Origin of the sequence: Plantibacter elymi (nom. nud.), from assembly GCF_900177795.1 — a bacterium.
Classification (GTDB): Bacteria; Actinomycetota; Actinomycetes; order Actinomycetales; family Microbacteriaceae; genus Plantibacter; species Plantibacter elymi.
Genome location: NZ_FXWJ01000002.1, coordinates 460,580 through 687,675, shown reverse-complemented (window position 1 = coordinate 687,675; position 227,096 = coordinate 460,580). Strand labels below are relative to the sequence as shown.

At 69.4% G+C, this 227,096-nt stretch carries 210 protein-coding genes, 8 tRNA genes and 1 riboswitch (1 of these 219 cut by a window edge); of the genes, 148 read left to right on the top strand and 70 right to left on the bottom strand.

Annotation, left to right across the window (positions count from 1 at the left end; all coding sequences use genetic code 11):
• The 4 genes in view from murA to CCK91_RS08090 are tightly spaced (at most 37 nt apart) and all read left to right on the top strand, a layout consistent with a single transcriptional unit that may run on beyond the window.
• Window positions 1-262 carry the end of a UDP-N-acetylglucosamine 1-carboxyvinyltransferase gene (gene murA / locus CCK91_RS08105; protein ID WP_064296294.1) on the top strand. Its footprint begins 1,109 nt before the window's first position, so only the last 262 of its 1,371 coding nucleotides appear in the window; its start codon lies off the left edge, out of view; the stop codon is at window positions 260-262.
• A 6-nt stretch (window positions 263-268) separates the two neighbouring features.
• Window positions 269-1,009, top strand: coding sequence for a lysophospholipid acyltransferase family protein (locus CCK91_RS08100; RefSeq protein WP_086473580.1), 741 nt, complete (start codon window positions 269-271; stop codon window positions 1,007-1,009).
• Window positions 1,010-1,046: 37 nt separating this feature from the next.
• Window positions 1,047-2,138 (top strand): NAD(P)H-dependent glycerol-3-phosphate dehydrogenase, encoded by a 1,092-nt coding sequence (locus CCK91_RS08095; protein WP_240773584.1) that lies wholly within the window; start codon window positions 1,047-1,049, stop codon window positions 2,136-2,138.
• On the top strand, window positions 2,041-3,132 hold the full coding sequence (locus CCK91_RS08090) for a D-alanine--D-alanine ligase family protein (RefSeq protein ID WP_086473579.1): 1,092 nt from the start codon (window positions 2,041-2,043) through the stop codon (window positions 3,130-3,132). Before CCK91_RS08095 ends, CCK91_RS08090 begins: the two co-directional genes overlap by 98 nt.
• A gap of 21 nt (window positions 3,133-3,153) precedes the next feature.
• Here the strand turns inward: CCK91_RS08090 and CCK91_RS08085 are convergent, their stop codons facing one another.
• Window positions 3,154-3,645, bottom strand: coding sequence for a DUF3515 family protein (locus CCK91_RS08085; RefSeq protein WP_086473578.1), 492 nt, complete (start codon window positions 3,643-3,645; stop codon window positions 3,154-3,156).
• Between the two features lie 25 nt (window positions 3,646-3,670).
• Between CCK91_RS08085 and thiL the strand changes: the two genes are divergently transcribed.
• Complete coding sequence (gene thiL, locus CCK91_RS08080; protein ID WP_086473577.1) at window positions 3,671-4,687, top strand: thiamine-phosphate kinase; 1,017 nt, start codon at window positions 3,671-3,673, stop codon at window positions 4,685-4,687.
• 64 nt (window positions 4,688-4,751) lie between these two features.
• On the opposite strand, the gene CCK91_RS08075 is transcribed toward thiL, so the two are convergent.
• Window positions 4,752-5,324, bottom strand: a complete 573-nt coding sequence (locus CCK91_RS08075; protein WP_086473576.1) for an RsmD family RNA methyltransferase — start codon at window positions 5,322-5,324, stop codon at window positions 4,752-4,754.
• 71 nt (window positions 5,325-5,395) lie between these two features.
• Between CCK91_RS08075 and CCK91_RS08070 the strand changes: the two genes are divergently transcribed.
• From CCK91_RS08070 to mutM, 6 genes are all read left to right on the top strand, one after another.
• Window positions 5,396-7,564, top strand: coding sequence for an ATP-dependent DNA helicase RecG (locus tag CCK91_RS08070; protein ID WP_086473575.1), 2,169 nt, complete (start codon window positions 5,396-5,398; stop codon window positions 7,562-7,564).
• Between the two features lie 19 nt (window positions 7,565-7,583).
• A complete protein-coding gene (gene coaD / locus CCK91_RS08065) occupies window positions 7,584-8,066 on the top strand; it encodes a pantetheine-phosphate adenylyltransferase (protein ID WP_064296302.1) in 483 nt (160 codons plus the stop codon).
• A gap of 111 nt (window positions 8,067-8,177) precedes the next feature.
• Window positions 8,178-8,690, top strand: a complete 513-nt coding sequence (locus CCK91_RS08060; protein WP_086473825.1) for a YceD family protein — start codon at window positions 8,178-8,180, stop codon at window positions 8,688-8,690.
• 3 nt (window positions 8,691-8,693) lie between these two features.
• Window positions 8,694-8,903, top strand: a complete 210-nt coding sequence (gene rpmF / locus CCK91_RS08055; protein ID WP_056006932.1) for a 50S ribosomal protein L32 — start codon at window positions 8,694-8,696, stop codon at window positions 8,901-8,903.
• A gap of 91 nt (window positions 8,904-8,994) precedes the next feature.
• A complete protein-coding gene (rnc, locus tag CCK91_RS08050) occupies window positions 8,995-9,672 on the top strand; it encodes a ribonuclease III (protein WP_086473824.1) in 678 nt (225 codons plus the stop codon).
• Window positions 9,656-10,546: a bifunctional DNA-formamidopyrimidine glycosylase/DNA-(apurinic or apyrimidinic site) lyase gene (gene mutM / locus CCK91_RS08045; protein ID WP_079705643.1), complete on the top strand. Its 891-nt coding sequence runs from the start codon at window positions 9,656-9,658 to the stop codon at window positions 10,544-10,546. Before rnc ends, mutM begins: the two co-directional genes overlap by 17 nt.
• Before the next feature lie 3 nt (window positions 10,547-10,549).
• On the opposite strand, the gene CCK91_RS08040 is transcribed toward mutM, so the two are convergent.
• Window positions 10,550-11,632 carry a GNAT family N-acetyltransferase gene (locus CCK91_RS08040; RefSeq protein ID WP_086473574.1) on the bottom strand — a complete coding sequence of 361 codons (1,083 nt, stop codon included), beginning with the start codon at window positions 11,630-11,632 and terminating at the stop codon, window positions 10,550-10,552.
• A 149-nt stretch (window positions 11,633-11,781) separates the two neighbouring features.
• Between CCK91_RS08040 and CCK91_RS08035 the strand changes: the two genes are divergently transcribed.
• The 3 genes from CCK91_RS08035 to CCK91_RS08025 are packed head-to-tail and all read left to right on the top strand — an operon-like array spanning window position 11,782 to window position 16,886.
• Window positions 11,782-15,453 (top strand): chromosome segregation SMC family protein, encoded by a 3,672-nt coding sequence (locus CCK91_RS08035; RefSeq protein WP_086473823.1) that lies wholly within the window; start codon window positions 11,782-11,784, stop codon window positions 15,451-15,453.
• Window positions 15,454-15,507: 54 nt separating this feature from the next.
• Window positions 15,508-16,386 (top strand): signal recognition particle-docking protein FtsY, encoded by an 879-nt coding sequence (ftsY, locus tag CCK91_RS08030; protein WP_064296361.1) that lies wholly within the window; start codon window positions 15,508-15,510, stop codon window positions 16,384-16,386.
• Entirely contained in the window at window positions 16,386-16,886 is a 501-nt protein-coding gene (locus tag CCK91_RS08025) for a DUF2004 domain-containing protein (RefSeq protein WP_079705645.1), read from the top strand. The genes ftsY and CCK91_RS08025 overlap by 1 nt, the downstream gene beginning before the upstream one ends.
• 24 nt (window positions 16,887-16,910) lie before the next feature.
• Here CCK91_RS08025 and lipA read toward each other — a convergent pair whose 3' ends face one another.
• Both lipA and lipB read right to left on the bottom strand, forming a co-directional pair.
• Window positions 16,911-17,927 carry a lipoyl synthase gene (gene lipA / locus CCK91_RS08020; protein ID WP_086473573.1) on the bottom strand — a complete coding sequence of 339 codons (1,017 nt, stop codon included), beginning with the start codon at window positions 17,925-17,927 and terminating at the stop codon, window positions 16,911-16,913.
• Complete coding sequence (lipB, locus tag CCK91_RS08015; protein ID WP_086473572.1) at window positions 17,924-18,598, bottom strand: lipoyl(octanoyl) transferase LipB; 675 nt, start codon at window positions 18,596-18,598, stop codon at window positions 17,924-17,926. Before lipB ends, lipA begins: the two co-directional genes overlap by 4 nt.
• Before the next feature lie 103 nt (window positions 18,599-18,701).
• Between lipB and ffh the strand changes: the two genes are divergently transcribed.
• Window positions 18,702-20,255, top strand: a complete 1,554-nt coding sequence (gene ffh, locus CCK91_RS08010) for a signal recognition particle protein (RefSeq protein WP_086473571.1) — start codon at window positions 18,702-18,704, stop codon at window positions 20,253-20,255.
• A 16-nt stretch (window positions 20,256-20,271) separates the two neighbouring features.
• A complete protein-coding gene (locus CCK91_RS08005; RefSeq protein ID WP_086473570.1) occupies window positions 20,272-20,652 on the top strand; it encodes an META domain-containing protein in 381 nt (126 codons plus the stop codon).
• 10 nt (window positions 20,653-20,662) lie between these two features.
• On the opposite strand, the gene CCK91_RS08000 is transcribed toward CCK91_RS08005, so the two are convergent.
• Window positions 20,663-21,805, bottom strand: coding sequence for a glutamate--cysteine ligase (locus CCK91_RS08000; RefSeq protein WP_086473569.1), 1,143 nt, complete (start codon window positions 21,803-21,805; stop codon window positions 20,663-20,665).
• A 251-nt stretch (window positions 21,806-22,056) separates the two neighbouring features.
• Between CCK91_RS08000 and rpsP the strand changes: the two genes are divergently transcribed.
• The 3 genes from rpsP to rimM are packed head-to-tail and all read left to right on the top strand — an operon-like array spanning window position 22,057 to window position 23,384.
• Window positions 22,057-22,482 carry a 30S ribosomal protein S16 gene (gene rpsP / locus CCK91_RS07995; RefSeq protein WP_064296311.1) on the top strand — a complete coding sequence of 142 codons (426 nt, stop codon included), beginning with the start codon at window positions 22,057-22,059 and terminating at the stop codon, window positions 22,480-22,482.
• 2 nt (window positions 22,483-22,484) lie between these two features.
• A complete protein-coding gene (locus CCK91_RS07990; protein WP_064296312.1) occupies window positions 22,485-22,736 on the top strand; it encodes an RNA-binding protein in 252 nt (83 codons plus the stop codon).
• Window positions 22,737-23,384 carry a ribosome maturation factor RimM gene (rimM, locus tag CCK91_RS07985; RefSeq protein ID WP_242664456.1) on the top strand — a complete coding sequence of 216 codons (648 nt, stop codon included), beginning with the start codon at window positions 22,737-22,739 and terminating at the stop codon, window positions 23,382-23,384.
• 93 nt (window positions 23,385-23,477) lie between these two features.
• Here rimM and CCK91_RS07980 read toward each other — a convergent pair whose 3' ends face one another.
• From CCK91_RS07980 to nirB, 6 genes are all read right to left on the bottom strand, one after another.
• Entirely contained in the window at window positions 23,478-25,139 is a 1,662-nt protein-coding gene (locus CCK91_RS07980) for an FAD-dependent oxidoreductase (protein ID WP_086473568.1), read from the bottom strand.
• Entirely contained in the window at window positions 25,136-27,289 is a 2,154-nt protein-coding gene (locus tag CCK91_RS07975; RefSeq protein ID WP_086473567.1) for a molybdopterin oxidoreductase family protein, read from the bottom strand. Before CCK91_RS07975 ends, CCK91_RS07980 begins: the two co-directional genes overlap by 4 nt.
• A 37-nt stretch (window positions 27,290-27,326) precedes the next feature.
• The gene (locus tag CCK91_RS07970; RefSeq protein ID WP_086473566.1) at window positions 27,327-28,745 is read right to left on the bottom strand and encodes an MFS transporter; all 1,419 of its coding nucleotides are present in this window, start codon (window positions 28,743-28,745) and stop codon (window positions 27,327-27,329) included.
• A gap of 177 nt (window positions 28,746-28,922) precedes the next feature.
• Window positions 28,923-30,086 carry a uroporphyrinogen-III synthase gene (locus CCK91_RS07965; protein WP_086473565.1) on the bottom strand — a complete coding sequence of 388 codons (1,164 nt, stop codon included), beginning with the start codon at window positions 30,084-30,086 and terminating at the stop codon, window positions 28,923-28,925.
• Window positions 30,083-30,862 carry a uroporphyrinogen-III C-methyltransferase gene (gene cobA, locus CCK91_RS07960; protein ID WP_086473564.1) on the bottom strand — a complete coding sequence of 260 codons (780 nt, stop codon included), beginning with the start codon at window positions 30,860-30,862 and terminating at the stop codon, window positions 30,083-30,085. The genes CCK91_RS07965 and cobA overlap by 4 nt, the downstream gene beginning before the upstream one ends.
• Window positions 30,863-33,466 (bottom strand): nitrite reductase large subunit NirB, encoded by a 2,604-nt coding sequence (nirB, locus tag CCK91_RS07955; protein ID WP_369821877.1) that lies wholly within the window; start codon window positions 33,464-33,466, stop codon window positions 30,863-30,865.
• Window positions 33,467-33,671: 205 nt separating this feature from the next.
• On the opposite strand from nirB, the gene nirD reads away from it, so the two are divergent.
• The 3 genes from nirD to trmD are packed head-to-tail and all read left to right on the top strand — an operon-like array spanning window position 33,672 to window position 35,555.
• Complete coding sequence (gene nirD, locus CCK91_RS07950) at window positions 33,672-34,046, top strand: nitrite reductase small subunit NirD (protein WP_086473563.1); 375 nt, start codon at window positions 33,672-33,674, stop codon at window positions 34,044-34,046.
• Window positions 34,043-34,801: a sirohydrochlorin chelatase gene (locus CCK91_RS07945; protein WP_086473562.1), complete on the top strand. Its 759-nt coding sequence runs from the start codon at window positions 34,043-34,045 to the stop codon at window positions 34,799-34,801. Before nirD ends, CCK91_RS07945 begins: the two co-directional genes overlap by 4 nt.
• Before the next feature lie 46 nt (window positions 34,802-34,847).
• Window positions 34,848-35,555, top strand: a complete 708-nt coding sequence (trmD, locus tag CCK91_RS07940; RefSeq protein WP_086473561.1) for a tRNA (guanosine(37)-N1)-methyltransferase TrmD — start codon at window positions 34,848-34,850, stop codon at window positions 35,553-35,555.
• A gap of 29 nt (window positions 35,556-35,584) precedes the next feature.
• Here the strand turns inward: trmD and CCK91_RS07935 are convergent, their stop codons facing one another.
• The gene (locus CCK91_RS07935) at window positions 35,585-35,968 is read right to left on the bottom strand and encodes a hypothetical protein (RefSeq protein ID WP_086473560.1); all 384 of its coding nucleotides are present in this window, start codon (window positions 35,966-35,968) and stop codon (window positions 35,585-35,587) included.
• Entirely contained in the window at window positions 35,965-37,470 is a 1,506-nt protein-coding gene (locus tag CCK91_RS07930) for a PspC domain-containing protein (protein ID WP_165767006.1), read from the bottom strand. Before CCK91_RS07930 ends, CCK91_RS07935 begins: the two co-directional genes overlap by 4 nt.
• Window positions 37,471-37,582: 112 nt before the next feature.
• On the opposite strand from CCK91_RS07930, the gene CCK91_RS07925 reads away from it, so the two are divergent.
• The 11 genes from CCK91_RS07925 (at window position 37,583) to CCK91_RS07875 (ending at window position 46,773) form a co-directional block, all read left to right on the top strand.
• Window positions 37,583-38,836, top strand: coding sequence for an ATP-binding protein (locus CCK91_RS07925; RefSeq protein ID WP_086473820.1), 1,254 nt, complete (start codon window positions 37,583-37,585; stop codon window positions 38,834-38,836).
• Window positions 38,833-39,492, top strand: coding sequence for a LuxR C-terminal-related transcriptional regulator (locus CCK91_RS07920; RefSeq protein ID WP_064296318.1), 660 nt, complete (start codon window positions 38,833-38,835; stop codon window positions 39,490-39,492). Before CCK91_RS07925 ends, CCK91_RS07920 begins: the two co-directional genes overlap by 4 nt.
• A gap of 78 nt (window positions 39,493-39,570) precedes the next feature.
• Window positions 39,571-40,101 (top strand): hypothetical protein, encoded by a 531-nt coding sequence (locus tag CCK91_RS07915; RefSeq protein WP_086473558.1) that lies wholly within the window; start codon window positions 39,571-39,573, stop codon window positions 40,099-40,101.
• A 186-nt stretch (window positions 40,102-40,287) separates the two neighbouring features.
• Window positions 40,288-40,635: a 50S ribosomal protein L19 gene (gene rplS / locus CCK91_RS07910; protein ID WP_056006851.1), complete on the top strand. Its 348-nt coding sequence runs from the start codon at window positions 40,288-40,290 to the stop codon at window positions 40,633-40,635.
• 76 nt (window positions 40,636-40,711) lie between these two features.
• Entirely contained in the window at window positions 40,712-41,461 is a 750-nt protein-coding gene (gene lepB, locus CCK91_RS07905) for a signal peptidase I (protein ID WP_086473557.1), read from the top strand.
• Window positions 41,461-42,105, top strand: coding sequence for a ribonuclease HII (locus tag CCK91_RS07900; RefSeq protein ID WP_086473556.1), 645 nt, complete (start codon window positions 41,461-41,463; stop codon window positions 42,103-42,105). Before lepB ends, CCK91_RS07900 begins: the two co-directional genes overlap by 1 nt.
• Before the next feature lie 12 nt (window positions 42,106-42,117).
• Entirely contained in the window at window positions 42,118-42,441 is a 324-nt protein-coding gene (locus CCK91_RS07895) for a DUF2469 domain-containing protein (RefSeq protein ID WP_071260887.1), read from the top strand.
• Between the two features lie 122 nt (window positions 42,442-42,563).
• A complete protein-coding gene (locus tag CCK91_RS07890) occupies window positions 42,564-42,920 on the top strand; it encodes a YraN family protein (RefSeq protein ID WP_086473555.1) in 357 nt (118 codons plus the stop codon).
• Window positions 42,920-44,449: a YifB family Mg chelatase-like AAA ATPase gene (locus tag CCK91_RS07885; protein ID WP_086473554.1), complete on the top strand. Its 1,530-nt coding sequence runs from the start codon at window positions 42,920-42,922 to the stop codon at window positions 44,447-44,449. Before CCK91_RS07890 ends, CCK91_RS07885 begins: the two co-directional genes overlap by 1 nt.
• A complete protein-coding gene (dprA, locus tag CCK91_RS07880; protein ID WP_086473553.1) occupies window positions 44,446-45,786 on the top strand; it encodes a DNA-processing protein DprA in 1,341 nt (446 codons plus the stop codon). Before CCK91_RS07885 ends, dprA begins: the two co-directional genes overlap by 4 nt.
• Window positions 45,787-45,843: 57 nt before the next feature.
• Window positions 45,844-46,773, top strand: coding sequence for a tyrosine recombinase XerC (locus CCK91_RS07875; RefSeq protein ID WP_086473552.1), 930 nt, complete (start codon window positions 45,844-45,846; stop codon window positions 46,771-46,773).
• Here CCK91_RS07875 and CCK91_RS07870 read toward each other — a convergent pair.
• On the bottom strand, window positions 46,746-47,270 hold the full coding sequence (locus CCK91_RS07870) for a M23 family metallopeptidase (RefSeq protein ID WP_086473551.1): 525 nt from the start codon (window positions 47,268-47,270) through the stop codon (window positions 46,746-46,748). The two genes, CCK91_RS07875 and CCK91_RS07870, sit on opposite strands and share 28 nt — an antisense overlap.
• A 313-nt stretch (window positions 47,271-47,583) precedes the next feature.
• Between CCK91_RS07870 and rpsB the strand changes: the two genes are divergently transcribed.
• The 11 genes from rpsB (at window position 47,584) to CCK91_RS07815 (ending at window position 57,436) form a co-directional block, all read left to right on the top strand.
• Window positions 47,584-48,507, top strand: a complete 924-nt coding sequence (rpsB, locus tag CCK91_RS07865) for a 30S ribosomal protein S2 (protein WP_064295105.1) — start codon at window positions 47,584-47,586, stop codon at window positions 48,505-48,507.
• A gap of 18 nt (window positions 48,508-48,525) precedes the next feature.
• Window positions 48,526-49,353, top strand: a complete 828-nt coding sequence (tsf, locus tag CCK91_RS07860; RefSeq protein ID WP_064295106.1) for a translation elongation factor Ts — start codon at window positions 48,526-48,528, stop codon at window positions 49,351-49,353.
• Window positions 49,354-49,522: 169 nt separating this feature from the next.
• Window positions 49,523-50,236, top strand: coding sequence for a UMP kinase (gene pyrH / locus CCK91_RS07855; protein WP_056006822.1), 714 nt, complete (start codon window positions 49,523-49,525; stop codon window positions 50,234-50,236).
• 72 nt (window positions 50,237-50,308) lie between these two features.
• Entirely contained in the window at window positions 50,309-50,863 is a 555-nt protein-coding gene (gene frr, locus CCK91_RS07850; protein WP_086473550.1) for a ribosome recycling factor, read from the top strand.
• Window positions 50,864-50,934: 71 nt separating this feature from the next.
• Window positions 50,935-51,981, top strand: a complete 1,047-nt coding sequence (locus CCK91_RS07845; RefSeq protein WP_229938583.1) for a phosphatidate cytidylyltransferase — start codon at window positions 50,935-50,937, stop codon at window positions 51,979-51,981.
• 55 nt (window positions 51,982-52,036) lie between these two features.
• The gene (locus tag CCK91_RS07840) at window positions 52,037-52,594 is read left to right on the top strand and encodes a DivIVA domain-containing protein (RefSeq protein ID WP_231884326.1); all 558 of its coding nucleotides are present in this window, start codon (window positions 52,037-52,039) and stop codon (window positions 52,592-52,594) included.
• 75 nt (window positions 52,595-52,669) lie between these two features.
• A complete protein-coding gene (locus CCK91_RS07835; protein ID WP_079705666.1) occupies window positions 52,670-53,338 on the top strand; it encodes a hypothetical protein in 669 nt (222 codons plus the stop codon).
• 50 nt (window positions 53,339-53,388) lie between these two features.
• A complete protein-coding gene (locus CCK91_RS19920; protein ID WP_071260877.1) occupies window positions 53,389-53,679 on the top strand; it encodes a hypothetical protein in 291 nt (96 codons plus the stop codon).
• 52 nt (window positions 53,680-53,731) lie between these two features.
• Window positions 53,732-54,475 carry an alpha/beta hydrolase gene (locus CCK91_RS07825; RefSeq protein WP_086473549.1) on the top strand — a complete coding sequence of 248 codons (744 nt, stop codon included), beginning with the start codon at window positions 53,732-53,734 and terminating at the stop codon, window positions 54,473-54,475.
• Between the two features lie 118 nt (window positions 54,476-54,593).
• On the top strand, window positions 54,594-56,459 hold the full coding sequence (locus tag CCK91_RS07820; RefSeq protein WP_086473548.1) for a hypothetical protein: 1,866 nt from the start codon (window positions 54,594-54,596) through the stop codon (window positions 56,457-56,459).
• The gene (locus tag CCK91_RS07815) at window positions 56,456-57,436 is read left to right on the top strand and encodes a tetratricopeptide repeat protein (protein WP_086473547.1); all 981 of its coding nucleotides are present in this window, start codon (window positions 56,456-56,458) and stop codon (window positions 57,434-57,436) included. The genes CCK91_RS07820 and CCK91_RS07815 overlap by 4 nt, the downstream gene beginning before the upstream one ends.
• A 74-nt stretch (window positions 57,437-57,510) precedes the next feature.
• Here the strand turns inward: CCK91_RS07815 and glgB are convergent, their stop codons facing one another.
• Window positions 57,511-59,733 carry a 1,4-alpha-glucan branching protein GlgB gene (gene glgB, locus CCK91_RS07810; RefSeq protein ID WP_086473817.1) on the bottom strand — a complete coding sequence of 741 codons (2,223 nt, stop codon included), beginning with the start codon at window positions 59,731-59,733 and terminating at the stop codon, window positions 57,511-57,513.
• A 65-nt stretch (window positions 59,734-59,798) separates the two neighbouring features.
• A complete protein-coding gene (locus CCK91_RS07805; RefSeq protein WP_086473546.1) occupies window positions 59,799-61,853 on the bottom strand; it encodes an alpha-1,4-glucan--maltose-1-phosphate maltosyltransferase in 2,055 nt (684 codons plus the stop codon).
• A gap of 172 nt (window positions 61,854-62,025) precedes the next feature.
• Between CCK91_RS07805 and glgP the strand changes: the two genes are divergently transcribed.
• On the top strand, window positions 62,026-64,599 hold the full coding sequence (gene glgP, locus CCK91_RS07800; RefSeq protein WP_086473545.1) for an alpha-glucan family phosphorylase: 2,574 nt from the start codon (window positions 62,026-62,028) through the stop codon (window positions 64,597-64,599).
• A 57-nt stretch (window positions 64,600-64,656) separates the two neighbouring features.
• Here the strand turns inward: glgP and ybaK are convergent, their stop codons facing one another.
• Together ybaK and glgX are read right to left on the bottom strand one after the other, a co-directional pair.
• Window positions 64,657-65,148, bottom strand: coding sequence for a Cys-tRNA(Pro) deacylase (gene ybaK, locus CCK91_RS07795; protein WP_086473544.1), 492 nt, complete (start codon window positions 65,146-65,148; stop codon window positions 64,657-64,659).
• A gap of 2 nt (window positions 65,149-65,150) precedes the next feature.
• Window positions 65,151-67,193 carry a glycogen debranching protein GlgX gene (gene glgX / locus CCK91_RS07790; protein ID WP_086473543.1) on the bottom strand — a complete coding sequence of 681 codons (2,043 nt, stop codon included), beginning with the start codon at window positions 67,191-67,193 and terminating at the stop codon, window positions 65,151-65,153.
• Window positions 67,194-67,261: 68 nt separating this feature from the next.
• Between glgX and CCK91_RS07785 the strand changes: the two genes are divergently transcribed.
• Complete coding sequence (locus CCK91_RS07785; protein ID WP_086473542.1) at window positions 67,262-68,485, top strand: cysteine desulfurase family protein; 1,224 nt, start codon at window positions 67,262-67,264, stop codon at window positions 68,483-68,485.
• Window positions 68,486-68,545: 60 nt separating this feature from the next.
• Window positions 68,546-69,664, top strand: a complete 1,119-nt coding sequence (gene mnmA / locus CCK91_RS07780) for a tRNA 2-thiouridine(34) synthase MnmA (protein ID WP_229938575.1) — start codon at window positions 68,546-68,548, stop codon at window positions 69,662-69,664.
• Window positions 69,665-69,724: 60 nt separating this feature from the next.
• Here mnmA and CCK91_RS07775 read toward each other — a convergent pair whose 3' ends face one another.
• Window positions 69,725-71,203: a sugar porter family MFS transporter gene (locus CCK91_RS07775; RefSeq protein ID WP_079705678.1), complete on the bottom strand. Its 1,479-nt coding sequence runs from the start codon at window positions 71,201-71,203 to the stop codon at window positions 69,725-69,727.
• Window positions 71,204-71,354: 151 nt separating this feature from the next.
• Between CCK91_RS07775 and ligA the strand changes: the two genes are divergently transcribed.
• Entirely contained in the window at window positions 71,355-73,688 is a 2,334-nt protein-coding gene (gene ligA, locus CCK91_RS07770; RefSeq protein WP_086473816.1) for an NAD-dependent DNA ligase LigA, read from the top strand.
• 2 nt (window positions 73,689-73,690) lie between these two features.
• Here the strand turns inward: ligA and CCK91_RS07765 are convergent, their stop codons facing one another.
• Window positions 73,691-75,412, bottom strand: a complete 1,722-nt coding sequence (locus CCK91_RS07765; protein ID WP_242664452.1) for a long-chain-fatty-acid--CoA ligase — start codon at window positions 75,410-75,412, stop codon at window positions 73,691-73,693.
• A 90-nt stretch (window positions 75,413-75,502) separates the two neighbouring features.
• On the opposite strand from CCK91_RS07765, the gene gatC reads away from it, so the two are divergent.
• From gatC to CCK91_RS07745, 4 genes are all read left to right on the top strand, one after another.
• Window positions 75,503-75,802: an Asp-tRNA(Asn)/Glu-tRNA(Gln) amidotransferase subunit GatC gene (gatC, locus tag CCK91_RS07760; RefSeq protein ID WP_064295120.1), complete on the top strand. Its 300-nt coding sequence runs from the start codon at window positions 75,503-75,505 to the stop codon at window positions 75,800-75,802.
• Window positions 75,799-77,310 (top strand): Asp-tRNA(Asn)/Glu-tRNA(Gln) amidotransferase subunit GatA, encoded by a 1,512-nt coding sequence (gatA, locus tag CCK91_RS07755; protein ID WP_064295121.1) that lies wholly within the window; start codon window positions 75,799-75,801, stop codon window positions 77,308-77,310. Before gatC ends, gatA begins: the two co-directional genes overlap by 4 nt.
• 3 nt (window positions 77,311-77,313) lie before the next feature.
• Window positions 77,314-78,813 carry an Asp-tRNA(Asn)/Glu-tRNA(Gln) amidotransferase subunit GatB gene (gene gatB, locus CCK91_RS07750; protein ID WP_086473540.1) on the top strand — a complete coding sequence of 500 codons (1,500 nt, stop codon included), beginning with the start codon at window positions 77,314-77,316 and terminating at the stop codon, window positions 78,811-78,813.
• A 115-nt stretch (window positions 78,814-78,928) separates the two neighbouring features.
• Window positions 78,929-79,525 (top strand): hypothetical protein, encoded by a 597-nt coding sequence (locus tag CCK91_RS07745; RefSeq protein ID WP_086473539.1) that lies wholly within the window; start codon window positions 78,929-78,931, stop codon window positions 79,523-79,525.
• Here the strand turns inward: CCK91_RS07745 and CCK91_RS07740 are convergent.
• Window positions 79,496-80,821, bottom strand: a complete 1,326-nt coding sequence (locus CCK91_RS07740; RefSeq protein ID WP_086473538.1) for an acyltransferase family protein — start codon at window positions 80,819-80,821, stop codon at window positions 79,496-79,498. The genes CCK91_RS07745 and CCK91_RS07740 overlap by 30 nt on opposite strands.
• Before the next feature lie 82 nt (window positions 80,822-80,903).
• Here CCK91_RS07740 and dinB point away from each other — a divergent pair, with 82 nt between their 5' ends.
• From dinB to CCK91_RS07710, 6 genes are all read left to right on the top strand, one after another.
• Window positions 80,904-82,202, top strand: a complete 1,299-nt coding sequence (gene dinB, locus CCK91_RS07735) for a DNA polymerase IV (protein WP_085510654.1) — start codon at window positions 80,904-80,906, stop codon at window positions 82,200-82,202.
• Between the two features lie 9 nt (window positions 82,203-82,211).
• Window positions 82,212-82,541, top strand: a complete 330-nt coding sequence (locus CCK91_RS07730; protein WP_086473537.1) for a hypothetical protein — start codon at window positions 82,212-82,214, stop codon at window positions 82,539-82,541.
• 50 nt (window positions 82,542-82,591) lie between these two features.
• A riboswitch (TPP riboswitch) is annotated at window positions 82,592-82,700 on the top strand.
• Window positions 82,701-82,736: 36 nt separating this feature from the next.
• Window positions 82,737-83,366 (top strand): ECF transporter S component, encoded by a 630-nt coding sequence (locus CCK91_RS07725; protein WP_086473536.1) that lies wholly within the window; start codon window positions 82,737-82,739, stop codon window positions 83,364-83,366.
• Window positions 83,367-83,368: 2 nt separating this feature from the next.
• Window positions 83,369-84,850, top strand: a complete 1,482-nt coding sequence (locus CCK91_RS07720) for an ABC transporter ATP-binding protein (RefSeq protein WP_242664448.1) — start codon at window positions 83,369-83,371, stop codon at window positions 84,848-84,850.
• On the top strand, window positions 84,847-85,647 hold the full coding sequence (locus tag CCK91_RS07715) for an energy-coupling factor transporter transmembrane component T family protein (protein ID WP_086473535.1): 801 nt from the start codon (window positions 84,847-84,849) through the stop codon (window positions 85,645-85,647). The genes CCK91_RS07720 and CCK91_RS07715 overlap by 4 nt, the downstream gene beginning before the upstream one ends.
• Complete coding sequence (locus CCK91_RS07710; protein WP_086473534.1) at window positions 85,644-86,216, top strand: hypothetical protein; 573 nt, start codon at window positions 85,644-85,646, stop codon at window positions 86,214-86,216. The genes CCK91_RS07715 and CCK91_RS07710 overlap by 4 nt, the downstream gene beginning before the upstream one ends.
• A gap of 109 nt (window positions 86,217-86,325) precedes the next feature.
• Here the strand turns inward: CCK91_RS07710 and CCK91_RS07705 are convergent.
• Together CCK91_RS07705 and CCK91_RS07700 are read right to left on the bottom strand one after the other, a co-directional pair.
• Window positions 86,326-86,398, bottom strand: a tRNA-Arg gene (locus CCK91_RS07705).
• A gap of 30 nt (window positions 86,399-86,428) precedes the next feature.
• Window positions 86,429-86,653 carry an SCO4848 family membrane protein gene (locus CCK91_RS07700; protein WP_064295131.1) on the bottom strand — a complete coding sequence of 75 codons (225 nt, stop codon included), beginning with the start codon at window positions 86,651-86,653 and terminating at the stop codon, window positions 86,429-86,431.
• A gap of 52 nt (window positions 86,654-86,705) precedes the next feature.
• On the opposite strand from CCK91_RS07700, the gene orn reads away from it, so the two are divergent.
• From orn to nadE, 4 genes are all read left to right on the top strand, one after another.
• Window positions 86,706-87,326 carry an oligoribonuclease gene (gene orn / locus CCK91_RS07695; protein WP_086473533.1) on the top strand — a complete coding sequence of 207 codons (621 nt, stop codon included), beginning with the start codon at window positions 86,706-86,708 and terminating at the stop codon, window positions 87,324-87,326.
• A 50-nt stretch (window positions 87,327-87,376) separates the two neighbouring features.
• Window positions 87,377-87,452 (top strand) — tRNA-His (locus CCK91_RS07690).
• 55 nt (window positions 87,453-87,507) lie between these two features.
• Complete coding sequence (locus CCK91_RS07685) at window positions 87,508-87,858, top strand: metallopeptidase family protein (RefSeq protein ID WP_064295133.1); 351 nt, start codon at window positions 87,508-87,510, stop codon at window positions 87,856-87,858.
• A 91-nt stretch (window positions 87,859-87,949) separates the two neighbouring features.
• The gene (nadE, locus tag CCK91_RS07680) at window positions 87,950-88,771 is read left to right on the top strand and encodes an ammonia-dependent NAD(+) synthetase (protein WP_085510661.1); all 822 of its coding nucleotides are present in this window, start codon (window positions 87,950-87,952) and stop codon (window positions 88,769-88,771) included.
• A 69-nt stretch (window positions 88,772-88,840) separates the two neighbouring features.
• Here nadE and CCK91_RS07675 read toward each other — a convergent pair whose 3' ends face one another.
• Window positions 88,841-89,527 (bottom strand): hypothetical protein, encoded by a 687-nt coding sequence (locus CCK91_RS07675; RefSeq protein ID WP_133059957.1) that lies wholly within the window; start codon window positions 89,525-89,527, stop codon window positions 88,841-88,843.
• Window positions 89,528-89,636: 109 nt separating this feature from the next.
• Complete coding sequence (locus tag CCK91_RS07670) at window positions 89,637-89,837, bottom strand: hypothetical protein (RefSeq protein WP_064295136.1); 201 nt, start codon at window positions 89,835-89,837, stop codon at window positions 89,637-89,639.
• 282 nt (window positions 89,838-90,119) lie between these two features.
• Between CCK91_RS07670 and CCK91_RS07665 the strand changes: the two genes are divergently transcribed.
• The 5 genes from CCK91_RS07665 (at window position 90,120) to CCK91_RS07645 (ending at window position 94,927) form a co-directional block, all read left to right on the top strand.
• Window positions 90,120-90,572 carry a single-stranded DNA-binding protein gene (locus tag CCK91_RS07665; RefSeq protein ID WP_086473813.1) on the top strand — a complete coding sequence of 151 codons (453 nt, stop codon included), beginning with the start codon at window positions 90,120-90,122 and terminating at the stop codon, window positions 90,570-90,572.
• A 22-nt stretch (window positions 90,573-90,594) separates the two neighbouring features.
• Complete coding sequence (locus CCK91_RS07660; RefSeq protein WP_242664443.1) at window positions 90,595-91,119, top strand: DUF6993 domain-containing protein; 525 nt, start codon at window positions 90,595-90,597, stop codon at window positions 91,117-91,119.
• Between the two features lie 105 nt (window positions 91,120-91,224).
• A complete protein-coding gene (locus tag CCK91_RS07655; RefSeq protein WP_086473531.1) occupies window positions 91,225-92,670 on the top strand; it encodes an amino acid permease in 1,446 nt (481 codons plus the stop codon).
• A 13-nt stretch (window positions 92,671-92,683) separates the two neighbouring features.
• The gene (ettA, locus tag CCK91_RS07650; RefSeq protein WP_079705695.1) at window positions 92,684-94,366 is read left to right on the top strand and encodes an energy-dependent translational throttle protein EttA; all 1,683 of its coding nucleotides are present in this window, start codon (window positions 92,684-92,686) and stop codon (window positions 94,364-94,366) included.
• Window positions 94,367-94,453: 87 nt separating this feature from the next.
• Window positions 94,454-94,927, top strand: coding sequence for an acyl-CoA thioesterase (locus CCK91_RS07645; protein WP_086473530.1), 474 nt, complete (start codon window positions 94,454-94,456; stop codon window positions 94,925-94,927).
• Between the two features lie 10 nt (window positions 94,928-94,937).
• Here CCK91_RS07645 and CCK91_RS07640 read toward each other — a convergent pair whose 3' ends face one another.
• Window positions 94,938-95,810: an acyl-CoA thioesterase gene (locus tag CCK91_RS07640; protein WP_234993952.1), complete on the bottom strand. Its 873-nt coding sequence runs from the start codon at window positions 95,808-95,810 to the stop codon at window positions 94,938-94,940.
• A gap of 126 nt (window positions 95,811-95,936) precedes the next feature.
• Between CCK91_RS07640 and CCK91_RS07635 the strand changes: the two genes are divergently transcribed.
• Window positions 95,937-96,617, top strand: a complete 681-nt coding sequence (locus CCK91_RS07635; RefSeq protein ID WP_086473529.1) for a hypothetical protein — start codon at window positions 95,937-95,939, stop codon at window positions 96,615-96,617.
• Between the two features lie 3 nt (window positions 96,618-96,620).
• Here CCK91_RS07635 and CCK91_RS07630 read toward each other — a convergent pair whose 3' ends face one another.
• The 6 genes from CCK91_RS07630 to pepN form a co-directional block, all read right to left on the bottom strand.
• Window positions 96,621-98,303, bottom strand: a complete 1,683-nt coding sequence (locus CCK91_RS07630) for an FAD-binding dehydrogenase (RefSeq protein ID WP_086473528.1) — start codon at window positions 98,301-98,303, stop codon at window positions 96,621-96,623.
• A gap of 55 nt (window positions 98,304-98,358) precedes the next feature.
• Window positions 98,359-98,763: a globin gene (locus CCK91_RS07625; RefSeq protein WP_086473810.1), complete on the bottom strand. Its 405-nt coding sequence runs from the start codon at window positions 98,761-98,763 to the stop codon at window positions 98,359-98,361.
• A gap of 20 nt (window positions 98,764-98,783) precedes the next feature.
• A complete protein-coding gene (locus CCK91_RS07620; RefSeq protein ID WP_079705699.1) occupies window positions 98,784-99,791 on the bottom strand; it encodes a mechanosensitive ion channel family protein in 1,008 nt (335 codons plus the stop codon).
• 81 nt (window positions 99,792-99,872) lie between these two features.
• Window positions 99,873-100,547, bottom strand: a complete 675-nt coding sequence (locus CCK91_RS07615) for a response regulator (RefSeq protein ID WP_079002301.1) — start codon at window positions 100,545-100,547, stop codon at window positions 99,873-99,875.
• Window positions 100,544-101,776 carry a sensor histidine kinase gene (locus CCK91_RS07610; RefSeq protein WP_086473527.1) on the bottom strand — a complete coding sequence of 411 codons (1,233 nt, stop codon included), beginning with the start codon at window positions 101,774-101,776 and terminating at the stop codon, window positions 100,544-100,546. Before CCK91_RS07610 ends, CCK91_RS07615 begins: the two co-directional genes overlap by 4 nt.
• A 201-nt stretch (window positions 101,777-101,977) precedes the next feature.
• On the bottom strand, window positions 101,978-104,521 hold the full coding sequence (pepN, locus tag CCK91_RS07605) for an aminopeptidase N (protein ID WP_086473526.1): 2,544 nt from the start codon (window positions 104,519-104,521) through the stop codon (window positions 101,978-101,980).
• A gap of 142 nt (window positions 104,522-104,663) precedes the next feature.
• Between pepN and CCK91_RS07600 the strand changes: the two genes are divergently transcribed.
• From CCK91_RS07600 to CCK91_RS07575, 6 genes are all read left to right on the top strand, one after another.
• On the top strand, window positions 104,664-105,287 hold the full coding sequence (locus tag CCK91_RS07600; protein WP_086473525.1) for a mycothiol-dependent nitroreductase Rv2466c family protein: 624 nt from the start codon (window positions 104,664-104,666) through the stop codon (window positions 105,285-105,287).
• A 35-nt stretch (window positions 105,288-105,322) separates the two neighbouring features.
• Window positions 105,323-105,811: a ribose-5-phosphate isomerase gene (locus CCK91_RS07595; RefSeq protein ID WP_086473524.1), complete on the top strand. Its 489-nt coding sequence runs from the start codon at window positions 105,323-105,325 to the stop codon at window positions 105,809-105,811.
• 62 nt (window positions 105,812-105,873) lie between these two features.
• The gene (locus CCK91_RS07590; protein WP_086473523.1) at window positions 105,874-106,875 is read left to right on the top strand and encodes an Fpg/Nei family DNA glycosylase; all 1,002 of its coding nucleotides are present in this window, start codon (window positions 105,874-105,876) and stop codon (window positions 106,873-106,875) included.
• Window positions 106,876-106,912: 37 nt separating this feature from the next.
• Window positions 106,913-108,466, top strand: a complete 1,554-nt coding sequence (locus CCK91_RS07585; RefSeq protein WP_086473522.1) for an amidohydrolase — start codon at window positions 106,913-106,915, stop codon at window positions 108,464-108,466.
• A gap of 110 nt (window positions 108,467-108,576) precedes the next feature.
• Entirely contained in the window at window positions 108,577-109,950 is a 1,374-nt protein-coding gene (locus CCK91_RS07580) for a sensor histidine kinase (protein WP_086473521.1), read from the top strand.
• Window position 109,951: 1 nt separating this feature from the next.
• Window positions 109,952-110,632 (top strand): response regulator transcription factor, encoded by a 681-nt coding sequence (locus CCK91_RS07575; protein ID WP_369821884.1) that lies wholly within the window; start codon window positions 109,952-109,954, stop codon window positions 110,630-110,632.
• 81 nt (window positions 110,633-110,713) lie between these two features.
• On the opposite strand, the gene CCK91_RS07570 is transcribed toward CCK91_RS07575, so the two are convergent.
• Entirely contained in the window at window positions 110,714-111,202 is a 489-nt protein-coding gene (locus CCK91_RS07570) for a Dps family protein (protein ID WP_064295149.1), read from the bottom strand.
• Between the two features lie 215 nt (window positions 111,203-111,417).
• On the opposite strand from CCK91_RS07570, the gene CCK91_RS07565 reads away from it, so the two are divergent.
• Complete coding sequence (locus CCK91_RS07565; RefSeq protein ID WP_086473519.1) at window positions 111,418-111,954, top strand: gamma carbonic anhydrase family protein; 537 nt, start codon at window positions 111,418-111,420, stop codon at window positions 111,952-111,954.
• Here the strand turns inward: CCK91_RS07565 and CCK91_RS07560 are convergent.
• Window positions 111,951-112,142, bottom strand: coding sequence for a hypothetical protein (locus CCK91_RS07560; RefSeq protein ID WP_086473518.1), 192 nt, complete (start codon window positions 112,140-112,142; stop codon window positions 111,951-111,953). The genes CCK91_RS07565 and CCK91_RS07560 overlap by 4 nt on opposite strands.
• 622 nt (window positions 112,143-112,764) lie before the next feature.
• Window positions 112,765-112,835, bottom strand: a tRNA-Gly gene (locus CCK91_RS07555).
• 193 nt (window positions 112,836-113,028) lie between these two features.
• On the opposite strand from CCK91_RS07555, the gene CCK91_RS07550 reads away from it, so the two are divergent.
• The 7 genes from CCK91_RS07550 to CCK91_RS07520 all read left to right on the top strand — a co-directional run bounded on the left by CCK91_RS07550 (window position 113,029) and on the right by CCK91_RS07520 (window position 118,938).
• Window positions 113,029-113,102: transfer RNA gene (locus CCK91_RS07550), tRNA-Pro, on the top strand.
• A 55-nt stretch (window positions 113,103-113,157) separates the two neighbouring features.
• Window positions 113,158-114,624, top strand: a complete 1,467-nt coding sequence (tig, locus tag CCK91_RS07545; RefSeq protein WP_165767004.1) for a trigger factor — start codon at window positions 113,158-113,160, stop codon at window positions 114,622-114,624.
• 84 nt (window positions 114,625-114,708) lie between these two features.
• Window positions 114,709-115,215: a tetratricopeptide repeat protein gene (locus CCK91_RS07540; RefSeq protein WP_086473809.1), complete on the top strand. Its 507-nt coding sequence runs from the start codon at window positions 114,709-114,711 to the stop codon at window positions 115,213-115,215.
• A gap of 144 nt (window positions 115,216-115,359) precedes the next feature.
• Entirely contained in the window at window positions 115,360-115,953 is a 594-nt protein-coding gene (locus CCK91_RS07535; RefSeq protein WP_056006680.1) for an ATP-dependent Clp protease proteolytic subunit, read from the top strand.
• A 30-nt stretch (window positions 115,954-115,983) separates the two neighbouring features.
• Window positions 115,984-116,652, top strand: a complete 669-nt coding sequence (locus CCK91_RS07530) for an ATP-dependent Clp protease proteolytic subunit (RefSeq protein ID WP_056006676.1) — start codon at window positions 115,984-115,986, stop codon at window positions 116,650-116,652.
• Between the two features lie 111 nt (window positions 116,653-116,763).
• On the top strand, window positions 116,764-118,041 hold the full coding sequence (gene clpX, locus CCK91_RS07525) for an ATP-dependent Clp protease ATP-binding subunit ClpX (protein WP_064295154.1): 1,278 nt from the start codon (window positions 116,764-116,766) through the stop codon (window positions 118,039-118,041).
• A gap of 36 nt (window positions 118,042-118,077) precedes the next feature.
• Window positions 118,078-118,938, top strand: a complete 861-nt coding sequence (locus CCK91_RS07520; RefSeq protein ID WP_133059956.1) for a hypothetical protein — start codon at window positions 118,078-118,080, stop codon at window positions 118,936-118,938.
• Here the strand turns inward: CCK91_RS07520 and CCK91_RS07515 are convergent.
• From CCK91_RS07515 to valS, 4 genes are read right to left on the bottom strand one after another with little or no spacing between them, the layout of a single operon-like run.
• Window positions 118,898-120,931, bottom strand: coding sequence for a M3 family metallopeptidase (locus CCK91_RS07515; protein WP_086473515.1), 2,034 nt, complete (start codon window positions 120,929-120,931; stop codon window positions 118,898-118,900). The genes CCK91_RS07520 and CCK91_RS07515 overlap by 41 nt on opposite strands.
• Window positions 120,932-120,964: 33 nt before the next feature.
• A complete protein-coding gene (locus tag CCK91_RS07510) occupies window positions 120,965-121,222 on the bottom strand; it encodes a hypothetical protein (protein ID WP_086473514.1) in 258 nt (85 codons plus the stop codon).
• Window positions 121,222-121,668 (bottom strand): GNAT family N-acetyltransferase, encoded by a 447-nt coding sequence (locus tag CCK91_RS07505; RefSeq protein WP_064295157.1) that lies wholly within the window; start codon window positions 121,666-121,668, stop codon window positions 121,222-121,224. The genes CCK91_RS07510 and CCK91_RS07505 overlap by 1 nt, the downstream gene beginning before the upstream one ends.
• Window positions 121,665-124,262 (bottom strand): valine--tRNA ligase, encoded by a 2,598-nt coding sequence (gene valS / locus CCK91_RS07500; RefSeq protein ID WP_086473513.1) that lies wholly within the window; start codon window positions 124,260-124,262, stop codon window positions 121,665-121,667. The genes CCK91_RS07505 and valS overlap by 4 nt, the downstream gene beginning before the upstream one ends.
• Before the next feature lie 132 nt (window positions 124,263-124,394).
• Here valS and CCK91_RS07495 point away from each other — a divergent pair, with 132 nt between their 5' ends.
• Window positions 124,395-126,599 (top strand): acyltransferase family protein, encoded by a 2,205-nt coding sequence (locus CCK91_RS07495; RefSeq protein ID WP_086473512.1) that lies wholly within the window; start codon window positions 124,395-124,397, stop codon window positions 126,597-126,599.
• Here CCK91_RS07495 and CCK91_RS07490 read toward each other — a convergent pair.
• The 4 genes from CCK91_RS07490 to CCK91_RS07475 are packed head-to-tail and all read right to left on the bottom strand — an operon-like array spanning window position 126,579 to window position 131,717.
• Entirely contained in the window at window positions 126,579-128,252 is a 1,674-nt protein-coding gene (locus tag CCK91_RS07490) for a dipeptide ABC transporter ATP-binding protein (protein WP_086473511.1), read from the bottom strand. The two genes, CCK91_RS07495 and CCK91_RS07490, sit on opposite strands and share 21 nt — an antisense overlap.
• Window positions 128,249-129,127, bottom strand: a complete 879-nt coding sequence (locus tag CCK91_RS07485) for an ABC transporter permease (RefSeq protein WP_086473510.1) — start codon at window positions 129,125-129,127, stop codon at window positions 128,249-128,251. The genes CCK91_RS07490 and CCK91_RS07485 overlap by 4 nt, the downstream gene beginning before the upstream one ends.
• On the bottom strand, window positions 129,124-130,101 hold the full coding sequence (locus CCK91_RS07480; protein WP_086473509.1) for an ABC transporter permease: 978 nt from the start codon (window positions 130,099-130,101) through the stop codon (window positions 129,124-129,126). Before CCK91_RS07480 ends, CCK91_RS07485 begins: the two co-directional genes overlap by 4 nt.
• Window positions 130,098-131,717 carry an ABC transporter substrate-binding protein gene (locus CCK91_RS07475; protein ID WP_242664442.1) on the bottom strand — a complete coding sequence of 540 codons (1,620 nt, stop codon included), beginning with the start codon at window positions 131,715-131,717 and terminating at the stop codon, window positions 130,098-130,100. The genes CCK91_RS07480 and CCK91_RS07475 overlap by 4 nt, the downstream gene beginning before the upstream one ends.
• Window positions 131,718-131,925: 208 nt before the next feature.
• On the opposite strand from CCK91_RS07475, the gene CCK91_RS07470 reads away from it, so the two are divergent.
• From CCK91_RS07470 to ndk, 5 genes are all read left to right on the top strand, one after another.
• Window positions 131,926-132,576, top strand: coding sequence for a TetR/AcrR family transcriptional regulator (locus CCK91_RS07470; protein ID WP_086473507.1), 651 nt, complete (start codon window positions 131,926-131,928; stop codon window positions 132,574-132,576).
• Between the two features lie 238 nt (window positions 132,577-132,814).
• Window positions 132,815-136,183 (top strand): isoleucine--tRNA ligase, encoded by a 3,369-nt coding sequence (ileS, locus tag CCK91_RS07465; RefSeq protein ID WP_086473506.1) that lies wholly within the window; start codon window positions 132,815-132,817, stop codon window positions 136,181-136,183.
• Entirely contained in the window at window positions 136,173-137,552 is a 1,380-nt protein-coding gene (locus CCK91_RS07460) for a bifunctional folylpolyglutamate synthase/dihydrofolate synthase (RefSeq protein ID WP_086473505.1), read from the top strand. The genes ileS and CCK91_RS07460 overlap by 11 nt, the downstream gene beginning before the upstream one ends.
• Window positions 137,549-137,923 (top strand): DUF4233 domain-containing protein, encoded by a 375-nt coding sequence (locus CCK91_RS07455; protein WP_064295611.1) that lies wholly within the window; start codon window positions 137,549-137,551, stop codon window positions 137,921-137,923. The genes CCK91_RS07460 and CCK91_RS07455 overlap by 4 nt, the downstream gene beginning before the upstream one ends.
• A 2-nt stretch (window positions 137,924-137,925) precedes the next feature.
• Window positions 137,926-138,342, top strand: coding sequence for a nucleoside-diphosphate kinase (gene ndk / locus CCK91_RS07450; RefSeq protein WP_064295600.1), 417 nt, complete (start codon window positions 137,926-137,928; stop codon window positions 138,340-138,342).
• Between the two features lie 88 nt (window positions 138,343-138,430).
• Here ndk and CCK91_RS07445 read toward each other — a convergent pair whose 3' ends face one another.
• Entirely contained in the window at window positions 138,431-139,030 is a 600-nt protein-coding gene (locus tag CCK91_RS07445) for a vitamin K epoxide reductase family protein (RefSeq protein WP_064295599.1), read from the bottom strand.
• A gap of 312 nt (window positions 139,031-139,342) precedes the next feature.
• On the opposite strand from CCK91_RS07445, the gene CCK91_RS07440 reads away from it, so the two are divergent.
• Window positions 139,343-141,769 carry an Rne/Rng family ribonuclease gene (locus CCK91_RS07440; protein ID WP_242664441.1) on the top strand — a complete coding sequence of 809 codons (2,427 nt, stop codon included), beginning with the start codon at window positions 139,343-139,345 and terminating at the stop codon, window positions 141,767-141,769.
• Window positions 141,770-141,779: 10 nt separating this feature from the next.
• Here CCK91_RS07440 and CCK91_RS07435 read toward each other — a convergent pair whose 3' ends face one another.
• Window positions 141,780-142,070, bottom strand: a complete 291-nt coding sequence (locus CCK91_RS07435) for a DUF4031 domain-containing protein (protein ID WP_064295598.1) — start codon at window positions 142,068-142,070, stop codon at window positions 141,780-141,782.
• Between the two features lie 335 nt (window positions 142,071-142,405).
• On the opposite strand from CCK91_RS07435, the gene rplU reads away from it, so the two are divergent.
• The 10 genes from rplU to CCK91_RS07385 all read left to right on the top strand — a co-directional run bounded on the left by rplU (window position 142,406) and on the right by CCK91_RS07385 (window position 149,534).
• Entirely contained in the window at window positions 142,406-142,714 is a 309-nt protein-coding gene (rplU, locus tag CCK91_RS07430; protein ID WP_079002324.1) for a 50S ribosomal protein L21, read from the top strand.
• A 20-nt stretch (window positions 142,715-142,734) separates the two neighbouring features.
• Window positions 142,735-142,992: a 50S ribosomal protein L27 gene (rpmA, locus tag CCK91_RS07425; RefSeq protein ID WP_056006626.1), complete on the top strand. Its 258-nt coding sequence runs from the start codon at window positions 142,735-142,737 to the stop codon at window positions 142,990-142,992.
• A 91-nt stretch (window positions 142,993-143,083) separates the two neighbouring features.
• A complete protein-coding gene (gene obgE, locus CCK91_RS07420) occupies window positions 143,084-144,658 on the top strand; it encodes a GTPase ObgE (protein ID WP_086473503.1) in 1,575 nt (524 codons plus the stop codon).
• Window positions 144,655-145,434, top strand: coding sequence for a glutamate 5-kinase (gene proB, locus CCK91_RS07415; protein WP_079002325.1), 780 nt, complete (start codon window positions 144,655-144,657; stop codon window positions 145,432-145,434). Before obgE ends, proB begins: the two co-directional genes overlap by 4 nt.
• Window positions 145,435-145,476: 42 nt before the next feature.
• On the top strand, window positions 145,477-146,745 hold the full coding sequence (locus CCK91_RS07410; RefSeq protein WP_086473502.1) for a glutamate-5-semialdehyde dehydrogenase: 1,269 nt from the start codon (window positions 145,477-145,479) through the stop codon (window positions 146,743-146,745).
• Between the two features lie 49 nt (window positions 146,746-146,794).
• A complete protein-coding gene (locus CCK91_RS07405) occupies window positions 146,795-147,004 on the top strand; it encodes a hypothetical protein (RefSeq protein WP_085510696.1) in 210 nt (69 codons plus the stop codon).
• Complete coding sequence (gene nadD, locus CCK91_RS07400; protein WP_085510697.1) at window positions 146,955-147,632, top strand: nicotinate-nucleotide adenylyltransferase; 678 nt, start codon at window positions 146,955-146,957, stop codon at window positions 147,630-147,632. Before CCK91_RS07405 ends, nadD begins: the two co-directional genes overlap by 50 nt.
• Window positions 147,629-148,921: a hypothetical protein gene (locus CCK91_RS07395; RefSeq protein ID WP_133059955.1), complete on the top strand. Its 1,293-nt coding sequence runs from the start codon at window positions 147,629-147,631 to the stop codon at window positions 148,919-148,921. Before nadD ends, CCK91_RS07395 begins: the two co-directional genes overlap by 4 nt.
• 55 nt (window positions 148,922-148,976) lie before the next feature.
• Window positions 148,977-149,354, top strand: a complete 378-nt coding sequence (gene rsfS / locus CCK91_RS07390) for a ribosome silencing factor (RefSeq protein WP_079002329.1) — start codon at window positions 148,977-148,979, stop codon at window positions 149,352-149,354.
• Between the two features lie 107 nt (window positions 149,355-149,461).
• Window positions 149,462-149,534 (top strand) — tRNA-Ala (locus CCK91_RS07385).
• A gap of 86 nt (window positions 149,535-149,620) precedes the next feature.
• On the opposite strand, the gene CCK91_RS07380 is transcribed toward CCK91_RS07385, so the two are convergent.
• Window positions 149,621-150,448 carry an aldo/keto reductase gene (locus CCK91_RS07380; RefSeq protein ID WP_086473500.1) on the bottom strand — a complete coding sequence of 276 codons (828 nt, stop codon included), beginning with the start codon at window positions 150,446-150,448 and terminating at the stop codon, window positions 149,621-149,623.
• A gap of 162 nt (window positions 150,449-150,610) precedes the next feature.
• On the opposite strand from CCK91_RS07380, the gene CCK91_RS07375 reads away from it, so the two are divergent.
• The gene (locus CCK91_RS07375; RefSeq protein WP_086473499.1) at window positions 150,611-152,101 is read left to right on the top strand and encodes a DHA2 family efflux MFS transporter permease subunit; all 1,491 of its coding nucleotides are present in this window, start codon (window positions 150,611-150,613) and stop codon (window positions 152,099-152,101) included.
• Window positions 152,102-152,122: 21 nt separating this feature from the next.
• Here CCK91_RS07375 and CCK91_RS07370 read toward each other — a convergent pair whose 3' ends face one another.
• The 3 genes from CCK91_RS07370 to CCK91_RS07360 are packed head-to-tail and all read right to left on the bottom strand — an operon-like array spanning window position 152,123 to window position 155,120.
• Window positions 152,123-153,280 carry an FAD-dependent oxidoreductase gene (locus CCK91_RS07370; RefSeq protein ID WP_086473498.1) on the bottom strand — a complete coding sequence of 386 codons (1,158 nt, stop codon included), beginning with the start codon at window positions 153,278-153,280 and terminating at the stop codon, window positions 152,123-152,125.
• Window positions 153,277-153,993: a class I SAM-dependent methyltransferase gene (locus tag CCK91_RS07365; RefSeq protein WP_086473497.1), complete on the bottom strand. Its 717-nt coding sequence runs from the start codon at window positions 153,991-153,993 to the stop codon at window positions 153,277-153,279. Before CCK91_RS07365 ends, CCK91_RS07370 begins: the two co-directional genes overlap by 4 nt.
• The gene (locus tag CCK91_RS07360; protein ID WP_086473496.1) at window positions 153,993-155,120 is read right to left on the bottom strand and encodes a type III polyketide synthase; all 1,128 of its coding nucleotides are present in this window, start codon (window positions 155,118-155,120) and stop codon (window positions 153,993-153,995) included. The genes CCK91_RS07365 and CCK91_RS07360 overlap by 1 nt, the downstream gene beginning before the upstream one ends.
• Window positions 155,121-155,175: 55 nt before the next feature.
• On the opposite strand from CCK91_RS07360, the gene CCK91_RS07355 reads away from it, so the two are divergent.
• Window positions 155,176-156,033, top strand: coding sequence for a UbiA family prenyltransferase (locus CCK91_RS07355; RefSeq protein ID WP_086473495.1), 858 nt, complete (start codon window positions 155,176-155,178; stop codon window positions 156,031-156,033).
• 9 nt (window positions 156,034-156,042) lie between these two features.
• Here the strand turns inward: CCK91_RS07355 and CCK91_RS07350 are convergent, their stop codons facing one another.
• On the bottom strand, window positions 156,043-157,212 hold the full coding sequence (locus tag CCK91_RS07350) for a lytic transglycosylase domain-containing protein (protein ID WP_086473494.1): 1,170 nt from the start codon (window positions 157,210-157,212) through the stop codon (window positions 156,043-156,045).
• Between the two features lie 115 nt (window positions 157,213-157,327).
• Here CCK91_RS07350 and CCK91_RS07345 point away from each other — a divergent pair, with 115 nt between their 5' ends.
• The gene (locus tag CCK91_RS07345; protein WP_133059954.1) at window positions 157,328-158,500 is read left to right on the top strand and encodes a glycoside hydrolase family 3 N-terminal domain-containing protein; all 1,173 of its coding nucleotides are present in this window, start codon (window positions 157,328-157,330) and stop codon (window positions 158,498-158,500) included.
• 105 nt (window positions 158,501-158,605) lie between these two features.
• Entirely contained in the window at window positions 158,606-159,160 is a 555-nt protein-coding gene (locus CCK91_RS07340) for a YceI family protein (RefSeq protein ID WP_079705738.1), read from the top strand.
• Between the two features lie 62 nt (window positions 159,161-159,222).
• Here the strand turns inward: CCK91_RS07340 and CCK91_RS07335 are convergent, their stop codons facing one another.
• From CCK91_RS07335 to CCK91_RS07325, 3 genes are all read right to left on the bottom strand, one after another.
• Window positions 159,223-160,263, bottom strand: a complete 1,041-nt coding sequence (locus tag CCK91_RS07335) for an FUSC family protein (protein WP_086473492.1) — start codon at window positions 160,261-160,263, stop codon at window positions 159,223-159,225.
• 8 nt (window positions 160,264-160,271) lie between these two features.
• Window positions 160,272-161,237, bottom strand: coding sequence for an App1 family protein (locus CCK91_RS07330; protein ID WP_086473808.1), 966 nt, complete (start codon window positions 161,235-161,237; stop codon window positions 160,272-160,274).
• 133 nt (window positions 161,238-161,370) lie between these two features.
• The gene (locus tag CCK91_RS07325) at window positions 161,371-162,051 is read right to left on the bottom strand and encodes a DedA family protein (RefSeq protein WP_086473491.1); all 681 of its coding nucleotides are present in this window, start codon (window positions 162,049-162,051) and stop codon (window positions 161,371-161,373) included.
• 201 nt (window positions 162,052-162,252) lie between these two features.
• Between CCK91_RS07325 and CCK91_RS07320 the strand changes: the two genes are divergently transcribed.
• From CCK91_RS07320 to holA, 10 genes are all read left to right on the top strand, one after another.
• Window positions 162,253-163,674: a cytochrome ubiquinol oxidase subunit I gene (locus tag CCK91_RS07320; RefSeq protein ID WP_079003899.1), complete on the top strand. Its 1,422-nt coding sequence runs from the start codon at window positions 162,253-162,255 to the stop codon at window positions 163,672-163,674.
• 9 nt (window positions 163,675-163,683) lie between these two features.
• Window positions 163,684-164,688 (top strand): cytochrome d ubiquinol oxidase subunit II, encoded by a 1,005-nt coding sequence (gene cydB, locus CCK91_RS07315; RefSeq protein ID WP_064295578.1) that lies wholly within the window; start codon window positions 163,684-163,686, stop codon window positions 164,686-164,688.
• Between the two features lie 9 nt (window positions 164,689-164,697).
• Window positions 164,698-166,404 carry a thiol reductant ABC exporter subunit CydD gene (gene cydD, locus CCK91_RS07310; protein WP_086473490.1) on the top strand — a complete coding sequence of 569 codons (1,707 nt, stop codon included), beginning with the start codon at window positions 164,698-164,700 and terminating at the stop codon, window positions 166,402-166,404.
• Window positions 166,397-168,067, top strand: coding sequence for a thiol reductant ABC exporter subunit CydC (gene cydC / locus CCK91_RS07305; protein ID WP_086473489.1), 1,671 nt, complete (start codon window positions 166,397-166,399; stop codon window positions 168,065-168,067). Before cydD ends, cydC begins: the two co-directional genes overlap by 8 nt.
• Window positions 168,067-169,419, top strand: coding sequence for an aminodeoxychorismate synthase component I (gene pabB / locus CCK91_RS07300; RefSeq protein WP_086473488.1), 1,353 nt, complete (start codon window positions 168,067-168,069; stop codon window positions 169,417-169,419). Before cydC ends, pabB begins: the two co-directional genes overlap by 1 nt.
• A gap of 116 nt (window positions 169,420-169,535) precedes the next feature.
• Window positions 169,536-172,097: a leucine--tRNA ligase gene (leuS, locus tag CCK91_RS07295; protein ID WP_085510711.1), complete on the top strand. Its 2,562-nt coding sequence runs from the start codon at window positions 169,536-169,538 to the stop codon at window positions 172,095-172,097.
• A gap of 153 nt (window positions 172,098-172,250) precedes the next feature.
• Complete coding sequence (locus tag CCK91_RS07290) at window positions 172,251-172,670, top strand: hypothetical protein (protein WP_133059953.1); 420 nt, start codon at window positions 172,251-172,253, stop codon at window positions 172,668-172,670.
• A 165-nt stretch (window positions 172,671-172,835) separates the two neighbouring features.
• A complete protein-coding gene (locus CCK91_RS07285) occupies window positions 172,836-173,537 on the top strand; it encodes a helix-hairpin-helix domain-containing protein (RefSeq protein WP_086473486.1) in 702 nt (233 codons plus the stop codon).
• Between the two features lie 47 nt (window positions 173,538-173,584).
• A complete protein-coding gene (locus CCK91_RS07280; RefSeq protein WP_086473485.1) occupies window positions 173,585-175,957 on the top strand; it encodes a ComEC/Rec2 family competence protein in 2,373 nt (790 codons plus the stop codon).
• A gap of 66 nt (window positions 175,958-176,023) precedes the next feature.
• On the top strand, window positions 176,024-177,079 hold the full coding sequence (holA, locus tag CCK91_RS07275; RefSeq protein WP_071260815.1) for a DNA polymerase III subunit delta: 1,056 nt from the start codon (window positions 176,024-176,026) through the stop codon (window positions 177,077-177,079).
• 119 nt (window positions 177,080-177,198) lie between these two features.
• Here holA and rpsT read toward each other — a convergent pair whose 3' ends face one another.
• Window positions 177,199-177,459 carry a 30S ribosomal protein S20 gene (gene rpsT / locus CCK91_RS07270; RefSeq protein ID WP_064295571.1) on the bottom strand — a complete coding sequence of 87 codons (261 nt, stop codon included), beginning with the start codon at window positions 177,457-177,459 and terminating at the stop codon, window positions 177,199-177,201.
• Between the two features lie 219 nt (window positions 177,460-177,678).
• Between rpsT and lepA the strand changes: the two genes are divergently transcribed.
• Genes lepA through hemW form a run of 3 tightly spaced genes read left to right on the top strand, consistent with a single transcriptional unit; the run spans window position 177,679 to window position 181,407 of the window.
• Entirely contained in the window at window positions 177,679-179,529 is a 1,851-nt protein-coding gene (lepA, locus tag CCK91_RS07265) for a translation elongation factor 4 (RefSeq protein WP_079705746.1), read from the top strand.
• Window positions 179,526-180,170, top strand: coding sequence for a DUF1990 family protein (locus tag CCK91_RS07260; protein WP_242664435.1), 645 nt, complete (start codon window positions 179,526-179,528; stop codon window positions 180,168-180,170). The genes lepA and CCK91_RS07260 overlap by 4 nt, the downstream gene beginning before the upstream one ends.
• A 10-nt stretch (window positions 180,171-180,180) precedes the next feature.
• Entirely contained in the window at window positions 180,181-181,407 is a 1,227-nt protein-coding gene (gene hemW / locus CCK91_RS07255; protein WP_086473484.1) for a radical SAM family heme chaperone HemW, read from the top strand.
• 69 nt (window positions 181,408-181,476) lie between these two features.
• On the opposite strand, the gene CCK91_RS19915 is transcribed toward hemW, so the two are convergent.
• Complete coding sequence (locus CCK91_RS19915) at window positions 181,477-182,034, bottom strand: DUF4870 domain-containing protein (protein WP_234993956.1); 558 nt, start codon at window positions 182,032-182,034, stop codon at window positions 181,477-181,479.
• Window positions 182,035-182,250: 216 nt separating this feature from the next.
• Here CCK91_RS19915 and hrcA point away from each other — a divergent pair, with 216 nt between their 5' ends.
• From hrcA to CCK91_RS07175, 15 genes are all read left to right on the top strand, one after another.
• Entirely contained in the window at window positions 182,251-183,273 is a 1,023-nt protein-coding gene (gene hrcA / locus CCK91_RS07245) for a heat-inducible transcriptional repressor HrcA (protein WP_086473483.1), read from the top strand.
• Window positions 183,274-183,327: 54 nt separating this feature from the next.
• A complete protein-coding gene (gene dnaJ / locus CCK91_RS07240) occupies window positions 183,328-184,449 on the top strand; it encodes a molecular chaperone DnaJ (protein WP_064293629.1) in 1,122 nt (373 codons plus the stop codon).
• A gap of 1 nt (window position 184,450) precedes the next feature.
• On the top strand, window positions 184,451-185,188 hold the full coding sequence (locus CCK91_RS07235; protein WP_086473482.1) for a 16S rRNA (uracil(1498)-N(3))-methyltransferase: 738 nt from the start codon (window positions 184,451-184,453) through the stop codon (window positions 185,186-185,188).
• A 50-nt stretch (window positions 185,189-185,238) separates the two neighbouring features.
• A complete protein-coding gene (locus CCK91_RS07230; protein ID WP_064293856.1) occupies window positions 185,239-185,592 on the top strand; it encodes an HIT domain-containing protein in 354 nt (117 codons plus the stop codon).
• Window positions 185,593-185,668: 76 nt separating this feature from the next.
• Window positions 185,669-186,682 (top strand): PhoH family protein, encoded by a 1,014-nt coding sequence (locus CCK91_RS07225; protein ID WP_242664497.1) that lies wholly within the window; start codon window positions 185,669-185,671, stop codon window positions 186,680-186,682.
• Window positions 186,679-187,146 (top strand): rRNA maturation RNase YbeY, encoded by a 468-nt coding sequence (ybeY, locus tag CCK91_RS07220; RefSeq protein ID WP_079705750.1) that lies wholly within the window; start codon window positions 186,679-186,681, stop codon window positions 187,144-187,146. The genes CCK91_RS07225 and ybeY overlap by 4 nt, the downstream gene beginning before the upstream one ends.
• Entirely contained in the window at window positions 187,146-188,450 is a 1,305-nt protein-coding gene (locus CCK91_RS07215; protein WP_086473480.1) for a hemolysin family protein, read from the top strand. Before ybeY ends, CCK91_RS07215 begins: the two co-directional genes overlap by 1 nt.
• Entirely contained in the window at window positions 188,447-189,355 is a 909-nt protein-coding gene (gene era, locus CCK91_RS07210) for a GTPase Era (RefSeq protein WP_086473479.1), read from the top strand. The genes CCK91_RS07215 and era overlap by 4 nt, the downstream gene beginning before the upstream one ends.
• A 176-nt stretch (window positions 189,356-189,531) precedes the next feature.
• Window positions 189,532-190,803 (top strand): alpha/beta hydrolase, encoded by a 1,272-nt coding sequence (locus tag CCK91_RS07205; protein WP_086473478.1) that lies wholly within the window; start codon window positions 189,532-189,534, stop codon window positions 190,801-190,803.
• Complete coding sequence (locus CCK91_RS07200) at window positions 190,803-193,328, top strand: bifunctional lysylphosphatidylglycerol flippase/synthetase MprF (protein ID WP_086473477.1); 2,526 nt, start codon at window positions 190,803-190,805, stop codon at window positions 193,326-193,328. Before CCK91_RS07205 ends, CCK91_RS07200 begins: the two co-directional genes overlap by 1 nt.
• A 146-nt stretch (window positions 193,329-193,474) precedes the next feature.
• Window positions 193,475-195,235: a 2-isopropylmalate synthase gene (leuA, locus tag CCK91_RS07195; protein ID WP_086473476.1), complete on the top strand. Its 1,761-nt coding sequence runs from the start codon at window positions 193,475-193,477 to the stop codon at window positions 195,233-195,235.
• Window positions 195,236-195,361: 126 nt separating this feature from the next.
• Complete coding sequence (locus tag CCK91_RS07190; RefSeq protein ID WP_086473475.1) at window positions 195,362-196,546, top strand: sensor histidine kinase; 1,185 nt, start codon at window positions 195,362-195,364, stop codon at window positions 196,544-196,546.
• Window positions 196,543-197,232, top strand: a complete 690-nt coding sequence (locus CCK91_RS07185) for a response regulator (protein WP_086473474.1) — start codon at window positions 196,543-196,545, stop codon at window positions 197,230-197,232. Before CCK91_RS07190 ends, CCK91_RS07185 begins: the two co-directional genes overlap by 4 nt.
• A gap of 109 nt (window positions 197,233-197,341) precedes the next feature.
• Entirely contained in the window at window positions 197,342-198,100 is a 759-nt protein-coding gene (locus CCK91_RS07180) for an ABC transporter ATP-binding protein (RefSeq protein WP_079705758.1), read from the top strand.
• Entirely contained in the window at window positions 198,097-199,509 is a 1,413-nt protein-coding gene (locus CCK91_RS07175) for an ABC transporter permease (RefSeq protein ID WP_086473473.1), read from the top strand. Before CCK91_RS07180 ends, CCK91_RS07175 begins: the two co-directional genes overlap by 4 nt.
• Window positions 199,510-199,515: 6 nt before the next feature.
• Here CCK91_RS07175 and CCK91_RS07170 read toward each other — a convergent pair whose 3' ends face one another.
• Window positions 199,516-200,184 carry a trimeric intracellular cation channel family protein gene (locus CCK91_RS07170; RefSeq protein WP_086473472.1) on the bottom strand — a complete coding sequence of 223 codons (669 nt, stop codon included), beginning with the start codon at window positions 200,182-200,184 and terminating at the stop codon, window positions 199,516-199,518.
• 83 nt (window positions 200,185-200,267) lie between these two features.
• Here CCK91_RS07170 and recO point away from each other — a divergent pair, with 83 nt between their 5' ends.
• Genes recO through CCK91_RS19630 form a run of 4 tightly spaced genes read left to right on the top strand, consistent with a single transcriptional unit; the run spans window position 200,268 to window position 202,678 of the window.
• Window positions 200,268-201,005: a DNA repair protein RecO gene (gene recO / locus CCK91_RS07165; protein ID WP_086473471.1), complete on the top strand. Its 738-nt coding sequence runs from the start codon at window positions 200,268-200,270 to the stop codon at window positions 201,003-201,005.
• Window positions 201,002-201,823, top strand: coding sequence for an isoprenyl transferase (locus CCK91_RS07160; protein ID WP_086473470.1), 822 nt, complete (start codon window positions 201,002-201,004; stop codon window positions 201,821-201,823). Before recO ends, CCK91_RS07160 begins: the two co-directional genes overlap by 4 nt.
• Before the next feature lie 28 nt (window positions 201,824-201,851).
• Window positions 201,852-202,532, top strand: a complete 681-nt coding sequence (locus CCK91_RS07155) for a DsbA family oxidoreductase (RefSeq protein ID WP_079705763.1) — start codon at window positions 201,852-201,854, stop codon at window positions 202,530-202,532.
• Window positions 202,529-202,678 (top strand): hypothetical protein, encoded by a 150-nt coding sequence (locus CCK91_RS19630; protein WP_165767003.1) that lies wholly within the window; start codon window positions 202,529-202,531, stop codon window positions 202,676-202,678. Before CCK91_RS07155 ends, CCK91_RS19630 begins: the two co-directional genes overlap by 4 nt.
• Here the strand turns inward: CCK91_RS19630 and CCK91_RS07150 are convergent.
• Window positions 202,669-203,187 (bottom strand): aminoacyl-tRNA deacylase, encoded by a 519-nt coding sequence (locus CCK91_RS07150; RefSeq protein WP_086473805.1) that lies wholly within the window; start codon window positions 203,185-203,187, stop codon window positions 202,669-202,671. The genes CCK91_RS19630 and CCK91_RS07150 overlap by 10 nt on opposite strands.
• 51 nt (window positions 203,188-203,238) lie before the next feature.
• Between CCK91_RS07150 and dusB the strand changes: the two genes are divergently transcribed.
• The 5 genes from dusB to CCK91_RS07125 all read left to right on the top strand — a co-directional run bounded on the left by dusB (window position 203,239) and on the right by CCK91_RS07125 (window position 208,753).
• Window positions 203,239-204,399: a tRNA dihydrouridine synthase DusB gene (dusB, locus tag CCK91_RS07145; RefSeq protein ID WP_079705764.1), complete on the top strand. Its 1,161-nt coding sequence runs from the start codon at window positions 203,239-203,241 to the stop codon at window positions 204,397-204,399.
• 25 nt (window positions 204,400-204,424) lie between these two features.
• Window positions 204,425-205,672 carry a deoxyguanosinetriphosphate triphosphohydrolase gene (locus tag CCK91_RS07140; RefSeq protein WP_085511054.1) on the top strand — a complete coding sequence of 416 codons (1,248 nt, stop codon included), beginning with the start codon at window positions 204,425-204,427 and terminating at the stop codon, window positions 205,670-205,672.
• A gap of 88 nt (window positions 205,673-205,760) precedes the next feature.
• On the top strand, window positions 205,761-207,635 hold the full coding sequence (dnaG, locus tag CCK91_RS07135) for a DNA primase (RefSeq protein WP_086473469.1): 1,875 nt from the start codon (window positions 205,761-205,763) through the stop codon (window positions 207,633-207,635).
• 102 nt (window positions 207,636-207,737) lie between these two features.
• Window positions 207,738-208,586, top strand: coding sequence for an ATP-binding cassette domain-containing protein (locus CCK91_RS07130; protein ID WP_071260793.1), 849 nt, complete (start codon window positions 207,738-207,740; stop codon window positions 208,584-208,586).
• Window positions 208,587-208,680: 94 nt separating this feature from the next.
• Window positions 208,681-208,753: transfer RNA gene (locus CCK91_RS07125), tRNA-Asn, on the top strand.
• Between the two features lie 199 nt (window positions 208,754-208,952).
• Here CCK91_RS07125 and def read toward each other — a convergent pair.
• Window positions 208,953-209,519 (bottom strand): peptide deformylase, encoded by a 567-nt coding sequence (gene def / locus CCK91_RS07120; RefSeq protein WP_086473468.1) that lies wholly within the window; start codon window positions 209,517-209,519, stop codon window positions 208,953-208,955.
• Between the two features lie 70 nt (window positions 209,520-209,589).
• On the opposite strand from def, the gene CCK91_RS07115 reads away from it, so the two are divergent.
• The 3 genes from CCK91_RS07115 to CCK91_RS07105 all read left to right on the top strand — a co-directional run bounded on the left by CCK91_RS07115 (window position 209,590) and on the right by CCK91_RS07105 (window position 212,089).
• Window positions 209,590-210,570 carry a DMT family transporter gene (locus CCK91_RS07115; protein WP_242664426.1) on the top strand — a complete coding sequence of 327 codons (981 nt, stop codon included), beginning with the start codon at window positions 209,590-209,592 and terminating at the stop codon, window positions 210,568-210,570.
• Between the two features lie 123 nt (window positions 210,571-210,693).
• Window positions 210,694-211,974, top strand: coding sequence for a glycosyltransferase (locus CCK91_RS07110; protein WP_369821876.1), 1,281 nt, complete (start codon window positions 210,694-210,696; stop codon window positions 211,972-211,974).
• 40 nt (window positions 211,975-212,014) lie between these two features.
• A tRNA-Ile gene (locus CCK91_RS07105) sits at window positions 212,015-212,089 on the top strand.
• A gap of 121 nt (window positions 212,090-212,210) precedes the next feature.
• Here the strand turns inward: CCK91_RS07105 and CCK91_RS07100 are convergent.
• Window positions 212,211-213,113 carry an ROK family protein gene (locus CCK91_RS07100; RefSeq protein WP_086473466.1) on the bottom strand — a complete coding sequence of 301 codons (903 nt, stop codon included), beginning with the start codon at window positions 213,111-213,113 and terminating at the stop codon, window positions 212,211-212,213.
• A 216-nt stretch (window positions 213,114-213,329) separates the two neighbouring features.
• Here CCK91_RS07100 and CCK91_RS07095 point away from each other — a divergent pair, with 216 nt between their 5' ends.
• Entirely contained in the window at window positions 213,330-213,833 is a 504-nt protein-coding gene (locus tag CCK91_RS07095; RefSeq protein ID WP_064293650.1) for a DUF3145 domain-containing protein, read from the top strand.
• Window positions 213,834-214,032: 199 nt separating this feature from the next.
• Here the strand turns inward: CCK91_RS07095 and CCK91_RS07090 are convergent, their stop codons facing one another.
• The 6 genes from CCK91_RS07090 to aceE all read right to left on the bottom strand — a co-directional run bounded on the left by CCK91_RS07090 (window position 214,033) and on the right by aceE (window position 221,767).
• Window positions 214,033-215,271, bottom strand: coding sequence for a beta-ketoacyl-[acyl-carrier-protein] synthase family protein (locus CCK91_RS07090; RefSeq protein WP_071260783.1), 1,239 nt, complete (start codon window positions 215,269-215,271; stop codon window positions 214,033-214,035).
• A 139-nt stretch (window positions 215,272-215,410) separates the two neighbouring features.
• Window positions 215,411-215,659, bottom strand: coding sequence for an acyl carrier protein (locus tag CCK91_RS07085; protein WP_056006457.1), 249 nt, complete (start codon window positions 215,657-215,659; stop codon window positions 215,411-215,413).
• Between the two features lie 59 nt (window positions 215,660-215,718).
• The gene (locus tag CCK91_RS07080) at window positions 215,719-216,723 is read right to left on the bottom strand and encodes a beta-ketoacyl-ACP synthase III (protein ID WP_079705772.1); all 1,005 of its coding nucleotides are present in this window, start codon (window positions 216,721-216,723) and stop codon (window positions 215,719-215,721) included.
• 20 nt (window positions 216,724-216,743) lie between these two features.
• A complete protein-coding gene (locus tag CCK91_RS07075; protein WP_086473465.1) occupies window positions 216,744-217,667 on the bottom strand; it encodes an ACP S-malonyltransferase in 924 nt (307 codons plus the stop codon).
• 112 nt (window positions 217,668-217,779) lie between these two features.
• Window positions 217,780-219,024, bottom strand: a complete 1,245-nt coding sequence (locus tag CCK91_RS07070; RefSeq protein ID WP_207568198.1) for a PucR family transcriptional regulator — start codon at window positions 219,022-219,024, stop codon at window positions 217,780-217,782.
• Window positions 219,025-219,040: 16 nt separating this feature from the next.
• The gene (gene aceE / locus CCK91_RS07065; RefSeq protein ID WP_086473463.1) at window positions 219,041-221,767 is read right to left on the bottom strand and encodes a pyruvate dehydrogenase (acetyl-transferring), homodimeric type; all 2,727 of its coding nucleotides are present in this window, start codon (window positions 221,765-221,767) and stop codon (window positions 219,041-219,043) included.
• Between the two features lie 241 nt (window positions 221,768-222,008).
• Here aceE and CCK91_RS07060 point away from each other — a divergent pair, with 241 nt between their 5' ends.
• Entirely contained in the window at window positions 222,009-222,479 is a 471-nt protein-coding gene (locus tag CCK91_RS07060) for a peroxiredoxin (RefSeq protein ID WP_064293656.1), read from the top strand.
• A gap of 39 nt (window positions 222,480-222,518) precedes the next feature.
• Here the strand turns inward: CCK91_RS07060 and CCK91_RS07055 are convergent, their stop codons facing one another.
• Together CCK91_RS07055 and CCK91_RS07050 are read right to left on the bottom strand one after the other, a co-directional pair.
• Entirely contained in the window at window positions 222,519-223,043 is a 525-nt protein-coding gene (locus CCK91_RS07055) for a dihydrofolate reductase (protein WP_086473462.1), read from the bottom strand.
• Window positions 223,040-223,849 (bottom strand): thymidylate synthase, encoded by an 810-nt coding sequence (locus CCK91_RS07050; RefSeq protein WP_086473461.1) that lies wholly within the window; start codon window positions 223,847-223,849, stop codon window positions 223,040-223,042. The genes CCK91_RS07055 and CCK91_RS07050 overlap by 4 nt, the downstream gene beginning before the upstream one ends.
• A 154-nt stretch (window positions 223,850-224,003) precedes the next feature.
• Here CCK91_RS07050 and CCK91_RS07045 point away from each other — a divergent pair.
• Window positions 224,004-224,076 (top strand) — tRNA-Val (locus tag CCK91_RS07045).
• 196 nt (window positions 224,077-224,272) lie between these two features.
• On the opposite strand, the gene CCK91_RS07040 is transcribed toward CCK91_RS07045, so the two are convergent.
• Entirely contained in the window at window positions 224,273-225,388 is a 1,116-nt protein-coding gene (locus CCK91_RS07040; protein ID WP_086473460.1) for a tyrosine-type recombinase/integrase, read from the bottom strand.
• Between the two features lie 12 nt (window positions 225,389-225,400).
• The gene (locus CCK91_RS20130) at window positions 225,401-225,604 is read right to left on the bottom strand and encodes a helix-turn-helix transcriptional regulator (RefSeq protein WP_086473459.1); all 204 of its coding nucleotides are present in this window, start codon (window positions 225,602-225,604) and stop codon (window positions 225,401-225,403) included.
• A 231-nt stretch (window positions 225,605-225,835) separates the two neighbouring features.
• Between CCK91_RS20130 and CCK91_RS07030 the strand changes: the two genes are divergently transcribed.
• Window positions 225,836-226,294: a hypothetical protein gene (locus CCK91_RS07030; RefSeq protein ID WP_086473458.1), complete on the top strand. Its 459-nt coding sequence runs from the start codon at window positions 225,836-225,838 to the stop codon at window positions 226,292-226,294.
• Entirely contained in the window at window positions 226,291-227,034 is a 744-nt protein-coding gene (locus CCK91_RS07025; protein ID WP_086473457.1) for a hypothetical protein, read from the top strand. The genes CCK91_RS07030 and CCK91_RS07025 overlap by 4 nt, the downstream gene beginning before the upstream one ends.
• The last annotated feature ends 62 nt before the right edge of the window (window positions 227,035-227,096 follow it).

The window sequence follows — 227,096 nt, the reverse complement described above, 5'->3', positions numbered from 1 at the left end:
CCCCAACGGGCTGTCGGGTACGCCTCGTCGGGTGCCGCGGCGCAACCTCGAGCAGGCCGCCGTGATCAACGGCCCGACGCCGCTGCACGGTGCGGACATCGAGGTACCCGACCTCCGCGGTGGCTTCAGCCACCTCATCGCCGCGCTCACCGCCGAGGGCAAGTCGACGGTCAGCAACGTCGGCATCATCAGCCGTGGGTACGAGAACTTCATCGTGAAGCTCCAGCAGCTCGGTGCTGACTTCGTCCTCGAAACGAAGTAGTCCGCCGTGGGGGTGGAACGGTCGAGGCCGTCGATCTACTGGTTGCTGTCGTCGATCGCGATCCCGCCGTTCAGTGCTCTCGTCAAGCTCCGCGTCCGGCACGGCGAACGCCTGCCGCAGGAGGGGCCGTTCATCCTGTCGCCCAACCACGACAGCGAGTTCGACCCGCTGATCATGGGCGTGGCCGTCTGGCGGCTCGGGCGACAGCCGCGCTTCATGGCGAAGGGCAGTCTGTTCACGGTCCCGGTGGTCGGGTGGTTGTTGCGGAAGTCCGGACAGATCCCTGTCGAGCGCGAGGGTTCCGCCCGCGGGATGGACCCGGTCAGCGCTGCAGCACACCTGACCGAACGCGGTCAGGGCGTCGTCGTGTACCCGGAGGGCTCGCTCACCCGCGACCCGGGCCTGTGGCCGATGCGCGGGCGCACCGGCGCGGTCCGGATCGCCCTCACGCACGGCCTGCCGATCATCCCCGCTGCGCACTGGGGCACGCAGGAGGTCATGCCCCGGTACGGCAAGCTGCGGGTGTTCCCCTTGCGGAAGCGCGTCGAGGTCGCCATCGGCGAGCCGGTGGACCTCTCGGCCTTCGCCGGGCGGCAGCTAGACTCGAAGACGCTGAACGAGGCGACCGAGGTCGTCATGCAGGCCATCACCGCCCTCTGCGAGGAACTGCGCGGTGCCCAAGCTCCCACGGAGCGTTGGGATCCCTCGAAACACCAGCAGAAGGAGACAGGCCGCTTTGAGTCCTAGGAACGTTCCGCAACCACCGGCCGCCACGAGGGTCGCCGTGCTCGGAGCGGGCAGCTGGGGCACGACGTTCGGCAAGATCCTCGCGGACGGTGGCTCCGACGTGGTCATGTGGGCCAGACGGCCCGAGCTCGCTCGCGAGATCACCGAGGCCAAGCGCAACAGCGACTACCTGCCCGGCATCAATCTGCCGATGCGGATGACGGCGACCGCGAGCATGGTCGACGCCGTGCGCGGTGCCTCGGTCGTGTTCCTGTCGGTCCCGAGCCAGTCGTTGCGCGACAACCTCATCGCGCTCCGCCCGCACCTCGAGGACGGAACGCTCGTCGTCTCGCTCATGAAGGGCGTCGAGCGTCGCAGCGGATCCCGGATGAGCGAGGTTATCCGCGAAACCCTCGACATCGACCCGTCACGCATCGCCGTCGCCTCCGGCCCCAACCTCGCGCTCGAGATCGCCCGCGAGCAGCCGACGGCCGCCGTGATCTCCTCGGAGAGCCTCGAGACGGCGCAGACGGTCGCGCTCCTCGCGCGGAACCGGTACTTCCGCAGCTTCGTGAACACCGACGTCATCGGTACCGAGTTCGGCGGTGTGCTCAAGAACCTCATCGCCGTCGCGATCGGCATCGTCGACGGCGTCGGCTACGGCGAGAACACGAAGGCCTCCATCATCACCCGCGGGCTGGTCGAGATGACCGACTTCGCGGTGGCCCACGGCGCGCAGCCGGAGACCCTCTCAGGCCTGGCCGGGCTCGGCGACCTCATCGCGACGTGCCAGTCGCCGCTGTCACGGAACAACACGGCGGGGCGTCTGCTCGGTCAGGGATATCAGTTCGACGACGTCGTCAAACAGATGCAGCAGACCGCGGAGGGACTCGCGTCCGTGGCCCCGGTGCTCGAGCTTGCCAAGGCGAAGGGGGTCGCGATGCCCATCGTCGAACAGGTCAAGCAGGTGCTCGACGGCACGCTCGACCCGAAGGACATCGCACCGCACCTCACGACCGACGACGACGAACCCCAGGGGGAGAGAAGCAACGATGACGCACAAGACCGGAGTGGTGGTGCTCTTTGGAGGCCGTTCAAGCGAGCACTCGATCAGCTGCGCAACGGCGGGCGGCGTCCTCGCCGCGATTGACCGCGAACGGTACGACGTCTACCCGGTCGGGATCGCCCACGACGGCTCGTACGTCCTCGAGGTCGACGACCCGAGCCGGTACGCGCTCGACCCCGCGCACCTGCCGGAGGTCGACCCCTCGCGGCCGGCCGTGCGCTGGCCTGAGCGCGTCGGCAGCCGTGAGCTGACCGTGGTCGGGGAGGACGGCGTCCCGTTCACCCTCGGTCCCATCGACATCGTCTTCCCGATCCTCCACGGTCGGTTCGGCGAGGACGGCACCGTGCAGGGCATGCTCGAGCTCGTCGACCTCCCGTACGTCGGCTCCGGCGTCCTCGCGTCCTCCCTCGGCATGGACAAGCACTTCACGAAGACGGTGCTCCAGGCCGCCGGGATCGCCGTCGCGCCGTGGGTGCGGTTCACCGCCCATGAGTGGGCCACGGCACCCGAGGAGGTGCTCGCATCGCTCGGATCGCTCGGGTCACCGGCGTTCGTGAAGCCGGCGCGAGCCGGTTCGAGCGTCGGGGTGTCGAAGGTGTCGACGCCGGACGCGTTCCATGCGGCGATCGAACTGGCCCTCGCCGAGGACTCGACCGTGCTCGTCGAGACCGGTCTGGTGGGCCGCGAGGTCGAGTGTGCGGTCCTCGAGTCCCTCCCCGGCGAGGCACCTCGTGTCTCGGTGGCCGGCGAGGTCGTCGTGACCGGACGCGACTTCTACGATTTCGAGGCGAAGTACCTCGACGCCCCCGGTATCGAGCTCGTCTGCCCCGCCGACCTTCGTCCCGAGCAGTTGTCGGAGATGCAGGACCTCGCGCGTCGGGCGTTCGAGGCGTTGGGCTGTGCCGGCCTCGCCCGGGTCGACTTCTTCCTGACCGCGGACGGCTTCGTCGTCAACGAGGTCAACACCATGCCGGGGTTCACCCCGATCTCGATGTTCCCGAGCTGCTGGTTGGCCTCGGGGCTCAGCTACCCCGAGCTCATCACCGAGCTGATCGAGGTCGCGCGCGCCCGATCCTGAACGGCGTGGCGCCGGGAGCGGTCAGCCGTCTGTGGGGATCGGGAGCTCGGCGTCGCCGAGGGCGGTGCACTTCCCGGTGACGGGGAGCACGGACACGGCAGGCGCCAGATCGGCCAGGACGGTGCTGCTGGCGACGGCGTCGCCGTCGAGCACGATCTCGACCGCGGGCGTGCGTCCGAAGGTGGTGAACCGGTAGTTCGGTGCGTCGGCGTCGTCGATGATCCAGTCGACGCCGTTCACCGACTGGCACTGCTGCGTGGTCGGGCCGGGGATCGCGACGCCGCAGTGCAGGAGGACCGTCGCGGGATCGCCCCAGGCGCCGGTGGCCTGGGCGTCGGTCCCTCGCTCGGGCAGTTCGGCGACGACGTCGGGCAGCCGCACCGTGACCTCCGCGCACTGCGGGTTGTTCGCATCGGCGGCGGGTTCGAGCGCGACGGCGGGCGCGCAGCCGGCCAGGGCCAGGGTTGCGGCTGCGGCGAGGGCGGTGGCGAGGAGCACACGAATCGGGGACATCGCCCACCAGGCTACCGTTGATCACATGAACGAGTCTGGGAGCGCGTCCGACGATCACGGAACGGTCGGGCCCTGTGTCGGGGACCTCGCCGAGGGGGAGCTGCTCGAGCGCATCTTCCCTCGCCTGCCGCACGCCGACGCCGAACTCCTCGGGCCGGGTGACGATGCCGCGGTCGTCCTGGCGCCGGACGGTCGGTTCGTCGTCACGACGGACACGATGATCCACGGGCCGGACTTCCGGCTGGCGTGGTCGAGCGCCCACGACCTCGGATGGAAGGCTGCGGCCAGCAACCTGGCGGACGTCGCGGCGATGGGGGCGCGTCCGACGGCACTCGTCGTCGCACTCGCCATGCCCAAGCACCTGCCGGTCGCCGTGCTCGACGGGTTCGCAGACGGACTGCGCGACGCCTGTGCCGAGCTCGCGCCCGGCTGCGGTGTCGTCGGCGGCGATCTGGCCGTGTCCGACGTCTTCATGATCGCGGTGACGGCGTTCGGCGACCTCGAGGGTCGTGCCCCAGTCCGACGCGACGGAGCGCGATCCGGCGACGTGGTCGCGGTCGCGGGGGAGTTGGGTTCGGCTGCGGCAGGCCTGCGACTCCTCTTCTCGCGTGGGGTCGACGCCGACGGCGTGCCCTCGGCCGAGGCAGCGGCCGGCCTGCGACGCGATCACCGGGTCGAGGTGGAGGCACAGCTCGCACCCCGGCCACCGATCGCGGCCGGCGTCGTCGCCGCCGTCGCCGGTGCCACGGCGATGCTCGACCTGTCGGACGGGCTCGCGCTCGACGCCGGTCGCCTCGCCCGGGCGAGCGGGGTCGCGATCGACCTGCGGGCCGAGGACCTGGGGGCCGACGTGGCGCTCGCCCTCGCCGGCGGCGAGGACCACTCCCTCCTGGCGACGTTCCCGGCCGCCACCACGATCCCCGCCGGCTTCCGGACCATCGGCACGGCCCGGACCGGTGCCGGGGTCCTCGTCGACGGTGTGGCCTATGACGGCCGCGCCGGCTGGGATCCCTACCGCGACTGGGACGATGCGTCCGGTTGAGCGGTGTTCCCGGCCGCCGTGGTGCGGGGACCGTGCGGTGACGCGGTGACGGTGACGCGGTGACTCAGACCGGCGTGATCCACCAGACGACGGTCTCGCCGTAGGTGCTCTTCCGCAGGACCTCGAGCGCGGCGGGAAGGGTGGGTTCCGGCGAGCGTGAGCTCCGCTCGACGAGCACGAGCCCGTCGTCGGTGACCAGACCGACGAGCGCGGCGAGGTTGGCCGTGAGCTCCGCCTCGGGGAGGTCGTACGGGGGATCGATGAAGACGAGGTCGGACCGGACCGTCGCCCCGGACAGGTAGGCACCGACCGACTTGGCGTGCACGGTGATGCGTGGCGCCGCTCCGCGAGGTGCTGCCGAGGTCACGATCCTCGCGTTGTCACGACACAGCTTCGCGGCCTCCGACCCCCGGTCGACGAGGGTGACCACGGCGGCACCCCGGCTGGCGCACTCGAGCCCCAGCGACCCCGAGCCGGCGTACAGGTCGAGCACCTCGGCTCCGGCGATCACGTCGCGGGCCTCCAACGCGGAGAAGAGTGCCTCGCGGACTCGATCGCTCGTCGGTCGTGTCCCGCTGCCCGGGACCCGGATCGTGCGTGATCCGGCGAAACCCGAGATGATCCTGATGCCGGCCATGGTCCCATCCTCGCAGGCTGCGCGAAGCCGAGCGAACCGCGGTGTCCGAGGTCCCGAATAGAATCGACGGCATGACGGGGATCGAGCTGGGCACGAAGCTCGGTGGTGTCCTCGGCGGACGGACCGCGACGGCACTCCAGAAGGCGTTCAGCGTGGAGACCGTCGGCGACCTCCTCGAGCACTACCCGCGTCGCTACGCGAAGCGCGGCGAGCTGACGGTCATCGGCCTGCTGCCGCTCGGCGAGGACGTGACGATCGTCGCCGACGTCCTCGAGGTCCGCGACCGCCAGATGAAGCAACGCAAGGGCTCCATCCTCGAGGTCGTCATCTCCGACGGTCAGGGTCGGCTCAACCTCACCTTCTTCAACCAGCCCTGGCGCGCGAACGAACTCCGGCCGGGACTCCGCGGCATCTTCGCAGGCAAGGTCGGCGACTACCGCGGCAGTTATCAGCTCGCCCACCCGCAGTACCAGATCTTCCCCGACGACGCTGAAGCCCCGGCGCTCGCCGACGCCCAGGCGAAGGCGTGGTCGGAGGCCCCCATCCCGATCTACCCGGCGACGAGCACGATCACGAGCTGGAACCTCAGACAATCCGTCGAGCTGGTTCTGGACGCCCTGCCGCCGCAGGAGGACCCCGTCCCGCGGTCGGTCCGGGCGGCGAGGGGTGAGCTCTCCTTCGACGCCGCCATCCGTGCCGTCCACCGCCCGACGGTCGACCGCGACTGGCAGCGCGGTCGCCGCAGCCTGCGGTACCAGGAGGCGTACCTCCTCCAGACGGCCCTGCTCCAGCAGCGTGCGGCCACCCGTGCCCTGGCGGCCGAACCCCGCGTGCCGAAAGCCGGCGGCTACCTCGAGCGCCTCGATGCCGCGCTCCCGTTCGAGCTGACCGGCGACCAACAGACGGTCGGCGCGGAGATCGCGGGCGACCTCGCGCAGCCCAATCCGATGAACCGGCTCGTCCAGGGCGAGGTCGGCTCGGGCAAGACGCTCGTCGCCCTCCGGGCCATGGCGGCCGTCGCCGACAGCGGGGGACAGTCGGTGCTGCTGGCGCCCACCGAGGTCCTCGCGGCGCAGCACCTGCGGTCGATCGTCCGTTCACTGGGGCCCGACCTCTCGGCCGAGCTCATGCCGACGCTGCTCACCGGCCAGCTGCCGACGTCCGATCGCAAACGGGCGCTGCTGCGGATCGTCGCCGGCCAGGCCCGGATCGTGATCGGGACGCACGCCCTGCTGGGCGACGCCGTGACCTTCGCCGATCTGGGGATGGTCGTCGTCGACGAACAGCACCGCTTCGGTGTGGAGCAGCGCGACCAGCTCCGTCAGAAGGGACGCACACCGCCGCACGTCCTCGTGCTGACCGCGACGCCGATCCCACGGACCGTGGCCATGACCGTCTTCGGCGATCTCGACGTCAGCATCATCGAGGAGCTGCCGCGCGGCCGGCAGGGGATCGAGAGCTTCGTGGTCGCCCTGGCCGATCACCCGCGGTGGATATCCCGTGTCTGGGAGCGCCTCGCCGAGGAGCTCGCGCAGGGGCGGCAGGGGTTCGTGGTGTGCCCGGCGATCGACGCCAAGGAGGTCGAGCCCGGTGAGGAACTCGAGGAGGACGCCGACCCGGCGCGCCCGATCGCGTCCGTGCTCACCACGGTGGAGCAGCTGCGTACCCACCCACTGCTCGCGTCCCGACGCATCGACGTCCTCCACGGCCGGATGAGCGCGGAGGAGAAGGACCGGACGATGCGGGCCTTCGCCGCCGGCGAGATCGACGTGCTCGTGGCGACGACGGTCATCGAGGTGGGCGTCGACGTCCCCAACGCCTCGACGATGGTCGTGCTCGACGCGGAGCGCTTCGGGGTGTCGCAGCTCCACCAGCTCCGAGGACGCGTCGGTCGAGGCGGCGTCCCCGGTCTGTGTCTGCTCGTCACCGCGGCGGAGGCGGAGAGCACCGCACGCGAGCGCGTCGACGCGGTGGCGGCGACGCTCGACGGCTTCGACCTCGCCCAGGTCGACCTCGAGCTGCGGCGTGAGGGCGACGTCCTCGGCAGCATGCAGTCGGGCGGGCGGTCCTCGCTCAAGCTGCTCCGGGTCGTGCACGACAGCGAGGTCATCATCGAGGCGCGCGCGGATGCCGCCGAGCTCCTCGACACAGATCCCGACCTCGCCGACCACCCGGTGCTGGCCGAAGCGCTCCGTCGGCGCCTCGACGAATCCGACCGCGCCGCGCTCGCCAAGAACTGAGCACCGATAGGCTGGCGGCATGAAGCGGATCGCCGTCGTCCCCGGATCGTTCGACCCAGTCACCCTCGGTCACCTGGATGTCATCGAGCGGGCGGCGCGCATCTTCGACGAACTGCACGTGCTGGTCGTGCACAACCCCGACAAGTCCGCGCTGCTGCCGATGCCGCAGCGGGTGTCTTTGCTCGAGCGCTCCATTGCCGACGGCGGGTTGCCTGACAACATCGTCGTCGCGCAGTGGAACGTCGGCCTGCTCGTCGACTACTGCACGGACGTCGGCGCGAGCGTGCTCGTGAAGGGCATCCGCTCGCAGGTCGACGTCGCGTACGAGACGCCCATGGCCATCATGAACCGCAGCCTCGCCGGCGTGGAGACGGTCTTCCTCCTGCCTGATCCGGCGCACGCGCACGTCTCCAGTTCGCTCGTCCGGCAGGTGGCCGCGCTCGGTGGCGATGTCAGCCCGTACGTCCCGCAGGTGGTGGCGACCTTCCTCCAGGAGGGCTAGGGCGTCCTCCCGGTCGGGTTCGGCGTAGAATCGTCGATCGTGACTAGGAAGAGAACGAACAATTCGCCGTTCAGCGTCAACGTGCGCGATCTGGTGAACCGTCCCGGGGAGATGCGCGAGCACGACCTCGAGGTGGTGCTCGCCGAGCGCTGGGGCGAGGGACTGGTCGCCGTCAAGGAGGGCACCACGCTCTCCGAGCAGGTGCGTCTCGAGTCCGTGCACGAGGGGATCCTCGTGACCGTCGACGTCGATGCTTTGGCGACCGGCGAGTGCGGACGCTGCCTCCGCGACATCGAACTGCCTGTCGAAGTCGAGATTCAGGAACTTTTCGCGTATCCTAATTCGGAAGCGTCTGACTTCGAGGTTCACGACGACCACGTGGATCTTGAACCTCTGGTCAGAGATGCGGTAGTTCTCGCATTACCGTTTCAGCCGGTGTGCCAGCCGGATTGCCCCGGACTCGACCCCGAGACCGGTGAGCGGCTGGCCGAACGTCCGGAACGACACCCTCACGACGTCGCAGATCCTCGCTGGTCTGCGCTCGCGGGCTTGTCCTCAGACTCCGTACTTGACACAGACGCCAGCAGCGCCCAGCGCGCCGCTGCAGACACAGAAGAGAGATAGATCATGGCTGGAAACCCCCCGAAGCGGAAGGTCTCGCGCTCGAACACCCGCTCGCGTCGCTCGCAGTGGAAGGCCGCCGTGCCGACGCTCGTGAAGACGGTGGAGAACGGCCGCGTCACGTACAGCCTGCCGCACCGCGCCAAGGTCGTCGAGGACTCGCAGGGCACCGCCCTGTACCTCGAGTACAAGGGCCGCAAGGTCGCAGACGTCTGATCCGCGCGTTGAACGTCCGCGTTCGAACAGCGTGAACACGAATCATTCCGACCACACCGGAATCGGCTCCGTATCGGAGACCGATCCCGGTGTGGTCGTTTTCGCACGGCAACTGGGTGTCGACGTCTCGTACGAGCTGCTCGACCTGGCGCTGACGCACCGCTCGTACGCTTACGAGCACGGTGGACTCCCGCACAACGAGCGCCTCGAGTTCCTCGGCGACTCGATCCTCGGGCAGGCCGTCACCGTCATGCTCTACCGCGACTTCCCGCACCTTGACGAGGGGCAGCTGGCGAAGCGACGTGCGAGCCTCGTGTCGACGATCGCGCTCGCTGAGGTCGCACGTTCGATCGGGCTGGGCGAGCGGATCAAGCTCGGCAAGGGCGAGGACCAGACCGGTGGCCGCGACAAGGCGTCCATCCTGGCCGACACGATGGAGGCTGTCATCGGCGCGACGTATCTGTCGGCCGGTCCCGACGCCGCGACGGCACTCGTCCTGCGCCTGGTGAACCCCCTCCTCGAGAACCCTGAGCGCTTCGGCGCGGCGATGGACCCGAAGACGAGCCTCCAGGAGGCCGCCGCGGCCATCGGTGCGCCGGCGCCCGTCTACGAGATCGCCAGCTCCGGCCCCGACCACAACCGACGATTCGTCGCGACGGTCACCGTGGGCACCGCGGTCACAGCGACGGGCTCCGGCACGAGCAAGAAGCACGCCGAGATGGCGGCGGCCCTGGAAGCCTGGTCGAGGATCAGTGCCGGAACTCCCTGAGGTCGAGGTCGTCCGCGCCGGCTTGGAGCCCGCCGTCAGCGGCGCGACGATCGCCGGCGTCGAGGTCTTCGACGAACGCTCCCTGCGTCGCCACGCGAGTGGTGTCGCCGACTTCACCGCACGGCTGACGGGACGGACCATCCGATCGGCCGTCCGACGCGGGAAGTTCCTCTGGTTCCCCCTCGACGACGATGAGGCGATCGTCGGTCACCTGGGCATGAGCGGGCAGATGCTGCTCCGGTCACCTGGCGACGACGCCGACCGACTCTTGCGCATCCGCTTGCAGTTGGAACACCCCGAGCACGGCGAGCTCTGGCTGCACTTCGTGGACCAGCGGATCTTCGGCTCCATGGCGGTGACCGCGCTCGTCCCGACGACGGACGGAGCCGCAGGTGGGTTCGGCGACGAGGTCGCGATGGTGCCCGACCAGGTCGCGCACATCGCCCGCGACCCGATGGACCCGGCCTTCGACGACGCAGGCTTCCTCCGACGACTGCGCGAGAAACGCACCGGTGTGAAGCGGGCGCTCCTCGATCAGACCCTGGTCAGCGGGATCGGCAACATCTACGCGGACGAGTCGCTCTGGGCGGCGCGCATCCACCCCGAGCAGGAGACCGCCCGTCTCGGGCTCGGGCGCGCCGGCCGGCTGCTCGAGGAGGTCCGTGCCGTGCTCGCCAAGGCCTTGGCCGAGGGCGGGACGAGCTTCGACGCCCAGTACGTGAACGTCAACGGTCAGGCGGGGTACTTCGCCCACAGCCTGAACGCCTACGGCAGGCAGGGCAAACCGTGCGCGCGCTGCGGCACGCTCATCGTCCGCGAGCAGTTCATGAACCGGGGCTCGCACCGCTGTCCCGTGTGCCAGCGCCGCACCTGACGATCAGGCATCGCGGGGGAGTCGGCGCTGCCATTCACCCGAGTAGCCGACGATGCGGAACCCGAGTCGGTCGTTGATCGCGAGCATGTGTGCGTTCTCGTCGGCGTTCCACGTGTAGATCCGGGTCCGCTCGGGTGCCTGATCGGCGAGTGCGAGGAGGTTCGCCGCCTTCATCCAGAGTCCGAGGCCGTGCCCGCGGTGGTCGGCGAGCACGAGCGTGTCCCACTGCTCCGCGTGTTCCTTGCCTTCGCCGAGGACGAGCTCGCTGTACCCGGCGACCGCGCCGCTGTCGCGGTGGACGGCGGCGACGACGATCGCGTGGTCGCCCGACGCCGCCAGCTGATCCTCGCGGGCGCGGACCCGCTCGGGCGTCCAGACCTCGGGGTCGAGTTCCAGATCTGCGGCCGGGATGTCCGTCGCCATGTGTTCGCGGGCCGTGGCGAGCGAGCCGAGCAGCTCGTCGGGGGTGCGGTCCACCCAGTGCACGAGGCGGTACTCGTGCCCGGCTCGGGCGGTTGACGTCGCGACGGTGTCCGGCAGCTCCCCGAGCGTCGTGGCGAGGTCGCAGCGGTTGGTCCGCTCGACCTGCGCGAGGGCGTATCCACGATCGAGCATGAAGCGGCTCGCCGCGGCGTTCGCAGGGATCGCCCGTTCGCCGACGCTCGCACCGAGGAGCGGTTCGTCGACCGGGATGTCGTCGACGGCGTGCTGGGTGAAGGCGGTCACCGTCGGGCGACCGGCCGCGAGGGCCCGTCGCTCAAGCTCCAGCAGGAGCGCTGTGCCGATCCCACGACGACGCGCGTCTGGGAGGACACCGACGTCCAGGGAGGCCGTCACCGCGTCGGCCTCGGTGCCGTACCCGAGCCAGCCGCGACCGACCACACGGCCGTCGAGGACGGCGGCGAGCAGGACGCGTCGCTGGAACCGCTGGTCGCGGTACTCGGGAAGGGTCATGGCGGAGGTCAGGGCGAAGTCGTCGGTGGACCAGATCTCCGCTTCGAGCGTGTTCGCGACCTCCTGGACCGCGTCGAACACGGCTGAGCTCCCTGACGCCGGGATCTCCACCTCGTCGATCGTGACGCGCATCGTCGCCTCCCTCCCACACCAGACCGTCCTGGGTGATGCGGTCCATGCTACGACCGCCCCGGCGGGCCGGCACAGCGTGGTGTCCCTCGTCCGTCCGCGGATTCGCTACCGTAGTGCACAGCATCCGCGACGCGGGAGAGGAGGTGCGCGTGTACCTGAAGAGCCTGACGCTCAAAGGGTTCAAGTCCTTCGCGCACCCCACCACCTTCGCGTTCGAGCAGGGCGTCACCTGCGTCGTAGGTCCCAACGGCTCCGGCAAGTCGAACGTCGTCGACGCGCTCGCCTGGGTGATGGGCGAGCAGGGGGCGAAGACCCTCCGCGGCGGCAAGATGGAGGACGTCATCTTCGCCGGCACGTCGACCAGGGGACCGCTCGGTCGAGCCGAGGTCACGCTCACCATCGACAACAGCGACGGCGCACTGCCCATCGAGTACACCGAGGTGACGATCAGCCGCACCCTGTTCCGCAACGGCGGGAGCGAATACGCCATCAACGGCGACACGTGTCGGTTGCTCGACGTCCAGGAGCTCCTCAGCGACTCCGGTCTGGGCCGCGAGATGCACGTCATCGTCGGACAGGGGCAGCTCGACGCGGTGCTGCGGGCGACGCCCGAGGAGCGACGCGGCTTCATCGAGGAGGCGGCCGGCATCCTGAAGCACCGCCGACGCAAGGAGAAGACGCTCCGGAAGCTCGAGGCGATGCAGACCAACCTCACGCGGTTGAGCGACCTCGCCGGGGAGATCCGACGGCAGCTGAAGCCGCTCGGTCGTCAGGCGGAGATCGCCCGTGAGGCGCAGACGATCGCCGCGGTCGTGCGGGACGCCCGCGCCAGACTGCTGGCCGACGACGTCGTGGGCCTCCGGCGTTCGCTCGACGAGCACAACCGCTCGGAGAGCGAGCGCCACAGCGAACGCCTCGTCCTCCAGGAGCAGCTGGAACAGGCGGAACTGCGGATCAACCGGATCGAGCAGGCGCAATTCGGCGACGCGGTCGACGACGCCCGCCGGATCACCTTCGAGCTCGAGAGCGTGCAGGAGCGCCTCCGGAACCTGTTCACGCTCGCCAACCAGCGGCTCGCGCTCCTCGGTTCTTCGACGGACACGACGGCCGCCGAACCGCGGATCACGAAGCAGATGGTCGCCGACGCGACCGCGGAGATCGACGGACTGCGGGCGGCGGTCGCCGACGCGGAGCGCGCGTTGCAGGAGGCGCAGGCGGACACCCGCGCGAAGCGCGCCGCACTCGACTCGGTGGACGTCGAGATCGCAGCGCAGAGCGCGCTTGTGTCACGACACGACCTGGAGCTCTCCAAGCTCGCGGGCGCCGTCGACGCCGCCGGGTCCAAACTCGCCGCGGTCCGTGGCGAGGCGTTGCGCCAGCAGAACGCGATCGACGCCGCTGCCCTCCGTCTGGACGCCGCGCGGCTGGAGTACGAGGCGCTCGAGGACGACCCGACCGTGGCGGACGTCGCCGACTCCGGACTCGACGACGCCTACGAGGCGGCCCAACGCGGCGCGGCGGAGGCCGAGGGGGAGATCGAGGGCCTGCGCGAGCAGCTCCACACCCTCGAACGTGAACGCGATTCGCTCGGTGCCAAGACCAGCGCACTCTCGCGCGCCCTCGACCTCAAGACCGGCTCGGCCGAACTCGCATCGAGCGGTCTCGACGGGATCGACGGGATCGTCGCGGACCGGGTGCAGGTCCGACCCGGCCACGAGTCGGCGGTGGCCGCAGCGCTCGGCACGCTTGCGGAGGCCGCCGTCGCCGTCGACCGGCACGCGGCCCGTCGGGCGCTCGATCACGCGGCCGACCAGGATCTCGGCCGGGTCGAGATCGTCATCGCCGACGCTGCACGAGACGTCCCGGACGCGCCCGCCGGGTTCACCTCGGCTGCCGAGCTGGTGGAGGCCCCTCCTGGCGTGCTGGGGATCCTCGCATCGGTCCTCGTCGTCGACTCGCTCGACGACGCGATCGCGGCGTACGACCGACTCGGCCCGTCGCTCAGCGCGTTCACCCTCGTGACCCGCGACGGCGCGGTCGTCACGGACAGCATCGTCCGCGCCGGGAGCGGCGGAGCGCAGAGTCGCATCGAACTGCTGGCCGAACGCGATGCGGCAGCCGATCGACACGGTGAGGTCGAGTCGCTCATCGAACGGGCGCGCTTCGCGCTGGCCGAGCAGCGCACGATCCTGCAGGAGGCGAAGCAGACCGCGCAGGCGGCGCTCAGCGCCCTCCGCGAGTTCGACGCCAACCGTGCCTCGCAGGCCGAGCGCGTGAACCGGGTCACGGTCCGGTACGAATCCGCGCAGGCCGAACATGACCGCCTCCTCGCAGCTGCCGGGACGGCGCAGACGGCCGTCGCCGACGCCGCTGCCGCCGTGGAGCGGGCCAAGCTGGACCACGACACCGCTCGCGCGCGTCCACGACCGCTCCTCGACGTGTCGGCACGCGACGGGCTCTCGGCTGAACTGGACGCGGCGCGCGAGGCCGAAGTGCAGCACCGCCTCCTCCTCGAGACCGCGCGCGAACGCGTACGGGCGGAGGAGCTCGCGGTCGCGAGCCTCGAGCGGCAGCGGCAGGCCGACCAGGCGGCAGCGGAGGAAGCGGCTCGGCGTGCCGTCATCCGTGCGCGCCAGGCCGCGGCCGCCACCGCCGTGACGGAGGCGCTCCCGCCCGTCCTCGACTCGGTCGACCGGTCGGTGACCGAGGCCCGCGTCGCGCTCGCGGCAGCCGAGGCGACGCGGTCCAGTCGGAACGCCGAACTCGTGCGACTGCGCGGCGAGGAGCACACGCTCCGGCAGCGGCTGCAGGTCGTCACCGAGAGCGTCCACGGCCTCGAACTCCAGATCTACGAGAAGAAGCTCCACTTGTCCGGGCTGCTCGAGCGCGCCGGGTCGGAGCTGGGGCTCGTCGAGGACGTGCTCGTCGCGGAGTACGGGCCCGAGGTTCCGGTTCCCGTCGACCCTCCGACACCCCGCGCGACCGCCCGCTCGACCGTGCGACCGGCGGACGACACCGGTCCGGAGGACTCGCCCGAGACGACGACGCCCGACTCGGACGAGGCACCCGAGGCACCTGCCGACGGTTCCGTGACGCCGGACGTCGAGCCGGTGGAGGAACCCACCGAGGAGTCGGACGACGTGCCGACGACGCCCTACGTCCGCGCCGAGCAGCAGAAGCGCCTCGCCGCGGCGGAGCGCACCTACGCTCAACTCGGCCGGGTCAACCCGCTCGCGCTCGAGGAGTTCGCGGCACTCGAACAGCGCCACCGCTTCCTCACCGAACAGCTCGCCGACCTCACCAGCACCCGCGCCGACCTGCTGTCGATCATCGAGGACATCGACGGGAAGATGGAGGTCATCTTCGCCTCGGCGTTCGCCGACACCGAAGCCGCCTTCACCGAGGTGTTCCCGATCCTGTTCCCGGGCGGCACCGGCAGCATCTCGCTCACCGACCCCGAACACATGCTCACCACGGGCATCGAGGTGTCGGTCAAACCCGCCGGCAAGAAGATCGAGCGCCTGTCGCTCCTGTCGGGCGGGGAGCGCTCGCTCGCCGCGGTCGCCCTGCTCATCGCCATCTTCAAAGCCCGACCGAGCCCGTTCTACATCATGGACGAGGTGGAGGCGGCCCTCGACGACGCGAACCTCGGGCGGCTCCTCACCATCTTCGAGGACCTCCGTCAGACGAGCCAGCTCATCGTCATCACGCACCAGAAGCGCACCATGGAGATCGCCGACGCCCTCTACGGCGTCTCGATGCGCCAGGACGGGGTGTCGGCCGTCGTCGGTCAGCGCGTGGCAGCAGAACGCGCGAGCTGATCCGGTCTCGTCCCCACGCGACGGGACCGCGTCGCCGACGGCTACGCTGAGACCATGGCTGCACGCACACCCTGGTCACTCTCCGGTGCCCTCAAAGGCATGTTCCAACGTCCGACGATCGACGAGACCACCTGGGAGGACCTCGAGGACGCGCTCATCGGCGCGGACTTCGGCCCCGACGTCACCGAGTCGATCGTCACGGGCCTGCACGCCTCCGTCGACCGCTACCGCACCACCGACCCGCGCGACCTCCAGCGCATGCTGCGCGAGGAGGTCGAGGAGCGGCTGTCGAAGTTCGACACGACGCTGAAGCTCAGCGAGCGTCCGGCGGTCGTCCTCGTCGTCGGCGTCAACGGGGTCGGCAAGACGACCACCATCGGCAAGTTCGCGAAGTTCCTGCGCAACTACGACCGCACCGTCGTCGTGGGGGCCGCGGACACCTTCCGTGCCGCTGCCGTGGAGCAGCTGGCGACCTGGGCGGAGCGCGCGGGCGCACAGATCGTCCGCCCCCAGCAGCAGGGGCAGGACCCGGCGTCCGTCGCCTTCCAGACGATCGAATACGCCAAGCAGACCGGCACCGAGATCGTCATCATCGACACCGCCGGTCGGCTGCAGACGAAGGGCGGGCTCATGGACGAGCTGTCCAAGATCCGTCGCGTCGTCGAGAAGCAGGCGCCCATCGCCGAGGTCCTCCTCGTCCTCGATGCGACGACCGGTCAGAACGGTCTGTCGCAGGCGCAGGCGTTCATCGAGCACGCCGGGGTGACCGGGCTCGTCCTGACGAAGCTCGACGGCTCCGCGAAGGGCGGGTTCGTCCTCGCCGTGCAGGAGAAGACCGGCATCCCGATCAAGCTCGTCGGTCAGGGTGAGGGCATCGGCGACCTCACCGGCTTCACGCCGCACGTCTTCGCACAGAACCTGGTGGGCAGCTGATGGCGATCGAACACGACTACTTCGGCATCATCGCGACCGAGCCTGGTGGTGGCGTCTACTGGTCCGACAACATCGACGTCGGGGAGCAGTCCGTCTCCATCTCGTTGAGCGCCCCCGACGAGGACGACATCCCGGCGGACGCGCTCGACCTGGCGGCCGCGATGATCCTCGCCCTCGAGGGCTTCGACCTGCGCTCGCGCGAGGCGATGCTGAGCGAGGTCGACGACCGCACCTCCGAGGTCACCGAGTACATCATCCAGGCCGTCGAGGAGCTGGGGGAGTCCCTGCCGGACGTCCTGGTCGACGAGTCCGGAGACCGCGACGTGGACGTCATCCGGTCGATGACGCTGCTGAGCGTCGGGTTCGCGCCACATCAGCACAACGGCGACGAGGCGTTCGCGATCTTCGAGTACTCGCTCGACGCGGACCAGCTCGACGGCGTGCTCATGGTCGCGTACACCTCCGACGGCGAGGTCACCGGAGTCACGAGCGAGGACTGAGCCCGGCAGGTCGAGGCGTCTGCCTCAGACCGCCTGGGCGAAGCCGAGTGAGGCGTCTGCGAGGTGCTGCAGTCCCTCGGGGACCTCGCGGCCCTTCGCGGTCATCGACTGCGCCCAGAGGCGTCCGGCACGGTAGGACGATCTGACGAGCGGACCCGCGAGCACACCGAGGAACCCGATCTCCTCGGCCTCCTCCTTGATCTCCAGGAACTCCTGCGGCTTGACCCAGCGGTCCACGGGGAGGTGTCGAGGCGTCGGCCGGAGGTACTGGGTGACGGTGATGATGTCGGTGCCGGCCTCGTGCAGATCCTCGAGCGCCTGACTGATCTCGCTCCGGTCCTCGCCCATCCCGAGGATGAGGTTGGACTTCGTGATGAGGCCGGCGGCACGCGCCTGGGTCAGGACGTCGAGGGAGCGCTCGTAGCGGAAGGCGGGCCTGATCCGCTTGAAGATGCGTGGGACCGTCTCGACGTTGTGTGCGAACACCTCCGGTTTGGAGGCGAACACCTCGCCGAGGAGGTCGGGGTTCCCGGAGAAGTCGGTCGCGAGGATCTCGACCCCCGTCCCCGGGTTCGTCTCGTGGATGCGCCGGACGGTCTCGGCGTGCAGCCACGCCCCCTCGTCGGGGAGGTCGTCGCGCGCCACACCGGTGACGGTCGCGTAACGCAGCCGCATCCGCTGCACCGAGTCGGCCACCCGCCGTGGCTCGTCACGGTCATAGTCGGCCGGCTTGCCGGTGTCGATCTGGCAGAAGTCGCAGCGCCTCGTGCACTGCGACCCGCCGATGAGGAAGGTCGCCTCGCGGTCCTCCCAGCACTCGAAGATGTTCGGGCAGCCGGCTTCCTGGCAGACCGTGTGGAGGCCCTCCTCCTGCACGAGCGCCTGGAGCTGTCGGTACTCGGGTCCCATCGTCGCGCGGGTCTTGATCCAGTCGGGCTTCCGCTCGATGGGGGTCTGGGCGTTCCGGACCTCGAGCCGCAGGAGCTTCCGTCCGCCGGTGTCCGCCGCGGGAGCGGGTGCCGGTGCGCCGCAGCCGCTCACGCGGCCGCTCCGATCGTGGTCACGGACGCGGCCGTCCAACCCGGCCGGAGCGCTTCGAAGATCTCGGAGACGCGCTCGGCGACGTCGCTCGGCGTGATCCGTCGACCGAGCTCGGCGCTGATCGTGGTGACCCCGGCATCGGCGATACCGCACGCGACGATGTGGCCGAAGGGCTCGAGGGAGTTGTCGCAGTTGAGCGCGAAGCCGTGCAGCGTGACCCCCGCCTGCACCCGGACACCGACGGCGCCGATCTTCGCGGCCGGTCCGCCGGCGACCGGGTCGACCCAGACGCCCGACCGTCCGTCGATCCGGCGGCCGGTGACGCCGAGCTCCGTGATCGTCTGCAGCATGACCTCCTCGAGCAAGCGGACGTGGGCGACGACGTCGACCGGCTCCGGGAGGCGGACGATCGGGTAACCGGTGAGCTGTCCGGGTCCGTGCCAGGTGATGCGGCCTCCGCGGTCGACTTCGACGACCGGCGTGCCGTCGTCGGGACGCTCGTGTGGGCGGGTGAGCTTGCCCGCCGTGTACACGGGCTCGTGTTCGCACAGGATGAGGTGCTCCGGCCCTGCTCCGCTGACGACCGCCTCATGGATCTGACGCTGCAGCGCCCAACCCTCGCGGTACGGGACGAATGCGGGCGCGAGCCCGGCGATGAGGAGCTGTGTCATGGCCGCCACGATAGCATTGTTGGACGGCGTCCAAATACTCGTCTTCCGATCGCGGCGGCGATCGACCGGGTCGCGCCGCGGTCTGCCCTAAACTGGAGGGATCATGGCAACGTTCGGCACACTCTCTGACCGCCTCGCGGATACGTTCAAGAACCTCCGCACCAAGGGCAAGCTCTCCGCGGCCGATGTCGACGGCACCGTCCGCGAGATCCGTCGCGCCCTCCTCGACGCGGACGTCGCTCTCGACGTCGTCAAGGACTTCACGGGTCGCGTGCGCGAGCGCGCCTTGGGTGACGAGGTGAGCAAGGCCCTCAACCCGGCGCAGCAGGTCGTCCAGATCGTCAACGACGAGCTCGTCACGATCCTCGGCGGGCAGCAGCGCCGTCTCGAGTTCGCGAAGAAGCCGCCGACCGTCATCATGCTCGCCGGACTCCAGGGTGCCGGAAAGACGACACTCGCCGGCAAGCTCGCCAAGTGGCTCAAGAAGGACGGCCACACGCCGCTCCTCGTCGCCTCCGACCTCCAGCGTCCCAACGCCGTCAACCAGCTGCAGGTCGTCGGTGAGCAGGCGGGCGTCCCCGTCTATGCTCCCGAGCCCGGAAACGGCGTCGGCGACCCGGTCAAGGTCGCCCGCGACGGTGTCCGGTTCGCCGAGCAGAAGCTCTACGACACCGTCATCGTCGACACCGCCGGACGACTCGGCGTCGACGCCGAGCTCATGAAGCAGGCGTCGAACATCCGCAAGGCGGTCGACCCCGACGAGGTCCTCTTCGTCATCGACGCGATGATCGGTCAGGACGCGGTCGCGACGGCCAAGGCCTTCCTCGACGGCGTCGACTTCACCGGCGTGGTGCTCTCCAAGCTCGACGGCGACGCCCGCGGTGGTGCGGCACTCTCCATCGCCTCGGTCACCGGACGCCCCATCATGTTCGCGTCGACCGGTGAGGGTCTCGACGACTTCGAGCCGTTCCACCCCGACCGCATGGCGAGCCGGATCCTCGACCTCGGTGACATCCTCACCCTCATCGAGCAGGCGCAGCAGAACTTCGACGAGGAGGAGGCGCGCAAGGTCGCGGAGAAGTTCGCGACCGACTCCTTCACGCTCGACGACTTCCTCAAGCAGATGCAGCAGCTGCGCGGCATGGGTTCCATCAAGAAGATGATGGGCATGCTCCCCGGCATGGGGCAGATGAAAGAGCAGCTCCAGAATTTCGACGAGCGCGAGATCGTCCGCACCGAGGCCATCATCCAGTCGATGACCACGGCCGAGCGCACGAACCCGAAGATCCTCAACGGATCCCGTCGCCTGCGCATCGCCAAGGGTTCCGGCATGACCGTCACCGAGGTCAACGCCCTCGTCAACCGTTTCGAGCAGGCGGCCAAGATGATGAAGACCGTGGCCAAGGGTGGCGTGCCGAACATCCCCGGCATGGGTCCGGTCCCCGGTGCGCGGACGAACCGACCGAAGCCGCAGGCCAAGAAGAAGGGTTCCCGTTCGGGCAACCCGGCCAAGCGCGCGGCGGAGAACGCCGGCGCCGTCGAGACGCCGGCTGCCGCTACGGGCGCTGGATTCGGCCTCGGCGGCGGTCCGTCGTCGGGATCGGCAGCCCCGACCGAGGCGGAGCTCGCCGAGCTGCAGAAGTTCCTGGGTCGCTGAGCCGAGCGGAGGCGGTATGCGCGCGCTGAGGGCGGCGGCTTCGGTCGTCGCAGTCGTGCTGGCCGCGGGCATGCTCGCCGGGTGCTCCGCGCCGTCTCCGGGCGAACGCGTCCTGGGCACCTGGGGTGAGGGCACCGGTGCCGCCGACCCGCACCTGGTGTTCGCCGACGACGGCCGCGTGAGCGGTTCGGACGGCTGCAACAGCCTCTCCGGCTCCTGGCGCGCCGAGGACGACGCGGTCGTCGTCTCCGATGTCGCGAGCACCCTGATGGCATGCCCGGGCGTCGACACCTGGCTGCGGGGGATCGCAGAGGCGACGCTCTCGGACGACGGCGGGCGCTTGACCCTGACCGACGACGCCGGCACGCGGATCGGGACGCTCGACCGCGCCGAGTGACGCCGCTTCGTCAGGCGGAGGGCTGGACCCCGTGTCGAAGCTCCTTCGCGAGCGAGCTCACGACCGCCTGCAGGCTGCCGCCGTTCGCGTGGGCGACGGCGAGCTGCCGCTGGTAGCTCGCGCCGTGCTCGATGATCGTGGCGATGCTCGCCAGTTCGTCCGCACAGCCGAGCCGACGGGCGACCGGCGCGAGGGTGTCGAGCAGGTCGTGCAGGTCGTCGGTCACGAGGCGCTCGTGGCCCGAGGAGTCGAGGATGATCTCGGCGTCCATGCCGTACCGCGCCGCACGCCACTTGTTCTCGCGGACGTACCACGGCTGCAGGGTCTGCAGGCGCTCTCCGGCGTCGAGGCGGTCGGACAGGTGCTCGGTGAGGCAGTGGATGAGCGAGGCGAGGGCCCCGAACTCCGCGACGGTCGACGCCCCGTCGCACGCACGCATCTCCACTGTGCCCCACTGCGGCGACGGTCGCACGTCCCAGCGGACCTCGGTGTGGTCCTCGATGATGCCGGTCACCGTCATGTCGTCGACGTAGGCCTCGAACTGCTCCCAGTCGGAGAGCTGGTAGGGGAGGCCCGCCGTCGGGAGCTGCTGGAACATGAGCGCGCGATTCGACGCGTACCCGGTGTCGACCCCGCCCCAGTACGGGCTGGACGCCGACAACGCCTGGAGGTGGGGCAGATAGGTCAGCAGCCCGTTCATGATCGGGAGGACCTTGTCGACCGTCTCGACGCCGACATGCGCGTGCACACCCCAGATCATCATGTTGCGACCCCACCACTGGGTGCGGTCGATGAGCTTGTGGTACCGGGGCTTGTCGGTGACCTGCTGGTCGTACCACTGGCCGAACGGGTGCGAACCGCTGCAGATGAGTTCGACGCCCATCGGGTCCGTGATCGCCCGCACCTCGGCCAGCTGGCCTTCGAGGTCCGCGATCGCCTCGGGGACCGTGTGGTGCACACCCGAGACGAGTTCGACGGTGTTGAGCAGGAGCTCGTTGGTGATCTGCGGATGATCGGAACCGTCGCTCGGGCGGAGTTCCGACAGGACGGTGTCCGCTGCGCCGACGAGATCGCCGGTGTCGCGGTCGACGAGGGCGACCTCCCATTCGAGGCCGACGGTCGAACGCTCGGATCTGGCGAACTCGATGGGCATTGGCGTCGACCTCCCGCAGGGCGCGGCCGGATGCCACGCGCCAGCCCATCTTCACACGGGGTGGAGGGGTCGTTCGGTATCGGTGTCGCCGGATTACCCAGATCGCCCGATGTCTGGCAGAATAGAGAGTTGAGTCTGCGCGGAGTTCGACCCTCTATCCGACGCCCGCAGCAACCACAGTTTTCGCGTCGAGCGTGTGGCCCCACCTTTCGGCAGCGAGCACATCAAACATCACATCATTCAGGAGAATCGTGGCTGTCAAAATCCGTCTCAAGCGTCTCGGCAAGATCCGTGCGCCGTACTACCGCATCGTCGTCGCAGACTCGCGCACGAAGCGCGACGGTCGTGTCATCGAGGAGATCGGCAAGTACCACCCCACCGAGGAGCCCTCGTTCATCGAGGTCGACTCCGAGCGTGCGCAGTACTGGCTCAGTGTCGGCGCCCAGCCGACCGAGCAGGTCGCAGCACTCCTCAAGCTCACCGGCGACTGGGGCAAGTTCAAGGGCGACAAGGACGCCGTGAGCACCGTCCGCGTCAAGGAGCCGAAGGCCGCCTTCGTCGCCGACGAGAAGAAGAAGCCCGTCCTCAAGCCGAAGGCGGAGGCCCCCGCGGCCAAGGCTGCACCGGCCGAGGCCGAGGCGCCCGCTGCCGACGCCGCTGAAGCAGAGCAGGCGTAGTCTTGCTCGCTCCCGCGCTCGAACATCTCGTCAAGGGGATCGTGGATCACCCGGATGACGTTCGCGTCACGGCACAGAACTCCGCCCGTGGCGAGGTCCTCGAGGTTCGTGTGAACCCCGAGGACCTCGGCCGGGTCATCGGTCGTGCCGGCCGGACGGCCAAAGCCCTGCGCACCCTCGTGGCAGCGCTGGCAGACGGTCGGCGGGTCCGAGTCGACGTGGTCGACACGGACGCCTCCGGCGCCAGCGCGTAGGTGGCGGACGAGACGGAGCCGAAGACCCAGTTGCGGGTCGGTCGGCTCACGAAAGCCCATGGCCTGAAGGGCGCCCTGAAGGTCGAGCTCTACACGGATGAGCCGGAGCACCGGTTCACCCCGGGCTCGACGTTCACGCTCCAGGTCCCCGCAGGATCGAAGTGGCGCGGCAAGACGCTCGAGCTCATCGAACTGCGCTGGTACAACAGCCAGCCGGTCGCCTTCTTCGTCGGCATCTCCGATCGCAGTGAGGCGGAGACCCTCGTGAAAGCGATCCTCTGGGTCGAGCAGGATCCCACCGAGCTGCCGGTCGAAGACGACGCGTGGTACGACCACCAGCTCGTCGGGTTGGCCGTGCACCGCGACGGCGTCGCCGTCGGTACCGTCGCTCGCGTCGACCACTTCCCGGCTCAGGACCTCCTGATCGTGAAGACCGGCGACGGCGAGGTCATGGTCCCGTTCGTCAAGGCGATCGTCCCCACGGTCGACATCGCCGCCGGGATCGTGACGGTCACGCCACCCACCGGCCTGTTCGAGGAACTCCCGGAGGCCGACGACGCCTCCGAGACGACGCCGGCCGGCCCAGTCGAGTCCGAGGCCTCCGACGAGGCTCAGGACGACACCGGAGCGTCGCAGCCGGAGCAGTAGTACTCGTTCCGAGTCGGTCCTCCCGGCTCGGAACACCCATGACGGAGGCGTCGGTTGCGTGCAACCGGCGCCTCCGTCGTCGTTTCCGGCCGATCACGCCGGTACGGGCTCGCCCTGACGGTCACCGTCCGCGACCCGCTCGAGGACCGCGGCGATCCGGCCGGCGCACCCACCGCAGCCAGTACCGGCGCGGGTCGCCTTGCCGATGCAGGCGACCGTGGTGTTGCCAGATCGCGCGGCATCCATGATCCTGCCGACCGTCACGCCGTTGCACGTACAGACGGTGGTCGAAGGGGCGAACGCATCGGCGGAGGCACCGCCTGTCGCGTCCGGCCCGTCGAGCCGGAGGAGGACCGAGCGATCCGCCGGCAGCTCGCCGCCCGCGTCGTACAGGAGCGTCAGCTCGGCCGCCGTGCGTGGCATGCCGACGCAGACGAAGGCGGTCAGGACCCCGGCGCGGGTGATCATCTTGACGTAGCGGCCGTGGTCGGGGTCCGCCCACACCGAGACGCTGCGCGGAGCAGGCGAATGCACGCCGCACGCGTCAGCGGTCGTCGGCTCGAGGTCCCAGGGCTCCGCCTGGACGTCGCCGACCGCGACGACGTCGACCCGCTCGGCCTTGAGTGCGACGGTGCTCGCCCGCTCGACCGGTGGCGGAGCCAGCTCGAGCGGTGGTCCGCCGGCCGCGGCCTCGACCAGGAATCGAGCGGCGAGCCACTCGGCCTGCCGCCATCCTGGGCCGATGAGCCCCGACGGGCCGCCCGGGACGATGCGTTCGCGGCGCAGGTCCGGTGTCGGCGCCAGCACGTGCGCGCAGTCACCGATGGCGAAGATCCGCTCGTCGGACCAGCTGCTGAGGTCTTCGCCGACGAGCACCCCGGACCCGACACGGACCCCGGCGAGGATCGCCAGATCGGAGCGTGCGCTCACCCCGCACGACAGGACGAGCAGATCGCCGGTGATCCGTTTCCCGTCAGCGGTGATCAGCGCGTCGAAGTGCCTCCCGCCCGCGGGGTCGTCCCGATGACCGACCGCCTCGGCGCGGCTGTGTGCGATGACCTCCACTCCTGCTGTCCGCAGCGCCGCGGCGAGCACGGAGCCGCCGCCGCGGTCGAGGTTCCGGGGCATCGGGGTGGCTCCGTGGTGGACGACGACCACGTCGGCGCCGGCGCGAGCGGCGGAGAGCGCGAGCTCCAGTCCCAGGACGCCGGCACCCAGGACGACGATCCGGCCGCCACACCGGACGACCTCGGCGACGGTGTCGGCGTCCGCGAGATCACGCATGGTGCAGACGCCCCGGGGGAGGTCGTGGTCGGACAGCAGCAACGACCGTCCGTACTTCTCGAGCGCCGGGCGGTCACGCTTCCGTCGATCGACGCCGTCGAGCGTCGGAACGTTGGCGCGCGCACCCGTCGCCAGGACGAGGCGGTCGTAGGGGAGCGTCTCCCCGGTGTCGAGTTCGACGGTCCGCGTCTCGCGATCGATCTGCATCGCGGTCGTGCCGCGCAGGACATGGATACCGTCCAGCGCGAGGTCCTCGGCACTGACGAGCGTCATGTCGGCGAGTCCGGTCGAGCCGACCGCGTGATCGGCGACCAGCACCCGGTTGTACGCGTCGACCGGTTCCTGCCCGACCACGGTCACCTGGAGCGAGCCGTCCCGCACGCCGGGGGCGACCTCCTCGGCGAATCGCGCACCGACCGGGCCGAATCCGACCACGACGATGCGCAGTGCGCGACCTGGTCGCGGACTCATCGGAGGGCTCCGGTCGCTGTGGCTTCCGGCAGTGGTGCGCCAGCGGCCGGGCGCAGCCGCACCATCGCGCGCTTGAAGTCCGGCATCCCCGAGATCGGATCGACCGCGTCCTGCGTCAGGAGGTTCGCCGAAGCGTCCCCCGGGTAGTGGAACGGCAGGAAGACGGTGTCGTGACGGATGTCGCCGTCGACACGGGCTCGGACCGTCAGCGTGCCCCGACGGTTCGACACCTCGACCAGTCCGCCCTCGACGATCCCGAGTCGTGCCGCCGTCGCGGGGTGGACCTGGACGAAGACCTCGGGACGGGCGTCGTCGAGCTCGGGGACGCGGCGGGTCTGGGTGCCCGACTGGTAGTGCTCGAGAAGGCGTCCGGTCGTCAGGGTGAGTTCCTCCCCGGTCCCCGGTGACTCCGAGACCTTCGCGGGGCGGACCGGGACGATGCGGGCGAGACCGTCGTCGTGTGCGAACCGTTCCGTGAACAGCCGGGGCGTGCCGACGCTGCCGACGGGGAACGGCCAGTGCGCGGCGAGCCCGGTGTCGAGCAGGGCGTGGCTCAGTCCCGAGTAGTCGGCGAGGCCTCCGGCGGATGCGGCCGCCAACTCGTCGAACACGATCGACGGGTCCAGCTCGAATCGGCCCGGAGCATCGAGACGACGGGCGAGTTCGTGCATGATCCAGAGCTCGCTGCGGACGCCGACCGGGGCATCGAGCGCCCGCCGGCGGCGGATCACACGCCCCTCCAGCGAGGTCATGGTGCCATCCTCCTCCGCCCACTGCGTCGTCGGGAGGACGACGTCCGCGAGTACGGCGGTCTCCGACAGGAAGAAGTCGCAGACGACGAGCAGCTCGAGGCGTCGGAGTCCGTCCCGGACCGTCTGCACGTTCGGAGCGGATACGACGACGTTCGAGCCGTGGACCAGGAGCGCGTGCACACCGTCCGGTTCACCGAGTCGGTTCAAGAGGGCGACGGCCGGCAGCCCGGGACCGGGGATCGATTCGACCGGCACACCCCACACCTCGGCGACGTGACTGCGGGCTTCCGGATCGGTGATCTTGCGGTACCCGGGCAGTTGGTCGCATTTCTGACCGTGTTCGCGGCCGCCCTGGCCGTTGCCCTGGCCGGTGAGCGTGCCGTAGCCCGATCCCGGCCGGCCCGGCAGTCCGAGCACGAGTGCGAGGTTGATGGCGGCGGTGGCCGTGTCGGTGCCGTCGACATGTTGCTCGACGCCGCGACCGGTGAGGATGTAGGTGCCGTCCGAGGCGGCGAGCCGACGAGCCACGTCTCGGAGGACCGGCGCCGGCACGCCGGTCACGGATTGGACGCGTTCCGGCCACCATGCGCTCACGCTGCGGCGCAGGCCGTCCAGCCCGGTCGTGCGCTCGGCCAGGTAGGCCTCGTCGGCGAGTCCTTCGGCGAGGACGATGTGCGTGAGCCCCAGGAGTAGGACCAGATCCGTTCCGGGCGCGGGCTGCACGTGGAGTCCACGACCGGTCTCGGTGAGTCGCGCGGTGGCCGAGCGGCGCGGATCGACCACGACGAGGCCACCGGCGGCCTGAGCACCGACGAGATGACCGATGAACGGGGGCATCGTCTCCGCGACGTTGGATCCGAGGAGCAGGATGGTCGACGCGTCGTCGAGGTCCTCCAGTGGGAACGGCAGCCCCCGGTCGATCCCGAACGCGCGGTTGCCCGCTGCCGCGGCGGACGACATGCAGAACCGACCGTTGTAGTCGATCCGGCTCGTCCCGATCGCGATCCTCGCGAACTTGCCCAGCTGGTAGGCCTTCTCGTTCGTGAGGCCACCGCCTCCGAAGACCCCGATCGCGTCCGCCCCGCGCTCACCGCGGATGCGGAGGATGGTCGATGCGACGAGATCGAGGGCCGCATCCCAGCTCGTCTCGACCAGCGCACCGGTGGCGTCGCGCACCAAGGGGGTCGTGAGGCGATCGCCCCGCGCGAGGAGCTCGGCCGACGTCCACCCCTTCTTGCAGAGGCCGCCCCGGTTCGTCGGGAAGTCCCGCCCGGCGACGTCGACCGGGAGCCTCGGAGCGACCCCGTCCACCGCCGCCGTTCGGGTGAGGGACATCGCGCACTGCAACGCGCAGTACGGGCAGTGGGTGTCGGTCACCGGGGCGGTGGGACGAGGCATGCGTTGTCCTTCGATCAGGAGCGGGTGGAGCGCCGGCTCAGAGTCGCTGGCCGGCGAGCGACGCGTTCTTGCGGAAGTAGACGAGGAAGGTGACCGCGAACAGGACGACGTACGCGCCGATGAAACCGATGAACGCGGCCGAGTAGCTGCCGGTCGCGCCGTGCGAGAGCCCGAGGATCTGCGGGATCACGAAGCCGCCGTAGGCACCGATCGCGGAGATGAGCCCGAGCGCGGCGGCGGCCTTGCGCTGCGTCCCGACGTCGCCGCTGCGGTGGTGGGCGTCGCGCAGGCCGGATCGCGCCGCGAAGACGCTCGGGATCATGCGGTACGTCGAGCCGTTCCCGACACCGGCGGCGACGAACAGGAGCAGGAAGCACCCGAGGAACAGCCAGAAGTTCGCCAGCGGCAGGGTCCACAGCACCGCGAGCGCCCCCAGGGCCATGACGGCGAACGCGCTCATCGTGACGACGGCCCCACCGAAGCGGTCGGCGAGACGCCCACCGAAGGGTCGTGCCAGCGAGCCGATCAGGGCTCCGAGGAACGCGAGCGAGATCGATGCCGAACCGACGGCGAACGAGGAGAAGTCGGGGAACTGGTCCGCGATGAGCTTGGGGAACACACTCGCGAAGCCGATGAACGAGCCGAAGGTGCCGATGTACAGGAGTGCGAGGAGCCAGAGGTGCGGTTCCCGGAGCGCGGCGGCGGATCCGCGGAGGTCCGCTTTCGCTGACGACAGGTTGTCCATGTATCGGTAGGCGCCGAACATCGCGAGAAGGATGAAGGGGACCCAGATCCATCCGGCGAGGCTCAGGTTGAGAGTGGCGGCGGCTCCGACGGTGACCGCGATGGGGACGACGAACTGCGCGACCGCTGCACCGAGGTTGCCGCCCGCCGCGTTCAGCCCGAGCGCCCAGCCCTTCTCCCGCTGCGGGTAGAAGTAGGTGATGTTCGACATGGAGCTGGCGAAGTTGCCACCGCCGAAGCCGGCGAGCCCGGCGACGACGAGCATGACGCCGAACGGGGTGTCCGGATTGCCCACACACAGCGCGAGCGCGATGGACGGGATGAGGAGCAGCCCCGCCGAGATGATCGTCCAGTTCCGCCCGCCGAAGCGCGGGACCATGAACGAGTACGGGAACCTGAGGGTCGCACCGACGAGGCTCGGCATCGAGATGAGCCAGAAGGTCTCGGCCGTGGAGAACGAGAACCCGGCCGTCGGGAGCATGACGACGACGATGCTCCAGAGCTGCCAGACCACGAAGCCGAGGAACTCCGCGAAGATCGACCACCGGAGGTTCCGCCCGGCGATGCCGCGGCCCTCCCGGTCCCAGAACGCGCTGTCCTCGGGGTTCCACCCGTCGATCCAACGACCGGGTCGGTGGGTCAGGGCGACCGGGGTGACGGTCGGTGTCGCCGTGGTCGGTGGGGCGTCGGCTGCTTCGAGGTTCGTGGTCATGGCTGCTCCGAGCGTTCGGTGAAGCGGGACGGGACGTGTGCTGTCTCCGAAGCTACCGACGCCGTGTTTCGGTGCCCCACCCGCGAGGTAACACCTGGATAACCGCCTGCTCACAGGCACTCATCACCCTGGTGAGGCGGATGACCGCGCGCGGTCCAGGGACCGGACCGGCCGCCGTCAGACGTCGAGGCGGTAGCCGCGCTTGACGATCGTGTTGATGAGTCCGGGGACGCCGAGCGTCTGGCGGAGGCGGCTCATCTGCACTTCGAGCGCGTGATGGTCCGCGGCTGCGGGCAGCGCGTCGGCCAGTGCGGAGCGCGAGAGGACGGCTCCGTTCGCGCGGACCAGGGCGCGGAGGAGCGCGAGGGAGTTCGGGGGGAGCCGGACCCTGGACCCGGGCAGCTCCACGATGGCGCCACGGATGGCGATCGGGCCGTGCAGCGTCTCGGCTCGGAGGATCGCGTGCTGCTCGAGGTGTTCGCACAGCAGCCGGATGAGCGCCCCCATGCGGAACCGCTCGGGGACGATGGGCCGGATGTCCTGAGCGAGCAGTGGGGCCGCCGTGACCGGGCCGACCGCTGCGCACAGCACGTCGCGACGGAAGGCGTCGACGACGGCGTCCTCCTGACCGAGTGCTTCCGCGGCCGTGAACAGGGCGACGACCGACGGGGCACTCGTGAAGGTGACCGCGTCGAGCGAGCCGCTCACGATCGCCTCGACGAGTCGCCGCACGCGCTCGTCGGTCGCGTCGGGGTCCGTCCACCGGTACGGGGCGACCGTGTGCACCTCCTGGTGGACGGCACGGAGCCGTTCGAGCTGGCGCTCGTCGGTGTACCCGTGGAGCTGAACGGCGACGCGGAGACCAGCCGGGTAGTCGGCGACGACCTTGTCGACGAGGGAGGCGGTGGTCTCGCGGTCGCTCATGCCCACGTCGTTCAGGCCGGCCGCTCGGATGGCACCGCGTGCCTTGGGCCCACGGACGAGGATGGCCGTCTCGGCCAGCGCTTCGAGGAGTTCGTCGCCGAGTCCAGCGGCGTCCGCGACCTCGAACCACCGTCGGATGCCGTACGAGGTCGTGGCGAGCAGGACATCGGGGCGTGCGGCGATGATGTCGCGGGTGTCGTCGATGAGGGGCTCGTCATGCTGTGCGTGCGCGATCCGGAGGGTCGGTGCGTGCACGACGGTGGCACCGCGCCGCTCGAAGGCGTCGATGAGGTCCTGCGATCGACGGTCGCTCGTCACCCCGATCCGGAAGCCCTCGAGCTGGTCCGCGCGGAATCCCGGAACCGGGGTCGTGACGTCCGGGCCGGCGTCAGCGGCCGGCGGGGTGGTGTCGGTCACGCCGATGCCCCCAGACGTTCGGCCCGCGCCAGCAGTTCCGAGGCCTCGGCGTCACCGTCGAAGGCGAAGGCGACGACGTGGCCGATCACGATGACCGCCGGTGACCGCACACCGGCGGCTGCGGCGACGTGGAGGATCGTCCCGAGGTCTGCCACGGTGGTGCGCTGGGTCTCGCTGTAGCCGCGCTCGATGATCGCGACAGGGGTGTCGGCGGCGAGCCCCGAGGTGAGGAGCCCGTGGGAGATTGAGGGCAGCGTGCCGACGCCCATGAGGACGACGATCGTCCCGCCCAGTCCGGCGAGGTGACGGTGTTCCTCGTCGGAGAGCGGCGCGTGACCGCTGACAACGGTGAAGAGGTGACTCAGATTCCGGTGGGTGAGGGGGATGCCTGCCGCCGCGGGCACGGCGACGGAACTCGAGACGCCAGGGATCACGCGGACGGGGACGCCCGCGCGGTGGCAGGCCAGGACTTCCTCGCTGCCGCGCCCGAAGACGTACGGGTCGCCTCCCTTGAGCCGGACGACCGCCGCGCCGTCGAGCGCGTGTCGCACCATGACCGTCTCGATGCCGTCCTGGCCGATCGGGTGATGGCCGGGGCGCTTGCCGACGTCGACGAGGAGCGCGTTCGGGGCGAGCTCGGGGAGGGCGTCGTGGGGTGCGAGCCGGTCGTAGAGGACCACGTCCGCGTCGCGGAGGGCCTCGACGGCGGCGACGGTCAGCAGCGCGGGATCGCCCGGTCCGCCGCCGACGAGCGTGACCCTGCCTGGACCCGACATCTATGCCCCTTCCCTCACTGGAATGGTAGGCCCTGCGAGATAGACGGCCTCGCCGCGCTCGATCTCCTCCGTCGTCGCGGGCCGGTACTGGCCTCGCTCCGCGACCCGCGCGAGTCGCGGTTCGGCGTCGCCCGGCTCGTTGACGAAGGACCGGAACCGGCGGAGGCGCTCCGGGTCGGCGAGGGTCGCCGCCCACTCGTCCTCGTACCCGTCCACATGGGCGGCCATGGCCTGTTCGAGTTCGGCGGCGAGTCCGAGCGAGTCCTCGACGACGACCTCCCGCACGTGGTCGAGTCCGCCGTCGAGATCCTCCATCCACCTGGCGGTGCGCTGCAGTCGATCCGCCGTCCGGATGTAGTACATGAGGTAGCGGTCGATGTACCGGATGAGCGTCTCGTCGTCGAGGTCTCCGGCGAGGAGCTGCGCGTGGGTCGGCTGAAACCCTCCGTTGCCGCCGACGTACAGGTTCCAGCCCTGCTCGGTGGCGATGATCCCCACATCCTTGCCACGTGCTTCGGCGCACTCGCGCGCGCACCCCGAGACCCCGAACTTGAACTTGTGCGGTGCCCGGAGGCCGCGGTACCGGAGTTCGAGGTGGACCGCCATGCCCACGGAGTCCTGCACGCCGAAGCGGCACCAGCTGGAGCCGACACAGCTCTTCACGTTGCGGAGCGACTTCCCGTACGCCTGTCCGGACTCGAAGCCGGCGTCGACGAGGATGCGCCAGATGTCGGGCAGCTGTTCGAGGCGCGCGCCGAACAGGTCGATGCGTTGACCGCCCGTGATCTTCGTGTACAGCCCGTAGTCGGTGGCGACCTGCGCGATCACCGCGAGCTTCTGCGGTGTGATCTCGCCACCGGGGATCCGGGGGACCACGGAGTAGGTGCCGTCCTTCTGCATGTTCGCGAGCGCACGGTCGTTCGTGTCCTGCAGCGTCCCCCGACCGCCGTCGAGGATGTACCCACCCTGCTGGCTGGCCAGGATGGAACCGACCACCGGCTTACACACGTCGCAGCCGCGGCCGGTGCCGTAGCGCGCGAGGATCTCGTCGAAGGAGGTGAGGCCGAGCACCCGGATGGTCTCGAACAGCTCCTGGCGGGACAGTTCGAAGTGTTCGCAGAGTGCCCGCGAGACGGCGATGCCGGACTTCGTCAGCTCCGTCTCGAGGATCTTCTTCACGAGCGGGACGCAGGAGCCGCACTGGGTCCCGGCACGGGAGCAGGTCTTGAGGGCCCCCAGCTCGGTGCACGCCTCGCCGTGCACGCCCGCGATCGCGTCGCGGACGGTCCCCGCGGTGACGGCGTTGCATGCGCAGACGAGCGCTGCGTCGGGGAGCTCGTCCCCGGCCGGTGCCTCGATCCCTGAGGCCGACAGGTAGGCGGCCGGCTCACTCGACAGCTCAGCGCCGAGGAGCGGACGCAGCGAGGCGTAGGGCGAGGCGTCGCCGACGAAGACCCCGCCCAGGAGGGTCTTGGCGTCGTCCGTCATGACGAGCTTCTGGTACAGCCCGCGCGCCGGGTCCGCGTACACGATCTCGAGACTGTGCTCGGTGCGCGCGAGTGCGTCGCCGAAACTCGCGACGTCGACACCGGAGAGCTTGAGTTTCGTCGCGTCGTCGACGATCGTGAACTCCGCCTGGCCACCGAGCAGCCGATCCGCGACGACCTCGGCCATCGCGTTCGCCGGCGCGACGAGACCGGTGCATCGACCGTCGAAGCACGCGACCTCGCCGATGGCCCAGACACCAGGCGCAGACGTCCTGCAGTCGGTCCCGATCACGACACCGCCGCGGTCACCGAGCTCGATCCCGGCATCGCGGGCCAGCTCGTCCCTGGCGCGGATACCGATCGCGAACACCACGATGTCGACGTCGACCTGCTGGCCGCTCGAGAACTTCACGCCCGAGACACCGCCCTGCTCGTCCACGAGGATCGACCGGGGCCTCGTCCCCAGGTGCAGACCGATGCCCTGGCCGCCGATGATGCGCCCGAGGGCTCGACCGGCTCCCTCGTCCAGCTGGGCGGACATGAGCCACGACCCGGAGTGCACGACGCTCGCCTCGGCACCGAGCCGTGCCGCACCACCGGCAGCCTCGAGCCCGAGCAACCCGCCGCCGGCGACGATCACCCGGGCGGGACGACCTCGCAGGGAGCCGATTCGCTCGATCTCCGACACCAGCAGGTCCACGTCGTCGATCGTCCGGTAGACGAGGGCGTGTTCCGAACCATCGATCTCGGGCACCGGGGCCGAGGAGCCGGTCGCCAGGACCAGCTCGTCGTACGCGACGACCCGCCCCAGGGAGGTGTGCACCGTCCGGGCCTCGCGGTCGATCCGCTCGGCGCGTTCGCCCAGCAGGAGCGACACGTGCTGCTCGTCCCAGACGCCCGTCGGCGCGAGCGTGAGGTCGATCGCCGCATCGTCGAGACGCTTGCTCAGCGCCACACGATCGTAGGGACGGTGGAGCTCCTCGCAGACGACCGTGATGTGCATCGTGCGCCCGGCATCGCGACTGTGCAGGGCGTCGACCAGACGGTGCGCGGCCGGGCCGCCACCGACCACGACGACGCGACGCGGCAGATCTCCTGCGGTGGGATCGATCATCATGGGCCCCCTCGGCTCGTGTTCCAGCGAGCGTACTGACGCGGCGTTTCCGGACCGTTGCCCGCATGTGTCCCGAACGCGTCCAGGACCGCACACGACGCCCGGGCGGATGTGAGGTCGGTTTCACCTCACGGAAACGTCACGGGTGATCCGACGAAACACCCCACCCGTAGCGTCGGTGCTCCGACGCACGACCAGGAGGCCGACGATGAGCATCACGATGCAGGAGCACACCGGGCGGACGGCGCTCGCCGAGTGGCGACGCGTCTGCGCCATCGACGACCTCGAGCTCTCCTGGGGCGAGGTGGCGTTGCTCCGAGCCCGGCAGATCGCGGTGTTCCGTATCGGGGCCGATGAGGTCTACGCCGTCGACCATCGGGACCCGCACACGGACGCGCCGGTGATGGCTCGCGGCATCGTCGGTTCCCGAGGGGAGCGACCGACGATCGCGTCACCGCTGCACAAGCAGGTGTACGACCTCGGCACGGGTGAGTGCTTCACCGACCCGAACCTCTTCCTCCAGACCTTCCGCACCCGCATCGTGGGCGGTTTCGTGGAGATCGAGCTGGGGGAGGACGCATGACCCTGCTCGAGGCCGCGGTTCGCCGCCTGCAGACGCGTCCGCGGACGGGTCCGGCGCTCCTGGCCGTGTCCCACGGGACGAGTTGCCCGATCGGACAGGCCTCCGTCGCCGCGCTCGTCGACGCCGTCGGACGGGCGCGTGCCGACCTCCACGTCGCCGGCGGCTTCGTCGACGTCCAGCAGCCCGACGTCCCGGCCACCCTCGGTTCGATCGAGCCCGAGCGGCCCGCGGTGGTCGTGCCCTTGCTCCTGTCCGCGGGGTTCCACGTCCACGTCGACCTCGTCGAGGACCTCGAGGCGACGGATCGGCCGACGGCACTCGGGCGGGCGATGGGACCGGACGACCGCCTCGTGACGGTCCTCGCCAGGCGACTGGAGGCGCTGCACGTGACGCCCGATGATCGGATCGTGCTCGGAGCGGCCGGGTCCACCGACGCCAGGGCCGTCGCCGACTGCGTCGACATGGGACGTCGGCTGGAATCGCGACTGCGTGTGCCGGTCGAGACGGCGTTCGTCTCCGCGGCTCAGCCGTCGGTGCCCGACGCGGTGGCGGCGGCGCGAACGAGCCGACCGCGAGGGCGGGTCATCATCGCCACCTACCTGCTGGCGCCCGGCTACTTCGCGAGGCTGCTCGAGGAGGCGGGAGCGGACCTCGTGACGCCGCCGCTCCTCCACCTCGGAGAGGTTCCCGATCCCGGCATCGTCGACCTCGTGGTCGACCGCTACGAGGAGGCTTCGGCCGGACTGTCGGGCTGACCGACGCGACCGGGACGACGACCGTCGCGCGAATAGACTGCTCCTCATGCGCATCGACATCGTCACGATCTTCCCGACCTTCTTCGATGCCCTGGACCTCTCGCTGCTCGGCAAGGCGAAGCAGAGCGGGCTCATCGATTTGGACGTCCACGACCTGCGGGATTCGACGCACGACCGTCACCGCACCGTCGACGACACCCCGTACGGCGGGGGAGCCGGCATGGTCATGAAGCCGGAGCCCTGGGGTGAGGCGCTCGACGGCATCCTGGGTGACGACACCGAGGACGAGCCGCTCGTCATCTTCCCGTCTCCTGCGGGTGAGGTGTTCACGCAGGCCATGGCCCGCGAGCTCGCGGCCGAGCCGCACCTCGTCTTCGGCTGCGGCCGGTACGAGGGCATCGACCACCGCGTCTTCGACCACACCGCCAGCCGAGCGCGGGTCCGCCTGGTGAGCCTCGGCGACTACGTCCTCAACGGGGGAGAGGTCGCCGTGATGGCGATGATCGAGGCGATCGGTCGGCTCGTCCCGGGGGTCGTCGGCAACCCCGAGAGTCTGGTCGAGGAGTCGCACGAAGACGGGCTCCTCGAGTACCCGAGCTACACGAAGCCCGCCGAGTGGCGAGGACTCCCGGTACCGCCGGTGCTGCTGAGCGGCAACCACGGTGCGATCGCCACCTGGCGTCGTCAGCAGCAGATCGAGCGGACCCGCGAGGTCCGCCCGGATCTGCTGCCCGCTGACGGGCCCGACGCCTGAGCGCGCCGGGGTCCTGTGCGTGACGGTTGTCAGGGCCGACGTCGCACGGCGGCGGCGATGCCGGCGACGACGAGGACGGCCCCGGTCGCGATGATCGCCCCGGTGATCCACCCCAGGGGGTCGATGCGCACCTCGGTGAGATTGGTGACGAGCATGGCCCCGGCGAAGACGAGCAGGAGCACACCCCAGAGGATCGTGCCGAAGCGCGGCGCCCGACCACCTCGATCCGTCGTGCCGACATCGGCCCTCGGCTCACCGGCCGTCGGCGCTGTGGCCGGCTGTGCAGTGGTCGGTCGCGTGTCGTCCGACTCCACGGCGGCCGTCTGATCGGTCGCCGACGGAGCCGATTCCGTCGCCGCGTCGACTGGGAACGACATGCTCGTCGCTCCGGTCCGGTCGTCCTGTTCGCTCATCGTCCCGCCTCCGCTTCCTCGGTCACGACGGCGCTGCCGGCGACCGTCCACACCCGTACCCGCGTCGTGTCTCCTGACGCCGTACGTCCGTACCGTGCCTCATCCTGGAAGAGGGCTCCGCCGCGGCGGTCCGTCCGGTCCCGACCATCGCGTCCCGTCTCGAGGGTGCCCGCGATCGCTGAGAACTCGACGATCACCGGCACGTCCTCGGGGATGAGCACGTCGACCTCTCCTGCGAGGATCCACACGTCGATCGTGCCACCGCGCAAGGCGTCGTCGTCGGCGAGCTCGCCGAGGTCGAGCGTGGGTTGGCCGGCGATCATCACGTAGCCGCGTCGGTCGTCCGCATCCGTCGACGTCACGGTCCAGGTCGTGCGTCCGACCGGCAGGAAGGAGGAGCCGAGGGGGAACACCCCGGTGGCGAGCAAGGAGATCACGGCGGCCCAGGTGAACAGTCCGAGCCAGCCGCTCTCCCGTCCGCTGATGCCTGCGACGATCGTCGCGACAGCGAGCGCACCGAGCGCTGCGGCGAGCCCGATGACCACGACGACCGGGATCGAGAACCCGGCGCTCGCCGCGATGACGGCCGCGCCGGCACCGGCGAGCAGTGCCAGCCCGAGGGTGATGGCCACGAAGGCCGCTCCAGGACGCTGCGCACGACGCTCTCGAGCCTTCGTCTCGCGCTCGGCCTGCTGCTCGGCTCGCTGGCGGCTCATCTCATCCCGGAACTCCTGACTCGTCCAGCCGCGCTGGTGGCTCGGAGCTCCGTTCCACGCGGTGGCGGTGGTGGCTCCAGGGAGTGGGACGGTCGCGCTCGCATCACCAGGCGAACCGTCGGCCTTCGCGAGCGACACCGGGTTCGCGGCACCGGGGGACGCCGGGGCCGGGCCGGTAGGGCCCGCGGGGGAGGCCGTGGGCGATGGTGCCGTCGGCTTCGGGATCGAGGCGTCGCTGGTCCACGGGTCGCGCTGCGGCGGTGTCTCAGGTGGAGTCGCCCGCCCAGGGTCGCGGCGGGAGAACATCACGATCAGCCAGACCGCCGCGGCGACCAAGGCGATCACCCAACCGGCGGTCATGGTCGACTCCAGCCACCCCGGCAGGTTCCACGCATGCGGCACGCCGTCCCACCAGAGGCCGCGCATGAACGGCACGACGGTGAGGACCGCGAGGATGCCGATCGCGACGATCGCCGGGTCGAAGACGCCCCGGATCGCACGCTCGAGGTGGATCCGACCCTGTTGGTCGGGGATGAGCGCCCAGCCCGCGGCGTAGACGAAGAGGACCGGCCCGCCCAGGATCGCGATGACGATGAGGGCTCCGCGCACGATCATCGGATCGAGGCCGAGCCGGGCCGCGACACCACCGGCGACACCGCCGAGCCACGAGTCGCTCGAGCGACGGAGACCGGTGGACCGCCACCAGTCGAAGAAGCGGGTCGTCGGATCCTGCGGGGCTGGTGTCCCCGGTTCTGCTCCGGTGGGCGGCGTGCTGTGGTTCGTCATGGTCCGATTCTGGCGAAGCGTCCGGGTCGGGCCCATCCGGTATGACCCTGAGTGCACCCTGATCCTGCCGTCCCAGGGTGCCGACCGCACCCCGAACTGCTTGGATGGCTCCATGGGAACCGAGGTGATGATCCGTCCGAGGCGCCGCCTGCTCGGCGGTGTCTGCGCCGGCTTCGCCGAGCACACCGGTCTCCCCGTCGCCGCGGTACGGACGGCGACGGTCATCCTCGCGTGCTGCGGCGGAGCGGGCCTGCTCCTCTACGTGTGGCTGTGGGTCATGACGCCGACGCAGGGCGCGGACGCACCGCTCGATCCCCGGGAGCACCTGCTCCGGCCGGCCTCCACCGATGACGGAGGCGACCTCGACGGCCCCCGTCGCGCGCCGATCACGGAGGTGCTGCTCGGGATCGCCCTGCTCGCGGCCGGGACCGCGCTGATCGCGACCCGGACCGGGCTGGACATCCCGCTCGAGGCCGTCATCCCCGTCATCGTCGTCCTCGCGGGAGCCGCACTCGCGTGGCGGCAGTTCGGCGAGCGTGGTCGCGGGGAGGGCTCACGTGCCCTCCTGATCCGCGTGCTCGGAGCGCTCGTCCTCGTCGTCCTCGGCATCCTCCTGTTCTTCGTCACCGGTGACCGCCCGAACATGTGGACGGTCATCGTCGCAGCGATCGCCGTGCTCCTCGGGGTCGCCGTGGTCATCGCCCCGTGGGCGCTCCAGCTCAACCGCGACCTCGCCGACGAGCGCGCCGCGCGGATGCGCGAGGCCGACCGCGCCGAGATCGCCGCGCATCTGCACGACTCCGTGCTCCAGACGCTCGCACTCATTCAGCAGCAGGCCGGTCCGGGAAGTGAGGCGTCCCGTCTCGCGCGGGCGCAAGAGCGCGAGCTGCGGAACTGGCTCTTCTCCGGCGGGACTGCTCCGACGGGCGACCTCGCGACCGAGCTGCGGACCATCGCGGCCGCGGTGGAGGCCGACCACGCGGTGCGCGTCGACGTCGTAGCGGTCGGGCGTGCGATCGACGACGCTCCGGAGCCGCTCCTCGCCGCCGCACGGGAGGCGGTGCTCAACGCGGCACGTCACGCCGGTGGCGACGTCTCCGTCTATCTGGAGACGGCGCCGCAGCGGATCGAGGTGTCGATCTCCGACCGCGGCCCCGGCTTCGACCTGGAACAGGTCCCGCGGGACCGCCTCGGGGTCCGGGAGTCGATCATCGGCCGCATGCAGCGCATCGGTGGCGAGGCGACCATCCGTTCGGGGCCCGGCGGACGAGGTACCGAGGTCCGTCTCATCCTGCCCGTCCACGACACCGCACCGCCCGCGCCGCAGCCCGACCCCGTCCCGACCGTTCCGAGGAGCCGACCATGAGCGACCGACCACTGACCGTCGTGATCGTCGACGACCATTCGATCTTCCGTTCCGGCCTGCGCAGCGAACTCGATCCCGGCATCGAGGTGCTGGGGGAGGCCGGCGACGTGGAGGAGGCGATCCGGGTGATCGGGGAGACGCGCCCTCAGGTCGTGCTGCTCGACGTCCACCTGCCGGGTGGTGCCGGCGGCGGTGGCGCGGACGTGATCGCCGGGTCGGTGTCGATCGCGCCTGCTACCCGGTTCCTCGCGCTCAGCGTCTCGGACGCCGCCGAGGACGTGGTCCGGGTGATCAGGGCCGGCGCCCGTGGGTACATCACGAAGAGTTCCTCTGGGGCCGAGGTCGCGGAGGCCGCACGGCGGGTCGACGACGGCGACGCGGTCTTCTCACCCCGGCTCGCGGGATTCGTCCTGGACGCCTTCGGTGCCGTGACGGGGGAGACGGCGGAGTCCGTCGACGAGCTCGACCGGCTGTCCGCCCGTGAGCAGGAGGTCATGCGCCTCATCGCCCGCGGCTACGCCTACAAGGAGGTCGCGACGGAGCTGTTCATCTCCGTGAAGACCGTGGAGACCCACGTGTCGAGCGTGCTGCGCAAGCTGCAGCTGTCCTCGCGCCACGAACTCGCCGCCTGGGCTCTGCAGCGCAAGCTCCTCTGACCACTCGGGCCGGGACCGACATCGGCCGACAGCGAACGACCAGTGCGCGCTCAGGAGCCCGGCGGTAGCCTGAGAGACATGATCATCCGTCGGGCGTTCTACTACTGGCGATTCGCCGCGATCTTCGTGCTGCCCGCCTGGCCGTTCGTCGGATGGGGACTCTTCGGCGAGAGCGGCTGGAGCCTGTTCGGACTCTTCATCGCCATGCCGATCCTCGCCATCGCGCTCGCCGCGATCGCGTTCCTCATCTCCGCCAGGGCCAGCGTCCGGACGACGAAGCTCGTGTCCTGGACAGACGTCGGCCTGCTTACGCTCTGGCACATCACGATCATCTGCTTCGGCTCCTTCAGCTCGGGCGTCGCCCTCTGGGCGGTCCTCGGCGTCGTCGCGGGCCTCGCCGCCTTCTGGGGTGTCATCGCGCAACTCATCTCCGAGACGGCGCGCCGCGCCCGCGAGACGATGGCCGAGTTCGAGCGCATGGCCGCTGCAGCCGGTCCGGGCACGGTCCCCGGATCGGCGATCCCGCCGCAGCCGCGGTTCGATCCCGGTCCGATCGACGGCGGCGAGTTCATCGTGATCGAGGAGTCGAAGCCCGACGAGCGCCGCTGAGCGGTCGTATCCACCGCTGACGCCTGTGCCGTCCGGGGCCCGGTTTCCCATCCGGGGCCCTTTCATGACACAATTGCTGTTTGTGCCTCCGCAGTTCTGCCACAGGGGAACGCCGGCATCGGGCACACCCTTCCTTCCGAACGTATTCAGCGGTCGACCTGTGGCGGTCGCAGAGATGGAATCATCATGCACATTCTCGACTCAGTCGATGCAGCATCCCTCAAGTCGGACATCCCCGACTTCCGCGCCGGCGACAACGTCAAGGTGCACGTGAACATCATCGAGGGCAACAAGTCCCGTATCCAGGTCTTCCAGGGTGTCGTCATCGGCCGCTCCAACGAGGGTGTCCGCGAGACCTTCACGGTCCGCAAGGTGAGCTACCAGGTCGGCGTCGAGCGTACCTTCCCGGTCCACTCCCCGAACATCGACCACATCGAGGTCGTCACCCGCGGTGACGTCCGTCGCGCGAAGCTGTACTACCTCCGCGAACTCCGTGGCAAGAAGGCGAAGATCAAGGAGAAGCGCGACAACTAGTCGTCCTCCCGGTCGCCGTCCGCGATCATTCCTGAGCTCCCCACCGGATAAGCTGGTGGGGAGCTCAGGCGGTTAAATGACAGACAATTCCCTGGCGGCAGACGCGTCGCCCGACCACCAGCAGCGCCCCCGCGGCAAACGCGGAGCGCTGCTCTTCCTTCGCGACCTCCTCATCATCTTCGTGGTCGCGCTGCTGGTCTCCTTCCTCATCAAGACCTTCCTCGTACGGTCGTTCTACATCCCGTCCGGGTCGATGGAGAACACGCTGCAGATCCAGGACCGCATCCTGGTGAACGAGCTCGTCCCCGACGTGGTCTCGCTGAACCGCGGCGACGTGGTCGTGTTCCAGGATCCGGGCGGCTGGCTCCCGCAGACGGTCGAGGCTCCGCAGCCTCCCGTCACCGCAGCCGTCGAATGGGTGCTGTCGATCTTCGGCCTCGTCGCTCCCGACAGCGACGACCACCTCATCAAACGCGTCATCGGCCTGCCGGGCGACCACGTGTCGTGCTGCAACCCCCTCGGGCAGATGACGGTCAACGGGGTGCCGCTGAACGAACCGTACGTGAAGCTCCCGGCCGGCACTGAGAAGGTGTCCGGAGACGCGTTCGACATCGTCGTCCCCGAAGGCTCGCTCTGGGTCATGGGCGACAACCGGTACAACTCGAAGGACTCCCGGTACAACGGCGACACCCCCGGTGGGGGCTTCGTCCCGATCGACAACGTCGTGGGGCGCGCGTTCGTCATCACCTGGCCGTCCAGCAACTGGGCCTGGCTCGACAACTACCCGTCCGTCTTCCAGGGCATCCCCGCCCCAGAAGAGGAGTGATGGCCGTCAGCGAACCGACCCTCGAGGTCGAGCACGGACTGTTCGCTGCGGGTGTCCCGTCGGTCATCGGCATGGACGAGGTGGGCCGCGGGGCGATCGCCGGCCCGGTGGCCGTCGGCGCTGCGGTCGTCGCCCCGGCGTGTGGGCCGTTCCCTGAGGGACTCCGCGACTCGAAGCTGTTGAGCGAGCGAGCGAGGACCCGCCTGGAACCGTTGGCTCGCGAGTGGGTGTTGTACGGTGCCGTCGGGCTCGCGAGCCCCGCGGAGGTCGACGAGCTCGGCATCACCGCGTGCCTCGGACTCGCCGGCCGTCGGGCGCTGCTCGAACTGCACGCCGTCGGCGCGGACGTCACGGGATCGACCGTCCTGCTCGACGGCAACAGCGACTGGTTGAGCCGGGCGCTCCAGCGACCGCTCACCATCACCACGAGGGTAAAAGCGGATCGGGACTGCGCGTCGGTCGCCGCGGCGTCCGTGCTTGCCAAGGTGCACCGCGACCGACTGATGATCGAGTTGCACGAGGCACTGCCGGAGTACGGGTGGGAGGGCAACAAGGGGTACGGCTCGGCGCATCATCTGTCGGCCCTCTCCGAGCACGGCCTGACCCTCCACCACCGGAGCAGCTGGCTGCCCGCCTACACGTAGACTGGAGAGACCATGGACGAAGACGAGTTCGAAGACTACGACCGCGAGGTCGAACTGGCCCTCTACCGCGAGTATCGCGATGTCGTGGGTCAGTTCAAGTACGTGATCGAGACCGAGCGCCGGTTCTACCTCGCCAACGAGGTCGACCTCGTGCGACGCGACACGGCGAACGACTTCTACTTCGAGCTCTCCATGACCGACGTCTGGGTGTGGGACGTCTACCGTTCCGACCGGTTCGTCAAGAGCGTCCGAGTGCTCACCTTCAAGGACGTCAACGTCGAGCAGCTGTCCTCGCGTGACTTCGAGCTCCCGAAGGAACTCACGCTCGACGAGTAGGGCGCAGTCCCCGCGATCGACAGCGCTCCACAGGCGCGCTTCTTCACGCGCTCGTCGACGACAGACTCACCTCCGGGTAACGCGCCTCGTCTGCACGCTTGGCTGGATGCCAGGAGGTGCACATGGCACGGAAGGACGAGCTCGGCCGACGCGGCGAGCAACTGGCGGCGGATCATCTCGAGGCGTGCGGATACCGCATCCTCGACCGCAATTGGCGATGCCCGCAGGGCGAACTCGACCTCGTTGCGGACGACCACGGCACGCTGGTCTTCGTCGAGGTGAAGACGCGTTCGGGCGTCGGCTTCGGTGATCCCGCGGAGGCGGTCACGCTGAGCAAACTGGCCCGGATCGGTCGCCTCGCCGGAGCCTGGTGCGCTGAGCACCGACCGCGCTCGAGGCGCATGCGCGTCGACGTCGTCGGCATCGTGCTGCCCTCCGAAGGGGACATACGACTCCAGCACCTGCGGGGAGTCTCCTGATGGCCGTCGCACGCACCTGGTCGGTCGCGCTCGCCGGCCTCACGGGCGCGATCGTGGAGGTCGAGGCGTCAGCTGCCGCGACCGTACCGGGCATGGCGATCGTCGGCCTTCCCGACAAGTCGCTCGGTGAGGCCGCGCACCGCATCAAGAGTGCGACGGCGAACTCCGGCTGCGAGCTGCCCGGTGGCAAGCTCACGATCAACCTGTCTCCCGCGTCGCTGCCCAAGCAGGGGAGCGCCTTCGACCTCTCCATGGCGATCGCCTGTCTCGCCGTGGGCGGCCTGGTCCGCCGGGAGTCCGCCGAGCGGGTCGTCCATCTCGGTGAGCTCGGGCTCGACGGTCGGCTCCGTCCGCTCGTCGGGGTGCTGCCGGCCGTCCTCGCCGTCGCCCGCGCCGGCTACGACGCGGTGATGGTGCCGACGGCCAATGTCGAGGAGGCGCAGCTCGTGCCCGGCGTCACGGTGATCGGGGCGACCTCGCTGCGCGATGCGGCCATCTGGCACGGTGCAGAACTGTCCGCGATCGACCTCGAACCCGTCCGGCAACGCGTCGACCGGCTACCCACGCCCGACCCGCTCGATCTCGCGGACGTGGTCGGACAACCGGAGGCGGTCGACGCGATGGTCGCTGCGGCGGCCGGCGGGCACCACGTCATGATGGTCGGACCTCCCGGTGCCGGCAAGACCATGCTGGCCGCCCGGCTCCCCGAGATCCTTCCCGACCTCGAGCCCGAGGCCGCGGTGGAGGTCAGCTGCCTCCGCTCGCTCATCGGTCTGCCGCCTGACGGCACGCTCGCCCGACGACCACCGTGGGAGAGCCCACATCACTCGTCATCGGCAGCGGCGATCATCGGTGGTGGTTCGCGCCAGATCCGGCCGGGGGCAGCTGCGCGCGCGGCGCACGGCGTGCTCTTCCTCGACGAAGCGCCGGAGTTCCGCGCCGACGTCCTCGACTCGCTGCGTCAGCCACTCGAAGCCGGCGTGATCACCGTGCATCGTGCACACGGCAGCGCGACGTTCCCGGCCGCCTTCCAACTCGTCCTCGCTGCGAACCCCTGCCCCTGTGGTCAGTACGGCACGGCGGACGGCGTCTGCACCTGTCCACCGCAGGCCCGTCGACGCTATCTCGGGCGGATCTCGGGGCCGCTCCTCGACCGGATCGACATCCGCGTCCGGGTGCACCGGATCACCTCGGCACTGACGAGTCTCTCGCAGGAGGGCGGTGTCTCCACCACTGAGGCTCGTTCCCGCGTCGAAGCGGTGCGGGCCGCGAGTGCCGAGCGGTTGGCCGGCACCGGCTGGACCACGAACGCGCAGGCGAGCGGCACCTGGCTCAGGAGCCCTCGGATGCGGCTGCCCAGATCCGTCACCAGCGCGTTGGACCGCTCCCTCGAGCGGGGAGGGATCACCATGCGCGGCTACGACCGCATCCTCCGATTGAGCTGGACGCTCGCCGACCTCGACGGGGCCGGCAGCCCCACAGCCGAGCACTTGGGGCGCGCCCTCTTCCTGCGGAAGGGCATCTCATGAGTGCGTGGTTCGGCTTGGACCGCGAGTTGATCGAACGCCTCGTCCGAGGACTCGGCGGCCTGGAGTCGGCCGAGGCCGCGGGCAATCCTCGCGCAGATGGAGGTGCCGAGCACGTCCCAGAGGCCGACGAGAACGTCGGCACCGCCGGGATACGGGCGGCCTTCGCTCGGGCAGCCTGGACGATGATCGCTGAACCGGGTGACGGCGTCGCCGGGCTCGTGGTCGGTGCGCTCGGCCCAGCGGGCGCGCTCTCAGCGGTCCTGGAACGGGTGGGGCCGACCGAACTGCAGCGCCGCATCCTCGGCAGCGAGTGGTCCAGCGGCTCGGGCTCGACGTCTGCCGATGCCGAGTCCGAGGATCCCGCCGCGATGCCCGCTTCACGCGTGCTCGGAAGTGCGCTGGAACGCTGGCGCCCCCGTCTCGTCTCGGCTGACCTCGTCGCCGCCTGTGAGACGGCGATCGAGGTCGGCGTTCGACTACTCCTGCCCGGCGTTCCGGGCTGGCATGCGGGGTTCGACCACCTCGGTGTGCACGCGCCGCACGCCCTCTGGCTGCGCGGTTCTCCCGACGCGCCTGCGGGAGGACGCGCCATCGCGTTGGTCGGGGCCCGGGCTGCGTCCGGTTACGGCGAGCACGTCACCCTCGAGGCGGCGGCCGGGCTCGTCGATCGGGGCTTCGTGATCGTGTCTGGTGCCGCGTACGGCATCGACGGCGCCGCGCACCGAGCCGCGCTCGGGAGCGGAGGTGTGACCGTGGCCTACCTCGCAGGCGGGGTCGATCGGCCGTACCCAGCCGGTCACGATGCGCTCATCCGTCGGATCCGCGAGTCCGGCGGAGCCGTCATCAGCGAATCACCGTGCGGGTCCACGCCGTCCAAATGGCGATTTCTGCAGCGGAACCGACTCATCGCCGCAGCCGCGGCTGCGACGGTGGTCATGGAGGCCGGAGACCGCTCCGGGTCGATCAACACGGCCGGACACGCTGCGTCCCTCGGGCGTCCGCTCGGAGCCGTGCCCGGCCCGGTCACGAGTCCGTCGTCGGCTGGCTGTCACCGCCTGATCCGTGAGTACGCCGCCACCTGCGTGACGAATGCCGAGCAGATGGCGGAGCTCGCCGGGTGGACCGCGCTCGACGCGGACGCGCAGGCGTTCGCCTCACCAGAGGAACGCCGGGTCCGTGATGTGATGAGCGCGCGCTCGCCGCGCACCGTCGAGGCCCTTGCGAAAGCCAGTGGTCTGAGTCCTCGTGAGGTCGGCGGACTGCTCGGTGCGCTCGATCTGGCCGGGGTCGTCGAGGAACGTGAACGGGGGTGGGTGCTCGTCGGGGGACGGGCGTGAGGTGATCGGTCGGCGGGGGAAGACCACGGCGTCGGAGGCGTGGGGCATGCTGTCCACGTGGACATCTGGAGCAGCATCGACGGGTTCTCGGAGCACCTCGCTTCCGAGCGTCGGCTGTCGCCGCAGACCGTTCGCGCTTACACATCCGACCTCCGGCAGCTCGCCGACTTCGCCACCGGACGCGACGTCGAGCTCGTCGACGGCGTGACGCTGGACCTCCTCCGCGACTGGCTCTGGGCGGCCTCGGAAGCCGGTTCGTCCAAGGCGACACTCGCCAGACGCACGGCCACGGCCAAGGCCTGGAGCGCCTGGCTCCTGCGCACCGGCAGGGTCGATTCGGACGTCGCGGCGCGTCTCCGGAGTCCGAAGACGGGGCGGACTCTGCCACGCGTCGTCAGCCGGGGCCCGTTCGACGACCTCCTCGCAGGGCTCGAGGACCGCGCCGCATCGGGGGAGCCGAACGCCCTCCGCGACCTCGCGGTCGTCGAACTGCTCTACGCGTCAGCCCTTCGCGTGTCCGAGCTGTGCGGACTCGACCGGGACGACCTCGACCTCGACCGACTCACCGTCCGTGTCACGGGCAAGGGTGACAAGGAGCGGGTCGTTCCGTTCGGCGTCCCTGCTCAGTCGGCAATCGTCGACTACCTCACGAGCGCCCGCCCGCAGCTGGTCGCCCGTGCAGCCGCGAACGACCGCGGGCCGACGCCCGGCGCAGCCCTCTTCCTCGGCGCGCGCGGAGGGCGGCTCGGCCCGCGCGCGGTCTACACGCTCGTCGCCCGGCTCCTCGACGCCGTGCCCGGTGGTGGTCCGGCAGGGCCGCACGCCCTGCGGCACACCGCCGCGACGCACCTGCTCGACGGGGGAGCGGACCTCCGCGCGGTCCAGGAACTCCTCGGCCACGCGAGTCTCGCGACGACGCAGATCTACACACACGTCTCCGTCGAACGCATCAAGGAGAGCTACCGCAACGCCCACCCGCGGGCCTGAGCCGCCGCTGTCGCGGTCAGCGGGAGCAGGACGGCGGGTGGCACCTCGCCGAGCAGCAGCATCGGATTGACGTAGACGCCGTCGAGCCGCACCCCGAAGTGCACGCAGCTGTCGGCGCAGTGCCCGCCGACGCCGACCGTCCCGATCGGTGCCCCGCGGGTCACGCGGCTGCCGACCTCGACCGAACCCATCACCGGCTCGATGCTTGAAAGGTGTCCGTCGTCGTGCCGGATCACGACGAGTGGGCGGTCGACCACCGTCCCGCTGAACGTCACGACGCCGGCGGCTGCTGCGGCCACCGGCTGACCGGGCGATGCCGCGATGTCGACACCCCGGTGGCCGGCGCTGTACGGGTCGGGCGGCGCGACGAACGGCTCGGTGACGACGTGCGGGGGAGCGATCGGCCAGCTCCAGGCCGGCGCAGCCCGAGACGTGCTCACGGGTGCGAGGAACACCAGGCAGGAGATGAGGAACCGGCTCGCGATCGAGGTCATCATGATCCGAGCCTGGCGGGCTCGGGAAAGCGAAGGCAGTTGGGCGCTTCGGAGCGGGGAGGCGGACGTGGTCGGACGGCCTGTGGAGCGCCGTCATCACGGTGGCCTGATGCTATGCTGAACGGAGCACCTCGCTCGTCGGGGTGACTACGCGTGCCATTTCGGCCACCACTTCCAATCGGTCCTCGCTCTCCGGAGCGTGGCGGACGTGCGCCGGGCACCAGGGACGAGGCCATCCGGTCCGTCAGACAACCGAGGCACTCCCACCCGTCCGCGTCAGCGGTGCGGTGGCGAGCGCAGAACAGGAGAACGGCTCATGGCCGTCGTAACCATCCGCCAGCTGCTCGACAGCGGCGTGCACTTCGGGCACCAGACCCGCCGTTGGAACCCGAAGATGAAGCGCTTCATCTTCACCGAGCGTTCCGGCATCTACATCATCGACCTGCAGCAGTCGCTCGGCTACATCGACCAGGCCTTCGACTTCGTCAAGGAGACGGTCGCCCACGGCGGCACCATCCTCTTCGTCGGCACGAAGAAGCAGGCGCAGGAAGTCATCGCCGAGCAGGCGACGCGCGTCGGCCAGCCCTACGTCAACCAGCGTTGGCTCGGTGGCCTCCTCACCAACTTCCAGACGGTGTCGAAGCGACTCGCCCGCATGAAGGAGCTCGAGGAGCTCGACTTCGAAGACGCCTCCAAGAGCGGCTTCACCAAGAAGGAACTCCTCATCAAGAAGCGCGAGCTGGACAAGCTCCACAAGTCGCTCGGTGGTATCCGCAACCTCTCGAAGACGCCGTCGGCGCTCTGGGTCGTCGACACCAAGAAGGAGCACCTCGCGATCGACGAGGCGCGCAAGCTCGGCATCCCGGTCATCGGCATCCTCGACACCAACTGCGACCCCGACGAGGTCACCTACCCGATCCCGGGTAACGACGACGCGATCCGTTCCGTCGGCCTGCTGACGCGCATCATCGCCGACGCCGCCGCCGAGGGTCTCATCCAGCGCCACCAGAAGCCGACCGAGGGCGACGCCCCGGCCGAGCCGCTCGCCGAGTGGGAGCAGGAGCTGCTCCAGGGTGGCGAGCAGGGTTCCGCCGAGACCGAGAAGGTCGCCGATGAGGCGATCGCCGCAACCGACGCCGTCGAGGCAGCCCCGGCTGTCGAAGACGTCGAGGTCGCTGCAACCGAGTCCGCCGCCGACGCCGAGGGCGCAGCTGCCGCCGTCGTCGCCGACGAGAAGTAATCAAGGAGGACACCAGCAATGGCCAACTTTTCTCTCGCTGACCTGAAGGTGCTGCGCGAGCAGCTCGGCACCGGCATGGTCGACACCAAGAACGCACTCGTCGAAGCCGATGGCGACGTCGAGAAGGCGACCGAGATCCTGCGTCTCAAGGGTGCGAAGGGCAACGCGAAGCGTGCCGACCGCTCCACGAGCGAGGGCCTCGTCGCCGCGAAGGAGAACGGCGACACCGCCACGCTCATCGAGCTCGCCTGCGAGACCGACTTCGTCGCGAAGGGTGAGAAGTTCCTTGCCCTGGCCGACCTCGTCCTCGACGCAGTCGTCGCCGCCGGCGCGACCACCGTCGAAGAGGGGAACGCGGCTCCGGCCGACGGCAAGACCGTCGCCGAGGTCATCGCGGACTCCGCTGCGATCATCGGTGAGAAGTTCGAGCTCCGCCGCCTCGCGGTGGTGCACGGTGAGCACTTCGCCGTCTACCTCCACAAGACCAACAAGGACCTGCCCGCGCAGGTCGGCGTGGTCGTCGGCTACACGGGCGACGACGCGGAGACGGCTCGCAGCATCGCGCAGCACATCTCGTTCGCCAACCCGTCCTACCTCAGCCGCGACGACGTCCCGGCCGACGAGGTCGAGAAGGAGCGCGAGATCGTCACCGAGATCTCGAAGAACGAGGGCAAGCCCGAGGCTGCACTGCCGAAGATCGTCGAGGGCCGCGTGACCTCGTACTTCAAGCAGGTCGCGCTCCTCGAGCAGGACTACGCCAAGGACAACAAGCTGTCCGTGCAGAAGGTGCTCGCTGACGCGGGCCTCACCGTGACCGGGTTCGCCCGCTTCAAGGTCGGCGCGTAGCAGTTGTGACGGGGTCCGGATCGCCAGTGGCGATCCGGACCCCTTTGCGTGCGCGGGCATACCCGTGCACGTGGGATCGGTGACGATCCAGCCAGCGAGTCGACGGCTGTCGCGGACAGCGGGCGGCTCCTGGCGCTAAGTTGTGTGAGGGACGAGGAAGGACAGGCGGATGCCGGAGAAGAAGCGCAGGGTACTGCTCAAGCTGTCAGGTGAGGCGTTCGGAGGCGGCCAGTTGGGCGTCAACCCCGACGTGGTCGGGTCCATCGCCCGCGAGATCGCTGAAGCGACCGCCGAGGTCGAGGTCGCAGTGGTCGTCGGAGGCGGCAACTTCTTCCGCGGCGCCGAGCTCAGCCAGCGCGGCATGGACCGCGGCCGAGCCGACTACATGGGCATGCTCGGAACGGTCATGAACGCCCTGGCGCTCCAGGACTTCCTGGAACAGGCCGGCGCCGCCACGCGCGTGCAGTCGGCCATCGCCATGACGCAGGTCGCCGAGCCCTACATCCCGCTCCGTGCCGAGCGGCACCTCGAGAAGGGTCGCGTCGTCATCTTCGGAGCGGGCGCCGGGCTCCCGTACTTCTCGACCGACACCGTCTCGGCGCAGCGCGCGCTCGAGATCGGAGCCGTCGAGGTCCTCGTCGCCAAGAACGGCGTCGACGGCGTCTACACCGCCGACCCCCGCGTCGACCCGACGGCGACGAAGATCGACACCATCTCCTATCAGGAGGCGCTCCAGCGCGGCCTCAAGGTCGTCGACTCGACGGCCTTCAGCCTCTGCATGGACAACGGCATGCCGATGCGCGTCTTCGGCATGGAGCCGGCCGGCAACGTCACGGCGGCCATCCGCGGTGCCGCTATCGGCACCCTCGTCACCTCCGCCTAGGCGGCAGGGCGGCCAGGCCGAGGCCCGCCGCCCGACTAGACTGAACCCAGTAATGCAATCAAAGGAGTGCTCGTGATCGCGGATGTCCTCTCGGATGTTGGTACCCGGATGTCGAAGGCCGTCGAGGCCGCGAAGGATGACTTCGCCACGGTGCGTACGGGTCGCGCCAACCCCCAGCTGTTCCAGAAGGTCCTGGTGAGCTACTACGGCACGCCGACGCCGCTGGCGCAGCTCGCCTCCCTGCAGAACCAGGAAGCTCGCACGATCGTCGTGACGCCCTACGACAAGTCCGCACTGCGCGACATCGAGCAGGCGATCCGCGACATCCCGAACCTCGGCGCCAACCCGACGAACGACGGCACCGTCATCCGGGTCACCATGCCCGAACTGACCGCTGAGCGTCGCAAGGAATACGTCAAGATCGTCCGCGGCAAGGGTGAAGACGCGAAGGTGTCGATCCGCAACATCCGTCGCAAGGGCAAGGACGACCTCGAGGCGCTCAAGAGCGAGGTCGGCGATGACGACGTCGCACGCGGCGAGAAGGAGCTCGAAGCCGTCACGAAGTCGCACATCGACGCCCTTGACGCCGCGCTGAAGGCCAAGGAGACCGAGCTGCTCTCCATCTGAGCCGCTGTCCCACCGCTGATTCCGTTCGCCGACCGGTCCCTCGACCGACGGCACGCCCGCTGGAGGTACCTGTGGAAGACGATGTCGCTCCCGGGCGATCGAGCGATCCGTCGAAGCCCGAACCCGGCCGGTCCGGCAAGTCGGGTTCGCAGGAATTGCGTTCCCAGCTGAAGGACCGCCGCGCGAAGTTCGAGCGGCAGGTCGACGCCAAACGTGCCGACATCGAACGGCAGGTCCAGGCGACGAAGGCGCAGTTCGACGCGACGAACGAACGCATCGAGGCGCGGGTCGGCCGCAACCTCGTGAACGCCATCCTCATCGGGGTGGCCGCGGGCGGCATCATGCTCGTGAGCCTGATCATCTTCAAGGTGATCTTCGTCGTCCTGGCCTCGGCCGTGGTGGCGTTCGCCACGCTGGAGCTGCGGAAGGCCCTCGAGCAGACCGGGCGCAGGGTGCCGGCGATCCCGACCGTCATCTCGGCCGTCGCGATGCAGCCGGCGGCGTTCTTCCTCCACGACGTCTGGCGATGGTCCGTCGTCCTGCTCGGCATCCTGCTCGTCATCGTCTGGCGCGTCGCCGAGCAGGCCACCGCCTCCAAGCGGACGGACCTTCCCACCCTCGTCCGCGACCTGGCGTCCGGGACGTTCATCCAGGTCTACGTCCCCTTCCTCGCGTCCTTCGCCGTGTTCCTGGTCGCCCAGCCCGAGGGCGAGTGGTGGACGCTGGCGTTCCTGATCCTCGTCATCTGCGTCGACGTCGGCGCCTATGTGAGCGGCCTGTCGTTCGGGAAGCACAAGATGGCGCCGGTGATCAGCCCGAACAAGACCTGGGAGGGCTTCGCCGGGGCAGGGGTCGTCTCGGTCGTGGCCGGCGTGCTGCTCGCGATCCTCATGCTCGGTGTTCCGTGGTGGGTCGGTGTCCTGCTCGGTCTGCTGCTCCTCGGCAGTGCCACGGTCGGCGACCTCGCGGAGTCGCTCATCAAGCGCGACATCGGCGTGAAGGACATGAGTTCGTGGCTGCCGGGACATGGCGGATTCCTCGACCGGCTCGACTCGATCCTGCCGTCGGCGGTCGTCGCCTACGTGGTCTACCTCCTGTTCGGCGGACTCGCGGTCTGAGTCCGACATCGGTCCGATTTCGCCTGATCAGCCCCTCATGGGGGAGAATGGTCCGGTGAGCACGATCTTCCCCACCTCAAAACGTTCGAAGCGTGGCTACGATCCGGCCGAGGTCGACGAGTTCCTCGACCGCGCTCGCGCCGCCTACGGGCAGGACACCGATGCCGACGCCGACGCGATCCTGAGCGCGGAGGACATCCGGCACGTGGCGTTCCGACTCGTGCGGGGCGGCTACAGCACCGAGCACGTCGACGCGGCGCTCGAGCGACTCGAGGATGCCTTCTCGCTCCGCGAGCGGGAGCGGTCGGTCGAGGAGCGCGGCGCCAAGGAGTGGCTCCGCGACGCCCGCGGCACCGCACAGGTCATCCTCAACCGGCTGACGAGGCCCGAGGGCCAGCGGTTCCAGCGCGTGAGCCTGCTCGCCCGCGGATACAGCCGCAAGGACGTGGACGCCCTCGCGGATCGCCTCGTCGCCTACTTCCACGACGGCACACCACTCAACGTCGACCGAGTCCGCACGGCCGTGTTCCGCAACGAGTGGGCCGGATACCGCGAGTCGCAGGTCGACGCCCTGCTCGACAGCGTCGTGGACGTCATGCTGGCGGTTCGCTGAGCGTCGGGCGACCAGGTGGCCTGATCAGGCATTCTCGGCTACCATCGATGCATCGTGCCTCAAGACTCAACTGACGTGACCCCGTGGAAACCATCAGCCCAGCCGAACACCGGTAAGGCGGTTCAGCCCTACCGTCGGCCGCGCTCTCGCGGCAAGAAGGTCCTCGGGATCTTCGCCGCGACGGCTGCGTTCGGCTTCGTGGCCGTGACGATGGTCGACCCGACCTCGAGTGTCGTGGCGTCCTCCTATGCGGAGAAGCAGGCGCAGTTCGGTGGCAACGCCGCGCAGTCGGTCGTCGCGAGCTCGAACTACCAGTACACCTTCGCCCGCGACAGCTACGAGGTCGTCGCTCCGCCTCCGCCGCCCCCGGTGGCGACGCCGGCCGCGACCGGCGGCGGTTCTTCGTCCACGGGCAGCGCTCCCGCGGCAGGCACGCCCGACCCGGGTACGGCTCAGGCCATCGCCTACGACATGGTCATGGCCAACGGCTGGGGCGAGGGCGAGTACAGCTGCCTCGTCTCCCTGTGGAACCGCGAGTCGGGTTGGAACGTGTACGCCTACAACGCCAGCTCCGGCGCCACGGGCATCCCGCAGGCGCTTCCCGGCTCCAAGATGGCCTCGGCCGGAGCCGACTGGGCGACCAACCCCGCGACGCAGATCACCTGGGGTCTCGGATACATCACGAGTCGGTACAGCACGCCGTGTGGCGCGTGGGCCCACTCGGAGTCCAACGGCTGGTACTGACCGGGACCGCTTCCCGACACGGTCGTGGAGGCTGAGCCTAGACTTGACCCATGCCCCGACACCACCGCCACCGGCCACGGCCCGGCGACGACGAGGGTAACGGTCTCGAGCGGCTGATGGCGGGGTGGAAACGCACCGAGGACCATCGAGACGGATCCTGGTTCGTCCAGCCCGTCAGCGGTTCCAGTGCGCAGAAGACCTATGTGTGTCCTGGATGCGGACAGTCCATCCCGCCCGGTACCGCCCATGTGGTGACGTGGCGCGCTGACGGGGTCCTGGGCGACCAGGCCGACATCGCTGCCCGACGGCACTGGCACTCCCACTGCTGGCGGATCCGGTGAACGCCCGGACGCCGCGGATCGACCCGACCACACTGCCCCGGAGGACTGACTCATGACCGACACCATCGAGATCCGTGGTGGCGCCGAGCTCCCCGCCGTCCGAGAGGAGATCGAGCTGCACACGGCCGACGGCCTGACCCTCGTCGGCGAGCTCGCGGTGCCGGCCGACGGCGAGATCGTCGCGACCCTGGTGACGCTCCACCCGCTGCCGACCGCCGGCGGGTTCATGGACTCCCATGTGCTCCGGAAGGCCGCGGCGCGCCTGCCGGCACTCGCGGGGATCGCGGTGCTCCGCTTCAACACCCGCGGCACCTCGTCTCCTCGAGGGACGAGCGACGGCGCGTTCGACGGCGGCGTCGGCGAACGGGCCGATGTCGAGGCCGCACTGGCGTTCGTGGCCGAGCGCGGGCTTCCGCATCCGTGGATCGTCGGATGGTCGTTCGGGACCGAGCTGGCCTTGAAGTACGGTCGCGACCCGGTCGTCGACGGCGTGATCCTCCTCTCTCCGCCGCTGCACCGCACGACGGAGGACGAGCTCCGGGCGTGGGCCGGCGACGAACGGCCATTGGTCGTCCTCGTGCCCGAGTTCGACGACTACCTCCGCCCCGCGGAAGCGGCGGAGCGGTTCGGCGTCCTCCCCGGGGCCACCCTCGTCCCGGTGGACGGTGCCAAGCACCTGTGGGTGGGGGAGAGCCAGACCCGACGCGTGCTCACCGAGATCGTCGCTGCAGTGCGTCCCGAGGCGCTGCCGCTCCCGACCCACTGGCCGGCCCCCGGCCTCCCAGCGGCCGTCTAGCCGCCTCCCAGTCACTTCCGATATCCTGAACCACCTGCGTCTCCTGCCGGCCCGACCAGCCGGATCCCGTCGGACGCAGGGTCACCCGCGTCGCTCCGACGCCAGAGGAGAGTAATCCGTGCGTTTCGTTCTCGCCATCGCCGCGTTCGTCGTGGCAGCCGTCATGATCGTGACGGGAATCGCGCAACGGACCGTGTTCCTCCCGCCCGGCACCTTCAGCCTGTCCACGACGGTCGACAGCGGCGATCGGTTCATCGTCATCCCCGGGAGCGTGCTGCAGTCGCAGCCGGGAGCGCAGTCCATCGTGGCGAGCGCCGGCGGAGGCGACACACAGGTGTTCATGAGCTACGGGCGCTCCGACGACATCGCGGCCTGGCTCGGCGACGAGCCCTACAGCCGCGTCGGCGTAAACAGTGCCGGCACCGCCCTGACGTCCACGACCGTCACCGCCGAGGATGACGCCACCGACGACGGGGCGACCCCGAGCCCGGAGCCGTCGGCGACGCCGGCCCCCGAGGCCACCGACGACACCACCACCTCCGAGAAGGGCCCGGACCCGCGCGGATCCGACCTCTGGCTCGGCGAGTACGACGAAGCGGGCGCGGTCATCGCGACGATGAACCTGCCGAAGGACATCGACGTGCTCATCGCGACCGACGGTACGGCCGCCGCTCCGGATTCCCTCCGCCTCTCCTGGCCACTCGACAACGCCACCCCGTGGGCCGGTCCGCTGATCGCCGGTGGCATCCTCGTGCTCCTCGCCGGCATCGTGCTCTACCTCTCGGGGATCCAGCGCATGCGTCGTTCACGAGGCCCGCGTCGCAAGGGTCCGGGACAAGGACAGAAGGGCATCACGAAGATGTCGAGACAACCGAAACCGCGTCGCCCCCGTGAACTCGGAGCCGGCAAGACGAAGCGCTCCCCGCTCCGCCGCTCCCTCGTCGTGGGCGTCCCGCTCGTCCTCATCGGCACGCTCGGCCTGAGTGGCTGCTCCCAGGACTACTGGCCGACCATCGGAGCGCCGTCACCGACGCCCACCGTCACCGCGACGGACCTGCCGGCCGACAGTCAAGACCAGGACTTCGCGGCGCCCGTCGTCACCGTGCCACAGGTCGAGCGGATCGTGTCCCGGATCTCGACCGCGGCCTCAGAGGCAGATGCGGCGCTCGACGGCACCGCCGCCGCCGTCCGGTTCTCCGGGCCGGCGCTCGAGGAACGCACCGCGAACTACGCCCTCCGCGCGAAGGTGGCCGACGCCGCTGGCGCGACGCCCATCCCCGCGTCGCCCGTCACGCTCACGCTGCCTCAGGCGACGGACGCCTGGCCTCGGACGGTCATGACCGCCATCCAGGACAAGGCCGACGAGACGGTGTCGCCGACGGTCCTCGTGATGACCCAGCAGGACCCACGGTCGAACTACCAGGTCGTCTACGCGGAGAAGCTCCTCGAGGGCGCCCGACTCGAGAACGTCGCGCCCGCGACCATCGGTGCCGCGAGCGTCCCGCCGGACTCGAAGCTGCTCGTCATGCCGCCGGAGGAGATCGCCGCGGCGTACGCCGACATCATCACGAACGGCGACGCGAGCACCTTCGCCGGTCTGTTCAACGCTGACGGCGACGTCTTCCGGACGCAGGTCGCCGCGGACCGCGCGACGAAGGCCGCCAACCTGCCGACGACGGCGAGCATCGCCTTCTCGGCGGCTGCCGGCACCGGCCCGAACGTCGCGCTGGCGACCAACGACTCCGGCGCGATCGTCGCCGTCAACGTGCAGGAGGGCGAGGTGGTCTCCGTCGTCACAGCCGGTGCTACCGTGAAACCTCAGGGTGCGGTCGCCGCGCTCTCCGGGATCACCGAGAGCGCGAAGGGGACACAGGCCACCTACGGCGACCAGCTCCTGTTCTACGTGCCAGCCGTCAACTCCGGAGAGAAGATCACCTTGCTCGGATTCACCCAGTCCCTCATCGCCGCATCGGAGCTCCCGTGAGTGCCGCGGAGCCGAGCGCAGCACACCTGCGCGGTGCCGTCGACCTCTCCGGCCTCGCGCGTCGCCACCAGGCGCCGCCCGCCGGTGCGCCGGCCCAGCCAGGCGCGCCTGCAGAAGCGCCCGGCGCGACGACCGACCAGACCGTCCAGGTCCCGTCCCTGGTCTTCGACGCGACGGACGACGGGTTCGGTCAGGTCGTCGAGCTGTCCTCCGTGGTGCCCGTCGTCATCGACCTCTGGGCCGAATGGTGCGGACCGTGCAAGCAGCTCTCGCCGGTGCTCGAGCGCCTGGCCGCGGAATACGCCGGCCGCTTCGTGCTCGCCAAGGTGGACGTCGACGCGAACCCGCAGCTCTCCCAGGCCTTCCAGGCACAGTCGATCCCGATGGTCGTCGCCGTCGTGGGCGGACGCCCGGTGCCGATGTTCAACGGCGCGATCCCGGAGTCGCAGGTGCGCGACGTGATCGAGCAGCTGCTGCAGCTGGCCGAGCAGAACGGGGTCTCCGGTCGGGCCGTCGTCGCCGATGGTGACGCTGCAGCCCCCGTCGAGCCCGTGGAAGAGCCGCTGCCGCCCCTCCACGCCGAGGCGTATGAGGCCATCGAGCGCGCCGACTACCCGACGGCCATCGCCGCGTATGAGAAGGCCATCGCGCAGAACCCGAAGGACGACATGGCCGTGGCCGGCCTCGCCCAGGTCCGTCTGCTGCACCGCCTCACGGGGAAGACCCTCGATGAGATCCGCGGGCGAGCGGCCGCCGCTCCCGACGACCTCGACGCCCAGCTGACCGTCGCCGACCTCGACCTCTCCGGAGGACACCTCGAGGACGCCTTCGACCGTCTGCTGACGCTGTTCCCCGACCTCGATCAGTCGGGCAAGGACACCGTCCGGACGCGCCTGCTCGAGCTGTTCCAAGTCGCCGGCGTCACTGATCCGCGCGTCATGAAGGCCAGGGCCCGGTTGACCGGCCTCCTCTACTGACCGATACGCGACGAAGGCCCGCCTCCTGAGGGAGGCGGGCCTTCGTCGTGCATCCGGGTGCTCCGGAAGCCTGGTCAGCTGACGTGCTTGAGCCAGATCATGCCGAGCGGGGGGAGCGTGAGCTCGGCGGAAGCCGGGCGGCCTGCCCACGGTGACGCCGACGCCTCGATCGATCCGTAGTTGCCCACGCCGGATCCGCCGTACTCCACGGCGTCGGTGTTGAGGAGTTCCTCCCACCGACCCGCGCGAGGCAGACCGACCCGGTACGGGCCGACGGGGGCGCCGGAGAAGTTGACGAGCGCGGCGATCACGTTGCCGTCGTCGTCCCAGCGCAGGAAGGAGAGCACGCTGTTCTGCGCGTCCCCGGCGTCGAGCCATTCGAAGCCGGCGGCGTCGTGGTCCAGGGCCCAGAGGGCCGGGTGCTCCGTGTACACGGCGTTGAGCCGGGACACGAGGCCGAGCAGTGCCCGGTGGCTCGGCTGGTCCAGGATCCACCAGTCCAGACCGCGTTCCTCCGACCATTCGGAGGGCTGACCGAACTCCTGGCCCATGAAGAGCAACTGCTTGCCGGGGTGGGACCACATGAAGGCGAGGTAGGCCCGCATGTTCGCGAGCTGCTGCCAGTGGTCACCGGGCATCTTCGCGAGGAGCGACCCCTTGCCGTGGACGACCTCGTCGTGGCTGATCGGCAGGAGGAAGCTCTCGCTGAAGGCGTAGACCATCGAGAAGGTGATCTCGCCGTGGTGGTGTGACCGGTAGAGCGGGTCGTGCTCGATGTACTGGAGCGAATCGTGCATCCAGCCCATGTTCCACTTCAGGCCGAACCCGAGTCCGCCCTCGCTCGTCGGCGCGGTGACGCCAGGCCAACTCGTCGACTCCTCGGCGATCATGACGATGCCGGGGTTCCGCCGGTAGGCCGTCGCGTTCGCCTCCTGGAGGAGACTGATCGCTTCGAGGTTCTCGCGCCCGCCGTGGACGTTCGGCAGCCACTCGCCGTCCTTCCGCGAGTAGTCGAGGTACAGCATCGAGGCGACGGCGTCGACGCGCAGGCCGTCGACGTGGAACTCCTCGAGCCAGTAGAGGGCGTTGGCCACGAGGAAGTTCTTGACCTGGGGCTGCCCGAAGTCGAAGACGAGGGTGCCCCAGTCCGGCTGTTCGCCACGCCGCGGGTCGGGGTGCTCGTAGAGGGGCAGACCGTCGAAGTTCGCGAGGGCCCACTCGTCCTTGGGGAAGTGGCCGGGCACCCAGTCCATGAGGACGCCGATCCCCGCGCCGTGGAGACGGTCGATCAGGTACTTGAGGTCGTCGCTCGAACCGAAGCGGCTCGTCGGTGCGTAGTAGCCGGTGACCTGGTAGCCCCAGGAGCCGCCGAAGGGGTGCTCGGCGAGTGGCATGAACTCGACGTGCGTGTAGCCGAGCTCCGCGATGTACTCGATGAGCTGGTCCGCGAGGTCCCGATAGCCGAGCCCGGGACGCCAGGAGCCGACGTGGAGCTCGTAGACGCTCATGGGTCCGTTGTGCGGGTCGCTCGCGGCGCGCCGATCGAGCCACGCCTCGTCGGTCCAGCGGTAGTCGCTGACACCGGTCACGGACGCGGTTGCGGGGGAGCGCTCGGTGAACCGGGCCATCGGGTCGGACCGACGGACCCAGTCGCCGCGCTGGGTCAGGATCTCGAAGCGGTACAGCTCGCCGGCGCCGATGGTGGGGATGAACAGCTCCCAGACACCCGTCGCACCCATGTTGCGCATGGCGTGCGCCGTGCCGTCCCAGGAGTTGAGGTCGCCGATGACCCGGACCGCGCGTGCGTGCGGTGCCCAGACGGCGAACGCGGTGCCGGCGACCGACTCGGCGACCCCACGCAGCTCGGTGACGTGTGCGCCCAGGGCGTCCCAGAGTCGTTCGTGGCGACCCTCGCCGATGAGGTGCAGGTCGAGTTCGCCGATCGACGGCGCGAAGCGGTACGGGTCGTCGGCGTTCCAGATCGACCCGTCGCTGTAGCGGGCGTCGAGCGTGTAGTCGATGATGCCGTCGACGTGGAACCCCTGCCAGATACCGGCGCGGACGTGCGCGAGCTCGACGCGCGCTCCGTTGGCGAGCACCGCCGTCACCTGCTCGGCCAGCGGGCGTCTGGCGCGGACGACCACGAGGGGGTCGCTCACTCCGCCGAGGTCGACCAGGTGCTGGCCGAGGATCTCGTGCGGATCGTGGTAACGGCCCTCCGCGACGGCGTCGAGGATCCAGTCCTCGACGGAGGGGAGCGGGAGCTCCCGGGGCGCCGGCGTGGCGTCGACCGGCATCGGTGCGGCTCGACGGCCGGAGCGCTTCGGTGCAGCGGCTCCGTCTGGGGTCACGGGGCTGGTCGTCATGGTCGGATCCTCACGCTCAGGATGTGCACGGGCTCGGTGAAGGCGTCGAGGCGCACGAAGTTGCTGTCGGACCAGATCCACTCGGCTCCCGTGACGAGGTCCGTGACGTCGAAGCTGCCGCCCGGGACACCACCGAACACGGTCTGGTCGAGGTGCACCATGGTCTGTCGGACCGAGTGCGGATCGAGGTTGGCGACGACGAGCAGGGTGTCGTGCTCACCGGTGCCGGTGAACCGCTGATCGAGATGCTTGCTGAAGACGAGGATCTGGTCGTCGTCGCTCCAGTGGAAGCTGATGTTGCGCAACTGCCGGAGGGCGGGATGCGCACGCCGGATCTGGTTGAGCAGAGTGAGGTACGGCGACAGCGAGGTGCCGGCGGTTTCCGCAGCGGCCCAGTCCCGCGGACGGTACTCGAACTTCTCGCTGTCGATGTTCTCCTCGGCACCGGGACGGGCGACGTTCTCGATGAGCTCGTACCCGGCGTAGACCCCCCACGTCGGCGCGGCGGTCGCGGCGATCGCCGCACGCACCTTGTACGCCGCCCGGCCACCGAACTGGAGGTACTCGGTGAGGATGTCGGGGGTGTTGACGAACAGGTTGGGCCGGAGGAAGTCGGCGGTCTCGGTCGCTGCCGCACCGAGGAACTCCTCGAGCTCCTCCTTCGTGTTGCGCCAGGTGAAGTAGGTGTAGCTCTGCTGGAACCCGACCTTCGCCAGACCCTGCAGCAGGGCCGGACGGGTGAAGGCCTCTGCGAGGAACACGACGTCGGGGTCCGTCCGGTTGACGGTCGCGAGCAACCACTCCCAGAAGTCGAGCGGCTTGGTGTGGGGGTTGTCGACGCGGAAGATGCGGACGCCGAGCGAGATCCAGTGGCGGACGATGCGCAACACCTCGGCCCGGATGCCCTCGGGGTCGTTGTCGAAGTTGACCGGGTAGATGTCCTGGTACTTCTTCGGCGGGTTCTCGGCGTACGCGATCGTGCCGTCGGGGAGGGTCGTGAACCACTCGGGGTGCTCGGTCACCCAGGGGTGGTCCGGCGACGCCTGGAGGGCGAGATCGAGGGCGACCTCCAGGCCGACCTTCTTCGCCTGGCGGACGAAGGCGACGAAGTCCTTCTCCGTGCCGAGGTCGGGATGGATCGCGTCATGACCGCCCGCGGCACCACCGATCGCCCAGGGGGAGCCCGGGTCGTGCTCGCCGGGTGTGAGGGTGTTGTTCGGTCCCTTGCGGAACGTCACGCCGATGGGGTGGATGGGCGGCAGGTAGAGGACGTCGAACCCCATCGCGGCGACGGCCGGCAACCGCCCGGCTGCGCTGCGGAAGGTGCCCGACGTCCAGGAGCCGTCCGGGTTCCGCTCGGCACCCTCCGACCGCGGGAAGAACTCGTACCAGGAACCGACGCCGGCCCGGGTGCGCTCGACGCGGACCACCCGCTCGTCGCTCGCGCTGGTGAGGCCGGCGAACGGTCGGCGATCGGCGATGGCCAGGAGTTCGGGGTCGTCGAGCACCGCGAACCGGGTTTCCGGCTTGGCGTCGGTGTCGCGGAGGAGCTTGGCGGCGGCGGTGAGGAAGCGGCGGTCCTTCGCCGGGCGGAGCTTGTCCGACGCGGCGCGCTCGAGGAGTTCCGCGCCGATGAGGTACATGAGCTCGACGTCGACACCGGCCTCGATCTTGACCCGGGCGTTGTGCTCCCAGGTCGCGAACTCGTCGGCGAAGGCGCGGACCTGGTATCGCCAGGTGCCCTCCGTCGCGAGTTGGACCTCGACCTCGAAGCGGTCGGTGCCCGGGGCGCCCGGAGCCATCCGATGCGCGACCGTCTTCCCGCGCGGATCGGTGAGCAGGAGCTCGACACCGATGAGGTCGTGTCCTTCGCGGAACGCGGTCGCACCGAACGGCACCACCTCGCCCGCGAACGCCTTGGCCGGCCAGCGGCCACCTTCGACCGAGGGGGTCGGATTAAGGATCGGGATGCGCCCGATGCTCGGGGACAGCGTGAGCGACACCGGTACGGCGTCGTCGACGGTGGAGGACTGCGGTACTGACTTCGGCATAGTGCGTTCCATCTCCTTCGGTGCCACTGGTCCGACCGTACCGCGAAACGACCACCGATGAAGGGGCGCGCGGGGTGTCGCGCGTCATGCTAAGGCCTCGGGCGCTGCCGTGTCCCGGGCGACCGCCCGATGAGCGTTCGGGTGCGTTCCGCGGTTGCCATAGAGTGAGCGCGTGAAGGCTATCCGCAGGTTTACCGTCCGCGCGCTCATCCCCGAGTCCCTGACCTCGCTCACCGCCCTCGCTGCGAACCTGCGGTGGTCGTGGCACGAGCCGACGCAGCGCCTGTTCGACGAGATCGCGCCGGACGTCTGGCGCGAGTCCGACCACGATCCGATCAGCGGCCTCGGACTCGTGACACCGGAGCGACTGGCGGAACTCGCCGCCGACGCGGACTTCGTCGGCCGGGCCGACGCCTTGCACGCCGACCTCCGCCGATACCTGGAAGAGCCGCGGTGGTACCAGGGCCTCCCGGACCCGAAACCGCAGACGATCGCCTACTTCTCGCCCGAATTCGGTATCGCCGCGGCCCTGCCGCAGTATTCGGGCGGCCTCGGCATCCTCGCCGGCGACCACCTGAAGAGCGCGTCCGACCTGGGTGTGCCGCTCGTCGGCGTGGGTCTCCTCTACCGCTCCGGATACTTCGCGCAGTCGATCACGAACGACGGCTGGCAGCAGGAGTCCTATCCCGTGCAGGACCCCGACGGACTCCCGGTCACGGTGCTCCGGGAACCGGACGGGACACCGGTCACCGTCACCCTGGCGCTCCCCGACGACCGGAGCCTGTCGGCACGGGTCTGGATCGCCGAGGTCGGTCGGGTGCCACTGCTGCTGCTCGACACGGACATCCCCGAGAACGTCGCCGACCTGCGCGGGGTGACGGACCGGTTGTACGGCGGTGGCGGCGAGCATCGACTGCTGCAGGAACTCCTCCTCGGCATCGGCGGCGTCCGAGCGATCAAGCAGTGGAGCGAGCTCACCGACCACGCGTTGCCGCAGGTCTACCACTCCAACGAAGGCCACGCCGGTTTCCTGGGGCTCGAGCGGATCAGCGACCTCGTCGGGAACGGACTCTCCTTCGATGAGGCGCTGCAGCTCGTGCGGGGCGGGACCGTCTTCACGACGCACACCCCCGTTCCGGCCGGGATCGACCGGTTCGACCGCGAGGTGATCACGCGCTACTTCAGCGGTGACCTGCTCCCGGGCGTCGCCGCACCGGACGTCCTCGCACTCGGCGACGAGACGGCGAACGGCGGCTCGGCCGACGTGTTCAACCTGGCGATCATGGGCCTGCGTCTGGCGCAGCGCGCGAACGGCGTCAGTCGGTTGCACGGCGAGGTGAGCCGCGCGATGTTCCGAGGCCTCTGGCCCGGCTTCGACGTCTCGGACGTGCCGATCACGTCGATCACGAACGGAGTCCACGCCCCGAGCTGGACGGATCCGTCGCTCGTCGACCTCGCCGTGGACCGGTGGGGGACGACCGACACGAGTCGAGCGGACTGGTCCGATCCGTCGCTCTCGGACGCCGAGCTCTGGTCGCGGAAGCACGGGATGCGGGAGCGCCTCGTCGCCGACGTGCGGCGTCGGATCGCCGACGGGTATCGGAGCCAGAACCCGCAGGCGGTGCTCCCGTCCTGGATCGACGAACTGCTCGACCCCGAGGTGTTGACGATCGGGTTCGCCCGGCGCGTGCCGAGCTACAAGCGGCTCACCCTCATGCTGCGCGATCCCGATCGACTGCGCGCGATCCTGCTCCACCCCGAACGGCCCGTCCAGATCGTCGTCGCGGGCAAGGCGCACCCGGCGGACGACGACGGCAAGCGGCTCATCCAGCGCCTCGTGCAGTTCGCCCAGGATCCCGAGCTCCGATCGCGCATCGTCTTCCTGCCGGACTACGGCATCGGGATGGCCAAGACGCTCTACCCCGGCTGTGACGTGTGGTTGAACAACCCGCTGCGTCCGCTCGAGGCCTGCGGAACGTCCGGCATGAAGGCCGCACTCAACGGGGCCCTGAACCTGTCGATCCTCGACGGATGGTGGAACGAGTACGCGGACGGCGAGAACGGTTGGGTCATCCCATCGGCGGACGGGGCGGCGGATGACGAGGAACGCGACGCCCTCGAGGCCACAGCGCTGTACGAGATCCTCGAGCACCAGCTGGTGCCGCGGTTCTACGAGCGCGGGGACGACGGTCTGCCGCAGCGTTGGATGCAGATGGTGCGACACACGATCTCGACGCTGTCCGAACCACTCAGCGCCGACCGCATGGTCCGCGAGTACACGGAGCGCATGTACCTCCCGGCGGCGGCGATGGAGCGCGAGCTGAACGCGTCTGATCAGCAGCGGGCGCGCGAGCTGGCGGCCTACAAGCAGCGGGTCCGCGAGGCCTGGCCGCAGCTGGCGGTCGCCCATGTCGAGAGCGGCGGCGTCGACGCGGTCCCGCAGGTCGGTGACGTGCTGCGGCTGCGCGCCTACGTCCAGCTGGGATCGCTGTCACCCGAGGACGTGACCGTCGAGGTGGTCTGCGGGGTACCCGGTGCCGGGGGAGAACTGCTCGACATCCGGACGCAGCCGCTCGAGCAGCAGCAGTCCCCGTCGACGAGTCGGCCGGAGCACACGCTCGAGTACGCCGGGACGCTTCCCCTCGATCGGGCCGGCGGGTTCGGCTACACGGTGCGCATCGTGCCGAGACACGAGCTGCTCCTCACCCCCGCGGAACTCGGGCTCGTCGCCGTGGCGGACCAGTAGGGCGATCTCCTCCGACGCGCCGGTGCGACCCTCGGACCGGTGCGTCGAGGGATCCGACTATCTGGCGATCCGCGCGACGACGGCGGCGACGGCCGTTCCGAGGTCGGACGGGGCGAGTTCGAGGTCGAACCCGCGCCGACCACCTGAGACCAACACCGTCTCGTGCTCGAAGGCGCTCTCGTCGAGCACCGTCGGGAGCGTGGTGCGCTGCCCGATCGGGCTGATGCCGCCGACCACGTAGCCCGTCTTCCGCTCGGCGACGGCAGGATCCGCCATCGTCGCCCGCTTCCCGTCGAGGGCCGCCGCGAGCGCCTTGAGGTCGAGTTGGTCGGCGACCGGGACGATCGCGACGACGAGCGACCCGTCCACCTCCGCCAGCAGGGTCTTGAACACCCTGGGCGGGTCGACCCCGAGCGCCGTGGCGGCTTCGAGACCGAAGGCCGTCACCGACGGGTCGTGGTGGTAGGACCGCGGGGTGAAGGGGATGCCCAGCGAGGTCAACGTCACCGTCGCCGGGGTGCCGCCACCCTCGGCCCTGCGTTTCGCCATCGTCAGACGGCTCGGAAGAGCTGCATCGACGTGGCCGAGACCGGGACCGTCTGGCCGGGGAGGAACTGCTCCTCCTCGGACATCGGTGCGTCGTCCGCGGAGTTCCAGATGCGCACGAACGCGGTCACGCCCTCGTGCTCGGGCAGGGTGACCTCGACCGGCTGCTCGACGCCGTGCACGATGAGCAGCACGCGGTCGAGGTCCTCTGACTCCGGCGTGCTGGTCGAGAAGAACTGCAACGTCCGGTTCCGCGGGCTCGTCCAGTCCTCGGTGCTCATGGTCGCGCCCGAGGCGTCGAACCAGTCCATGACGCTCGCGCCGGGCACCGTCGTCCCGGCGGCGGCGAAGTGCTCCGGTCGGAGGGCGGGGTGTTCGCGCCGGAGTTCGAGGAGCCGACGGCTGTGCGCGAGCAACTGGTCCTGCCAGGGCTCCCTCGTCCATCCGACCCACGTCAGCTCGGAGTCGTGACAGTAGGCGTTGTTGTTACCGCGCTGACTCCGCCCGAACTCGTCGCCCGCCGTGAGCATCGGGACACCTGCCGAGAGGAGGAGCGTACCGAGCAGGTTCCGCATCGCCTTGCGACGAGCGGCGAGGATCGCGGGGTCGTCCGTCGGGCCCTCGGCACCGTGGTTGAAGGAACGGTTGTTGTCCGTCCCGTCGCGGTTGGACTCGCCGTTCCCGACGTTGTGCTTGACGTCGTACGAGACGAGGTCGGCCAGGGTGAACCCGTCGTGGGCCGTGATGAAGTTGACGGAGGCCAACGGACCGCGCTCAGCGGAGAAGGTGTTGCTCGATCCGGCCAGACGGGTCGCGAACCCGCCGATCCCGACCGGGGCGTCCGCCCGCCTCGCGTAGTCGATGTCGGAGAGCCAGAAGTTCCGGACGCGATCCCGGTACCGGTCGTTCCACTCGTGCCAACCGGCGGGGAAGTTCCCCGTCTGCCAGCCGCCCATGCCGACGTCCCAGGGCTCGGCGATCATCTTCGCGTCGACGAGCGACGGGTCGTGGACGATCGCTTCGAGCAGGGGGTGGTCGGGCGTGAACTCGACCGCCTCGTTCCGACCGAGCGTCGCGGCGAGGTCGAAGCGGAAGCCGTCGATCTGCACCTCGTCCGCCCAGTACCGCAACGAGTCGAGTACGAGCTGCTGCGGGACCGGGTGGCCGAAGTCCACGGTGTTGCCGCAGCCCGTCACGTCGATGTAGGCGCCGGTGGCGTCCTGACGGTAGTAGGTCGCGTTGTCGATGCCGCGGAAGCTCGTGCGGGGGCCGCCGGGGCCCTCCTCGGCGGTGTGGTTGTAGACGACGTCGAGGATGACCTCGAGGCCGGCCTGGTGCAGCAGCTTCACCATGCCCTTGAACTCGCGGAGGACCTCGTCCGCTCCACCCGCCTGAGCCGTCTTCGTCGCGTAGGAGGCGTGTGGACTGAAGAAGTTCAGGGTGTTGTAGCCCCAGTAGTTGACGAGGCCCTGCTTGATGAGACGTTGCTCAGAGGTGAACGCGTGCACCGGCAGCAGTTCGACGCTCGTCACGCCGAGATCGTGCAGATGCGCGATCATCGCGGGGTGGGCGAGGCCCGCATACGTGCCCCGCAGCTCCTCCGGGACATCCGGGTGCAGCTTGCTCAGCCCCTTGACGTGCGCCTCGTACACGACGGTCCTGTCGAGCGGGACACGGGGTTTCTGCACACCGCCCCAGTCGAACGCGTCGTCGACGACGACGGAACGCCACTGCTCGGCCGACACCCGGGCGAGGCCGCGGGCGTAGGGGTCGAGCAGCAGCAGGCTCGGGTCGAAAGCGTTGTTCGGCGAGGACGGCCCGGAAGCGCGGACCGCGTAGCGTCGGCCGAGCACCAGCTCCTCGGAACTCCCACTCCAGATTCCATCGTCGTCTCGGGTCATCTCGACCGAGTGGGTGATCCAGTTCAGATCCTTGTCGTCGAAGATCACGAGTTCGAGGGCATCCGCGTGCTCGGACCACACACGGAGCTCACCACCGGACGGGCCGAGGCGGACGCCGAGATCGTGGAAGGGGTCACCAGCGTTCATGGGTTCTACAGTAGTGAGTGCGGGAGTGCGCGAAGATCCGCGGACACCGCGGCGAGGGGAGGAGCGGCATGGTGGTGTACCTGGACCACGCCGCGACGACCCCGGTGCGATCCGAGGTGATCGAGGCCTACGCGTCCGCGATGGCGACCGTCGGCAACCCGGCCTCCATCCACGGCCCCGGGCAACAGGCCCGCCGCCTCCTCGAAGAGGCACGTGAGCGGGTCGCAGCGACCCTCGGGTGCGACCCCATCGAACTCGTCTTCACCTCCGGCGGCACCGAATCCATCAACCTCGCCCTCAAGGGGCTCTACTGGCACCGCCAGCAGGATCGACGCCGCGCCGCCGTACTCGCACCGGCGGGGGAGCACCACGCCACGCTCGACACCGTCGAATGGCTCGAGCGCCACGAGGGTGCAGCCCCGCTCTGGATCCCGCTCGACGACCTCGGCCGGGTCTCACTCGCCACGGCGGCCGAGCGCTTCGCCGACCACGGCCCAGACATCGCCGTGGCGACGGCGCTCTGGGCGAACAACGAGGTCGGCACCATCCAGCCCGTCGTCCGGCTGGCGGCGCTCGCCGCAGCGGCCGAGGTGCCGTTCCACCTGGACGCGGTCTCGGCCTACGGACACCTCCCCATCGACCTCGCCGACCTTCGCGCCGCATCCGGATCGGTCGGTGCCAGTGGTCTCGTCGCGCTCAGCGTCTCCGCGCACAAGATCGGTGGTCCCGTGGGGATCGGAGCCCTGGTCGTGAGCCGCGCAGCCGTGGTGGAGCCGTTGCAGCACGGTGGCGGACAGCAGCGCGGACTCCGCTCCGGCACGCAGGACGTCGCGGCAGCCGTCGGGTTCGCCGTCGCCGCAGAGCTCATGGCGCTCGAGCGGACCGCGGAGCAGGAGCGTCTCGGCACCTTGCGCGACCGACTCGTGGCCGGCGTGCGGGCGACCGTTCCGGAGGCCGAGCTGACGGGTGATCCCAGCGAGCGACTCGCGTCGAACGCGAACTTCGTGTTCCCCGGCGCACAGGGGGACTCGATGCTCTTCCTCCTCGACCTCGCAGGGGTGGCGGTCTCGACTGGTTCCGCCTGCCAGGCCGGCGTCCCGGAACCGTCGCATGTCCTCCTCGCGATGGGTCGCCCGGAGACGGAGGCCCGATCGGTCCTCCGGATCACGCTGGGTCGGACGACGACCGAGACGGACGTGGACGACTTCCTCCGGGCCCTGCCGCGCGCGTACGCACAGGCGAGTCGGGCTGGTTCCGCCGACCGCGACACGGCGCTGGGCGCTCGTCCCTGAGCAGACGTCCCGTCACCGCTTGCGGGTGGCCGTCCGGCGGCTGGCGCGTAGACTTGCCCGGTGAAAGTTCTGGCAGCGATGAGTGGCGGAGTCGACTCCGCCGTGGCAGCGGCGCGCGCCGTCGACGCAGGCCATGAGGTGGTCGGCGTCCACCTGGCGCTCAGCCGGATGCCGGGCACGCTCCGCACCGGCAGTCGCGGGTGCTGCACCATCGAGGACTCGATGGACGCCCAGCGTGCGGCGAACCTGATCGGCATCCCCTACTACGTGTGGGACTTCTCGGAGCGCTTCAAGCTCGACGTGGTGGACGACTTCATCGCCGAGTACCGCGCCGGCCGGACCCCGAACCCGTGCATGCGTTGCAACGAGAAGATCAAGTTCGCGGCGTTGCTCGAGAAGGCGCTCGACCTCGGGTTCGACGCGGTCGTGACCGGCCACTACGCCACGATCGTCACGAGCCCCGAGGGCGATCGCGAGCTGCACCGCGCGAGTGCCTGGGCGAAGGACCAGTCGTACGTCCTGGGCGTGCTCACCGCCGAACAGCTCGCGCACTCGATGTTCCCGCTCGGCGCGACGCCGTCGAAGGCCGAGGTCCGTGCAGAGGCCGCGGAGCGCGGCTTCACCGTGGCGAACAAGCCTGACAGCCACGACATCTGCTTCATCCCCGACGGCGACACGAAGGGCTGGCTGGGGGAGCGGGTCGGCACCGAGACCGGCCAGGTCCTCGACCGCGACGGAGCCGTCGTCGGTTCGCACGAGGGTGCCCACGCCTTCACCGTCGGCCAGCGTAAGGGCCTGCACCTCGGCGTGCCGGCGCCGGACGGACGTCCGCGTTTCGTCCTCGAGGTGCGACCGAAGGACAACACGGTCGTCGTCGGGCCGAAGGAGGCGCTCGCCATCGGCGAGATCGCCGGTTCGCGCTTCACCTGGGCGGGGAGGGCTCCGGAGGTCGGTGTCGCACCGATCCCGTGCGACGTCCAGATCCGCGCGCACGCCGACCCGGTTCCTGCCGCACTGACGCTCGTCGACGGCGAGCTCGTCGTCCACCCGGAGACGCCGCTCGACGGCGTCGCTCCCGGCCAGACCGCCGTGCTGTACAGCGGGACGCGGGTCCTCGGCCAGTTCACGATCGACCGCACCGTCAGTGCGGTGCCCGTCGGAGCCGCCGCCTCCGCCTGAGGACCCCGGAACGACGGAACGCCCGACGAGCCAGGCTCGTCGGGCGTTCCGCGTCGGTCGTCAGGATCGGGTCTGTGCGCCCGCCTTGGACTTCTTGGGCTTCTTGACGAAGAGGGTCTCCGCCTCCTCGAGCGTCAGGCCGTTCGTCTCAGGGATCTTCGCGAGGACGAAGACGAACGAGAGGAGCGCGAACAGCGCATACATGCCGTAGGTCACCGGCAGGGAGAACGCGGCGAGGGCCGGGAAGCTGACCGTGATGAGGAAGTTCGCGATCCACTGCGCCATCGCCGCGACACCGAGTGCCTTCGCGCGCAGGCGGTTCGGGAAGATCTCGCCGAGGAGCACCCAGACGAGCGGTCCCCACGACGCGCCGAACGCGACGACGAACACGTTGGCGGCCACGAGGGCGATCGTGCCCCACGGCTGGGGCAGCGACACCTCGCCGGCGCTGTCGGTGACCGACTGCGTGAACGCGATCGCCATCGCGCCGAGCGAGACCGTCATGCCGATGGAACCCGCGAGGAGGATCGGCCGTCGACCGATGCGGTCCACGAGCAGGATGGCGACGACGGTGACCGCGACGTTCGTCACCGAGGTGATGACCGAGATGAGGAGCGAGTCGGACTCCTGGAATCCGACGGCCTTCCACAGCGTCGTCGAGTAGTAGAAGATCACGTTGATGCCGACGAACTGCTGGAAGATCGACAGGATGATGCCGATCCAGACGATCGGCAGGAGGCCGAAGCGTCCGCCCCAGAGGGTCGCCTTCTTCTGCTGCTCATCGTCCTTCACCGCCTGCTCGGCGAGCTTGACGGCGCGGTCCACCTCCTCCTGTGGCCAGACGGTCGCGAAGATGCGACGGGCCTCGTCCGACTTGCCCTTGCGGACGAGGAACCGGGGCGACTCGGGGAGCCGCATCGCGAGCACGCCGTAGACCACGGCCGGGAGCGCGCAGGCGATGAACATCCAGCGCCAGGCCTCGACGCCGAACCACAGCGGGTTCGAGGCGCCGCCAGCGGCGCCCGCCAGGACGGAGTCGGACAGGAGCGCGGCGAAGATGCCGAGCGTGATGGCGAGCTGCTGCAGCGAGGCGAGACGGCCGCGGATGGCACTCGGCGCGATCTCGGCGATGTACGCCGGAGCCACGACCGAGGCGATACCGATGCCGAGCCCGCCGACGATGCGCCAGATGACGAGGTCCCAGGGGGAGAAGGCGAAACCGGCTCCGAAGGAGGAGATGAAGAACAGGCCGGCACCGAGCAGCATCGTGAAGATGCGGCCGCGGCTGTCGGCGATCCGGCCCGCGAGGTAGGCGCCGAGCGCGCAACCGAGCAGCGCTGACGCGACCGCGAAGCCGATGAGCGCCTCACTGAGCGCGAAGTGGTCCTGCATCGCGTCGACCGCGCCGTTCACCACCGAGGAGTCGAACCCGAAGAGGAAGCCACCGACCGCGGCCGAGACGGAGATGCCGATGACGCGCGCGGTCAGCTGCTTGCTGGTAGGAGCTGCCCCCGTTCCCGGACTGCTGGACTGGGACATGGTTCCTCCGATTCCGCGCGCATGGTTCCTGCGGCACTGCGACACCCTACTCCTCGATGCGACCCGTCCCGACCCCGTTGCGCACATCTGGGAGGACGTGCCGGGTGTCAAGCGCCCGCCGGTGTCGGACGCCGCTCGTAGACTGGACGCCGTGGCGAACAGCACCGGACAGACCCTCCAGCAGGCATCGACCGAGGCCGAGGAACTCACCTCGCGCATCCTCGAGCTCCGCGACGCGTACTACGAGCGCGACGAGTCGCTCGCCTCCGACGAGGAGTACGACGCGATGCTCCGGCGGCTCGAGGAACTCGAGCGTCTGTTCCCCGAGCTGCAGAGCCAGGACAGCCCCACCCAGACTGTCGGCGGGCGTGCCGAGACCACGCTGTTCGCCCCGGTCACGCACCTCGAGCGCATGCTCAGCCTCGACAACGTCTTCTCGATCGAGGAGTTCCTCGCCTGGGCCGCCAAGGTCGAGCGCGACGCCGGAGGGTCCGTCCAGTACCTCTGCGAACTGAAGATCGACGGCCTCGCCATCAACCTCCGGTACGAGCGCGGCCGCCTCGTGAGCGCGGCCACGCGCGGCGACGGCGTCGTCGGCGAGGACGTCACGGAGAACGTGCGGTACATCCGTTCCATCCCCGAGCGACTGACGTCGTCCGACCCCGGGGTCGAGTTCCCGGAGGTCGTCGAGGTCCGGGGCGAGATCTTCTTCCCGGTCGAGGCCTTCCGCGAACTGAACGCCAACCAGGCGGCGGCCGGTGAACGGGTCTTCGCGAACCCGCGCAACGCGGCGAGCGGTTCCCTGCGCCAGAAGGCGGAGAGCAAGAACCCGGCCCAGCTCGCACTCATGCACGACCGGCTCGGCCGACTGCAGATGCTCGTCCACGGCATCGGCGCGTGGGAACAGCCGCCCGTCGCCCGGCAGTCACAGGTCTACGAGTTGCTGCACAGCTGGGGGCTCCCGACCTCCTCGCACTACCGGGTCCACGACGAGGCGACCGGTGCGGCGGAGTTCATCGAGTACTTCGGCGCCCACCGCGACAGCGTCGAGCACGAGATCGACGGCGTCGTCGTGAAGGTCGACGATCTCGCGCTCCACGGCGAGCTCGGCGCGACGAGTCGTGCTCCGCGATGGGCCATCGCCTACAAGTACCCGCCCGAGCAGGTGAACACGAAGCTCCTCGACATCGTCGTGAGCGTCGGGCGCACCGGTCGCGCCACCCCGTTCGCCGTCATGGAGAAGGTGCTCGTCGCCGGCAGCGAGGTGCGTCAGGCGACCCTGCACAACCAGGACGTCGTGAAGGCGAAGGGGGTGCTCATCGGCGACACCGTCGTCCTCCGGAAGGCAGGCGACGTCATCCCCGAGGTCCTCGGCCCGGTCGTCGAGCTCCGCGACGGTTCGGAGCGCGAGTTCGTCATGCCCGAGCACTGCCCCGAGTGCGGTACCACCCTCGCCCCCGCGAAGGAGGGCGACATCGACCTGCGCTGCCCGAACGCGCGGAGCTGCCCGGCGCAGGTGCGCGGACGCGTCGAGCACATCGGCTCCCGTGGCGCGCTCGACGTCGAGGCGCTCGGCGAGGTGGCGGCAGCGGCGCTCACCCAGCCGGTGGAGCCCGCGGAACCACCGCTGACGACCGAGGCCGGACTGTTCTCGCTCACGATGGCCGACATCTTCCCGGTCACGGTGATCGTCCGCGACAACGAGACCGGGCTGCCCAAGCTCAACGAGGACGGATCCGAGAAGCGCGTCACACCCTTCCGCCGCCGACGCGCCAAGAAGGACGGCGTGCACGATCCGGTCGCGGCCGAGTTCGACGGCGACGAGTCCTCGGTGCCGTCCAAGAACGCGATCGAACTCCTCGCCAACCTCGACGGCGCGAAGACCCGCCCGCTCGCACGGTTGCTCGTGGCACTGAACATCCGCCACGTCGGCCCGGTCGCCGCCCGGTCGCTCGCGGAGTATTTCGGTTCGCTCGACGCCATCCGTGCGGCCACCCGCGACGAGCTCGCGGAGGTCGACGGCGTGGGCGGGATCATCGCCGACGCGCTCATCGCCTGGTTCGAGGTCGACTGGCATCGCGAGATCGTCGAGGAGTGGACTGCGGCGGGCGTGCAGTGGGCGACACCCGGACACCCTGGGCCTGGCGCGGCGGTCGCGGCCGGTGGTGTGCTGTCCGGTGTCACCGTCGTCGCCACCGGTTCGCTCGAGGGCTTCACCCGGGAGGGTGCGCTGGAAGCGATCGTGCAGGCGGGCGGGAAGGCAGCGTCGAGCGTCTCGAAGAAGACCGACTTCGTCGCCGCCGGCCCGGGTGCCGGGTCGAAGCTCGCGAAGGCCGAAGCACTGGGTCTGCGGATCATCGACGCCGAGCAGTTCGCCCTGCTCGTCTCCGAGGGCCCGGCGGCGCTCGGCGAGCCGGACGCCCCGGCTGAGGATGTGGCCGAGGCCGAGAGCGCAGCGTCCGCCGACGAGGCGCCGACGGACTGAGTTCAGTCCGCGTCGGCCTGCAGCAGCTCGTCGCGGACCTGGCGCCGCAGCACCTTGCCGATGAGCGACTTGGGGAGTTCGTCGACGACGACGACCCGCTTCGGCACCTTGTACGGGGTGAGGATCTCCCGCGCCCAGGCTCGGAGCGCATCCGGATCCACAGTGGCACCGGGAGCCGCGACGACAGCGGCGACCACCTGCTCGCCGGAGTGGGGATCGGGGAGCCCGACGACGGCGGCGTCGGCGACCGATGCGTGCCCGCGGAGCACCTGCTCGACCTCGCTCGGCGACACGTTGAACCCGCCGGTGATGATGAGCTCCTTGATCCGGTCGACGACGGTCATGAACCCCTCCTCGTCGATGGACACGATGTCGCCGGTGCGGAACCAGCCTCCTGGGAGCAGGACGGCGGCGGTCTCCTCGGGCTTGTTGTAGTAGCCGTGGAAGACCTGCGGGCCGCGGACGAGCAACTCGCCCGCCTCGCCGGCCGGACGATCGGTCGCCGGGTCGTCGGGATCAACGACGCGCACCTCGGTGCTCGGCAGCGGGAGGCCGATGGTCCCGGGCTTCCGCGCTGTCGAGACCGGGTTCGCGGAGATGACCGGTGAGCATTCGGAGAGCCCGTAGCCCTCGACGAGGAATCCGCCGGACGCGGCTTCGAACGGGACGACGAGGTCGTGCGGTAGCGGCATCGCGCCCGAGATGGCGATCTCGGTGCCCTGCAGTGACACGCCCTGCTCGGTCGCCGCGGTCAGGAGTCGGTCGGCGATGGGCGGGACGGCGGGCAGGAAGGTCGGCGGTCGCTTCTTCATGACCTTGAGGACGAGCGCCGGGTCGAACTTCGGGAAGAGGACGAGGCGCGAGCCCATGCTCATGGCGAACGTCAGGCAGAGCGTCAGGCCGTAGGCGTGGAACATCGGGAGCACCGCGTAGACGACGGCCTCCCCACGCTTGACCGTGGGCACCCAGGCGCGGGACTGCGCCGCGTTCGCGAGCAGGTTGCCGTGGGTGAGTGCGGCACCCTTGGGCGAACCCGTCGTCCCGCTCGTGTACTGGATGAGTGCGAGGGCGTCGGTCGCGGGCTTCGGGTGGCTCGCCGGCAGCGGCCCCGAGGTCAGGAGCTGCTCCCACCGCACGGTGCCCGACACGGGCGCGGTGAGCTGGGCCCGTGAGGCTCTCGCCTTCGGGATGGGCAGACGGAGAGCAGCGCGCATGTGGAGCGGCATCGCCCGGGTCACGTCGATCGTCACGAGCGAGTGCACCGCCAGATCGGCCGGGAAGTCCTGCAGGTGCTCGGCGACCTTGTCCCAGACGATCGCGAACGTCGCGCGGTGGTCCTCGAACTGGTGGCGGAGCTCTTGAGGGGTGTAGAGCGGGTTGTGCTCGATGACGACGGCGCCCAGCCTGAGGACCGCGTAGAACGCGACGATGTGCTGCGGGCAGTTCGGGAGCATGAGGGCGACGGGGTCTCCCGCCCGGACACCGAGTGCGCGCAGGCCGGCGGCGGCACGGGCGATGAGCGCCTCGAGCTCCGTGTAGGTGGTGGTCGACCCGAAGAACTCCAGCGCGACGGCGTCCGGGTAGCTCGCGGCGGAGGCTTCGACGAGATCGCCGAGGCTGCCGGTCTGCTCGGGGATGTCGTCCGGCACGTCGGCGGCGTAGCTCGCGAGCCAGGGACGCTCGTGCGGGGGACGGGGACGGCTGCTCGAGTCGTTCTGGGTCACCGTCCCACTGTAGGGGCGGAGCCCGACGGACGACCACGTCCCTGGCGAATAGACTGGAGCGACCGCCACCGCTACACGTACGGGAGACGCATGTCGGAAATCACTACCGAGCAGGTCGCGCATCTCGCGAACCTCGCTCGAATCGCCCTGAGCCAGGACGAGATCGCCCACCTCACGACGGAGCTCGACTCCATCGTGGACAACATCCAGAAGGTGCAGCAGGTGGCCACACCTGACGTCCCGGCGACGAGCCACCCGATCCCGCTCGAGAACGTGTACCGCGACGACGTCGTCGGCAACACGCTCACGCGGGAGCAGGCGCTGCAGAACGCGCCGGAGTCGGCCGACGGTCGCTTCAAGGTCTCGGCGATCCTGGGGGAGGAGCAGTGAGCGGGTTGATCGGTCTCACGGCAGCCGAGCTGTCGAGCAAGCTCCGCGCTGGCGAGGTCTCCAGCGTCGAAGCGACCCAGGCGCACCTCGACCGCATCGCGCAGGTCGACGGCGACGTCCACGCATTCCTCCATGTGTCGGACCACGCGCTCGACGTCGCCGCCGACATCGACGCACGCCGTGCCGCGGGCGAAGACCTCGGCGAGCTGGCGGGCGTCCCGCTCGCCATCAAGGACGTCCTGGTCACGACGGACATGCCGTCCACCTCGGGGAGCAAGATCCTCGAGGGATACCTGTCACCGTTCGACGCGACCGTGGTCGCCCGGTCACGTGCCGCCGGTCTCGTGCCGCTCGGCAAGACGAACATGGACGAGTTCGCCATGGGCTCGAGCACAGAGCACTCCGCGTACGGCCCGACCCACAACCCGTGGGACCTCGACCGCATCCCCGGCGGTTCCGGCGGTGGCTCCGCTGCCGCGGTCGCCGCGTTCGAGGCGCCCATCGCCCTCGGCAGCGACACCGGCGGGTCCATCCGCCAGCCGGCGCACGTGACCGGCACGGTCGGCGTGAAGCCCACCTACGGCGCGGTCAGCCGCTACGGGGCGATCGCGCTCGCCTCCTCGCTCGACCAGGTCGGGCCGGTCAGCCGCACGGTCCTCGACTCGGGCCTCCTCCACGACGTCATCGCCGGGCACGACGCCCTCGACTCCACCTCGCTCCGCGACGCCTGGCCGTCGATGGCCGCTGCGGCCCGCGAGGGAGCGCGCGGCGACGTGCTGCGCGGCCTCCGGGTCGGCGTCGTCACCGAGCTCAACGGTGAGGGCTTCCAAGCCGGTGTGAAGAGCCGCTTCCAGGAGGCGCTCGCGGTGCTGGAGGCGAACGGAGCCGAGATCGTCGAGGTCTCCGCTCCGAACTTCGAGTACGCCGTCGCCGCCTACTACCTCATCCTCCCGGCCGAAGCGTCGAGCAACCTCGCGAAGTTCGACTCGGTGCGCTTCGGTATGCGGGTCACGCCCGAGGGCGGCGGCACGGTCGAGCAGGTCATGTCCGCGACGCGCGAGGCCGGTTTCGGTCCCGAGGTTAAGCGACGGATCATCCTCGGCACGTACGCGCTGAGCGCGGGTTACTACGACGCCTACTACGGCAGCGCCCAGAAGGTCCGGACGCTCATCCAGCGCGACTTCGCGGCGGCGTTCGACCAGGTCGACGTCCTCGTGAGCCCGAGCGCCCCGACGACGGCGTTCAAGCTGGGCGAGCGTATCGACGACCCACTGGCGATGTACCTGAACGACGTCACCACCATCCCGGCGAACCTCGCCGGCGTGCCCGGCATCAGCGTGCCGATCGGTCTCGCTCCGGAAGACGGTCTGCCCGTCGGCATCCAGTTCATGGCGCCAGCGCGGGAGGACGCCAGGCTCTACCGGGTCGGCGCCGCCCTCGAGGCGCTCCTCGAATCGACGTGGGGGCACACCCTCATCTCGCAGGCACCCGCTCTCGGAGGTCGGTAACCCATGGCCAAGGACAAGCTCCTCTCCTACGAAGAAGCCCTCGAACTGTACGAGCCGGTGCTCGGCTTCGAGGTGCACGTCGAGCTGAACACCAAGACGAAGATGTTCTCCTCGGCGCCGAACGGCTTCGGCGACGCTCCGAACACGAACGTGTCGCCCGTCTGCCTCGGTCTGCCCGGGTCGCTCCCGGTCGTGAACGAGCAGGCGGTGCGGTACTCGATCAGCCTCGGGCTCGCCCTCGGCTGCTCGATCGCACCCTCGAGCCGGTTCGCGCGGAAGAACTACTTCTACCCCGATCTCGCGAAGAACTACCAGATCTCGCAGTTCGACGAGCCGATCGCGTTCGAAGGCTCGGTCGACGTCGAGCTGGCGGACGGCACCATCGTGACGGTGCCGATCGAGCGCGCGCACATGGAGGAGGACGCCGGCAAGCTCACGCACATCGGCGGCTCCACCGGCCGTATCCAGGGTGCCGAGTACTCGCTCGTCGACTACAACCGCGCGGGTGTGCCGCTCGTCGAGATCGTCACCAAGCCGATCTACGGCACCGAGCACCGGGCACCCGAGATCGCGAAGGCCTACGTCTCCGCGATCCGCGACATCGTCGTGGCGCTCGGCATCTCCGACGCGAAGATGGAGCGCGGGAACCTCCGCTGCGACGCCAACATCTCGCTGCGCCCGCGCGGCCAGGAGAAGCTCGGCACGCGCACCGAGACGAAGAACGTCAACTCCCTGCGTTCCGTCGAGCGCGCCGTCCGCTACGAGATCCAGCGGCAGGCGGCGATCCTCAAGGACGGCGGATCCATCGTCCAGGAGACGCGGCACTGGCACGAGGACACCGGTGCCACGTCCGCCGGCCGGCCCAAGAGCGATGCCGACGACTACCGGTACTTCCCGGAGCCCGACCTGCTCCCGGTCGTGCCGTCGCCCGAACTCATCGAGGAACTCCGAGCGGCCCTGCCCGAGCAGCCGGCCGTCCGCCGCCGACGGCTGAAGAGCGAGTGGGGCTTCACCGACCTGGAGTTCCAGGACGTCGTGAACGGTGGTCTGCTGAACGAGATCACGGCCACCGTCGAGGCCGGCGCCGCTCCGGCCGCCGCACGGAAGTGGTGGACGGGCGAGATCTCGCGGATCGCGAACCAGCGCGACGTCGAGGCGACGAGCCTCGTGTCACCCGAGCACGTCGCGGCACTCGCGGCGCTCGTCGAGGCCGGAACGCTCAACGACAAGCTCGCGCGCCAGGTGCTCGAGGGCGTCATCGACGGGGAGGGCACTCCTCAGGAGGTCATCGACGCTCGCGGTCTCGCGCTCGTCTCCGACGACGGTCCGCTGATCGCCGCCATCGACGAGGCACTGGCCGCTCAGCCGGACGTCCTCGCCAAGATCCGCGACGGCAAGGTCCAGGCCGCCGGCGCGGTCATCGGCGCCGTGATGAAGGCGATGCGCGGACAGGCCGATGCGGCGCGTGTGCGCGAACTCGTCCTGGAGCGCGCCTCGCAGTAGCGGTCACTGCTGCACCCTCGGGCCCGAGCCACCGTCGACGACGGCGGCTCGGGCCCGATGTCGTCGGCCAGGGGAAGCCCTGGTGCCGACTGCTGGCCCGGCATACACTTCCGCCATGCTGGTCGAAGGCACCATGCGGTGGCAGGTCACGGAAGACGCTCCGATGGCCCTCATGCTGGCGCTCGCGTTCCGCGACATGGCAGGGCTCGGGGAGCGATGCGTCGCGCAGCTTCCCGCAGTCACACCGGGGCTGGAGCGGGTCGACGTCGCCGGCCTCGACCTCGACGCGCTCGCGGTCCAGTTCGATGGATGGTGGACCGGGATCGCCCGTCGCGACACGCGCCTCTTCATGGCCGAGGTCCGTCCACCACACTTCGAGGTGTTCGATCGAGCCCTCGACCTGCAGGAGCTCGCCTACCGGGCGTACGACGAGGCGCACCGATGGGCGTCGGCTCGAATCCGCGAGTACGAACGCGCGCTCGCAGGTCGATCGCCGAGCCGTCTCACCGACGTCTACGAACTCATCCGCGAGCGTCAGTTCGAGTTGCGTCGGCAATCCAGCTCGTTCCGGTTGGACCTCGAGGTGCTCCCGATCTGCCGACCGGGGGCCTGGGTGGTCGCGCCCGACACGATCGTGGTCAGTGAGTCGCTTCGGGACGACCGGGAGGCCTTCCGCGAGTGGCTACGACCGTTGGTCCACGGCCTGGTCTGATCCGCTCGCGACGCCCTCGACCGGCCGACGGGTCGGGTTCAGGAGCACGACCGCGATGATCGAGCCGAGAGCACCTGCAGCCGCCATGGTGGCGGTGAGCGGGTGGGAGATCTCCGCGAAGGGCATGATGAATGCGCTCGCGAGCGCGATCCACACGGCGACGTGTGCCGGCTTGCGCTCCGGGTCGAGGCGCAGCTTGCGGGGGTGCTCGACACGGCCGAGGAGTGTGCCGACGCCCGCGAGCAGGACCGCGACGACGAGCAGCACGACCGGTCGGGTCCACCACCATGCCGCGCTCAGCGGTTCCGCGAAGGGGATGCCGAGGGCGAGCTGGAGACCGGCGACCGCGATGATCAGGGGGAGATGCCAGAGGTACACCGTCATCAGCCGGGACCCGATGAGGAAGACGACCGCTCGCGCGGCGCGGGTCCGCATGATGGCGGTGAGCAGTGGGTGCACCAGGGCGAGCAGGGCGAGCTGCCCGACGCCGAGGACGACGAGGGGGAGGGTCGGTGGGTTGAGGTTGCCGAGCATGCTGGTCGAGTACGGCAGCCAGGTCGTGATCGGCACGAGCGCACCGTAGGAGACCAGCACCACGGCCACGAGGACGAGGCGAGGGACGGTGCGGAGACGACCGTCGGCCAGGAAGAACCCGAACTGCTGCAGCAGCGGCCAGACGAACACCAGGTTGACGAGACCGATGCCCAGGAGGCCGGTCGAGTACCGGACGACGTCGACGAGGATCACGCCGGCCAGCAGTGCCGCACAGGTCAGGACGGGGTGGCGGTCGTGGCAGGTGGCGAGGAACGGGGCGACCGCCTGGCAGAGCAGGTAGGCGGCCAGGAACCAGAGCGGGGACCCGACGCCTGCGGCGACGGCCTCGATGATGGCGGGGTCGACACCGAGCGCCCCGGCGAGCCACAGCCCCGCGGCGAGGAAGAGCAGGACCGGGATCGTCGGCAGGGCGAGTCGGAAGACCCGGGACCGGAGGAAGTCCCTGGTCCCGTCACCACGTCGGACGGTGCTGCGCCAGCCGGTGATCGTCGCGAAGCCGCCCACGATGAAGAACAGCGGCATGATCTGGCCGAACCAGGTACCCGTGTCGAACCAGGGTTGCTGCTCCAACGCTCTGGAGATGCCGATCGTGCCGTCCGGCTCGACCGCCACCGCGACCATCAGGAGGTGGACGATGACGACTGTCATGACGCACGCGACGCGCACGAGGTCGAGGGCGAGGTCCCGCCCGGAGAGGTCTGGGACCGCCGGGGCCGACCCGGTCCGCGTTGGCGTGCTCATCGCCGGACAGCCTAGCGCCGCCGAGCCCTCCCGCCTCGGCCCTTGTGGAGAGCGTGTCGGAGGCGACTGCGACAATGGAGTCATGAGTCGGCAGGATGGAGCGTCTCGTCGCGTCTCGGCGCACGATGCCGACGACAGCGGTACCCCCATCCTCCACGTCGACATGGACGCGTTCTTCGTCTCGGTCGAGCTCTTGGAACGGCCCGAGCTGCGCGGTCTGCCGATCATCGTCGGCAACAAGGAGGGGCGGTCGGTCGTCACCTCCGCCAGTTACGAGGCACGCCGGTACGGCGTGCGCGCGGCGATGCCGGTGTCCCAGGCGATGCGCCTCTGTCCGAGCGCCGTCGTATTGCCGCCCCACCACGGCCGGTACCGCGAGTACTCCGACCGGGTGATGGAGGTGTTCGAGTCGGTCACGCCGCTCGTCGAGCCACTGAGCATCGACGAGGCGTTCCTCGACGTGTCGGGTGCGGTCCGGTTGCTCGGGAGCCCACGGACGATCGCCGCACTCGTGAAGCAGCGGGTCCTCGACGCGACCGGCCTGCCGTGCTCGGTCGGCCTCGCGTCGACGAAGTACGTCGCGAAGCTCGCCTCCGGCCTGTCGAAGCCCGACGGTCTGCTGGTCGTGCCGGCCGACGAGACCCTGGCGTTCCTCCACCCGTTGCCGGTCGGTGCGCTGTGGGGCGTCGGTGGGCGGACGGAGGAGCAGCTGACGAACCGGGGCATCCGGACCATCGGTCAGCTCGCGTCCACCCCGCTGTCGATGCTCCAGCGCGCGGTCGGTGAGGCCTCCGGTCGCCGACTCCTCGAGCTCGCGAACGGGATCGATCCGCGCGGCATCGAGCTGGCACGACGCGAGAAGAGCGTCAGCCACGAGGTGACCTTCCCGACGGACGTGTCCGACCCGACCATCCTCAAGCGCGAGCTGCTGAACCTCGCCGGTCTCGTCGCGATCCGGCTCCGGAAGGGCGGCTACGCCGGACGGACGATCAGCATCCGCGTCCGCTATGCGGACTTCAGCGTCGTCACCCGGTCGCGCACCATCGGCGAGGCCACGAACGTCGGGCGCCGGGTCTACGACGAGGCGGCGTCGCTCTTCGACGACCTCGATCGCGGTGGACGCCTCGTGCGCCTCGTCGGGGTGAAGGTGGACCAACTCGTCCCCGCCGATGAGGCCGGTGCCGGGCTCTGGGACCCGGACGAGGAGTGGCGTGAAGCCGAGCAGACGATCGACCGGGTCGCGAGCCGGTTCGGCGATCTCGCGATCGCTCCCGCCTCCCTCCTCGGCAAGCCGAGGCGTCGCGGACTCGGCAGTCGCGGAGACTCGCAGGGTGCTGGGAGCACGGATCAACCCCTTGGACCGGTGGATACCGAGCGGTAGCCTCGCGGTATGACGAATCTCGTGGAGAAGCTGGCAGAACAGGCGAAGGGGCTCGGCGTGTCCGCAGCCTATGGGGAGCAGCAGGACGTCGACGGCACGAAGCTCGTGCCCGTCGCACTGACGTACTACGGCTTCGGCGGCGGCTCCGAAGGCGACGGCGACGACGCCCCGAGCGGCGGTGGCGGCGGTGGCGTCTCGATCCCGGTCGGCGCCTACATCAAGACCGCCGAGGGTCTCCGTTTCGACCCGAACCTCATCTCGCTCATCGCCGTCGCGATCCCGTTCATCTGGGTGAGCGGCAAGGCTCTGGCCGGCCTCATCAAGGCCCTCAAGAAGTAGCGCTCCCCGTCGAACCCCTGTCGTGCGACTGCGCACGGCAGGGGTTAGACTCGTGCCACCACGGGAGTCCGGTGAACCGGGCTGAGAGGAAGGTATTCGCCTTCGACCGTCGAACCTGATCTGGATCATGCCAGCGCAGGGAGACCATTTCTCGCTATCCCGTGCTCTTTTCCGTCTACAGGAAGGGCACGTATCGTGTCAGCATCGACCAAGATCTCACCCTCTGAACGCGCTGCGTCGCGGACCTTGCGCTGGAGGGTCGTCGACATCGTCGTGGTCGCCGTGCTCGGCGTCGCGACCGGCCTCATCTTCTGGGCGTGGAACACGCTCGGATCACTCTGGTACGCGGGCGCCAGCGCCGTCACGCCCGGTTTCGGCGGGATCGCCGTCGGGATATGGCTCCTCGGTGGGGTGCTCGGCGGACTCATCATCCGGAAGCCCGGCGCTGCGCTCCTCGTCGAGACCATCGGAGCAATCGTCTCCGCCCTCATCGGCAACGCGTGGGGTGTCACGACGGTGTACTCCGGCCTCGCTCAGGGCCTGGGGGCCGAGCTGGTGTTCGCGGCGCTCGCGTACAAGCGCTTCGGCCTCGTTCCGGCGATCCTCGCCGGTGCCGGAGCCGGGGCCGGCGCGTGGCTCCTCGAGCTCGTGATGTCGGGCAACCTCGAGAAGGGTGTCGAGTTCAACGCGATCTACCTCGGTTCGCTGCTCGTCTCGGGCGCGATCCTCGCCGGTGTCGTCGGCTGGGCACTCGTCAGGGCACTCGCGTCGACCGGAGCGCTCAGTCGGTTCGCGTCGGGGCGGGACGCTCGGCGCGAGGTCTGATCGTGCCGGGAACGGCTGCGACCGGTCCGGCGCGCGTCGTCGCGCGGGACTGGGGGTGGCGTCATGCCGGTCGGAAGGCCTGGGCGGTGCGCGACCTCGACCTCGTGATCGAACCGGGCGAACGGGTCCTCCTCCTGGGGGCGTCCGGTGCCGGCAAGTCGACGCTGATCCACGCACTGGCCGGCGTCCTCGGCGGCGCGGACGAGGGGGAGTCCAACGGCTCGCTCCTCGTGGACGGCGTTCCGCCTGAACGGGCGAGGGGTCGCATCGGGCTCGTGCTGCAGGATCCCGACTCGCAGGTGATCCTGTCCAAGGTCGGTGACGACGTCGCCTTCGGCTGCGAGAACCTCGGCGTCGAGCGCGAGGAGATCTGGCGCCGCGTGGACGCCTCACTGGAGGCCGTCGGACTGGACCTGCCGCTGGACCACTCGACCTCGGCGCTGTCCGGCGGTCAGAAACAGCGGCTGGCCCTCGCCGGGGTGCTCGCCATGCACCCCTCGCTCCTCCTGCTCGACGAACCGACCGCGAACCTCGACCCGGCCGGGGTGGCCGAGGTGCGAGACGCCGTCGCTCGGCTGGTCGATGACGGTTCGTCCACCCTGGTCGTCATCGAACACCGCGTCGAGGTCTGGCGTGAGCTGATGACCAGGGTCGTCGTGCTCGACGCCGACGGCGGTGTCCTCGCCGACGGGCCACCCGACCTCGTCCTCGACGACGTCGGGCAGCGCCTGGCCGACGCGGGCGTCTGGGTGCCCGGCATCCCGCTGGGGTTGGCCCCTCGTCAGGTGTCCGGTCCATCAGCGGCGGTCATCACGACCGACGACCTGGCGATCGGTCGGACGCGCGCCCAGCCGGTGCAGGAGCACCTGCGCCTCGCGGTGCCCGAGGGCGCGGCGACCGTCATCGTCGGCCCCAACGGCGCGGGGAAGTCCACGCTCGCGCTCACGCTGGCGGGACTGCTGCCGGAGATCGCGGGGACGGTGACCGCCGCTCCGCAGCTCGCCGGCAGGCTGGGGTCCCGGCCGATCCGCTGGAAGTCCACCGAGTTGCTCACGCGCATCGGGACGGTCTTCCAGGATCCCGAGCACCAGTTCGTCTCGTCGACCGTGCGGAACGAGCTCGGCGTCGGCCTGCAGGCGCTCCGCTGGCCCCGGACCGCCATCGACGAGCGGGTCTCCGAGATCCTCGAGGCGCTCGGACTGGGGCGTCTGGCCGAAGCGAACCCGTTCAGTCTCTCGGGCGGTCAGAAGCGCCGGTTGTCGGTGGCGACCGTCCTCGCGGCCCGACCGGCGGTCATGGTCCTCGACGAACCGACGTTCGGGCAGGATCGACGCACATGGTTGTCACTCGTCCGCCTGCTGCAGCAGGAGCTCGAGCGCGGCGCGACGATCGTCTCCGTCACGCATGACGCGGGGGTCGTCGAACATCTGGGCGACCATCACATCCTCCTCGAACCGCTGGAGCTCGGGAGGCGGGCCGCATGACGAGCGTCACTGCAGCGGAGCGCTCGACGGTGTTGCACCATCGACCGCCACTCGACCGGGTGAATCCGGTGACGAAGGTGCTGGCCGTCCTCATCCTGTCCGTCCCGTTGCTGCTGACGATCGACTGGGTGAGTGCGAGCACGGCGGTGCTGCTCGAAGTGATGCTGTTCCCGCTCTCCGGCCTGCGGTTCACCGCGTTGCTGAAGCGGGCACTGCCGGTGCTCGTCTTCGCGCCCGTCGGCGGGATCAGCATGCTGTTGTACGCGAAGCCGGGAGGGACGGAGTACCTGTCGCTCGGGTTCGTCAGGGTGACGGACAACTCGATCGCGCTGGCGGTCGCCGTGACGATCCGCGTATTGGCGCTCGGTCTCCCGACGATCCTGCTCTTCGCGCGGGTGGATCCGACCGATCTGGCCGACGGGCTGTCCCAGATCGCGAAGCTGCCGTCGCGGTTCGTGCTCGGGATCCTCGCTGGAGCGCGGATGCTCGGACTCTTCATCGACGACTGGCGCAGTCTCGCGCTCGCCCGTCGTGCCCGTGGGCTGGGGGACCGGGGAGTGGTCCGTCGGTTCGCGTCCATGGCGTTCGTCCTGCTGGTGTTCGCCATCCGCCGCGGGAGCAAACTCGCGACGGCGATGGAGGCGCGGGGGTTCGGGGCACCGATCGAACGCACCTGGGCCAGACCGTCCCGCCTGGGCCGGGCCGATCTCCTGGCTGTGCTGGTGACGATCGTGATCATGGCTCTCGCGCTCTCCACGGCGGTCCTCGCCGGTACGTTCCGGGTCGTGGGTCAGTGAGCGCGGTTCCGCCGGTCCTGCTCATCGACGGTCGGTCGGGCACCGGGAAGACGACGCTCGCCTCCTCGGTGGCGTCCGCGTTGACGGCCAGCACGGTCGTCCACATGGACGACCTGTATCCGGGGTGGGAGGGGCTCGACGAGGGTGCTCGACTCCTCGTCGAGTGGATCCTGAAGCCGTTCTCCGAGCGGCGCGCGGGGGAGTGGCGGCGCTGGGACTGGGAACGGTCCGACCGCGCGGAGGCGCACCTCGTGCCGAGCGACCGTCCACTCATCGTCGAGGGTTGCGGGTCGTCGTCGCGATCCTCGCGGGTGCTCGCCGATACGGTGCTGTGGCTCGACGCGCCGGTGGTGCAGCGCACCGACCGCCTCATCGGGCGCGGTGACGGTGTCGACTGGCTCGCGGGATGGACCCTCCAGGAGGATGCGTTCATCGAGCGGGAGCGGCCCGACCTCGACGCCGCTCTCCGAATCGAGGCGACCGGCGCCGCGGACCAGGTCTCATCCCTCGTCCTCGACACCCTTGCGCGCGACGAAGCGAAACGCTGGAGCCCCTGGCTCCGTTCTTGAAACCCAAGGTCCGGCTTCCCGGTCCCCGAAGCTTGTCGAAGGGTGGTGCCCCCGGCAGGATTCGAACCTGCGACCAAGAGATGAGAAGGCTCCGCGATGTCGGGTGGTGTGCCCCCGGCAGGATTCGAACCTGCGACCAAGAGATTAGAAGGCTCCTGCTCTATCCCCTGAGCTACGGAGGCGGGCGTCGTCCAGGATACCGCAGCGGTGTCTCAGGCGCCGACGCCGAGGAGGCCGAGGACACCGAAGACGAGCGACAGGGCTGCGAGGACGAGGGCGATGCTGATGAGGATGACGTGTACGCGCAGGAACGTCGTCGCACGTCCCTGATCGTCGCGGGCACGCGGGTCGGCGACGATCCGCTTGAGGAAGCGGGGCCAGACGACGACGTTGTAGACACCGTTGACGAGCAGCAGGACGGAGATGGCGATGATCACCGCTCGAGTCTACGGAACCGGCGGCGTCGGTCGTGCTGAGTAGACTCGACCCATGAGCACAGCTGGGGACCGTCTGGTCTGGATCGACTGCGAGATGACCGGACTCGAGCTGGAGGTCGACGAACTCGTCGAGATCGCCGTCGTGATCACCGACTTCGAACTGAACATCCTCGACCCGGGTTACTCCGTCGTGATCAAGCCCGACCAGTCGGCACTCGACAACATGGGTGAGTTCGTGACGAACATGCACCGCACGTCGGGGCTGCTCGAGGAGATCCCGACCGGCGTGAGCGTCGCGGACGCCGAGTTCCAGGTCATCGAGTACATCCAGCGCTTCGTCCCCGACGAGTCGAAGGCGCCGCTGGCCGGGAACACCATCGGGACCGACCGCGGATTCCTCGCGCGGTACATGCCGCGGCTCGACGCCCACCTGCACTACCGCAACGTCGACGTCTCCTCCATCAAGGAACTGGCCCGTCGGTGGTACCCGCGGGTCTACTTCAACGCCCCGTCGAAGCACGGCGGACACCGCGCGCTGGCGGACATCCTCGAGTCGATCCGTGAGCTCGCCTACTACCGCGGAGCGTTGTTCGTCGACCTCCCCGGCCCGTCCTCCGACGACGCGAAGCAGGTTTCGGAAGCGGTCGTGTCACGGTACGCCCCAAACATGTAATAGACTCATCCAGTCGCTTGTGACGCGGTCTCCGCGGAGCAGGTCGCATGGTGGGTATAGCTCAGTTGGCAGAGCGCCTGGTTGTGGTCCAGGAGGTCGCGGGTTCAAGCCCCGTTACTCACCCCATGTCGTACAGAAGCCGGAGGATCCCTCCGGCTTCTGTCGTATCCGGGGAGCGGGCATGTTGGAGCTGGACACCGAGGCGTTCGAAGCCCTCGTGGTGGACGAACTCGACCGCTTGCCCGACGAGATGGTCGACGGTCTCGACAACGTCGTCTTCGTCGTCGAGGACCGCCCTGAGAACGGCACGCTCGACACGCTCGGGCTGTACGACGGCGTCGCCCTGACGGAGCGCGACCGCTACGGCTTCGGCGAGATGCCCGACCGGATCATCGTCTACCGCGAGCCGCATCTGGCGGCGTGCGAGACCCTCGACGAGCTCGCCGACGAGATCCACACCACCCTGGTCCACGAGATCGCGCACTTCTACGGCATTGACGACGAGCGACTGCACGAGCTCGGCTGGGCCTGAGACCCGCCTCGCCCACCGAGCCGTGTTTCCGGTGTGTTGCGAGTGCCTCGGAGTTCCGGGTGCGCCTCCGGTGAGCGAGTAGCCTGGGGACATGCGCGAGATCCAGGCCCGCATCATTGCGGAACTCCATGTCAGCCCCACGATCGACCCGGCGGCCGAGGTCCGTTCCCGGATCGACTTCCTGAAGTCGTACCTGCGGGCGACGCACACGAAGGGGTTCGTGCTCGGGATCAGCGGGGGACAGGACTCGTCGCTCGCCGGGCGCCTGTGCCAGCTCGCGGCGGAAGAGGTCCGAGCCGAGGGTGGGGAGGCCCGGTTCGTCGCCGTCCGTCTGCCGTACGCGGTGCAGCACGACGAGGACGACGCCCAGTTGGCGCTGTCGTTCATCCGCCCGGACGACTCCGTCGTGTTCAACATCCAACGTGCGGTCGACGGGTTCGAAGCCGAGTACGCGGATGCGACCGGTGAACCCCTCAGCGACTTCGTCAAGGGCAACGCGAAGGCGCGGGCACGGATGGTCGCGCAATACGCGATCGCCGGTCAGCAGGGGCTCCTGGTCGTCGGGACGGACCACGCGGCCGAGGCGGTCACCGGGTTCTTCACGAAGTTCGGCGACGGCGGGGCCGACGTGCTCCCGCTCAGCGGCCTGACGAAGCGTCAAGGGCGGGCGCTCCTGGAGTCGCTCGATGCTCCGGAACGTCTGTACCTGAAGGCGCCGACCGCCGATCTCCTCGACGGCACTCCCGGCCAGACCGATGAGGAGAACCTCGGGCTCAGCTACCAGCAGATCGACGACTTCCTCGAGGGGAGCGAGATCGATCCGGTGGCCGCTGAAGCGATCGAGGCCCGGTACGCGGCGACGGAGCACAAGCGACAGGTCCCGGTCAGCAAGTTCGACACCTGGTGGCGCTGACAACGCACCCCTGACACGAAGACGGCGGCCCGATCGGATGATCGGGCCGCCGTCTGTCAGTCTCGGTGGTCAGCTGACGCTGGACTGCTTGCGTTCGGCTTCCAGGACCGCGACGTCGTCGATGATGCGCTGCGTCGTGCTGGTGTTGATCGTGCCACCCGTCGAGCGGGTGATGTCGCCGGGCCGTGATGCCGGCGCGGTGGACGCGGGCTTCACCTCGGCGTACTGCTCGTGGTGCTGCTTGGCGACCCAGGACTCCTGCTCTGCGACGAGCGCCTGTTCCGATCCCGTGGACTCCGCGCGCCAGCGACGGAGGTCGCCCTCGAAGTCCTTGCGAGCGCGTGCCGGCTTCTTCGACCACTCGACGAGGCGGTCGCGGAACTCCTCGACGACCGGGTCCAACTCGTACCCGAACGTGGCGGAGTTGCGCTTCATCTCGTGGAGCTGGTGGTTCGCCCAGTCCGCAGCGACGGCCGCACCCTTGATCGGGCTCAGTCGCACGAGCGTGTCGGCCTGGGCGACGGCCCGATCGCTGAGCACCTGCTCCTGGGGGGTGAGCGAGTTCCAGACGCTGGCCTCGGTGGCGGCATCGACGAGCGCCAGGATCGCGACGTTCTTCTGCTCTCGATCGCGCTGGTCCACGATGGCTCGCAGCGCACGACGGCTTGCGCCGGCGGCGACGAGAGAGGAAACCACGACGGCCACGATGAAGAGGGCCGCAGCGAACAGCATGGGGCGGACCTCAGCTGAGGTCACCCACTCTACGAAGTCATTCCACCACTGCATGGGCCGCAGACTACCCCTCGTTCGGGCGTGAACTCGGGCGACGCACCGGGTTCGACGGGAACGGCGGGAGGGTCGTCACTCAGTTGCGGAAGGCGTCGATGGCGACCGCGAGATCGCTGAAGCTGCCCAGAGGGGCATACCCGAGGACGGCCGGCCGGAACCGGTTGGCCCGGTACTCCGGAACGCCGTCCGCTCCGACGGCCTCGATGTTGCCGAGCACGCGGCCGTCGGGGGTCGTGACGCGCCAGTAGCCGGGACGGATGCTCAGGGCGTTGGGCATGGGACTCCTCGTGCGCTGGTGGGGCGATGCCGGACTGGGACTGCCGGCTGGTACTCGTCAGCGTATGCGGGGCCACCGACATCGGCCCTGGTCGGAGCGGAGCGAGGGTCCTCCACAGCGAAGTGCGCGGTTGTGGACATCGACGAGGGCCGACCGGCTCGACACGGGGCCTCCGGGATCGGTGAGGCTGGCAGCGCGTCCGGGGTGGCGATCGGCACGGACCCGCCCCGGACGCTTCCGCGATCCACCGCCAGGATCGTCGGACCGACAGGAGAGGAACCCATGAACGACCAGATCACCGTCTGCGGACATGTCGCGACAGACCCCAAGCACCATCGCACGACGTCCGGGCTGGACATCACCAGTTTCCGCCTGGCGTCGCAGCAACGTCGGTACGACCAGAAGCAGGGTTCCTGGGTCGCGCAGGAGACGAACTGGTACACGGTGAGCGCCTTCCGCGGATTGGCGACCGCCTCCGCGACATCGCTCGTCAAAGGACAGCGCGTCATCGTGCTCGGTCGGTTGCGGATCCGCGATTGGGAGCAGGGTGAGCGACGAGGGACGTCGGTCGACATCGAAGCCGATCACATCGGGCCCGACATCGGCTGGCAACCGAAGGGGTCCGGTGAGTCGCCGATCGGAGCGGGGGCGAACCCGGCGCCCGCCGCATCCGAGTCGACCGGTTCCGGAACCGGGGAATGGGCGTCGGCACCGCCGCAGGACACGCCGTTCTGACGCGCCGCGTAGACTGCTCGGCGTGCAGAAGAGCCTCCGCGACCGCCCCGTCTCAGCCGTCACCTCGATCCGTCGCCGCTCGTCGATCGCCGGCGTCCGGGCCGGCGTGGTGCTCGGCCTGCTCGGCATCGTTGTGACCGGTTGCACCCAGACCGCTCCCGAGCCGACGGCCACGCCGAGCCAGACGCCGACCGCCACGGAGACCGCTCCGGCGGCGCCGGTGCTGCTCCCCGAGGGCACCGCCACGGACAACCTGCCGTTCTTCGACGCCGTCAATGCCGCGACGCTCGCCGCGAACCCCGCCGCAGGCGGCCAGGCGATCATCGACGGTCTCGTCGCCGCCGGCTTCCCGAAGGCGGAGATGGAGGTCTCCTCGGACACGACGAGCATCGGCGAGCCGGCCGACTCGATCCAGTTCGCCATCCGGTGGCAAGGGCAGTGCATCCTCGGGCAGAACGGGCCGGCGACGGGGTACCACTCGTCGGTGGTGTCACAGCTCGACACCGGTCGATGCCTCGTCGGGGTCACCCGCGTGATCGACTGGTAGAGCCGCCGACCGCTTCCGGACTGGTGCAAGTCGTGGGCATGCCATAACCTGAAATTTCAGATGTTGCCACCTCTTGGGTGGCTCGATCCGGAATCGAGGGACTGCATGACCGCCAACCCATCACCTGGCGGGGAACCTGCCACCGAGGCCGTCTTCCTGGCCGACGAACGTCTGGCCGTGGCGCCGACGGCGCTCGCGCACACGCTCAAGCCTCGTCATCTGGCGCTGATCGCCCTCGGTGGCATGATCGGCGCCGGGCTCCTCGTGGCGTCGAGCACGGCGATCCTCGCAGCAGGGCCCGGCGTGATCCTCGCGTACGCCCTGGCCGGCGTGGTCGTGGTGCTCGTCATGCGCATGTTGGGGGAGATGGCCTCCGCATCGCCCGAGACCGGGTCGTTCTCCGCCTACGCCTCGCGATTCATCGGTCCCTGGGCCGGTCTCGCGATCGGATGGCTCTACTGGTGGTTCTGGGTCGTGGTCGTCGGCATCGAGGCGACGGCCGCAGCGCAGATCGTCAGCCAGTGGGTGCCCGGTCTCCCGCAGTGGATCCCGGCGCTCGTGATCACCGTCGCATTCCTCGCCGCCAACCTCGTCTCCGTGAAGTCGTTCGGTGAGTTCGAGTTCTGGTTCTCGTCGATCAAGATCGCGGCCGTGATCCTGTTCATCGCGCTCGGATCGCTCATCATCGTCGGCGTCATCCCGACCGAGACGGCGACCGTCGCCAACCTCGCTCCAACCGACGGGGGCTTCCTGCCGTTCGGTATCGGCGGCGTCCTGGCGGCGCTGTTGCCGATCATCTTCTCGATGTTCGGTGCCGAGGTCGCCACGATCGCGGCGGGAGAATCGGTGGACCCGAAGGGTGCCGTCCGGCGAGCGGTGAACTCGGTCGTCTGGCGGATCCTGCTGTTCTACATCGGCTCGATCCTGGTCGTCCTCATCGTGGTGCCGTGGACGGAGATCACGCCGGGGATCAGTCCCTTCGTCACCATGCTGCACGCCGCCGGGATCCCCGGTGCCGGGGTGGCGATGGACATCATCGTCTTCACGGCCCTGCTGTCGACGCTCAACGCCTCGCTGTACACGGCATCGCGCATGCTGTTCTCGCTCGGCGGCCGCGGGGAGGCCCCGCGAGCGGTCCGCGCGACGACACGGCGCGGCACTCCGGCGGTCGCGATCCTGTGCTCGGCCGTCGTCGGGCTCGTGTGCGTCCTGTTGAACTACCTCGCACCGGACGAGGTCTTCACGTTCCTCGTCAACTCCACCGGCGCGATCGCGATCTTCGTGTGGATCGTGATCGCCGTCGCTCAATTGCGCAGCCGACGGTTCGATCAGGTCTCGCCGTCGGAGAGCAGCGACCGCGTCGGCGGGATCCGCATGTGGGGACACCCGTGGCTCACCGTCGTGGTCGTCGTCGCGCTCGTCGCGCTGCTGGTGTCGATGTTCTTCGGCGGGCCCGCCCGGCTCCTCGAGGTGACGACGAGTTGCGCGATCGCGGCGGCGGCCGTCATCGCGGGCGTCGTCGTGCAGCGCAAACGGAGGGTCCGCCCGTAGACTGGACGGCGACATGGCTGAATACATTTACTCGATGGTCCGCGCCCGCAAGGCGGTCGGCGACAAGCTCATCCTCGACGACGTGACGATGGCGTTCCTGCCCGGAGCGAAGATCGGCGTCGTCGGCCCGAACGGTGCCGGTAAGTCCACGATCCTGAAGATCATGGCGGGGATCGACACCCCCTCGAACGGTGAGGCGAAGCTCACGCCGGGCTTCAGCGTCGGCATCCTCATGCAGGAGCCGGAACTCGACGAGGACAAGACCGTGCTCGAGAACGTCCAAGAGGGCGTCGGCGAGATCAAGGGCAAGATCGACCGCTTCAACGAGATCTCGCTCGCGATGGCCGAGCCCGACGCCGACTTCGACGCCCTGCTCGCCGAGATGGGCGTGCTGCAGGAGGCGATCGACGCCGCTGACGCCTGGGACCTCGACTCGCAGCTGGAGCAGGCGATGGACGCCCTGCGCTGCCCGCCGTCCGACGCCACGGTCGCCCACCTCTCCGGTGGTGAGAAGCGTCGCGTCGCACTCTGCAAGCTCCTCCTGCAGAAGCCCGACCTCCTGCTCCTCGACGAGCCCACCAACCACCTCGACGCCGAGAGCGTGCTCTGGCTCGAGCAGCACCTCGCCCAGTACGCGGGCGCCGTGCTCGCCGTCACCCACGACCGGTACTTCCTCGACCACGTCGCAGAGTGGATCTGTGAGGTCGACCGCGGTCGCCTGTACCCCTACGAGGGCAACTACTCGACCTACCTCGAGAAGAAGGGCGAGCGTCTCAACGTCCAAGGCAAGAAGGACGCGAAGCTCGCCAAGCGACTCGCGAGCGAACTCGAGTGGGTCCGCAGCAACGCGAAGGGCCGCCAGGCGAAGTCGAAGGCTCGTCTCGCTCGCTACGAGGAGATGGCGACGGAGGCCGAGCGCACCAGGAAGCTCGACTTCGAGGAGATCCAGATCCCCGCCGGTCCGCGACTCGGCTCGACGGTCCTCGAGGCCAAGAAGCTCGAGAAGGGCTTCGACGGACGCGTCCTCATCGACGACCTCTCCTTCAGCCTGCCTCGCAACGGCATCGTCGGCATCATCGGCCCGAACGGTGTCGGTAAGACCACGCTGTTCAAGACCATCGTCGGCATCGAGCCGCTCGATGGCGGTGAGCTCAAGGTCGGCGAGACCGTGAAGCTCTCCTACGTCGACCAGTCCCGTGGGGGCATCGACCCCAACAAGACGCTCTGGGAGGTCGTGTCCGAAGGGCTCGACTACATCCAGGTCGGCAACCAGGAGATCCCGTCCCGCGCCTACGTGTCGACCTTCGGGTTCAAGGGGCCGGACCAGCAGAAGAAGGCCGGCGTCCTCTCCGGTGGTGAGCGCAACCGACTGAACCTCGCGCTGACCCTCAAGCAGGGCGGTAACCTCCTGCTGCTCGACGAACCGACCAACGACCTCGACGTCGAGACGCTCTCGAGCCTCGAGAACGCGCTCCTCGAGTTCCCGGGTTGTGCCGTGGTCATCACCCACGACCGGTGGTTCCTCGACCGCATCGCGACGCACATCCTGTCGTACGAGGGCACCGAGGAGAACCCGTCGAACTGGCACTGGTTCGAGGGTAACTTCGAGTCCTACGAAGAGGACAAGATCAAGCGCCTCGGACCGGACGCGGCCAAGCCGCACCGCTCCGCGTACCGCAAGCTCACACGCGACTAGGACCCGTGCGAACGGCCCATCGGCTTCTGCCGGTGGGCCGTCGTCCGTTCACGACCCGTACGTCCCCGACCCACGGAGGGCCCAGCAATGACCAGACTCCACGTGCCGATCCCACTGCGGTGGGGCGACCTCGACGCCTTCAACCACGTCAACAACGCCTCGATGCTCAAGCTGCTGGAGGAAGCGCGCGTCCGCGTCTTCTGGATCCCGACGCTGGCGTCGGAGGACGTCCCGCCGACGGCGGTCATCGATGCGAGCCTCGAGGCCGAGACGCTGACGCTCGTGGCGCACCAGGAGATCGAGTACCTGGCCCCGATCCCGTACCAGCGCGATCCTCTCGACGTCCAGCTCTGGATGGGCAAGATCGGCGGAGCCAGCCTGCAGGTCGCGTACGAGGTCTACTCGCCGCTGGGTGGGGCATCGCAGACGCTGTACGCCCGAGCCTCAACGACGGTCGTCATGGTGGACGCCAAGACGCTCAAGCCGCGCCGGATCTCGGACGTCGAACGTGCCGCATGGGAGCCGTTCGTCGAGGATCCGATCGAGTTCTCGCGGCGCTGAGCGACGCCGGTCATCGAGGCGTCGGGAACCGCACCATGCCCTCCTGGGCGACGCTCGCGACGAGGCGACCCGCCCGATCGTAGATGCGCCCGAGGGACAGACCTCGTCCGCCGGTGGCGCTCGGGGAATCCTGCAGGTAGAGCAGCCACTCGTCGACGCGGGCGGGTCGGTGCCACCACATGGCGTGGTCGAGACTGGCGATCTTGATGCCCGGGGTGGCCCACGGGACGCCGTGACGACGGAGCACCGGCTCCAGGATCGTGTAGTCACTCGCGTAGGCGAGCGCGGCACGGTGCAGCGCCGGGTCGTCGGGCAGGTCCTCGATCGTCTTGAACCACACCGCTTGCCGGGTGGTCCGCTCGCCCTCCACTCGGAGGTAGACGGGGGAGCCGACGTGTCGGAGGTCGAAGGGGCGTCCCGTCGCCCAGGCCTCGGCCGCCGGGTGGTCGATCCCGCTGAGGAGCTCGGCGGCCGACGGGAGGGTCTCCGGGTCGGGGATCCCGTCGGGCAGCTCGATCTGATGCTCCGGGCCCTCGTCCTGGGTCTGGAAGGACGCGATCATCGAGAGGATCGGCACCCCGTTCTGATAGGCCTGGGTGCGTCGGGTGGCGAACGAGCGTCCGTCGTGGATGCGGTCGACCGCGAAGGTGATCGGCAGGTCGACGTCGCCTGGTCGGAGGAAGTACCCGTGCATCGAGTGGATGATGCGTTCGGCGTCGACGGTCCGGGTCGCGGCGACGACGGACTGGGCGAGCACCTGACCACCGAAGACCCGCCCCTGCGGCATCCATTGCGACGGACCGGTGAAGATGTCCTCGTCGGTTCGGACACCGGGAGCACTGAGATCCAGCGCGGTGAGCAGGGAGTGGATCGGTTCCTTCACGCGAACACGCCTTTCATCCGAGGGTCGAGGCTCGGTCGTCGATGCCCGACCCGACCCGCCGAGTCTATCCAGGCCCTGGCGACGCGGTGCCGGAGCGCACGCGGCGGTGGCGTAGATTGAGAGGAGATGTCCACCACCTTGCAGCTCCTCGATGCCACCTCGCTCGCCGACCTCCGCACCTTCCTCGCACGCGCCGCCCGGATCGACGATTCCGGTGTACGACTCCTGGCTGCCGGGGACGTCCTGGCGGTCTCCGCCCCGGTGCTGCACCCGCAGGGTCTGCTCGACCGGAGTCCGACGATCATCGGGATGCGCACGTTCGCACTCGCCGAACCCGCCACGGCCGACGTCCTCGCGACCCCGCGTGAACTCATCGACCGCATCGTCCGAACGCTCGGCGGCGTCGCTGCCGAGGACCTGATGGCGGATGCCCGCGAGACCGTGCCGCTCGAGCTGCCGCCGTCCACGAGGACGGCCCCGTGGGTCGGACAGGCACCGCCCCGTGGCGGCTGGGAACGGGCGGGCGACGTGGACACCATCGAGCTCGAACTCGTCGCCAGGACGGGGGCCGCGGAGATCGCCGAGACGCTCCCCACGGCGGTGGGCGATCAGATCGTCCAGAAGGTGCGGTCGCAGGTCTGGTCCCGGCCCCTCGGCGACGGCCACGGACTCCCGACCGGAGCGGCGTTCGCCGCGGTGGCCCTCGGCTTCATCGCCGAGCCGGAGCGCGCGGCCGTCTTCCGCTCAGGCGGATGGGTGCGCTTGAGCACCCGACGCGGGCATGTGCTCGCGGGCGCCGTGTCCTGATCCTCAGGCGCCTGCCATCGCGCGGCCGGCGGTCCGACCGCTGAACAGACACCCGCCGAGGAAGGTTCCCTCGAGCGCGCGGTAGCCGTGTATCCCTCCACCACCGAAGCCAGCCGCCTCACCGGCGGCGTAGAGGCCGGGCACCGGGTTCCCGTCCGGGCCGAGGACCCGACTCGCGAGGTCGGTCTCCAGCCCACCGAGGCTCTTGCGGGTCAGGACGTGCAGCTTCACCGCGATGAGCGGTCCGGCTTTCGGATCGAGGAGCCGGTGCGGTGCGGCGACGCGGATGAGTTTGTCGCCCCGGTAGGAGCGGGCACCGCGGAGCGCCGTGATCTGCAGGTCCTTCGTGAACGGGTTGTCGATCTCGCGATCGCGCGCTTCCACCTCGGCGATGACGTTCGCCGCGTCGATCGGCGTCTCCGGGCTGAGCTCCTGCATGCCGGCGATCAGCTCGGTGAGCGTGTCGGCGACGACGAAGTCCGCGCCGTGTTCCTTGAACGCCTCGACCGGCCCGGGCGCTCCCGGGCCGATGCGCTTCGCGAGGAGCCCGAGGTCCTTCCCGGTGAGGTCGGGGTTCTGCTCGCTCCCCGACAGCGCGAACTCCTTCTCGATGATCCGCTGGGTCAGCACGAACCAGCTGTGGTCGTGGCCGGTGGCACGCAGGTGCGCGAGGGTACCGAGCGTGTCGAAGCCCGGGAAGAGCGGCACCGGGAGCCGCTTCCCGGTCGCGTCGAACCAGAGCGACGACGGCCCCGGTAGGATCCTGATGCCGTGCTGCGGCCAGATCGGATCCCAGTTGGTGATGCCTTCGACGTAGTGCCACATCCGGTCGCCGTTGATGAGACGCCCGCCCGCACGCTCACTGATCGCCAGCATGCGTCCGTCGACGTGCGCAGGGACTCCGGAGAGCATGGTCGTCGGCGGCGTCCCGAGCCGAGCCGGCCACTGCTCGCGGACGAGGTCGTGGTTCCCTCCGATGCCGCCGCTCGCGACGAGCACCGCGGGCGCCCTGCACGAGAATTCGCCGACGACCTCGCGCGAGCTCGGGGCCCCGCGCTCGGCATGTGACGGGGCGAGCACCGAGCCTCGTACGCCGACGACCGCGCCGTCCTCGGTGAGCAGCTCGTCCACGCGGTGCCGGAAGTGAGCCGACACCGTGCCGTCCTCGACGCCGGCGTTGACCCGTCGGACGAAGGGTGCGACGACACCGGGTCCGGTGCCCCAGGTGATGTGGAAGCGGGGAACGGAGTTGCCGTGGCCGATGGCGCCGTAACCGCCCCGTTCCGCCCAGCCGACGACCGGGAAGAACCGCACGCCCTGGTCGTGGAGCCAGGCGCGCTTCTCGCCAGCGGCGAAATCGAGGTACGCCTCTGCCCAGCGCTTGGGCCAGTGGTCCTCGGGACGGTCGAACGCTGCTGCGCCGAACCAGTCCTGGGTCGCGAGCTCGAGCGAGTCACGGACGCCGAGGTGGCGCTGCTCGGGGGAGTCGACCAGGAACAGGCCGCCGAACGACCAGTGCGCCTGGCCACCGAGGTTCGACTCCGGCTCCTGTTCGAGCAGGATGACCCGCTTGCCGGCGTCGATCAGCTCCGCGGCGGCGACGAGCCCGGCCAGCCCGCTGCCGATCACGATCGCGTCGGCCTCGGTTCGATCGGCGGACGGGTTGGGAGGGACGGCTGCTGGCATCTGCTGACTCCTTCGGCACGGACGTGCGTCCGATCCTACGACCGCGCGGCCGGAATCAGAGGAGACTGCGGCGCGGTCCCCCCGGATCCTCGTCGAAGGTGTTGACCATGGCGTGGGCTGCCCGCTCGAGGTAGTCCCAGAGCGTCGCCTCGTGCACCGGCGCGAGGTCGAGGCTGTCGACGGCGGCGCGCATGTGCAGCAGCCAGCGGTCGCGAGCGTCGGGGTTCACGTGGAAGGGCTGGTGTCGGAGCCGGAGACGCGGGTGGCCGCGTTCGGCGCTGTAGGTGCCCGGCCCACCCCAGTACTGCTCGAGGAAGAGCATCAGCCGGTCGGCCGCCGGACCGAGGTCCTCCTCGGGGTACATCGGTTTCAGGACGGGGTCGCCGGCCACGCCGCGGTAGAACTCGTCCACGAGGGCCTTGAAGGTGGCGTGTCCGCCGACCTGCTCGTAGAAGGACATGCCTGGTGCCTGGGAGTCGGTCACTGCTGCCCTCTCGGGGGTCGCTTGGTCTTCGGCGCCCGTGGAGGGACCACCGTGGTCGGGTGGGTGCGCGGGGGACGCGAACCGGTCACGCTTGCGGCACCCTCGAAGCCAGAGAGGACGATGCTGTTGAGCGACGGCAGCTTGACGTCCATCTCGTCGACGGCCCGCTTCAACCGCATCCGCAGTTCGCGAGCCACGTCGTCCTTGGCACTCGTGCGCGTCTTGATCACCAAGCGGATGACGAGTGCGTCGCCCGAGATCGACTCGAGACCCCACAGCTCGGGCTTCTCGAGGATGCGGGAGCGCCACTTGGGGTCGTGGGCGAGTTCGTTCGCCGTGTCGAGCATGCGCTCCTGGACGGCCTCGACATCGGTGTCGTACGGGATCGCCAGGTCGATGATGACCCGCGACCACCCCTGCGACATGTTGCCGACCCGCAGGATCTCGCCGTTGCGGACGAACCAGAGCGTGCCGTTGACGTCGCGTACCTGGGTGATCCGGATGCCGACGGTCTCGACGACGCCGGTGGCGGGTCCGAGGTCGACCACGTCGCCCACGCCCAGTTGGTCCTCGACCACCATGAACAGGCCGTTGAGGATGTCCTTGACGATGTTCTGCGCGCCGAAACCGAGACCGGCACCGACCGCGGCCGTCAGCAGGGCGAAGGAGCCGATGATGCTCGAGTCGATGACGTTGACGACGAGGATGGCCGCGACGATGACGATGGTGACGTTGACGATGTTGCTGAGCACGGTACCGAGGGTCCGCGTGCGTTGGACCAGTCGGACGGCGGCGAGCGGCGAGGCGAGCAGCGATTGCGTGTCGGTCACGTCGGCGCTCTTCTTGACGCCACTCACGATGCGGCCGACGACGCGTCGGATGACGAATCGGAGTACCCATGCGGCGGCGAACGCCAGGCCGATCACGACCACCACGCCGATGATCTTCCACCCCGCCGTCCAGAGGAAGGCGGTCACGTCAGGCCAGATCTCATCCCAGTTCATATGGGCCTCAGTGTATCGAGCGACCCGGAGTGAACCGTGTGAGCCGCCCGAGTGCGAGCCGGACGGTGCCTGCGTGAACGGTCACGGACGCACGAGTCCGTGCTTGTAGGCGAAGATGACCGCCTGCACGCGGTCGCGCAGTTGCAGCTTCATGAGCACGCGACCGACGTGCGTCTTCACCGTCGACTCGGAGAGGACGAAGTGGGCGGCGATCTCCGCGTTGCTCAGCCCCTCCGCCATGGCGACGAGGATGTCGTGCTCCCGCGGTGTCAGCTCGGCGAGTTCTGCCGCCGAGCCGTCCTCGGCGGCCGCGGGTGTGCCGGGGAGGGCCGTCGCGAAGAGTTCGAGCATCCGCTTCGTGATGCGGGTCGAGACCGCGGCGTCGCCGGCGTGGACCGCGCGGATCGCGGACGTCAGCTCGTTCGGCAGGGCGTCCTTCAGGAGGAAGCCGCTCGCGCCGGCCCGCAGCGCTCCGAAGGCGTACTCGTCGAGGTCGAAAGTCGTCAGGATGATGATGCGGCTGTCGGGGTTCGCGGCGACGATCCTCCTGGTCGCCTCGATCCCGTCGAGTCCCGGCATCCGGACGTCCATGAGGATCACGTCCGGCCGCAGGGTGGCGGCGAGGTGGATCGCCTCGGCGCCGTTCGAAGCCTCACCGACCACGTCCAGATCGTCCTCCGCGCCGAGCACCAGGCCGAATCCGAGCCGGATGAGCTGTTGGTCGTCGACGAGCAGGATGCGGACGGGATCGGTCATGGTGTGGTTCCTCGTGGTTCGGTGGTCGGCGGGGACGTTCTCGTCGGGCGTGGTTCCAGGGGGAGGACGGCATGGACGCGCCAGAGCCGATCGCCGACGGCTCCGGCGGTGACCCGACCCCCTTGGAACGCGACGCGTTCGCGGAGGCCCAGCAACCCCTGGCCGGCGCCGAGCGACGGCGCGTCCGGAATGGACCCGTCGTTCTCGACGATGAGCTCGAGGTGTTCGTCGTCGGTGGTGATGACGACGTCGACGCGCTTCGGCCGCTCCGAGTACCGCAGCGCGTTCGTGAGTGCCTCCTGCGTGATGCGGTGCACGGCGAGCAGGATCGACGGGTCGTCCGTCGACGGCCCCGAGACGGTGAGTGCGACCGGCAGACCGAGCCCGCGGAAGGTCTCGACGAGCGTGGGGATCGACGCGGCGTCGGGTTGCGGTGCGAGGGGTGCACTGCCGGTCTCGCGGAGGACGCCCAGCATGCGTCGCATGTCGACGAGGGAGCCCCGGGCGGCGTCGGTGACGGCGGTCATGGCGGACCGTGACGCCGCCGGGTCCTTCGTCGCCAGGGCCCCCTCGCTCAGCGCGACGATGACGGTGAGGCTGTGGGAGACGATGTCGTGCATCTCGCGGGCGATGCGGGTCCGCTCGGCGACGGCGGCGAGCTGGGCCTGCTGGTCGCGCTCGCGGGCCAGCTGCGCCGCCCGATCGACGAGGGCCTCGACGTACCGCTTGCGATTGCCGACGTTGATCCCGATCAGCAGCCCGAAGAGCGCGAAGAGGACGACCGAGATGATGGTCTGCTGCGGCTCTCCCGGCTCATGTGGCGCGGCCCAGGGCAGGAACGGGGCGAGGACGGCGACCACCGCGGCGGTGGCGAACGCCTGCCAACCGAGCGCGACGGTCCGGTACACGGCCACCGAGTAGAGCAGGATCGGCACCGCGAACGCGTCGACGCCCACCGTCTGCGCTACCGAGACGAGCCCGACGGCGATGACGAGCACGGTCATCGCGAGCGGGCGCCGTCGCCTGAGCAGGACGGCGAGCGTCGTGATGCCCACGATCGCGACGGCGAGGGCGATGCGACCGGGCTGAGCCGCCAGGTCGACGTCGAACCACTCGACGGTGCTGACCGAGAGCGCGACGAGGAGGTACCCGGCGGCGATGAGCGAGTCGGCGGTCCACGGATGCCTCGACCACCAGCGTCGGACGACCCCGGGTGGGCGTGGGAGCATCAGCGCGGCCTCCGTCGCGGCCCGGTCCCGGTCGGAGGAGGGCTTCCGAGTAGTCACGACGAGGACGACCCTGTGGGTCGGTCGTCGTTCACTGGGCCGCGCATCCCTCCAGGATACGGAGAACCCCTCCACAGCGGGTCGTGCCGTGGAGGGGTTCTCACCAGATGATCCTGGTACCGGAGTGCTATCCGGCCGAGTGGGTCACGCGGCGTCCCGTGCCTGTGCCGCGAGCGCCCGCTCGACCCCGGCGAGGGCTTCGACGAGCATGCGTCGGAGTGCCGGGACGTCGGGATTGGCGTCCAACCACGCGCGGGTGCGGTCGCGGAGCTCGGTGGAGGCGAGCGCCGCCGGGTAGAGTCCCTCGACGATGTACTCGGCGATCTTGTAGCTGCGCGACTCCCAGACCGACGTGAGCGCGGCGAAGTACGGCTCGACGAGCGGCTGCAGGACGGCCGGGTCGATGACGTGCCCGAACCCGAGACCGACGTTCCGGACGATCGCGTTCGGCTGGTCGTCGTGCTCGACGACCGAGTCGAACGCTGCGCGCTTGCCCTCGACGGTGGGGATCGTCGCCCGTGCACGAGCGGCCGCCTGCGCACCGTTGGCCGTGTTGTCCTCGGCGAGCGCCGCATCGATGTCCGAACCGTCCGCGAGACCGAGGAGGACCAGGCCCTCGAGCAGCTCCCAGCGGAGGTCGGTGTCGATCTCCAGGCCCGGGAGTGCCGCGGAGCCGTCGCGCAGTGCACGCAGGTGCTCGCCGTGCTCGGGGGTCGAGGCGAGGGCGGCGAAGAACTTCACGAACTGGAACTGCGCGTCGGAACCGGCCTCCGCCTCCTGGGCGAGCGTCCAGAGCGCGTCGCCGACCCGGGAGATGGTCGCCAGGCGGCGTTCCGGAGCGACGTAGTTGCGCGCGGCCAGACCGAGCTGGCCGAGCGTGGTGCGCAGGGTCGTCGACTCGGTCTCCGTGGCGATGTTCCCGAGGACGAGCTCCACGTAGTCGGAGGCGCTCGACTCGGCGTCGCGGGTCGCGTCCCAGGCAGCGCCCCAGACCAGCGAGCGTGCGAGCGGGTCCTCGATCGAGGCGAGGTGGCCGATCGCCGTCGCGAGCGACCGCTCGTCGAGGCGGATCTTCGCGTAGGCGAGGTCGTCGTCGTTCAGCAGCACCAGGTCGGGCTGGGTCTCACCGACGAGCTCCGGCACCTCGGTGAGCGCCCCGTCGACGTCGAGTTCGACGCGTTGGGTGCGGACGAGCTTGCCGTCCTGCAGCCGGTACAGGCCGATGGCGAGGCGGTGCGGACGCAGCGTGTCGTAGTCCGCGGGGACCGTCTGACGGACGGCGAACGCGGTGAACGCGCCGTCAGCGTCGACCGTGAACTCCGGGCTCAACGTCCCGACCCCGGCGGTCTCGAGCCACAGCTTCGACCACTCGCGGAGGTCGCGGCCGCTCGTCGCCTCGAGCTCGACGAGCAGGTCGTCGAGCACGGTGTTGCCGAACTCGTGCTTGCGGAAGTAGTTGCCGACGCCGGCGAAGAACGCCTCGATGCCCACCCAGGCGGCGAGCTGCTTCAGGACGGAGCCGCCCTTGGCGTAGGTGATGCCGTCGAAGTTGACCTGGACGTCCTCGAGGTCGTTGATGGTCGCGACGATGGGGTGCGTCGACGGCAGCTGGTCCTGGCGGTACGCCCAGGTCTTCTCCATCGCGTTGAACGTCGTCCACGCCTCGGTCCACTCGGTGGCCTCAGCGGTGGCGATCGTCGAAGCCCATTCGGCGAACGACTCGTTCAACCACAGGTCGTTCCACCACTTCATGGTGACGAGGTCGCCGAACCACATGTGGGCGAGCTCGTGCAGGATCGTGACGACCCGGCGCTCCTTGATCGCGTCGGTCACCTTCGAGCGGAACACGTAGGTCTCGGTGAAGGTCACCGCGCCGGCGTTCTCCATCGCGCCCGCGTTGAACTCGGGGACGAAGAGCTGGTCGTACTTCTCGAACGGGTACGGGTACGCGAACTTCTCCTCGTAGTACGCGAAGCCCTGACGCGTCTTCTCGAAGATGTAGTCGGCGTCGAGGTACTCAGCCAGGCTCTTGCGAGCGAAGACGCCCAGCGGGATGGTCCGGCCGTCGCTCGAGGTGAGCTCGCTGCGCACCACGTCGTACGGGCCGGCCACGATCGCGGTGATGTAGGAGGAGATGCGCTGCGTGGGTGCGAAGCTCCAGGTCGCCGCGCCGTCGTGCGCCGCCACCGGCTCAGGCGTGGGGGAGTTGCTGACGACCTGCCAGGCCGCGGGCGCCGTGATCGTGAAGGTGAACGTCGCCTTCAGATCCGGCTGTTCGAAGACCGCGAACACGCGACGGGAGTCCGGCACCTCGAACTGGCTGTACAGGTACACCTCGCCGTCGACGGGGTCGACGAAGCGGTGGAGGCCCTCACCGGTGTTGGTGTACTCGGCGTCCGCGTCGACGACGAGCACGTTCTCCGCAGCGAGGCCGTCGAGCTGGATGCGCACGCCGTCGGAGACGGTCGACGGGTCGAGCTCGACGCCGTTCAGCGTGACGGAGTGGACGGTGCGCGTCATGGCGTCGATGAAGGTCGAGGCGCCCGGTTCACCGGTGAAGCGCACCGTCGTGGTGCTGCGGAACACCTCGGGACCGGTCGTGAGGTCGAGCACGACCTCGTAGCTCGACGTGTCGACGAGCGCCCTGCGCTCCTGGGCTTCGACTCGGGTGAGGTTCTCTCCTGGCACAACTGCTCCCTGGTGTTGATGGACACGTGACGTGTGAACTGCACGTGGTCGCTCGTGACGACCGCGGCACGGTCAACCAGCCTAGACCCGCCGTCCGTCCGTTTCGGGGGAGTCGACGGGGATCGGCGCGTAGGGTGACGACATGACGACTTCCGCTGCAGACACCACCCGCGTCGACTTCTGGTTCGACCCCTCCTGCCCGTGGGCCTGGATGACCTCACGTTGGGTCGACGAGGTCACCGACGCCCGCAACCTCGACGTCCACTGGCACATCATGAGCCTCGCCGTCCTCAACGAGGACCAGGACGTCAGCGACGACTACCGGGCCTTCTTCCCCCGGGCGCTCCGATACACGCGGCTCGTCGCCGCTGCGGCAGCCGAACACGGACACGCGGTCGTCAAGCCGCTCTACGACGCGCTCGGGACGCGGATCCACCCCGGCGGACGCGCGGAGGACGTCGACGCCGTGATCGCCGAAGCCCTCGCCGAGACCGGGCTCCCGGCGGCGCTCGCCGAAGCGTCGACGACGGACGCCTACGACGGGCCCATGCGCGAGAGCCACTTCGACGGCATCGGACGGGTCGGCCAGGACGTCGGCACCCCCGTCATCGCGATCGACGACGTGGCGTTCTTCGGACCGGTCATCTCGCCGGCGCCGAAGGGCGAGCAGGCGCTCGCACTGTGGGACGGTGTCGTCGCCGCTGCCGCCTACCCGGGCTTCTTCGAGCTGAAGCGCAGCCGCACGGCGGACCCGATCTTCGACTGACGCGACGCCGGCGCCCGGAACCCTAGACTTTCCACATGCGCATCCACATCGCCACCGATCACGCCGGTCTCGAGCTCAGTCAGTTCCTGCAGGACCACCTGCGCGCAGCCGGTCACGACGTCGTCGACCACGGCCCGGCCGAATACGACGCGTTGGACGACTACCCGGCGTTCTGCATCAACGCGGCGAAGGCGGTCGTGCGCGACCAGCAGGCCGGTGTGGACGCCCTCGGCGTGGTGTTCGGCGGCTCGGGCAACGGCGAGCAGATCGCCGCGAACAAGGTCGTCGGTGTCCGCGCGGCGCTCGTCTGGAACCGCAGCACGGCGCAACTGGCGCGGCAGCACAACGACGCCAACGTCATCTCGATCGGTGCGCGCCAGCACAGCACCGACGAAGCGGTGTCGTTCATCGACGCGTTCATCGCCGAGCCGTTCAGCCTCGAGGAACGTCACGCCCGTCGGATCGCCCAGCTCGCCGAATTCGAGGCGACCGGCACCATCGCCGGCAAGCACGTCGACGCCTGACGCGTCCTCCACCGCCACCGCGCGGCGCGCCGGATCGCGCCCCCACCGAGTGAGGAGTCACCATGCCCGAGGGCCACTCCGTCCATCGCATCGCCCGACAGTTCGCTCAGAACTTCGTCGGACACCGGGTCGTCGTGTCGTCTCCCCAGGGGCGCTTCGCCGAGGGTGCCGCCGTGCTCGACGGCCGGACGGTCACCGACGCCAAGGCCGTGGGCAAGCAGATGTTCCTCGAGTTCGATGACGGACTGTGGTTGCGGGTGCACCTCGGTCTGTACGGCGCGTGGGACTTCGCCGGTGAGATCCGGTCGGACCCGACCATCGCCGCCTCGAACGGCCGCATGGGGCAGACGAACCAGCGCGGCACGGTGCTCGACGACGACGATGCGCCGATCCACGATGCGGACGGCGAGAACTCCCTGCACAGCATCGGTGCACCGCGCCGGGCCCGGGTCCGGATGTCCGAGCAGTCGAGTCCACTCGCCGAAATCGACGAGCGGTTCCCACCCGAACCGGTGGGTCAGGTGCGCGTGCGGTTGTTGACCGAGACGACCGTGGCGGACCTCCGCGGGCCGACCGCCTGCGAGGTGATCGACGCCGCCGGCGTGCAGGCCGTCATCGATCGGCTCGGACCGGATCCACTGCTGGACCCGAGCGCGGAGGCGGGCGAGCGGTTCGTGTCGCGTGCGCACCGCAAGGGTTCCCCGATCGGCCTGCTCCTCATGGATCAGCAGATCATCAGCGGGATCGGCAACGTCTACCGCGCCGAACTGCTGTTCCGCGCGCGTCTCGATCCGCACCGCACCGGGAAGACGGTCCCCGTCGAGACGCTTCGCGAGATCTGGCTCGACTGGACGCGGTTGCTCGCGATCGGGGTCGAGACCGGCCAGATGATGACGATGGACGACCTGTCGGCGGCCGACTACCGCCTCGCGATGGCCAACCGCTCTGATCGCCACTGGGTCTACAAGCGGGAGGGACTGCCGTGCCGGGTCTGCGGGACGAACATCCTCCTCGAGGAGATGGGCGCCCGCAAGCTGTACTGGTGCCCGAACTGTCAGCGCTGAACCGAACCCGCCTGCCCAACCGACGAGGACCGATGTGATGACCGAGCACCGCCCTGGAACCGACGGCGACCTCGTCACGACGATCGCCGACGTCCACCTGTCCGGACCGCGCCGCGGAGGCTCGTCCGACGCCGAACGGGTCGACGTCCTGCTGGAAGATGGCTCGATCGTGGCGATCCGACCCGCCGACCCCGAGGTCCTGCTTCGCTCCGACCCCGGTGTGTTGGACGGCGGTGGCGGCTACCTCCTGCCCGGGCTCTGGGACCACCACGTGCACTTCACCCAGTGGGCGCGCACCGCCAGGCGCGTCGACCTGTCCTCGGCTGCATCCGCCGCCGAGGCGGTCGAGTTGGTCGCTGAGCGGATCGCCCACGAGGCCGACGGTGACGGCTGGGTCGAGGGCGCGAGGTTCCGGGACGCCCTCTGGCCGGACACGCCGACGTTCGCGCTGCTCGACGCGATCTCACCGGACCGCGAGGTCGTGCTGGTCAGCGCCGACCTCCACTGCTGCTGGCTGAACAGCGCGGCGCTCCGGGCCACGGGCTTCGCCGACCATCCCACCGGCCTGTTGCGGGAGGAGGAGTCGTTCGCCGTCCTCAAACAGCTCGACCAGGTCGCCGACGAACTCTCCGACCGCTGGGTCGACGCCGCAGCCGATCAGGCGGCATCCCGCGGCGTCGTCGGTGTCGTCGACCTGGAGATGCGCTGGAACGCCGCTGACTGGGTCCGTCGGGTCGGGAACGGGACTCGTGCGCTCCGCATCTCCTTCGGTGTGTACGCCGAGCATCTCGAGCGTGCGATCGACGCCGGGCTGGTGACCGGCGGAGTGCTCGCCGGAACGGACGGCTTGGTGCAGGTCGGGCCGTTCAAGGTCATCACCGACGGATCCCTCAACACCCGGACGGCCTGCTGCGAAGCGCCCTATCCGGGTTCGGCTCCCGGAACCGACGCGCACGGGATGCTCAACGTCCCGCCGGAGCGACTCACCGCGCTGCTCACCCTGGCGACCGCCAACGGCCTCCACTGCGCGGTGCACGCCATCGGCGATCGCGCCAACACCCTCGCGCTCGACGCGATCGAGACGACCGGCGCGCGGGGCACGATCGAGCACGCCCAGCTGCTCCGGGCGTCGGACCTGGAGCGGTTCGCCCGGACCGGAACGGCTGCGAGTGTCCAGCCGGAACACGCGATGGACGATCGGGACGTCGCCGAGGTCCACTGGGCCGGGCGCACCGACCGTGCCTTCGTGCTCCGCAGCCTTCTCGACGCCGGCGCCACGCTCCGACTCGGTTCCGACGCCCCGGTCGCCCCGCTCGACCCCTGGGTCTCCATCGCCGCCGCCGTGACGCGCAGCCGCGATGGACGCGAGGCCTGGCACGGGGAGCAGGCCATCACGGTCGAGGAGGCACTGGCGGCGTCGACCAGAGGAGACGACGACGTGGTGGCCGTCGGACGCCCCGCCGACCTCGTCGTCGTGGGGTTCGACCCGTTCTCCTGTGCACCGGAGGCCCTGCGCACCATGCCGGTCCGTGCGACCATGCTGGGTGGGCGCCTGACGGCGGCTCCATCCGTCCACCCGGCCGGGGGATAACCCCCGATCGGAACGGGGCGTCCACCGGATGCCGTTCGTCGACGGAGCCGAACAGACTGAGGTGAGCCGGGTGCGAAAGCCGGGACCGCTCCGTCGAAAGGACCTCCTTCATGACCACCGCCATCGGCCGGCCGCTCGACGCGTCGGCGAAGCCTGATCCCTCCAGCCGAGGCGCATGGCGATACGGTCGGCTCTGGCGGGACGTCCCCGGATCGCTCCTGTTCCTGCTGCCGAACCTGCCGATCGTCATCGCCGGCTGCGTCATCGCCGTGACGATCCTCTCCCTCGGCTTCGGGCTCGCGATCCTGGGCGTCGGTCTCGTGATCGTCGTCGGAGGTCTCTGGGTCTCGCGGGCGTTCGTGGAACTCGAGGTCGCGCGTCTCCGCACGACGGGGCTCCCGCCGATCCGAGGAGGAGCCTGGCGGTCGTCCATCGGGACCGAGACGACACTGGGTGCCGTGCTCGCTCCACTCGCCGGACCGCGTTGGTGGCTGGCGGCCCTGCACGCGGTCGTCGTGAACCCGATCGTCGGGAGCGTCACCTGGGGACTGACCATCACCTGGACCGTGGGTGCCGTCGCCGGCACGACGTACTGGATCTGGGCGGACCGGCTCTCGGCTGGTTCGTCCTCGGGCTTCGCGGAGTTGCTGGCTCCCACGCTGGACCCATCGGACGCGTTGCTCGCCGACAAGCTCTGGAACCTCGCGCTCGGTGTCGTGTTCCTCGTGACGCTCCCGCTGGTCCTGCGGGTGCTGGTGCTGCTGCACCACTCCATCGCCTCCGGGCTGTTCGGAGCGCGGCCACAGGAGGAGCTGCGAGCCGAGCTGCTGGCTGAGCGGCGTGCGCGCGGTGCCGCCGTCTCGGCTGAGGCGGGCGCGGTGCGGCGGCTCGAACGGGACATCCACGATGGTCCGCAGCAGCGACTCGTCCGGCTGCAGATGGATCTCGCGGCCGCCGAACGACGCCTCGACACGGATCCCGCCTCGGCACGCTCGCTCCTGGGTGAGGCGCGCGCCCAGGCCGCCGAGACGCTCGACGAACTCCGTGCGCTCTCGAAGGGCCTGATGCCGCCACTGCTGCAGGACCGCGGCCTCGTCGCCGCACTCGACGACCTCGCCGCACGGTGTCCGGTGCCGACGAGGACGGAGCTGGCGGTCGTCTCGTCGGTGACGCTGCCTCGAGAGACCGAACGTGGGCTCTACTTCGTCGTCGCCGAACTCCTGACCAACGTCTCGAAGCATGCGGATGCGCGGCGCGCCAGCGTCGAGGCCCACGTGACGGTCGACCAGCAGCTGGGTTCGCGGCTCACCCTCCGCGTGACGGATGACGGTCGGGGCGGCGCGCACCTGGAACCGGGCCACGGCCTCGAAGGCCTGACGGAACGGGCACAGGGCCTCGGCGGGAAACTGGTGATCGAGCCTGCCCCGGTGTGGGACGGCGTCGCACACGGCAGCGCCGTCTCGATCTCGCTCCCCGTAGGCTGAACTGGTGACCAGCCCTGACCATGCCGGTGGTGGACCGCTCCGCATCGTGATCGCCGAGGATTCGACACTCCTCCGCGAGGGATTGATACGACTGTTCGACGAAGCCGGCTTCGTCACGGTCGCCGCGTACGCCGATGCGGAGGCGCTCCAGCACGGACTCGCGGCGGACCGACCGGACCTCATCGTCATGGACGTCCGCATGCCGCCCACGTTCCGGGACGAAGGGGTCCGCGCAGCGATAGCACTGCGTACTGTTCATCCCGACCTCCCCGTCCTGCTGCTCAGTCAGTACGTCGAGACCGTCTACGCCCGGGAGCTGCTCGCGGACGGCGGGCGCGGGATCGGCTATCTGCTCAAGGACCGGGTCGCCTCGCTGGAGGAGGTGCAGGACGCCATCCACCGGTTGGTCGAGGGAGGGACCGTCCTCGACCCCGACGTCGTCCGCACCCTGTTCGCAGCACAGCGCGACCCGTTGGCCGGCCTGACCCCACGTGAGACGGAGGTGCTCTCCGCTATGGCGGAGGGTCGCACGAACACGGCGATCGCCGAACGCCTGCGGGTCGGTGTCGGTGCGGTCGAGAAGCACATCTCGGCCATCTTCCAGAAGCTCGGTCTCGAGGACTCCGGGAGCGACCACCGACGCGTCCTCGCGGTCCTCGCCCTGCTCCAGCGCAACGGCTGAAGGGTGACACGCGCGACGAAGGGGCAGTCACGGATGACTGCCCCTTCGTGGGTGATGCGAGCGGGTCGCCCCGCCGGAGTCCTACCGGCTGAGGTGGGCGAAGAGGAACCAGCGGTCCTTGTCGAGGCCGCGGGCGATCTCGATCGCGATGTCCTGGCTGGTCTGGTCGAGCTCGTCGAGCTCGTCGACCGCGGTGTTGACCGAGGCGGAGGCGGCGTCGATGAGGGCGATGACCTCGGCGATGGTGCGGTCGGACTGCTGGAAGCCCTCGCTCAGCTCGGGCGTGCTCGTCTTCGCGGCGACGGTGCTGAGGCGTGCGTCGACCGGGAGGCCGAGGGCGACGATGCGCTCTGCGGCGAGGTCTGCCCACTCCTGCGCGTGGTCGACGATGTCGTCGAGCAGCTCGTGGACGCCGATGAAGTTCGCGCCACGCACGTGCCAGTGGGCCTGCTTGCCGTTGACGACGATGGCGGTGAGGTCGACGACGACGGGGCTGAGGAACTGCGCGGTGCCTGCTGCGACGTCCGGGTTGGCGACGGCCTGCGGAATGGAGGTGGTGATGTCGGTCATGGTGTTTCCCCTTCGTTGACGAGTGAGGCCCTGGTCGGGCGGATTCGTCGGTCTGCTTGAATGCAACGGTACTCAGCCGCAGACATTCCGCAAGGAAGTCGAGGCTCGGCTTACGAAGGGTGCACTCAGCAAGGAAAGCCTGACCGTACCGGCGATTCACCCCGGAACGACGCGGGTTCCCGTCGGCCGCGGCCGCCTGCGATAGCGTGGCCGGTATGACGCTGCACGGTACGGTCAGGAAACTCTCAGACGGACGCTCGCCACACATCGACCCGAGCGCCTACACGGCGCCGGGCTCCGTGTTGGTGGGCGCCGTGACGCTCGCTGCGGATTCGAGCGTCTGGTACAACGCGGTCCTCCGCGCAGACTCCGACTCGATCACGCTCGGCGCAGGGTCCAACATCCAGGACGGGGTCGCCGTGCACACGGACAGCGGGCACCCGACGGTCATCGGACGCAACGTCTCCGTCGGACACAACGCAGTCGTCCACGGCTGCACCGTCGAGGACGACTGCCTCATCGGTATGGGTTCCGTGGTCCTGAGCGGAGCAGTGATCGGTGCCGGGTCGCTCGTCGCCGGGGGAGCGGTGGTCCTCGAGGGCATGATCGTGCCGCCCGGTTCGCTCGTCGCGGGGGTCCCGGCCAAGGTGCGGCGGGAGCTGACGGCCGACGAGCAGGAGGCGATCCGGCAGAACGCCGCACACTACGTCGCCCTCAGAGCGGTCCACGCCGCAGCCGTCGGCGACGACTAGCGACGGCGTGCGTCGCGCTTCCTGAGGCGACGCTGCGCGGCGAGCGAGCCGGACAGGCAGACGACGCAGCCGATCATGCAGATGAGTCCGACGCCCAGTCGGCCGGTTGCGAGCGCGTACACCCCGACGAAGAAGACGAGTGCGCCGGCCACCGTCCAGACGTGGGGCCAGATCGCGTCGAGTCGCATGCGCTCAGCCTAGGGCGTCGGGCACCCCGTGCTCCGTCCTCCCCACCCGGCGACCTGTCGAGGTGGTCAGCGAGGAACCTCCCGCTCCGGTGATCCTCTTCGGGTCCCTGAGCAACTTCCTCCGGTCCCGCAACTTCCTCCGGTCCCTGAGTCCGTCGAAGGGCGCACGTGGGACTTCCTGCACCGGTGATCTTCTCCCGGTCCCTGAGCAGCTTCCACCGGTCCCTGAGCCTGTCGAAGGGGTGGGTCTTCGTGGGCACTTCGACAAGCTCAGTGACCGGGAGGGGTTCGCTCCGAACGACAAGGCGTCCTCGTGGGCACTTCGACAAGCTCAGTGACCGGGAGAAGTGTGCCCGGAACGCTTCGGTGTCTCAGTGTGTCAACGGGTGACTCGTGGGCACTTCGACAAGCTCAGTGACCGGGAGAGGTTCGCTCGGGAAGTTTCGGTCCCTGAGCCTGTCGAAGGGCAGCTCGACACGTGCCACTTCAGTGACCGGGAGAGGTTCGCTCGGGAAGTTTCGGACCCTGAGCCTGTCGAGAGACGCGGCGTCAGGAAGTCCCTGCGCGATAACCGAACCGTCGCGCCTGCTTTCGCGGCGCTGCCTGGTTCTGATGGTTGGAGAGGGGATGACGGGAATCGAACCCGCGTAATCAGTTTGGAAGACTGAGGCTCTACCATTGAGCTACATCCCCGAGGCGTCGCAGTGCGACGAACTCACCCGGTAATGCTACTGCATCCCGAGCGCCCATCCGTGCAGCTCCGAGTCCCGAGGCCGGTTCCGCCCCGGAAACCGCACAGGGGCCGCACAGATTCTGGGCTAGACTGACCGAGGCCATTTCGCCCGCCGCTCGTCGGTCGGGCCGGCTGGCCGGATTGTCGCCGATCCGGGGCGTAGCTCAGCTTGGTAGAGCGCCCGGTTTGGGACCGGGAGGTCGCAGGTTCGAATCCTGTCGCCCCGACTCCGTTTTGCGTCCTCAACTGAGGCAGAATCCCCGACACAGGAGAAGTAATCACGTGAAGACCACGGTCGAGAAGCTGAGCCCCACTCGCGTCAAGCTCGCCATCGCGGTGACGCCCGAGGAGCTCAAGCCGAGCATCACCCACGCCTACGGACACATCGCCGAGGACATCAACGTCCCCGGCTTCCGTAAGGGCAAGGTGCCACCGGCGATCATCGACCAGCGCGTCGGCAAGGGCGCCGTGATCGAGCACGCCGTCAACGAGGGCCTCGACGGCTTCTTCCGCAAGGCACTCGAGGAGAACGAACTCCGTCCGCTCGGCCGCCCGCAGGCCGACATCGTCGAGTGGCCGAACGAGAAGGACTTCTCGGGCGACCTGCTCGTGAACATCGAGGTCGACGTCCGTCCCGAGATCACGCTTCCCGTCTACGAGGGCCTCAAGCTCACCGTCGACGCCCAGGAAGCCGGCGAAGCCGACGTCCAGGACGAGCTCGACCGCATCCGTGCACGCTTCGGCACGCTCGTGACCGTCGACCGCCCGGCCAAGACGGGCGACTTCGCCCAGCTCGACCTGGTCGCCAAGATCAACGACGCCGAGGTCGACCGCGCAAGCGGCGTCTCCTACGAGATCGGTTCGGGTGAGCTGCTCACCGGCATCGACGAGGCACTCGACTCCCTCACCGCCGGCGAGACCACCACCTTCACCTCGCCGCTGCTCGGTGGCGAGCACGAGGGCGAGGACGCCGAGGTCACCGTCACCCTGACCGCCGTCAAGGAGCGCGAGCTTCCCGAGGCCGACGACGACTTCGCTCAGATCGCGAGCGAGTTCGACACCATCGACGAGTTCAAGGCGCAGCTGCGCGAGGTCGTCGAGCGCCAGCAGGTCATCACCCAGGGCCGCGACGCACGCACCGCGCTCGTCGACGCCATGCTCGAGGCCGCGCAGATCCCCGTGCCCGAGAGCGTCATCGAGGACGAGGTGCACCGTCACCTCGAGGGCGAGAACCGCCTCGAGGACGACGAGCACCGCGCCGAGGTCACCGAGTCGAGCGAGAAGGCCCTGCGGACGCAGCTCCTCCTCGACGCCCTCGCCGAGTCGCTCAACGTCCAGGTGAACCAGAACGAGCTCACCGAGTACCTCATCCAGAGCGCATCGCAGTACGGCATGGAGCCCGGTGAGTTCATCGAGGCGCTCGGCCAGCAGGGTCAGATCCCCGCCATGGTCGGCGAGGTCGCCCGCAACAAGGCCATCGCCATCGCGCTCGGCAAGGCCGAGGTCGTCGACTCCAACGGCAAGCCCGTCGACCTGAGCGACTTCGTCGCCGTGGTCGAGGACGAGGACGCCGCCACCGAGACTGCAGCTGACGAGGCGACTGAAGCTCCGGCCGAGGACGCCGCCGACGAGGCTCCGGCCGAGGCCGAGCCGAAGAAGGCCGCCGCCAAGAAGGCGCCTGCGAAGAAGGCGCCCGCTAAGAAGGCACCGGCCAAGAAGGCCGCTGCCGACGAGGCCGCTGCCGAGTAGGACAGCACCAGCAGTGACGACAGGGGCGGAAGCGATTCCGCCCCTGTCGTCGTCTCCGGACACATCAGCCGAATGGGAGCCATCATGACGACGACCGACGCAACCGACTGGGACGACCGGGTCGCGGCCGTCTGGGCCGACGAGACCATCGACGACGAGCAGCGCATCGCGGCCATCGACGCCCTGGTCGCCGAGCGTCCGGCTGGTGACGCCCGCGCCGCGTTCGAGGCTGCCGGTGCGCGCGACTCCGCCGGCCATGAGGTGGAGGCCGAGGCCTGCTATCGCGATGCCCTCGAGGCCGGGCTCGACGAGGAGCACCGTCCGCAGGCGATCATCCAACTGGCGAGCACGCTCCGCAACCTCGGCCGGACCGCTGAGAGCGTCGTCCTGCTCGAACAGCAGCTCGCGGACGACCCGACCGGTCCGTACGCGGACGCGACCGCGGCCTTCCTGGCGCTGGCGCTCGCCAGCTCGGGGGATCCGCGCCGAGCGACGGCCGTCGCCCTCCGGGCTCTCGTGCCGCACCTGCCGCGCTACCACCGGTCGGTCCGCGCCTACGCCGACGAACTCGAGACGGATCCGCTCCGCTGAGCCCCGACGGTCGCGCGGTCAGTCCGCTCGCCGTCCGCCTCCGGCGAACCCCGCCGCCCGGGAGTCTGCCGAGGGCGAACAGGGCGTTGGTGGTGCGTCGCCTCCGATAGATTCGAACCACTGCACAACCGAAACGGAGCGATAATGGCCGAACCACAGTTCTCGCCCAGTGTCTTTGACCGCCTGCTGAAGGACCGGATCATCTGGCTGGGCGCCGAGGTCCGCGACGAGAACGCGAACGAGATCGCGGCCAAGCTGCTGCTCCTCGCCGCGGACGACCCGAAGCGCGACATCTACCTCTACATCAACTCGCCCGGTGGCTCCATCACGGCCGGCATGGCCATCTACGACACCATGCAGTTCGTCCCGAACGACATCGTCACGGTCGGTATCGGCATGGCGGCGTCGATGGGTCAGCTCCTCCTCACGGCCGGCACCAAGGGCAAGCGCTACATCACCCCGAACGCCCGCGTGCTCCTCCACCAGCCGCACGGCGGATTCGGTGGGACGTCGAGCGACATCCAGACCCAGGCGCAGCTCATCCTTGACATGAAGCGCCGTCTCGCCGAGATCACCGCGGCACAGACCGGCAAGAGCGTCGAGCAGATCAACGCCGACGGCGACCGCGACCGCTGGTTCAACGCCGAAGAGGCGCTCGAATACGGCTTCGTCGACCACCTCCGTGAGTCCGCGCTCGACGTGGCCGGCGGCGGCGGAACCGTCGACAGCGACAAGTAACCCGGCTTCGACCAGACAGGAATGCAACACATGGAGACTCCAACGTTCAGTGCGGCGGGCCGCTCGCTGCAGATGCCGGGTGCTCGCTACATCCTCCCGAGCTTCGAAGAGCGCACGGCCTACGGCTACAAGCGTCAGGACCCGTACGCGAAGCTCTTCGAGGACCGCATCATCTTCCTCGGCGTGCAGGTCGACGACGCATCGGCCGATGACATCATGGCCCAGCTGCTCGTGCTCGAGAGCATGGACCCCGACCGCGACATCGTCATGTACATCAACTCACCCGGTGGCTCGTTCACCGCGATGACGGCGATCTACGACACGATGCAGTACATCCGTCCGCACGTCATGACGGTGGTCCTCGGACAGGCGGCTTCCGCCGCCGCCGTGCTCACCGCCGCCGGCACACCGGGCAAGCGCCTGGCGCTCCCGAACGCCCGCATCCTGATCCACCAGCCCGCCGTCGGCGAGGCCGGCCACGGACAGGCTTCGGACATCGAGATCCAGGCGGCCGAGATCCTCCGCATGCGCGGCTGGCTCGAGTCGACCCTGGCACACCACTCCAACCGTTCGGTGGAGCAGGTCAACAAGGACATCGACCGCGACAAGATCCTTTCGGCCGCCGAGGCGCTCGAGTACGGTCTCATCGACCAGGTGCTCACCTCGCGGAAGAACCCGGTCGCGGCCATCACGGCCTGACACGGCTCCCGTGCTCACGACTCGGCGCGTCATCCCAGCGGGGTGGCGCGCCGAGTTGTCGCAGGGACAGGTTAGGCTCGGAGCACCGAATCTCCAGGGAGAGGGAAAGACATGGCACGGATAGGCGAAAGCGCCGATCTGCTCAAGTGCTCGTTCTGCGGCAAGAGCCAGAAGCAGGTCCAGCAGCTGATCGCTGGTCCCGGCGTGTACATTTGCGACGAGTGCGTCGAGTTGTGCAACGAGATCATCGCCGAGCGACTCGCCGAAGCGAGCGAGGAGACGGTGAGCGAGTTCGACCTCCCGAAGCCGAAGGAGATCTTCGCCTTCCTCGAGGAGTACGTCATCGGCCAGGAGGCCGCGAAGAAGGCGCTCTCGGTCGCGGTGTACAACCACTACAAGCGCGTCCGCTCCCGCGCCACGCTCGCTCCCGCCGAGACGGTGCACGACGACATCGAGATCGCGAAGAGCAACATCCTCCTCATCGGCCCGACAGGCTGCGGCAAGACCTACCTCGCGCAGACCCTCGCGAAGCGGCTCAACGTCCCCTTCGCCGTCGCCGATGCGACCGCGCTCACCGAGGCCGGCTACGTCGGCGAGGACGTCGAGAACATCCTCCTCAAGCTCATCCAGGCGGCCGACTACGACGTCAAGCGCGCGGAGACCGGCATCATCTACATCGACGAGGTCGACAAGATCGCTCGCAAGGCGGAGAACCCCTCCATCACGCGCGACGTCTCCGGCGAGGGCGTCCAGCAGGCGCTCCTCAAGATCCTCGAAGGAACCGTCGCCTCGGTACCGCCGCAGGGCGGCCGGAAGCACCCGCACCAGGAGTTCATCCAGATCGACACGACGAACGTCCTGTTCATCGTGGCCGGCGCCTTCGCCGGACTGGAGGAGATCATCTCATCCCGCGCGGGCAAGAAGGGCATCGGCTTCGGAGCCCCCCTGCACAGCAAGGGCGACGACGTGAACCTCTTCGGCGAGGTCCTGCCGGAAGACCTCCACAAGTTCGGCCTCATCCCCGAGTTCATCGGTCGCCTCCCGGTCGTCACGACGGTCACGCCGCTCGACCAGCACGCGCTCATGGAGATCCTCACGGTGCCGAAGAACGCGCTCGTGCGTCAGTACCAGCGCATGTTCGAGATCGACGGCGTCGAGCTGGAGTTCGACCAGGCGGCACTCGAAGCGATCGCCGACCTCGCCGTCCTCCGCAAGACCGGTGCCCGAGGGCTCCGAGCCATCATGGAAGAGGTGCTCGGGCCGATCATGTTCGAGGTGCCCTCGACGGACGAAGTCGCTCGCGTCGTCATCACCCGGGAGTCCGTCGTCGAGAACGCGGCCCCGACGATCGTCCCGCGTGCCGCTCGCCGCCAGGAGAAGTCCGCCTGACCTGATCACCCAGCGTCGGTATACTAGAATTTCCGGATGACCGCCGCTCCTGTCGTCACCCCTGCAACCGACCACGACGCCTCCGGGCGTCCGCTGGCGGTGCGGGGGTTTCGACGTGCGGCCGTGATCACGATCATCACCTCGCTCTCGGTCACGGCGCTCGTCGGGATCGGCGTGCTCGTGACCGGTGATTTCGGCCAGGTGCAGGTGCGCATCCTGGCGACCGCCCTGCTCGTCGCCGGGTTCAGCATCGTGGCGCTCTGCGATCTCGCCCTTGCCGGCCGGGCCTTGAGGGTCGTGGCTCTCGTCTCGATCGGTGTCGCCGTCATCGCCCTCGCGCTCGGTGTCGTCCTCATCTGGAGCGTCTCCTGGAGCGGCGCGAGTTTCGGACAGCTGTGCCGGGCGTTCGGAGTCGCGGGTATCTGGAGTGTGAGCCTGGCGCAGGCGAACCTGCTGCTGCTCCTCACGCGCCGCGGTCATCCAGTCATCCGGTTTGGAATGGTCGCGACGGTCGGCTGCATCGTCCTGACGGCCGTGTTGCTGTCGCTCCCCATCGTGACGGAGTTCAGGATCCCCACGGGGGAGACGGCACTCGCGTTCTGGCGGGCGTTCGGCATCGCAGTGATTCTCGATGCCCTCGGGACGATCACTGTGCCAGTGCTGGCGCTGTTCCTGCGTGATGCCCAGAAACCGGTGACGCCTTCGGCGCCGATCGAGCCTGCCGCTTCAGGCTGGGTCCGGCTCTCCGGCGAGCTGACTGAACGGGTCGCCCGCGAGGCGGCGACCGCGGGCACCACCCCGGATCATGTGGTCGCGTACGCCGTCCGCAGCCATCTCGATGCGCGCGAGCAGTCGATCACTCCTCGAGCCCCCGGCGTCGGAGAAGCGGCTCGATGACCGCGTCGCGCCCACGGAAGTCTCGGTAGGCCTCCAGAGGATCCTTCGAACCGCCGACCCCGAGGAGCTTGGTGCGGAATCGGTCGCCGTTCTCCCTCGTCAGTCCGCCGTTCTCCGTGAACCAGTCGACGGTGTCCGCGTCGAGCACCTCGCTCCAGATGTAGGAGTAGTAGCCGGCGTCGTATCCACCTGAGAAGGTGTGGGCGAAATACGTGCTCGCGTAGCGGGGAGGGACGGCCGGATTGTCGAGCCCGGCGGAACGGAGCGCCGCCGCTTCGAACGCTTCGACGTCGTCGACCCGGTCATCTGCACCGATGCTGTGCCACGCCTGGTCGAGCATCGCCGCAGCGAGGTACTCGCTCGTCGAGAAGCCCTCGTTGAATCCCTCGGACGCCTGGAGCTTCGCCACCAGTTCCTGCGGCATCGGTTCACCCGTCTCGAAATGCCTGGCGTAGCCGGCGAGCACCTCGGGCCACAGCATCCACATCTCGTTCACCTGGCTGGGGAACTCGACGAAGTCCCGGAAGACGTTCGTGCCGGAGAACCGCGGGTACTCGACCTCGGCGAAGAGGCCGTGCAGCGCGTGGCCGAACTCGTGGAAGAAGGTCGTGACCTCGTCGAGGCTCAGCAGGGTCGGCTCGCCCTCGGCGGGCTTCGGGACGTTCAGGTTGTTGACCACGACGGTGGGCTGGTCGAGCAGGCGGTTCTGGGAGATGAGCGCGTTCATCCAGGCACCGCCGCGCTTGCTGTCGCGGGTGTACAGGTCGAGGAGGTACAGGCCGAGGCCTGAGCCGTCCTCGTTCCAGACCTCGAAGACCCGGACGTCGGGATGGTAGCCCTGGAGATCGGTCCGTTCGGCGAAGGTGATGCCGTAGAGCTTGGTCGCTGCAGCGAACACCCCGTCGAACAGGACCCGCTCCGCCTCGAAGTACGGGCGCATCACGCTGGTGTCGACATCGAACCGGTCGATCCTGACCTGTTCGGTCGCGAACGGCCAGTCCCAGGCCTCGACGGTCTCGAGGCCGGCGACCCGCTCGAGCTCGCGCTGTTCCCGATCGGCGTTCCGGGCGGCGGGGATCGCCAGACGGGAGAGGAGCGCGGCGACGGCCTCCGGCGTCCCCGCGGTCTGGTCAGCGGTGACCACTGCCGCGTGCGACGGGAACCCCAGGAGTGCGGCGCGCTCGGCTCGGAGGCGGGTGATCTCGAGGACGAGGTCACGGTTGTCGTTCGGTCCGCCGTGCGTGCCGCGAGCACGGGAGGCCGTCATGATCCGCTCGCGGACGCCGCGGTGCGTCAACGACGACAGCGCCGGATGGCCGGTCGGGAGCACGAGGGTGACGAGCCAGCCGTCGAGGTCTCGCTCGGCGGCCGCCTGGGCCGCAGCGGAGATCTCGCCCGTACTCAGGCCGTCGAGCTCCGCGGCATCGGTGAGGTGGACGGCGAGCTCGTTGGTGTCAGCCAGGAGCTGCTTCTCGAACCGGGTGGTCAGTGTCGACAGGCGGAGATTGAGGTCGGAGAGCCGCTGCTTCTCCTCGGCGTCGAGACCGGCACCTGCGAGGGTGTGTTCGCTGTACACGCGCCGGACCAGGTAGGTCGCTTCGGCCGTCAGCTGGAGGTCGTCGAGACTCGCGTGGACCGCCGCGATCCGCGCGTACAGTGCGGGGTCGAGCCGGATCGCGTCCTCGTGGGCGGCCAGCTGCGGCGCGAGCTCCTCCTCGAGTTCATTGGTGAACGCGGAACTGTCCGCCGAGCTCTGATTGAAGAAGACCGCTGCGACCCGCCCGAGGATCGCGCCGCTCCGTTCGAGCGGGACCAGCGTGTTCTCGAACGTCGGCGCGTCGTCCTGCGCGGTGATCGCCGCGATCTCCTCGAGTTGCTGCGCGAACCCGGCGGTGAAGGCGGGGCGGAAATGCTCCTCGCGGATCTCGCCGAACGGCGGCAGCTGATAGGGGAGCGCGCTCGGCTGGAGGAACGGATTCGTGTGTGATTCCATACCTCACCCTATCCAGCGTGCCGGGGAGGAGGCTCAGTCCTCGTCGTCGTCGTGGTCGTCGTCCGGCCGGGTGAGGCTGACGGATCCGTCCGCGTGCTGACGGATGGTCGTACCGTCGTCGAGCTCGACCACGGGCCGGCGTTCGAGCCAGGTGAGGGTCCAGCGCCACGAGGACGTGTCGACACCCTGCGCGAGCAACTCCTGCTCTTCAGCGGCGATGGCCGTCTGCACCGGCGTCGGCACGTTCTCCGGTGGCTCGGCGCCGACGGCCCAACGGGTCCCGAGTTGCATCACGGCTCCAGGTCGTAGGTGACCCAGCTCGTGCGGGTCGCCAGCTTGTCGTACACGGCCTGGGCGCGCTCGTTGTCGGCGGCGGTGATCCACCGGACGACGCTGTGGCCGTCCGCCTTCGCGAGGTCGCGGACGTGCTCGATCAGCGCGGTCCCCACCCCGCCGGTGCGGGCGTCCTCGGCGACGAACAGGTCGTCGAGGTAGAGCCCGGTCCCACCGGCGAGAGCACGGGGGAACACCCGATAGTGCGCGAGGCCGACGAGGGCGCCTTGGGCATCCTCCGCGACGAGCGCGGTCAACGGGTGGGTCGGGTCGCTGAGCCAGCCCCAGACGAGGACGGCCTTCTCGTCGGTCAGCGGGTTGCCGTAGAACTCCCCGTAGCCGGAGTACAGCGCGTGCCAGGCGAACAGGTCGCTCTCGACGGCGGGACGGATGGTGACGCTCATGCGTGTGCCTCCTCGGCGTCGGCCGCCGGCGTGAAGACGATGTCGCCGACCGACAGGACGTCGGCGGTGCGGAACTCGAGGGACTCGATGCGTCCGACGGCGCGGAGGTCGTCGGCGACGAGCGCGAGCAGCTCGATCGATGCGGCGGGTCCGGCGATGACCGCGGAGTCGACCGGGGTCTTCTGGGACGCCTTGGCGTCGGTCTTCGCGCGTCGGATGCCCGTGAGCGCCTCGCTCGCGAGCTGCAGCACCTGCGGTTCGCCCGCTGCGAGTCCGGTGAACTCCTCGTCGGTCGGCCAGCTGGCACGGTGCACGGAGCCGTCATGCGTCCAGGACCAGGCTTCCTCGGCGGCGAACGGGATGAACGGGGCGAACAGGCGGAGCAGGGTCGAGAGCGCGATCCGCAGCGCGGCCACCGCCGAAGCCTGCTCAGGGCTCTCCTCGCCGTACGCCCGCTCCTTGACGAGCTCGAGGTAGTCGTCGCAGAACGTCCAGAAGAACGCCTCGGTCAGCTCGAGCGCGCGCGCGTGGTCGTAACCGGCCAACGCACTGCTGGCGTCGGCGACGGTCTTGCGGAGGACGCGCAGCATGGCGAGGTCGACGGCCTCCGTCACGGGGGCGTCTTCACGACCGGTGAACCCGAGGATGAACTTCGAGGCGTTGAGCACCTTGATAGCCAGGCGTCGGCCGATCTTGATCTGCGTCGGGTTCTGCGGGTCGAAGGCGGCGTCGGTGCCGAGACGGCTCGAGGCCGCCCAGTACCGGACGGCGTCCGAACCGTGCTGTTCGAGCATGGCCGCCGGCGTGACGACGTTGCCCTTGGACTTCGACATCTTCTTGCGGTCGGGGTCGACGATGAAGCCGGACACGGAGGCGTGCTCCCACGGCTTCTGGTCGTACTCGAGGACGCTGCGGAGCATGGTGGAGAACAGCCAGGTGCGGATGATGTCCTGACCCTGTGGGCGCAGCGAGTACGGGAACACGAGGTCCCAGAGCTCGGGGTCGCGCTCCCAGCCGCCGGCGAGCTGCGGGGTGAGGCTCGACGTGGCCCAGGTGTCCATGACGTCGACCTCGCCCATGAACCCACCGGGCACGCCGCGCTGCGACTCGTCGTAGCCGGGTGCCGCATCGCTGGACGGGTCGACGGGCAGAGCGGCGTGGTCTGGCGCGATCGGCTGGTCGTAGACCGGGTTGCCGTCGGCGTCGAGCGGGTACCAGAGGGGGATCGGCACACCGAAGAAGCGCTGGCGGGAGATCAGCCAGTCGCCGGACAGGCCACCGACCCAGTTCTCGTAGCGCACGCGCATGAAGTCGGGGTGCCACTCGAGCTCCGAGCCGAGTTCGAGGAGGCGGCCGCGGAGCTGTTCGTCGCGGGCACCGTTGCGGATGTACCACTGGCGGGTCGAGACGATCTCGAGCGGCTTGTCGCCCTTCTCGAAGAACTTCACCGGGTGGGTGATCTGCTTCGGCTCGCCGATCAGGTCGCCCGAGGCGGCGAGGAGGTCGACGACGGTCTGCTTGGCGCTGAAGACGGTCTTCCCGGCGAGCTGCGCGTACGCCTCGAGGCCGGCCTCGGAGGTGATCGCCTCCGGGGCCTCCGAGATGACGCGGCCGTCGAAGCCGAGGATCGCGCGGTTGGGGAGGTCGAGTTCGCGCCACCACACGATGTCGGTGATGTCGCCGAATGTGCACACCATCGCGATGCCGGCACCCTTGTCGGGCTGGGCGAGGTGGTGGGCGAGCACGGGCACCTCGACGCCGAACACGGGTGTGGTCACGGTCGTGCCGAACAGCGGCTTGAAGCGCTCGTCGTCGGGGTGGGCGACGAGGGCGACGCAGGCGGGGAGGAGCTCCGGCCGCGTGGTCTCGATCTCGATGGTGCCGCCGTCGGGGCGGTGGAAGGAGAGCCGGCGGTAGGTGCCCGGCTGCTCCTTGTCCTCGAGCTCAGCCTGGGCGACCGCCGTGCGGAAGGTGATGTCCCAGAGCGTCGGCGCCATGGCCTGGTAGGCCTCGCCGCGGTCCAGATTGCGCAGGAACGCGAGCTGGCTCGCCGTGATCGACTCGTCGCCGATGGTGCGGTAGCTCTGGGTCCAGTCCACGGAGAGGCCGAGCGCGCGCCAGACGGCCTCGAACTGCTGCTCGTCCTCGACGGTGAGGCGCTCGCACAGCTCGATGAAGTTGCGACGCGAGATCGGGATCTGGTCGGCGGCCTTGGTGCTCTTGTTGTCGCCACCCTCGAACGGCGGGGTGAAGTCGGCGTCGTAGGGGAGCGTCGGGTCGCACCGGACGCCGTAGTAGTTCTGGACGCGGCGCTCGGTCGGGAGGCCGTTGTCGTCCCAGCCCATGGGGTAGAAGACGCGCTTGCCGGTCATCCGCTGGTAGCGGGCGATCACGTCGGTGTGCGTGTAGCTGAAGACGTGACCGATGTGCAGGGAGCCGGACGCGGTCGGGGGCGGGGTGTCGATCGAGTAGATGCACTCACGCGTGGCGCCGTCGCGCTCGAACCGGTAGGTCCCCGCGGACTCCCAGGAGGAGCCCCACTTCTGCTCGAGACCTTCGAGGGCCGGCTTGTCCGGGATGCTGGCAGCGGTCATGAGGCGATCTCCTGCTGATATGTGCGGCACCGTGTCTGCGTGCCTGAGTGTGTGGGAACATCCCATGCTATCGCAGGGGACCGGGAGGACGCCGGACCGCAGACCGTCATCCTCCGCCGATAGCATCGGACCGTGTCGACCAGAGCCGCCTCCGGCGCCGTCAGAGCCGACCTCCAAGGCCTGCGCGCCGTGGCGGTCTCGCTCGTCGTGGTCTTCCATCTCTGGCCGGGGCTCATGCCGGGCGGGTTCGTCGGCGTCGACGTGTTCTTCGCGATCTCCGGGTTCCTCATCACGGCGCACCTCCTCGCAGAGGTCGAGCGATCCGGTTCGGTCCGACTCGGGCGGTTCTGGGCCCGGCGCGCACGCCGACTACTCCCCGCCGCACTCACCGTCCTCACCGCGACCCTCGTCACGAGCTGGTACCTCGCACCGCTCGGGGACCTGCCCCGGTTCCTGCGTGAGATCGCGTGGTCGGGCCTGTACATCGAGAATTGGGCGCTCGCCGGATCCGCGATCGACTACCTCGCGGCGGAGGATGCTCCGTCGCCCGTGCAGCACTTCTGGTCGCTGTCGGTCGAGGAGCAGTTCTACCTCGTCTGGCCGATCCTGGTCCTCGTCGCCGGCTGGCTCGCCGTGCGGGTCGCCCGACGCTCGGCAGCGCCGACGGCGCGGCGTCGGGGCGTCGCGATCGCGATCGGAATCGTCTGCATCGCGTCGGCCGCCTGGTCGGTCGTCTTCACCGCGCAGGACCCGTCTCCGGCCTACTTCGCGACGACGACGAGGGCCTGGGAGTTCGCCGCCGGGGGACTGACGGCGATCCTGGTGGCCGAGGGGGCCCGGCGCGGCTGGGCGCTGCGGGCGGGTGCGCGCGCGGTCGTCGCCTGGCTCGGGTTCGCCGCGATCGGGGCGGCTGCCGTCTGGTATTCGGCGGAGACGCCCTTCCCGGCGTTGACCGCGGCGCTGCCAGTGTGCGGCACGATCGCCGTGATGGCGGCCTGGGCCCCGGACGTCCGGTGGTCGCCGACCGCGCTGCTCGCCCGGGCGCCGATCCAGTGGCTCGGCGACCGCTCCTACGCCGTCTACCTCTGGCACTGGCCCCTCATCGTGTTCGGAGGGATCGTGCTCACTCGGTCGGCCACTGTCCCCGAACAGCTCGCCCTCCTCCTCATCACCGGCGTCCTCGCGGAGGTCACGACGCGGTTCGTGGAGCGCCCGATCCGGTTCGGGCGGATCGCCGGTTGGCGGCCACGACGGGTCATCGCTGCGACCGCGCTCGCGATGAGCGTCCTGTTGATCGCCTCGATCGGGGTGCTCCCCGGTGCCGAGGCACGCATCGCCGCCGAACAGCAGCGCATCGAGACCCTGGTCGCGACCCCGTCGAACTGCCTCGGTGCCGCGGAGCTCGTCGATGCTGCAACGTGCCCGCGGGATGACGGAGCATCATCGGACGGCACGGAGGGCTCCGGTGGCCAGGCCTCGCGCGACGGTTCCTCGGCGTCTCCCGGGGATGAGACCCGCGGGGTCGTCATTCCTGATGCGTCGCTGGCCGACCTGCCGCCGGACCGCTGCATCACCGACATCCGAGCTGCCGCGTTCGAGGTCTGCGCCTACGGCGCCAGCGCTGAGCAGGCGACGAGGACGATGGCGCTCGTCGGGGACTCCCACGCCGAGCAGTGGTTGCCGGCGTTCGCGACTGCTGCCGAGACGAACGGGTGGCGGCTCCTCGTCGCGGCGAAGAGCTCCTGCCCGTTCAGCGACGCCGAGCGCACGGAGCCCGGGACGAGCGCGGCGGTGCTCGCCGAGATGCGCGCCGGGTGCCAGAGCTGGAACCGCGACGCCCTCGAACTGCTGCAGGACGAACCGGAGATCGACACGCTCGTCGTCTCGGCGCGCGCCCGGAACCCGGTCGTCGCCGAGGGGGACCGCGACTGGCGGGAGGTGGCCGCGGAAGCCTATGCGGAGCGCTGGGCGCTCGTGCCCGCGACGATCGAGCAGATCGTCGTCCTGCGCGACACCCCGACGATGTCGGACGACGTGCTGGAGTGCGTCCGCGACGACGCTGATCCGGAGGACGGATGCGCTCGGGACCGGAGCGACGCGCTCACGGAGGATCCGCAGTACGAGGCCGCCCTCGCGAGCACCGACCCCCGGGTCCGACCCGTCGACCTCTCGGACGCCCTGTGCGCGTCCGATCGGTGCTCGCCGGTGATCGGCGGTGTCCTCGCGTACCGCGATCACCACCACCTGAGCTGGGTGTACGCCGAGACCCTCGCACCCGTCGTCCAGGCGATGCTGGACCGGATGCCGACGCCGGAGTCAAACGCCGTCGCGCCCTGATGCCGCACCCGGCGCGATGAGGCGCGGAGCGTCGGCTGCGAGTCGGGCGGTGTAGGGGTGGGCCGGGGCGGTGAACACCTGCTCGGCGTCGCCATGCTCGACCACCCGTCCGTGCTGCATCACGGCGACGCGGTCGCTCATGTGTCGGATGACGCCGAGGTCGTGGGAGATCAGCAGGTAGCTCAGGCCGTGGCGTCGCTGCAGGTCGTCGAGGAGGTCCAGGATCCTGGCCTGGACGGTGACGTCGAGTGCTGAGACGGGTTCGTCGAGGATGAGTGTCGACGGTCGACTCGCGAGTGCCCGGGCGATCGCCACGCGTTGCCGCTGGCCGCCTGAGAGCGTCCGCGGGCGCGCGCGAGCCAGCGAGGGATCGAGGCCGACGTCCGAGAGGAGACGGGTGATGTCGCGAGGTGCGGCTTCGCGTCCACGAACGGCGTCGGCGAGGATGGCGTCGACGCGCCAGCGCGGATCGAACGAGCTCAGTGGATCCTGCGAGACCCATCCCAGACGGTTCCGTCGTGGACGACGCGCCCGCTCGGGGAGCTCCGACCACGGTTCGCCCCCGAGGAGCACGGTTCCCGACTGCGGCGCGGTGAGGCCGAGCGCGATGCGGGCGAGGGTGGTCTTGCCCGAACCGGACTCGCCGACCACGCCCAGGGTCGTCCCCGGTTCCAGGCGGAGCGAGACGTCGTCGACCGCCAGGATCGCCGAGGCGCCGCGGCCACGCTCGAAGCTCCGGGTGACGGATCGGAACTCCAGTGCGGGTGCGTCCGATCCGGCCGACGTCGTCGGACGGCTGCCCGTCGCCGGCTGTTCGGCCACCGGGGCCGCGTCGACCGGCTGGTCTGCGCTGAGGCGTGTCCCTCGAGCGCGGTCGGTGGGGACCGCGGCGATGAGGGCCCGGGTGTACGGGTGTGTCGGCCTGGTCAGCAGCTGTTCGGCCGGCCCCTGCTCGACGACGACACCGTGCTGCATCACGACGAGGTGGTCGGCGATCGACGAGACGACGGCGAGGTCGTGGCTGATCAGGAGGAGGCCCGCCCCGCGCCGCTTGACGTCGTCGAGGAGGCCGATGACACGTGCTTGGACGGTGACGTCGAGCGCGGTCGTCGGTTCGTCGGCGATGAGGAGGTCGGGGTCCAGTGCGATCGCCGACGCGATGAGCGCGCGCTGACGGAGTCCGCCGGAGAGTTCACCGGAACGTTGGCCGATGCGAGAAGCCGGGTCGGGCATGCCGACGGAGTCGAGGAGCTCGAGCACCCGCCGGGTGCGGGCGGTCCGGTCGAGGTCGGTGCCGAGTCGGAGTGCGTCGTCGATCTCGCGCCCGATCGGTCGCAGGGGGTCGAGCGACACGAGCGCGTCCTGGAGGACGAGCCCGATGCGACGTCCGCGCAGGCGTCGCCAGGCCGATGCTCCGAGTCCGCGGAGATCGGTGCCGTCGAAGTCGAGTCGAGTGGCCGTCACCCGCGCCGATACACCGGCGAGGCCCAGGAGCGATCTGGCGGTCACGCTCTTGCCGGAGCCCGACTCGCCGACGATCGCGACGCAGGTGCCGCGCTCGACGTGGAAGGAGACGCCGGAGACGACGGCGTCCCCGCTACCGAATCCGACCGTCAGTGCTTCCACCTGGAGCAGGGGCGTGGTGTCGCTCATCGGCCGTCCTCCCGAGATCGGCGCTGGAGACCCCGTCCGAGGACCGTGGTGGACAGGGCGGTCGCGACGATCATCAGACCGGGGAACGCCGTGAGCCACCATGCCGTCGCGAGGTAGGTGCGTGCTGCGGCGAGCATGGCACCCCATTCCGGGGCGGGTGGTTGCGCCCCGAGCCCGAGGTAGCTCAGGGCGGACGCCCAGACGACCGCCTGTCCGATGCCGAGGGTCGCGAGGACGAACAGCGGGGCGACGGCGTTCGGCAGGATGTGTCGGAACAGGATCCGGGCCGGCCCGTGCCCGAGCACTCGCGCGGCCTCGACGAAGTCGGAGGAGCGGACCTGGAGCAGTTGACCGCGGATGAGACGCGCGTAGCCCGGCGCCGTCGACAGGCCGACCGCGATCGTCGCCGTGACGGGACCGGGCCCCGCGATGACGATCACGAGGAGCGCGAGCAACAGGCCGGGGAACGCGAAGAGCACCTCGAGGACGCGTCCCACGGCGAAGTCCGCGACCCGGCCGCCGACTGCGGCGATCGTCGCGAGGACTGCTCCGAGGATCAGTCCGATGGCCGTCGCGGCGACGCCGATGAGGAGCGAGGTCCCCGCACCGTGCACGACCCGGCTCCAGACGTCGCGGCCGGACTCGTCCGTCCCGAACCAGTGCGAGACGGAGGGCGCCGAGAACGCGGCCCGCGGGTCGACCGCCGTCGGCGACGCTGTCGCGAACAGCTGGGGGGCGAGCGCGCAGCCGAGCAGGAACAGCACCACCACGGCCGCGATGATCTCGGTAGCGCCGAATCCCGACGACCGGCGCCATCCGCGACGGACCCGGGCGTCGGGGCTTCCGGATGTCGGGGCGATCGCGAGCCCGCTCATGAACCGGACCGCCGGATCCGGTCGCGCGGGTCGAGCAGTTCCGCCGCGAGGTCCGCGAGGAACATGACGACGACGTAGGCCACCGCCGAGCTCAACACCACGCCGGTGACCACCGGGACATCGCGCACGGTCACCGCCTGGAGCAGCGTCCGTCCGAGACCGGGCCGGGCGAAGATGGTCTCCACCACCACCGCGCCGCTGATGAGGTACCCGAACGCCCATCCCGACAGGTTCACCGCGGGCACGGCGGCGTGGCGTAGGCCGTGTCTGAGCAGGAGGCCGGTGGTCGACTCACCTCGGGCGGCCGCGGAGACGGCGAACGGCGCGCCCCCCGCGTCGAGCAACGGTTCCCGCATCACCTGGGCCAGGAACCCGGCGACCGGGATGGCCAGGGTCAGCACCGGGAGGATGAGACCGACCGCATCACCCGTGCTCACCGGAGGGAGCCATCCGAGCCAGGTGCTGAAGAGCGTGATGAGGACGGTCGCGAGCCAGAACTGGGGGAGCGACGCCGCCACGAGCTCGACGGCCGATCCGAGGGCCGCGGACACCCGCCCACCACGGGTCGACCAGATCGCGAGGCCGAGCGCAAGGAGCCAGGCGACGGCGAGCGACGCCGTCGCCAGCACCAGCGTCCCGCCGAGCTGTTCGGCGAGCACCTGGGCAACCGGCGTGCGGAGGGACGCCGACTCGCCGAGATCCCCCTGGACCAGTCGGACCAGTTGCGCCAGGTACTGGACGAGGAGCGGCTGGTCCAGGCCGTACTGCTCGCGCACCCGCTCGAGCGCCTCAGCCGACGCCTGGGAGCCGGGGCCACCGAGATAGGCCTGCGCCGGGTCGCCGGGGATCAGCCGGACCGCGAAGAAGGTGACCGTCGCGACCGCCCAGAGCACGAACACCGCACCGGCCAGACGCGCCCCGATCCGCCCGGCCAGGCGGCGGAGGTCGCGTCCCGGGCGGCCGATGGAGGTCACTCCACGAGCCAGGCGTCCCCGAAGACCGGCGTCGACACCGTCGGCAGCGCGCGGACGCCCTGCAGCGAGGTGCTCAGCAGGAAATGGTTCTGCTGGTCGTAGAGCGGCAGGATGTAGTAGCCGTCGAGGATGATCTGCTGCGCCTGCTCGTAGAGGAACGCCCGCTCCTCGGGATCGAGGGTGTCGCTCGCCTGCTTCAGGATCTCGTCGAGCGCGGGGTCGTCCAGCTGGGCGTGGTTCGCGAAGTAGCCGCTCGGTGCCGGGACGATGCCCGAGGAGTCGTACAGCACCCGGAGGACGTCCGGTCCCACCTTCGTGTACGGAGCGCTGACGGCCTCGTAGGCGTTGGAGCCGAGCGCCTCGTACCAGCTCGAGAGGTCGAGCAGCTCGAGCTGCACGTCGAAGCCGGCGTCACCGGCTCCGGCCTGGATCTGCTCGAAGAGCGACTGCTCGGCCGGGATCGACTGGTTCGTGCTCACCGGGAACCGCACGGTCAGCCGGACGCCGTCCTTCGTCCGCACGCCGTCCTCGTCCTTCCCGGTCCAGCCGGCCTCGTCCAGGAGCTTGTTCGCCGCATCGAGGTCGTAGCCGAACAGGCTCTCGTCGGAGTAAGCGGTCGCCTCCGCACTCGACAGCGGGGAGTAGGAACGCTTCGCCGTGCCGAAGAACAGGGACTCGATGCCGGCGTTCACGTCCGTCGACCGCACGAAGGCCTCACGCACGCGCTGGTCGTCGAACGGCGCCTGTCCCGCGTTGAGCTCGATGCGGTTCGAGGCACCGGGACGTGGTGCGTCCAGGTCGACGATCGTCTTCGAGTCCTTCGCCTGCGCGATCGTGTCGGGCTGCGCGTTGTCGATGATGTCGACGTCGCCGCTCTGGAGTGCCGCGAAGCGCGACGCGGAGTCGGGGATGAAGCGCCACGTGATGCCGTCGAGGTACGCCGGCCCGTCGTTCGCGGCGTCGCTCGGTGCCGAGTCGTACGCGTCGTTCCGGACGAGCGAGACGTGGTCCTGCTTCACCCACTCGTCGACGACGAACGGTCCGGTACCGACCGGCGCATCGCAGTTCGCCGCTTCACCGCGGGCGATCCCCGTCGGGGACTCCATCGCCGTCCACGGCTGCGACAACGACTCCAGGAGCGCGCTGTCGGGAGCGGAGAGGATGAACCGGGCCGTCGTGGCGTCGACCGCCTCGACCGACGCGACCTTGCCCACCGCGAGGTAACCCGTGGACGACTTCGTCGCCGGGTCCTGCAGGTGCTCGATGTTCGCCTTGACCGCTGCCGCGTCGAACGGGGTGCCGTCGGTGAACGTCACGTCCGACCGCAGCGTGAACTCCCAGGTCAGACCGTCCTCCGAGGTCGTCCAGGACTCGGCGAGCCACGGGATGATCTCGCCCTTCGCGTCTCGCGACACGAGCGGCTCGAGGAACTGTGCGCTCAACAGGGCCTGCGGGTAGTTGCCACCGACGTGCGGATCGAGGCACGTGGGCTCGGCGTCCCCGCTGGCGTAGACGAGCGTCCCACCGGCCTTCGGCGTGCTCGACGCGGCCGGCGTCCCCGGTGCACACGCTGCGAGCAGGACCGCGAGCGGAACGAGCGCCGCGGCGATGCGCAACGGACGACGCGAGGACGCAGGGCGTCGACGGGCAGGGGAGGGGGATGCGGGCACAGGGACTCCAGAAAGCGATCGACCGGGTGCTGAGGGCCCGGTGGCGGCGTCGGACGAATTATTGGACGCCGTCTCGGAACCAGCATAGAGCCTCGGCACCACGCCCCGACCCCTCGCACGACGGCTAGGCTCACAGGCGGCGGAAGGAGCCCGCATGGCACGACCACCGGCACGGAACGCCGTCGGCAGACCCCGACGATCCTCCCGACGCGTCCTCGAGGAGGCGGCCGCCGAACTCTTCCTCGAACAGGGATACCCCGGCACCACCGTCGACCAGATTGCGAGCCGCGCCGGCGTCAGCCGCAACACCTTCTTCAACTACTTCGGCTCGAAGAGCGACGTCCTCTGGGTCGACGTCGACGCCGCGCTCGCCGGACTCGAACGGGCGCTCGCCGCAGGCGGGGACACCCCCGCGACGGACGTCGCCGACGTCATGCCGTCACTGCAAGCCGCCCTCCTGGGCATCGCCGAGGAGCGCTCGAACGGCGCCGTGCCCTGGGCGCTCACGCAGATCGAGCTGATGGACACCGCGTGGGAGCTGCAGGCGTCCGGCCTCGAACGTCTGCTGCGTCTCCAAGCCGTGCTCCGGGTCTCGCTCGCGCGCCTCGCCGTCCGCGCCGACGAGCTGACGATCCGGTCCGCCGCAGCGGCGCTCGCCGGTGCGATCGTCGCCGGCGCCGGGGCCTGGGCGGCCGCAGGTGTCGGCCGGGGCGAGCTCGGCGACTACCTCAGCCGCGCGATCGCTCCGGTGGTGGACGGGTACGGCCGCGCCCTCGCCCGGATCGACGGGCCGAGCTCCTCGTAGCCGACCTCCTCTGAGCCGCTCCGCAGGCTGTACGATGGGACCATCGACATCGATCCGGCCATCACCGGGGAGTCCTCGGCAGAACAGCGACCGCTCAGCGGCAGCCCAGTAGAACCGAGCGGGTCAGGCCCGTCACAGCCGGTGCAGAGCGGCCGTTCCAGTGGAGCGGCAAGCGGGGTGGTACCGCGTCGGCAACGCCGGCGTCCTCGCAGGACCCACGAGACCTGCCAGGAGAACGATGAGCTACCCGAAGTCCCAGGAACCGACCCCAACCGAGTCGGCGTCGAACGGCGCGGCGTTCGGCGTGACGCCGTCGCCCAGCTTCCCCTCGATCGAGGAGGGGGTGCTCGCCCGCTGGGCCGCCGACGGCACCTTCCAGGCCTCCATCGACCAGCGCGAGGGCGCTCCGGAATGGGTGTTCTACGACGGCCCACCCTTCGCGAACGGCCTCCCGCACTACGGTCACCTCCTCACGGGCTACGCCAAGGACCTCTTCCCCCGATTCCAGACGATGCGCGGCAAGCAGGTGCACCGCCGGTTCGGCTGGGACACCCACGGTCTCCCCGCCGAGCTCGAGGCGGAGCGCCAGCTCGGCATCACCGACAAGCGCCAGATCGACGAGATGGGGCTCGCCGCGTTCAACCAGGTCGCACGTGACTCCGTCCTCCGCTACACGGAGGAATGGCAGGACTACGTGACGCGCCAGGCGCGCTGGGTCGACTTCGAGCACGACTACAAGACCCTCGACGTGACCTACATGGAGTCGGTCATCTGGGCCTTCAAGCAGCTCCACGACAAGGGCCTGGCCTACGAGGGCTACCGGGTGCTGCCCTACTGCTGGCGTGACCAGACGCCACTCTCCAACCACGAGCTGCGGATGGACGACGACGTCTACCGCTCCCGCCAGGACCAGACCGTCACGGTCACCTTCCCGCTGGTCGGTCCGAAGGCCGAGAGCCTCGGACTGACCGCCGTCCGCGCGCTCGCCTGGACGACCACGCCCTGGACCCTGCCGACGAACGCCGCGCTCGCCGTCGGGCCCGACATCGAGTACGCGGTCGTCCCAGCCGGCCCGAACGGCACCCCCGACGCCACGGTGCTCCGCGAGGAGGGCTCCGCCCACGCCGACACCGAGGTCCTCGGCGGCGAGTACCTCATCGCCTCGGCGCTGCTCGGCAACTACGCGAAGGACCTCGGCTACGACTCCGCGGCCGAGGCGCAGGCCGCCGTCTCCCGGACGATCGTCGGGCGCGAGCTCGAAGGCGTCTCCTACGACCGCCTCTGGGACTACTACGCCGACGCCGAGTGGGGCATGGAGCAGGCCTGGCGCATCCTCGTCGCCGACTACGTGTCCACCGAGGACGGCACCGGCATCGTGCACCAGGCCCCCGCCTACGGTGAAGAGGACCAGAAGGTGTGCGAGGCCGCCGGCATCCCGGTGATCGTCTCCGTCGACGACGGCGGGAAGTTCCTCCCCGAGGTGTCCGACGTCGCCGGTCTCCAGGTCTTCGACGCCAACAAGCCGCTCACCCAGCTGTTGAAGGCACAGGGCCGCCTCCTGCGTCAGGCGAGCTACGAGCACTCCTACCCGCACTGCTGGCGCTGCAAGCAGCCGCTCATCTACAAGGCGGTGTCGAGCTGGTTCGTCCGCGTGCCCGAGTTCCGCGACCGCATGGAGGAGCTCAACCAGGAGATCACCTGGGTCCCGGAGAACGTCAAGGACGGACAGTTCGGCAAGTGGCTCGCGGGTGCGCGCGACTGGTCGATCAGCCGCAACCGGTACTGGGGTTCGCCGATCCCGGTGTGGAAGAGCGACGACCCGGCCTACCCGCGCATTGACGTGTACGGATCGCTGGACGAGCTCGAGGCCGACTTCGGCGTGCGCCCGACCGATCTGCACCGCCCGTACATCGACGAGCTCACGCGGCCGAACCCCGACGACCCCACCGGCCGGTCGACGATGCGCCGCATCACCGACGTCCTCGACGTCTGGTTCGACTCGGGATCGATGCCGTTCGCCCAGGTGCACTACCCGTTCGAGAACCGCGAGTGGTTCGACTCGCACAGCCCCGCGGACTTCATCGTCGAGTACATCGGCCAGACGCGTGGGTGGTTCTACCTCCTGCACGTGCTGTCGACCGCGCTGTTCGACCGGCCGGCGTTCACGAGCGTCGTGAGCCACGGCATCGTCCTCGGCAGCGACGGCCAGAAGATGTCGAAGTCGCTGCGCAACTACCCGGACGTCAACGAGGTCTTCGACCGCGACGGCTCCGACGCCATGCGCTGGTTCCTCATGTCGAGCTCGGTGCTGCGCGGCGGCAACCTCGTCGTGACGGAGGAGGGCATCCGTGAGGGCGTCCGCCAGGTGATGCTGCCGTTGTGGAACACCTGGTACTTCTTCTCGCTGTACGCGAACACGGCGGTGCCTGGTGGCTACGACGCCGAGTGGCGCACGGACTCCACCGACGTCCTCGACCGCTACATCCTCGCCAAGACGCGTGAGCTCGTCGTCACGGTGACCGACCACCTCGAGGCGTTCGACGCGACCCTCGCAGCGGCCTCGCTGCGGGACTTCGCTGACGTCCTGACCAACTGGTACGTGCGTCGCTCCCGCGACCGCTTCTGGTCGACCGACGGTGGCGTCTTCGACCGCGACGCCTTCGACACGCTCTACACCGTCCTCGAGACGTACTGCAGGGTCGCCGCTCCACTCCTCCCGCTCATCACGGAGCAGATCTGGACCGGCCTGACGGGCGAGCGCAGCGTGCACCTCGCCGACTGGCCGGAGCCCGAGGCGTTCCCGGAGGACGCGGCACTCGTCGAGGCGATGGACCGGGTCCGCGAGGTCTCCGGTGTCACTCTCGCCCTCCGCAAGCAGGCCGGTCTCCGTGTCCGGTTGCCGCTCGCCTCGCTCACCGTGGTCACGCCCGACCCCGCGTCGCTCGCGCCGTTCGAGGCGATCCTCCGCGAGGAACTCAACCTCAAGGCCGTCTCCTTCGCCGAGTTGACCGACACCAGCGGCACCGAGTTCGGCGTCACCTCGCGCCTCTCGATCAACGCCCGCGCGGCGGGTCCGCGCCTCGGCAAGACGGTGCAGCAGGCGATCAAGGGCGCTCGGAGCGGCGACTGGTCCGAGGTCGACGGCACGGTCACGGCCGGCGGCATCGAGCTCGTCGACGGCGAGTACGAGCTCGTCATGGAGGCATCCTCGGGCGCCGCCGGTGGGGTTGCGCTCGCGCTCCTGCCCTCGGGTGGCTTCGCCCTGCTCGAGACCACGCTGACGCCCGAGCTCGAAGCGGAGGGACTCGCCCGCGACGTCATCCGTGCCGTACAGGACACCCGGAAGGCGGCGGACCTGCAGGTGAGCGACCGGATCCGGCTCCAGCTCCGATTCGAGGACGACGCCGACGAACGCGCGGTGCGCAGCGCCCTCGACGTGGTCGACCTCGCCGGCGACACCCTGGCGACGTCCCTGACCTGGTCCGACGTCGAGGCGCAGGCTGGAGCGTCGGGCTTCGCCCAGTCGTTCGCGGCCGGGAAGTTCGGCAACGCCGGAGCCTTCACCGTGACCGTCGCGCGCGCAGAGGAGACCGCCGATGTCCGATGACCTGATCCCCGGAGACGAGCTGTCCTCGGCCGATGCCGCCGACGCCGTGTACCGCGAGCTCCTCGAACGGCTGGGGGAGGCCCAGCCGCAGCCGCGTCTCGGCGCCACCAAGCGGGCGCTCGAGCTCCTCGGCAACCCGGAGGCGTCCTTCGCGATCATCCAGATCGCCGGAACGAACGGCAAGACGAGCACGGCGCGCATGATCGAGAGCATCCTCCGCGCCCACGGGCTCCGCACCGGTCTCTTCACGAGTCCGCACCTCGTCCGGTTCACCGAGCGCATCGGGATCGACGGCGAGCGGATCTCGGACGAGGCCGTCGCCAGGAACTGGGACGACATCAAGCCGTATCTGGCGATGGTCGACGCCGAGCTCACGGCGGCCGATGAGCCCGCCCTGACCTTCTTCGAGGCGCTCACCGTCCTGGGATTCGCCTGCTTCGGCGACGCCCCCGTCGACGTCGCCGTCGTCGAGGTGGGGATGGGCGGTGCCTGGGACTCGACGAACGCCGCCGATGCCGAGGTCGCCGTCTTCACGCCCATCGACCTCGACCACGTGCAGCGGCTCGGCAAGACGATCGCCGAGATCGCGCGCACCAAGGCCGGCATCATCAAGCCCGGAGCACAGGTGGTCTCTGCCGCTCAGCACCCCGACGCGCGTCAGGCGATCGTCGAGGCCGCCGCGGCGGTCGACGACCCGGCCGTGTTCGAAGGTGAGGAGTTCGCCCTCGTGCAGGACGCCGTGGCGGTGGGCGGACAGCTCATCACCGTCCGAGGGCGCGCCGGCACCTACCCTGAGTTGTACCTCCCGCTCTACGGGGACCACCAGGGACGGAACGCGACGCTCGCGATCGCCGCGGTCGAGGCGTTCCTCGGCGGAGCGACCCAGCCGATCGCGGAGGACGTCCTCGCGGAGGGCCTCACCGAGGTCGCCTCCCCGGGGCGTCTGCAGCTCATCGGCACCGAACCGACCGTGCTCGTCGACGCGGCGCACAACCCGCACGGTGCCGCGTCACTGGTCGCCGCACTCGGCAGTTACTTCGACGTCGACGAGATCGCCTTCGTGGTCGGCATCCTCCAGGACAAGGACGCCGCCGGCATCCTGACGACCCTGGCGCCCGCCGCGTCAGGCTTCTTCTTCACCCAGTCGGAGTCGGAGCGGGCGATCCCGGCCGAGGAGCTCTCGCGCCTCGCCGCGTCGCTCGACCTGCCGGCGTCGACCTTCGCCGACACGCTCGACGAGGCCGCGGAGGACGCACGGCGCTGGGCCGAGGAGGCGCCGCGCCGGCTGGTGGTGATCACCGGCTCGATCACCCTCGTGGGCGAGGCGATCGAGGTCGCCGACGACCGGGAATGGAAGGCGACCGCATGAGCGGCATGGCACGGAGCCGGGCTCCACGGAGCATCAAGCAGACCCTCGGATCGATCATCCTCGGCTTCGAGATGATCGTCATGTTCCTCGGCGCGCTCGTCATCTTCGGGTTGAAGGCGCTCCCGGCCCCGGTCGCGTTGATCGGCGGAGCGGTGCTGTGCCTGATCATCGTCGCGACGATCCCGCTCCTGCGATTCCGCTGGGGGTATTGGCTGGGCTGGGCGGTGCAAGCCGCTATCGTGGCTACCGGCCTGCTCGTGCCGATGATGTTCCTCGTCGGCGGGATGGCCGCAGCCGTCTGGACCTATGCGATGGTCCAAGGCGACAAGATCGAGCGTCAGCAGGCGCTCTACCGAGAAGCGAAGGATTGACCGTGGCTGTTGAAGAAACCCTGGTACTCGTGAAGCCTGACGGCGTCGCACGCAACCTGACCGGCGAGATCCTCCGTCGGATCGAGGCGAAGGGCTATTCGCTCGTGGACCTGCGCATGGTCGAGCCGGACCGCGAGCTCCTTGCCGCGCACTACGCCGAGCACGAGGGCAAGCCGTTCTACGAGCCCCTCGTCGAGTTCATGCTGAGCGGTCCCGTCGTCGCGATCCGCGTCGCCGGCAACCGCGTCATCGAGGGCTTCCGCTCGCTCGCCGGCACGACCGACCCGACCACCGCCGCGCCCGGGACCATCCGTGGCGACTTCGGCCGCGACTGGGGACTCAAGGTCCAGCAGAACCTGGTCCACGGTTCGGACAGCCCCGAGTCCGCCTCCCGCGAGCTCGCGCTCTGGTTCGCCTGACGCACCGACTCCGCACGACGAAGCCCGCCTCCGATTCCGGGGGCGGGCTTCGTCGTGCACGTCCGGCGGCCGTTCAGGCCGCCACCGGCTACAGGTAGGAGAGGACGTCGAGGCGCAGCTGGGCGATGACCGCCACCACGAGGTAGCACCCGAGCGTCACCACCACGATCCAGGAGGACACGACCCCGGCGACGCGGCGGACGGCGGGGGACGCCGGGATGATGCCGTTCCGCAGGGTGAACGCGGTCACCGCGATGAACGAGGGGATCGTCACCGACCAGGTGACCATGCACCACGGGCACAGCGTGCCGAGGACGAAGATGCTCTGCGAGATCAGCCAGATGACGAATCCCAGCGCACCGAGGAACCCGATGTTGAACGCGATCCAGAACCACCGCGCGAACTGCGCACCCGCGAGGACCGCGACGCCGACGGCGATCGGGGCGATCCAGGCGGCGAGACCGATGATCGGGTTCGGGAACCCGAGGATGGCGCCCTGCCAGGAGTTCAGGTTGACCCCGCACTGCACGAGGATGCTCAGATTGCAGCCGAGCTGGGCGTTCGGATCCTGCAGGAGCTGGAACTTGTCGAGGGTGAGCGCGAACGCCGCGATCCACCCGATGACACCTGCGACGATGAGGAAGATGGCGAGGCCCCTGGGGCGCGCGTCGATGACCGGAGTTGACACGCCCTGATTCTCGCACGCCCGCCTGAACGGCGGCGGGACATGCCCGGGTGGTCCGTACTCAGGACCGTCGGCCCTGTTCGTGCGATAATCGTGGGGTGGTGCCCGAGCCGCGCTCGACCGCACGACACAACAGGCTTGTTGGGCAATGAGAGCCCAGGACCCGCCGGCACGTGCCGGCACGATCGTGAGAGCTCCGAGAGCCAGCGATCACACAGGATTTGCGAACGGCTGCACCCGCGGCCGCACGCACGAGACGAAGAACCGGAGGGTGGCGCGGCCACCGACCCGGCATAGGGGAGTACACCAGGAATGGTGAAAGAGCACACCGAGGATCCGGCCACGCCGGGGACCGAGCACGAACCGACCGACCAGCACCTCACGACGCCCGAGACGGCGGACGAGTCGACCAGCACCGAGACGGACGCCCAGGCGGCCGGGCCCGACGACCAGAAGACTGCGGCCGCACCGGTGCGTCCACCGACCACCATGCTGCTGTTCCAGGCGCCCGACCTGCCGCCGATCGTCCACCGCGACGACGAACCGCTCGAGGCGGAGCTCAGCTCGTCGAGGCGTCGCACGCGTCGTCGTGCCGGCGAGGACGGACCGGAGCAGGGCGAGCGGGGCGGCGACTCGCGCCCCGACACCCGCAACGTGGTCAAGGTCCGCACGCCGCGTGAGCCGGAACTCATCACCGAACCGCAGAAGGTGCGCGGCTCGACGAGGCTCGAGGCCAAGAAGCAGCGTCGCCGTGACGGACGCGACGCCGGTCGTCGTCGTCCGGTCGTCACCGAGGCCGAGTTCCTCGCCCGTCGCGAATCGGTAGACCGTGTCATGGTCGTCCGCTCCAAGAACGGCAAGACGCAGATCGGCGTGCTGGAGGACGGCGTGCTCGTGGAGCACTACGTCGCCCGGAGCCAGGAGGCGTCGCTCATCGGCAACGTCTACCTCGGCCGCGTGCAGAACGTCCTGCCCAGCATGGAGGCGGCGTTCGTCGACATCGGTCGCGGACGCAACGCGGTGCTCTACTCCGGCGAGGTCGACTGGGACTCCGTGGAGACGGGCAACCAGCCCCGCCGGATCGAGCTCGCGCTGAAGGGCGGCGACAAGGTCCTCGTCCAGGTCACGAAGGACCCGGTCGGACACAAGGGCGCGCGCCTGACGAGTCAGGTCTCGCTCCCCGGTCGCTACCTCGTCTACGTGCCGAACGGCTCGATGAACGGCATCTCGCGCAAGCTGCCCGACACGGAGCGCGCCCGCCTGAAGAAGATCCTCAAGGAGGTCCTCCCGGAGAACGTCGGCGTCATCGTCCGCACGGCCGCCGAGGGCGCGACCGAGGAGCAGCTCACGCTCGACGTGACTCGGCTGAAGTCGCAGTGGTCGGAGATCTCCCGTCAGATCGAGACGGTCCAGTCGCCGGCACTGCTGCACAGCGAGCCCGACCTGCTCATCAAGATCATCCGCGACGTCTTCAACGAGGACTTCCACAAGCTCGTCATCCAGGGCTCGGACGCGCTGCAGGACATCCAGAGCTACCTGCGCGGCGTCGCCCCGGACCTGCTCGAGCGTGTCGAGCCGTACGACGGCACGGGCGACTCCTTCGTCGACTACCGCATCGCCGAGCAGATCGAGAAGGCGCTCGACCGCAAGGTCTGGCTGCCGTCCGGCGGATCCCTTGTCATCGACCGCACCGAGGCCATGACGGTCGTCGACGTCAACACGGGAAAGTTCGTCGGTTCCGGCGGCAACCTCGAGGAGACGGTCACCAAGAACAACCTCGAGGCCGCTGAGGAGGTCGTGCGTCAGCTGCGGCTGCGCGACATCGGCGGGATCATCGTCGTCGACTTCATCGACATGGTGCTCGAGTCGAACCGCGACCTCGTGCTGCGCCGCCTCGTGGAGTGCCTCAGCCGCGACCGCACGAAGCACCAGGTCGCCGAGGTCACCTCGCTCGGTCTCGTGCAGATGACGCGCAAGAAGCTCGGCCTCGGCCTGCTCGAGACGTTCAGTGAGCCCTGCGAGGTCTGCGCCGGACGCGGCGTGGTCGTGCACCACGACCCCGTCGTGAAGCACCGCCAGACGCCGCAGCCGGAGCAGCAGCGCCGGCGCGGCAAGGGTGGGTCCCAGGGCGGCCAGCCCTCCTCGAACGGCCAGAGCGCTCAGCAGAAGCCAGCCGGACAGACGCACGGGATCACTGACGACGCGAAGAACGCGCTCGCCCTGATCGCGGCGCGCACGCTCCACCACGAGGAGCTCGCCGCCGCCGAGGCAGTGGCCGACGCCGTCGTGGCCGAGGCGCAGCACACGCAGTCGCAGCACACCGAGGCGCAGGGTTCCGGGGAATCGGTCGCGGACGAGTCCTCGACGTCGCCGGAGGATCAGTCCGGATCGTCCACCGGGTCGCACGACGGTCGGCGGAGCCGGCGCGAGAAGCGTGAGCCGCGCCGTCGTGGCGGTGACGGGTCCCGCCGGGGTGCCTCGGAGGAACGCTCGGTCGAGGCGCCGAGCGAATCCGCGGCACCGGCGCTGGCCTTGCTCGATCTGCCGATCGCACCGGTCGCCGACAAGCCGCGTCGCGCAGCCGTCGCAGACCCCGAGCACCTGCTCGAATCCGTCCTCGACGCGCTCCCCGAGCCGAAGCAGCCGGGCCAGGGCCGCGGCCGCAGCCGCCGGGTGTCGACCGCTTCACTCGCGGGCGGACAGGCCGTCGGTTCGGACGGCGCGCAGCGTCAGGCCGAATAGTCCGGTCGCATCAGGACGGCGCGTCTCCTCGGGAGGCGCGCCGTTCGCGTGCGGTGATGCGCAAGCCGCTGGCGATGAGTCGACGGACGAGTTCGCCGCCGGTCACCGCGACGGCGCCGGCCGCCACGAGCGACGCATGGCGCTCGGCGGGGACGTCATAGTGGTCGAGGTCGAACGATCGCGGCGGGAGCCCGGTGCGTCCGGCGAAGGCGTGCAACTCCTCCAGGGAGCTGTCGCTCACCACGTGGGACCAGAGCGTGCCGTGCGCCGGCCACAGCGGGGGATCGATGAGCACCGTCATGCCTCCATCCAACCATCGAGCCTCCATCGCGATTCCCGTCCGTGGTCGGACGCGCCGGGCACCCGGCCGGCGTTCAGGGGCCCCCGGGGTACACTGGTCGAGTGCGTCCGGTGTGGGAGCCGTGAGGAACAGCCTCGGTCACGAGGTTCTGTGCCCACTGGTTTGACCTGGACTGCACGATGAAGTAAACTCGACCGTTGGTGTGCATTGAGTTTTCAATGCCACGCCCAACGGTTTTCTGCCATCAAGGTGTCCCACGTGTTCGAGCCTTTCCGAGCAGTAACTTCCAGCAACAGTCAGTCGGAGCGTTTCGCTCCCCAAAGAACGGGTACGTAGTGGTTTACGCAGTTGTGCGCGCCGGAGGACGGCAGGAGAAGGTCGAGATCGGAACCATCGTCACGATGGACCGGGTCAAGGCCGACAAGGATGGCAACATCGAGCTTCCCGCGGTGCTCCACGTCGACGGTGAGAAGATCATCTCCGACGCGAAGTCGCTCGCGAAGATCACGGTGACGGCCGAGGTGCTCGAGAACCTCCGCGGTCCGAAGATCATCATCCAGAAGTTCAAGAACAAGACCGGTTACAAGAAGCGTCAGGGGCACCGTCAGGAGCTCACGCGCGTCAAGATCACCGGCATCAAGTAAGGCATCGAGGAGAAGAAGAGATGGCACACAAGAAGGGTGCGAGTTCCACTCGCAACGGTCGTGACTCCAACGCACAGCGTCTCGGTGTGAAGCGCTTCGGCGGCCAGGTCGTCCTCGCGGGCGAGATCCTCGTCCGCCAGCGCGGCACGCACTTCCACCCCGGCGCCAACGTCGGTCGTGGCGGCGACGACACGCTGTTCGCCCTCGAGGCTGGCTCCGTGCAGTTCGGCAACAAGGGCGGCCGCAAGGTCGTCAACATCGTCGCTGCTGCAGAGTAGCAACAACGTCTTTCCAGCAGGGGGCGGGCTTCGGCCCGCCCCCTGCTGTCGTACAACCGAGTTCCATGATCCAGAGAGGGGCTGAGCGTCCATGGTCACATTCGTCGACCGGGTCACACTGCACCTGCGAGCGGGCGGCGGCGGCAACGGCTGCGTCTCCGTGAAGCGCGAGAAGTTCAAGCCGCTGGCCGGCCCCGATGGCGGCAACGGCGGACACGGTGGTGACATCGTGCTCGTGTCCGATCCTCAGATCACGACGCTGCTCGGGTACCACCGGTCACCGCACCGGAGCTCCGACACCGGCGGCTTCGGCATGGGCGACCACCGCAACGGGTTCCAGGGCGAGACGCTCATCCTGCCGGTCCCCGTCGGGACGGTCGTCAAGGACGTCGACGGCGTCGAACTCGTCGACTTCGTCGAGCCCGGCATGGAGTTCGTCGTCGCTCCCGGCGGCCAGGGTGGCCTCGGGAACGCGGCACTCTCCTCGACGAAGCGCAAGGCCCCCGGGTTCGCGCTGCTCGGCACGCCCGGCTGGGAAGGCGACGTCCTCCTCGAGCTGAAGACCGTCGCCGACGTCGCGCTCGTCGGGTACCCCTCCGCCGGCAAGTCCAGCCTCATCGCGGCGATGTCCGCGGCGAAGCCCAAGATCGCGGACTACCCGTTCACCACCCTGCACCCGAACCTCGGCGTCGTCGAGGCCGGCGAGGTCCGCTACACCATGGCGGACGTCCCCGGGCTCATCGAGGGCGCCAGTGAGGGCAAGGGCCTCGGTCTCGAGTTCCTGCGTCACGTCGAGCGCTGCTCCGCGCTCCTGCACGTGCTGGACTGCGCGACGCTCGAACCGGGACGCGACCCGATCAGCGACCTCGACATCATCCTGGCCGAGCTCGCCGCCTACCCGGTGCCGGAGGGGCAGACGCCGCTGGTCGAGCGCCCGCAGCTCATCGCCCTCAACAAGATCGACGTCCCGGAGGCGAGGGAGCTCGCCGAGTTCCTGCGTCCCGACCTCGAGGCGCGCGGCTACAAGGTCTTCGAGATCTCGACGGTCTCACGCGAAGGCCTCCGACAGCTCTCGTTCGCGTTGAGCGAGCTCGTCGAGGAGAGCCGCGCCCGCGCAGCCCTTGAGGCCGCCAAGCCCCGGATCGTGCTGCGTCCGAAGCCGGTCGACGACTCCAAGTTCACCGTCACGGTCGAGGGTGGCACCTACGGCAACCTCTACCGGATCCTCGGCGCGAAGCCGGAACGCTGGGTGCAGCAGACGGACTTCAACAACGAGGAGGCCGTCGGGTTCCTCGCGGACCGCCTGGCGAAGCTCGGCGTCGAAGAGGCGCTCTTCAAGGCCGGTGCCGTCGCCGGCGCGACCGTGATGATCGGTGCGGGTGGCGGTGTGGTCTTCGACTGGGAGCCCACACTCACGAGCACCGCAGAACTGCTGACGCAGCCGCGTGGAACGGACCCGCGCCTCGACGCGAGCCACCGCCCGACGCGCAACCAGCGTCGCGACGAGTACTTCGAGCGCATGGACGCCAAGGCCGAGGCCCGTGCCGAGCTGCTCCGCGAACGTGCGGCCGGTCTCTGGAACGACGACGAGGGCTTCGAGGTCGGCTCCGTGCCGGCCGACGCACAGCAGGACGAGCGTGTCACGACGGAGGACGACGACCGGTGACCATCCACCAGCGCAGTGGCATCCCCTCGGCGCGACGCATCGTCGTGAAGGTCGGGTCCTCCTCGATCAGTGGCGACAACGCCGGGCAGATCACTGCGCTGGTCGAGGCTCTGGCCGAGGCTCACGCCCGAGGCACCGAGGTCATCCTCGTGTCCTCGGGCGCCATCGCGACCGGCATGCCCTACCTCCGGCTCGACGCGCGTCCGAGCGACCTGGCGACGCAGCAGGCGGCCGCCGCCGTCGGGCAGAACGTGCTGATCTACCGGTACCAGGACAGCCTCGACCGGTTCGGCATCGTCGCGGGCCAGGTGCTGCTCACCGCCGGCGACCTCGAGAACCCCAGCCACCGGAGCAACGCCCAGCGGGCGATGGAACGCCTCCTCGGGTTGCGCATCCTGCCGATCGTGAACGAGAACGACACCGTCGCGACGCACGAGATCCGCTTCGGCGACAACGACCGCCTTGCGGCCCTCGTGTCGGTCCTCGTCGCGGCCGACGTCCTCGTCCTCCTGAGCGACGTCGACGCGCTGTACACCCGCCCTCCGCACGAAGCGGGTGCCGAGCGCATCGAGGAGGTCCCGTTCGGAGACACCCTCTCGGGCGTCACCTTCGGCGACATCGGCTCCGCTGGCGTCGGCACCGGGGGAGCGGGCACGAAGGTGTCGGCAGCCCGGTTGGCCGCCGAGGCGGGGACCTCCGTGCTCGTGACGTCGACGACGAACGTCGCGTCCGCCCTCCGCGGTGAGCACCTCGGCACCTGGTTCCAACCGGCGTGACGCGGCGAGCGTCCACCAGACGCCGCTGAGTAGAATCGACGCATGTCGTCGCCAACCACCACCGTGCTGCCACTCGCGGATCGTCTCACTGCTGCGAAGCGTGCCTCCCGGGTCCTCGCCCAGGCGACGACCGCGCAGAAGAACCGCGCCCTCGAGGCCATCGCCGTCGCGATCGTCGAGGGCGCGGATGCGGTCATCGCGGCCAACGAGCGCGACCTCGTCGCGGGACGCGAGCAGGGCATCAGTGTCGGCCTGCAAGACCGTCTCCGCCTCGATCGGGGCCGCATCGACGGGCTCGCGGTGGCGGTCCGCGACGTCATCGCGATCGTCGACCCGGTCGGACAGGTGGTCCGCGGAAGCAACACTCCGGACGGGGTGAAGCTCGAGCAGGTACGCGTCCCGTTCGGTGTGGTCGGTGCGATCTACGAGGCGCGCCCGAACGTCACGGTCGACATCGCCGCCCTCGCGATCAAGAGCGGCAACGCCGTGGTGCTCCGCGGCGGGTCGGCGGCGGCACACTCGAACGCGGTCCTCGTGGGGTTGCTGCGATCGGCACTGGAATCCGTCGGCCTTCCCGGGGATGCGGTGCAGACCGTCGACGAGTTCGGTCGCGACGGTGCGAAGCAGCTCATGAACGCCAGAGGCCTGATCGACGTCCTCATCCCGCGGGGAAGCGCGTCACTCATCGAGACGGTCGTCCGGGAATCGACGGTCCCGGTGATCGAGACCGGCGCCGGCGTCGTCCACGTGTTCCTCGACGAGAGTGCCGAACTCGACTGGGCCGTGGACATCGTCCGCAACGCCAAGGTGCAGCGCCCGTCGGTCTGCAATGCGCTGGAGACGATCCTCGTCCACCGCGCGGCGGCCGCGCGCGTGCTGCCCGCCGTGCTCGGCGACCTGCGCGAGCACGGGGTGCTCATCCACGCGGACGAACGCGCCAGCGAGGTCTTCGCCGACGTCGTGCCAGCCGTGGAGGAGGACTGGTCCACCGAGCACATGTCGCTCGAGCTCTCGGTGCGCGTGGTCGATGACCTCGACGCCGCGCTCGAGCACATCGACCGATACTCCACCGGACACACGGACGCGATCATCACGAACGACGTGGTGAACGCCGACCGGTTCCTCGCCGAGGTCGATTCGGCCGTCGTCATGGTCAACGCCTCGACCCGCTTCACCGACGGCGCCGAGTTCGGATTCGGCGCCGAGGTCGGCATCTCGACGCAGAAGCTCCACGCCCGCGGACCGATGGGACTGCCGGAACTCACGAGTACGAAGTGGCTCGTGCGTGGTTCGGGCCACACCCGTCGGTAGTCGCTAGACTGGTACGGGCGTCACGAGGCGTCGCACAGAAGGAGAGATCATGTCGATTGCCGCGTCCGTATTGGCTGCCACCGTCCTGGCCGAGTCGGAGCACGCCGTCGAACTCGCCGCACCGACCTGGGTGTTCGGCGCGGTCGCCCTCGTGCTGTTCGCCATCCTCGGCGCCGTGACCTTCAGCTACCGCGACGTCGCCAACCGCCATGCCGACAAGGGCGAGTCGGCCTCCGCTCACGGCGAGCACGGCCACTAGGCTGTCCGGCGTGAGCGCGCCCGTCACCGAGACGACGACCCGTCGTCCTCGGATCGGGGTCATGGGCGGGACGTTCGACCCTATCCACCACGGGCACCTCGTCGCCGCCTCGGAGGTCGCGCAGCACTTCGATCTCGATGAGGTCGTCTTCGTCCCGACCGGCATGCCGTACCGGAAGTCGGGCGTGAGCGACAGCGAGCACCGGTACCTCATGACCGTGATCGCCACTGCAGCGAACCCCCGCTTCACCGTCAGCCGGGTCGACATCGACCGAGCCGGACCGACGTACACGATCGACACGCTGCGCGATCTGCGCCGCAAGCGTCCCGATGCCGAGCTGTTCTTCATCACGGGTGCCGATGCGATCGCCCAGATCCTCAGTTGGAAAGACGTCAGAGAGGTCTGGGACCTCGCCCACTTCGTCGCTGTGAGTAGACCGGGACACGATTTGAACGTTTCCGGATTACCACAGCACGACGTAAGCTTGTTGGAAGTTCCGGCCCTAGCGATATCGTCGACGGATTGCCGGAGCCGGGTGAGCAAAGGCTTTCCGGTCTGGTATCTGGTTCCCGACGGTGTCGTGCAGTACATCACCAAGCACCACCTGTATCGGAGTGAAGCCACATGACCGCGTTGCCAGAGGATGCGCCCCTGACCAGGCGACAGGCTCGAGCGAGCCAGCAGCCGTCGACGTCCGCTGACGAAGCGACGACGGACGCTGCTGCGCCACGGAAACGACGCGCCTCGACATCCGATCCCGTCGCCGGGGGAGCGATCCCCGAGCAGACCACGTCGCGCGATGAGAGCGCTCCGACACCTGCGTCCACGTCACCCGCGCCGTCGTCGAGCGCTCCGGCATCCGGGGCACCTGCTCCGGCACCGACCGGTGGACTCACGCGCCGTCAGTTGCGAGAACTCGAGCGCACCGGCTCGATCGAGCAGGTGGGCTCCCCGGCAGCGCCGGTCGCTCCTCCGGTCGAGCAGCCGGTCCCCTCGGTAGCCCTGCCGCCGCGGACGCCCGATCAGGTGGTCGCTCCGCCTCAGAAGCAGAACAAGGCGGCCCGTCAGCAGGCCGCAAAGCTCGCGCAGCAGGAAGCGGACGCCAAGGCTGCCGCTGCAGCTGAGCAGGAGCGCCGCGAAGCCGAGGCCAGCAAGCAGGCCGAGCAGCGCCAGGCCGCCGAGCGCAAGGCGGAAGAACAGCAGGCCGCAGAACGCCAGGCCGCCGAACGCAAGGCGGCTGAACGCAAGGCCGCTGAGCGGGCCGCCGCCGACGAGCGCGCAGCCAAGGCCCGGTCCGCCGAGGCGCCGACGCCTCCCGTGACTCCCGCCGCTGCGGCGCCGGTGGCCACCGGTTCGCTTTTCGACGTCTCGGACCGCGACGACATCTCCGAGGACCCTGCATCGACCCTGTCGAAGGGGTTCGGGCGCGACTCCATGCTCGTGGCGGCACTCGAAGCCGAGAAGGCTTCGCAGGCCGACAAGGAGGTCGCGTTCGAGGACCTCCTCGGAAGCGGCATGACGAGCACGGGGCAGATCACCACGAGCTCGCTCATCATCCCCGTCGCTCCGGCGCAGGCTGAGGCGGGCGCCACGTCCAACTCCACGGGCGAGATCCTCATCACCGGAACCATCGATCTGCCCCGCGGACTGGGTTCTGCCGGTCAAGACCCGAACCACTTCGACGGTGCAGGGATCGACCGACTCATCGAGGGCGACGAGCTGCCGGCCTCGGTCACTGCAGCGTCCCCGGTCGCTGCCAGCCGCGCGGTCAGTAGCCACGGTTCCACCCGCGACGTCGTCCCGGCCACCACCAATCAGAGCAACAAGCTGCTGATGACGCTCGCGATCGCCGCCGCGGTGCTCGCCGCCGGCGTGATCGCGGTGCTCATCATCGGTTTCTTCGGCGGAGCGTTCTAGCCCTGCCGGCATTCATCCGATCGCGCACCATGCGATCGCCAGAGGAGTACACCACATGACCCTGTCCGACACCACACTGGACGCCGTCCAGCTCGCAGCGACCGCAGCCGAGTCCAAGGGCGGCGAGGATCTCGTCGCACTCGACGTCTCCGGTCCGTTGCCGTTCGTCGACGCCTTCCTCCTCGTCACCGGTCGGAGTGAGCGCAACGTCGTCGCCATCGCCGGCGAGGTCGAGGACCGCCTGAACGCGAGCGGCGTGAAGACGCTGCGACGCGAAGGCAAGTCCGAGGGGCGGTGGATCCTGCTCGACTTCGGCGAGGTCGTCGTCCACGTCTTCCACGAGGAGGAGCGGATGTACTATTCGCTGGAGCGTCTGTGGAAGGACTGCCCGGTGATTCCGCTGGTCTCGTCCGCACCGCAGCCCGCGAACTGACCATCCCGTCGGTGCCGAGCACCGAAAGTGGTCACAACTGCTCTCAAGATGTAGTAACCTATTCAAGTTGCTTCCGCTGAAACAGCAGGGGCAAGCAAGTTGAATACGGGTCTGTGGCGCAGCTGGTAGCGCACCTGCATGGCATGCAGGGGGTCAGGGGTTCGAGTCCCCTCAGATCCACCCGAACATCGAGAAGTCCCCGTCAGCCGAACAGCTGACGGGGACTTCTGCGTTGTTACGACTCTGTGTTGGGCGAGACCCTGAGGTCAGTTCACCTCGTTGGGGTGGCTGCCGACGCGCTTGCCCGAGTCGAGGGCGTCCATGGACGCGATCTCGTCGGCGGTCAGCTCGAAGCCGAAGACGTCGAAGTTCTGCGCGATGCGCTCGCGCGAGTTCGACTTCGGGAAGACGATGAGCCCGTTCTGCAGGTGCCACCGGATGACGACCTGCGCCGGCGTGACGCCGTGCGCCTCGGCTGCAGCGGAGACGGCCTGCTCGCCGAAGAGGTCGTACTTGCCCTGACCGAGCGGGCCCCAGGACTCGATGTGGATGCCGTGCTCCGCACCGAAGGCGCGCAGCTCACGCTGGGCGAACGCCGGGTGGAGTTCGATCTGGTTGACCGCAGGGACCGTCTCGGAACCGGCGATCAGCTTCTCCAGGTGCTCGACCTGGTGGTTCGACACGCCGATCGAACGCGCCTTGCCGGCCGCCTTGATCTCCTCGAGGGCGAGCCACGCTTCGAGGTAGTCGTCCTTGGCCGGGGTCGGCCAGTGGGTCAGGTACAGGTCGACGTGGTCGAGCCCGAGCTTGTCGAGGCTCTCGTCGATGGCGCTGTGCGCGGACGCCTTCTGGTGGCGATCGTTCCAGAGCTTCGTGGTGATGAAGAGTTCGTCGCGGGGGATGCCCGACTTCGCGATGGCGGCGCCGACGCCCTCCTCGTTCTTGTAGATGGCCGCGGTGTCGATGTGGCGGTAGCCGACCTCGAGCGCGTCCGAGACGATGCGCTCGGCCTCCTGCGGGTCGACGAGGAAGACGCCGAAGCCGAGCTGAGGGATGGTGTGGCCGTCGTTCAGGGTGATGGTGGGAACTGTCATGTCCTCATGCTGGCACCGGAACCGTCCGTCCGGAACGGGTCTTCGCCCTGCGCGTAACCGGTCGACACGCATGGGAATACCAGCGGCGACATGACGCTTGTGTTTCGAGAGGGCAGGCGTCTGCCCGCACGACGGCCGAGGCCTGAGAAGGATGACACCGCTATGACGACTGAAACCGTGCCGAATCCGACCGGTTCCGTCCCGACGACCGGGAAGCCCTCGGACGACCGCCTTCCACCCGGGTCCAAGCTCCTGATCGGGCTACTCCTCGTGTCGGCGTTCGTCGTCATCCTCAACGAGACGATCATGAGTGTCGCCCTGCCGCGGCTCATGGAGGACCTCGACATCACGGCGAGTTCCGCGCAGTGGCTGACCACCGGCTTCATGCTCACCATGGCCGTCGTGATCCCCGCGACCGGGTTCCTCCTGGAGCGGTTCTCCCTCCGGACGATGTTCATCACCGCGATGGTGCTGTTCAGCCTCGGTACGCTCATCGCCGCGCTGTCCCCGGGGTTCGGCACCCTCCTGCTCGGTCGTGTCGTCCAGGCCAGCGGTACCGCCATCATGATGCCGCTGCTCATGACGACCGTGCTCAACGTCGTGCCGGTCTCGGCGCGCGGCCGGACGATGGGTGCGATCTCGATCGTCATCTCGGTCGCCCCGGCCGTCGGGCCGACCGTCTCCGGGCTCATCCTCAGCGTGCTCGACTGGCGCTGGATGTTCTGGATCGTCCTCCCCATCGCCGTCGCCTCGCTGGTCCTCGGCGCCGTCCTCGTGCGGAACGTGACGGAGCCACGTCGGGTCCGCTTCGACGTGCTGTCGCTCGTCCTCTCCGCATTCGCGTTCGGTGGACTCATCTTCGGTCTGAGCAGCATCGGCGAGTCCGCCGAGGGACACGCGCTCATGCCCGTCTGGATCCCACTCACGGTCGGTGTCCTCGCCTTGCTGGGGTTCGTCCTCCGGCAGCGCGCCCTCGCGCGCGACGACCGGGCGTTCATGGACCTGCGCACCTTCGCGAACCGCTCGTTCACCGTTTCGATCATCCTCGTCGCGATCGTCATGATGGCGCTGTTCGGCTCGCTGATCATCCTGCCCATCTACCTGCAGAACGTCCTCCAGGTCGACACGCTGACCACCGGCCTCATGCTGCTGCCCGGCGGCTTGACGATGGCTGCCCTCGCGCCGCTGGTCGGGTCGCTGTTCGACCGGTTCGGTCCGCGTCCACTCGTGATCCCCGGTGCGTTCGCGGTGAGCGCCGCGCTCTGGCTGCTGACGATGCTGGGCGTCGACAGCGCCATCGTGATGATCATCGCCGTGCACGTGCTGCTGAGCGCCGGTCTCGCGTTCATGTTCACGCCGCTGCTGACCTCAGCGCTCGGTTCGCTGCGGCCCGAGCTCTACCCGCACGGCAGCGCCATCGTCGGCACGGTCCAGCAACTGGCCGGAGCAGCTGGGACGGCGTTGTTCATCACCATGATGTCGACCACGGCGGCGGCTCGTGCGGTGGTCGGTAGCTCCGCGGTCGACGCGACGGCAGCCGGCGTGCAGGCGGCCTTCATGTGCGGCGCCGTGCTCTCGCTGCTCGCGATCGGTGCGTCGTTCCTCATCCGGCGAACGGACCAGGCTTCGGCAGGCGTGCACGTCGGCCACTGAGACGCACGACCTCCGACGGCGTCAGCGCAGCCAGCGCATCGTGTAGGCGTCGGCGAGGATCGGCATCGCGGGGCCGTTGAGTGCAGTCCGCAGCGCGAGGTCCCGCACCCCGACGAGCGGGCCCGGCAACGGACGCCCCAGGCGCATGTTGAGCTCCGCCTGCCATGAGGCCCGACGGATCGCGCGCTGTTGACGGGAGACGGCCGCGGCCACGTCCCGCCGTGTCGAGCGGTGCCCGCTGGTCATGCCGACGATCAGTGGCGCGAAGACCCGTGCATCGGACCAGCCCAGGTTCATGCCCTGGCCGCCGATCGGGCTGATCTCGTGGGCGGCGTCGCCCAGATAGACGACCCGACCGTCGACCACGCGCCTCCGTCGTCGACGAAGCACGCCGAACGCGCTGAGCATGGTGTTCGTCGCCGGATCCACGTCGTCGCCGGTGCGGGCGGCGACGAGGGACGCGAGGTCGGACGCGGTGGGGTCCGGGCGGGCCGCGTCCTGATCGTTTGAATACCCGGTGTGAACGACGTACCGTCGCATGCCGTGGGGGAGCGGGAAGGACTCGACCACGCCTCGGTGGTGCAGGTGCACCCTGGCGATGGAACCGGCCCCACTCCGATCCGCGACGTCGCCCATGAGGTACCGGTCCCGATATCGGTGCACGGGCCCCGGAGCCTGCATCCCGGCGACGGTGGCGCGTCCTCCTGCTGCGACGACCACGACGGCTGCGCGGGTACTCACCGTTCCATCGGCGTCACCGCCGGACACGAGGACCCCGTCCTCTGCCGGGGTCAACCGCGTACAGCTCGTCCCCGTCCGGAGCGATCCCGGCGCGACGGCTTCGAGTCGAGCACGGAGGATCCGTTCGGTCCGCCATTGCTCGAGCGCGGCGACATACGGGTGTGGGACGGGCCGATCGCTGAACACGACCGACCCGAGGCGTCGTCCCGCGTTCCAGGCTTCGCCCTGGTCGATCCGGACCGCGTCGCGGCGGATCTCGTCGAGGACGCCGAGCTCCTCGAACAGGTCGAGCGACGGCGGGTGGATCCCGATCGCCCGGGTGCCGGAGGGGGAGTCCGACCGTCGCTCCCAGACGGTCACGTCGACGCCGGCCTGAGCGAGGAGGATCGCCGTCACGAGACCGACCGGTCCGCCCCCGATGACGAGCACCTCGGTCATCGGGGGCCCTCCGCTGCCGACGGGACGCCCTGTGACAGCAGGAGTCGCATGGGGAACCGGCGCTCGACGATCCAGTCGTTCGGCACGACGCGCTGCAGCTCCTCCTGGCGATAGCTGCGACGGATCGAACGGAGGCCGTCGACGTGGAGGAAGGAGCGCCGTCGCCCTGCACGGGTGGCGAGACCGTAGACCGCGTACGCGAGCCGGTTGCGCTCGAGGTCGCTGTGCAGGACGAGTCGTCGGGCGATCCGCGAACTGTCGGTGAGCAAGCCCGACAGTCCCGCGGGATCGAGGTGGTGGAGCACGTGGTTGGACAGGACGATGTCGGCCGCCTCGCCTGCGGCGACGAGGTCGCTGCTGTGCGCCGGGCGGAAGGCGACGGGGCCATCGGGGTATCGGCGACGGGCGAAGGCCACGGACCGCTCGTCGGGATCGATCCCCACCACCTGCACGGGGAGATGGTCGGCCTGCGCCCAATCAGCGATGGCCACGGCGACATCGCCACCACCGAAGCCGATGTCGAGGATCGTCGTGGTCCGGGAGGGGTCGAGGAGTGGACGGATGCGCGACCGGTACAGGCCACGCCAGCCCGAGACGAGCCGGTTCACCGTCGCGAACCTGGCGTAGGTCGCGTCCAGCAGCGCGGGATCGCAGTCGGGATCGTCCATCAGTTCGAGGAGATCCGTCGCACGGCGGCCGAGGTCGGGCAGCATCAGGGTCGGCCGGCCCGGAGCCGGAGCAGCGCGCTCTCGATCGTCAGTCCCGGACCGAAGGCGAGGGCGCACACCCGTTCCTCGGCGTCGGCCGACGCATCGTCGAGGAGGCGCTGCAGGATGAAGAGCACGGTCGCGCTCGACATGTTGCCGTACTCGCGCAGCACCGTCCGTGACGGAGCCAGCAGTTCGTCGTCGAGTCCGAATCCGCGCTGGACCCGGTCGAGGATGCTCCGGCCACCGGGATGGATCGCCCAGCGGTCGATCGATGAGACCGGGGCGTCGTCGGCTGCGGCGAGGAGTGGGCGGAGGGCGATCTCGAGGTGCTCGCCGATCAGCTTGGGCACCGCGCCGCTCAGCACCATCTCGAACCCGTGATCGCCGATCGTCCAGGCCATCTCCGTCTCGCCGTCCGGCACGAGCGCGGTGGACCAGCCGTCGAACTCGAGCACGGGCGCGGAGGAACCGGTGTCCCGACCGGTCACGACGGCAGCCGCGGCACCGTCGGCGAACACGGATGAACCGAGGATCACATCGGGGTCGTCGGAGGAACGGAGATGGATGGAGCAGAGCTCGATGCAGACCACGAGGACGACGGCGTCGGGGTCGGCTGTGCAGAACGCCTCTGCGGCGCGAAGGGCGGGGAACGCGGCGAAACACCCCTGGAAGCCCAGGTGGTAGCGCTCCGTGCCCGGGTCGAGCCCGAGGTCGCGCACGAGGAGGTATTCCGGGCCGGGCGCGAAGAACCCGGTGCAGGAGGCGGTCACGACGTGGGTGACGTCCGCCGCCGTCAGACCGGGGGCTGCGTCCAATGCCCGCCGTGCGGCCTCCAGGAGCAGCGGAGGAGCATGCTCGATGTAGGCGTCGTTCCGCACGCCGGTGGGCGGGGAGAGCACCTGCCGCTGCGCCGCGTCGTAGAAGGCGGCCGTGGTCGTCTCGACCTCGTGGTCGAAGGCGTCGATGACGGTGTGCCTGGTGTCGATTGCGGACGCGTCGAAGGCGGCACCGATGAGACGCTGGGCGAGCCGGGTCCGCCCGGGTTGGTCGCGGAACACATCCCTGATCTCGTCTTGATGAAGGATGGTCTGAGGAACGGCCACGCCGATCGCCCTCACGGAGACGGTCATGCTGCAGTGTACCGCCGTGGCCCGGGTGTCACCCTAAGCTGAGGCGGTGTTCTCCATGGTCCGTCGTCTGTTCGCGTCCTCGCATCCCGGGCCGACCGTCGCGGTGACCGTGCTCGCCGTCGTGCTCGGATCGGCCGTCGGGCTGCCACCCCTCCGAACGGCCCTGCTCGCCGTGGTGGTGTTCGTCGGGCAACTCTCCATCGGCTGGTCCAACGACTGGCTCGACGCCAGACGCGATCGTCGCTCGGGACGGCAGGACAAACCGGTCGCACGCGGCGACCTCAGCGTCTCGGCAGTCCGGGCGGCGGCACTCCTGGCCGGTGCGGCGAGCATTCCGCTCTCGGCATCCCTCGGCTGGGCGTCGGCGGCCGCGCACCTGCTCTTCCTCGTCTGCGGATGGGCCTACAACCTGGGTCTCAAGGCGACGGCCTGGTCGGTCGTCCCGTTCATCGTGGGGTTCGGCGCACTGCCCGCCGTGGTCACCTTCGCTGCCGTCCCTCCGGTCGTGCCGGCCGCGTGGACGCTCGCCGTCGGTGGACTGTTCGGTGTGGCGATCCACTTCACGAACGCCCTGCCCGATCTTGAGGACGACCTGCGGACCGGCATCCGCGGTCTGCCGCACCGGCTCGGCGCGCGGACCGCCGGTCGGACGGCCTTCGTCGCCCTCGGCGTCTCAGGTGTGGTCGCCGTCCTCGGACAGAGCGGGATCTTCGTCGGCAAGCCGACCGCACCGCCGATCGTCGGGGTGCTGGGCGCCGTCGGTGTCCTCGCGCTCGTCGTGTGGGGGCTCGTGCTCGTCGGAACCCGAACGCCGGACCGTCTGCTGTTCCGACTGATCATCGGAGCCGCCCTGCTCGTCACCGTGGTGCTGGCGGTGGCCGGGACGAATCTCGGCGCGGCCCAGGTCGGTTGAGACGGGGCGTCAGTACCAGTTGGTCGCTTCCGAGTGCGCCCACGCGCCGCAAGGGGAGCCGTATCGGCTGTCGATGTAGTTCAGGCCCCAGTTGATCTGCGTCGCCGCATTGGTGCGCCAGTCGTCGCCGGAGCTGGCCATCTTGCTCCCGGGCAGGGACTGCGGGATGCCGTAGGCGCCGCTGGACTCGTTGTAGGCGTTGACGCGCCAACTCGACTCCCGGGTCCACAGCTGCAGCAGGCACTGGAATTCTCCGCTGCCCCAGCCGTAGGCACCGATCGCGGACTGTGCGTACGCCTTCGCCCCGGCCGGGTCGGCCGCGAGGTCCGGCGGAGGAGCGCTCGTGGAGCCCTCGCCACCGGTCGCCTCGTTGCGTCGCTGCTCCTCCGCGGCGATAGCCTCCTGGCTCTGCGCATAGGCCTGTTCGACCGCCGCGGTGGTGTTCTTGAGGACGGCGAGCTGCTGGTACAGCCGGTCGCGGTTGGCCTGCTGTTCGGCGACCGCCGCGTCGGCGGCGTCGCTCGCGGACTGCGCTGTCTCGTAGCTGGCGTCCGCCGCCTCCGAGAGTCGCTGACGTTCGGTCTCGGCCGCCGTCGCCTGCTCGGCGAGCGCGGTCGCCGTGTTGCTCGCGGCGGTCGCGGACGCGAGGTCTTGAGCCGAGGTCTCGCTCAGCTTGCTGATCGCGCTGAGTTTGGAGAGGAGGTCGTCGTCGGCCGCCCCGGACAGGACCAGGGAGAGCGTCGGGTCGACGCCGCCGGTGCGGGTCATCTGCGCGATGACCGCTCCGGCCTGACGCTTGCTCGACGCTGCTGCCGACGCTGCGGCGGTCGCCTGCGCACTGATCGTGTCGGCGACGGCGGCCTGCGCGTCGAACGCCGCCTTGGCCTCACCTGCCGCCGCACCCTGGCGGACGGCTTCGTCACCGAGCCTGGCGGATTCGTCGCGCAGTCCGTCGAGGAGGGAGACGATCCGGTCGGCTTCCGCCTGAGCGGTCGATTCGTTCGCCTTGGCAGCCTGGACGTCGTCCCAGCTCGGGTAGTCGGCGGTCCGGAACGAGGTGGGGGTCACGGCGACCGCCGGGCTCGCGACCGACACCGCGATGACGAGCGCGGCTCCGAGGGCGGCGGCTCGCGAGACGCCCCTCGAGCGGGGCGAGAGGGCTGTCAGCGGCTTGCGCATGCGTCCATCCTGGCTGTCACCCACGCAAGTGTAGCCGCCGATGTCACATTCGTCACTCCTGCCACACCGGGGCGACGCCCAGCCTGCGTGGAAGATCCGAGCCTAGAGTGGGCCGGTGCAGCTGGGACGACGAGGGTTTCTGGCGGTCGGTGCCTCGATGGCGGCGGGTGCCGTCCTCGGCTTGTCCGGGTGCACGGAGCCCGGATCCCCGAAGCCGCCGATTCGTCCCACGAGCACGACTCCGGCTGTCGCCGACCAGCGTGCGGCCGCCGAACTCGCCAGGATGACCCTCGAGCAGCGGATCGCATCGATGCTGATGCTCCATGTCCCTGGTACCGACCCGGGCACGCTCCGCGCGTTCGTCGAGCGGTATCGACCGGGCGGGTTCATCATCATGGGCGACAACGTCCCGGGCCTCGCGGGGCTGCCCGCGGTGACGAGCGCTCTCAGCCCCGACCCGACCTTGCCCCTGCTCATCGGCATCGACCAGGAGGGTGGCGATTTCCGGCGCATCGACGAGGATGCCTTCGCCGCAGCCGACACCTTGAAGTCGCAACCGCCCGCTGCGAGCGAGGACGCGTTCCGCGGGCGAGCCGCCATGCTCGCGGGTGCCGGCTGCTCCGTGAACTTCGGGATCGTCGCGGACGAGACGGCCGACCCTGCCTCCTTCATCTACGATCGTGCCCTCGGGACGACACCGGACGCGTCGGCGGACCGCGTCGCAGCAGCCGTCCGTGGTGAGCGGGGTGCGGTGCTCAGCACCTTGAAGCACTTCCCCGGCCATGGACAGGCGCCGGGGGACTCCCACTCGACGGTCCCGACCACGGCCATCGGTGCCGCGGACTGGGCTGCGACGGACGCCCTGCCGTTCGTCGCCGGTATCGACGCCGGTGCCGAGGTCGTCATGTTCGGCCATCTCGTCTACTCGGCGGTCGACGCCGCACCGGCGACGCTGTCGGCGGCCTGGCACGAGCGACTCCGGAGTGACCTCGGCTTCACCGGCATCACGATCACCGACGACATGCTCATGCTGCAGCACACGGGCCTGGCGGAGTACCAGAACCCCTCGGAGAACGCGATCCGCGCCGTGGCCGCCGGCAACACGATGCTGCTCTACGTCCTCGGTGCGGACCCGTCGTCGACCGGTGTCGACCCGGCCGTGCTCGTGGCCGACATCGCCGCCGCGGTCCGATCCGGGAGGGTTCCGGAGTCGAGGATCGCCGATGCTGCGCACCGTCTGCTGCGCACCCGGCTCGGCCTGCCGTCGCTCCGGCCGATGTCGCGCTGATGTCGGTGCGGAGAATTTCTCGGGGATGCGGGAATAGCTCCCAGGTCCGTGCGTTTGAATAGAACGTGGCGCGAGCGCGCCGCACATCGACGCAAGGAGTACCGCATGACCGACACCCTGACGATTCCCGGCTACAAGGTTGGCACCTGGGAGGTCGACGCCACGCACAGCGAGGTCGGCTTCAGCATCCGCCACATCATGGTCTCGAAGGTCAAGGGCAAGTTCGAGCGCTTCAACGCGACGTTCGTCACGCCGGAGAACCCCCTCGAGACGAAGATCACCGCGTCCGCCGAGGTCGCATCGATCAACACGAACCAGGCCGACCGCGACGGTCACCTCCGCACCGGCGACTTCTTCGACGCCGAGACCTACCCGACGATCGACTTCGTCTCGACCGGCGCCCGCGCCAAGGGCGACGACTTCCTCGTCGACGGCGACCTCACGATCAAGGGCGTGACCAAGCCCGTCACCTTCACCGTCGAGTTCGGCGGCTTCGCGACCGACCCGTACGGCAACTACAAGTTCGGCGCCACGGCGACCACCAAGATCAACCGCGAGGACTTCGGCCTCACCTACAACGCGGCGCTCGAGACCGGCGGCGTGCTGCTCGGCAACGACGTCACGATCACCATCGAACTGCAGGCCGCGCACCAGGCGTAGTCCCAGGACGTCGAAGGGCCGGTGGAGCAGCGCTCCACCGGCCCTTCGTGTATCCGGCCGGCTCAGGTCGGCTCGCCGACGATCTCGTCGCGCACGCGACGGAGGTCCTCCATGAGCGATCCGATGAGGATCCAGTGCTGGGGGTGCGGGCGGGCGATCACGAGGGGAGCGGTCAGCGCCGGGATCTCCGCGGTCTCGGTCGGCGGCTCGTCGGACGCGGCACGATCGTTCGCCAGCAGCCTGAGGTCGTGGGCCGCCCGTGCGAGCTCGACGGCGATGTCCGCCACCGTCGGCTCCTCGTGCAGGGTCGGGTCGTCGTGGTCGTGCACCGAACGCGCCATGCCGAGGGTCCTCGTGACCACGGGCTCCAGTCGACGCAGCAGCATGCGCTGACGATCGAGCTCGTCACGGTGCCTCGATCGACGAGGGTTGAGCAGCAGGCTGTCATCGCCCTCCTTCACCGCGGCGATCGCCCGGTCTCGCAGCGGCTTCAGCGCCCGGGCCTCCTGGAGCAGCGCCACGAGCTCCGCGTCCGAGTTCGCACGCGTGAGTGACGTGGCGAGATGGTCCAGGGTGTCGGCGCACGCGAGCGCGAGGGTGGTCACCGCCGCCTTCGCAGGAGCGAGGAGGACCGGTGCGACGAGGACGACGTTGACGAGGAGTCCGATGCCCGCACCGAGCACGGTCTCGACGATCCGCGCGACCGCGTAGTCCGGGGTCGTAGCGCCGATCGACAGCACCAGCATCGCGCTGATCGGGATCTGGTTGGCGGATCCGGGCCCGAGGCGGAGGACCCATCCGAGCAGGATGGAGATCACGATGGCCAGGAGCACGATCCAGGCGGAGTGTCCGAAGACGATCCCGATGGCTGTCGCGAGGATGACGCCGGTGATGACCCCGAGGCTGCGCTCGAGCGCCTTCCCGAACGACTGGTTGACGCTCGGTTGCACCACGAGGATCGCCGCGATGGCCGCGAAGACCGGGAGCTGGCCCGGGATGATCGTGATCGCGACGATCCAGGACGCGACTGCGGCCAGCGCCGTCTTCAGCACCTGGAGCAGGGGCAGCCGCGATCTGATGCGCAGGACGGGGACGACGGACATCGGTACCGTCAGAGCTTGTCGTGGAGCTGGTCGAGCAGTTCTGCGCCGTTCCCCGCGTAGACCCAGGGGGCACCCTCGTGCTGGGCGCCGACCTTCGAGCGCCCACCGGCGAGGACCGCCTCACCGGGGGAGAGCTGACGGATCGCCACGGCGGCGACACGGTCGGGGTGGCGTTCCTCGAAGCTCCGGTAGAGGGCTTCGTCGTGCTGTCCGTCGTCGCCGACGAGCAGCCATCGCAGACGCGGGAAGTCCTCGGCGAACCGGTCGAGGTTGTTGCGCTTGTGCTCGCGACCGCTGCGGAAGAACCGGTCGTGCGTCGGGCCCCAGTCGGTGAGGAGCAGGGCGCCGGCGGGGTAGAGGTTGCGTGAGAGGAACCGGGTGAGCGTCGGCGCGACGTTCCAGGCGCCGGTGGAGAGGTAGATGATCGGCGAACCGGGGTGCTCGCGCGCCGTGCGCTCGAGGAAGACCGCCATGCCGGGCACCGGTGTCCTGGCGTGCTCGTCGAGGACGAAGGTGTTCCAGGCCGCGACGAGTGGGCGGGGGAGCGCCGTCACCATCACCGTGTCGTCGATGTCGGACACGATGCCGAACTCGATGTCGTCGGCGACGATGAAGACCGGCGCTTCGACCGGGTCGCTGCCCTCGGAGCTCAGTCGGAGGGTGTGCCAGCCGGGTGTGAGTGACACCTGGACCACCGCGTCGACCACTCCGCCTCGGTCGCCCGTGACCGTGTGACGCTGCCCGTCGACCTCCACCTCGACCGTCGGGTCGGCGATGCTCAGCGCGAAGAAGCTCTTCCAGCCCCGTACCTTCTGCTGCGGTTGGACGGCGGTCTTGCCGGGTTCCGCCAGGACGACCCTGGCCAGGACACGGATCCACGACGTCGATCCGTAGCCGGTGAAGGGGATGATCGCCGCTTCACGTCCGTGCCGCCTCGCACGACGCTGGCGGCGCAGCTGGACGGCGTCCTCCATCCGTGCGGCGAAGTGCCGGATCTGCTCGGCGGCGTCGGAGGAGGCCGTTGGACGATCGTCGGATGCCTTCACCCGTTCAGTCTGTCATGCCGGTGCGTCCGGCCCGCCGTCTCGCGGCGATGACGGTGGTCTGCTACTCGGGCGGCGAGGCGTCGTCGGGTGGTGTCGCGTCCTCCTGGGCGAGCATGTGTCGCTCCTCGCTCCGCTGGAGGAGTCGCTTCACGACGAGGACCGCGACGGCGAAGACGACGATGATGCCGACGAAGACGTAGCCCGCCCAATGGAGGCGGTCCGACAGCTCGCGATAGCTGCCCGCGGCCAGTGCTCCGACGGAGACGTAGGCCGAGGACCAGATGACACAGGCGGGCAGTGTCCAGGAGATGAAGCGTCGGTAGCTCATCGTGCTCATCCCGACCGTGAGGGGGATCAGCGAGTGCAGGACCGGGAGGAACCGCGAGATGAAGACGGCGATGCCACCCCGCCGGTCGAGGTAGCGCTCGGCACGGGCCCAGTGCCGCTCGCCGATGCGGCGGCCGAGTCTGCTGGCACGGATACGGGGGCCGAACCAGCGGCCGAGCGCGAACCCGACGGATTCGCCGATGAGCGCGCCGGTGATGACGACGAGGATCATCGAGATCCACTGGACGGGTCCGACGACGGCGGTGCTGGCGACGATGACGACGGTGTCGCCAGGGACGACGAGGCCGACGAGGACCGACGTCTCGAGCATGATGCCGACGCCGGCGAGGATCGTGCGCGTCACGGGGTCGACGCTCTGCACCAGGTCGAGCAGCCAGCCGAGCACGTCGTTCACGGCTCAGAGCCTACTGCCGCGGGTATGGGAGCGGCTCGGAAACCCCTGTTAGGACACCCTTGGATGTGTGGTCTGACCACAGACGTGAAGTCCTGTACCATTGGTCTCGACGACATGGATCGAAGCCACGGGGATGACCACCCCGATCGGGCCGCACCTGCGCCGCCTTCCCTGGATGCCGCGAAAAATGGAGTGATCATCGTGAACGATCTTCTCGACCCGTTACTGCTGTCCCGATGGCAGTTCGGGCTCACCACCGTCTACCACTTCATCTTCGTGCCGCTCACCATCGGCATGGCGGTGACGGTCGCCGGGTTCCAGACCGCCTGGGTCCGGACCGGGAAGCTGCACTACCTGCAGCTCACCCGATTCTTCGGGAAGATCTTCCTCATCAACTTCGCCATGGGCGTCGTGACGGGCATCGTCCAGGAGTTCCAGTTCGGCATGAACTGGTCCACCTACTCCAGGTTCGTCGGCGACGTCTTCGGCGCACCGCTGGCACTCGAGGGCCTGCTCGCGTTCTTCCTCGAGGCGACGTTCATCGGACTCTGGATCTTCGGCTGGGACAAGCTGTCACCGAAGCTCCACCTCGCCACCATCTGGATCGTGGCACTCGGCACCGTGCTGTCGGCCTACTTCATCATCGCGGCGAACGCCTTCATGCAGAACCCGGTCGCCTTCCGGATCAACGAGGAGCGCGGCCGCGCCGAGCTCACGAACATCTGGGAGCTGCTGACCAACAAGGTCGCCCTGGCCGCCTTCCCGCACACGATCTTCGCGTGCTTCATGGTCTCCGCAGCCGTCATCATCACCGCTGCCGCCTGGCACCTCGCCCGGGGCCAGCACGTCGAGGCGATGCGCCCGGCGCTCAAGGTCGGCGCGTGGAGCATGCTCCTGGCGGGCGGTGCCACCATGCTCGCCGGTGACCAGCTGAGCCTCGCCATGGTCGAGACCCAGCCGATGAAGATGGCCGCCGCGGAAGCGATGTACAACACGGCGAGCGGTGCCGACGCCTCCTTCTCGATCTTCACCCTCGGCACACCCGACGGCGTCCACGAGCTCTTCTCGATCCGCATCCCGTACCTCCTGTCGTTCCTCTCGACCCACACCTTCGATGGCACGGTGGAGGGCATCAACGACCTGCAGGCGCAGTACACGCAGCTCTACGGTCCGGGCGACTACTCGCCCGTCATCTGGGTCACCTATTGGGCGTTCCGTTGGATGATCGGCCTCGGCCTCGCGTCGATGCTCGTCGCGGCCGCCGGCCTCTGGTTCACCCGCAAGGGCCGCGAGCCGAAGCGGTGGATGTGGCGCGTCGCGGTCTGGGCCGTCCCGATGCCGTTCCTCGCCATGACCATGGGCTGGGTCTTCACCGAGATGGGCCGACAGCCGTGGATCGTCTTCAGTCTGTTGAAGACGGAGGACGCGGTCTCGCCGAACACCACCGGCCTCGACGTCCTGATCTCGTTGATCGCCTTCACCGTCGTCTACGGATCGCTGCTCGTCGTCGAGTTCGGACTCCTGAAGAAGACGATCAAGGCCGGCCCCGACCCGATCGAGCTGTCCGAACCCGACGAGGACGGCGTGCAGAAGCCCGCCGCCCCCGCCACCACGGTCTACTAGGAGCGCATCATGGACCTCACGATTCTCTGGTTCTGGATCATCGCCGCACTGTTCGTCGGCTACTTCGTCCTCGACGGCTTCGATTTCGGCGTCGGCATGACGATCCCGTTCCTCGGGAAGGACGAGACCGACCGCCGGATGCTCATCAACACCATCGGGCCGGTCTGGGACCTCAACGAGACCTGGCTGATCGTCGCCGGTGCGAGCCTCTTCGCCGCCTTCCCCGAGTGGTACGCGACCCTGTTCAGCGGCTTCTACCTCCCGCTGCTGTTCATCTTGCTGGCACTCATCATCAGAGGGGTGTCGTTCGAATACCGGCACCAGCGGCCGGAAGCCTCCTGGAAACGGCGCTTCGACCTCATGATCATCGTGGGCTCGGCCCTGCCGGCCTTCCTCTGGGGTGTCGCCTTCGCGAACATCGTGCAGGGCGTCCCGCTCGATGCCGACCACAACTTCACCGGCACGCTCTTCACCCTGCTCAACCCGTACGGCATCCTCGGCGGTCTCACGACGCTCGTGCTCTTCTTCGCCCACGGAGCCGTGTTCGCCTCGCTGAAGACCGAGGGCGACATCCGCGAGCGCGCCCGCCGCCTCGCGAGCCGCGCCGGGCTCGTCGCCATCCTGCTCGCCGCGTCGTTCCTCGGGTGGACCGTCCTGGCGCACTTCTCGCTCCCGGTGTTGATCCTCGCGGCCATCGCCGCGGTCTCGCTCATCAGCGCCTGGTTCGCGAACAGCCGTGGGCTGGAAGGCCGTGCGTTCGCGCTCATGGCCGTGACCGTCGCGGCGGCCGTGCTCACCCTGTTCACCGCGCTCTTCCCAGCGGTGATGCCGGCGAGCAACGACCCGGCGAACAGCCTGACGATCGCGAACGCCTCCTCGACGGAGTACACCCTCACGGTGATGTCGTGGACCGCCCTGATCTTCCTGCCGCTGATCCTCGCCTACCAGGGGTGGACGTACTGGGTGTTCCGCAAGCGCATCACGCGGAAGCACATCGAAGCCGCCGCGCACTAACCTGTCATCGTGCGCCCCCTCGATCCGCGACTGCTCCGCTATGCCCGCGGAGCCCGGTCGATCCTCGGACTCGGCGCGGTCATCGCGCTCGTCCAGACCGCCTGTACGCTCGGGTTCGCCTGGTTCGTGGCCCAGCTCGTGTCCCGGTCGATCGCGGGGGATCCGGTCGAGGAGCTCCTGCCGTCGCTCTGGCTGCTGATCGGCATCGTGGTGCTGCGTGCCGGGACCGTCCTGGCGTCCGACTCGGTGAACGCCCGTGGCTCCGCGATCGTCCGCAGTCAGTTGCGGCGGGCCCTCGCCGGCGCGTTCGAGACGCTCGGGCCAGGGTGGGTCTCGCGTCGGAGCTCCGCCGCACTGACGACCGTGGCGGGCCGCGGGCTCGACGCCCTGGACGCGTACTTCGGTCGCTACGTCCCGCAGCTCATCCTCACGGCGATCGCCATGCCGATCATCGCGGCGGTGATCTTCGTCCAGGACCCGCTCAGCGGCATCACGGTGATCGTGACACTCCCACTCATCCCCGTCTTCATGATCCTCATCGGATTCGCGACCCAGGCGGTGCAGCGGCGCCAGTGGGAGACCCTGGCCCACTTGTCGCGCGGGTTCCTGGAGCTCGTCGCGGGCATGGCGACCCTCAAGCTGTTCGGACGGCAGCACCGGCAGGTGCAGCGGATCCGAACCGTCACCGAGGAGTACCGCGTCGAGACCATGAAGGTCCTGCGGTTCTCGTTCGTGAGCGGCTTCGCCCTCGAACTGCTGTCGAGTCTCGCCGTCGCCGTGGTCGCGGTCGGCATCGGCTTGCGTCTCCTCGACGGCTCGCTCCTCCTCGGAACGGGGCTCTTCGTCCTGATCCTGGCCCCGGAGGCCTTCCTGCCACTGCGGAACGTCGGTGCGAACTACCACGCGGCCGCGGAGGGGGTCACCGCCGCCGACGAGGTCTTCGAGATCCTCGACGAGGCGAAGGCCGTCCGCGAATCGCTGTCCGTTCCGGATCAGCTCGGCGCACCGGCGACGGCAGGCGACTCCGCTCGCCGAACGGCTGGCCTGGTACTCGACGGTCTCGGCGTGCAGTACGACGAGCTGCGGGTGCTGGACGACCTCGACGCGACGTTCCCGGCCGGCGTGGTGACGGCTGTCGTCGGCGCCAGCGGAGCCGGGAAGACGACCATGGCGTCGGCGATCCTCGGATTCGTGGACGTCACCGGATCGATCCTGCACGACGGCGGACGCATGTCACCCACGCCCGGTGGACGACGCTGGCTCTCGTGGGCGCCGCAGCGTCCGGTCCTCATCGCTGGGACGGTCGGCAGCAACGTCGCGCTGGGCGATGACGCACCCGACGCGGCGCTCATCGTCGAGGCGTTGTCGGCACTCGGGCTGTCCGCGCTGCCACTCGGACACCCCATCGGCGCGGTCGGCGACGGTGTGAGCGGTGGGCAGGCGCAACGGATCGCGATCGCGAGGGCCCTGTACCGACTGCGACGCACCCCGGCGGATGCCGGCACGCCGGTGCTGCTGCTCGACGAACCGAGCTCGGCGCTCGACGCCGCGTCCGAGGCGCTCGTCATCGACGCCGCGCGCGACGCCGCTCGAGCCGGGGCGGCCGTCATCGTCATCACCCACCGACCGTCGATCGTCGAACATGCGGATGCCGTGCTCGAGATCCGCGTGCGGTCAGAACGCGTCCAGGACGACGAGGTGATGCTCCATGGATGAGCGCGTCCGACAGATCATCCGACTGGCGCAGCCGCCGGCGCGCCGTTTCGTCCCTGGTCTCCTCGCCGGGATCCTCTCCGCGGGGGCCGCCGTCGCCCTCCTCGCTTCGAGCGCGTTCCTCATCACGAAGGCCGCCGAGCAGCCCTCGATCGTCGAGCTGGGTGTCGCCGTCGTCGGGGTGCGCGCGTTCGCGCTGGCCCGGGCGTCGTTCCGCTACCTCGAACGCCTGCTCAGTCACGACGCTGCATTCCGTCAATTGGCGCAGCTGCGCTCCGGCATCATCGAACGCGTCATCCCGGTGGCTCCCGACGGACTGCAGCTCACCGGCCGGGGCGACCTCCTCACCCGCCTGGTGACCGATGTGGACGAGCTGCAGAACGTGCCGTTGCGGGTCGTCCAACCACTGGTGGTGTCGGGTGTCGTCGCCGGAGCCTCCGTCATCCTCACGACCGCGCTGCTCCCGGCCGCCGGGATCGCGCTCGCGGTCTGCCTCATCGCGGCGTTCCTCGTCTCGTGGTTGCTCGTGAGCCGGGTGGCGGCCCGCGCCGAACGCGAACTCGCGCCGCTGCGCGGTGCGCTGTCGGAAGCCCTGCTCGAGCTCGTGACCGGTCTCGACGTGCTGACCGCTTACGGTGCGGTCGACGCCGCACGGGCACGGATCGAACATGCCGACGCGGCACTCACGCGCGCAATGGTGCGGCGGGCCGCGGGCGCCGGGGTTGCCGGCGCCGTTCTCTCCCTGGCCTCCGGGGCGTCCGTCGTCGCGGCGCTCTGGGCAGGCATGCCGGCGCCGGGAACGATCGGCGGCCCCGCGCTCACCGTGATCGTCCTCGTCCCGCTCGCCGTGTTCGAGGTCTGCGCGATGGTGCCCCTCGCGTTCGGGGCCTGGCGGGAAGCGGTCGCGAGTGCCGAGCGCGTGGCGGACGCGGTCCCGAGCGAGCGCCCACGCGAGATCCCGGACGAGGACAGTGGAAGCATCCTCACGCCGACCTTCGACGGCGTCATGCTCGAGGCGGAGCACCTCAGCGCACGGTGGCCCGGGAGTACGGCGGCGGCGCTCGCACCGATCAGCTTCCGGCTGTCGGCCGGCGACCGGCTGCTCGTCGAAGGCGACAGTGGAGCCGGGAAGACCACGCTGGCGCACGCTCTCGTCCGCTTCCTCGAGTACGAGGGTGGGTACCGCGTCGGCGGCGTCGAGGCACGCGACCTCCGCCCGGACACGTTGCGCGAGTCGGTCGGGCTCGTCGAGCAGCGTCCGTTCCTCTTCGACGCGGACATCCGCCAGAACCTCCTCTTCGCCAGGGACACGGCCGACGACGCTGAGCTGGAGGCCGTGCTGGAGCGGGTCGGGCTCTCGTCCTGGCTCGCCGAACGCGGTGGACTCGACCGCCCGGTGGGGGAGCACGGCGCGCTCGTATCTGGAGGGCAGGCGCAACGCATCGCCCTCGCCCGTGCGCTCCTCCGCGAGTTCCCCGTGCTCGTGCTCGACGAGCCGACCGCCAACGTCGATCCCGAGCGCGCGACCGCCCTGCTCGAGGACCTGCTCGGTGTCGCGGGATCCGAGGGTCGTGCGGTCATCGTGATCTCGCACACGCCGGTTCCCGACAGCCTCGTGACCGGTCGCCTCCGGATCGTCGCGCCGCCGATCGCGGCCGTCGGCTGATGCGATCCACCGGAGCACGCCGGCGGGTCGTCCTCCCGGCCTGGTCGGACCCGGAGGACGTCTACCGACGCGTCTTCGCCGACGAGCCCTGGGCAGCCTGGTTGGATTCGGGACAGGGCGCCCGGACCGGCGTCAGCCTCATCGGACGCGGGACGGAACGCCTCGTGGCGGACGTCCGGCTCGGCACTGTGGAGCGCGTCACCCCGGTCGCCGCCTCCATCGACCGGACGACGATGCTCGACGCCCTCCGCACCGTGCGCGCGCACGACGAGCCCGGCGATTGGGTCGGGTGGTTCGGCTACGAGTCGGGGGCGGGGCTCGTCGGGGTTCCGGCACACGCGGCCGCCTCCCCGGATGCGCTCTTCCTGCGCCTCGACGACCAGGTGCGGTTCGACCATGCGGCGCGGACGGTGACGGTCTCGTCGGACGATCCCGACTGGATCGCGACGACCGTCGAGCGATTGAGTACGGCGACCGAGCCTCCTCCCGCGGCCGAGGCGGCCGGCGGGGCTTGCGCGCCCCGTCACAGTGATGCCGCGTACGTGCGGCTCGTCGAGCGGTGCCAGGAGCACATCACCCGCGGGGACGCCTATCAGCTGTGCCTGACGAACCACCTGCGCGTCGACGGGGTCCACGACCCGCTTGCGACCTATCTCCGGCTGCGCAGGACGAGCCCCACGCACCACGGCGGTTTCCTCCGGTTCGGTTCGATCAGTCTCGCGAGCGCGTCTCCGGAGCAGTTCCTCGAGGTCTCGGCCGACGGCCGCGTCCGGACGAAGCCGATCAAGGGGACCCGGCCGAGAGGTGCCGATCCCGAGGAGGACGCCCGTCAGCGCGCCGATCTGCTCGCGAGTCCCAAGGAGCGCGCGGAGAACCTCATGATCGTCGATCTGATGCGGAACGACCTCTCCAGAGTCTGCGAGCTGGGCTCCGTTGCGGTCACGGCGCTCCATCACGTCGAGAGCTACCCACAGGTGCACCAACTCGTCAGCACCGTCGAAGGACGGTTGCGCGCAGGGCTGGACGCGCTCGACGTCGTCGAGGTCGCATTCCCGGCCGGATCGATGACCGGGGCCCCGAAACGCCGGGCGATGGAGCTGCTGTACGACCTCGAAGCGGGCGCGCGCGGGGTGTACGCCGGCGCCTTCGGCCTGCTGTCCGCGGACGGATCGATGGACCTCGCCATGGTCATCCGCTCGATCGTGATCGATCCGCAGGGTGCGTCGATCGGCACGGGGGGTGGCATCACGGCGCTGTCCGACGCCCGGGAGGAGCTCGAGGAGACGTGGACCAAGGCGGCGGCCCCGCTGGCGGCACTCGGCGTCGGACGTCCGCCTGCCGAATCCCGGTAGGCTTGACCGTTGGACGGAGCGCCGTCGTGCGCTCCAGCCCGTCCATCCTGCGGCCGAGCGCCGTGCGAGCAACCCACGGGATTCCACCCCCAGCACCTGCAGTGATTGAGAGTGACGTGTCAGACGAGCGCAACACCGACGACCGCCGAGACGGCGAGCGGTACGACTTCCAGGCGATCCAGGAGAAGTGGCTTCCCGTCTGGGACGAGCTGAAGCCCTTCGCAGCGGGCGATCCTGCCGACAAACGTCCGCGCAAGTACGTGCTCGACATGTTCCCGTACCCCTCGGGCGACCTGCACATGGGTCACGCCGAGGCGTTCGGCTTCGGCGACATCGTCGCGCGGTACTGGCGTCACCAGGGCTTCAACGTCCTGCACCCGATCGGCTGGGACTCGTTCGGTCTCCCCGCCGAGAACGCGGCCATCCAGCGCGGCGTCGACCCGCGCGAGTGGACCTACGCGAACATCGCGCAGCAGAAGGCCAGCTTCCGCCAGTACGGCCCCTCCTTCGACTGGGACCGCGAGCTGCACACGAGCGACCCCGAGTACTACCGGTGGAACCAGTGGCTGTTCCTCCAGCTGTTCGAGAAGGGCCTCGCGTACCGCAAGGCGAGCCCCGTCAACTGGTGCCCGAACGACCAGACCGTGCTCGCCAACGAGCAGGTCGTCGACGGACACTGCGAGCGCTGCGGCGCCGAGGTGACGAAGAAGAAGCTCACCCAGTGGTACTTCCGCATCACCGACTACGCGGACCGCCTGATCGACGACCTCAACCAGCTCGAGGGCACCTGGCCGGCCAAGGTCCTCAGCATGCAGCGGAACTGGATCGGTCGATCCAACGGTGCGGACGTCTCGTTCTCCATCGAGGGTCGTGCCGAGCCGGTCTCCGTGTACACGACCCGCCCCGACACGCTGTACGGCGTGACGTTCATGGTCGTGGCGCCCGACTCGGAGCTCGCAGCCGAGCTCGTCGCCGACACCTCCGACGAGGTCAAGGGACGCTTCCAGGCCTACCTCGACAGCGTCAAGGGTGAGAGCGAGATCGCGCGGCTCGCGACCGACCGCCAGAAGACCGGCGTGTTCCTCGAGCGCTACGCGATCAACCCGCTGAGTGGCGAGCGCCTGCCGATCTGGGCGGCCGACTACGTCCTGGCCGACTACGGTCACGGGGCGATCATGGCGGTCCCCGCGCACGACCAGCGCGACCTCGACTTCGCGCGGGCGTTCGACCTGCCCGTGCGCGTCGTGGTGGACACCACCCAGCCCGTCACCGGTGCCATCCCGATCATCGTCGACGGTGAGCTGCCGGAGGACCTCCCGTCGATCGATCCCGCCAAGACGGGTGTCGCGCTGACGGGCGACGGTCGCCTGACGAACTCCGGCCCCTTCGACGGCCTGAGCAAGGCGAACGCGATCCCGAAGGTCACGGCTGCGCTCGCATCGAGCGGCCTCGGCGCGAAGACGAAGAACTACCGTCTCCGCGACTGGCTGATCTCGCGGCAGCGCTACTGGGGCACGCCGATCCCGATCATCCACTGCGACGCCTGTGGCGAGGTGCCGGTCCCCGAGGACCAGCTCCCCGTGCGGCTGCCGGATGCCGCGGGTCTCGACCTGCGTCCGAAGGGCATGAGCCCGCTCGCGGCGGCTGAGGACTGGATCAACGTGGACTGCCCGTCGTGCGGGAAGCCTGCGAAGCGCGACTCCGACACGATGGACACCTTCGTCGACAGCTCGTGGTACTTCCTCCGGTTCCTGAACCCGACCTCCGACGAGATCGCGTTCGACCCGAAGGAGGCCGACAAGTGGGCGCCGGTCGACCAGTACGTCGGCGGTGTCGAGCACGCGATCCTGCACCTGCTCTACTCGCGGTTCATCACGAAGGTCCTGTTCGACCTCGGCAAGGTCGGCTTCACCGAGCCCTTCAGCGCGCTCCTCAACCAGGGCATGGTCATCCTCGACGGTTCGAAGATGAGCAAGAGCAAGGGCAACCTGGTGGAGTTCGCCCAGGAGCTGCGGTCGTACGGCGCCGACGCCTTGCGCGTCACGATGGCGTTCGCCGGTCCTCCGGAGGACGACATCGACTGGGCGGACGTCTCGCCGGCCGGTTCGGCCAAGTTCCTGGCTCGCGCCTGGCGGGTCGCGCACGACGTCACGAGCTCGCCCGACGTCGCCTGGAAGGACGGCGACGAGAAGCTGCGGAAGGTCACGCATCACTTCCTCGCGGAGGCTCCCGGCCTCATCGAGGCGGGCAAGTTCAATGTCGTCGTGGCACGGCTCATGGAGCTCGTCAACGCGACGCGCAAGGCGATCGACGCCGGGCCCGGCGCGGGCGACCCCGCCGTGCGCGAGTCCGCCGAGGTGACGGCCATGGCGCTCGACCTCTTCGCACCGTTCACCGCCGAGGACATGTGGGCCAAGCTCGGCTACCAGCCGTCGATCTCGCTGGTGCCGTGGCGGAAGGCCGACCGGTCGCTGTTGGTCGAGGACCAGGTGACCGCGGTGGTCCAGGTCGACGGCAAGGTCCGCGACCGGCTCGAGGTGTCGCCGAAGATCTCCGGCGAGGAGCTGGAGCAGCTCGCACGCGCGAGTGCGGCCGTGCAGCGTTCCGTGGGCGATCGCGAGATCGTCAACGTCGTGGTGCGTGCCCCGCGTGTGGTGAGCATCGCCACGAAGGGCTGACGCGGTTGGGGGCGGGCCCTGGTGGCCCGTCCCGAACACGTTCGGAGCGCTCGGGCACGACCATCGAGTCGGACCACGTGTCCCAGCCCAAGGCAACCCGTTCTCAGATCGGGTCCCGAGCGGTTGCCGGTGCTTCCTCGGTAGCATGACCGGGTGATCGCTCTCGCCCCATCAGTACGAACGCTCCGCGTGTTCCAGATCCTGTGGGTGATCGGCTTCCTGATCGGAACGACCACGCACACCGCGGATCTGATCCTCGGGGGAGTGGACGTCTACGGCGGCTTCCCGCCCGGCGTCCGGCTGTTCTGGGTGACGCTCACGGTCTTGGACCCCATCACCGCGGTGCTGATCATCCTTCGACGGCGCGCCGGCATCGTGCTCGGCATAGCGGTGATCGTCGCCGACATCGCCGTGAACTGGTCCGTCTTCGTTCTGCTCGGCGGACTCTCGTGGTTCGGCGTCATCAGTCAGAGCCTGTTCGCGGTGCTCATCCTCGCCACGGCTCGCCCGCTGTGGATCTGGTTCGCGCGATCTTCGACACGGGAGCGGGACGAGCCAGCCAGAACGGCCTGACCGCCCGTGATCGCAAGACGACCGGTCAACACCGAGGCGCTGGGCGAACTGACTGAATCCTGCATCCCAGGCGAACGCGCTCCACAGGTGCGGTCGTGGTGGTTTCGGTGTCCGTGGCGACGGCGAGCGTGTGGTTCGGGGTGTCCGGGCTCGTAGCGTTCGAGGATGACCATCGAACCGGAACCCACGTCCCGCCCGGTGCCATCCACGCGTTCGTCGACGCGCCGTCTGCTCGGTGAGCTACCGCGCCCGGAGTTCCGTGCCGGGGCCGTCGTGGTGCTGGTGATCGCGGCGCTCGTGGTCGCCATCCTCGTCTCGCTGTTCAGCTCAGGCGGGGCGGTGCGGACCATCGGTGGGGCGGAGTTGTCGGCTGAGGGGAGCCCCATGCCTGTCGCGACACCGGGAGCGACCGCACCTGCCGGCTCGGCGACGGGGGAGCTCTTCATCCACGTGCTCGGAGCGGTCGCGGCCCCTGGTGTCTACCGGCTGCCGGACGGATCACGTGCGTTCGATGCGGTGGCATCCGCCGGCGGCGCCCTGCCGGAAGCGGACACCAGTGCCGTGAACCTCGCACGGTTCGTGAACGACGGCGAGCAGCTGTACGTCCCCGTGGTCGGCGAGGTGCCACCTGGCGGAGGCGCGAACGGGTCGGCTGCCGGGAGTCCGTCCGGCTCGCAGCTCGTCAACGTGAACACGGCCTCCGCGGCCGAACTCACCGCACTCCCGCGGATCGGAGAGGCCCTGGCCGCACGCATCGTCGCCTGGCGGGAGACGAACGGCCCGTTCGCCACCCTCGACGACCTCAGCGCGGTCGAAGGCATCGGCGCGAAGACCCTCGAGGGGCTTCGCGCGGCGGCGACGGTGTGACCACACACGAGGCCTCCGGACCGACATCCGGGCGCGATGAGCGAGCGATGCGGTTCCCACGCCTGCTCATCCCGGCGGCGGTCACCTGGGTCGGTGCTGCCGTCTGCTGCGCGGCTCCGACGCTGGCCTGGGGTACGGCACTGGTCGCGTTCCTCGTCGCCTCCGCCTGCCTCGGGTGCAGCACGGTCGTCCGGCGTCGCCTCGTGGAGCGTCGCCGCGGGGAGCGTCGGACAGGGTCTGTCGTCATCACGACACTCCTGCTCTGCGCGTGCTCCGCGGCGCTGTTCGGCACGGTCGCCGCGTCGATCGGCGCACGCGCCCTTGACCGGCAGCCGGAGGCGCTGCAAGCGCTCGGGAACGCTCCCGTGCATGCCGAGGTCGTGGTGACCGGTGACGCGGTTCCTAGCGGGTCGGTCACTGCTGCACCCACGGTTCGGTTCGCAGCCGACCTTGTGACGGTCTCGGACGACGGGGGAGCCCTGGAGGGACTCTCGGTCCCGGTCCTCGTCTTCGCGCCGGTCCCGGCGGATCGGGCGCCGAGGATCGGTGAGCGCTGGCGCGTCGACGCCTCCCTCCGGTGGAACGCGCCGGGTGATGCGCGGGCAGCGCTGCTCTTCGCACGGGAGGAACCCGAGCTGCTGGAGGAGCCGCCGGCGATCCTCGACTGGTCGGCGTCGCTCCGTTCCGGCCTCGTCGGGCTCGCGTCCGACCTGCCTGGGCCGGGTGGGGAGCTGCTGCCCGGCCTCGCGATCGGCGATGTCAGCCAGGTGAGTGACGCGGTCACGGAGTCGATGCAGCGCAGTTCGCTCTCGCATCTGACGGCCGTGTCCGGCGCGAACTGTGCGGTCATCGTGTGGCTCGTCAGCACCGCGGTCGCGGCACTCGGCGGTGGGCGGAAGCTCAGGATCGCCTGTGCCCTGCTGTGCCTCGTCGCCTTCGTGGTCCTCGTGACGCCCCAACCGAGCGTGCAACGGGCGGCACTCATGGCCGCCTTCGTCCTGGTGATGGGCGGCTTCGGGCGGCCGATCCGTGGCCTCGCCGCGCTCTCGTTGGCGGTGGTCGTCCTCCTCGTCGCCGACCCCTGGCTGGCCGGACAGTACGGGTTCGGGCTCTCGGTGCTCGCGACCGCCGGCCTCCTGCTGCTCAGCGGACCGCTGACGGATGTACTCGGCAGATGGCTGCCGCGGGGGATAGCGGCCCTCATCGCGATCCCGGCAGCCGCCCAGCTCGCTTGCCAGCCGATGCTCGTCCTCCTCGACCCCGCGATCCAGCTCGGCGGTGTCCCAGCTAACCTGCTCGCCGGTCCGGCCGCCGCGCCCGCGACCATGCTCGGGCTGCTCGCCTGCCTGCTGGTCCCGTTCGCACCACCACTCGCGATGCTCGTCGCGTGGCTCGGTTGGGTGCCGGCGACGTGGATCGCCGCGGTGGCGCAATGGTTCGAGGGCGTCCCTGCCGCGAGGGTGCCGTGGCCGGAGGGGCCGCTGGGCGTCGTGCTCGTCGCCCTGCCGACGGTCCTGATCGCCACACTCCTGCTGTTCCGTCGGGACCTGCCCCAGAAGTGGTCGACGACGATCGGCGTGGCGGTGGTCGTGGCGCTCGTGGCACTGTGCGGTCGGGCGGTCGGTGACGGACTCGGCCCGGCCCTGCACCGGCCGGGCGACTGGATCGTCGCCGCCTGCGACGTCGGTCAGGGCGACGCGGTCCTCCTGCGACAGGGCGCCGCCATCGCCTTGGTCGACGTCGGGCCCGACCCCGAACCGCTCCGCGCGTGCTTGGACGAACTCGGGGTGTCCCGCATCGAGCTGCTCGTCCTCACCCATTACGACCTCGACCACGTCGGAGGCCTCGACGCGGTCGTCGGGATGGTCGACGAGGTGCTGCTCGGGCCGATCGACGATCCGGAGGACGAGCGCGTCGCCCGAGTGCTCCGAGCGGCCGGTGCGGAGGTGCGACAGGCCGGCGCCGGGGACCAGGGGGTGCTGGGGGATCCAGAGAGGGCGGCGCCGTGGCGAGTCCTGTGGCCGGACCCCGCGGCAGGCGGTGTCGAACCGGGGAACGACGCGAGCGTGGTGGTCCGGTTCGACCTCCTCGCCGCATCGGTGCTGCTGCTCGGCGACCTCGGTGAGGAAGCGCAAGACCGGCTGCTCGGTCGGCACGCGCTCGGGGACGCGGTCGACATCGTCAAGGTGTCGCATCACGGTTCCGCCGATCAGAGCGACCGCCTGGCGCGCCGGGTCGGTGCGACCGTTGCGCTCGTCTCCGTCGGGGCCGACAACGGCTACGGGCATCCGACGCGCTCAGCGCTCGAGCTGTACGAGGCCGCCGGGGCCGAGGTCCTCCGCACGGACGAGTCGGGGACCATCGTCCTCGGCCCGGGGGACGGCGGCGGGTTCCGCGTCTGGTCGGAACGTGGTGGGTGAGCCGCCCACCCGGCCCGGCTGGCGTCGGCGGTCGCCGGTAGACTCGGACGGTCGAGAGGAGCCGCTGTGGCTGCACCACGTTCCGCCGGTCGCGGCAAGGCCAAGACGGCGGCCAAAGCCTCGGCGGCGATCCCGCAGCTCGGCTGGTCGGAGATCCGACCGGCGCCGATCGTGTTGGTGTCCGGCACGGAGTCCTTCCTGGCCGACCGGGCGATCCGCCGACTGCGCGACTTCCTCGTCTCCGAAGACCCATCGCTCGAGGTCAACGACGTCGCCGCCGACAGCTACGCCCCGGGGGAGCTGCTCACCGTGGCGAGCCCGTCGCTCTTCGGCGAGCCCCGGCTCGTCCGCGTCAGCCAGGTCGAGAAGTGCTCCGATCAGTTCCTCACCGAAGCCATCCGGTACCTCGAAGCACCGCCGGAGGGCGCCTACCTCGTGCTGCGGCACAACGGAGGCGTGCGCGGCAAGAAGCTGCTCGACGCCATCCGCTCAGGTACCGGTGGCGGTGTCGAGATCGTCTGCACCGAACTCAAACGGGACAGCGACAAGGCCGACTTCGCCGCGGCGGAGTTCAAGACGGCGGGTCGTCGCATCACGCCCCAGGCGCTCCGTGCACTCGTCGGCGCCTTCTCCGACGACCTCGCCGAGCTCGCTGCCGCGTGCAGTCAGCTCATGGCCGACGCCTCCGAGGAGATCACCGAGCAGACGGTCAACAAGTACTACGGCGGTCGTCTCGAGACGAGCGCGTTCGACGTCGCCGACGCCGCGATCGCCGGACGACACGGGGAAGCGCTGCTCGCCCTGCGGCAGGCGCTCGACTCGGGTGCCGACCCCGTGCCGATCGTCGCCGCGTTCGCAATGAAGATCCGCACGATGGCCAAGGTGTCCTCGGCACGCGGCGGGTCCGGGCAGATCGCCCAGCAGTTCGGCCTCGCGCCGTGGCAGGTCGACCGCGCCCGTCGGGACCTGTCCGGCTGGACCGACGCCGGCATCGGCCGCGTGGTGCAGATGCTCGCCGAGACCGACGCCGGAGTGAAGGGCGCGAGCCGCGACCCGGTGTTCGCGCTCGAGCGGCTCGTCGGCGTCATCGCGGCACGCGGGGTCGATCTGTCGGAGCGGTAGCCTGCCGAGCGGGCCGTGGCGGCGAGCGGGATGCCCTTCGACAAGCTCAGGGACCGAGCGGGCGACGCGAAAGGCCCCGCACGTTCCGAGGAACGCCGGGGCCTTGCAGCTGGTGTCGCTTAGAGCGCGTTGACCTGCTTGGCGATGGCCGACTTGCGGTTCGCTGCCTGGTTCTCGTGGATGACGCCCTTGCTCACGGCCTTGTCGAGCTTCTTCGAGGCGAGCTTCAGTGCGGACTCGGCCTGAGCCTTGTCGCCGGCGACGACGGCCTCACGGGTTGCGCGGATGGCGGTCTTCAGCTGGCTCTTGACGGCCTTGTTGCGCTCGTTGGCCTTCTTGTTGGTGCCGATGCGCTTGATCTGCGACTTGATGTTTGCCACGTTGGGTCAACTTTCGGTTCGAGGAAATGATGTTCGGTGCCGTCGGACGGAAGAGGGCGTCTTCAAGCGAGTTCTCGTGTGGTCTCAACTCACACGCAAGCCAACAGGCAACATTACCAGTCGGGCTGAGTTCTGGCAATCCAGGGTACCGCAGCGCTGGTGCTCCCGGCCGTGGGACAATGAGGGTTGCCCGATTCCACCCCTGACCCCGAGGAACGCGTGAGCCCCCAAGCAGTGAAGGCCCTCGAGCCGGCATCGACCGACCCGGCGTTCATCCGGAACTTCTGCATCATCGCCCACATCGACCACGGTAAGTCGACCCTGGCGGACCGCATGCTGCAGATCACCGGCGTCGTCTCGGACCGCGACATGCGGGCGCAGTACCTCGACCGCATGGACATCGAGCGCGAGCGCGGCATCACCATCAAGAGCCAGGCCGTGCGCATGCCGTGGTCGCTCAACGGTGAGACTTTCGCGCTCAACATGATCGACACCCCCGGCCACGTCGACTTCACCTACGAGGTCTCGCGATCGCTCGCCGCGTGCGAGGGCGCGATCCTCCTCGTCGACGCCGCACAGGGTATCGAGGCGCAGACGCTCGCGAACCTCTACCTCGCCCTCGAGAACGACCTCGAGATCATCCCGGTGCTCAACAAGATCGACCTCCCGGCGGCAGACCCCGACAAGTACGCGAAGGAGCTCGCGAGCCTCATCGGCGGCAAGCCCGAAGACGTCCTGCGGGTGTCCGGCAAGACCGGTATGGGTGTCGAGGAACTCCTCGACCGCGTCGTCGGGCGCATCCCGAACCCCGTGGGCGACCCGGACGCGCCCACGCGCGCCATGATCTTCGACTCCGTCTACGACACCTACCGTGGCGTCGTCACGTACGTCCGCATGATCGACGGCCAGCTGAGTCCGCGTGAGCGCATCCAGATGATGTCGACGCGCGCGGTGCACGACCTCCTCGAGATCGGCGTCAGCTCGCCGGAACCGACGCCCACGAAGGGCCTCGGCGTCGGTGAGGTGGGCTACCTCATCACCGGTGTGAAGGACGTCCGGCAGTCGAAGGTCGGCGACACCGTCACGACCGCGGTGAAGCCGGCGACCGACGCCCTCCCGGGCTACACCGACCCGAAGCCGATGGTCTTCTCCGGTCTGTACCCGATCGACGGCAGCGACTACCCGATCCTCCGCGACGCACTGGACAAGCTGAAGCTCTCCGACGCCTCGCTCAACTACGAGCCGGAGACCTCCGTCGCCCTCGGCTTCGGCTTCCGCGTCGGTTTCCTCGGCCTCCTGCACCTCGAGATCGTGACCGAGCGGTTGCAGCGCGAGTTCGACCTCGACCTCATCGCCACGGCGCCGTCGGTCACCTACGAGGTGAAGACGGAGGACAAGCAGGTCGTCACCGTCACGAACCCGAGCGAGTTCCCCTCCGGCAAGATCCTCGAGGTGTCGGAGCCGATGGTCAAGGTGGGCATCCTCGCCCCCAAGGACTACGTCGGCACCATCATGGAACTCTGCCAGAGCCGACGAGGTGCGCTGCTCGGCATGGAGTACCTCGGCGAGGACCGCGTCGAGCTGCGGTACACGATGCCGCTCGGTGAGATCGTCTTCGACTTCTTCGACCACCTGAAGAGCCGCACGCAGGGGTACGCGTCGCTCGACTACGAGCCCTCCGGTCAGCAGGCCGCCGATCTCGTGAAGGTCGACATCCTGCTGCAGGGCGACCAGGTCGACGCCTTCAGCGCCATCGTCCACCGCGAGAAGGCGTACGCCTACGGTGTGCTCATGACCGAGCGCCTGAAGAAGCTCATCCCGCGCCAGCAGTTCGAGGTGCCGATCCAGGCCGCCATCGGTGCGCGGATCATCGCCCGCGAGTCGGTCCGTGCCATGCGCAAGGACGTCCTGGCCAAGTGCTACGGCGGTGACATCACCCGCAAGCGCAAGCTCCTCGAGAAGCAGAAGGAGGGCAAGAAGCGGATGAAGATGGTCGGCAAGGTCGAGGTGCCTCAGGAGGCGTTCATCGCAGCGCTCTCCGGGGACGTGGAGACGAAGGACAAGAAGTGAACGCACGACGAAGTTCGTTCGAGGACGAAGCGGTCGACTACGCGGCCGTCGGTGCCACCCAGCGGACCGACCTCATGCAGTACCCGCCGGAAGGCTACGTGCCGTCGGAGGACGAGTTCCGCCTCGGGAGCGGCGAGGAGCGGTTCGCCCTCGCGAGCAGCGCCCTCCTCACCTGGGGACTGCACCGCTCGAGCGGCGTGGAGATCTCCGAGGTGCACCCGGGGACGGGCGTGCAGTACGGCGGCATCGCCTTCGCCGAGGACGGTACGCCGCTGGAGCCCATCGAGACGCACGAGGAGCAACGCTTCGCCGAGGACGGCACGCCGTTCATCACGCCGGGCACGACGGTCGTCTTCGCCGGCACCGTCGGCGGAGAACCGCTCGTCGGGCCGCATCGCGTCATCTCCGTCACCGAAGAGCCGGGTCATGTGAGCCTCGCCATCGGCACGATGGAGGGCGATCCGGAGAGCGGCGAGCAGTCCTTCACGATCGAGCAGCGCGAGGACGACTCCGTCTGGATCGTCGTGCGCTCGTTCTTCCGCCCGACGAAGGGTGCCGCGAAGCTCGTCGGCTCCAAGCGCCGCCGCAAGACCATGAACGACGCCTACCTCCGCGCGCTCCTGCCGTCGCGCGGCGTCTGAGCGACGGACCGTGCCGAGCGCCCTTCCACTCGCCGATCCGGCCCCGTCCGACGGACTCCTCCCGGCGACGGCGGCCGTCGGTGCCCACGAACGCAACTTCGGGGTCTACCTGCACGTCCCGTTCTGCCGGGTCCGATGCGGCTACTGCGACTTCAACACCTACACGGCGACCGAGCTCCGCGGCGCGAAGCAGTCTGACTACGCCGACGAGGCGGTCGCGGAACTCCGCTTCGGCAAGTCGGTCCTGGCGTCATCGACCGTCCCCGACCGTCCGGTCTCGACCGTGTTCTTCGGAGGCGGGACGCCGACCCTCCTCCCCGCTGACGACCTGGTCCGGATGCTCCGTGGCGTGACGGACAACTTCGACCTCGCTCCCGGCGCCGAAGTGACGACCGAGGCGAACCCCGACTCGGTCGACGCCGCCTACCTCCGCACGCTCGCCGAAGCCGGATTCACCCGGGTGTCGTTCGGGATGCAGTCCGCCGTGCCGAGCGTGCTCGCCACCCTCGAGCGCACGCATGATCCGGCCCGGGTGCCGCTCGTCGTGCAGTGGGCTCGCGATGCCGGGCTCGGCGTCAGCCTGGACCTCATCTACGGGACGCCGGGGGAGACCCTGGCCGACTGGCGCGTCTCACTCGAGACGGCGATCGCCTGCGCTCCGGACCACGTGTCGGCCTATTCGCTCATCGTCGAACCCGGGACGAAACTCGCGCGCCAGATCCGCTCGGGCGTGGTGGGGACCCCCGACGAAGACCTGCAGGCCGATATGTACGAGCTCGCAGACGATCTCCTCACCGAGGCCGGTTACGGCTGGTACGAGGTCAGCAACTGGGCGACGGACGACCGGCACCGCTCTCGGCACAACCTCTCCTACTGGACCGGCGAGGACTGGTGGGGCGTCGGTCCGGGTTCGCACAGTCACGTCGGCGGCGTGCGCTGGTGGAACGTCAAGCACCCGGCGGCGTACGCCCAGCGGATCGCGGCGGGGGAGTCCCCGGCCGCCGGCCGGGAGACGCTGGACGACGAGACCCGGGAACTCGAACGCATCCTGCTGCTCACCCGCACGCGGGACGGCATCCCGATCCGGACGCTCGCCCCCGAGGCTCGCACGGCGGTCGCCGGGCTCATCGCCGAGGAACTGGTCGATGCACGGCAAGCCCTGCTCGGACGACTGGAGCTCACGCGCCGCGGACGGCTCCTCGCCGACGCGGTCGTCCGTCGTCTGGTCGGCGACTGACGCTGCCCGACGCGCGGAACAGCCCCGCCCGGCGGACCGGACGGGGCTGTTCTCGTGCGACTCGACGGATCAGGCCTTGATGAACTGGATCGTGAGCGGGTAGCTGTACAGCTCGCCCTTGTTCGCCTTGATCGCGGCGATGATGCTGAACACGATCACGACGACGTAGACGGCGATGATGATGAACAGACCCACGACGACGATCGTCAGGATCGAGCCGACCACGAGCGCGATCAGCATCGTCAGCTGGAAGTTCAGCGCGGTGAGCGTGTGCGCCTTGATGAACGGGCCGCGGTCCTTGAGGACCAGGTAGCCGATCAGCGGCGGGATGAATCCGAAGAAGATCCCACCGATGTGGATGAGCGTCGACCAGAGCTTCTCGTCTGACGGGCTCATGGGCTGAGCGGCGGCGTACGGCTGCTGGTACTGCGGGGCGCCTGCGGGCGGCGGCGGGTAGGAGCCGGCAGCGGGCGGCGGCGGCGCGTAGCCACCGGCGGGCGGGGGCGGGTAAGCGCCTGCGGGCGGCTGCTGCGGAGCTGCGGGAGGGGGCGTCGCGCCGTCTCCTGCAGGCGGAACCGACCCGCCCTTCGCTGGGTCGACGGGCGGCTGAGCGTTCGGATCGGACATCTTCGCACCTTTCACGGAGAGTGATATTCAATTGGTCCAGCTGAGCGTATCGCACCAGGTGTTGCTCATCAGGGACCCACGCCTGCGGCCAACGGTATTCCCGCGGCACGGGGCCGCGCAAGGGACGGCTGCGCGGAGGCCACGATATGATTGGCAGTCAGGGTCTTCGAGTGCTGATGGTCGGTGCTCCGAGGTGGATGACGGGAGGAGATCGAGATGGTGTCGGATCGCGGTCTCGAAGTGCTCCGCGTCATCGTGCAGGACTACGTCGCCTCGCGTGAGCCCGTCGGTTCCAAGACGATCGTCGACCGCCACTCCTTCGGAGTCTCCGCCGCCACCATCCGCAACGACATGGCGCAGCTCGAGGACGAAGAGCTCATCGCCGCTCCACACACCTCTTCCGGCCGGGTGCCCACCGACAAGGGCTACCGGATGTTCGTCGACCACCTCGCCGACCGCCGTCCGCTGAACAACGCTCAACGGACGGCGATCGAGACCTTCCTCGGCGCGTCCGGCGACCTCGACGAGGTCCTGCACCGCACGGTGCGGCTGCTCTCACAGCTGACGAACCAGGTCGCGCTCGTCCAGTACCCGATGTTCTCCCGGGCACGCGTCCGGCATCTCGAGTTGGTGAGCGTCACCCCGAGCCGTGTGCTCGCGGTCATCATCCTCGACAACGGCCGCGTCGAGCAGCGACTCATCGAGACGGAGAGCCCGGTCGACGACGACCTCATCTCGCGTCTCCGCTCGCTGTGCAACGAGGCGGTCGCGGGCCGTCCGCTCCTCGACGCCCACGACGCGATCGGCGACGTCCCCGCCGACATCGCCGACCTCGACCGCGCGGCGGCCGTCCGCATCGTCGACGCGGTGCGCGAGCAGCTCTCGGCGCAGCGCCAGGACCGCCTCGTCATGGCCGGCGCCGCCAACCTCGCCCGCACCGAAGACGACTTCCCCGGCAGCATCTATCCGGTCCTGGACGCCATCGAGCAGCAGGTCGTGCTGCTCCGGCTCTTCGGCGAGATGGAGTCCGAGCGCGACAGCGTGGTCGCCAGCATCGGGCGGGAGAACGCGTCGTTCGGCCTCGAGACCACGAGCGTCCTCGCCGGGAACTACCGTTCCTCTGGTGGCGAAATCGCCCGGCTCGGCGTCCTCGGCCCCACGAGAATGGACTACGCGAGCAACATGGCTGCGGTCCGCGCCGTCGCCAGGTACCTCTCGCGCATCCTCGACGCCGAGTGACGCATCCTCGTCGCGTCCCCCAACACCTTCCGCACCTCGAACGAAAGGCCCTCAGTGGCTGACTACCCCGACCACTACGCAGCACTCGGTGTCGCCAAGGAGGCGACGCCCGAAGAGATCAAGAAGGCGTACCGCCGCCTCGCACGCGAACTGCACCCCGACGTGAACCCGGGTTCCGACGCCTCGGAGCGGTTCAAGGAGGTCACCCACGCCTACGACGTGCTGAGCGACCCCAAGCAGCGCCAGCAGTACGACCTCGGTCCGCAGGCGGGCGGGTTCGGTGGCGGCGACGCCGGGTTCGGCGGCTTCGGCGACATCTTCGACACCTTCTTCGGCGGGGGTGGACAGCAGCGCGGACCCAAGTCCCGCCGCGCACGCGGCGAGGACGCCCTGTTGCGCGTCGAACTCGACCTCGACGAGGTCATCTTCGGCACCCACCGCGACCTCGAGGTCGACACCGCCGTGCTCTGCAGCACCTGCAACGGCTCCTGCTGCCAGCCGGGCACCTCACCGGTGACCTGCGACATCTGTCACGGCACCGGCTCCATCCAGCGGGCCGTCCGCTCACTGCTCGGCAACGTCATGACCTCGGCACCCTGCGGCACCTGCCGCGGCTACGGCACGATCATCGCGACCCCGTGCGTCACCTGTCAGGGTCAGGGTCGGCTCCGTGCGCGCCGCACCGTGTCGGTCGACATCCCGGCCGGCGTCGACACCGGTCTGCGTCTGCAGATGCCGGGGAGCGGCGAGGTCGGCCCGGCCGGCGGCCCGAACGGCGACCTCTACCTCGAGATGAAGGTCAAGCACCACGACGTCTTCAGCCGCGACGGCGACGACCTGCTGTGCACGCTCGAGGTCCCGATGACCGACGCCATCCTCGGCCGCCAGGTCACCGTCCACGCGCTCGACGGCGACGTCGAGGTCGAGCTGCGGCCGGGCGTGCAGAGCTCGGAGGTCATCACGGTCAAGGACCGCGGCGTCACGCGCCTTCGCGGGAACAGCCGGGGCGACCTCAAGATCGGCGTCCAGGTCGTCACCCCGACGAAGCTCGACCACCGCGAACGCGAGCTGATCAAGAGCTTCGCCTCAGGACGACGTCAGGGTGCTCCGGCGCTCGCGCAGTTCCAGCAGGGCCTGTTCGCGAAGATCCGCGACCGCTTCCACGGCGTCGGTTGAGATGAGTTCGCTGTACCTCCGCGAGGATCTCGAATCGACCGGTGTCGGCGACTCGGTGACCCTCCGCGGTCCCGAGGCGAAGCACGCCGTAGCCGTGAGTCGGCTGCGGGTCGGCGAGACGACGTCGATCGGCAACGGGCGGGGCCTGATCGCGACCGGACCGGTCGTGCGCAGCGAGCCGGGCGAGTTGGAGATCCGCGTCGAATCGGTCGTGGTGCATCCGGAGAACCGTCCCGGACTCGTCCTCGTGCAGGCGCTGGCCAAGGGTGATCGCGACGAACTCGCCATCCAGGCGGCGACCGAGCTGGGTGTCGACCGGATCGTCCCCTGGGGCGCCGAGCGCAGCATCTCGAGATGGCAGGGCGACAAAGCGGTCAAGGGCCGTGCGCGCTGGCAGCTCATCGTGCGCGAGGCGTCGAAGCAGTCGATCCGCGCCCGGGTGCCCGAGGTGGCCGAGGTCGTCGACACCCGTGGACTCACGGCGATCGTCGCCGGCCGGACCGTCCTCGTGCTCGAACCCAGCGCGGCACTCGCCCTCTCGGAGCTCGACCCGTCGGCCCTGCTCGCCGAGGAACTCGTGCTCGTCGTCGGTCCGGAGGGCGGCATCTCGCCGGCGGAGCGCGAGCGGCTCGAAGCGGCCGGCGCGATCGAGGTCCGGATCGGCTCGGGCGTCCTGCGCACCTCGACGGCAGGACCGGCGGCGATCGCCGCGCTCAACGTGCTGCTCGGTCGGTGGTGACGATCCACCAGCCCGCGCATGAGGTCGCCACGAACCTTAGACTGGTGGACATGAGTGAAGCACCGTCGGTATTCAGCCGCATCGTGTCGGGGGAGATCCCGACGACCCTCCTCGCCGAGACCGATCGGGTGATCGCGTTCGCCGACATCGCACCGCAGGCGCCCGTGCACCTCCTCGTCGTCCCGAAGACCGCCGAGTACCGCGACGTCGTGGAGTTGGCCGCTGGCGACCCCTCCTTGCTCGCGGAAATGGTCGAGGTGGCGTCGTCGCTCGCGAAGGAGCACACCGGGGGCGAGTTCCGACTCGTCTTCAACACCGGTGAGTCCGCCGGGCAGACGGTCTTCCACGTGCACGCGCATGTCCTCGGCGGCTCCCTGCAGGAGGGCACCCTTGGCGGAGCCTGAGTCCTCGAACCCGGACCGCCCCGCTGCGGCGCGGACGGAGGAGGTCGACCACGTCCTCCTGGTGGACGGGCTCGCCATGGTCCGTCTCCTCGGTCCACAGGACCGACTCCTGACGACCGTCGAGCGTGAACACCCCGGTGTCTCGGTGCACGTGCGCGGCAATGAGATCACCATCACCGGCCCGGCGCCGCAGGCCGACGCCGCCAGACGACTCGTAGAGGAACTCATCACCATGGTCCGAGAAGGACACGACTTGGGGCCGGCGGAGGTCAGCACCTCCGCCCGCATGCTCGGGCAGGACGGCTCGGCCTCCCCGTCGGAGGTGCTCGGGCAGGTCATCCTCACCTCGCGTGGCAAGACGATCAAGGCGAAGACCGTCGGGCAGCGGGCGTACGTCGACGCGATCGACGAGAACACGATCGTGTTCGGGATCGGCCCGGCCGGTACCGGCAAGACCTACCTCGCGATGGCGAAGGCGGTGCAGGCTCTGCAGCGCAAGGAGGTCAACCGGATCATCCTGACGCGCCCGGCGGTCGAGGCCGGCGAGCGACTCGGGTACCTCCCGGGCACGCTGACGGACAAGATCGATCCGTACCTGCGTCCGCTCTACGACGCGCTCAACGAGATGATGGACCCGGAGATCGTCCCGAAGCTGCTCGCGGCCGGCACGATCGAGGTCGCACCGCTCGCCTACATGCGTGGCCGGACCCTCAACGACTCGTTCATCGTCCTCGACGAGGCGCAGAACACCACCCCTGAGCAGATGAAGATGTTCCTCACCCGGCTCGGGTTCGGGTCCAAGATCGTCGTGACCGGCGACGTCACGCAGATCGACCTGCCGACCGGTGCGTCCGGTCTGCGACTCGTGACCCGCGTGCTCAAGGACGTCGACGACATCCACTTCGCCCAGCTCACGAGCGAGGACGTCGTCCGCCACACCCTCGTCGGTCGGATCGTCGACGCCTACGGCGAGTACGACGCCGTCAGGCAGGCGCAGCGGTTCGAGCGCGAGCAGGCCGCCGAGTTCGCCAACCGTGCCGAGCGTCGCGGCGCAGCCAGAGACCACCAGCCGAAGCGAGGACGCTCATGACCATCGAGATCAACAACGAGTCCGGCGTCGCCGTCGACGAATCGCGCATCCTCGCCCTGGCGTCGTTCGCGCTCGACGCGATGCACGTGAGCCCCGATGCCGAGCTCGCCATCGTCCTGGTCGACGAGGGCGCCATGGAGCAGTTGCACGTCCAGTGGATGGACGAGCCCGGACCGACCGACGTCCTGAGCTTCCCGATGGACGAGCTCCGTCCCGGTACCGAGGAGAACCCGACGCCGCCGGGGCTGCTCGGCGACATCGTGCTCTGCCCGCAGGTCGCCGAGACGCAGGCGGCCGCCGCGAAGCACTCGACGATGGACGAACTCCAGCTTCTCACCTGCCACGGTGTGCTCCACCTGCTCGGGTACGACCACGCGGAGCCCGACGAGGAGAAGGAGATGTTCGGCATCCAGCGGGACATCCTCCTCGCCTTCGCGCTCCAGGAGAGACGACGCACCAGCTGATGTCCCTCGTCGCCGTCTTCGTCATCGTCGCGTTCCTGCTCGTCGCGTTCGCAGGCCTCATGGCCGCAGCCGACGCCGCGATCGGCGTCCAGTCGGGCGCGGACATCCTCGACCTGGCAGAGGGCGCCCGCTCGGGATCCGCGCTCCGCGCCATCGCGGCCGACCCGGGTGCGCACGTCAACGCGATCAACTTCATCCGGATCCTGGCCGAGACCACGGCCGCCGTGCTCGTCACCCTCGCGCTGGCGTCGTCGATCGACGAGTTGTGGCTCGTCCTCGTCCTCGCGGTCGTCATCATGACCGGCACCTCCTTCGTGCTCGTCGGTGCGAGCCCCCGCGGCGTCGGCCGGACCCACGCGAGCGCGGTGTTGCGCTTCAGCGCTCCCGCCATCCGTGCCGCACGCGTCGTCCTCGGTCCGGTCGCGAACGTCCTCGTCACGCTGGGCAACCGGGTGACCCCGGGTCTGCCGCGATCGGTCTCCTTCACCTCGGAGGAGCAACTGCTGAGCATGGTCGACGAGGCCGCCGCGCACTCGGTCCTCGAAGAGGACGACCGCGAGCTCATCCACTCGATCTTCGAGTTCAACGAGACGCTCGTCCGCGAGGTGATGATCCCGCGCACCGACCTCGTGAGCCTGCAGCTCGACCTCAGCGTCCGCGAGGCGCTCGAGGTGTTCCTGGAGACGGGTATCTCGCGGGCGCCCGTGAGCGACGGCGACATCGACGACCTGGTCGGCATCCTGTACCTGAAGGACCTGGTGCGGGCGATGTTCGGTGGCGACGGCGTCACCGAGGTGGGCTCGATCGAGCCGCTCCTGCGGCCGGCGAGCTTCGTACCCGAGTCCAAGAAGGCCGATTCGCTCTTGCAGCAGATGCAGAAGGAGTCCAACCACATCGCGATGGTCGTCGACGAGTACGGCGGCATCTCCGGTCTCGTCACCCTCGAGGACCTCATCGAGGAACTCGTCGGCGACATCTCCGACGAGTACGACACCGACACCCCCGAGATCACCGACCTGCACGACGGACGGTTCCGGGTCGATGCGCGTCTTCCCGTCGACGAGCTGGGGGAGTTGTTCGGCCTCGAACTCGACGACGACGACGTCGACTCCGTCGGCGGCCTCCTCGCGAAAGCCCTCGGTCGGCTGCCCGTCGTCGGATCGACGGTGTCGACCAACGGCCTCGAACTCACCGCCGAGCGCGTCGAGGGGCGGCGGGGACGCATTCTCACCGTCATCGCCCAGCGCGACGACCAGCTGCAGGACGCCCAGCAGGCGTCCACCGACCATCGGGAGCACCCATGAACGACACCACCCCTCCGTCCGACTTCCGAGCGGGGTTCGTGTCCTTCGTCGGGCGTCCGAACGTCGGCAAGTCCACGCTGACCAATGCCCTCGTCGGCGAGAAGGTCGCGATCACGAGCTCGAAGCCGCAGACCACGCGTCGCGCGATCCGCGGGGTCGTGCACCGCGACCACGGCCAGCTCATCGTCGTCGACACTCCCGGCATCCACCGCCCGCGCACCCTGCTCGGCCAGCGGTTGAACGACCTCGTGCAGTCCACCCTCTCCGACGTCGACGTCATCGGGTTCTGCATCCCAGCCAACGAGAAGCTCGGCCCCGGCGACCGCTTCATCAACGAGTCGCTCGACGGCTTCCCGCGCGCCAAGAAGGTGGCGATCGTCACGAAGACCGACACCGCCAGCCGGACGACGATCGCCGAGCAGTTGCTCGCGATCTCGGAGCTCCGGGACTGGGACGCGGTCATCCCGCTGTCCGCGGTGACCGACGATCAGCTCGACATCCTCGTCACCGAGGTGACGAAGCTCATGCCGCTCTCGGAACGCCTCTACCCGACCGAGGCCACCACCGACGAGACCGTCGTCGACCGCGTGTCCGAGCTCATCCGTGAAGCCGCGCTCGAGGGCGTCCAGGACGAGCTGCCCCACTCGCTCGCGGTGACCATCGACGACATGATCCCGCGCGAGGGGACCGACCTGCTCGACATCTACGCGAACGTGTTCGTGGAGCGCGACAGCCAGAAGGCGATCATCATCGGGAAGGGCGGCTCCAGGCTCCGCGACGTCGGGGCCCGGGCCCGCGCCGGGATCGAGCCACTCGTCGGATCGAGGGTCTTCCTCTCCATCCGCGTCAAGGTCGCGAAGGACTGGCAGCGCGACCCGAAACTGCTCGGTCGCCTGGGATTCTGACGCGGATCCGGTCGACCGTCGGCGCTGTGGGCCCGTGCGGATCCGTGCGGGGGGTCTCCGTTACCTGAACGTGACTTGCGTGTCTGCTTTGGGCCCACTGTGGAACCCGTCATCTGGCCGACAGGCTCGCGAGCGCGCGGACATACTGTTCCTCGGGGTCGCGAGAAGGAGTCCGAGTGTTCGACTGGTTGCTGGCCATCAGGCTGGATCGTCCGGAGCTCCTCGTCTGGGTCGGCGGTGCCGCCGTCCTCCTGGCGATCATCCTGTTGACCGGGCGCCGAACGGTTCGCGGCTGGCTGACGATGCTGCTCGTGGCGAGCGGTGGGGCGCTCCTCGCCTATGCCACGGCCTGGTTGCTCGGTGACGTGCTTGATGTCTTCGGGATCGAACTGACGCCGGTCACCCGTGCGTGGGCGGCGGTCGGGTTCGCCGGTGCTGCCCTCGCGATCGCCGCGATCGTCCGGACCAGGGCGTGGCGGGTCGTCGTGGCAAGCCTCGCGGTCCCGGTCTTCCTGCTCATCGGGGCAGTCGGCGTGAACCAGGACTTCGGTGAGTTCGCGACGGTGCGGGCGGCTCTGGGGATCAGCCCGTACCAGTCGTTCTCGGCCCTGCCTGCCGCCCGGGGGACGACGACGACGTGGCAACGACCCGCCGATCTGCCGAGCGGCGGGCGGGTCGAACACGTGGACATCCCGGCGACGACCTCCGGGTTCGCCCACCGGGACGCGCTCGTCTACCTGCCACCGGCCGCCCTGGCCGCACACCCGCCGGCACTGCCGGTCATCGAGGCGTTCAGCGGTCAGCCGGGAGAGCCTGCCGACCTGTTCGCGTCGGCTGGGATCGCCGGGATCCTCGACCGCTTCGCCGCCTCGCATGCGGGTCTCGCACCGATCGTGGTCGTGCCCGACCAGCTCGGTGCTCCGGACCGCAACCCGATGTGCGTCGACGGGCCGCTCGGCAACTCGGCGAGCTACCTCACGGTCGACGTCCCCGCGTGGATCTCGGCGCACCTCCCGGTGTCCGCATCGCGGACGGACTGGTTCATCGCCGGCTTCTCGCAGGGAGGGACCTGTTCCATCCAGCTCGGCGCCGCGCACCCCGAACGCTACGGCGGCATCCTCGACATCTCGGGGGAGGTCGTCCCGTCCATCGGACCGACGACGATCGCACAGGGCTTCGGCGGGTCGGCGACGGCGTACGAGGCTGCAGCCCCCTCCGCGATCCTCGCCGCACACACCCCGTACGCGGACACCGTCGGTGTCTTCGGCTACGGCAGCGACGACAGCCGCTACGGTCCCGGCGTCCGGCGGGTCGCCGCGATGGCCTCGGCCGCCGGCATGCGGACGACGACCTTCGTCTCCGACGGGACGGCGCACGACTGGCACACCGTGCACACGGTGTTCGAGCGAGCGCTCCCCGTGATCGCCGCACGATTCGGGCTCGCCTGATGCGCGCGGGGAGGGCGACGCCGTTCGGTCGACTCGTGACCGGCGTGATCCGATCGGTGCCGATGAGCATCGGGATCACGGGGCTGGTGCTCGTGGTCAGTGCGTTCGTGTGGCGGACGCCGCCGGTGGCGACGCCGGCCTGGCGGTCGGCGATCCGTGAGGCGGCGGGCGTGGGGTACGAGCAGGTCGTGGTCGACGGGCACTGGTGGGCACTCCTGACCGGTGCCCTGGGAACCGACGGGGTGCTCGGCCTCCTCGCCTTCCTGCTGATCGGCGTCCCCGCACTGGTGCTCGCCGAGCGACGGTTCGGCGCCGCCAAGACGCTCCTGGCGGTGCTGCTGACCGCGGTCGCCGGGAACGCGCTCGCCATCGGGCTCCAACTCCTGGGCACGCTCGGCGGCGAGTTCTGGAGCGGCGAGGTCGCCCGCATCGTGGCATTCGACCCCGTGGCCGGCGCGCTCGGCGCCCTCGCCGCGTCGAGTGCGTTCCACGGGCCGCTCTGGCGTCGGCGGATCCGCGCGTTCGTCGTCGTCGGTGCGCTGATCGTGCTGCTGTACTCGGGACTCCCGCAGGATCTCGCGCGACTGTTCGCAGCGCTGGTCGGCGTCCTGCTCGGGATCGTGCTCGCCGGGGCCACCCCGTCGGTGCGACGCGTGCGGAGCTCGCACCACGAGACCCGGGTACTCCTGGCGTCAGTGGTCGCGATGATGGGCGTCGGACCGCTCATCACCTTCCTGTCCGGCCGGCACCTCGGTCCGCTCGCGCCGCTCGTGCTCCTGCTCGAACAGAACATCCCGGACGCCGGACGGGTCATCGGGCAATGCCGCACGGTCGGCGTGTCAGCACAGTGCCTGCGCGACCTCACGCTGGTGCGCGTCGACGGCTTCGGAGCGGTGCTCTTGTCGGTGGTCCCCATGATCGCCCTGCTCTTCGCGGCGTGGGGCCTGCTCCGCGGCAGACGGTTCGCGGTCTGGTTCGCCACGGCGATCATGGTGTCCTTCGCCGTCCTGAGTGCGCTGTCGCTCGGGGCGGGGGTGCGACTCCACCCGACGGGACACCCCTCGTCGTTGCTCGGGACGGGGCACGGTGCGCAGCAGCGGTCCGTCGAGATCGCGATAGCACTGTGGGCGGCGATCCTGCTGCCGCTCGTCGTGGCGGCGCTCCTGGTCGTGCTCCGTCGTGGGTTCCCCGTGCGGGCCACCCGACGCAGCGCCTGGGGGTATCTCGCCCTGGTCGGCGCGTCGTGGGTCGTGCTCGCCGCGCTCTTCGTCGTCGTCGCCCTGCTGCAACCCGGAGGATTCTCGCCGAGGCCCGACGTGTGGGAGGTCCTCCGTGCGGCGCCGGAGCGTTTCGTCCCCGCCGCGTACCTGCGGAACGTCCTCCCGGGCTTCGTGCCGGTCGCGCCGCTCACCGGCGTGGTGTTCCACGCCGTCGGACCCGTCTGGTGGAGCATCATCCTGCTCGGCGCGGTCTGGCCGCTGAGCCGGGTCGCGAACGCCATCGCGCCGGCCGACGAGCGCCGCCTGCGCGAGCTCCTGGCCGAGGGCAGCGACTCCATCGGGCACATGGCCACCTGGCCGGGCAACCTCACCTGGTTCGACCCGGAGCGCAACGCTGGCATCGCCTATCGGATCGTCGCCGGGGTCGCGGTCACCACGGGCGGATTCTTCGGGATGCACCGCCACGAGCAGGGGGTGCTCGAGCGGTTCATCGAGCACTGTGAGGACTCGGGCCTGACGGTGGCGTTGTACAGCGTGGACGAGCAGACCGCAGGAGCGCTCCACCGGATCGGTTGGCGCACCATCCAGGTCGCCGAGGAGACGGTCCTGCACCCGCAGGGCTGGAGCATGGTCGGCAAGCGCTGGCAGGACATCAGATCCTCCGTGAACCGAGCCGATCGTGCGGGGATCACCGCTGTCTGGTCGACCTACGGGGCGCTCGGCGTCGGGCTCGCGGCGCAGATCGCCGAGATCTCCGAGGAGTGGGTCGCCGAGCGGAAGCTGCCCGAGATGGGGTTCACCCTCGGTGGGATCGACGAGCTCGTCGACGAGGAGGTCCGGCTCCTGCTCGCGGTCGACGAGCAAGGACGGCTGCACGGTGTCACGAGCTGGCTCCCGGTCCGACGCGACGGTGAGCTGGTCGGTTGGACCCTCGACTTCATGCGGCGTCGGACGGACGGCATGAACGGCGTCATGGAGTTCCTCATCGCCGAGGCCGCCGCGCGGTTCAAGGAGGACGGCATCGAGGAGATGAGCCTCTCCGGGGCTCCACTCGCCCGCTCGAGGAGCACCGAGCAGCCGGAGACGGACGGGATCGACCGCGTCCTGACCTACCTCGGGAACGTGCTCGAACCCGTGTACGGGTTCCGCTCGCTCCTCGCCTTCAAGGGGAAGTTCCAGCCGGAGGAGCGTCCGCTTGTCCTCGGCTACGCTGACCCGCTGACCCTGCCGGCGATCGGCATCGCGGTCGGGCGCGCGTACCTCCCGGACGTGTCCGTGCGAGACCTCGCCTCGTTGGTCACCTGATCGGCCGCGCGGGGGAGTGCTATGCTGACGACGTGTTCTCCGGTCTGCTCCTCCTTAGCTGCCGCGACGAGTCCTAGTTCCAGGCCTCCCTCGTCGCGGAGTTCGTCATTGGCTCACCCCCAATCCCACGAGGAGATCCCAGGATCATGAAGAACACCCAGACCCCATCAGGCATGCCGGTCCATCGCTACCGCGCCTACCAGGACCAGTTCGACGTCTCGCTGCCTGATCGCACGTGGCCTGACCGTCGGATCACCGAGGCCCCGCGCTGGTGCGCCGTCGACCTCCGCGACGGCAACCAGGCCCTCATCGACCCGATGAGCCCCGAGCGCAAGCGCATCATGTTCGACCTGCTCGTGAAGATGGGCTACAAGGAGATCGAGGTCGGGTTCCCGAGCGCGAGCCAGACCGACTTCGACTTCGTCCGCAGCCTCATCGACGAGGGTGCGATCCCCGAGGACGTCACCATCCAGGTGCTGACCCAGGCACGCGACCACCTCATCGAACGCACCTACGAGTCGCTGCGCGGCGCGAAGCAGGCGATCGTGCACCTGTACAACTCGACGAGCATCCTGCAGCGCGACGTCGTGTTCCGCAGCGACAAGCAGGGCATCATCGACCTCGCCCTCCACGGCGCCCGGAAGTGTCGCGAGATGGAGTCGACCGTCCCCGGGACGCAGATCTACTACGAGTACTCGCCGGAGAGCTACACCGGTACCGAGCTCGAGTTCGCCGTCGACATCTGCAACCAGGTGGTCGAGGTCCTCGAGGCGACCCCCGACCGCAAGGTCATCATCAACCTGCCGTCGACGGTCGAGATGGCCTCGCCGAACGTCTACGCGGACTCGATCGAGTGGATGAGCCGCAACCTGGCCAACCGCGAGAACATCATCATCTCGCTGCACCCGCACAACGACCGCGGGACCGCGATCGCGGCAGCCGAGCTCGGCTACCTGGCCGGAGCCGACCGGATCGAGGGGTGCCTCTTCGGGAACGGCGAGCGCACCGGCAACGTCGACCTCGTCGCGCTCGGCATCAACATGTTCACGCAGGGTGTCGACCCGCAGATCGACTTCAGCGACATCGACGAGGTCAAGCGGACGGCCGAGCACTGCAACCAGCTGCCGGTGCACGAGCGGAGCCCGTGGGCGGGCGACCTCGTCTTCACGGCCTTCAGCGGTTCGCACCAGGACGCGATCAAGAAGGGCTTCGAGGCGATGTCCGTCGACGCCGTCTCGCAGGGCAAGGACGTCGCCGACCTCGAATGGGCCGTCCCGTACCTGCCGGTCGATCCGCAGGACCTGGGGCGCAGCTACGAGGCGGTCATCCGCGTGAACTCGCAGTCGGGCAAGGGCGGCGTCGCGTACCTGCTCAAGACCGACCACGCGATCGACCTGCCGCGTCGCCTGCAGATCGAGTTCTCCGGCGTCGTCCAGGCGAAGACCGACGCCGAGGGCGGCGAGGTGACGAGCGGCCAGATCTGGTCGATCTTCCAGGACGAGTACCTTCCGGCAACGGTCGCGGACGCGAAGTGGGGTCGGTTCGAACTGCAGTCCACGAAGACGTCGAGCGACCTCACCGGCACCGTGGTCCTCGAGGTCGCCCTTCGCGACGGCGAGCAGGTCGAGGAGCGCACCTCGACCGGCAACGGCCCGATCGCGGCCTTCCTCAACCTGCTCTCCGGGCGCGGCATCGAGGTCACGCTGTACGACTACGTCGAGCACACGCTGAGCGCCGGAGGCGACGCCGAGGCGGCCGCCTACGTCGAGCTCCAGGTGAACGACCAGCGCCTCTGGGGCGTCGGCATCGACGGCGACATCGCCACGGCCTCGCTCAAGGCCGTCGTCTCGGCGGTCAACCGGGCCGTGCGCACGCAGGTCGAGGCGCGGGAACTGGCCTCCATCTGACGATCCCGCTGCGCCGGGTCGGCCTTCGGGTCGGCCCGGCGCAGCGCTGTCCTCCGGTGTACACCCGGAGGATGATCTTCCCGCGCGAGGACGGGGTGACCGGCCGCCAGGTCGTACGGTTAGTGGATGCTCCGCTCGCTCCGACCCGGCCAACTGGCCCTCGACATCGCGCTGCCCTCGGTGCTGTTCCTCGTCACGTTCGCGGCATACGCCGCTCGGCCGACCCAGTACGTCATCGTCCTGCTCGGCATGTGCGTGGCGCTCGCCCTCCGCCGCCTGGCTCCCGGGATCTCCCTCGCCATCGCCTGGGTCACGGCGCTGGCGCAGATGCTGCTCCTCCTGGCACCCGATCCCGCGAACTTCGCGATCCCGGTCGTGCTCTACGCGGCGGCGAGTTACGGCGGACGGGCCCTGCGATGGATCTCCTTCGCCTCCGCGTTCGTCGGAGCCGCGCTCATCGCGTTCTATGTGATCGTCGTCCCGAGCTGGACCTCCAACCTCTCCGCCGAGATCAGCACCTTCGGTCTGGCGAACGACATGACACCGGTCGCGCAGGTGACGGTCGGGCTGTTCATGTTCCTCGCGTTCGCCGCCTTCTTCGGCCTCGCTTGGACCGCAGGTGTCCTCATGCGCACCTGGCGGCTCGCCCGCGAGAGCCGACAGGCGCAGCTCCTGGCCGAGCGCGACGTCGCGGTCGAGCAGGAGCGCAACCGGATCGCGCGCGACATGCACGACGTGGTGGCACACTCCCTCGCCGTGGTCATCGCGCAGGCCGACGGTGCCCGATATGCGCTGGCCGCAGACCCGGACTCGGCCGACCAGGCGTTGCGGACGATCTCGAGCATCTCCCGCGAGGCCCTCGCCGACGTCCGGGTGTTGCTCGCGCAATTGCGATTCCAACAGACCGAGGGCCCGCAGCCGGTCATGGCCGACCTCGACCGGCTCTACGAGCAGTTGCGAGGAGCCGGACTGGACGTGGTGGTCCAGAGCCACGGTCAGGAACGACCGGTGGCGACCGGTTCGCAGCTCGCCGTCTACCGGATCATCCAGGAAGCGCTCACGAACGCGCTCCGACACGGCGACCATCGGGGGCCGATCGACGTCCACCTCGACTGGACCGGACCCGAGCTGCAGCTCTGGGTCGTCAACCGGGTCAAGGTCGAACCGCCGAAGGCCGGCACGGGGCACGGACTCGCCGGGATGAACGAGCGCGCTACGCTGGCAGGCGGCAGGTTCGGGACGACCCTGGTGGACGGTCTCTTCACCGTCTACGCATCGATCCCGTACGCGACGGTGGGAGTGACGAGATGACCGATCCGAGTGATGCGACGGCAGCGGGGGCGATCGCGATCGCGCTGGTCGACGACCAGGCGCTGTTCCGAGGCGGGATCCGCATGCTCATCGGTTCGCAGCCGGACCTCCGCGTCGTCGGCGAGGCCTCCGATGGGCGTCAAGCGGTCGAGCTGGCCGCACGGACACGTCCGCAGGTCATCCTCATGGACGTCCGCATGCCGGTCATGGACGGGATCGAGGCGACGAAGACGATCCTGGCTGAGGCGGACGCGCGCGGGGGCGAGCGGCCTCGGATCGTCGTGCTGACCACCTTCGACCTCGACGAGGCGGCCGCGACGGCCATCCGAGCCGGCGCGAGCGGGTTCCTGCTCAAGGACGCGGAGCCGGAGTTCCTGCTCGCAGCGATCCGCACCGTCCATGCCGGGAACGCGGTCATCGCCGCGTCGGCCACCCGCGAGCTGTTCGAGCACTTCCAGCAGGCGCCGGCCGCTCCGGCCGCACCGCAGCGGTATGCCGAGCTCACGGCGCGCGAGCGCGAGATCTTCCTCCTCGCGGCGCGCGGGCTGAGCAACTCCGAGATCGCCGCCGCCGAGTTCCTCAGCGAGGCGACCGTGAAGACCCACATCAGCCGGATCTTCGCGAAGCTCGAGGTGCGCGACCGGGTCCAGCTCGTCGTGTTCGCCTTCGAACACGGCTTGGTCTGACCGCGGTCCAGCACGCACCCGCGGAGTGATCGAGGATCATCCCCAGGATGTACCAGGGTCGCTCGTGCGCCCGACGCGCACCCGGCACCTCACTCCGTAGCTTCGGAGTATGACCACTTCAGCACAGCCGTCCGTCGTCGCCAGCGTCCACGGACTCAGGAAGAGCTACGGACCAGCCGACAACCAGGTCGTCGCCCTCGACGGCGTCGACCTCGAGATCGAGCGGGGCCGGTTCACCGCCATCATGGGCCCGAGCGGCTCGGGCAAGTCGACACTCATGCACATCATGGCCGGCCTCGACCAGGCCACAGCTGGCCGGGTGCGCCTCGGTGACCAGGACATCACGGACCTCGACGACGGGCAGCTCACGATCCTCCGTCGGCGTCGTGTCGGCTTCGTGTTCCAGGCGTTCAACCTGGTGCCGACGCTCGACGTCGCGGCCAACATCCGGCTGCCCTTCGAGCTCGACGCCCGCCGTCCGACCGGTGAGGAGCAGAGCTGGATCGATGTGCTCGTGAGCACGCTCGGACTGGCCTCCCGACTCGGGCACCGCCCGCACGAACTCTCGGGCGGACAGCAGCAGCGCGTCGCGATCGCGCGTGCCCTGGCGACGCGACCCGAGCTCCTCTTCGCGGACGAACCGACCGGCAACCTCGACTCGCGCACCGGGCGGAGCGTCCTGGCCCTGCTGGCGGCGGCCAGCACCGAATACGGGCAGAGCATCGCGATGGTGACGCACGACCCGATCGCCGCGAGCTACGCGGACCGGATCGTGTTCCTCGCGGATGGCCGGGTCGTCGAGGACCGTCCCCGGTCGACCGCCGAGCAGATCTCAGCGCTCATGCTCGGCATGGAGCGTGCGGCATGAGCAGGGCGGATCTCGGGCCCCGGGCCCGCGAGCATCGCGCGAGTCTCCTCGTCGCGACGCTCAGCGCCTCGTTCGGCGTCCTGTTGCTCATGGTCACGAGTGTGCTCTCCACCTTCATCCTGGCCGACGACGTCACGGGGTCCAGCGGCACCGTGGTGATCATGCTCATCCTCGCGGCCGCCGTGTTCGTCTCGTTGGCGGTCTACGTCGGTGCGATCGTCACGGCGAACACGTTCGCGACGATCGTCGCCGGGCGGACGAGGACGATCGCGCTGCTCCGCCTGATCGGTTCGACGGCGCGATCGCAGCGTCGCGCCGTCGCGAAGGAGGGCGTCGTCGTCGGCCTGCTCGGCGGGGGAGCCGGGCTACTCGTCGGGCTCCTGGCGACCTTCGCGCTCGTGCGGATCGGGGTCGCGACCGGTGTGCTGCCCGAGCTGCCGTACGCGATCATCGAACCGGCCGTCCTCCTGCCCGTCGTCGCAGTCGTCCTGACCACCTGGCTCGCGTCCTGGATCGGCGCACGTCGCGTCCTCACGGTCACCCCGATGCAGGCGATCGGAGGATCGCAGGAATTGAGCCGGGAGGAGGCCACCGCGAGGCCCGCCCGGAACGCTGTCGCGATCGGTCTCTTCGTGGTCGGCGTCCTGCTCCTGCTCGCCGGTGTCGGCGTCGGGCTCGTGTCGCCACTGGGCGTGCTCATCGGCATCGTCGGCGGGATCGTCTCCTTCTCCGGCCTCGTGCTCGGTGCGCACCTCGTGATGCCGCCGGCTTTGCGGCTGGTCGGCCGGCTGTTCGGCACCTCCGCGACGGCTCGACTCGCCGCCGAGAACGCCGTCCGCTACCCGGAGCGCAGTTCACGAACCACGATCGGTCTGGTGATCGGCGTGACCCTCGTGACGATGTTCGCGGTCGCAGCGGCCAACTTCCAAGAGTTCGTGCTGAACGCACAGGCTGCGAATCCGGAGGTCTACGAGGGCACGCAGGCCGTGGTCGCGACGACCGTCGGCGTCTTCTCCGCCCTCATCGGGCTGAGCGCGCTCATCGCTGCGGTCGGGATGGTCAACAACCTCTCCCTCAGCGTCCTGCAACGCACCCGCGAACTCGGACTGCTGCGCGCACTCGGATTCTCGGCGGCGCAGATCCGTCGCATGATCGTGATCGAAGCGGCGCAGCTGACCATCGCGGCCGTCGTCGTCGGTCTGGTCCTCGGGACGTTCTACGGCTGGGCCGGTGCCCAATCGATGCTCGGCGCGATCAACGGTTCGCCCGGGCTGATCTTCCCGGTCATCCCGTGGGCCATCGTCGTCGTGATCGTCGTGCTCGCCGCCCTCCTCACGGCTGTGGCCTCGGTGGCCCCGTCACGTCGGGCGACCCGGATCGCGCCCGTCGCGGCACTCGCGGTCGACTGAGACGACTCAGCCGCGCGTCGAGCGGCGCCAGATCCGCCATCCGCCGATCTGGCGCTGCTCCGGCAACGTCCACCCGAACCGGACGGCCAGGAGGCGGATCACCGCGGTCGAGGAGACGCCGACGATCGCCGCGATCCCGAGCGGTGCACCGAAGGTCACGGCGAGGACGAGGAGGGCGGTCCCGACCGCGGCCGCCACGGCGTAGAGCGAGCCGACGTGCATGAGGGCGACGGGGACGCCGAGCATGACGTCTCGGAGGACCGATCCGCCGACGGCTGAGACGGTGCCGACGAAGATCGCCGGGATGACCGGCAGACCGGCTGCCAGAGCCTTGGTGGAGCCGATCGCTCCGAACATGCCGATCGTCAGGGCGTCGAGACCGATGATGACCGGCCCGAGCCTCGTGATGGTGCGCAGCAGGAACATCCCGAGCAGTGCGGCTCCCGAGGCGACGGGGAGGTACCAGTTGTTCTGGAGGGACGCGGGCACCTGTCCGAGGAGGATGTCGCGGATGAGACCGCCACCGAGACCGACGACGACGCCGATGATGGCGACGCCGAGCCAGTCGAGCTGACGATCTTGGAATCTGGCGGCGAACATCGCGCCCTGGACGGCGCCGATCGCGACCGCCGAGAGGTCGACCCACAGCGGAACGACGAAGAGGAACTCGTTCACGGCTTCATCTCTCCAGGCGCTCCTTCGATCCCCGACGGCGGTTCCCGGGTCACGTTGTCGGTGCGAGGCGGGATAATCGATGCGTGCCGGTATATCGAGACGAAGTGGTGGTGTTGCGGACCCACAAGCTCGGCGAGGCCGATCGCATCGTCACCATGCTCTCACGCAGCAGGGGCAAGATCCGGGCGGTCGCCAAGGGTGTCCGTCGCACCGGCTCGAAGTTCGGATCCCGGCTCGAGCCGTTCATGGTCGCCGACGTCCAGTTCTACGAGGGCCGGAGCCTCGACACCATCACCCAGGCCGAGTCGCTCGGTTCGTACGGCGCCGAGATCAGCGCCGACTACGGGAGCTACACGGCCGCCAGCGCGATGGTCGAGGCGGCCGATCGCCTGACGGAGTCCGAGGGCTCCCTCCAGCAGTACCTGCTGCTCGTCGGCGCCCTGCGGTCCTTGTCGAAGCACGAGCACGGTCCGCGGCTCACCCTCGACTCCTACCTGCTCCGGGCGTTCTCGCTCGCCGGTTGGGCACCGAGCTTCGGCGCCTGCTCGAGGTGCGGCACGGAGGGCGAGTACTCGCACGTCGTCGTGCAGCTCGGCGGGGTCGTGTGCGACGACTGCGCACCCTCGGGCAGCCCTCGGCTCGACGCCGACACCCTCTCGCTCCTCGGAGCGCTGCTCTCCGGCGACTGGGACTACGCGGAGGCCGCCGCCGAGCAGACGGCCTCACGGGCGAGCGGGTTCACCGCCGCCTACGCGCAATGGCATCTGGAGCGCGGCCTACGGTCGCTCGCGCACCTCGAACAGGATCGGAGCCGCGGGTGACCCCGAAGCCGTACACCCACCGCGACGCGGTGCCGTTCAAACCGATCGACTGGACGGGGGAGGTCCCGCCCGAGTTCGCGAAGGGCGAGGTGCCGTCGCACGTCGCGATCGTGATGGATGGCAACGGCCGGTGGGCGAACCGACGCGGACTCACGCGTGTCGAAGGGCACAAGGCGGGCGAGGCCGCACTCCTCGACGTCGTGGCCGGTGCCCTGCAACTCGGGATCAAGCACCTGTCGGTGTACGCGTTCTCGACGGAGAACTGGAAGCGCTCTCCCGACGAGGTCCGCTTCCTCATGGGGTTCAACCGCGAGGTGCTCCATCGACGGCGCGACCAACTGAACGAGTGGGGCGTGCGCGTGCGCTGGTCGGGGCGTCGGCCGCGGTTGTGGACCTCGGTCATCAAGGAGCTTCAGACGGCGGAGGAGCTGACGCGCGGCAACGACCGCCTGACGCTCACCATGTGCGTCAACTACGGCGGCCGCAACGAGATCGTCGACGCGGTCCGCAGCATCGCCGACGACGTCGCCGCCGGCCGCATCAAGCCGTCGGCCGTCTCGGAGCGTCTCGTCCAGAGCCGCCTCTACCTGCCCGACCTTCCGGACGTCGACCTCTTCGTCCGGAGTTCCGGGGAGCAGCGCACCAGCAACTTCCAGCTGTGGCAGTCGGCCTACGCGGAAATGGTCTTCCTCGACACCCTCTGGCCCGACTTCGGGCGGCGTCAGCTCTGGGAAGCCGTCGAGCGGTACGCCGGACGTGAACGCCGCTTCGGCGGGGCGCGCGACGTGCCAGACGCCCCGGCGCCCTCGGGGGAATGACCGACGGGTGTCGGTGGTTGGCCCTGACATGAGTGAACCCATCAAGATCGACATCTGGTCCGACATCGCCTGCCCGTGGTGCTACATCGGCAAGCGCAAGTTCGAGCGGGGTGCGGCGGAGTTCGCGCAGCTCGGCGACGGACGCGAGGTCGAGGTGGAGTACCACTCCTTCGAGCTGGCACCCGACACCCCGGTCGACTTCGACGGCACCGAGATCGACTTCCTCGTGAAGCACAAGGGCATGCCGGCCGACCAGGTGCAGCAGATGCTCGATCGGGTGACGGGGATCGCCTCGGACGCCGGTCTCGAGTACGACTTCGGCATCCTCCAGCACACGAACACGGTGAAGGCGCACGAACTGCTGCACTTCGCGAAGGCGGAGGGGAAGCAGCTCGAGATGACCGAGCGCCTCCTGCGGGCCTACTTCACCGAGGGCCGCCATGTCGGTCGCATCGAGGACCTCGCCGACCTCGCCGTCGAGGTGGGGCTCGACCGGTCCGCCGTGGTCTCGGCGCTGGAATCCGGCCAGTACACGCAGGCGGTCCGCGAGGACCAGGCGACGGCACAGGGGTATGGCATCCAGGGCGTCCCGTTCTTCGTCATCGACGGCGCCTACGGGGTGTCCGGGGCGCAGGAGGCGGCCGCGTTCACGCAGGTCCTCGAGCAGGTCTGGACGGAACGCGCGAGCACCGAGCCGGTGCAGGCGTGAGCGCGGAGACGACGTCCCCTGAGCGCAGCGTCGGTGATCAGCAGTCCGCGACGATCCGGCCGGCGCTCCGACTCCTCGGGGGCGACGCCGTCGTCTGCGAGGGCGACAGTTGCCTCGTACTCCCGCCGGAGCCGGCTCAGGACTGAGGGTCCTCCGGCTCGGTGAGGTCCGCGGTGACGGCGCCGATGGCCGTGAGGTACTCCGCCGCGTCGACGAAGGCGCTCCACCCGTGCTCGCCGGCGCCGATCGAGATGCGCCCTCCGCGCTCGAGGATGCGCTCGTCCGCGTAGACGGGGAGTGGAGCGCTCGCACCGAGGACGGTGATGGTGCCGCGCTCGTAGCCGGTCGCCTGGAACGCGGTCGCCGCGTCCGGCATCGCGAGCTTGTTCACCCCGAGCAGCGTGCGGAACGGCGGCCAGGAGATCTTGCGGCCGCCCGGCACGAGGGCGAAGAGGTAGTCGCCGCTGCGACGCTTCACGACGATCGTCTTGACGATGTCCGCGGGCTCGATGCCGAGCAGCTCCGCCGCCTCGTGGAGACTGCGCGCGGGCGGTCGCTCGACCAGCTCCACGTCGAGACCGAGTGCGGCGGCCGCTGCTCGGACGCGCTCGCGGCCGGGCGGCTGGAGGTCGACGGGCGGGACGGCGTCTGACATGTGGTCCTCACTGGGCGCGGGAGCGCCGATCATCTGGGAGAATCGAGGGTGATGTCTCTTCCTACCACGCTCTCGCAGCGCCCGAGCCTCGCGATCGGGCCCATCGTGCTCGACTCGCCGGTCGTGCTCGCCCCTATGGCCGGGATCACCAACACGGCGTTCCGTCGACTGTGCCGCGAATACGGTGCCGGACTGTACGTCAGCGAGATGATCACCTCCCGCGCGCTCGTCGAACGCACGCCGGAGACCATGCGGCTCATCCAGCACCACGAGAGCGAGACGCTCCGCTCCATCCAGCTCTACGGCGTCGACCCGAAGACGGTCGCCGAGGCCGTCACCATGCTCGTCGCCGAGGATCGCGCCGACCACATCGACCTCAACTTCGGCTGCCCGGTGCCCAAGGTCACCCGCAAGGGCGGGGGAGCGGCGCTGCCTTGGAAGACCGGGCTCTTCCGCGACATCGTCGAGGGCGCTGTCCGTGCCGCCGGCGACGTCCCGCTCACGATCAAGATGCGCAAGGGCATCGACTCCGACCACCTCACCTACCTCGAGGCCGGCCGGATCGCCGAGGGCGCCGGCGTGGCGTCGATCGCGCTGCACGCCAGGACCGCCGCCGAGTTCTACTCCGGCCACGCGGACTGGTCGGCGATCACCAAGCTCAAGGAGACGGTCACCTCGGTGCCGGTCCTCGGCAACGGCGACATCTGGTCGGGCGAGGACGCCCTCCGGATGGTCGACGAGACGGGTTGCGACGGCGTCGTCGTGGGCCGCGGGTGCCTCGGTCGCCCCTGGCTCTTCGGCGACCTCAGCTCGGCGTTCGCCGGCGAGGGTGGTAAGGCGGAGCCGTCGCTGGGCGACGTCGCGGCCGCGTTCCGGCGTCACGCCGAGCTCCTAGCCGAGTTCTTCGAGAGCGAGGAGCGCGGCTGCCGCGACATCCGGAAGCACGTCGCGTGGTACTTCAAGGGCTACCCGGTCGGTGGCGACCTCCGCGCGAGCCTCGCGACCGTGGAGTCGCTCGACCAGCTCGACGAACTGCTCGCGACCCTCGACTGGACCGCTCCCTACCCGGGCGCCGCGGCCGAAGGGCAGCGCGGACGCGCCGGTACGCCGAAACGACCGGCACTGCCCTACGGCTGGCTCGACTCGCAGTCGCTGGGTGCCGACGAGCAGACCGAGATCGCGGGAGCGGAACTGGACCACAGTGGCGGATAGCATCATCGAGCGGGGGAGCGTCTCCATGGACCGGGACGGCTACACCCTGCACGACGAAGAACGCTGGATGCCCGAGCACCACTCGACGCGACGCTCCGACTTCGCACGTGATCGTGCCCGGCTGTTGCACTCCAGCGCCCTGCGGCGACTCGCCGCCAAGACCCAGGTGCTCAGCCCGACGAGCGGTGTCGACTTCGCGCGGAACCGGCTGACCCACTCCCTCGAGGTGGCGCAGGTCGGTCGCGAGCTGGCAGCCAGCCTCGACCTCGCGCCAGACGTCGTCGACACGGCGTGCCTCGCGCACGATCTCGGTCACCCGCCGTTCGGTCACAACGGCGAACGAGCGCTCAACGACTGGTCCGCCGCGATCGGCGGGTTCGAGGGCAACGCCCAGACCCTGCGGATCCTGACGCGCCTCGAATCCAAGGTCTTCGGTCCCGACGGCGAGCCGTACGGTCTGAACCTCACCCGCGCGAGCCTCGACGCCAGCTGCAAATACCCGTGGCCGGCCGCCCAGTCGGTGCCGGATCCCGGTGGTCGCGCCAAGTTCGGGTTCTTCGACGAGGACTCTGCGGCCTTCCGCTGGTTGCGAGCCGGCGCTCCCGAGCGCGTCCGCTGCGTCGAGGCGCAGGTCATGGACCTCGCGGACGACATCGCCTACTCCGTGCACGACTTCGAGGACGCCGTCGTCGGGGAGTACATCGACCCGGCGTTCCTGAACGCGCGCGCCGGACACGACCGCCTCATCGACACCGCGCTGTCCTGGGCCGGCGACGACTTCACCCACGACGACCTCGCCGCCGCCTTCGACCGGCTGCAGTCCTCGCACACCTGGATCACCGCCTGGGACGGCTCCCGGCGCGACCTCGGTCGGCTCAAGAACTTCACGAGCCAGATGATCGGTCGGTTCGCCGGTGCGGCGACTGCGGCGACCCGGGAGGCCTTCCCGCAGGCCAGCCTCGTGCGGTTCGGGGCCGACGTCGTGGTGCCCCACGGCATCCAGGCCGAGATCGCCCTCCTCAAGGGGATCGTGGCCGCGTTCGTGATGTACAGCGACTCCCGCCAGCCGCTGTACGTCCGGCAGCGGGAGATCCTCATCGAACTGTCGGACGCGGTGTTCGCGCTCGGGGAGTCTGCCCTCGACGTCGGCTTCGCGGCGGACTGGCGAGCAGCCGGGTCCGATGCGGAGCGCCGACGCGTCGTCGTCGACCAGATCGCGAGCCTGACCGATCAGAGTGCCCTCTCCTGGCACGAGCGGCACGTCGGCGCCTGACGCTCCTCCACACGGGAGCGGGCCTCCGACTCCGCTGCGCGGAGGCCCTCAGGGATGGACGATGGACGCACGAGACTAGGATCGAAGCATGGCCGGACGGATTCGACAGAGCGATGTTGAAGAGGTCAAGGCACGCACCAACATCGGCGACGTCGTCGGCGACTACGTCTCGCTGAAGTCCGCCGGCGTCGGCTCGCTGAAGGGCTTGTGCCCCTTCCACGACGAACGCAGCCCGAGCTTCCACGTGCGCCCCACGGTCGGGCTGTACCACTGCTTCGGCTGTGGCGAGAGCGGCGACGTCTACAGTTTCCTGCAGAAGATGGACCACGTGACGTTCGCGGAGTCGGTGGAACGTCTCGCGCAGCGCATCGGCTACCCGCTCAGCTACGAGGAGGGCGGCGGCAAGGTCGATCACGGCAACCGGGCTCGCCTCTTCGCCGCCAACCAGGCTGCCGCCGAGTACTTCCAGCAGCAGCTCCACGACGGCGATGCCGACCTCGGGCGGCGGTTCCTCGGCGAACGAGGCTTCGACGCCGCCGCTGCCGACCACTTCGGGATCGGGTTCGCGCCTGCCGGCTGGGACCACCTCATGAAGGCGCTGCGGTCTCGCGGATTCTCCGACGAGGAGATGCTCGCGGCCGGGCTCGTGTCGAGCGGCGACCGCGGGGTTTACGACCGGTTCCGCGGGCGCCTCATCTGGCCCATCCGCGACACCACCGGCCAGGTGCTCGGCTTCGGCGCCCGGCGCCTCCGCGAAGACGACAAGGGGCCGAAGTACCTCAACACCCCCGAGACGGCGATCTACCACAAGGCGCAGGTCCTCTACGGACTCGACCTCGCCAAACGCGACATCTCGCGCGGCAAGCGCGTCGTCGTCGTCGAGGGGTACACCGACGTCATGGCCTGCCACCTGGCGGGGGAGACCACCGCGGTGGCGACCTGCGGGACCTCCTTCGGGGTCGACCACATCAAGATGATCCGCCGCGTCATGGGCGACGACTCCGCCACCGGCGAGGTCATCTTCACGTTCGACCCCGATGAGGCCGGGCAGAAGGCCGCGACGCGTGCGTTCGGCGAGGAGAAGCGGTTCTCCGCCCAGACGTACGTCGCCGTGTCCTCCGACGGCCTCGACCCCTGCGACCTCCGCCTCAACCGCGGCGACGGCGCCATCCGGAAGCTCGTCGACGGCCGCGAGCCGATGTTCGAGTTCATCATCCGGCGGACGCTGGCGGGCTTCGACCTCGAGACGGTCGAGGGCCGCGTCGGCGCACTCCGCGCGGCCGCGCCGGTCGTCGCCGAGATCCGCGACCCCTCGCTCCGTCCCGGGTACACCCGGGTGCTCGCGAAGCAGCTCGGCATGGAACTCGACGAGGTGGCCCGCGCCGTGCGGGCCGCTGGCGGTGCCGCCGCAGGAGGCTCGCAGAACTCCGCCCGAGACGCCCGCCAGCAGGGCCCCGGCGCACCAGCTGCCGAGCCGCCGCGCGAGCGCCAGGCCTCGCTCAACGACCTGCCCAAGGATCCGTCGACGCGCCTCGAGCAAGACGCCCTCCGTGCGATCCTGCAGCTGCCCCAGCACCTCGAACGCCCCATGCTGGAGCGCGCGGTCCAGAGCTCGGTCGCCAACAGTTCCCTCGCCGTGGTACGCGACGCCATGAGTGTGAGCCTGGACCACCTCGGGACGAACGCCTGGCTCGAGACCGTCATCGCGCAGGTTCCACCCGGCTTCGACGGACTGGTGCGTGAGCTCGGGGTGTCCCCGCTCCCCGAGACGAACGAGGAGAAACTGCCGAGCTACGTCCGGGACATCGCGCGGGCGCTGATCGACCGCGACCTCCTCGGTCGGAAGGCGGCGTTGCTCGGGTCGTTGCGTCGCACCGACCCCCGCGACGAGTCCCACCGGGAGATCACCCGGCAGCTCGCGGACGTCGAGGCGGAACGGCGTGCGCTCCGCGCCGAGGCCTGACGCGGGCGGCCTCCTCCGAGCGTGGCACGTGGCCCCGCCGGGATCGCCGGATACACTCGATGGCGATCCGGTGGCTCCCCGTGCACCGGAAGGAGAGGTCTCATGAAGCACCCAGAGCAGGACGGACCGGCGGTCCGGGCGAGTGATCTGAGCGTCGATTACGCCGCGCACGGCGTCAGTCCGAGCAACCGAGCCCTGGATGGCATCAGCTTCGAGTTGCCCGTCGGCGGCTCCCTCGGGGTCATCGGCAGCTCGGGCTCGGGGAAGAGCACGCTCCTGCGGGTGCTGTCCGGACGCCACCTGACCGGAGCGGACTCCCGTCCGTTCGTGTCCGGCGGCGACGCGAGCACGCTCGGTCGCTCCATGCGCAAGGTCGGCCGTAGGGAGCTCACGAAGCTCACGTTCGAGGTGTCCCTGCTCGAGCAGGAGGCCGGTGCGCACCTGAAGCCCGAACTCACCGTCACAGAGCTCATCTCGGAACCGGTCCTCGCGCGCGACAAGAAGTTCAGCGAGCAGGCGCTCGGCGTCCGGGTCGCCACGCTGCTGGACGCCGTGCAGATGCCGCTCTCGAGCCTCGACAAGTACCCCTACGAGCTGAGTGGTGGTCAGCGACAGCGCATCGCCATCGCACGGGCCCTCGTCCTCGGCCCGAAGGTGTTCATCGCCGACGAACCGACGGCCGGCATCGACATCACGGTCCGGCACACGGTGACCGAGTTGCTCGACGGGTTCCGACGCGACGGCGGCACGGTCATCGTCGTGACGCACGACCTCGCGATGCTCCGCGAGGTGACCGACGACGTCCTGGCGCTCCACCAGTCGCGGGTCGTGGGCTACGGCCCGATCGACGCGATGCTCGCCGATCCGCCGCACGAGTTCCTCGCGGCGCTCGCCCAGTCGGGCGGCACCGAGACCCAGTACGAGACGCCCGAGGCCGTCGGCATCGATTGATCGCGTGTCGATTTGGAGTCTGCGAATCCTTTGCTACAGTAGATACGCGCTGCAACGCAGAGGCCTGATTCGTCCGGCCGGTCGAAGCACGTATTCCTCGATAGCTCAATTGGCAGAGCAATCGACTGTTAATCGATAGGTTGTTGGTTCGAGTCCAACTCGAGGAGCTGCACAGAATCCCTCGGTCCATACGGACCGGGGGATTCGTCGTTCGAGGCCGGTTTCACGAAACCGGCAGGGACGCCGTAGACTGGAGGACGAGGCCCGAAGACTCCACTCTTCGGGCCTCGTTGCATGTCCGGACACCCTGCGCCTGTCGAGGTGATGCCGTGTCGATCGTGCCGGCGTCGTGTCCGTCGAGGTGGTTCAGCCCTCGAGGTCGTCACGACCCGGCAGCCAGGAGATCCCGGGCACGCCCCAGCCCGCCTTGCGGATCGCCTTCGCCGCTCGGCGCGAGTGCGGCAGCTCGAGGCGGTCCACGTAGAGCACGCCGTTGAGGTGGTCGAACTCGTGCTGCAGGATGCGTGCGCGCCAGCCGACGACCCGCAGCTCGACCGGGTCGCCCTCGAGGTCGGTCCCGATGAGCATGGCCGCTTCCGCGCGACGGAGCGGGTGCCGCTCGCCGGGGACGGAGAGGCAGCCCTCCGACTCGGCCTCCTCGTCGAGCTCGCCCACCGGCGGGGGATTGATCCACAGCACGGGGTTGATCGCGACGCCACGCCAGGGCTGGCCGTCGTCGTCCTCGTAGCTGTAGACGAAGAGGCGGAGCGGCACGCCGACCTGCGGAGCCGCGAGCCCGACCCCGGGAGCGAGATCCATGGTCTCGTACATGTCGGCGACGAGCCGCCGGAGGTCGTCGTCCACGGTGGTGACCGGCCGGGCGACGGAGTGGAGCACCGGGTCACCGGTCACGTGGATCTCGAGAATTGCCATTGCTCGAGCCTATCCGCTGGGCTCGGCCTGGCGCGCCGGGATCGGCGAGGCCTCGGGGTAGCCTCGACGGGTGATCCCCTCCGCCATCGACATCGCCGACCTCGCGGACGACTTCACCCGGAATCCCTCTCAACTCCTCGGCATCCCGTTCGCACTCCTCGGTGCCGTCTTCCTCTCACTCGGCGCGCAGCTGCAGCACCGGGGTGTGGCGAAGGTCGAGTCGTCGAGCGGTACCGACGCGACCTCGGGGCTCAACGTCGCTCAGCTCCTGGCGCTGCTCAGTCGGCCGTCCTGGGTGACCGGAACGGTCATGCTCGGGCTCGCGATCGTGCTCCAGCTCGGCAGCCTGTCCCTCGCTCCGATCACCCTCGTCCAGCCGTTGGGCGCGGTCGCCCTCGTCATCACAGCGGTGGTGAACAGCCGGATCAGCGGCGTCCGGTTGAACCGTCGATCGGTCGTGGCGATCGTCGCCTGCGTCGGCGGCGTCGGCCTGTTCGTGACGATCGCGGCGGTCTTCACGGGCGAGCACCGGATCACCGAGGCCGAGCTCGTCACGATCCTGGTGATGCTCGGCGTCGTGCTCGTCGTGTTCGGACTCGGCTTCATGGTGTTCCGCTCCCGCTTCACGGCCATCTTCTACATCGTCGGGACCGGGGTGCTCTACGGCTTCGTCGCGACGCTCGCCAAGGTCATCATCGGACGGCTGCAGCAGGGCGAGTTCGACTGGCTCACGATCCTCTGCGGGCTCGGCCTCGTCGCCGCGAGTGCGCTCGGCGGCTACTTCGTGCAGACCGCCTACTCCTCGGGGCCTCCCGATCTGGTCATCGCGGGTCTGACGGTCATCGACCCGATGATCGCGGTCGGCGTCGGCATCATCGTGCTGGGCGAGGCGAGCAATGCACCGTTCTGGGCAGGCTTCGGCTTCGTCGTGGCCGGAGCGATCGCCGTGTGGGGTGTCTTCCAGCTCGCCCGCCACCACCCGCAGGTGAGCCAGACGCCGGCGGCCGCAGCAGCCGCGAAGGCCCTCGCGACCGGCGACGCGCCCGCCTGAGCCCTGGAGCCCGAACGGGCTGCAGGTATGCTTGAGCATGGCGTTCCGCGCCGCATCAGGGTCGTGAGCGACCGCCCGCACCCCCTCACATCACTGGCCAAGCACAGAGGAATCACCGATACCTTGACTTCTCCCGACGACCAGCACCTCGCGAAGGCGTCCAGCACGACGCCGAGCGCCGACACCCACAAGCCGCTGCGGGTGGTCATCGGTGCCGACACCTTCTCGCCCGACGTGAACGGGGCCGCTCGCTTCGCCGAACGACTCGCAGCCGGACTCGTCCGCCGAGGCCACGACGTCCACATCGTGGCGCCCGCGGGCTCACGCAAGTTCGGCACGTGGAAGGAGACCCACGAGGGTCAGACGATGACGGCGCACCGCCTCTTCAGCCTCCGGTGGTACCCGCACGACTGGCTGCGCTTCGCGATGCCGTGGTCGATGCGTCGGAACGCCCGGAAGATCCTCGACCGCGTGAAGCCCGACGTCGTGCACCTGCAGTCGCACATCGTGGTCGGCCGTGGTCTCTCGATCGAGGCCGAGCAACGCGGCATCCGCATGGTGGCGACGAACCACATCATGCCCGACAACATCCTCGACTTCACCGTCATCCCCAAGCGCACCCAGGAGTGGCTCGTCCGGACGCAGTGGGCTGCCGCCCGTCGCGTCTTCGATCGTGCCTTCGCCGTTACGACCCCGACGCGTAAGGCCGCCGACTTCCTGGAGCAGTTCACGGGCCTGACCGGCGTGCACGCGATCTCCTGCGGGATCGAGGCCGGGCAGTACACGCCGTCGTTCGAACCGCGGAAGCGCAACACCATCCTCTTCGTGGGTCGCATCACGAGCGAGAAGCAGATCGACGTGCTTCTGCGCGCGCTCACGAAACTCCCGAAGGAACTCGACGCCCACGTCGACGTCATCGGTGGCGGCGACCAAGCGAAGAACCTCGAGCAGCTGACCCAGCAGCTCGGCATCGGCGACCGCGTCCGGTTCCTCGGCAAGGTGTCCGACGATGAGGTGAAGCAGGCCTACACGAACGCCACCGTCTTCGCGATGCCGTCCATCGCCGAGCTGCAGAGCATCGCGACGATGGAAGCCATGGCCTCCGGTCTCCCGGTGGTCGCGGCCGATGCCATGGCCCTGCCCCACCTCGTGCACGATCAGGTCAACGGCTACCTGTTCGAGCCGGGCAACGTCGACGCCCTGGCCGAGCGGCTCGCGACGGTACTCAGCGCCTCGCCCGAGGAGTACCGCCGGATGCAGGACGCCTCGTTGGAGCTCGTCTCCGCACACGACATCGAGCGCACGCTCGACACCTTCGAAGCGCTCTACCGTGGCGAGCAGGTCGTCGACCCGACGACCGAGCGTCACACGGCGACCGCAGACCGCCAGGAATCCCGCGACTGACTCCCGCCCCGCGGGCCACTCGGTACACTGGGTTCCGCACGGGGCGGTAGCCAAGCTGGTGAAGGCATTCGGCTCATAACCGAACGATGCGTGGGTTCAAGTCCCACCCGCCCTACCGAGAACCGGCCCACGAGCCTTGGTTCCGGTCCCTGAGCTTGTCGAAGGGCGCCCTTCGACAGGCTCAGGGACCGGGATGGGGCGGCTCAGGGACCGGGACGGGGTGGCTCAGGGACCGGTCAGTCCGCGAGGACGAGGGCGGCGGCACCGATGAGCGGCCCGTCGGCGTCGAGCCCGGCCGGGACCACCCGGAGTTCCCGGGCGTAGGCGTGCAGTGCGGCGGAGGTCGCGGCCTCCTGGACGAGGTCGAGGTAGTCGGGGGAGACCCGCGAGAAGCCGCCTCCGATCGCGACGCGTTCCAGGTCGAGCAGGGTCGTGATGCCGCAGAGGGCTTCGCCGACGGCCTCGGCGGAACGTCGGACGGCGCGGATCGCGATCTCCGTTCCGGCTGCGTAGTCGGCCCCGAGCTGTTCGCCAGTCGTGCCGGTCCATCCCTGGGCGCGCGCCCAGGCGACCGTCGCGGTGCCTGACGCGATGCCCTCCAACGTCCAGGGTGTGCCGACAGCATCCGGTTCGCGTCGGCGGAGTTGCATCTGTCCGAGGTGGCCGGCGTTGCCCGAGGTGCCGGGGACGAGTCGGGATCCGAGGATGATCCCGCCACCGATCCCGGTGGAGACGACGATGCCCATGCTGTTCTCGGTTCCGCGGAGTGCGCCCTGCCAGTGCTCGGCCAGGGCGATGCAGGTGCCGTCGAGTCGGAGTTCCACCGGACCGGACGTGAAGCGCCGGAGTTCTGCCACGGCGGGGAAGTCGGCGAGTCGGGGGAGGTTGATCGGCGAGACGGTGCCGTCGGCCCTGCCGATGGGGCCCGCCGAACCGATCCCGATACCGGACACCGGCCCGCCATGGGCCGCGATGCTTCGTTCGACGGTCTGGAGGATCGACGCCACGAGCTCCTCGCGGGTGGCGGCGGCGCCCGTCGGACCGCGGAACCGGGTGCCGGGCAGGATCCGTCCCTCGGCATCGACGATGGCCGCTTCGACCTTCGTGCCGCCGATGTCGATCGCGAGGGCCTCGTGCATCACCGCTCCATCCTGGAGGGCCGTCAGTCCGGGCCGGCTCCCGATCCAGCGTACTGGGAACGACACGGTTGTCATTCCTCCAGGTCATGGGGCATAATGCTCGTATCGGCGCGAGTCGAACAACTGCATACACGGAGGTCCGGTCAGCCGGACACCGACATGGATCACACTGCATGGGTCGTTGGGGAAGACGCACCCGGACGCAGTGGAGGAATCATGTCGACACCGATGACGAAGGGTGTGCTGTTCGTGCACTCGTCGCCTCGCGCGCTCTGCCCGCACCTCGAATGGGCGGCAGGTCGCGCTCTTGGTCGTGCCATCAGTTTCGACTGGGAAGACCAGCCGATCCTCCGCGGGGCGCAGCGTGCCGAGGTCTTCTGGGAAGGCCCGCATGGCACCGGAGCCGCACTCGCCTCAGCCCTGCGCGGCTGGGAGCACCTCCGCTACGAGGTGAGCGAAGACCCGGCCCAGGGCGTCGACGGTGCCCGGTGGATGCACACGCCCGACCTCGGGATCTTCTACGCGCAGACCGACAGTATCGGCAACGTGGTCGTGCCGGAGGATCGCATCCGGTACGCCATGGAGGTCGGCGCCGGGAACGCCGCCGAACTCCAGCGCGAACTCCGCGTCGCGCTCGGACAGCCGTGGGACGACGAACTCGAGCCGTTCCGTCACGCCGGCGACGGGTCCTCCGTCATCTGGCTGCACAACGTGGGCTGATCCGGCCCCGCCGGCGCGGCGGCACCGCGCACGCGAGACAACTTCACAGACGACAGGGTGCCCACGTGGCGTGGACCGTGCGAGGTCGGTGACACTCCCGGCAGACACGAGGTGACGAAACGGCGGCACCCTGGTCAGTAGACGACGACGGGTCGTGGTGCATGCACCACGACCCGTCGTCGTCTCCGTCGCGGACGGCTCAGTAGCTCCGGAACGCGACGACCGCGTTGTGGCCGCCGAACCCGAACGAGTTGCTGATGGCGAGCAGGTCGCCGGACCCGAGCTCACGCGGCGTCGTGACGACGTCGAGCGGGATCTCCGGGTCCTGGTTGTCGAGGTTGATGGTCGGCGGGATGACCCGGTGGTGCAGGGCGAGCGCCGTGTAGGCCGCCTCGATGGCGCCCGCGCCGCCGAGGAGGTGGCCGGTCGAGGCCTTGGTGGCCGTCACGGCGATGTCGTCGAGGTGGGCACCGAAGACCCGACGCAGCGCGTTGTACTCGGCGATGTCGCCGACGGGCGTGCTCGTGGCGTGTGCGTTGACGTGGACGACGTCGTCGAGCGACGCTCCGCCGTTCTCGACGGCTGCACGCATGGCGCGGGCCGCAGCCGAACCCTCGGGGTCGGGAGCGGTGATGTGGTACGCGTCGCTCGTCACCGCACCACCGAGGAGCTCGGCGTAGATGCGGGCGCCACGGGCCTTGGCGTGCTCCTCGGTCTCGACGATGAGTGCTGCCGCGCCCTCACCGAGGACGAATCCGTCGCGGTCGACGTCGTAGGGACGCGAGGCGATGGCGGGGTCGTCGTTGCGCTTGGACAACGCCTGCATCGCTGCGAAGGACGCGAGCGGGAGCGGGTGGATGGCGGCTTCGGAGCCACCGGCCACGACGATGTCGGCGAGGCCGGCCTGGAGATGGTCGTATGCGTTGGCGAGCGACTCGGTGCTTGACGCACAAGCGGAGACGACGGTGCGCTCCCCGCCTCGGGCGCCGAGGTCCATGCCGATCGCCGCTGCCGGGCCGTTCGGCATGAGCATCGGGACGGTCATGGGGAGGACGCGGCGGGGGCCCTTCTCGCGCAGGGTGTCCCAGGCGTCGAGGAGCGTCCACACGCCGCCGATGCCGGTGGCCCAGTCGACGAGGAGTCGCTCCGGGTCGACCTCGGGGGCGCCGGCGTCCTGCCAGGCCTCGCGCGCGGCGATCAGGGCGAACTGGCTCGACGGGTCGAGGCGCTTGACCTCACGACGGTCGAGGATGTCCGCGGTGGGGACGGCGGCCTGCGCGGCGAAGCGAACGGGCAGCTCGAGTTCTTCAGCCCATGGCTGCTCGAGACGGCTCGCACCGCTCTTGCCGGCGAGGAGGTTGTCCCAGGAGTCGGTGGCGTTGCCGCCGAGGGGAGTGGTGGCACCGATGCCGGTGATGACGATGCGTTTGGTGGTCATTCAGTCAAACCTTCTGTGGAGACGACGAGGGGGTCCGAGCCCTGCGGCGGTCGAGCCCGTGTCCGGACGGACGAGCCGCCTCGAACGCTGAAGGGCCGGTCGGCCAACTGCCGGCCGACCCTTCAGCACTGCGCTGGGACTAGCCCTGAGCCTTGACGATGAAGTCGACGGCGTCGCCGACGGTCTTCAGGTTCTTGACTTCTTCGTCCGGGATCTTCACGTCGAACTTCTCCTCCGCGTTGACGACGATGGTCATCATGGAGATCGAGTCGATGTCAAGGTCGTCGGTGAACGACTTGTCCAGCTCGACGGTGTCGGTCGCGATGCCGGTCTCGTCGTTGATCAGCTCGGCCAGGCCGGCGAGGACTTCTTCGGTGGACAGTGCCATTGTTCTACTCCTTGGGTGAGGTTTGACCGTAGTCGAGTGTAGTCGCGTCGGGCGTCCTGCTACGGCAGGACGACGACCTGAGCGCCGAAGACCAGTCCGGCACCGAACCCGATCTGCAGGGCGAGGCCGCCGCTGAGCTCGGGGTGCCCCTGGAGGAGCCGGTGGGTGGCGAGCGGGATGGACGCCGCCGAGGTGTTGCCGGTGGTCTCGATGTCGCGCGCGATGACGACGGTCTCCGGCAGCTTGAGCTGCTTGGCGAACTCGTCGACGATGCGCATGTTCGCCTGGTGCGGGATGAAGGCAGCGAGGTCGGAGGCTTCGACGCCCGCTTCCTCCAGCGCCTGCTTGGCGACCTTGGCCATCTCCCAGACCGCCCACCGGAAGACCGTCTGGCCCTCCTGGCGCAGGGTCGGCCAGGCGGCCGTGCCGTCGCGGAACTCGGTGAGCGTGCCGCTCATGCCGACGGCGTCGGCCTTCGAGCCGTCGGATCCCCACACGGTGGGGGAGATGCCGGGGAAGTCGCTCGGACCGACGACGGCCGCGCCTGCACCGTCGCCGAGGAGGAACGAGATCGACCGGTCGGTCGGGTCGACGATGTCGGACAGCTTCTCGGCGCCGATGACGAGCGCGTAGTGTGCCGCGCCCGATCGGATGAGGGCATCGGCCTGGGCGATCGCGTAGGCGTATCCGGCACATGCGGCGTTGAGGTCGTAGGCGGCAGCGGGGTTCGCTCCGACGCGGTCGGCCACGACGGCCGCCATCGACGGGGACTGCTGGACGTTGCTGATCGTCGCGATGAGGACGAGGTCGACCTGCTCGGGCGAGATGCCCGCGGCCGCGATGGCCTCGGCGCCGGCTTCGGCTGCGAGGTCGACGGCGCTGACGTCGGCCGACGCCCGCGTGCGGGTGACGATTCCGGTGCGCTGCTGGATCCACTCGTCGGACGAGTTGATCGGACCGACGAGGTCGTCGTTCGGGACGCTGAGGTCTCCGCGAGCTGCGCCGAGGCCGAGGATGCGGGTGAACTCGGGACCGCGCGACTGCTTGAGGGTGGGGGTGGTCATTGACTGGTTCTCCGTCTGCGCTACTGCTGGGCGATGAGGTCGAGGGCTGCCGGCAGGTCGTCGGGGGTCTTGATGGCGACCGTCGGCACGCCCTTCAGGCCGCGACGTGCGAGTCCGGTGAGCGCCCCGGCGGGGGCGAGCTCGATGAGTCCGGTGATCCCTGCGGCGCTGAACGCGTCCATGCACAGGTCCCAGCGTACCGGGGAGGCGACCTGGCCGATGAGGAGGTCGAAGAACGCCGTACCCGAGGCGACCTCGGTGCCGTCGTGGTTCGTCCAGATGCGGAGCGTCGGGTCCTGGGGCTCGACCGTGCGGCTCGCCCCGGCCAGCCAGTCGCGGGCCGACTCCATGTAGCTCGTGTGGAAGGCGCCTGCGACCTGCAGCGGGATCACCCGTGTGCCCTTGAGTGGCTCGTCGGCGAGGCGGGCGAGGGCGTCATGCGCGCCGGCGACGACGATCTGGCCGCCGCCGTTGTAGTTTGCGGGCTCCAGCCCGAAGGAACGGACGTGCGCGACGACGGCGTCCTGGTCGCCACCGAGGACGGCACTCATGCCCGTCGGGGTGGTGGCTGCGGCCTCGGCCATGGCCACGGCGCGTTCGCTCACGAAGCTCATGGCGTCGCTGTCCGAGAGGATGCCTGCGCCGTAGGCCGCGGTGATCTCGCCGACGGAGTGTCCGGCGATGCCGCCGAACGGCGCGGCGTCGGCGGGGAGGGCCTTCCGCAGGGCGTCCAAGGCGACGATGCCGGCAGCGACGATGAGCGGCTGGGCCACCGCGGTGTCGCGGATGGTGTCGGCGTCGGAGACGGTGCCGTGCTTGACGAGGTCGAGTCCGGCTTCGTCGGAGAAGCGGGCGAGCGCATCCTTCGCGGAGGCGTCCTGCAACCAGGGGTCGAGGAAGCCGGGGGTCTGGGAGCCCTGTCCAGGGCAGGCGATGACGATCACCGCTCTAGTCTGCCAACCGGAAGACGCCAAGCAGTGGAGCAACACCACGAACCTTTGGAAAATGTGTTGTGTGGAGTCCACAAAGCCGACCGGTCGAGCGGCCCAGCGAGCGTCAGGAGGTCAGCCGACGTCGGGACGGCTCAGGCTCAGCGATGGCACCGAGGATGAGCGCCGCCTGCAGGATGAGCGACTCGCGGGCACCGGTCGCGTCCCAGCCGATGACCTCGGAGACCCGCTTGAGGCGGTACCGGACCGTGTTGGGGTGCACGAAGAGCTCGCGCGCCGTCGCTTCGAGCGAGCGGCCGTTGTCGAGGTAGCACCAGAGCGTCGTCACGAGCTCACCGGAGTAGTCCTTGAGCGGACGGTAGACCCGTTCGATGAGCGTGGTCTTCGCGAGGTTGTCGCCGGCGAGGGCGCGTTCCGGAAGGAGGTCGTCCGCGGCGACCGGTCGAGGTGCGTGGCGCCAGGACTTCGCCACGGCGAAGCCGGCCAGTGCGGCCTTCGCGCTGCGCGACGCCTCGATGAGGGATGGCACGGCGTGACCGAGTACCAGGTGCCCCGGCCCGAAGCCGTGCTCGAGCTTGGCGGCGATGTCGAGGAAGGTGAGTTGTGAGCTGGTGCGGGCGTCTGCGGTGGCCTGTTCCGCCTCGTCGACGGGTTCGCCGTCTCCGGGCTCGGTGCTGGGCAGCTCAGCACGACCCAGGACGAGCACGAGCCGGTTGCCCTGGACGCCGATGAGGACGTCGGCGTCGAGGTGTCGGGCGGTCCGGCGGAGCATGTCGACATCGAGCACCCGTGGGGTCGTCCCGACCAGGACACAGGCCTCGCCGTGACCGTGCCACCCGAGGGCGGCGATCCGGCTGGGCAGTTCGTCGTCGGCCTCGCCACTGAGGATCGAGTCGACGACGAGGGCCTCGAGGCGGGCGTCCCACAGGCCGCGCGCTTCAGCCGCGCGAGCGTACACATCGGCTGAGGCGAATGCGATGTCACGTGAGTAGAGGAGGATCGCCTCGCGGAGGTCGACGCTTCCGGACGCGACGCGTTCCTCGACGACCTCGACGGTGACCTTGATGAGTTGCAGCGTCTGCTGCAGGCTGACGGAACGGAGCAGCTCGCGAGGAGCCGCCCCGAACACGTCGGCTGCGATCCACGGTGTCGACCGGGGATCGTCGAACCACGAGATGAACGAACTGATGCCCGCCTGCGCCACCAGGCCGACCGCTGAGCGGCGGCCTGGTGGCATCTCGGCGTACCAGGGAAGGGTGTCCTCGAGGCGTTTGAGCGTCGCGGTCGCGAGCTCACCCGAGATCCGGCGGAGCCAGTCGAGTGTCTCGGCCTTCGTCTTCGTCTTCGTCACCGTGGTAGCGATGGAATCAGCTCTCGCCACCCGCGTTACCGGTGTTGCCGGCGTTCACGTCGTGGAGGCGGTAGCGGTCGATCGCCTGCTGCGGGAGGCTCGCATCGACCTCACCCCGAGCAGCGAGCTGCTGGAGGGTGCGGACGACGAGCGACGGGCCGTCGATCTTGAAGAAGCGACGGGCAGCGGCGCGCGTGTCGGAGAAGCCGAAGTCGTCGGCCCCGAGCGTCGCGAAGTCGCCCGGCACGAACTGACGGATCTGGTCCGGCACGGCGTGCATGTGGTCGGTCACGGCGACGAACGGGCCTGCGGCACCACTCAGCTTCTCCGTGACGTAGGGCACACGACGCTCCTCCTGCGGGTGCAGGAAGTTGTGCTGGTCGGCAGCGAGACCGTCGCGACGGAGCTCGGTCCAGCTCGTGACGCTCCAGACGTCTGCGGAGACGCCCCAGTCGTCGGCGAGGAGCTGCTGCGCCTCGATCGCCCACGGGACCGCGACACCGGAGGCCATGAGCTGGGCCTTCGGGCCCTGCTTGTCGCTCGTGCTGATGCGGTGGATACCGCGCACGATGCCGTCAACGTCCACGCCCTCGGGCTCGACGGGCATGACCATCGGCTCGTTGTACACCGTGAGGTAGTACATGACGTTCGGGTCCTCGTGCTCGCCGCCGTACATGCGCTGGATACCGCTGCGCACGATGTGCGCGATCTCGTAGCCGTAGGCCGGGTCGTAGCTGACGACCGCGGGGTTCGACGAGGACAGCAGCAGCGAGTGGCCGTCGGCGTGCTGGAGCCCCTCACCCGTGAGGGTGGTGCGACCGGCGGTCGCGCCGATCATGAAGCCACGGGTCATCTGGTCGCCGGCCGCCCAGATGGCGTCGGCGGTGCGCTGGAAGCCGAACATCGAGTAGAAGACGTAGACCGGGATGAGCGGCTCGCCCTGCACCGAGTACGAGGTTCCGATCGCGGAGAAGGCCGCGACGGCGCCCGCTTCATTGATGCCCACGTGCACGATCTGACCCTGCGGGCTCTCCTTGTAGGCGAGCAGCAGTTCGCGGTCCACCGAGGTGTAGTGCTGACCGTTCGGGTTGTAGATCTTCGCGCTCGGGAAGAACGCGTCCATACCGAAGGTGCGTGCCTCGTCGGGGATGATCGGGACGATCCGGTTGCCGAAGTCCTTGGCGCGGAGGAGGTCCTTCAGCAGTCGGACGAACGCCATGGTGGTGGCGATCTCCTGCGTGCCGGAGCCCTTCTTCGCTGCCGCGTACGCGGAGTCGTCGGGCAGGTTCAGCTGCGTGTACTTGCTGCGACGCTCGGGGACGTAGCCGCCGAGCGCGCGGCGACGCTCGTGCAGGTACTGGATCGCCTCGTCGTTCTCACCGGGGTGGTAGTACGGCGGGAGGTAGGGGTTCTCTTCGAGCTGCGAGTCGGTGATCGGGATGCGCATCGTGTCCCTGAAGGTCTTCAGGTTGTCGAGCGTCATCTTCTTCATCTGGTGGGTCGCGTTGCGGCCCTCGAAGCTCGGGCCGAGGCCGTAGCCCTTGATGGTGTGCGCAAGGATGACCGTCGGCTGGCCCTTGTGCTCGCTGGCCGCCTTGAACGCCGCGTAGACCTTGCGGTAGTCGTGGCCGCCGCGCTTGAGGTTCCAGACCTCGTCGTCGGTGTAGCCCTCGACGAGCTTCAGGGCACGCTCGTCGCGGCCGAAGAAGTTCTCGCGGACGTAGGCGCCGTCCTCCGTCTTGTACGTCTGGAAGTCGCCGTCGGGCGTGACGTTCATGAGGTTGAGGAGCGCGCCGTCGGTGTCGCGGTTGAGGAGGTCGTCCCACTCGCGGCCCCAGATGACCTTGATGACGTTCCAGCCGGCACCGCGGAAGAAGCTCTCGAGCTCCTGGATGATTTTGCCGTTCCCGCGGACGGGGCCGTCGAGGCGCTGCAGGTTGCAGTTGATCACGAAGTTGAGGTTGTCGAGGCCCTCGTTCGCGGCGACCTGGAGCTGGCCGCGGCTCTCGACCTCGTCCATCTCGCCGTCGCCGAGGAACGCCCAGACCTGCTGGTCGCTGGCGTCCTTGATGCCACGGTTGGTGACGTACTTGGCGAGGTGCGCCTGGTAGATCGCGTTGATCGGGCCGAGACCCATGGAGACCGTCGGGAACTGCCAGAAGTCCGGCATGAGGCGCGGGTGGGGGTACGAGGAGAGCCCGTGCGGCGCGTGCGACTTCTCCTGGCGGAAGCCGTCGAGCTGGTCGGTGCTGAGGCGGCCCTCGAGGAAGGCGCGGGCGTAGGTGCCGGGGGAGGCGTGGCCCTGGATGTAGATCTGGTCGCCACCGCCCGGGGCATCCTGGCCGCGGAAGAAGTGGTTGAAGCCGACCTCGTAGAGCGCGGCCGACGACGCGTAGGTGGAGATGTGTCCGCCGACACCGATGCCGGGGCGCTGCGCGCGGTGCACGGTCATGGCCGCGTTCCAGCGGATCCAGGCGCGGTAGCGGCGTTCGATGTCCTCGTCGCCCGGGAAGTCGGGCTCGTTCTCCGAGGCGATGGTGTTGATGTAGTCGGTGGTGGGCACCATCGGCACGCCGAGGTGCAGCTCCTTCGAGCGCTTGAGGAGGCTCAGCATGATGTCGCGGCCGCGACCGCGGCCACGTTCGTCGACGAGGGCGTCGAGGGACTCATTCCACTCGGACGTCTCCTCAGGATCGGCGTCTACGTGGTTGGACGAGTATGGATCCTGGTCGTGAACAGTCACCGTCGACCTTTCTCTCGTGGCAGATCGTGCCTGGGTTGTGATGGTGAACTCCATGCGTCCTGATGGGTATGGACGCGGGCGCCACCTTTCACCCTATCCGGTCACCCCAGGGAACGGTGACCGAGCGGCGCACCCCTCCGGGTTTGTGCAGCTGCGGTGCGGGGTTAGGATGTGTGACCGGATCGGACCCGTCCACCGCTCGGGCGATCCGGAGCAGGCGAACCCGCCTGAAAGGACCCTCATGGCACTTGAGAACGACACCCTGGCACCCGACTTCGAACTGGCGAACCAGTTCGGTGAACTCGTCAGGTTGAGTCAGTTCCGCGGCAGTTCGGCTGTCGCCCTCGTCTTCTTCCCGCTGGCGTTCTCCGGTACCTGCACGGGGGAGCTGTGCGAGTTGCGCGACAACCTCAGCCTGTTCACGGACGACCAGGTCACGCTCGTCGGTATCTCCGTCGACTCCAAGCACACGCTGCGCGCGTGGGCGGAGCAGGAGCAGTACGGCTTCCAGCTGCTCGCCGACTTCTGGCCGCACGGCCAGGTCGCCAAGGAGTACGGGGTGTTCCTGCAGGAGAAGGGGTTCGCGAACCGTGCGACCTTCCTCATCGACCAGCAGGGCATCATCCGTGAGAGCTTCATCACGGCACCGGGCGAAGCCCGCTCGCTCGCGGCCTACCGCGCCGCGCTCGAAGAGCTGCGTCAGCCGGCCTGAGCCGCGGCTCGCTGTGGTCGCTCCGGATCGCCCGGGGTCTCAGCCGGTGATCGTGACCTCGGGTGCGCGCTCGTAACGGATGAACCGGTAGGGGACACCCGTGCGGGATTCCGACCAACCGTGTGCCGGATCGATCGTGACCGGCACCCACTCCTCGCCGATGGTCGGTGCGAAGGTGTCGCCCGCGACGTCGAGGTCGAGTTCGGTGACCTCAAGCCGGTCGGCGAGCGCGAGCGCTTCGGTGAAGAGACCCGCGCCGCCGGTGACCCAGGCCTGGCCGTTGCCGGCGAGCTGCGCCGCTTCGAACGCGTCCTCCAGGGAGTGCGCGACGATCGCGCCGTCGGCGGACCACGCGGGATCGCGGGTGACGACGATGTTCGGGCGTCCTGGGAGCGGACGGAACCGCGGGGGGAGTGAATCCCAGGTACGGCGCCCCATGATCACCGCGTCCGACCCGGTGAGCGCCTTGAAGTGCGCGAGGTCTTCGGGGACGTGCCAGGGCATGCCCCCGTCGGCGCCGATGACGCCGTCGTGGGCTTGGGCCCAGATGAGCGCCAGGCTCATACGGCGACGGCCGCGCGGATGGCGGGGTGGTGCTGGTAGTCGACGATCTCGAGGTCGTCGTACTCCACGTCGAAGATGCTGTCGCGCTTCGTGTTGATGCGCAGCTTCGGGTAGGGGAACGGGGCACGCGTGAGCTGCTCCGTCACCTGCTCGAGGTGGTTGTCGTAGATGTGGCAGTCGCCGCCGGTCCACACGAAGTCGCCGACCTCGAGGCCGACCTGCTCGGCGACGAGGTGGGTGAGGAGCGCGTAGCTGGCGATGTTGAAGGGGACACCGAGGAAGAGGTCTGCGCTGCGCTGGTAGAGCTGGCAGGAGAGCTTGCCGTCGGCGACGTAGAACTGGAAGAAGGCGTGGCAGGGTGCGAGCGCCATGTTGGGGATGTCGGCGACGTTCCACGCGGAGACGATGATGCGGCGCGAGTTCGGGTCGGTGCGCAGCTGGTCGATGACCTGCGAGATCTGGTCGATGTGGGAGCCGTCGGGGGTCGGCCAGGACCGCCACTGCACGCCGTACACGGGGCCGAGTTCGCCCTGGTCGTCGGCCCATTCGTCCCAGATGGAGACGCCGTGCTCCTGGAGCCAGCGGACGTTGCCGTCGCCGCGGAGGAACCACAGGAGTTCGTAGGCGATGGACTTCCAGTGCACCCGCTTCGTGGTGATGAGCGGGAAGCCCTGGGAGAGGTCGAAGCGGAGCTGGCGGCCGAACACACTGCGGGTGCCGGTTCCGGTGCGGTCGCCTTTGGTGGCGCCGTGCTCGAGCGTGTCGCGCAGGAGGTCTTCGTACGGGGTGGGGATCGTCGTATCCATCCCCTCGATCGTACGGCCAGCGACCGTCACCGCGCCCGACCGATCGTCCGGTGTCGCGACGGATGCGCGCGGACCCTGGTTGTGGAGCGTTCCGGCTCCGACGGCGACTCCGGCTAGACTCGACGAGTCGCATCGGATGGTTCCATCCGATCGCGGGCCTTTAGCTCAGCTGGTAGAGCGCCACGTTTACACCGTGGATGTCGTCGGTTCGATCCCGGCAGGGCCCACCGAAGGAAGTTCCCCGAGATCATGGGCATCTCGGGGCTTTTTAGTTCAACCGTGCTCCTCTCACGGCTGGACACTCTGTGTTGGATACGTCCCCGTGGCGTCCCCGCGCAGAGCCAACCTGAGGTTGCTCCGGCCCGCAGCGGCCATGTCTCGTTGCTTGTGTTGCAGGCAACCCCGCATCGCTCGTTCGAGGTCTCACATGGAGAAATCGATATCCGGAGGCCTTGGGGCGCGAACATCAGCACGCCCGAGGTCTAGGAGCGCGTCGATTCGGGCTACGGCCGCAGCGTCCCCGTCGGTGCCGATCCAGTGTGAGTACGTGTCCAGTGTGAGGGTCGCAGTGGAATGTCCGAGCCAGGCTTGCACAGTCTTCGGGTCGACACCGTTCGTCAGCCACAAGGTAGCGGCGGTGTGGCGGAGGTCATGGACGCGCCTGCCCTCGCAGTTCGCGCTCCAGTCCACTGCGCGTTTCCAATTCGGGCCGTTCAACCGACCGCCGGCGGGGGAAGTGAAGAGGAGTTCGTTCGGGTTGCGTCCCGTGGCGAGCGGTACGACGAGTTCGGCAAGCTCACCCGGGAGTGGGACCGTTCGAGTCGCGCCACCTTTCGTCGACGTGCGGATCGGCTGGCCGTCCGGTGCTGAACGTGACACGCGGAACACCGGATACGGCAGCGACTGAAGATCGCGAACTCGGAGCGCGACAAGCTCACCCCAACGAAGCCCCGAGAGTCCGAGCACGAGGGTGAGATTGCCTTGGCTTGGTGAAGCGGTGACGGTGGCTTGGTGCACCCGCCGCAGACCGGCGAGGTCGAATGGGAAGACCTCAAGGTGGTGGTCTTGCCCGCGTCCTCGAGGGACTCGCGACTCGAGAACGATGTTGTTCTGGATGAGCCGGTTCCGCTCGGCCCAGCCGAAGAACGATGAGAGTGTGTTGCGGAATCGCATGACGGTCGGTCTGGCGAGCGAGCGCAGCATGTTGCCGTAGAGGGCATCGAGGTCGGCGGAATGGATGGACGCGATCGGCCGGTGGCCGAGCTTCGGTGGGATATGCGCTCGAAGCGCGTAGCCCTCGGTTTGTAGCGTCTTGGATGCAACGGACCCGGCGCGCGAGGTCATCCATCGGTCGATGGCAGCTGCAAGCGTCTCCTTACCATCGCGCGGGTCCACGAATTCGCCGAGCATCAGTGCGCGCTTTTGCTTTGCCTCCCAGAGAGCGGCGTCAGCCTTCCGTTCGAACGTCTGGTCGGCGACGACTTCGCCCTTGGACTTCACTCGGACACGCCACTTGCCGGAGCCTGTCTTGTTGATCATCGATGGAGTGGCCTACTCAGTGCGTGTGTGGCGCTCCTGATCGTCGAGCCACACGGCCAGGGCCGCCTCGCGATATCTGGGACGGCCCCGCACGTCGATGAACGCGGGGCCAGACCCGTCTTGTCTCATTCGACAGAGCGTCGCCTCGGATACGCCCAGGAAGGTGGCCACCGACTTGCTGTCCAGCAAGGGCGCGGTCGACGTGTACGTAGTCATGGTTCCTCCGAGAACGAGCTGTGGTGCTTGCTCTTGCACGGGGTGGAGCAGTTGCGCGGACCATCGGCTCGATCTGCAAGTGGCGGATGAACCTGACATCTACGAATGTCCACTTCAGTGCGCCGCGATATGGTGTTGCCGGTAGCGCTCGGGAGGGTGAGAGCTACGGGGAGAAACCGGCCCAGCAGTGCGGTCGGACGATCCCGCCGGAAGGTAGTGGGGAGAGTCGACATGAGCGATGGCCAGAGTAAGCGCGAACACGCGGGCCAGCCGGAACGAGATGAGGTCGCCCCGCAGGGCCACATCGTGTCCGGTGGATACCGCCCGACCAATCAGCTCCCTGAGGAGCTTCCGCCCATCGCCGACGTTCGACCTGGCACCATTTTCCAGACCGCTGACGGTAGCCTCTGGAAGGCATCTGGGGGAGAGATCCTGTTCCCGTTCGCATGGCTGCCCGCCCTCATCGTCACACCTGAGCAGCATCGCTCGGCGACCCGGACGGACTGGACGCTGCTCTTCGCGAGCACGGGCATCGTGTTCCTCGGGTATGTCATCGCGGCGCTTCTGGGACAGGTGCTCTTGGGATGTCTCTTGGTCGTACCGGCAGGGTTCTTGTTCTGGCGGTGGTTGAGGGTGCGCCGGACGGTCCTCGCTCACGTGGTCGCGCCGAGCGCTGAGGATATCACGTGACCGAACTCGCCTACATGACGTTGTCCGACTGGGGCCAGAACGGCTTGGGTATGCAGCCGCAGAGTGCCCGAATCAGGGAGTGGCTGGGTGAAGTTCCCTATCTCTTCGCTGCTGCGAGCGCCAAGGGATACAACGAGGTCGGCAGCTTGGATCGCAGGATCGTGGGGTATATCGCACCGAGAGCCGCTGATCGGAGGGTGGGTGAGATCCAGCAGCTTCGCGAACTCATCCACGATGACTCGACGATCCCAACCCCGATCACCGTGCTGCGGCCGTTCGAGGAGTCGGATTGCGACCTTCTCGCCCGTCTAGTGCGTGAGGAGCGCCTCGGCAGAGTGTTCGTGCTCGTCGAGCACGAGAGGTACCCGATCCGCGTTTGGCTCGACGCGATGCAGGCGATCAACCTCCACACCGGCACCACCGCCGAGTCGATCGCTCCGGTCCTGCTCGAGGCGGCACGGTCCATCAAGGGCGAGGACTACAACGGGCTGTCCTCCGGCAACGGCAAGGCCACGATCGTTCAGCTCGTTCGCGCGCTCGCTGAACACGGGCACCCCGTGGACCCGGAACTGTGGACCCGCGCGTATCTCGCCGTCGGCGGATCCTTCCGTCACGCCGCCTCAGTGTCGAGGCTCGTCACGGAGATGCGACAAGGCACCAGACACCGGGTAAAGGACCACTACCGGCCCGAGATCTACGACATCCTGCTTGAGCGCGCAGAGGGCAGCGAGCTGAACTGATCAGATCGCGTCGCTGCCGGCAGCCATTATCGCGTACGTCCTCAAATGGCTGTGTGTCGAGC

Excerpts from the sequence above, each read along its gene's own strand:
- cydB (WP_064295578.1), top strand. The coding sequence starts at position 163,684 with ATGGACCTCACGATTCTCTGGTTCTGGATCATCGCCGCACTGTTCGTC.
- CCK91_RS08025 (WP_079705645.1), top strand. The coding sequence starts at position 16,386 with ATGGCGATCGAACACGACTACTTCGGCATCATCGCGACCGAGCCTGGT.
- CCK91_RS07590 (WP_086473523.1), top strand. The coding sequence starts at position 105,874 with ATGCCCGAGGGCCACTCCGTCCATCGCATCGCCCGACAGTTCGCTCAG.
- coaD (WP_064296302.1), top strand. The coding sequence starts at position 7,584 with ATGAAGCGGATCGCCGTCGTCCCCGGATCGTTCGACCCAGTCACCCTC.
- CCK91_RS07365 (WP_086473497.1), bottom strand. The coding sequence starts at position 153,993 with ATGCTGCCCGACCTCGGCCGCCGTGCGACGGATCTCCTCGAACTGATG.
- rpmF (WP_056006932.1), top strand. The coding sequence starts at position 8,694 with ATGGCTGGAAACCCCCCGAAGCGGAAGGTCTCGCGCTCGAACACCCGC.
- CCK91_RS07340 (WP_079705738.1), top strand. The coding sequence starts at position 158,606 with ATGACCGACACCCTGACGATTCCCGGCTACAAGGTTGGCACCTGGGAG.
- nirD (WP_086473563.1), top strand. The coding sequence starts at position 33,672 with ATGAGCATCACGATGCAGGAGCACACCGGGCGGACGGCGCTCGCCGAG.
- CCK91_RS07080 (WP_079705772.1), bottom strand. The coding sequence starts at position 216,723 with ATGACCACCCCCACCCTCAAGCAGTCGCGCGGTCCCGAGTTCACCCGC.
- CCK91_RS07060 (WP_064293656.1), top strand. The coding sequence starts at position 222,009 with ATGGCACTTGAGAACGACACCCTGGCACCCGACTTCGAACTGGCGAAC.
- CCK91_RS07600 (WP_086473525.1), top strand. The coding sequence starts at position 104,664 with ATGACGACTTCCGCTGCAGACACCACCCGCGTCGACTTCTGGTTCGAC.
- CCK91_RS07350 (WP_086473494.1), bottom strand. The coding sequence starts at position 157,212 with ATGCGCAAGCCGCTGACAGCCCTCTCGCCCCGCTCGAGGGGCGTCTCG.
- tsf (WP_064295106.1), top strand. The coding sequence starts at position 48,526 with ATGGCCAACTTTTCTCTCGCTGACCTGAAGGTGCTGCGCGAGCAGCTC.
- CCK91_RS07535 (WP_056006680.1), top strand. The coding sequence starts at position 115,360 with ATGGCCGAACCACAGTTCTCGCCCAGTGTCTTTGACCGCCTGCTGAAG.
- era (WP_086473479.1), top strand. The coding sequence starts at position 188,447 with ATGAACGACACCACCCCTCCGTCCGACTTCCGAGCGGGGTTCGTGTCC.
- CCK91_RS07460 (WP_086473505.1), top strand. The coding sequence starts at position 136,173 with ATGTCCGATGACCTGATCCCCGGAGACGAGCTGTCCTCGGCCGATGCC.
- valS (WP_086473513.1), bottom strand. The coding sequence starts at position 124,262 with ATGACCGCTGCCAGCATCCCGGACAAGCCGGCCCTCGAAGGTCTCGAG.
- gatC (WP_064295120.1), top strand. The coding sequence starts at position 75,503 with ATGTCGGAAATCACTACCGAGCAGGTCGCGCATCTCGCGAACCTCGCT.
- orn (WP_086473533.1), top strand. The coding sequence starts at position 86,706 with ATGAGCACAGCTGGGGACCGTCTGGTCTGGATCGACTGCGAGATGACC.
- CCK91_RS07970 (WP_086473566.1), bottom strand. The coding sequence starts at position 28,745 with ATGACCACGAACCTCGAAGCAGCCGACGCCCCACCGACCACGGCGACA.
- CCK91_RS07485 (WP_086473510.1), bottom strand. The coding sequence starts at position 129,127 with ATGAGCGGGCTCGCGATCGCCCCGACATCCGGAAGCCCCGACGCCCGG.
- CCK91_RS07405 (WP_085510696.1), top strand. The coding sequence starts at position 146,795 with ATGTCGATTGCCGCGTCCGTATTGGCTGCCACCGTCCTGGCCGAGTCG.
- CCK91_RS07375 (WP_086473499.1), top strand. The coding sequence starts at position 150,611 with ATGACGACTGAAACCGTGCCGAATCCGACCGGTTCCGTCCCGACGACC.
- CCK91_RS07085 (WP_056006457.1), bottom strand. The coding sequence starts at position 215,659 with ATGGCACTGTCCACCGAAGAAGTCCTCGCCGGCCTGGCCGAGCTGATC.
- CCK91_RS07595 (WP_086473524.1), top strand. The coding sequence starts at position 105,323 with ATGCGCATCCACATCGCCACCGATCACGCCGGTCTCGAGCTCAGTCAG.
- CCK91_RS07355 (WP_086473495.1), top strand. The coding sequence starts at position 155,176 with ATGGTCCGTCGTCTGTTCGCGTCCTCGCATCCCGGGCCGACCGTCGCG.
- CCK91_RS07455 (WP_064295611.1), top strand. The coding sequence starts at position 137,549 with ATGAGCGGCATGGCACGGAGCCGGGCTCCACGGAGCATCAAGCAGACC.
- cobA (WP_086473564.1), bottom strand. The coding sequence starts at position 30,862 with ATGTCGGGTCCAGGCAGGGTCACGCTCGTCGGCGGCGGACCGGGCGAT.
- ybaK (WP_086473544.1), bottom strand. The coding sequence starts at position 65,148 with ATGGCGAAACGCAGGGCCGAGGGTGGCGGCACCCCGGCGACGGTGACG.
- CCK91_RS07510 (WP_086473514.1), bottom strand. The coding sequence starts at position 121,222 with ATGCAACTCGGGACCCGTTGGGCCGTCGGCGCCGAGCCACCGGAGAAC.
- CCK91_RS07610 (WP_086473527.1), bottom strand. The coding sequence starts at position 101,776 with ATGCTCCCACGCCCACCCGGGGTCGTCCGACGCTGGTGGTCGAGGCAT.
- rplS (WP_056006851.1), top strand. The coding sequence starts at position 40,288 with ATGCACATTCTCGACTCAGTCGATGCAGCATCCCTCAAGTCGGACATC.
- dprA (WP_086473553.1), top strand. The coding sequence starts at position 44,446 with ATGAGTGCGTGGTTCGGCTTGGACCGCGAGTTGATCGAACGCCTCGTC.
- CCK91_RS07380 (WP_086473500.1), bottom strand. The coding sequence starts at position 150,448 with ATGACAGTTCCCACCATCACCCTGAACGACGGCCACACCATCCCTCAG.
- CCK91_RS07030 (WP_086473458.1), top strand. The coding sequence starts at position 225,836 with ATGAGCGATGGCCAGAGTAAGCGCGAACACGCGGGCCAGCCGGAACGA.
- CCK91_RS07625 (WP_086473810.1), bottom strand. The coding sequence starts at position 98,763 with ATGTCCTTCTACGAGCAGGTCGGCGGACACGCCACCTTCAAGGCCCTC.
- pabB (WP_086473488.1), top strand. The coding sequence starts at position 168,067 with ATGCGATCCACCGGAGCACGCCGGCGGGTCGTCCTCCCGGCCTGGTCG.
- clpX (WP_064295154.1), top strand. The coding sequence starts at position 116,764 with ATGGCACGGATAGGCGAAAGCGCCGATCTGCTCAAGTGCTCGTTCTGC.
- CCK91_RS07505 (WP_064295157.1), bottom strand. The coding sequence starts at position 121,668 with ATGAGCGTCACCATCCGTCCCGCCGTCGAGAGCGACCTGTTCGCCTGG.
- lepB (WP_086473557.1), top strand. The coding sequence starts at position 40,712 with ATGACAGACAATTCCCTGGCGGCAGACGCGTCGCCCGACCACCAGCAG.
- CCK91_RS07745 (WP_086473539.1), top strand. The coding sequence starts at position 78,929 with ATGCTGGTCGAAGGCACCATGCGGTGGCAGGTCACGGAAGACGCTCCG.
- CCK91_RS07090 (WP_071260783.1), bottom strand. The coding sequence starts at position 215,271 with ATGACCACCAAACGCATCGTCATCACCGGCATCGGTGCCACCACTCCC.
- CCK91_RS07895 (WP_071260887.1), top strand. The coding sequence starts at position 42,118 with ATGGACGAAGACGAGTTCGAAGACTACGACCGCGAGGTCGAACTGGCC.
- CCK91_RS07285 (WP_086473486.1), top strand. The coding sequence starts at position 172,836 with ATGACCATCGAACCGGAACCCACGTCCCGCCCGGTGCCATCCACGCGT.
- glgB (WP_086473817.1), bottom strand. The coding sequence starts at position 59,733 with ATGCCGGTCGACGCCACGCCGGCGCCCCGGGAGCTCCCGCTCCCCTCC.
- CCK91_RS07785 (WP_086473542.1), top strand. The coding sequence starts at position 67,262 with ATGGTGGTGTACCTGGACCACGCCGCGACGACCCCGGTGCGATCCGAG.
- CCK91_RS07620 (WP_079705699.1), bottom strand. The coding sequence starts at position 99,791 with ATGAACTGGGATGAGATCTGGCCTGACGTGACCGCCTTCCTCTGGACG.
- dusB (WP_079705764.1), top strand. The coding sequence starts at position 203,239 with ATGTCTCTTCCTACCACGCTCTCGCAGCGCCCGAGCCTCGCGATCGGG.
- CCK91_RS07230 (WP_064293856.1), top strand. The coding sequence starts at position 185,239 with ATGAGTGAAGCACCGTCGGTATTCAGCCGCATCGTGTCGGGGGAGATC.
- CCK91_RS07150 (WP_086473805.1), bottom strand. The coding sequence starts at position 203,187 with ATGTCAGACGCCGTCCCGCCCGTCGACCTCCAGCCGCCCGGCCGCGAG.
- glgX (WP_086473543.1), bottom strand. The coding sequence starts at position 67,193 with ATGAACGCTGGTGACCCCTTCCACGATCTCGGCGTCCGCCTCGGCCCG.
- nadD (WP_085510697.1), top strand. The coding sequence starts at position 146,955 with ATGCCGACAAGGGCGAGTCGGCCTCCGCTCACGGCGAGCACGGCCACT.
- CCK91_RS07805 (WP_086473546.1), bottom strand. The coding sequence starts at position 61,853 with ATGCCGAAGTCAGTACCGCAGTCCTCCACCGTCGACGACGCCGTACCG.
- CCK91_RS07280 (WP_086473485.1), top strand. The coding sequence starts at position 173,585 with ATGCGGTTCCCACGCCTGCTCATCCCGGCGGCGGTCACCTGGGTCGGT.
- CCK91_RS07635 (WP_086473529.1), top strand. The coding sequence starts at position 95,937 with ATGTCCACCACCTTGCAGCTCCTCGATGCCACCTCGCTCGCCGACCTC.
- CCK91_RS07515 (WP_086473515.1), bottom strand. The coding sequence starts at position 120,931 with ATGGAATCACACACGAATCCGTTCCTCCAGCCGAGCGCGCTCCCCTAT.
- cydC (WP_086473489.1), top strand. The coding sequence starts at position 166,397 with ATGGATGAGCGCGTCCGACAGATCATCCGACTGGCGCAGCCGCCGGCG.
- def (WP_086473468.1), bottom strand. The coding sequence starts at position 209,519 with ATGGCAATTCTCGAGATCCACGTGACCGGTGACCCGGTGCTCCACTCC.
- CCK91_RS07335 (WP_086473492.1), bottom strand. The coding sequence starts at position 160,263 with ATGTCCGTCGTCCCCGTCCTGCGCATCAGATCGCGGCTGCCCCTGCTC.
- CCK91_RS07435 (WP_064295598.1), bottom strand. The coding sequence starts at position 142,070 with ATGACGGTGCTCATCGATCCCCCGCTGTGGCCGGCGCACGGCACGCTC.
- dnaG (WP_086473469.1), top strand. The coding sequence starts at position 205,761 with ATGGCCGGACGGATTCGACAGAGCGATGTTGAAGAGGTCAAGGCACGC.
- CCK91_RS07540 (WP_086473809.1), top strand. The coding sequence starts at position 114,709 with ATGACGACGACCGACGCAACCGACTGGGACGACCGGGTCGCGGCCGTC.
- CCK91_RS08000 (WP_086473569.1), bottom strand. The coding sequence starts at position 21,805 with ATGCCCATCGAGTTCGCCAGATCCGAGCGTTCGACCGTCGGCCTCGAA.
- CCK91_RS08070 (WP_086473575.1), top strand. The coding sequence starts at position 5,396 with ATGACGGGGATCGAGCTGGGCACGAAGCTCGGTGGTGTCCTCGGCGGA.
- pyrH (WP_056006822.1), top strand. The coding sequence starts at position 49,523 with ATGCCGGAGAAGAAGCGCAGGGTACTGCTCAAGCTGTCAGGTGAGGCG.
- CCK91_RS07715 (WP_086473535.1), top strand. The coding sequence starts at position 84,847 with ATGACGAGCGTCACTGCAGCGGAGCGCTCGACGGTGTTGCACCATCGA.
- CCK91_RS07155 (WP_079705763.1), top strand. The coding sequence starts at position 201,852 with ATGAGTGAACCCATCAAGATCGACATCTGGTCCGACATCGCCTGCCCG.
- CCK91_RS07655 (WP_086473531.1), top strand. The coding sequence starts at position 91,225 with ATGACCGCCAACCCATCACCTGGCGGGGAACCTGCCACCGAGGCCGTC.
- CCK91_RS07395 (WP_133059955.1), top strand. The coding sequence starts at position 147,629 with ATGACCGCGTTGCCAGAGGATGCGCCCCTGACCAGGCGACAGGCTCGA.
- CCK91_RS07980 (WP_086473568.1), bottom strand. The coding sequence starts at position 25,139 with ATGAGTCCGCGACCAGGTCGCGCACTGCGCATCGTCGTGGTCGGATTC.
- lipB (WP_086473572.1), bottom strand. The coding sequence starts at position 18,598 with ATGACACAGCTCCTCATCGCCGGGCTCGCGCCCGCATTCGTCCCGTAC.
- nirB (WP_369821877.1), bottom strand. The coding sequence starts at position 33,466 with ATGATGATCGATCCCACCGCAGGAGATCTGCCGCGTCGCGTCGTCGTG.
- gatB (WP_086473540.1), top strand. The coding sequence starts at position 77,314 with ATGGCCAAGGACAAGCTCCTCTCCTACGAAGAAGCCCTCGAACTGTAC.
- CCK91_RS19915 (WP_234993956.1), bottom strand. The coding sequence starts at position 182,034 with ATGTCCGATCCGAACGCTCAGCCGCCCGTCGACCCAGCGAAGGGCGGG.
- rsfS (WP_079002329.1), top strand. The coding sequence starts at position 148,977 with ATGACCCTGTCCGACACCACACTGGACGCCGTCCAGCTCGCAGCGACC.
- CCK91_RS07930 (WP_165767006.1), bottom strand. The coding sequence starts at position 37,470 with ATGACGAACCACAGCACGCCGCCCACCGGAGCAGAACCGGGGACACCA.
- CCK91_RS07975 (WP_086473567.1), bottom strand. The coding sequence starts at position 27,289 with ATGCCTCGTCCCACCGCCCCGGTGACCGACACCCACTGCCCGTACTGC.
- ftsY (WP_064296361.1), top strand. The coding sequence starts at position 15,508 with ATGGCTGCACGCACACCCTGGTCACTCTCCGGTGCCCTCAAAGGCATG.
- CCK91_RS07490 (WP_086473511.1), bottom strand. The coding sequence starts at position 128,252 with ATGAGCGACACCACGCCCCTGCTCCAGGTGGAAGCACTGACGGTCGGA.
- CCK91_RS07050 (WP_086473461.1), bottom strand. The coding sequence starts at position 223,849 with ATGGATACGACGATCCCCACCCCGTACGAAGACCTCCTGCGCGACACG.
- CCK91_RS07645 (WP_086473530.1), top strand. The coding sequence starts at position 94,454 with ATGACCAGACTCCACGTGCCGATCCCACTGCGGTGGGGCGACCTCGAC.
- CCK91_RS07670 (WP_064295136.1), bottom strand. The coding sequence starts at position 89,837 with ATGCCCAACGCCCTGAGCATCCGTCCCGGCTACTGGCGCGTCACGACC.
- CCK91_RS07920 (WP_064296318.1), top strand. The coding sequence starts at position 38,833 with ATGAGCGACCGACCACTGACCGTCGTGATCGTCGACGACCATTCGATC.
- CCK91_RS07360 (WP_086473496.1), bottom strand. The coding sequence starts at position 155,120 with ATGACCGTCTCCGTGAGGGCGATCGGCGTGGCCGTTCCTCAGACCATC.
- CCK91_RS07200 (WP_086473477.1), top strand. The coding sequence starts at position 190,803 with ATGCGCGCGGGGAGGGCGACGCCGTTCGGTCGACTCGTGACCGGCGTG.
- CCK91_RS07130 (WP_071260793.1), top strand. The coding sequence starts at position 207,738 with ATGAAGCACCCAGAGCAGGACGGACCGGCGGTCCGGGCGAGTGATCTG.
- ybeY (WP_079705750.1), top strand. The coding sequence starts at position 186,679 with ATGACCATCGAGATCAACAACGAGTCCGGCGTCGCCGTCGACGAATCG.
- ettA (WP_079705695.1), top strand. The coding sequence starts at position 92,684 with ATGGCTGAATACATTTACTCGATGGTCCGCGCCCGCAAGGCGGTCGGC.
- CCK91_RS19920 (WP_071260877.1), top strand. The coding sequence starts at position 53,389 with ATGCCCCGACACCACCGCCACCGGCCACGGCCCGGCGACGACGAGGGT.
- CCK91_RS07410 (WP_086473502.1), top strand. The coding sequence starts at position 145,477 with ATGTCGTCGCCAACCACCACCGTGCTGCCACTCGCGGATCGTCTCACT.
- rpsB (WP_064295105.1), top strand. The coding sequence starts at position 47,584 with ATGGCCGTCGTAACCATCCGCCAGCTGCTCGACAGCGGCGTGCACTTC.
- CCK91_RS07885 (WP_086473554.1), top strand. The coding sequence starts at position 42,920 with ATGGCCGTCGCACGCACCTGGTCGGTCGCGCTCGCCGGCCTCACGGGC.
- leuA (WP_086473476.1), top strand. The coding sequence starts at position 193,475 with ATGAAGAACACCCAGACCCCATCAGGCATGCCGGTCCATCGCTACCGC.
- CCK91_RS07665 (WP_086473813.1), top strand. The coding sequence starts at position 90,120 with ATGAACGACCAGATCACCGTCTGCGGACATGTCGCGACAGACCCCAAG.
- CCK91_RS07740 (WP_086473538.1), bottom strand. The coding sequence starts at position 80,821 with ATGAGCACGCCAACGCGGACCGGGTCGGCCCCGGCGGTCCCAGACCTC.
- CCK91_RS07140 (WP_085511054.1), top strand. The coding sequence starts at position 204,425 with ATGGACCGGGACGGCTACACCCTGCACGACGAAGAACGCTGGATGCCC.
- CCK91_RS07560 (WP_086473518.1), bottom strand. The coding sequence starts at position 112,142 with ATGCGACTCGACGCGATCTGGCCCCACGTCTGGACGGTGGCCGGCGCA.
- thiL (WP_086473577.1), top strand. The coding sequence starts at position 3,671 with ATGAACGAGTCTGGGAGCGCGTCCGACGATCACGGAACGGTCGGGCCC.
- CCK91_RS07890 (WP_086473555.1), top strand. The coding sequence starts at position 42,564 with ATGGCACGGAAGGACGAGCTCGGCCGACGCGGCGAGCAACTGGCGGCG.
- CCK91_RS07945 (WP_086473562.1), top strand. The coding sequence starts at position 34,043 with ATGACCCTGCTCGAGGCCGCGGTTCGCCGCCTGCAGACGCGTCCGCGG.
- CCK91_RS07180 (WP_079705758.1), top strand. The coding sequence starts at position 197,342 with ATGACCACTTCAGCACAGCCGTCCGTCGTCGCCAGCGTCCACGGACTC.
- CCK91_RS07215 (WP_086473480.1), top strand. The coding sequence starts at position 187,146 with ATGTCCCTCGTCGCCGTCTTCGTCATCGTCGCGTTCCTGCTCGTCGCG.
- CCK91_RS08060 (WP_086473825.1), top strand. The coding sequence starts at position 8,178 with ATGCGCGAGCACGACCTCGAGGTGGTGCTCGCCGAGCGCTGGGGCGAG.
- CCK91_RS08075 (WP_086473576.1), bottom strand. The coding sequence starts at position 5,324 with ATGGCCGGCATCAGGATCATCTCGGGTTTCGCCGGATCACGCACGATC.
- CCK91_RS07185 (WP_086473474.1), top strand. The coding sequence starts at position 196,543 with ATGACCGATCCGAGTGATGCGACGGCAGCGGGGGCGATCGCGATCGCG.
- nadE (WP_085510661.1), top strand. The coding sequence starts at position 87,950 with ATGCGCGAGATCCAGGCCCGCATCATTGCGGAACTCCATGTCAGCCCC.
- CCK91_RS07095 (WP_064293650.1), top strand. The coding sequence starts at position 213,330 with ATGTCGACACCGATGACGAAGGGTGTGCTGTTCGTGCACTCGTCGCCT.
- CCK91_RS07915 (WP_086473558.1), top strand. The coding sequence starts at position 39,571 with ATGATCATCCGTCGGGCGTTCTACTACTGGCGATTCGCCGCGATCTTC.
- CCK91_RS07775 (WP_079705678.1), bottom strand. The coding sequence starts at position 71,203 with ATGTCCCAGTCCAGCAGTCCGGGAACGGGGGCAGCTCCTACCAGCAAG.
- CCK91_RS07470 (WP_086473507.1), top strand. The coding sequence starts at position 131,926 with ATGGCACGACCACCGGCACGGAACGCCGTCGGCAGACCCCGACGATCC.
- CCK91_RS07630 (WP_086473528.1), bottom strand. The coding sequence starts at position 98,303 with ATGCCAGCAGCCGTCCCTCCCAACCCGTCCGCCGATCGAACCGAGGCC.
- CCK91_RS07225 (WP_242664497.1), top strand. The coding sequence starts at position 185,669 with ATGGTCCGTCTCCTCGGTCCACAGGACCGACTCCTGACGACCGTCGAG.
- dinB (WP_085510654.1), top strand. The coding sequence starts at position 80,904 with ATGAGTCGGCAGGATGGAGCGTCTCGTCGCGTCTCGGCGCACGATGCC.
- rpmA (WP_056006626.1), top strand. The coding sequence starts at position 142,735 with ATGGCACACAAGAAGGGTGCGAGTTCCACTCGCAACGGTCGTGACTCC.
- CCK91_RS07520 (WP_133059956.1), top strand. The coding sequence starts at position 118,078 with ATGACCGCCGCTCCTGTCGTCACCCCTGCAACCGACCACGACGCCTCC.
- CCK91_RS07730 (WP_086473537.1), top strand. The coding sequence starts at position 82,212 with ATGACGAATCTCGTGGAGAAGCTGGCAGAACAGGCGAAGGGGCTCGGC.
- CCK91_RS07900 (WP_086473556.1), top strand. The coding sequence starts at position 41,461 with ATGGCCGTCAGCGAACCGACCCTCGAGGTCGAGCACGGACTGTTCGCT.
- CCK91_RS07235 (WP_086473482.1), top strand. The coding sequence starts at position 184,451 with ATGAGTTCGCTGTACCTCCGCGAGGATCTCGAATCGACCGGTGTCGGC.
- CCK91_RS07175 (WP_086473473.1), top strand. The coding sequence starts at position 198,097 with ATGAGCAGGGCGGATCTCGGGCCCCGGGCCCGCGAGCATCGCGCGAGT.
- CCK91_RS07935 (WP_086473560.1), bottom strand. The coding sequence starts at position 35,968 with ATGAGCGAACAGGACGACCGGACCGGAGCGACGAGCATGTCGTTCCCA.
- CCK91_RS08085 (WP_086473578.1), bottom strand. The coding sequence starts at position 3,645 with ATGTCCCCGATTCGTGTGCTCCTCGCCACCGCCCTCGCCGCAGCCGCA.
- trmD (WP_086473561.1), top strand. The coding sequence starts at position 34,848 with ATGCGCATCGACATCGTCACGATCTTCCCGACCTTCTTCGATGCCCTG.
- CCK91_RS07685 (WP_064295133.1), top strand. The coding sequence starts at position 87,508 with ATGTTGGAGCTGGACACCGAGGCGTTCGAAGCCCTCGTGGTGGACGAA.
- ileS (WP_086473506.1), top strand. The coding sequence starts at position 132,815 with ATGAGCTACCCGAAGTCCCAGGAACCGACCCCAACCGAGTCGGCGTCG.
- CCK91_RS07570 (WP_064295149.1), bottom strand. The coding sequence starts at position 111,202 with ATGACCGACATCACCACCTCCATTCCGCAGGCCGTCGCCAACCCGGAC.
- CCK91_RS07190 (WP_086473475.1), top strand. The coding sequence starts at position 195,362 with ATGCTCCGCTCGCTCCGACCCGGCCAACTGGCCCTCGACATCGCGCTG.
- CCK91_RS08090 (WP_086473579.1), top strand. The coding sequence starts at position 2,041 with ATGACGCACAAGACCGGAGTGGTGGTGCTCTTTGGAGGCCGTTCAAGC.
- hrcA (WP_086473483.1), top strand. The coding sequence starts at position 182,251 with ATGGTGTCGGATCGCGGTCTCGAAGTGCTCCGCGTCATCGTGCAGGAC.
- CCK91_RS07925 (WP_086473820.1), top strand. The coding sequence starts at position 37,583 with ATGGGAACCGAGGTGATGATCCGTCCGAGGCGCCGCCTGCTCGGCGGT.
- CCK91_RS07530 (WP_056006676.1), top strand. The coding sequence starts at position 115,984 with ATGGAGACTCCAACGTTCAGTGCGGCGGGCCGCTCGCTGCAGATGCCG.
- CCK91_RS07055 (WP_086473462.1), bottom strand. The coding sequence starts at position 223,043 with ATGAGCCTGGCGCTCATCTGGGCCCAAGCCCACGACGGCGTCATCGGC.
- obgE (WP_086473503.1), top strand. The coding sequence starts at position 143,084 with ATGGTCACATTCGTCGACCGGGTCACACTGCACCTGCGAGCGGGCGGC.
- CCK91_RS07040 (WP_086473460.1), bottom strand. The coding sequence starts at position 225,388 with ATGATCAACAAGACAGGCTCCGGCAAGTGGCGTGTCCGAGTGAAGTCC.
- CCK91_RS08005 (WP_086473570.1), top strand. The coding sequence starts at position 20,272 with ATGCGCGCGCTGAGGGCGGCGGCTTCGGTCGTCGCAGTCGTGCTGGCC.
- ffh (WP_086473571.1), top strand. The coding sequence starts at position 18,702 with ATGGCAACGTTCGGCACACTCTCTGACCGCCTCGCGGATACGTTCAAG.
- CCK91_RS07870 (WP_086473551.1), bottom strand. The coding sequence starts at position 47,270 with ATGATGACCTCGATCGCGAGCCGGTTCCTCATCTCCTGCCTGGTGTTC.
- CCK91_RS07585 (WP_086473522.1), top strand. The coding sequence starts at position 106,913 with ATGACCGAGCACCGCCCTGGAACCGACGGCGACCTCGTCACGACGATC.
- CCK91_RS20130 (WP_086473459.1), bottom strand. The coding sequence starts at position 225,604 with ATGACTACGTACACGTCGACCGCGCCCTTGCTGGACAGCAAGTCGGTG.
- CCK91_RS07330 (WP_086473808.1), bottom strand. The coding sequence starts at position 161,237 with ATGGAGGACGCCGTCCAGCTGCGCCGCCAGCGTCGTGCGAGGCGGCAC.
- CCK91_RS07370 (WP_086473498.1), bottom strand. The coding sequence starts at position 153,280 with ATGACCGAGGTGCTCGTCATCGGGGGCGGACCGGTCGGTCTCGTGACG.
- CCK91_RS07615 (WP_079002301.1), bottom strand. The coding sequence starts at position 100,547 with ATGACCGATCCCGTCCGCATCCTGCTCGTCGACGACCAACAGCTCATC.
- CCK91_RS07580 (WP_086473521.1), top strand. The coding sequence starts at position 108,577 with ATGACCACCGCCATCGGCCGGCCGCTCGACGCGTCGGCGAAGCCTGAT.
- CCK91_RS07100 (WP_086473466.1), bottom strand. The coding sequence starts at position 213,113 with ATGCACGAGGCCCTCGCGATCGACATCGGCGGCACGAAGGTCGAAGCG.
- CCK91_RS07825 (WP_086473549.1), top strand. The coding sequence starts at position 53,732 with ATGACCGACACCATCGAGATCCGTGGTGGCGCCGAGCTCCCCGCCGTC.
- CCK91_RS07565 (WP_086473519.1), top strand. The coding sequence starts at position 111,418 with ATGACGCTGCACGGTACGGTCAGGAAACTCTCAGACGGACGCTCGCCA.
- CCK91_RS08040 (WP_086473574.1), bottom strand. The coding sequence starts at position 11,632 with ATGCGCGTCACGATCGACGAGGTGGAGATCCCGGCGTCAGGGAGCTCA.